General features: G+C 32.2%; 218 protein-coding genes, 9 tRNA genes, 3 rRNA genes, 1 pseudogene and 1 riboswitch (2 of these 232 cut by a window edge). Of the genes and pseudogenes, 178 read left to right on the forward strand and 53 right to left on the reverse strand.

Annotated elements, in window-relative coordinates; translation table 11 throughout:
* Both ACY3JO_RS04190 and lipB read left to right on the forward strand, forming a co-directional pair.
* On the forward strand, window positions 1-869 hold the 3' portion of the coding sequence (locus ACY3JO_RS04190) for an MATE family efflux transporter (protein ID WP_463085559.1). Its footprint begins 520 nt before the window's first position; 869 of the gene's 1389 nt are visible here — the last part of the coding sequence; its start codon lies beyond the left edge, outside the window; its stop codon occupies window positions 867-869.
* A complete protein-coding gene (lipB, locus tag ACY3JO_RS04195; protein WP_463085560.1) occupies window positions 835-1542 on the forward strand; it encodes a lipoyl(octanoyl) transferase LipB in 708 nt (235 codons plus the stop codon). The genes ACY3JO_RS04190 and lipB overlap by 35 nt, the downstream gene beginning before the upstream one ends.
* On the opposite strand, the gene ACY3JO_RS04200 is transcribed toward lipB, so the two are convergent.
* The 6 genes from ACY3JO_RS04200 to ACY3JO_RS04225 are packed head-to-tail and all read right to left on the reverse strand — an operon-like array spanning window position 1484 to window position 7641.
* Complete coding sequence (locus ACY3JO_RS04200; protein WP_463085561.1) at window positions 1484-1846, reverse strand: hypothetical protein; 363 nt, start codon at window positions 1844-1846, stop codon at window positions 1484-1486. The genes lipB and ACY3JO_RS04200 overlap by 59 nt on opposite strands.
* Window position 1847: 1 nt before the next feature.
* Window positions 1848-2834 carry a flotillin-like protein FloA gene (gene floA, locus ACY3JO_RS04205; RefSeq protein WP_463085562.1) on the reverse strand — a complete coding sequence of 329 codons (987 nt, stop codon included), beginning with the start codon at window positions 2832-2834 and terminating at the stop codon, window positions 1848-1850.
* Window positions 2831-4111, reverse strand: coding sequence for an NfeD family protein (locus tag ACY3JO_RS04210; RefSeq protein ID WP_463085563.1), 1281 nt, complete (start codon window positions 4109-4111; stop codon window positions 2831-2833). The genes floA and ACY3JO_RS04210 overlap by 4 nt, the downstream gene beginning before the upstream one ends.
* 4 nt (window positions 4112-4115) lie before the next feature.
* Window positions 4116-4580 carry a hypothetical protein gene (locus ACY3JO_RS04215; protein WP_463085564.1) on the reverse strand — a complete coding sequence of 155 codons (465 nt, stop codon included), beginning with the start codon at window positions 4578-4580 and terminating at the stop codon, window positions 4116-4118.
* A gap of 34 nt (window positions 4581-4614) precedes the next feature.
* Window positions 4615-5907 (reverse strand): ABC transporter ATP-binding protein, encoded by a 1293-nt coding sequence (locus ACY3JO_RS04220; protein ID WP_463082446.1) that lies wholly within the window; start codon window positions 5905-5907, stop codon window positions 4615-4617.
* A gap of 21 nt (window positions 5908-5928) precedes the next feature.
* Window positions 5929-7641, reverse strand: coding sequence for an ABC transporter permease (locus tag ACY3JO_RS04225; protein WP_463085565.1), 1713 nt, complete (start codon window positions 7639-7641; stop codon window positions 5929-5931).
* Window positions 7642-7908: 267 nt separating this feature from the next.
* Here ACY3JO_RS04225 and ACY3JO_RS04230 point away from each other — a divergent pair, with 267 nt between their 5' ends.
* A complete protein-coding gene (locus tag ACY3JO_RS04230; protein ID WP_463085566.1) occupies window positions 7909-10422 on the forward strand; it encodes a glycoside hydrolase family 57 protein in 2514 nt (837 codons plus the stop codon).
* Window positions 10412-11089, forward strand: coding sequence for a deoxyribonuclease V (gene nfi, locus ACY3JO_RS04235; RefSeq protein ID WP_463085567.1), 678 nt, complete (start codon window positions 10412-10414; stop codon window positions 11087-11089). Before ACY3JO_RS04230 ends, nfi begins: the two co-directional genes overlap by 11 nt.
* Here nfi and ACY3JO_RS04240 read toward each other — a convergent pair.
* Window positions 11066-12142, reverse strand: a complete 1077-nt coding sequence (locus ACY3JO_RS04240) for a DUF763 domain-containing protein (protein WP_463085568.1) — start codon at window positions 12140-12142, stop codon at window positions 11066-11068. The two genes, nfi and ACY3JO_RS04240, sit on opposite strands and share 24 nt — an antisense overlap.
* Before the next feature lie 44 nt (window positions 12143-12186).
* Here ACY3JO_RS04240 and ACY3JO_RS04245 point away from each other — a divergent pair, with 44 nt between their 5' ends.
* From ACY3JO_RS04245 to ACY3JO_RS04265, 5 genes are all read left to right on the forward strand, one after another.
* On the forward strand, window positions 12187-12648 hold the full coding sequence (locus ACY3JO_RS04245; protein ID WP_463085569.1) for a DUF192 domain-containing protein: 462 nt from the start codon (window positions 12187-12189) through the stop codon (window positions 12646-12648).
* An 84-nt stretch (window positions 12649-12732) separates the two neighbouring features.
* Entirely contained in the window at window positions 12733-12918 is a 186-nt protein-coding gene (locus tag ACY3JO_RS04250; protein WP_463085570.1) for a ferredoxin, read from the forward strand.
* A gap of 70 nt (window positions 12919-12988) precedes the next feature.
* Window positions 12989-14380, forward strand: coding sequence for a TldD/PmbA family protein (locus ACY3JO_RS04255; RefSeq protein WP_463085571.1), 1392 nt, complete (start codon window positions 12989-12991; stop codon window positions 14378-14380).
* Between the two features lie 11 nt (window positions 14381-14391).
* Entirely contained in the window at window positions 14392-15699 is a 1308-nt protein-coding gene (locus ACY3JO_RS04260; RefSeq protein ID WP_463085572.1) for a TldD/PmbA family protein, read from the forward strand.
* Window positions 15700-15720: 21 nt separating this feature from the next.
* On the forward strand, window positions 15721-16197 hold the full coding sequence (locus tag ACY3JO_RS04265; RefSeq protein WP_463085573.1) for a ferritin-like domain-containing protein: 477 nt from the start codon (window positions 15721-15723) through the stop codon (window positions 16195-16197).
* On the opposite strand, the gene dapF is transcribed toward ACY3JO_RS04265, so the two are convergent.
* On the reverse strand, window positions 16194-17054 hold the full coding sequence (gene dapF, locus ACY3JO_RS04270; RefSeq protein WP_463085574.1) for a diaminopimelate epimerase: 861 nt from the start codon (window positions 17052-17054) through the stop codon (window positions 16194-16196). The two genes, ACY3JO_RS04265 and dapF, sit on opposite strands and share 4 nt — an antisense overlap.
* Window positions 17055-17134: 80 nt before the next feature.
* Between dapF and ACY3JO_RS04275 the strand changes: the two genes are divergently transcribed.
* The 5 genes from ACY3JO_RS04275 (at window position 17135) to rrf (ending at window position 23947) form a co-directional block, all read left to right on the forward strand.
* Entirely contained in the window at window positions 17135-18880 is a 1746-nt protein-coding gene (locus ACY3JO_RS04275; RefSeq protein ID WP_463085575.1) for an ATP-dependent DNA ligase, read from the forward strand.
* Window positions 18881-18940: 60 nt separating this feature from the next.
* Window positions 18941-19078 (forward strand): hypothetical protein, encoded by a 138-nt coding sequence (locus ACY3JO_RS04280; protein WP_463084247.1) that lies wholly within the window; start codon window positions 18941-18943, stop codon window positions 19076-19078.
* A gap of 7 nt (window positions 19079-19085) precedes the next feature.
* Window positions 19086-20633: ribosomal RNA gene (locus ACY3JO_RS04285) — 16S ribosomal RNA — on the forward strand.
* Between the two features lie 117 nt (window positions 20634-20750).
* Window positions 20751-23764, forward strand: a 23S ribosomal RNA gene (locus ACY3JO_RS04290).
* A 66-nt stretch (window positions 23765-23830) separates the two neighbouring features.
* Window positions 23831-23947, forward strand: a 5S ribosomal RNA gene (gene rrf, locus ACY3JO_RS04295).
* Together the 16S, 23S and 5S rRNA genes form the textbook arrangement of a ribosomal RNA operon.
* A 40-nt stretch (window positions 23948-23987) precedes the next feature.
* On the opposite strand, the gene ACY3JO_RS04300 is transcribed toward rrf, so the two are convergent.
* On the reverse strand, window positions 23988-25970 hold the full coding sequence (locus ACY3JO_RS04300) for an HD family phosphohydrolase (RefSeq protein WP_463085576.1): 1983 nt from the start codon (window positions 25968-25970) through the stop codon (window positions 23988-23990).
* Window positions 25971-26033: 63 nt separating this feature from the next.
* Between ACY3JO_RS04300 and ACY3JO_RS04305 the strand changes: the two genes are divergently transcribed.
* The 13 genes from ACY3JO_RS04305 (at window position 26034) to ACY3JO_RS04365 (ending at window position 37131) form a co-directional block, all read left to right on the forward strand.
* Window positions 26034-26109 (forward strand) — tRNA-Gln (locus ACY3JO_RS04305).
* 27 nt (window positions 26110-26136) lie between these two features.
* Window positions 26137-27051 (forward strand): sugar phosphate nucleotidyltransferase, encoded by a 915-nt coding sequence (locus ACY3JO_RS04310; RefSeq protein ID WP_463085577.1) that lies wholly within the window; start codon window positions 26137-26139, stop codon window positions 27049-27051.
* Between the two features lie 2 nt (window positions 27052-27053).
* Window positions 27054-27995 carry a ribose-phosphate diphosphokinase gene (locus ACY3JO_RS04315; protein WP_463085578.1) on the forward strand — a complete coding sequence of 314 codons (942 nt, stop codon included), beginning with the start codon at window positions 27054-27056 and terminating at the stop codon, window positions 27993-27995.
* Between the two features lie 37 nt (window positions 27996-28032).
* Window positions 28033-28650: a 50S ribosomal protein L25/general stress protein Ctc gene (locus ACY3JO_RS04320; protein ID WP_463085579.1), complete on the forward strand. Its 618-nt coding sequence runs from the start codon at window positions 28033-28035 to the stop codon at window positions 28648-28650.
* A 22-nt stretch (window positions 28651-28672) separates the two neighbouring features.
* Window positions 28673-29542, forward strand: coding sequence for a DegV family protein (locus tag ACY3JO_RS04325; RefSeq protein WP_463085580.1), 870 nt, complete (start codon window positions 28673-28675; stop codon window positions 29540-29542).
* A gap of 4 nt (window positions 29543-29546) precedes the next feature.
* Window positions 29547-31073 carry a R3H domain-containing nucleic acid-binding protein gene (locus tag ACY3JO_RS04330; RefSeq protein ID WP_463085581.1) on the forward strand — a complete coding sequence of 509 codons (1527 nt, stop codon included), beginning with the start codon at window positions 29547-29549 and terminating at the stop codon, window positions 31071-31073.
* Between the two features lie 10 nt (window positions 31074-31083).
* Window positions 31084-31692 (forward strand): dTMP kinase, encoded by a 609-nt coding sequence (gene tmk, locus ACY3JO_RS04335; protein ID WP_463085582.1) that lies wholly within the window; start codon window positions 31084-31086, stop codon window positions 31690-31692.
* Between the two features lie 10 nt (window positions 31693-31702).
* On the forward strand, window positions 31703-32029 hold the full coding sequence (locus ACY3JO_RS04340) for a cyclic-di-AMP receptor (RefSeq protein WP_463085583.1): 327 nt from the start codon (window positions 31703-31705) through the stop codon (window positions 32027-32029).
* 2 nt (window positions 32030-32031) lie between these two features.
* Window positions 32032-33012: a DNA polymerase III subunit delta' gene (gene holB, locus ACY3JO_RS04345; RefSeq protein WP_463085584.1), complete on the forward strand. Its 981-nt coding sequence runs from the start codon at window positions 32032-32034 to the stop codon at window positions 33010-33012.
* Window positions 33009-33905, forward strand: coding sequence for a PSP1 domain-containing protein (locus tag ACY3JO_RS04350; protein ID WP_463085585.1), 897 nt, complete (start codon window positions 33009-33011; stop codon window positions 33903-33905). Before holB ends, ACY3JO_RS04350 begins: the two co-directional genes overlap by 4 nt.
* Before the next feature lie 4 nt (window positions 33906-33909).
* Window positions 33910-34683: a hypothetical protein gene (locus ACY3JO_RS04355; RefSeq protein ID WP_463085586.1), complete on the forward strand. Its 774-nt coding sequence runs from the start codon at window positions 33910-33912 to the stop codon at window positions 34681-34683.
* Window positions 34676-35971 (forward strand): replication-associated recombination protein A, encoded by a 1296-nt coding sequence (locus ACY3JO_RS04360; protein WP_463085587.1) that lies wholly within the window; start codon window positions 34676-34678, stop codon window positions 35969-35971. Before ACY3JO_RS04355 ends, ACY3JO_RS04360 begins: the two co-directional genes overlap by 8 nt.
* The gene (locus ACY3JO_RS04365; protein ID WP_463085588.1) at window positions 35947-37131 is read left to right on the forward strand and encodes a divergent polysaccharide deacetylase family protein; all 1185 of its coding nucleotides are present in this window, start codon (window positions 35947-35949) and stop codon (window positions 37129-37131) included. The genes ACY3JO_RS04360 and ACY3JO_RS04365 overlap by 25 nt, the downstream gene beginning before the upstream one ends.
* On the opposite strand, the gene ACY3JO_RS04370 is transcribed toward ACY3JO_RS04365, so the two are convergent.
* On the reverse strand, window positions 37055-38758 hold the full coding sequence (locus ACY3JO_RS04370; RefSeq protein ID WP_463085589.1) for an alpha-amylase family glycosyl hydrolase: 1704 nt from the start codon (window positions 38756-38758) through the stop codon (window positions 37055-37057). The genes ACY3JO_RS04365 and ACY3JO_RS04370 overlap by 77 nt on opposite strands.
* Window positions 38759-38852: 94 nt before the next feature.
* Between ACY3JO_RS04370 and ACY3JO_RS04375 the strand changes: the two genes are divergently transcribed.
* The 40 genes from ACY3JO_RS04375 (at window position 38853) to proB (ending at window position 79929) form a co-directional block, all read left to right on the forward strand.
* Window positions 38853-39800: a carbohydrate kinase family protein gene (locus tag ACY3JO_RS04375; protein ID WP_463085590.1), complete on the forward strand. Its 948-nt coding sequence runs from the start codon at window positions 38853-38855 to the stop codon at window positions 39798-39800.
* Window positions 39801-39852: 52 nt separating this feature from the next.
* Window positions 39853-40899 (forward strand): RIP metalloprotease RseP, encoded by a 1047-nt coding sequence (gene rseP, locus ACY3JO_RS04380; RefSeq protein WP_463085591.1) that lies wholly within the window; start codon window positions 39853-39855, stop codon window positions 40897-40899.
* Entirely contained in the window at window positions 40899-41963 is a 1065-nt protein-coding gene (gene ispG, locus ACY3JO_RS04385) for a flavodoxin-dependent (E)-4-hydroxy-3-methylbut-2-enyl-diphosphate synthase (RefSeq protein ID WP_463085647.1), read from the forward strand. The genes rseP and ispG overlap by 1 nt, the downstream gene beginning before the upstream one ends.
* Window positions 41953-43467: a ribonuclease Y gene (rny, locus tag ACY3JO_RS04390; RefSeq protein WP_463085648.1), complete on the forward strand. Its 1515-nt coding sequence runs from the start codon at window positions 41953-41955 to the stop codon at window positions 43465-43467. Before ispG ends, rny begins: the two co-directional genes overlap by 11 nt.
* A 3-nt stretch (window positions 43468-43470) precedes the next feature.
* The gene (locus ACY3JO_RS04395) at window positions 43471-44256 is read left to right on the forward strand and encodes a TIGR00282 family metallophosphoesterase (RefSeq protein WP_463085592.1); all 786 of its coding nucleotides are present in this window, start codon (window positions 43471-43473) and stop codon (window positions 44254-44256) included.
* 46 nt (window positions 44257-44302) lie between these two features.
* Window positions 44303-44566: a stage V sporulation protein S gene (locus tag ACY3JO_RS04400; protein WP_012548757.1), complete on the forward strand. Its 264-nt coding sequence runs from the start codon at window positions 44303-44305 to the stop codon at window positions 44564-44566.
* Window positions 44567-44694: 128 nt separating this feature from the next.
* The gene (rpmE, locus tag ACY3JO_RS04405) at window positions 44695-44901 is read left to right on the forward strand and encodes a 50S ribosomal protein L31 (protein ID WP_012583166.1); all 207 of its coding nucleotides are present in this window, start codon (window positions 44695-44697) and stop codon (window positions 44899-44901) included.
* 2 nt (window positions 44902-44903) lie between these two features.
* Window positions 44904-45560 (forward strand): FAD-dependent thymidylate synthase, encoded by a 657-nt coding sequence (gene thyX, locus ACY3JO_RS04410; protein ID WP_463085593.1) that lies wholly within the window; start codon window positions 44904-44906, stop codon window positions 45558-45560.
* 6 nt (window positions 45561-45566) lie between these two features.
* Complete coding sequence (locus ACY3JO_RS04415) at window positions 45567-46163, forward strand: thymidine kinase (RefSeq protein ID WP_463085594.1); 597 nt, start codon at window positions 45567-45569, stop codon at window positions 46161-46163.
* Window positions 46153-47037 carry a DUF1385 domain-containing protein gene (locus tag ACY3JO_RS04420; protein WP_463085595.1) on the forward strand — a complete coding sequence of 295 codons (885 nt, stop codon included), beginning with the start codon at window positions 46153-46155 and terminating at the stop codon, window positions 47035-47037. Before ACY3JO_RS04415 ends, ACY3JO_RS04420 begins: the two co-directional genes overlap by 11 nt.
* Window positions 47015-48118: a peptide chain release factor 1 gene (prfA, locus tag ACY3JO_RS04425; protein ID WP_463085596.1), complete on the forward strand. Its 1104-nt coding sequence runs from the start codon at window positions 47015-47017 to the stop codon at window positions 48116-48118. The genes ACY3JO_RS04420 and prfA overlap by 23 nt, the downstream gene beginning before the upstream one ends.
* A complete protein-coding gene (gene prmC / locus ACY3JO_RS04430; protein WP_463085597.1) occupies window positions 48105-48950 on the forward strand; it encodes a peptide chain release factor N(5)-glutamine methyltransferase in 846 nt (281 codons plus the stop codon). Before prfA ends, prmC begins: the two co-directional genes overlap by 14 nt.
* Window positions 48938-49951: an L-threonylcarbamoyladenylate synthase gene (locus ACY3JO_RS04435; protein ID WP_463085598.1), complete on the forward strand. Its 1014-nt coding sequence runs from the start codon at window positions 48938-48940 to the stop codon at window positions 49949-49951. The genes prmC and ACY3JO_RS04435 overlap by 13 nt, the downstream gene beginning before the upstream one ends.
* Window positions 49952-49953: 2 nt before the next feature.
* Entirely contained in the window at window positions 49954-50382 is a 429-nt protein-coding gene (locus ACY3JO_RS04440; protein WP_463085599.1) for a low molecular weight protein arginine phosphatase, read from the forward strand.
* 4 nt (window positions 50383-50386) lie between these two features.
* Window positions 50387-50833 carry a ribose 5-phosphate isomerase B gene (gene rpiB / locus ACY3JO_RS04445; RefSeq protein WP_463085600.1) on the forward strand — a complete coding sequence of 149 codons (447 nt, stop codon included), beginning with the start codon at window positions 50387-50389 and terminating at the stop codon, window positions 50831-50833.
* The gene (locus ACY3JO_RS04450; protein ID WP_463085601.1) at window positions 50830-52074 is read left to right on the forward strand and encodes a serine hydroxymethyltransferase; all 1245 of its coding nucleotides are present in this window, start codon (window positions 50830-50832) and stop codon (window positions 52072-52074) included. The genes rpiB and ACY3JO_RS04450 overlap by 4 nt, the downstream gene beginning before the upstream one ends.
* A 4-nt stretch (window positions 52075-52078) precedes the next feature.
* Window positions 52079-52702 (forward strand): uracil phosphoribosyltransferase, encoded by a 624-nt coding sequence (gene upp, locus ACY3JO_RS04455; RefSeq protein WP_463085602.1) that lies wholly within the window; start codon window positions 52079-52081, stop codon window positions 52700-52702.
* Window positions 52703-52724: 22 nt separating this feature from the next.
* Entirely contained in the window at window positions 52725-54026 is a 1302-nt protein-coding gene (gene murA, locus ACY3JO_RS04460) for a UDP-N-acetylglucosamine 1-carboxyvinyltransferase (RefSeq protein ID WP_463085649.1), read from the forward strand.
* Window positions 53989-55437 carry a translocation/assembly module TamB domain-containing protein gene (locus tag ACY3JO_RS04465; RefSeq protein ID WP_463085603.1) on the forward strand — a complete coding sequence of 483 codons (1449 nt, stop codon included), beginning with the start codon at window positions 53989-53991 and terminating at the stop codon, window positions 55435-55437. Before murA ends, ACY3JO_RS04465 begins: the two co-directional genes overlap by 38 nt.
* Before the next feature lie 254 nt (window positions 55438-55691).
* Window positions 55692-58832 (forward strand): translocation/assembly module TamB domain-containing protein, encoded by a 3141-nt coding sequence (locus ACY3JO_RS04470; RefSeq protein WP_463085604.1) that lies wholly within the window; start codon window positions 55692-55694, stop codon window positions 58830-58832.
* 20 nt (window positions 58833-58852) lie between these two features.
* Window positions 58853-61723, forward strand: coding sequence for a BamA/TamA family outer membrane protein (locus tag ACY3JO_RS04475; protein ID WP_463085605.1), 2871 nt, complete (start codon window positions 58853-58855; stop codon window positions 61721-61723).
* Window positions 61724-61740: 17 nt separating this feature from the next.
* Window positions 61741-63210, forward strand: a complete 1470-nt coding sequence (locus tag ACY3JO_RS04480) for a POTRA domain-containing protein (RefSeq protein WP_463085606.1) — start codon at window positions 61741-61743, stop codon at window positions 63208-63210.
* Between the two features lie 12 nt (window positions 63211-63222).
* Entirely contained in the window at window positions 63223-63693 is a 471-nt protein-coding gene (locus tag ACY3JO_RS04485) for an OmpH/Skp family outer membrane protein (RefSeq protein ID WP_463085607.1), read from the forward strand.
* Between the two features lie 17 nt (window positions 63694-63710).
* The gene (locus tag ACY3JO_RS04490; RefSeq protein WP_463085608.1) at window positions 63711-64124 is read left to right on the forward strand and encodes an OmpH/Skp family outer membrane protein; all 414 of its coding nucleotides are present in this window, start codon (window positions 63711-63713) and stop codon (window positions 64122-64124) included.
* 13 nt (window positions 64125-64137) lie between these two features.
* Window positions 64138-65130, forward strand: a complete 993-nt coding sequence (lpxD, locus tag ACY3JO_RS04495) for a UDP-3-O-(3-hydroxymyristoyl)glucosamine N-acyltransferase (RefSeq protein WP_463085609.1) — start codon at window positions 64138-64140, stop codon at window positions 65128-65130.
* Window positions 65123-65926, forward strand: a complete 804-nt coding sequence (lpxC, locus tag ACY3JO_RS04500) for a UDP-3-O-acyl-N-acetylglucosamine deacetylase (protein ID WP_463085610.1) — start codon at window positions 65123-65125, stop codon at window positions 65924-65926. The genes lpxD and lpxC overlap by 8 nt, the downstream gene beginning before the upstream one ends.
* A gap of 4 nt (window positions 65927-65930) precedes the next feature.
* On the forward strand, window positions 65931-66371 hold the full coding sequence (gene fabZ, locus ACY3JO_RS04505; protein ID WP_463085611.1) for a 3-hydroxyacyl-ACP dehydratase FabZ: 441 nt from the start codon (window positions 65931-65933) through the stop codon (window positions 66369-66371).
* Window positions 66368-67162 (forward strand): acyl-ACP--UDP-N-acetylglucosamine O-acyltransferase, encoded by a 795-nt coding sequence (gene lpxA / locus ACY3JO_RS04510; protein ID WP_463085612.1) that lies wholly within the window; start codon window positions 66368-66370, stop codon window positions 67160-67162. Before fabZ ends, lpxA begins: the two co-directional genes overlap by 4 nt.
* Window positions 67159-68247: a lipid-A-disaccharide synthase gene (gene lpxB / locus ACY3JO_RS04515; RefSeq protein ID WP_463085613.1), complete on the forward strand. Its 1089-nt coding sequence runs from the start codon at window positions 67159-67161 to the stop codon at window positions 68245-68247. Before lpxA ends, lpxB begins: the two co-directional genes overlap by 4 nt.
* Window positions 68244-69335, forward strand: a complete 1092-nt coding sequence (locus tag ACY3JO_RS04520; RefSeq protein ID WP_463085614.1) for a glycosyltransferase family protein — start codon at window positions 68244-68246, stop codon at window positions 69333-69335. Before lpxB ends, ACY3JO_RS04520 begins: the two co-directional genes overlap by 4 nt.
* Window positions 69310-71049, forward strand: a complete 1740-nt coding sequence (locus ACY3JO_RS04525; RefSeq protein ID WP_463085615.1) for an ABC transporter ATP-binding protein — start codon at window positions 69310-69312, stop codon at window positions 71047-71049. The genes ACY3JO_RS04520 and ACY3JO_RS04525 overlap by 26 nt, the downstream gene beginning before the upstream one ends.
* On the forward strand, window positions 71042-71995 hold the full coding sequence (locus ACY3JO_RS04530) for a Gfo/Idh/MocA family oxidoreductase (protein ID WP_463085616.1): 954 nt from the start codon (window positions 71042-71044) through the stop codon (window positions 71993-71995). Before ACY3JO_RS04525 ends, ACY3JO_RS04530 begins: the two co-directional genes overlap by 8 nt.
* Window positions 71973-72605, forward strand: coding sequence for a tetratricopeptide repeat protein (locus ACY3JO_RS04535; protein WP_463085617.1), 633 nt, complete (start codon window positions 71973-71975; stop codon window positions 72603-72605). Before ACY3JO_RS04530 ends, ACY3JO_RS04535 begins: the two co-directional genes overlap by 23 nt.
* A gap of 36 nt (window positions 72606-72641) precedes the next feature.
* Window positions 72642-73361 (forward strand): LPS export ABC transporter ATP-binding protein, encoded by a 720-nt coding sequence (gene lptB / locus ACY3JO_RS04540; RefSeq protein ID WP_463085618.1) that lies wholly within the window; start codon window positions 72642-72644, stop codon window positions 73359-73361.
* Window positions 73361-74548, forward strand: a complete 1188-nt coding sequence (locus ACY3JO_RS04545) for a DUF3084 domain-containing protein (protein WP_463085619.1) — start codon at window positions 73361-73363, stop codon at window positions 74546-74548. Before lptB ends, ACY3JO_RS04545 begins: the two co-directional genes overlap by 1 nt.
* A 14-nt stretch (window positions 74549-74562) precedes the next feature.
* Complete coding sequence (proS, locus tag ACY3JO_RS04550) at window positions 74563-76005, forward strand: proline--tRNA ligase (protein WP_463085620.1); 1443 nt, start codon at window positions 74563-74565, stop codon at window positions 76003-76005.
* Window positions 76006-76009: 4 nt separating this feature from the next.
* Complete coding sequence (gene dut, locus ACY3JO_RS04555) at window positions 76010-76459, forward strand: dUTP diphosphatase (RefSeq protein WP_463085650.1); 450 nt, start codon at window positions 76010-76012, stop codon at window positions 76457-76459.
* Between the two features lie 83 nt (window positions 76460-76542).
* Complete coding sequence (fusA, locus tag ACY3JO_RS04560; RefSeq protein WP_463085621.1) at window positions 76543-78627, forward strand: elongation factor G; 2085 nt, start codon at window positions 76543-76545, stop codon at window positions 78625-78627.
* The gene (locus ACY3JO_RS04565) at window positions 78624-78827 is read left to right on the forward strand and encodes a DUF951 domain-containing protein (RefSeq protein WP_463082389.1); all 204 of its coding nucleotides are present in this window, start codon (window positions 78624-78626) and stop codon (window positions 78825-78827) included. Before fusA ends, ACY3JO_RS04565 begins: the two co-directional genes overlap by 4 nt.
* The gene (gene proB, locus ACY3JO_RS04570; RefSeq protein WP_463085622.1) at window positions 78820-79929 is read left to right on the forward strand and encodes a glutamate 5-kinase; all 1110 of its coding nucleotides are present in this window, start codon (window positions 78820-78822) and stop codon (window positions 79927-79929) included. The genes ACY3JO_RS04565 and proB overlap by 8 nt, the downstream gene beginning before the upstream one ends.
* 94 nt (window positions 79930-80023) lie before the next feature.
* Here proB and ACY3JO_RS04575 read toward each other — a convergent pair.
* Window positions 80024-80098 (reverse strand) — tRNA-Ala (locus tag ACY3JO_RS04575).
* 142 nt (window positions 80099-80240) lie between these two features.
* On the opposite strand from ACY3JO_RS04575, the gene ACY3JO_RS04580 reads away from it, so the two are divergent.
* From ACY3JO_RS04580 to ACY3JO_RS04630, 11 genes are read left to right on the forward strand one after another with little or no spacing between them, the layout of a single operon-like run.
* Window positions 80241-80948, forward strand: a complete 708-nt coding sequence (locus ACY3JO_RS04580) for an ABC transporter ATP-binding protein (RefSeq protein WP_463085623.1) — start codon at window positions 80241-80243, stop codon at window positions 80946-80948.
* Complete coding sequence (locus tag ACY3JO_RS04585) at window positions 80941-82266, forward strand: TolC family protein (protein ID WP_463085624.1); 1326 nt, start codon at window positions 80941-80943, stop codon at window positions 82264-82266. The genes ACY3JO_RS04580 and ACY3JO_RS04585 overlap by 8 nt, the downstream gene beginning before the upstream one ends.
* Window positions 82267-82280: 14 nt before the next feature.
* A complete protein-coding gene (locus tag ACY3JO_RS04590) occupies window positions 82281-83330 on the forward strand; it encodes a TolC family protein (protein WP_463085625.1) in 1050 nt (349 codons plus the stop codon).
* Complete coding sequence (locus tag ACY3JO_RS04595) at window positions 83327-84625, forward strand: efflux RND transporter periplasmic adaptor subunit (RefSeq protein WP_463085626.1); 1299 nt, start codon at window positions 83327-83329, stop codon at window positions 84623-84625. The genes ACY3JO_RS04590 and ACY3JO_RS04595 overlap by 4 nt, the downstream gene beginning before the upstream one ends.
* A gap of 10 nt (window positions 84626-84635) precedes the next feature.
* Complete coding sequence (locus ACY3JO_RS04600; RefSeq protein WP_463085627.1) at window positions 84636-85856, forward strand: ABC transporter permease; 1221 nt, start codon at window positions 84636-84638, stop codon at window positions 85854-85856.
* 17 nt (window positions 85857-85873) lie between these two features.
* A complete protein-coding gene (locus ACY3JO_RS04605; RefSeq protein WP_463085628.1) occupies window positions 85874-86440 on the forward strand; it encodes a hypothetical protein in 567 nt (188 codons plus the stop codon).
* A gap of 29 nt (window positions 86441-86469) precedes the next feature.
* A complete protein-coding gene (gene glpK, locus ACY3JO_RS04610; RefSeq protein ID WP_463085629.1) occupies window positions 86470-87948 on the forward strand; it encodes a glycerol kinase GlpK in 1479 nt (492 codons plus the stop codon).
* A gap of 57 nt (window positions 87949-88005) precedes the next feature.
* Window positions 88006-88644, forward strand: a complete 639-nt coding sequence (locus ACY3JO_RS04615) for a hypothetical protein (RefSeq protein ID WP_463085630.1) — start codon at window positions 88006-88008, stop codon at window positions 88642-88644.
* 20 nt (window positions 88645-88664) lie between these two features.
* Window positions 88665-89339, forward strand: coding sequence for an RNA polymerase sigma factor (locus ACY3JO_RS04620; protein WP_463085631.1), 675 nt, complete (start codon window positions 88665-88667; stop codon window positions 89337-89339).
* Window positions 89329-89766, forward strand: coding sequence for an anti-sigma factor family protein (locus ACY3JO_RS04625; RefSeq protein WP_463085632.1), 438 nt, complete (start codon window positions 89329-89331; stop codon window positions 89764-89766). The genes ACY3JO_RS04620 and ACY3JO_RS04625 overlap by 11 nt, the downstream gene beginning before the upstream one ends.
* A 3-nt stretch (window positions 89767-89769) precedes the next feature.
* Window positions 89770-90804, forward strand: a complete 1035-nt coding sequence (locus tag ACY3JO_RS04630) for a LolA family protein (protein WP_463085633.1) — start codon at window positions 89770-89772, stop codon at window positions 90802-90804.
* Here ACY3JO_RS04630 and ACY3JO_RS04635 read toward each other — a convergent pair.
* Genes ACY3JO_RS04635 through ACY3JO_RS04645 form a run of 3 tightly spaced genes read right to left on the reverse strand, consistent with a single transcriptional unit; the run spans window position 90778 to window position 93425 of the window.
* A complete protein-coding gene (locus tag ACY3JO_RS04635) occupies window positions 90778-91440 on the reverse strand; it encodes an endonuclease (RefSeq protein WP_463085634.1) in 663 nt (220 codons plus the stop codon). The genes ACY3JO_RS04630 and ACY3JO_RS04635 overlap by 27 nt on opposite strands.
* Window positions 91437-92933 (reverse strand): bifunctional phosphoribosylaminoimidazolecarboxamide formyltransferase/IMP cyclohydrolase, encoded by a 1497-nt coding sequence (gene purH, locus ACY3JO_RS04640; protein ID WP_463083889.1) that lies wholly within the window; start codon window positions 92931-92933, stop codon window positions 91437-91439. The genes ACY3JO_RS04635 and purH overlap by 4 nt, the downstream gene beginning before the upstream one ends.
* Window positions 92934-92951: 18 nt before the next feature.
* Window positions 92952-93425: a bifunctional nuclease family protein gene (locus tag ACY3JO_RS04645; protein ID WP_463083890.1), complete on the reverse strand. Its 474-nt coding sequence runs from the start codon at window positions 93423-93425 to the stop codon at window positions 92952-92954.
* Window positions 93426-93510: 85 nt separating this feature from the next.
* Here ACY3JO_RS04645 and ACY3JO_RS04650 point away from each other — a divergent pair, with 85 nt between their 5' ends.
* Window positions 93511-94383 (forward strand): DMT family transporter, encoded by an 873-nt coding sequence (locus ACY3JO_RS04650; RefSeq protein WP_463083891.1) that lies wholly within the window; start codon window positions 93511-93513, stop codon window positions 94381-94383.
* On the opposite strand, the gene ACY3JO_RS04655 is transcribed toward ACY3JO_RS04650, so the two are convergent.
* Together ACY3JO_RS04655 and ACY3JO_RS04660 are read right to left on the reverse strand one after the other, a co-directional pair.
* On the reverse strand, window positions 94355-94888 hold the full coding sequence (locus ACY3JO_RS04655; protein WP_463083892.1) for an ECF transporter S component: 534 nt from the start codon (window positions 94886-94888) through the stop codon (window positions 94355-94357). The genes ACY3JO_RS04650 and ACY3JO_RS04655 overlap by 29 nt on opposite strands.
* 76 nt (window positions 94889-94964) lie before the next feature.
* A riboswitch (FMN riboswitch) is annotated at window positions 94965-95132 on the reverse strand.
* Between the two features lie 42 nt (window positions 95133-95174).
* Entirely contained in the window at window positions 95175-96065 is an 891-nt protein-coding gene (locus tag ACY3JO_RS04660; protein WP_463083893.1) for a DegV family protein, read from the reverse strand.
* A 135-nt stretch (window positions 96066-96200) separates the two neighbouring features.
* Between ACY3JO_RS04660 and ACY3JO_RS04665 the strand changes: the two genes are divergently transcribed.
* The gene (locus ACY3JO_RS04665; protein ID WP_463083894.1) at window positions 96201-98486 is read left to right on the forward strand and encodes a glycoside hydrolase family 3 N-terminal domain-containing protein; all 2286 of its coding nucleotides are present in this window, start codon (window positions 96201-96203) and stop codon (window positions 98484-98486) included.
* Between the two features lie 31 nt (window positions 98487-98517).
* Here ACY3JO_RS04665 and ACY3JO_RS04670 read toward each other — a convergent pair whose 3' ends face one another.
* Window positions 98518-99216, reverse strand: coding sequence for an RraA family protein (locus tag ACY3JO_RS04670; RefSeq protein WP_463083895.1), 699 nt, complete (start codon window positions 99214-99216; stop codon window positions 98518-98520).
* A 2-nt stretch (window positions 99217-99218) separates the two neighbouring features.
* A complete protein-coding gene (locus ACY3JO_RS04675) occupies window positions 99219-99653 on the reverse strand; it encodes a PPC domain-containing DNA-binding protein (protein ID WP_463083896.1) in 435 nt (144 codons plus the stop codon).
* Between the two features lie 158 nt (window positions 99654-99811).
* Here ACY3JO_RS04675 and ACY3JO_RS04680 point away from each other — a divergent pair, with 158 nt between their 5' ends.
* From ACY3JO_RS04680 to ACY3JO_RS04725, 10 genes and pseudogenes are all read left to right on the forward strand, one after another.
* Entirely contained in the window at window positions 99812-100837 is a 1026-nt protein-coding gene (locus ACY3JO_RS04680) for a LacI family DNA-binding transcriptional regulator (RefSeq protein WP_463083897.1), read from the forward strand.
* Between the two features lie 135 nt (window positions 100838-100972).
* On the forward strand, window positions 100973-102169 hold the full coding sequence (locus ACY3JO_RS04685) for a sugar ABC transporter substrate-binding protein (RefSeq protein WP_463083898.1): 1197 nt from the start codon (window positions 100973-100975) through the stop codon (window positions 102167-102169).
* Window positions 102170-102232: 63 nt separating this feature from the next.
* Complete coding sequence (locus tag ACY3JO_RS04690; RefSeq protein ID WP_463083899.1) at window positions 102233-103960, forward strand: ABC transporter permease subunit; 1728 nt, start codon at window positions 102233-102235, stop codon at window positions 103958-103960.
* Window positions 103961-103962: 2 nt separating this feature from the next.
* Window positions 103963-106362 carry a sugar ABC transporter permease gene (locus tag ACY3JO_RS04695; RefSeq protein WP_463083900.1) on the forward strand — a complete coding sequence of 800 codons (2400 nt, stop codon included), beginning with the start codon at window positions 103963-103965 and terminating at the stop codon, window positions 106360-106362.
* Between the two features lie 20 nt (window positions 106363-106382).
* Entirely contained in the window at window positions 106383-108236 is a 1854-nt protein-coding gene (locus ACY3JO_RS04700) for a glycosyl hydrolase 53 family protein (protein ID WP_463083901.1), read from the forward strand.
* Window positions 108237-108322: 86 nt separating this feature from the next.
* A pseudogene (locus ACY3JO_RS04705) lies at window positions 108323-109907 on the forward strand (ABC transporter substrate-binding protein).
* A 96-nt stretch (window positions 109908-110003) separates the two neighbouring features.
* Window positions 110004-111008 (forward strand): ABC transporter permease, encoded by a 1005-nt coding sequence (locus ACY3JO_RS04710; protein ID WP_463083902.1) that lies wholly within the window; start codon window positions 110004-110006, stop codon window positions 111006-111008.
* Between the two features lie 6 nt (window positions 111009-111014).
* Window positions 111015-111878 carry a nickel transporter permease gene (gene nikC, locus ACY3JO_RS04715; RefSeq protein WP_463083903.1) on the forward strand — a complete coding sequence of 288 codons (864 nt, stop codon included), beginning with the start codon at window positions 111015-111017 and terminating at the stop codon, window positions 111876-111878.
* An 18-nt stretch (window positions 111879-111896) separates the two neighbouring features.
* Window positions 111897-112352 carry a methylglyoxal synthase gene (locus ACY3JO_RS04720; RefSeq protein WP_463083904.1) on the forward strand — a complete coding sequence of 152 codons (456 nt, stop codon included), beginning with the start codon at window positions 111897-111899 and terminating at the stop codon, window positions 112350-112352.
* Between the two features lie 264 nt (window positions 112353-112616).
* Window positions 112617-115172, forward strand: a complete 2556-nt coding sequence (locus ACY3JO_RS04725) for an S-layer homology domain-containing protein (protein ID WP_463083905.1) — start codon at window positions 112617-112619, stop codon at window positions 115170-115172.
* Between the two features lie 49 nt (window positions 115173-115221).
* Here the strand turns inward: ACY3JO_RS04725 and ACY3JO_RS04730 are convergent, their stop codons facing one another.
* From ACY3JO_RS04730 to ACY3JO_RS04740, 3 genes are all read right to left on the reverse strand, one after another.
* Entirely contained in the window at window positions 115222-116415 is a 1194-nt protein-coding gene (locus ACY3JO_RS04730) for a geranylgeranyl reductase family protein (protein ID WP_463083906.1), read from the reverse strand.
* Entirely contained in the window at window positions 116412-117620 is a 1209-nt protein-coding gene (locus ACY3JO_RS04735; protein WP_463083907.1) for an aminotransferase-like domain-containing protein, read from the reverse strand. Before ACY3JO_RS04735 ends, ACY3JO_RS04730 begins: the two co-directional genes overlap by 4 nt.
* A 63-nt stretch (window positions 117621-117683) precedes the next feature.
* Complete coding sequence (locus ACY3JO_RS04740; RefSeq protein ID WP_463083908.1) at window positions 117684-118613, reverse strand: 1-phosphofructokinase family hexose kinase; 930 nt, start codon at window positions 118611-118613, stop codon at window positions 117684-117686.
* 51 nt (window positions 118614-118664) lie between these two features.
* On the opposite strand from ACY3JO_RS04740, the gene ACY3JO_RS04745 reads away from it, so the two are divergent.
* Window positions 118665-119270: a tetratricopeptide repeat protein gene (locus ACY3JO_RS04745; RefSeq protein WP_463083909.1), complete on the forward strand. Its 606-nt coding sequence runs from the start codon at window positions 118665-118667 to the stop codon at window positions 119268-119270.
* Here the strand turns inward: ACY3JO_RS04745 and ftsH are convergent.
* The 3 genes from ftsH to ACY3JO_RS04760 all read right to left on the reverse strand — a co-directional run bounded on the left by ftsH (window position 119265) and on the right by ACY3JO_RS04760 (window position 122542).
* Window positions 119265-121085 (reverse strand): ATP-dependent zinc metalloprotease FtsH, encoded by a 1821-nt coding sequence (gene ftsH / locus ACY3JO_RS04750; RefSeq protein WP_463083910.1) that lies wholly within the window; start codon window positions 121083-121085, stop codon window positions 119265-119267. The genes ACY3JO_RS04745 and ftsH overlap by 6 nt on opposite strands.
* 4 nt (window positions 121086-121089) lie before the next feature.
* Complete coding sequence (gene tilS / locus ACY3JO_RS04755; RefSeq protein WP_463083911.1) at window positions 121090-122460, reverse strand: tRNA lysidine(34) synthetase TilS; 1371 nt, start codon at window positions 122458-122460, stop codon at window positions 121090-121092.
* A gap of 6 nt (window positions 122461-122466) precedes the next feature.
* Window positions 122467-122542: transfer RNA gene (locus ACY3JO_RS04760), tRNA-Met, on the reverse strand.
* A 109-nt stretch (window positions 122543-122651) separates the two neighbouring features.
* Between ACY3JO_RS04760 and ACY3JO_RS04765 the strand changes: the two genes are divergently transcribed.
* The 18 genes from ACY3JO_RS04765 (at window position 122652) to ACY3JO_RS04850 (ending at window position 141842) form a co-directional block, all read left to right on the forward strand.
* Window positions 122652-122739 (forward strand) — tRNA-Leu (locus ACY3JO_RS04765).
* A gap of 43 nt (window positions 122740-122782) precedes the next feature.
* Window positions 122783-123121 (forward strand): DUF1292 domain-containing protein, encoded by a 339-nt coding sequence (locus ACY3JO_RS04770; RefSeq protein ID WP_463083912.1) that lies wholly within the window; start codon window positions 122783-122785, stop codon window positions 123119-123121.
* Window positions 123009-124133, forward strand: a complete 1125-nt coding sequence (gene mltG, locus ACY3JO_RS04775; RefSeq protein ID WP_463085651.1) for an endolytic transglycosylase MltG — start codon at window positions 123009-123011, stop codon at window positions 124131-124133. The genes ACY3JO_RS04770 and mltG overlap by 113 nt, the downstream gene beginning before the upstream one ends.
* 2 nt (window positions 124134-124135) lie before the next feature.
* On the forward strand, window positions 124136-124660 hold the full coding sequence (locus tag ACY3JO_RS04780) for a YqeG family HAD IIIA-type phosphatase (protein WP_463083914.1): 525 nt from the start codon (window positions 124136-124138) through the stop codon (window positions 124658-124660).
* A gap of 1 nt (window position 124661) precedes the next feature.
* Window positions 124662-127283: a type II secretion system ATPase GspE gene (gene gspE / locus ACY3JO_RS04785; RefSeq protein WP_463083915.1), complete on the forward strand. Its 2622-nt coding sequence runs from the start codon at window positions 124662-124664 to the stop codon at window positions 127281-127283.
* A 30-nt stretch (window positions 127284-127313) separates the two neighbouring features.
* On the forward strand, window positions 127314-128384 hold the full coding sequence (locus ACY3JO_RS04790; RefSeq protein ID WP_463085652.1) for a type IV pilus twitching motility protein PilT: 1071 nt from the start codon (window positions 127314-127316) through the stop codon (window positions 128382-128384).
* A 7-nt stretch (window positions 128385-128391) separates the two neighbouring features.
* Window positions 128392-129621, forward strand: coding sequence for a type II secretion system F family protein (locus ACY3JO_RS04795; RefSeq protein WP_463083916.1), 1230 nt, complete (start codon window positions 128392-128394; stop codon window positions 129619-129621).
* Window positions 129618-130325 (forward strand): sigma-70 family RNA polymerase sigma factor, encoded by a 708-nt coding sequence (locus tag ACY3JO_RS04800; RefSeq protein WP_463083917.1) that lies wholly within the window; start codon window positions 129618-129620, stop codon window positions 130323-130325. Before ACY3JO_RS04795 ends, ACY3JO_RS04800 begins: the two co-directional genes overlap by 4 nt.
* Window positions 130326-130416: 91 nt before the next feature.
* On the forward strand, window positions 130417-130845 hold the full coding sequence (locus ACY3JO_RS04805) for a type II secretion system protein (RefSeq protein WP_463083918.1): 429 nt from the start codon (window positions 130417-130419) through the stop codon (window positions 130843-130845).
* 86 nt (window positions 130846-130931) lie between these two features.
* Window positions 130932-131363, forward strand: a complete 432-nt coding sequence (locus tag ACY3JO_RS04810; RefSeq protein ID WP_463083919.1) for a prepilin-type N-terminal cleavage/methylation domain-containing protein — start codon at window positions 130932-130934, stop codon at window positions 131361-131363.
* Window position 131364: 1 nt separating this feature from the next.
* Complete coding sequence (locus tag ACY3JO_RS04815) at window positions 131365-131784, forward strand: DUF47 family protein (protein WP_463083920.1); 420 nt, start codon at window positions 131365-131367, stop codon at window positions 131782-131784.
* Window positions 131765-132451: a RadC family protein gene (gene radC / locus ACY3JO_RS04820; RefSeq protein WP_463083921.1), complete on the forward strand. Its 687-nt coding sequence runs from the start codon at window positions 131765-131767 to the stop codon at window positions 132449-132451. The genes ACY3JO_RS04815 and radC overlap by 20 nt, the downstream gene beginning before the upstream one ends.
* 4 nt (window positions 132452-132455) lie before the next feature.
* Window positions 132456-135026 carry a DNA polymerase I gene (gene polA / locus ACY3JO_RS04825; protein ID WP_463083922.1) on the forward strand — a complete coding sequence of 857 codons (2571 nt, stop codon included), beginning with the start codon at window positions 132456-132458 and terminating at the stop codon, window positions 135024-135026.
* Window positions 135023-135631, forward strand: a complete 609-nt coding sequence (coaE, locus tag ACY3JO_RS04830; RefSeq protein ID WP_463083924.1) for a dephospho-CoA kinase — start codon at window positions 135023-135025, stop codon at window positions 135629-135631. The genes polA and coaE overlap by 4 nt, the downstream gene beginning before the upstream one ends.
* Before the next feature lie 3 nt (window positions 135632-135634).
* Entirely contained in the window at window positions 135635-137623 is a 1989-nt protein-coding gene (gene uvrB / locus ACY3JO_RS04835; RefSeq protein WP_463083925.1) for an excinuclease ABC subunit UvrB, read from the forward strand.
* Entirely contained in the window at window positions 137620-140469 is a 2850-nt protein-coding gene (gene uvrA, locus ACY3JO_RS04840; RefSeq protein ID WP_463083926.1) for an excinuclease ABC subunit UvrA, read from the forward strand. The genes uvrB and uvrA overlap by 4 nt, the downstream gene beginning before the upstream one ends.
* Window positions 140444-140929, forward strand: coding sequence for a methylated-DNA--[protein]-cysteine S-methyltransferase (locus ACY3JO_RS04845; protein WP_463083927.1), 486 nt, complete (start codon window positions 140444-140446; stop codon window positions 140927-140929). The genes uvrA and ACY3JO_RS04845 overlap by 26 nt, the downstream gene beginning before the upstream one ends.
* Window positions 140892-141842, forward strand: a complete 951-nt coding sequence (locus ACY3JO_RS04850) for an ROK family protein (protein WP_463083928.1) — start codon at window positions 140892-140894, stop codon at window positions 141840-141842. Before ACY3JO_RS04845 ends, ACY3JO_RS04850 begins: the two co-directional genes overlap by 38 nt.
* On the opposite strand, the gene ACY3JO_RS04855 is transcribed toward ACY3JO_RS04850, so the two are convergent.
* Window positions 141823-142542, reverse strand: a complete 720-nt coding sequence (locus tag ACY3JO_RS04855; protein ID WP_463083929.1) for a LolA family protein — start codon at window positions 142540-142542, stop codon at window positions 141823-141825. The two genes, ACY3JO_RS04850 and ACY3JO_RS04855, sit on opposite strands and share 20 nt — an antisense overlap.
* A gap of 18 nt (window positions 142543-142560) precedes the next feature.
* Window positions 142561-143601, reverse strand: a complete 1041-nt coding sequence (locus ACY3JO_RS04860; protein ID WP_463083930.1) for a hypothetical protein — start codon at window positions 143599-143601, stop codon at window positions 142561-142563.
* Window positions 143602-143666: 65 nt separating this feature from the next.
* Between ACY3JO_RS04860 and ACY3JO_RS04865 the strand changes: the two genes are divergently transcribed.
* The 9 genes from ACY3JO_RS04865 (at window position 143667) to ACY3JO_RS04905 (ending at window position 153905) form a co-directional block, all read left to right on the forward strand.
* Window positions 143667-145037 carry a sugar transferase gene (locus tag ACY3JO_RS04865; protein ID WP_463083931.1) on the forward strand — a complete coding sequence of 457 codons (1371 nt, stop codon included), beginning with the start codon at window positions 143667-143669 and terminating at the stop codon, window positions 145035-145037.
* A 34-nt stretch (window positions 145038-145071) separates the two neighbouring features.
* The gene (locus ACY3JO_RS04870; protein WP_463083932.1) at window positions 145072-145599 is read left to right on the forward strand and encodes an HNH endonuclease; all 528 of its coding nucleotides are present in this window, start codon (window positions 145072-145074) and stop codon (window positions 145597-145599) included.
* A gap of 28 nt (window positions 145600-145627) precedes the next feature.
* Window positions 145628-148228: a calcium-translocating P-type ATPase, PMCA-type gene (locus ACY3JO_RS04875; protein ID WP_463083933.1), complete on the forward strand. Its 2601-nt coding sequence runs from the start codon at window positions 145628-145630 to the stop codon at window positions 148226-148228.
* Entirely contained in the window at window positions 148194-148625 is a 432-nt protein-coding gene (locus ACY3JO_RS04880; protein WP_463083934.1) for a LysM peptidoglycan-binding domain-containing protein, read from the forward strand. The genes ACY3JO_RS04875 and ACY3JO_RS04880 overlap by 35 nt, the downstream gene beginning before the upstream one ends.
* 51 nt (window positions 148626-148676) lie before the next feature.
* Window positions 148677-148752: transfer RNA gene (locus ACY3JO_RS04885), tRNA-Phe, on the forward strand.
* A gap of 92 nt (window positions 148753-148844) precedes the next feature.
* Window positions 148845-148921, forward strand: a tRNA-Arg gene (locus tag ACY3JO_RS04890).
* Between the two features lie 131 nt (window positions 148922-149052).
* Entirely contained in the window at window positions 149053-150165 is a 1113-nt protein-coding gene (locus tag ACY3JO_RS04895) for an ABC transporter ATP-binding protein (protein ID WP_463083935.1), read from the forward strand.
* 104 nt (window positions 150166-150269) lie between these two features.
* Window positions 150270-151841 carry a 1,4-alpha-glucan branching protein domain-containing protein gene (locus ACY3JO_RS04900; protein ID WP_463083936.1) on the forward strand — a complete coding sequence of 524 codons (1572 nt, stop codon included), beginning with the start codon at window positions 150270-150272 and terminating at the stop codon, window positions 151839-151841.
* A gap of 3 nt (window positions 151842-151844) precedes the next feature.
* A complete protein-coding gene (locus ACY3JO_RS04905; RefSeq protein WP_463083937.1) occupies window positions 151845-153905 on the forward strand; it encodes an alpha-amylase/4-alpha-glucanotransferase domain-containing protein in 2061 nt (686 codons plus the stop codon).
* 7 nt (window positions 153906-153912) lie between these two features.
* On the opposite strand, the gene ACY3JO_RS04910 is transcribed toward ACY3JO_RS04905, so the two are convergent.
* The 3 genes from ACY3JO_RS04910 to ACY3JO_RS04920 form a co-directional block, all read right to left on the reverse strand.
* Window positions 153913-153989 (reverse strand) — tRNA-Arg (locus tag ACY3JO_RS04910).
* A 5-nt stretch (window positions 153990-153994) separates the two neighbouring features.
* On the reverse strand, window positions 153995-154471 hold the full coding sequence (locus tag ACY3JO_RS04915; RefSeq protein WP_463083938.1) for a hypothetical protein: 477 nt from the start codon (window positions 154469-154471) through the stop codon (window positions 153995-153997).
* Window positions 154468-155256 (reverse strand): inositol monophosphatase family protein, encoded by a 789-nt coding sequence (locus ACY3JO_RS04920; RefSeq protein ID WP_463083939.1) that lies wholly within the window; start codon window positions 155254-155256, stop codon window positions 154468-154470. The genes ACY3JO_RS04915 and ACY3JO_RS04920 overlap by 4 nt, the downstream gene beginning before the upstream one ends.
* 165 nt (window positions 155257-155421) lie before the next feature.
* Here ACY3JO_RS04920 and ACY3JO_RS04925 point away from each other — a divergent pair, with 165 nt between their 5' ends.
* The 3 genes from ACY3JO_RS04925 to ACY3JO_RS04935 all read left to right on the forward strand — a co-directional run bounded on the left by ACY3JO_RS04925 (window position 155422) and on the right by ACY3JO_RS04935 (window position 159327).
* Window positions 155422-158106 (forward strand): ATP-dependent Clp protease ATP-binding subunit, encoded by a 2685-nt coding sequence (locus tag ACY3JO_RS04925; protein WP_463083940.1) that lies wholly within the window; start codon window positions 155422-155424, stop codon window positions 158104-158106.
* 70 nt (window positions 158107-158176) lie between these two features.
* The gene (locus ACY3JO_RS04930; protein ID WP_463083941.1) at window positions 158177-158659 is read left to right on the forward strand and encodes an adenosine-specific kinase; all 483 of its coding nucleotides are present in this window, start codon (window positions 158177-158179) and stop codon (window positions 158657-158659) included.
* Window positions 158660-158682: 23 nt separating this feature from the next.
* Window positions 158683-159327, forward strand: coding sequence for a cytidylate kinase-like family protein (locus ACY3JO_RS04935; protein ID WP_463083942.1), 645 nt, complete (start codon window positions 158683-158685; stop codon window positions 159325-159327).
* Here the strand turns inward: ACY3JO_RS04935 and ACY3JO_RS04940 are convergent.
* Together ACY3JO_RS04940 and phoU are read right to left on the reverse strand one after the other, a co-directional pair.
* Window positions 159319-160470, reverse strand: coding sequence for a hypothetical protein (locus tag ACY3JO_RS04940; protein WP_463083943.1), 1152 nt, complete (start codon window positions 160468-160470; stop codon window positions 159319-159321). The two genes, ACY3JO_RS04935 and ACY3JO_RS04940, sit on opposite strands and share 9 nt — an antisense overlap.
* 6 nt (window positions 160471-160476) lie before the next feature.
* Window positions 160477-161133: a phosphate signaling complex protein PhoU gene (phoU, locus tag ACY3JO_RS04945; RefSeq protein ID WP_463083944.1), complete on the reverse strand. Its 657-nt coding sequence runs from the start codon at window positions 161131-161133 to the stop codon at window positions 160477-160479.
* A 114-nt stretch (window positions 161134-161247) separates the two neighbouring features.
* Between phoU and ACY3JO_RS04950 the strand changes: the two genes are divergently transcribed.
* From ACY3JO_RS04950 to ACY3JO_RS04970, 5 genes are read left to right on the forward strand one after another with little or no spacing between them, the layout of a single operon-like run.
* Window positions 161248-161847, forward strand: coding sequence for a hypothetical protein (locus tag ACY3JO_RS04950; RefSeq protein ID WP_463083945.1), 600 nt, complete (start codon window positions 161248-161250; stop codon window positions 161845-161847).
* 3 nt (window positions 161848-161850) lie between these two features.
* Window positions 161851-163092 (forward strand): adenosylhomocysteinase, encoded by a 1242-nt coding sequence (locus ACY3JO_RS04955; protein WP_463083946.1) that lies wholly within the window; start codon window positions 161851-161853, stop codon window positions 163090-163092.
* 37 nt (window positions 163093-163129) lie between these two features.
* Window positions 163130-163681, forward strand: a complete 552-nt coding sequence (locus ACY3JO_RS04960) for a LemA family protein (RefSeq protein WP_463083947.1) — start codon at window positions 163130-163132, stop codon at window positions 163679-163681.
* 3 nt (window positions 163682-163684) lie between these two features.
* The gene (htpX, locus tag ACY3JO_RS04965) at window positions 163685-164611 is read left to right on the forward strand and encodes a zinc metalloprotease HtpX (protein WP_463083948.1); all 927 of its coding nucleotides are present in this window, start codon (window positions 163685-163687) and stop codon (window positions 164609-164611) included.
* Window positions 164612-165118: a nitroreductase family protein gene (locus tag ACY3JO_RS04970; RefSeq protein WP_463083949.1), complete on the forward strand. Its 507-nt coding sequence runs from the start codon at window positions 164612-164614 to the stop codon at window positions 165116-165118.
* On the opposite strand, the gene ACY3JO_RS04975 is transcribed toward ACY3JO_RS04970, so the two are convergent.
* The gene (locus ACY3JO_RS04975) at window positions 165115-166038 is read right to left on the reverse strand and encodes a patatin-like phospholipase family protein (protein WP_463083950.1); all 924 of its coding nucleotides are present in this window, start codon (window positions 166036-166038) and stop codon (window positions 165115-165117) included. The two genes, ACY3JO_RS04970 and ACY3JO_RS04975, sit on opposite strands and share 4 nt — an antisense overlap.
* Window positions 166039-166274: 236 nt before the next feature.
* On the opposite strand from ACY3JO_RS04975, the gene ACY3JO_RS04980 reads away from it, so the two are divergent.
* From ACY3JO_RS04980 to lysS, 13 genes are all read left to right on the forward strand, one after another.
* Window positions 166275-166634: a DRTGG domain-containing protein gene (locus ACY3JO_RS04980; RefSeq protein ID WP_463083951.1), complete on the forward strand. Its 360-nt coding sequence runs from the start codon at window positions 166275-166277 to the stop codon at window positions 166632-166634.
* Complete coding sequence (locus tag ACY3JO_RS04985; protein ID WP_463083952.1) at window positions 166631-167500, forward strand: CBS domain-containing protein; 870 nt, start codon at window positions 166631-166633, stop codon at window positions 167498-167500. The genes ACY3JO_RS04980 and ACY3JO_RS04985 overlap by 4 nt, the downstream gene beginning before the upstream one ends.
* The gene (locus ACY3JO_RS04990) at window positions 167500-168825 is read left to right on the forward strand and encodes a [Fe-Fe] hydrogenase large subunit C-terminal domain-containing protein (protein ID WP_463083953.1); all 1326 of its coding nucleotides are present in this window, start codon (window positions 167500-167502) and stop codon (window positions 168823-168825) included. Before ACY3JO_RS04985 ends, ACY3JO_RS04990 begins: the two co-directional genes overlap by 1 nt.
* On the forward strand, window positions 168812-169159 hold the full coding sequence (locus tag ACY3JO_RS04995) for a serine kinase (protein ID WP_463083954.1): 348 nt from the start codon (window positions 168812-168814) through the stop codon (window positions 169157-169159). Before ACY3JO_RS04990 ends, ACY3JO_RS04995 begins: the two co-directional genes overlap by 14 nt.
* On the forward strand, window positions 169156-169524 hold the full coding sequence (locus ACY3JO_RS05000; RefSeq protein WP_463083955.1) for a DRTGG domain-containing protein: 369 nt from the start codon (window positions 169156-169158) through the stop codon (window positions 169522-169524). The genes ACY3JO_RS04995 and ACY3JO_RS05000 overlap by 4 nt, the downstream gene beginning before the upstream one ends.
* Before the next feature lie 18 nt (window positions 169525-169542).
* The gene (locus ACY3JO_RS05005; RefSeq protein WP_463083956.1) at window positions 169543-170286 is read left to right on the forward strand and encodes a PHP domain-containing protein; all 744 of its coding nucleotides are present in this window, start codon (window positions 169543-169545) and stop codon (window positions 170284-170286) included.
* Window positions 170287-170288: 2 nt separating this feature from the next.
* Window positions 170289-170777 (forward strand): NADH-quinone oxidoreductase subunit NuoE, encoded by a 489-nt coding sequence (nuoE, locus tag ACY3JO_RS05010; RefSeq protein WP_463083957.1) that lies wholly within the window; start codon window positions 170289-170291, stop codon window positions 170775-170777.
* Window positions 170774-171307: an ATP-binding protein gene (locus ACY3JO_RS05015; protein ID WP_463083958.1), complete on the forward strand. Its 534-nt coding sequence runs from the start codon at window positions 170774-170776 to the stop codon at window positions 171305-171307. The genes nuoE and ACY3JO_RS05015 overlap by 4 nt, the downstream gene beginning before the upstream one ends.
* Window position 171308: 1 nt before the next feature.
* The gene (locus ACY3JO_RS05020; protein WP_463082303.1) at window positions 171309-171677 is read left to right on the forward strand and encodes a (2Fe-2S) ferredoxin domain-containing protein; all 369 of its coding nucleotides are present in this window, start codon (window positions 171309-171311) and stop codon (window positions 171675-171677) included.
* 29 nt (window positions 171678-171706) lie between these two features.
* Window positions 171707-173497, forward strand: coding sequence for an NADH-quinone oxidoreductase subunit NuoF (gene nuoF / locus ACY3JO_RS05025; protein WP_463083959.1), 1791 nt, complete (start codon window positions 171707-171709; stop codon window positions 173495-173497).
* A gap of 181 nt (window positions 173498-173678) precedes the next feature.
* Window positions 173679-175235: a xylulokinase gene (gene xylB / locus ACY3JO_RS05030; protein ID WP_463083960.1), complete on the forward strand. Its 1557-nt coding sequence runs from the start codon at window positions 173679-173681 to the stop codon at window positions 175233-175235.
* Between the two features lie 188 nt (window positions 175236-175423).
* Entirely contained in the window at window positions 175424-176638 is a 1215-nt protein-coding gene (locus ACY3JO_RS05035; RefSeq protein ID WP_463083961.1) for a methionine adenosyltransferase, read from the forward strand.
* On the forward strand, window positions 176632-178203 hold the full coding sequence (gene lysS / locus ACY3JO_RS05040) for a lysine--tRNA ligase (RefSeq protein ID WP_463083962.1): 1572 nt from the start codon (window positions 176632-176634) through the stop codon (window positions 178201-178203). The genes ACY3JO_RS05035 and lysS overlap by 7 nt, the downstream gene beginning before the upstream one ends.
* 524 nt (window positions 178204-178727) lie before the next feature.
* On the opposite strand, the gene pyrE is transcribed toward lysS, so the two are convergent.
* Entirely contained in the window at window positions 178728-179297 is a 570-nt protein-coding gene (gene pyrE / locus ACY3JO_RS05045) for an orotate phosphoribosyltransferase (RefSeq protein ID WP_463083963.1), read from the reverse strand.
* Window positions 179298-179509: 212 nt separating this feature from the next.
* Here pyrE and ACY3JO_RS05050 point away from each other — a divergent pair, with 212 nt between their 5' ends.
* From ACY3JO_RS05050 to lgt, 28 genes are all read left to right on the forward strand, one after another.
* On the forward strand, window positions 179510-180046 hold the full coding sequence (locus ACY3JO_RS05050; RefSeq protein ID WP_148807896.1) for an Ada metal-binding domain-containing protein: 537 nt from the start codon (window positions 179510-179512) through the stop codon (window positions 180044-180046).
* Window positions 180047-180172: 126 nt separating this feature from the next.
* A complete protein-coding gene (locus ACY3JO_RS05055; RefSeq protein WP_463083964.1) occupies window positions 180173-180820 on the forward strand; it encodes a cyclase family protein in 648 nt (215 codons plus the stop codon).
* A gap of 12 nt (window positions 180821-180832) precedes the next feature.
* Window positions 180833-181933, forward strand: coding sequence for a glycosyltransferase family 4 protein (locus ACY3JO_RS05060; protein WP_463083965.1), 1101 nt, complete (start codon window positions 180833-180835; stop codon window positions 181931-181933).
* Between the two features lie 25 nt (window positions 181934-181958).
* Window positions 181959-182690 (forward strand): zinc dependent phospholipase C family protein, encoded by a 732-nt coding sequence (locus ACY3JO_RS05065; RefSeq protein ID WP_463083966.1) that lies wholly within the window; start codon window positions 181959-181961, stop codon window positions 182688-182690.
* Window positions 182691-182708: 18 nt separating this feature from the next.
* Complete coding sequence (gene mtnP, locus ACY3JO_RS05070; protein ID WP_463083967.1) at window positions 182709-183500, forward strand: S-methyl-5'-thioadenosine phosphorylase; 792 nt, start codon at window positions 182709-182711, stop codon at window positions 183498-183500.
* Entirely contained in the window at window positions 183497-184531 is a 1035-nt protein-coding gene (gene mtnA / locus ACY3JO_RS05075) for an S-methyl-5-thioribose-1-phosphate isomerase (RefSeq protein ID WP_463083968.1), read from the forward strand. The genes mtnP and mtnA overlap by 4 nt, the downstream gene beginning before the upstream one ends.
* The gene (locus ACY3JO_RS05080) at window positions 184528-185808 is read left to right on the forward strand and encodes an amidohydrolase (RefSeq protein ID WP_463083969.1); all 1281 of its coding nucleotides are present in this window, start codon (window positions 184528-184530) and stop codon (window positions 185806-185808) included. Before mtnA ends, ACY3JO_RS05080 begins: the two co-directional genes overlap by 4 nt.
* Before the next feature lie 12 nt (window positions 185809-185820).
* On the forward strand, window positions 185821-187122 hold the full coding sequence (gene asnS, locus ACY3JO_RS05085) for an asparagine--tRNA ligase (protein ID WP_463083970.1): 1302 nt from the start codon (window positions 185821-185823) through the stop codon (window positions 187120-187122).
* A 124-nt stretch (window positions 187123-187246) separates the two neighbouring features.
* Window positions 187247-188377, forward strand: coding sequence for an ABC transporter substrate-binding protein (locus tag ACY3JO_RS05090; protein ID WP_463083971.1), 1131 nt, complete (start codon window positions 187247-187249; stop codon window positions 188375-188377).
* 87 nt (window positions 188378-188464) lie between these two features.
* Complete coding sequence (locus tag ACY3JO_RS05095) at window positions 188465-189343, forward strand: branched-chain amino acid ABC transporter permease (RefSeq protein WP_463083972.1); 879 nt, start codon at window positions 188465-188467, stop codon at window positions 189341-189343.
* Window positions 189343-190320: a branched-chain amino acid ABC transporter permease gene (locus ACY3JO_RS05100; RefSeq protein WP_463085653.1), complete on the forward strand. Its 978-nt coding sequence runs from the start codon at window positions 189343-189345 to the stop codon at window positions 190318-190320. The genes ACY3JO_RS05095 and ACY3JO_RS05100 overlap by 1 nt, the downstream gene beginning before the upstream one ends.
* Window positions 190320-191099: an ABC transporter ATP-binding protein gene (locus ACY3JO_RS05105; protein ID WP_463083973.1), complete on the forward strand. Its 780-nt coding sequence runs from the start codon at window positions 190320-190322 to the stop codon at window positions 191097-191099. The genes ACY3JO_RS05100 and ACY3JO_RS05105 overlap by 1 nt, the downstream gene beginning before the upstream one ends.
* On the forward strand, window positions 191086-191790 hold the full coding sequence (locus ACY3JO_RS05110) for an ABC transporter ATP-binding protein (protein ID WP_463083974.1): 705 nt from the start codon (window positions 191086-191088) through the stop codon (window positions 191788-191790). Before ACY3JO_RS05105 ends, ACY3JO_RS05110 begins: the two co-directional genes overlap by 14 nt.
* A 6-nt stretch (window positions 191791-191796) precedes the next feature.
* Window positions 191797-192438, forward strand: coding sequence for a CBS and ACT domain-containing protein (locus ACY3JO_RS05115; protein ID WP_463083975.1), 642 nt, complete (start codon window positions 191797-191799; stop codon window positions 192436-192438).
* Between the two features lie 92 nt (window positions 192439-192530).
* Window positions 192531-193730, forward strand: coding sequence for an acetate/propionate family kinase (locus ACY3JO_RS05120; RefSeq protein WP_463083976.1), 1200 nt, complete (start codon window positions 192531-192533; stop codon window positions 193728-193730).
* 15 nt (window positions 193731-193745) lie between these two features.
* Entirely contained in the window at window positions 193746-194282 is a 537-nt protein-coding gene (locus ACY3JO_RS05125; RefSeq protein ID WP_463083977.1) for a YceD family protein, read from the forward strand.
* 2 nt (window positions 194283-194284) lie between these two features.
* Entirely contained in the window at window positions 194285-194476 is a 192-nt protein-coding gene (rpmF, locus tag ACY3JO_RS05130; RefSeq protein ID WP_463083978.1) for a 50S ribosomal protein L32, read from the forward strand.
* A 16-nt stretch (window positions 194477-194492) separates the two neighbouring features.
* On the forward strand, window positions 194493-195485 hold the full coding sequence (locus ACY3JO_RS05135; protein ID WP_463083979.1) for a beta-ketoacyl-ACP synthase III: 993 nt from the start codon (window positions 194493-194495) through the stop codon (window positions 195483-195485).
* A 23-nt stretch (window positions 195486-195508) separates the two neighbouring features.
* Window positions 195509-196432 carry an ACP S-malonyltransferase gene (gene fabD / locus ACY3JO_RS05140; RefSeq protein WP_463083980.1) on the forward strand — a complete coding sequence of 308 codons (924 nt, stop codon included), beginning with the start codon at window positions 195509-195511 and terminating at the stop codon, window positions 196430-196432.
* The gene (gene fabG, locus ACY3JO_RS05145; protein WP_463083981.1) at window positions 196426-197166 is read left to right on the forward strand and encodes a 3-oxoacyl-[acyl-carrier-protein] reductase; all 741 of its coding nucleotides are present in this window, start codon (window positions 196426-196428) and stop codon (window positions 197164-197166) included. Before fabD ends, fabG begins: the two co-directional genes overlap by 7 nt.
* A gap of 44 nt (window positions 197167-197210) precedes the next feature.
* Window positions 197211-197450 carry an acyl carrier protein gene (gene acpP / locus ACY3JO_RS05150; RefSeq protein WP_148805450.1) on the forward strand — a complete coding sequence of 80 codons (240 nt, stop codon included), beginning with the start codon at window positions 197211-197213 and terminating at the stop codon, window positions 197448-197450.
* A gap of 62 nt (window positions 197451-197512) precedes the next feature.
* Window positions 197513-198754 carry a beta-ketoacyl-ACP synthase II gene (fabF, locus tag ACY3JO_RS05155; protein ID WP_463083982.1) on the forward strand — a complete coding sequence of 414 codons (1242 nt, stop codon included), beginning with the start codon at window positions 197513-197515 and terminating at the stop codon, window positions 198752-198754.
* Entirely contained in the window at window positions 198751-199458 is a 708-nt protein-coding gene (rnc, locus tag ACY3JO_RS05160; RefSeq protein WP_463083983.1) for a ribonuclease III, read from the forward strand. Before fabF ends, rnc begins: the two co-directional genes overlap by 4 nt.
* The gene (locus tag ACY3JO_RS05165; protein WP_463083984.1) at window positions 199445-202705 is read left to right on the forward strand and encodes an AAA family ATPase; all 3261 of its coding nucleotides are present in this window, start codon (window positions 199445-199447) and stop codon (window positions 202703-202705) included. The genes rnc and ACY3JO_RS05165 overlap by 14 nt, the downstream gene beginning before the upstream one ends.
* Window positions 202702-203595 carry a signal recognition particle-docking protein FtsY gene (gene ftsY / locus ACY3JO_RS05170; protein WP_463083985.1) on the forward strand — a complete coding sequence of 298 codons (894 nt, stop codon included), beginning with the start codon at window positions 202702-202704 and terminating at the stop codon, window positions 203593-203595. Before ACY3JO_RS05165 ends, ftsY begins: the two co-directional genes overlap by 4 nt.
* A complete protein-coding gene (locus ACY3JO_RS05175) occupies window positions 203592-204041 on the forward strand; it encodes an N-acetyltransferase (protein WP_463083986.1) in 450 nt (149 codons plus the stop codon). The genes ftsY and ACY3JO_RS05175 overlap by 4 nt, the downstream gene beginning before the upstream one ends.
* Entirely contained in the window at window positions 204038-204430 is a 393-nt protein-coding gene (locus tag ACY3JO_RS05180) for a signal peptidase II (protein ID WP_463083987.1), read from the forward strand. The genes ACY3JO_RS05175 and ACY3JO_RS05180 overlap by 4 nt, the downstream gene beginning before the upstream one ends.
* Before the next feature lie 22 nt (window positions 204431-204452).
* Window positions 204453-205286, forward strand: a complete 834-nt coding sequence (gene lgt / locus ACY3JO_RS05185; RefSeq protein WP_463083988.1) for a prolipoprotein diacylglyceryl transferase — start codon at window positions 204453-204455, stop codon at window positions 205284-205286.
* Here lgt and ACY3JO_RS05190 read toward each other — a convergent pair whose 3' ends face one another.
* Window positions 205287-206222 (reverse strand): D-alanine--D-alanine ligase family protein, encoded by a 936-nt coding sequence (locus ACY3JO_RS05190; protein ID WP_463083989.1) that lies wholly within the window; start codon window positions 206220-206222, stop codon window positions 205287-205289.
* A gap of 72 nt (window positions 206223-206294) precedes the next feature.
* Here ACY3JO_RS05190 and ACY3JO_RS05195 point away from each other — a divergent pair, with 72 nt between their 5' ends.
* The 3 genes from ACY3JO_RS05195 (at window position 206295) to ACY3JO_RS05205 (ending at window position 208769) form a co-directional block, all read left to right on the forward strand.
* Entirely contained in the window at window positions 206295-207095 is an 801-nt protein-coding gene (locus ACY3JO_RS05195; RefSeq protein WP_463083990.1) for a S4 domain-containing protein, read from the forward strand.
* A gap of 91 nt (window positions 207096-207186) precedes the next feature.
* Window positions 207187-207900 carry a hypothetical protein gene (locus ACY3JO_RS05200; RefSeq protein ID WP_463083991.1) on the forward strand — a complete coding sequence of 238 codons (714 nt, stop codon included), beginning with the start codon at window positions 207187-207189 and terminating at the stop codon, window positions 207898-207900.
* Between the two features lie 677 nt (window positions 207901-208577).
* A complete protein-coding gene (locus ACY3JO_RS05205; protein ID WP_463083992.1) occupies window positions 208578-208769 on the forward strand; it encodes a hypothetical protein in 192 nt (63 codons plus the stop codon).
* A gap of 370 nt (window positions 208770-209139) precedes the next feature.
* On the opposite strand, the gene ACY3JO_RS05210 is transcribed toward ACY3JO_RS05205, so the two are convergent.
* Together ACY3JO_RS05210 and ACY3JO_RS05215 are read right to left on the reverse strand one after the other, a co-directional pair.
* Complete coding sequence (locus tag ACY3JO_RS05210; protein WP_463083993.1) at window positions 209140-209775, reverse strand: hypothetical protein; 636 nt, start codon at window positions 209773-209775, stop codon at window positions 209140-209142.
* Between the two features lie 299 nt (window positions 209776-210074).
* On the reverse strand, window positions 210075-210323 hold the full coding sequence (locus ACY3JO_RS05215; protein ID WP_463083994.1) for a hypothetical protein: 249 nt from the start codon (window positions 210321-210323) through the stop codon (window positions 210075-210077).
* 473 nt (window positions 210324-210796) lie between these two features.
* On the opposite strand from ACY3JO_RS05215, the gene ACY3JO_RS05220 reads away from it, so the two are divergent.
* From ACY3JO_RS05220 to ACY3JO_RS05255, 8 genes are all read left to right on the forward strand, one after another.
* Window positions 210797-211192 (forward strand): ImmA/IrrE family metallo-endopeptidase, encoded by a 396-nt coding sequence (locus tag ACY3JO_RS05220; RefSeq protein WP_463083995.1) that lies wholly within the window; start codon window positions 210797-210799, stop codon window positions 211190-211192.
* Complete coding sequence (locus ACY3JO_RS05225; RefSeq protein ID WP_463083996.1) at window positions 211185-211340, forward strand: hypothetical protein; 156 nt, start codon at window positions 211185-211187, stop codon at window positions 211338-211340. Before ACY3JO_RS05220 ends, ACY3JO_RS05225 begins: the two co-directional genes overlap by 8 nt.
* 376 nt (window positions 211341-211716) lie before the next feature.
* Window positions 211717-211791: transfer RNA gene (locus tag ACY3JO_RS05230), tRNA-Gln, on the forward strand.
* An 11-nt stretch (window positions 211792-211802) separates the two neighbouring features.
* Window positions 211803-211878, forward strand: a tRNA-Glu gene (locus tag ACY3JO_RS05235).
* Window positions 211879-211993: 115 nt separating this feature from the next.
* A complete protein-coding gene (locus ACY3JO_RS05240) occupies window positions 211994-212182 on the forward strand; it encodes a hypothetical protein (protein WP_463083997.1) in 189 nt (62 codons plus the stop codon).
* Between the two features lie 8 nt (window positions 212183-212190).
* Entirely contained in the window at window positions 212191-212376 is a 186-nt protein-coding gene (locus ACY3JO_RS05245; RefSeq protein WP_463083998.1) for a hypothetical protein, read from the forward strand.
* Between the two features lie 8 nt (window positions 212377-212384).
* Window positions 212385-214346 carry an ATP-binding response regulator gene (locus tag ACY3JO_RS05250; protein ID WP_463083999.1) on the forward strand — a complete coding sequence of 654 codons (1962 nt, stop codon included), beginning with the start codon at window positions 212385-212387 and terminating at the stop codon, window positions 214344-214346.
* Entirely contained in the window at window positions 214321-215370 is a 1050-nt protein-coding gene (locus ACY3JO_RS05255; protein ID WP_463084000.1) for a response regulator, read from the forward strand. The genes ACY3JO_RS05250 and ACY3JO_RS05255 overlap by 26 nt, the downstream gene beginning before the upstream one ends.
* A gap of 18 nt (window positions 215371-215388) precedes the next feature.
* On the opposite strand, the gene ACY3JO_RS05260 is transcribed toward ACY3JO_RS05255, so the two are convergent.
* The 17 genes from ACY3JO_RS05260 to ACY3JO_RS05340 all read right to left on the reverse strand — a co-directional run.
* Entirely contained in the window at window positions 215389-216228 is an 840-nt protein-coding gene (locus tag ACY3JO_RS05260) for a glycosyltransferase (RefSeq protein ID WP_463084001.1), read from the reverse strand.
* Complete coding sequence (locus ACY3JO_RS05265; RefSeq protein ID WP_463084002.1) at window positions 216188-216490, reverse strand: glycosyltransferase; 303 nt, start codon at window positions 216488-216490, stop codon at window positions 216188-216190. Before ACY3JO_RS05265 ends, ACY3JO_RS05260 begins: the two co-directional genes overlap by 41 nt.
* Window positions 216491-216534: 44 nt before the next feature.
* Entirely contained in the window at window positions 216535-218151 is a 1617-nt protein-coding gene (gene groL, locus ACY3JO_RS05270) for a chaperonin GroEL (protein WP_463084003.1), read from the reverse strand.
* A gap of 29 nt (window positions 218152-218180) precedes the next feature.
* A complete protein-coding gene (gene groES, locus ACY3JO_RS05275; RefSeq protein ID WP_148805409.1) occupies window positions 218181-218471 on the reverse strand; it encodes a co-chaperone GroES in 291 nt (96 codons plus the stop codon).
* A 153-nt stretch (window positions 218472-218624) separates the two neighbouring features.
* Complete coding sequence (locus tag ACY3JO_RS05280) at window positions 218625-219800, reverse strand: glycosyltransferase family 4 protein (protein WP_463084004.1); 1176 nt, start codon at window positions 219798-219800, stop codon at window positions 218625-218627.
* The gene (locus ACY3JO_RS05285) at window positions 219797-220837 is read right to left on the reverse strand and encodes a glycosyltransferase family 4 protein (RefSeq protein WP_463084005.1); all 1041 of its coding nucleotides are present in this window, start codon (window positions 220835-220837) and stop codon (window positions 219797-219799) included. Before ACY3JO_RS05285 ends, ACY3JO_RS05280 begins: the two co-directional genes overlap by 4 nt.
* 30 nt (window positions 220838-220867) lie before the next feature.
* A complete protein-coding gene (locus tag ACY3JO_RS05290) occupies window positions 220868-221893 on the reverse strand; it encodes a lysylphosphatidylglycerol synthase transmembrane domain-containing protein (RefSeq protein WP_463084006.1) in 1026 nt (341 codons plus the stop codon).
* Window positions 221886-222896, reverse strand: a complete 1011-nt coding sequence (gene tsaD, locus ACY3JO_RS05295) for a tRNA (adenosine(37)-N6)-threonylcarbamoyltransferase complex transferase subunit TsaD (RefSeq protein ID WP_463084007.1) — start codon at window positions 222894-222896, stop codon at window positions 221886-221888. The genes ACY3JO_RS05290 and tsaD overlap by 8 nt, the downstream gene beginning before the upstream one ends.
* A gap of 10 nt (window positions 222897-222906) precedes the next feature.
* Window positions 222907-223380, reverse strand: coding sequence for a ribosomal protein S18-alanine N-acetyltransferase (gene rimI / locus ACY3JO_RS05300; RefSeq protein WP_463084008.1), 474 nt, complete (start codon window positions 223378-223380; stop codon window positions 222907-222909).
* Window positions 223355-224053, reverse strand: coding sequence for a tRNA (adenosine(37)-N6)-threonylcarbamoyltransferase complex dimerization subunit type 1 TsaB (gene tsaB / locus ACY3JO_RS05305; protein ID WP_463084009.1), 699 nt, complete (start codon window positions 224051-224053; stop codon window positions 223355-223357). The genes rimI and tsaB overlap by 26 nt, the downstream gene beginning before the upstream one ends.
* Entirely contained in the window at window positions 224041-224505 is a 465-nt protein-coding gene (gene tsaE, locus ACY3JO_RS05310; protein ID WP_463084010.1) for a tRNA (adenosine(37)-N6)-threonylcarbamoyltransferase complex ATPase subunit type 1 TsaE, read from the reverse strand. The genes tsaB and tsaE overlap by 13 nt, the downstream gene beginning before the upstream one ends.
* Window positions 224506-225810 (reverse strand): adenylosuccinate synthase, encoded by a 1305-nt coding sequence (locus ACY3JO_RS05315; protein ID WP_463085654.1) that lies wholly within the window; start codon window positions 225808-225810, stop codon window positions 224506-224508.
* Entirely contained in the window at window positions 225803-227035 is a 1233-nt protein-coding gene (locus ACY3JO_RS05320; RefSeq protein WP_463084011.1) for an NAD(P)-dependent malic enzyme, read from the reverse strand. The genes ACY3JO_RS05315 and ACY3JO_RS05320 overlap by 8 nt, the downstream gene beginning before the upstream one ends.
* Window positions 227036-228805, reverse strand: a complete 1770-nt coding sequence (gene aspS, locus ACY3JO_RS05325) for an aspartate--tRNA ligase (protein WP_463084012.1) — start codon at window positions 228803-228805, stop codon at window positions 227036-227038.
* 39 nt (window positions 228806-228844) lie between these two features.
* Window positions 228845-230098, reverse strand: a complete 1254-nt coding sequence (hisS, locus tag ACY3JO_RS05330) for a histidine--tRNA ligase (RefSeq protein WP_463084013.1) — start codon at window positions 230096-230098, stop codon at window positions 228845-228847.
* Window positions 230095-230565: a D-aminoacyl-tRNA deacylase gene (gene dtd, locus ACY3JO_RS05335; protein WP_463084014.1), complete on the reverse strand. Its 471-nt coding sequence runs from the start codon at window positions 230563-230565 to the stop codon at window positions 230095-230097. Before dtd ends, hisS begins: the two co-directional genes overlap by 4 nt.
* On the reverse strand, window positions 230566-230686 hold the end of the coding sequence (locus ACY3JO_RS05340; protein ID WP_463084015.1) for a RelA/SpoT family protein. It continues 2060 nt past the right edge of the window; the window shows 121 of its 2181 coding nt (coding positions 2061-2181); its start codon lies off the right edge, out of view — the gene reads right to left on this strand; its stop codon occupies window positions 230566-230568. It lies immediately after the preceding gene.

Consider the following 230686-nt stretch of genomic DNA (forward strand, 5'->3'; position numbering starts at 1 on the left):
TTAATATATTTCTTGATTATGTTTTTGTTTTTGGGAAATTGGGTTTTCCAAAAATGGAAGTTGCTGGGGCTGCTTTGGCAACAAGTATTTCAAGATTTTTGGGGGTTATTGTACTTTTTCTTGTAATCTATAATAAAAATAGGCTTTTTAAATCTTTTAGATTTATTTCTTTAAAAATTGAAAAAGAGAAAGCTTTTCAAATTCTTAGAATAGGTATACCCACGTCAGTAGAGAGTCTTCTTTTTAATATAGGTGCTCTTCTTTATGCGACTATCGTTTTAAAGTTGGGAACAAAAGTCTATGCTGCTCATAGAATATCCCTAAATGTAGAGTCTCTTTCTTTTCAACCTGGTTTTGCTTTTGGAGTTGCTGTAACTGCTCTTGTAGGTCAATTTAAAGGGGCAGAAGAGGATAAAAAAGCTCTTTTAGCCTCGTTAGAGGCATGGAAGAGAGCAGTAATACTTATGGGTACAGTAGGAGTAATTTTATTTTTGGTCCCAGAATATTTTGTACAGATTTTTAGCAGAGATAGAGAAGTAATTAGAATGAGTTGTTCTGCTTTAAGAATTATTGCTATAATACAACCTTTTTTGGCAACAGCCAATGTAATGTCTGGATCTTTAAGAGGAGCAGGATTTTCAAAAATTCCTATGATATATAGTGGTTTAGGTATGTGGTTAATAAGAATACCACTGGCTTATATACTCTCTATTAAACTTGGTTTAGGACTTGTTGGGGCTTGGATTGCGATGGCTACAGATATATCTTTCAAGGCAATTTGTAGTTTTTATATTTTTATAATAAAGAAATATTATGAGAGAGTGAGCATAAAACTTGATAAAAGATATGGGCCAATTAGTAATTCTTAATCTTCCCAAAGTGAGATATTTAGATGCATGGGAACTTCAAAGAAAATTGCATTCCTTAAGAGTGGAAAATCTAATTCCAGATACCTTGATTTTGTTAGAACATTATCCAGTTATCACCTTAGGAAAGTTTGGTAAGGAAGAAAATCTCTTAAAAACGAAAGAAGAACTTAATGGTTTAAGAATTGAATATTTTCACGTGGATAGAGGTGGAGATATAACTTATCATGGTCCAGGGCAATTAGTGGGTTATTTTATTTTTAGAGTTGAAGGAGTTAAAGATTTTATCTTTAAAATTGAAAATGCTTTAATAAAGCTATTAGATGAGTATGGAATAGAATCGGGGATTGATGTCAAAAATCCAGGAGTATGGGTAGGAAATAAAAAAATTGCTGCCATAGGGGTAACAATTAAAAAAAGAGTTTCTTATCATGGTTTTGCTCTAAATGTTAATAATGATTTGACTCCTTTCTCTTTTATTATTCCTTGTGGTTTAAAAGATAAAGAAGTAACATCAATAAAAGAAGAGACCCACTGTGATGTAAACTTTGAAGATTTGAAAAATAAGATGGGTCTCTTCCTTTTTAAAGAATTTTATTTTTCAGAATTTAGAATAATTAAATTTTCCTCTTATGTGGAAGACTCCATCCTTGAAGAGCTCTTGGGGGGCCAATAATCTCTATTAGTGCTATAATTTCTAGAAGATTGTTTTTCAAGCTTTTCTCTATATATGGAGGCTCTTCTTGTGTTTTTATTCCTTGAACAATTTCTTTTGTTTTACTATCTATTCTTGTTTTTTCTGAGTATAATGTAGATATAACTTTAGTTTTTTCTTTTGGTGGGGGCTCAGTCTTAGATGTTTTCTCTAACTTTTCTTCTGTTGGTTTAATGACAACTGCTTTTTTCAGTTTATTAACTTCATAATTTACTATGGTAGATAGAACTATAAATAATATGTATAAGAATACAGCCCATTCCATTTTAATCTTTACCTTCTTCTTTTGTTTGTCCAAGTTTAGATATGGCTTCTCTCATGGCTGTATCTGCCATAATGTTTTTAAGAGTATAGTAATCTAAAACACCTATTTTACCAGCTCTTAATGCCTCTGCAACAGCTAATGGTACTTCTTTTTCTGCTTCTATTAATTTGGCTCTCATTTCTTGAGTTAAAGCTTTCATTTCTTGTTCTCTTGCTATAGCAAGAGCTCTTCTACTTTCAGCTTGCGCCTGAGCGATTCTCATATCAGCTTCTGCCTGATCCATTTTTAGTCTTGCACCTACGTTATTTCCAACATCTACGTCTGCAATGTCTATAGAGACTATTTCAAAGGCAGTACCGGCATCCAATCCTTTTGCAAGTACAGTTTTTGATATACTGTCAGGATTTTCTAATACTTCTTTATAGCTCTCTGCAGAACCTATTGTAGTTACGATACCTTCTCCAACTCTTGCTATTATGGTAGCTTCACCAGCTCCTCCTACAAGTCTCTCAATATTAGCTCTTACAGTTACCCTTGCTTTAGCTTTCAGCTCAATACCATCTTTGGCCACAGCTGCAACTATAGGAGTTTCAATAACCTTTGGATTTACACTCATTTGTACTGCTTCTAAGACATCTCTTCCTGCCAGATCTATAGCAGCAGCTTTCTCAAAGGTTAGAGGAATTCCAGCTCTTTGTGCAGCGATGAGCGCATTTACTACTCTATCCACATTACCTCCTGCTAAATAATGAGCTTCTAACTTATCTAATGTGACTTCTAATAGTCCTGCCTTATGAGCTTTAATTAGAGAATTAATTATTATTCCAGGCGGTACCCTTCTAAGTCTCATTCCGATAAGATCAGTAACTTTTATTCGTACACCAGCTGCAAGAGCGGAGATCCAAAGTCCTAAGGGAACAAAACTAAAGAATATTACTAAGAAAATTAAAACTAAAATTAGGATTAGAAAACCTAAAACTAAACTCATTTTTCACTCCTCCTTACAAAAATTTTATTTCCCTCTACTTTTACCACTATAATCTCCGTATTGGGTTCAATGAATTCTGATTCTGTATATGCCTCTAATTTTTCTCCATCTACTTCAATATAGCCTGTAGGTCTTAACATCGTTAGAGTTATTCCTTTTTTTCCAATAAGGTCTGTTCTTTCTTTAACTGCAGTATATCCTAAATCTTTCTTTTGATCTTGGGGGATGTTTAAAATTTTCCAAAATCTGCTTCTTGGAAGGTAAAAGATAAGAAATATAATAAGGGAAGCTACTACAAAAATCCCTGTAAGAATTGCTTGGGTGGTTCCACTCTTTTGAGCTATAGTAAGATATATACTAAAAAATACTGAGACACTACCTAATATTCCTGGGATTCCAAATCCTGGTGTATGCATCTCTATGTAAATTAACAGAAGCCCTAATAAAAATAATAATACTGTTTCAAGTCCCGAAAGTCCTGCCAAATAATGTCCTCCAAAGAATAGACCTAAACAAACAATAGCTAATATTTCAGGAACACCTAATCCAGGAGTAAAGATAGCTACATAAAGGCTTAACATTCCTATAGTCAAAATCATACTAGATACTGTTGGATCTGTTATAAATCTTACAATATTTTCAGACCAAGTGGGATTAAGCTTTACAAGATCTGTATCCTTTAATTTGAAGAAGTTTAGTACATCATCTATATTAGAAGCAATAATATCTGCGAATTTAAATTTTTTGGCTTCTTCTGCGTATAATGTAAGAATTTTACCTTTTTCTTTTATACCAGGTATGTAGATACTTGCATCTACCATTCCTGCTGCTATTTTAGGATCTCTTCCTCTTTTCTTTGCAGTACTCTCGAACTCAGCTTTAAGAGCAGAGATAATTTTTTCTTCTACAGGTCTCGGTTCTGCTGCTCCAATGCTTCCAGACGGAGATATGGCTATTTTTTCACACGCAAGTGCTATCAATGCACCTGCAGACCAGGCTCTATCTTTTATATATGCAATGGTTGTTATGGGAGTATTAAGGATAGCATCTCTAATCTTTGTGGCTGCATCTACCCTTCCACCAAATGTATCAATTTCAAATATAAAGGCTTTTGCGTTTGGATGTTCTCTAATACTTCTTTCTACGAAAGAAGAAAGCCCTAATTCGATAGTTCCTTTAATAGGTATTATGTATACTGAATCTTGGGCAGGAACTGAAATGGAAATAATCCATAGAAGAAGAATAAAAAGAATTAAGAAAAACTTTTCTTTTTTCAAATTTCTACCCTCCCGGCTTTTCCTTAGTATAATGGAGAGAAAGATAGGGAATAAGAAAGGAAAAAGGAAGAAGAGAAAAGGATATGGTGGGAGATAAAAATTGAGTATTTTGTAAAGAATAAAGAATAATTATTACATTACATATAAATCCTAATAGAAATGCTTCTTTATCCCTTCTAAAAAGTACTTCTTTTATTACAGGAAGATATATGAGAAATAAAAATTTAGAGATAAAATTTTTAAAGGTAAACAGGTAAATAATAATAAAGATCTCATCTAAAACTGAGATGATAAGATTTTCATCTATTTTATTGTGGGATGAAAAGTAGTAAAGAATAAAACTATAGAATATAGAAGATAATATTACAAGATATTGTAATAAGTCTTCAAAAAAAACATTGGATATAATGTAAGTATAAGTCAATATAAAGGTTAATATTCTTATCCTACTTATAACAACATTTTCCAAAATTCTAACCTCCCATTATTTATTTTAACACAAATTAGGTTTCCGAAGAAAGATTAATTAATTCTGATGTTTCAGGCAAATAGAGTTCATCCTTATCATCATCATATTCAAAGAGTTCTGCATATCGGCCCCAATCTATGAGTGTATCTAATTGTCTTTCTGCCTCTTTTGGTGTAAGGTTTTTCCTTAATAAATCTAAAAAGAAAGCTCTTGGAACCTTATGGTTTGATTTTGATTGAAGAACTTTGACTATCTGCTTTAGGAATGGAACTTTTTCAATTGCTAAAGTTTTAAAAATTTCTTTCCTCTCTAACACATCTGCTTCTGCAAATTTTTTACCAGCCTCAGTAAGTATTAAATCACCTTCTTTAACTTCAGCAAAACCTAAAAGTTCGCAGGCTTCTACAATAGGTAATAAATCTTCAACGTCCATGAGAAGTTCCTCTCCTAATTTGTATATATCAGCTTTCCCCTCTAAATCATTGACAAGTTCAACTAATCCTGTTATAGAACCTACGCTTGCTTCAGGAATGTGAATATGTCTTTTTTCTTTCCATAAGATCTTTTCCAATGGTTTACCAGTCAAGGTGCTATAAATTTCATCTACAATTTCCAAAAATTCTTGAGATTTTTTATCTCTCCAATGAGGTATGTTTATTCTTATTTCTTTAATTATCCTTCCAGGATCTTTACTTAACAAAATGATTCTATCTGCCATATATACAGCTTCCTCAATACTATGAGTAACTAAAATTATAGCTTTAGTTGGAATTCTTTTTTCTATCCATAATTCAATAAGGTCATTTCTTAAGTTTTCTGCTGTTAATACATCTAAGGCAGAAAAAGGCTCATCTAAAAGGAGAATATCAGGTTCCATTACTAAAGCCCTAGCAAAGCCTACTCTCTGTCTCATTCCTCCAGAAAGTTCTTTAGGATATGCGTTCTCAAAACCATCAAGTCCTATTAAATCTATTGCTTCTGTAGCCTTTTTTCTCCTTTCTTCAGGGGGCAAACCTTTTGCCTTTAGTCCTAATTCCACATTTTCTAAGACAGTAAGCCATGGAAATAGAGCAAAATTTTGGAAGACCATCGCTACTCCAGGATTTATATCTTTTATTTCTTTACCCTTAAAATATACTTTTCCTTTATTAGGTTTTATAAGTCCTGCTATGATTCTAAGTAGGGTTGATTTTCCAGATCCCGATGGTCCTAAAAGGGCCAAAAAATCTCCTTCATTAACTGTAAAATTAATATTATCTAATACTGTAACAATGCCCTCTGGAAAGGTAAAGCTTACAGTTATATTTTCTAATTTAAGAAGTTCCATAGTTTAAATACCTCCTAATGATCATGATAGCATTTCTTCTGATTTCTTAAATAATCTTTTCCAGAATAAACGGTTTATGGTTACCACCATGATAGCCATAGTAATAGTACTTCCAGCAAGGAGAGCATTATTTCCTGTACTTGAAGCTTCAGTTATCAAGGCTCCAAGACCCCTTATTTTTATCACCTTATTTTGAAATTCTATATATTCAGAAACAATACTCGCGTTAAATGCTCCTCCCATTGCTGTAATACCACCAGTTACCAAGTAAGGTAATATGGAAGGTAATATAAGTATCTTCCATTGTTCTTTTCTATCAAGTTTAAGAAGTTTGGAAACTTCGATAAGATCTTTTGGAATAGACATACCTCCTGCAATAATATTAAAAAGTAGATACCATTGAGTACCTAATAACATTAAAATAATACTTGCTAAATTTAGCCCTCCTGATAGATTTATAAGATACATAATGATAATAGGAAATATGGCTGTTGCAGGAATGGATGCAACTATTTGTACTATTGGTTGTAATATTTTAGAAAGTTTTGGGTTCATTCCAATTTTTATACCTAAAGGTAAGGTCCATAATAAAGCAATAATAACTGCTAAGGATACTCTTAAAAGAGTTAGGAGTGCAGCAGTAAGAATTTCTTTCCAGATAGTTAAAGGTAATGTAATTAATAGATTGAATAACCCAAAGACTCCTCTTAATACTAATAATCCTAGGAGGGAAGATACAATAATATTTAAAATCTTTGGAAATATAGATATATTTTGGGATTTTAGAGTTTTCTCCGTATAATATCTTACAAAAAATTGGTTTAATTTCTCTTTTAAGGGATCAGCGATATGGTTTTTTATAAATTCAAATATTCTTGAACGTCGATACCATAATAATACTCTTGATTCATAAGTTTCTTCATCTTGAATAAATTCTATTTTAAATTTTTGTCCCCATGCAATAAGAGGTCTCCATACTAATTGATCTAAAAGAATGATCACAATAATTAATGTAGATAAGCCATAGAATATTTTTGTTAAGTCTCCTTCTATGGCTGAAAATGATAGATAGGAGCCAATGCCTGGTAATATGAAATTTTGATTTGTTAATGTAAACATTTCACAGGCCATAAGGAAAAACCAACCCCCAGCCCAGGACATCATACTGTTCCATATTAGGCCTATAGCAGCATATGGTAATTCTAAATTCCAAAACCTTTGCCAAGGATTTAGCTTTAAAAGCTTAGCTGCTTCTCTAAGATCTCGAGGTATGGAGATTAGGGATTGATAAAAACTAAATACCATGTTCCATACTTGTCCGGTAAATATTAATATAATAGATGTAAGCTCTAATCCTATTTTGGAGCCAGGAAAAAGTGATATTACTGCCATAAATACAGGTGGTAAAAAGGACAAGACAGGTATGGATTGGAGAATGTCGAGAAGAGGAATTAATATCTTTTCCAGGTTTTTCTTATAGGCTGCAGTATAGGCATATACAATGGTAAAAATTAAAGAAATAATATAAGCGAAGATCATTCTTATAAGCGAAAAGATAGCATAAAGGGGGAGTTTTAGGGGAGATAGATCAAGATATATTTGTTGGGTGGGTTTTGAATAGATAGTATTTAAGGTTGCAATGGAGTAAATAATACTTCCTATAAAGAGGAGTATTATTATGTCTCCAACAGAAAACTTTCGATATTTTACTGGAGACCAGATTAGCCTGGGCATTTTCTCTGGCCTCCTTTACGTAAGGGAGAGAGTCTACTTTTTTCCATGATATCTTATCTCCTTTCCTTTGTATTGTTGTAATGAAAAAGTTACATCTCGGAATTACGTCTTCATTCTTACTACTCATACAATTTATTCTCTCCCTCCCTTCTTTTTTTCTTTGTTATAACACTTAACCTAATAATCGTCAATTACTTGATGATAAAAGAATATAATGATATTATACACTTGATTTTTAACACGTATTAATATATGGAGGTTCATATAATGAATGAAAAAAAATTATATATAGCTTTTGTATGGCACATGCATCAACCTTATTATAAAGATACTATTAATAATCTTTCCCTTTTTCCATGGGTGAGGCTTCATGCAATTAAAAATTATTACAATATGGTGTCCATATTAAGAGATTTTCCTAAAATTAAACAAACTTTTAATTTAGTTCCAAGTTTACTAATGCAGATTGAAGAATATTTAAATGGAACAACTACGGATCTTTGGCTTGAATATACACTTAAAAAAGTAGAGGATTTAAATGAAAATGAAAGAAAATTTATTAAAGACAACTTTTTTCTGCTTAATAAGGAGAAAATGGGGTTTATTTTTGAAAGGTTTAAAGAATTGTATGATAAAAAGTTAAAAAATGAAGATTATTCTAATCAGGATTATTTAGATTTGCAGGTTTTATATAATCTGGCTTGGTTTGATCCTGAATTTAGGGAAAAGGATGAATTTTTGAAAGGATTATGTAAAAAAGGAAGATTTTTTAATGAGGAGGAAAAAGTAAAACTGATTGAGAAACAGTTTTATATAATTAAAAATTTATTTTCTCTTTATAAAGAGGTGCAAGATTCAGGGCAAATAGAAATAACTTTTTCTCCCTTTTTTCATCCCATATTACCACTTCTTGTAAGTACCGAGAATGCTAAGATATCTACTCCAGATTTACCTTTACCTTCTTTTACCTTTTCTTATCCTGAAGATGCAGAAGCTCAAATAATTTTAGGAAAAGAATATTATAAAAAAATTTTTTCAAGAGAACCTATAGGAATGTGGCCTTCTGAAGAGGCTGTTTCTCCAGAAGTTATAGTTTTATGCTCTGAGCTTAATATAAAGTGGATAATTGCAGATGAGAAAATTCTTGGAAAAACCATTGGAAAAGAAATAGTAAGAGATAGTAATGGAAATATTTTAAATCCAGAAGTTTTGTGTAAAACGTATAGAGTAAATATTAATGGTAAAGAAGTTAATGTGGTATTTAGAGATCGGTTCTTATCAGACAGGATAGGCTTTGTTTATATGAATATGAATCCCTATGATGCAGCTAAGGATCTATATGAGAGAATAATTAAAATAAAGGATAGATTACCTAAGGATCAGTCTTATCTATTGACTATTGCTTTGGATGGTGAAAACTGCTGGGAATATTATGATAATGATGGTAGAGATTTTTTAAGGCATCTTTATACGTTGATTGAAAATTCTAATGAAGTTGAAACTACAACGGTTGGAGAGTTTATACTTAAAAATCCTCCAAAGGATACTTTAAACTATATTTTTACAGGATCCTGGATAAATGCTGATCTTACTACTTGGATTGGAGAGCTTGAAGAAAATTTGGCTTGGGATTATTTGAGTTTAGTTAGAGCCTATTTAGAAAGGGGGATTAAAAAAGCCTATTTTGATAAGGATAGTTTAGATTGGAGAAGCTTATGGGCTGCGGAGGGGAGTGATTGGTTCTGGTGGTATGGAGATGATCAAGAGTCAGGCTATGATGAGGTATTTGATTATATATTTAGAGTGCATTTAAAAAATGTTTTTAAATCGCTAGATAAGGATTATCCTACTTTTTTGGATTTTCCAATTGTCTTTAAAAATCCTATTTGGAAATCAAGAGAATCTTTTATTTTTACTCCTAAAATAGACGGGAAAGTTTCTTTCCAAGATGAGTGGATGCTTTCTTCTTTAAATCTTTTGGAGGAGGATGGATTAATAGAGGGAATATATTATGGTTATGATCTTGAGAATCTTTATATAAGGATTGATATAAAGAATGGGAATGTAAGTGATTTCTTTGATAAAGGAATATCCTTAAAATTAAATTTTATGGATTATACTAAAGAAATGTTATCCTTAGAAATATCAAAGGACAATAAAACATCTTTAAGTGAAGGTATATTTTGGGCATTAGATGAGATTTTTGAAATAAGAATTCCCTTTAATATAGTTTTTTTACATAATGAAAAGCTTCTTTTTGATATTCAGCTTCTTAAAGATACAAAGGTTTTAGAGAGTTATCCTAAAGACTCTAAAGGATTTATGGTTAGAAAGCCAGGATTTCTGGAAGAACTTATAACAAAGCTTTATTTTCAAAGAGTAAATAAGGAAAAAGTGGCTATTATAGAGTCCTTTATACTAAAGAGAAAAGAAGGGGAATTTTATAACCTTTATACTAAAGTTGTAATAGAGAATAAAACTTTTGATAATAATATGGATTTATCTTTTTCTAGTGATATTTTTAAAATAAGAAAAATTATTTATTTAGATGAATTTATTTTATTCTTACAAGCCTTAAGAGATTTAAATATTTTTCTCTTGTCAGAGTACACTGTATTTTATCCTTTTGCTTACTCTGTAAAATTGAATAATGTCTATATTCTCAATCCCAAAAATTCAATGAAAAGATTTATAAATGCTTATATGAGTAAATGTGGTGGGGATAAGAATCTTAATATAGAGATGGAGAAGTTAGGAAGTATAGAGATTTATGGATTATGAAAGGTTTTTTGTTTGGAAAAGTAGAGATGAAGCAATAAAAATTCAAGAGGAGCTAAAAAGAAAAATTATTTTAAAAGATGGGTTTATTAATATAAACACGGTAGGTGGTGTAGATACATCTTTTTCTAATGATGTGGCATTATCTGTTATTGTAGTTATGAATTACAAAACATTAGAGTTAATAGAAATTTCTTATCATTCAATTGATGTAACAGTTCCTTATATGCCAGGTTTTTTAAGTTTTAGAGAAGGCCCAAGTATAATGAAAGCTTGGGAGAAACTTAAAATAAAGCCTGATATATTAATCTTTGATGGTCAAGGTATAGCACATCCAAGAAGATTGGGTATTGCATCTCATGTAGGTGTAGTATTAGATATAGCAACCATAGGTTGTGCTAAAAATTTATTAATAGGAGATTTTAAAGAACCTAATAATAAAAAGGGAGCATTTAGTTATATATATGATAAGGAAGAGGTTATTGGTGCAGTGTTAAGGACAAAAGAGAATGTAAAACCTGTATATATATCTCCTGGTCATAAAGTTTCGTTAGAATCCTCTATAAAAATTTCGATTAATTGCACTTTCAAATACAGATTGCCTGAACCTATAAGATTAGCCCACATATACAGTAAAAAAATTCTGTTAGATCTTAAAAAAGAAAGATAATTTTTTAAGAGTATCTATCTCTTCTCTTCTACCTAATTTTGCATTTTTAATTGCCTTTTCTAATATTTCTATGGATTTATCATAATTTCTTTTGTCTACAGGATAGGGATGTCCGTCTTTTCCGCCGTGAGCAAAAGAGAACCTTGCTGGATCTTTTATGCTTGCTGGATTTCCATATACAAGCTCGGATATCAATGCTAAAGCTCTAAGAGTTTTTGCTCCTACACCTTCTCTTAGCATTAAATCTTGGAAATCCTTTGGAGGATTTTCATAATTTTTCAATAATACAGTCTTAAGATTTTCAGGCTTTATTTCTCTAGCAGTTATTGGATGGTAAGGAGGTAGTCTTAAAGAGACTTTTTCCCATAACCTTGTTATATCTTCTGGTTTTTCATGAAATAAATATGTTATTGTTTCCTGAGCTTTTTTACTTTCTTTTGAAACCAGGTTTAATACGTAATTTTCAAATCTTTCACTAATAATACCTTTATGGGGATCTTCCACAAAACTTTTTATTTCATCTCCTAACCAATGATATCTTCTTGCATAATGGTTTTTTTCATTCATTCCTTGTTGGATAACACACCATTTGTCATTTTTTGTAAATACTAAAAGATGAGTATACAATTGATATCCATCCTGAATGGCATTATTATCTACCCTCGCTACTATTCTACTTATAAAGATCCATTTATTTGGATCAATACTACTCTTCTCTGATATTTTTATGATTTCTTTAGGAGTATTTAAAGCTGTTTTTCCCTTTCCTCCTACTATATAAAGTCCTATGTCATCTGGAATTTCTCTAAGAGCTTCTTTAAGTGCGGATCCAGTAGTTGTAGTAAGTCCACTGGAATGCCAATCGAAGCCTAATATACATCCTAAAGCTTGAAACCAGAAAGGATCCGAAATTTTTTTTATAAGATCATCAATTTTGTTCTCCATATAGAATAGAAGAATGATTTCTCTTGATAGCTTTTTCATTCTTTGAAAAAGCCATTGAGGTGCTTTACCAGTATGAAGAGGTAATTCTGCAAATTCTCTTCTTAGCATACTATAATTATAGCAATAAATAAAAAGAAAGGGGCTATTATGTAATGAAAAAGTTTATATTTTTAATTATTTTTGGACTCCTAATTATATCTTTAGTATCCTTGGGAACATCTAAGACAGTTTTTCCAAAAGGAAGACTTATTATTACCCAAAACAATAGAAGTTTGGAGATTCCAATAGAGATAGCTGATAGGGAAGAATTGCATACTTTAGGACTCATGTATAGAAGGGATATACCATGGGAGTATGGAATGCTTTTTATATTTCCCACCGATGTGTCTTATGGTTTTTGGATGAAAAATACGTACGTACCGTTAGATATTGCATTTATCTCTTCTGATAAGATTATCTTTAATATTCAGAGAATGTTACCATGTAAAGAGGGAAAAGAGTGTCCTGTGTACTATAGTCCAAAACCCTATAGATATGCTTTGGAAGTTAAAGCAGGATTTTTTGAAAAATTTAAATTCTCTGTAGGAGCTAAAATAGATTATATAAGAGAATAATTGTTGACTTTTAGGATAAAATTTTCTATTCTTTAATGAGAATTTTTTAAGATGATAATACTATTATAAAAGGAGGTTAATTAAATGAGCGTACCAGAAGTAAACAGAGAACTTTGTATTGGGTGTGGTGTTTGTGCATCTTTATGCCCTGATGTTTTTGAGATTGATAGCGAAGGAAAAGCTGTTGTAAGAGAAGGGACTGATTGCGAGTCTGCAGGTTGCTGTCAAGATGCAGCAGATTCTTGTCCAGTCGGTGCTATTACTCTTTAAGAATTGTTTAAAGATTTGAGGGGGAGATAAAACTCTCCCCTCTTAAGGTTAATAATTGAGGTTAACGAATATGTTAAATAAAAACCTAATAGAAGAGATTCTTGATATTGCTCTCAGACATGGGGGAGAATTTTCAGAAATATTTTTAGAAAATTCTCATTCCCTTTATTTTTATTGGGATGATAGAAAGGCGGAAGAAGTAACTTATGGAGAGGATATAGGGGCTAGTATAAGGATTATTCAAGGAGACAAAGTATATTATGGTTATACTACTGATATAAGTGAATTGGGTTTAAAGAAGCTTGCTCATGATTTATCAGAGGTAGTTATTAAAGGAGAAAACAATAAAAAGATAATTCTGGAGGATAAAAAGGAATTTATTACCAAAACATTGAAAGATTATAAATCGGTAAAGGTTGGGGAAAGTATTGATCTTTTGAAAATAATGGATGAAAGTTCAAGAAATTATAGTCCAAGAATTGTCCAATTTACATCAGTAATAAGGAACCATACCCAGGAAATACTTATAGCAAATAGTGATGGTGATTTTGTAGAAGAAAAGAGAGTGCGAAGCGTCGTTTATGGGTTTGCAGTTGGTGAAAAAGATGGACTTATACAAACTGGTTATGAGATTGTAGGAGCTACTTTAGGCTGGGAACTTTTTACTGAGGATTTGGTTAAGAATGTAGCTTTAGAGGCTTCTCGGAGAGCTATTTTAATGTTAGAAGCTGAGGAAGCACCTGCTGGAATTATGCCTGTGATTATTTCTTCTCAGGCTGGGGGTGTTCTAATTCATGAGGCGGTAGGTCATGGTTTGGAGGCAGACTTAGTTGAAAAAGGTGTTTCTGTTTATAAAGGTAAGATAGGGGAGAAAGTAGCTCCTAATTATGTAACATTAGTAGATGCTGGTGTGTTGGAAGAAAAATATGGAAGTTCTTATGTAGATGATGAAGGAGTTAAAACAAATTATAATGTGTTAATAGACAGGGGAATATTAAAGGGTTATATGCATTCAAGAATTACTGCTAAAAAGTTTGGAGTAGCCCCTACTGGCAATGGTAGAAGACAAAGTTTTAGATATCCGCCAATCCCAAGAATGACTAATACTTTTATCCTTCCTGGAAATAGTAAGTTAGAGGATATGTTAGATAAAGTAGAAAAAGGTCTTTATGTGGTAAAAATGGGTGGTGGTCAAGTAGATACAGTCTCAGGAGATTTTGTTTTTGGGATTGAAGAAGGTTATATGATAGAATCTGGAAAAATTAAAAATCCTGTGAGGGGAGCCACTTTGATAGGTAATGGGCCTAAAATCCTTGAGAAAATAGAATTAATAGGTGATGATATTGGTTTTACTCCAGGGACATGTGGAAAGGATGGTCAGGGTATACCTGTTACTGATGGAATGCCCACCATATTAATATCTGAGATTACTGTAGGTGGAACTAAAAAGAGGGAGGATTAAATTTTTTAATCATGTTAGATGTAGAATTTGTTTTGAAACTTCTTAAGAAAAGTAAAGTTGAAGGAGAAATTTTTTATCAAGAAAAGGAAAAACATTCTTTAACAATATATGGTGTAGAGGTAGAAAAATATCAAGTATCAAAAGAACAAGGTATAGGTATAAGAATACTTAAAAAAAACAAGCAAGGTTTTTCATATACTACAGATATTAAGAATGTGGAGGAAGCTATAAATAAGGCATTGGCATATGTTGATTATATGCCTATTGATGAAAGTTGGAGTTTAGTAAAAGATGTGGAAGCCAAGGATATAAAAAGATATATTGAGGATCCTCCGATAGAGGAGAGAATTAACACTCTTAAAGAAATTGAGAAAAAAATATATTCTAAGGATAAGAGAATAAAAAGTATAAGAAATATAGTTTGGGAGAAAACATGTGAAAATAATAAGATAATAAATACATTAAATACTTTCCTTGAATACAATTATCAATATCAATATGTTTATACAGAAATTTCAGCTTCTGATGGGAATAGTGAGAGAAGTGGTTTTGAGTTTGATGCTGGAAGAACCTGGTATGATTTGAATTTTGATAATTTAGTAGATAAGGTTGTGTGGAAGGCTACGAGCTTATTGAGAGCTGAGCCAACCCTATCTAAGCGTACCACAATTTTACTTCCCTCAGATGTGGCAAGCGATTTTTTAGAGCTTCTTTCATATATGTTTATTGCTGACAATGTTCAGAAAAACAAATCATTGTTAAAGGGATTAATTAATCAAAGAGTGGCATCTCCAGTATTGAGTATTATAGAAGATCCTACTGATGAAAGGTCATTGGTTCCAAGGGCTTTTGATGATGAAGGAGTTAAAACATATAAAAAGTATCTTATTGAAGATGGAATATTAAAAGAATATCTTTATAATTTATACACTGCTAATAAAGAAAGAAGAAATTCTACTGGAAATGGAGTGCGTCTTAATTTTAAGAGTCTACCTAAAATAGCCCCCTTCAATATGTATATAAAGCCAGGTATTAGAACAGAGAGAGAGATACTATCTTCTGTAAAAGATGGTATTTATATTATTTCTTTAATGGGATTACATCTTGCAGATACAGTTTCTGGAGATTTTTCCTTAGGTATAGAAGGTTTGCAAATAAAAGATGGTGAATTTTATAAACCGTTAGCAGAGATGACCATTGCTGGAAATTTAAAGGATCTTTTAAATTCAATATCTGAAGTAGGAAGCGAATTATATTTTAAAGGGAATGTAGTTTCTCCAATGATAAAGTTAGAAGATGTTATGGTATCTGGAAAGTAAAAAAAGGAGGTTTCATAGAAAATGGTAAAGATGTTTTCTTCTGCTGATCTTTTAGAAATGGCAATTCACTTGGAAGAAGAGGGTGAAAAATTTTATAAAATGATGGAATCTAAAGTGGAGAAGGAAGACTTAAAAAGACTATTTTCATATCTTGCTGTACAGGAGCATGCTCATGCAATAACTTTTAAAGAGATTTATCGTGAGATTGAAAAAGAAGGTTTTGTATCTGCTTATCCTGATGAAGAAGCTAATAAATATTTACATGCTTGGGTGGATTCACAGATATTTATTGATTGGGATGAACTTACCAAGAAAACTGTATGGAAAAAAGAAGAAGTATTAGATCTTGCTATCAGACTTGAGAAGGATTCTCTTTTATTTTATTATGAGATAGAACCATTTATACCAGAGAAAGATAGAAAAATCCTCTCTGAGATAATAAAACAAGAGAAAGACCATTTATATCAATTAACAGAATTTAAAAAAGGAATGATTTAAATCTCTTTAAGTTTTTCCAAAAATTCTTCAGAGAATTGACCTTTAAATACTTCTTCTACAGGACCTATGAGGTTAACTGTCCAATCTTTATTTATTCTTATTTTTAATTCGCCTCCAGGCATAAGAACCTCTACATAATTATTGACAAGACCTTTCCTATATGCTGCTGAAACTGCTGCACAAGAGCTACTACCAGATGCAAGTGTATAGCCAGCACCTCTTTCCCATATTCTTATCTCTATTTTTTTAGGAGATATCACCTTTACCATTTGAACATTTGTTCTGTTTGGGAAGAGAGGGTGATTTTCCAAAATTGGACCTAATTTTTTAATTTTTTCTTCATCAATATTATCAACAAAAAACACACAGTGAGGGTTACCTATGGAAAGACAGGTTATTTTTATTTTTTCATGATCTATTTCCAATTCTTTGTCTAAAATTTCTTCTTCTTTTGTATTTACAGGAATTTCTTTAGTATTAAAGGTAACTTTTCCCATTTCAATTTCTATACTTTTTGCTTTGTTATTTTTTTCCTCAATTATGTTGGCTTTAACCCTTCCTCCTAATGTGTGTATAAAAAATTCTTTTTGAGAGGTAAAACCATAGTCATATATATATTTAGCCAAAATTCTGAGTCCATTGCCACTCTTTTCTGCTTCACTTCCGTCAGGATTAAAAATTCTGACAGCAAATTCATTATAATTAATCTTTTCAAATACAAGGATGCCATCAGATCCTATACCCATATTTCTATTACATATTAATCTAATGTTTTTCTCGTTTAATATAAAATCAATTTTATTTTTTTCAAGGACTATATAATCATTTCCAAGACCATGACTTTTTACAAATTCCATAACTAATTTTCCTCCCTTCTTTTTTACAGTGATAAAATTAATTATATCAAAAGATTTTAATGAAAGGAGAATGAATAGGTATGTTTTTTAGTGAATTGGCCGAATATTTTAGAAGGTTAGAAATTACTACAAAAAGAAATGAGATGACTGAAATATTAGCCGATTTATTTAAAAGGGCAGATAAAGAAGAAATTGATAAGATAATCTATTTATTAAATGGAAGAGTTGCTCCTGAATATGAAAAAGTTGAGTTTGGTATGTCAGATAAATTAGTATTAAGAGCTATGGCTTTAGCATTTATAGTGCCTATATCAGAACTTGAAAGGGTTTATAAAGAAATAGGAGACTTGGGAGAAATTGTAATAAGATACCATAGAGGAGGAGAAAAGGATTTATCAATTACTGAGGTGTTTAATGTTTTATATGAGATAGCTAGTATCTTTGGAGAAGGAAGTGTTGATGCTAAAGTAAATAGATTGGCTTTCCTTATAAACTCCTTAACTTCAGAAGGAGCAAAATATCTGGTAAGAATAGTTTTAGGGAAATTAAGGCTTGGAATAGGAGAGCCAACAATTATGGATGCTCTTTCTTATGCAAAGGCAAAAGATAAGACTCTAAGGTCTTTTATAGAAAGAGCTTTTAATATTACTTCTGATTTAGGATATGTGGCTAAGGTTTTTTGGGAAGGAGGTACAGAAGCTCTAAAGAAAATCAAGGTACAAGTTGGAAGACCTATAAGGATGGCATTAGCGGAAAGGGTTTCTAAGCCTGAAGAGATCATTAAAAAAATGGGTAAATGCTCAATAGAACCTAAGTTTGATGGATTTAGGTGTCAGGTACATAAAAAAGGTAAAATTATCAAAATTTTCTCAAGAAATTTAGAAGATAATACCCATATGTTTCCTGATTTAGTAGAAGGAATACTTAATCAGATACCTAAGGAGGAGATAATAATTGAGGGTGAAGCTATTTCTTATAATCCCGAAACTGGAGAATTTTATCCTTTTCAGGTTACTGTTCAAAGAAAGAGAAAATATAACATCAGTGAAATGGCAGAACTTTTTCCTCTCCAGCTATTTACTTTTGATATTTTATATGTAGATGGAGAAGATATTACATCCTTACCTTATCTTAGAAGAAGAAAAAAATTAGAAGAGAATATAAAAGAAGGAGATAAAATTTTTATAACAAAGAATATTATTACTAGTGATCCGAAAGAAATACAGATGTTTTTTGAGGAATGTATTAGTGAAGGATTGGAGGGTATTGTAGCTAAGAGATTAGATGCCCCATATCAGGCAGGAGTAAGAAATTTTAACTGGATAAAATTAAAGAGATCTTATCAAAGTCATCTCACAGATACAGTTGATTGTGTGATTCTTGGATATTTTAAAGGGAGAGGACATAGAGCAAAATTTGGAATAGGTGCCCTTCTTGTTGGAGTGTATGATCAAGAGAGAGATCTGTTTAAGACTATAGCAAAAATAGGAACAGGCCCAACGGAAGAGGAATGGGTAAAATTTAGGGAAGTTTTAGATGAAGTAAAAGTTGACCATAAACCCAGTAATGTTGATTCTTTAATAGAACCTGATGTATGGGTAGAACCTAAATATGTGGTAGAAATTCAAGCTGATGAAATAACGAGAAGCCCTGTGCATACATGTGGAAAAGAAACTGATGGATTAGGTTATGCATTAAGATTCCCAAGAGTTATTGGCTTTATTAGAGAGGATAAAGGTCCTTATGATGCAACTTCTGTCTCTGAAATTTTAGAAATGTTTAGAAATCAAAGAAGAGAGAAGGTAGAAGAAGATCAAGAGGTATAAAGGCTTTTTTGCCTTTTTTATATTTTTTCTTGTTCCCCCTCTTGCAAAAGGGAAATATATATGATAGAATTTAATCCGCCCGATGGTAAAGGGCGGATGCACATTAGACAAAGGGAGAAAAGGGAGAGAGAAGAGAGAAGGAAGAAGAGAGGAAGGCATATAGGGAGCGAGGATACAGACCCGAAAGAGAAGGTATGATATATATTGGATGGAGGGTTTGATCCTGGCTCAGGACGAACGCTGGCGGCGTGCCTAAGGCATGCAAGTCGAGCGGTAGCTCCTATTGGGATAACCGATAGGAGTGAGAGCGGCGCACGGGTGAGTAACACGTAGGTAACCTACCCCAGAGAGGGGGATAACACCTCGAAAGGGGTGCTAAACCCCCATATACTTACCGAGCGGAGAGCTAAGGTAAGGAAAGAGTATACAGAGGCAACTCTGTATACTGCTCTGGGATGGGCCTGCGGCCTATCAGCTAGTTGGTGGGGTAATGGCCCACCAAGGCGAAGACGGGTAGCCGGCCTGAGAGGGTGGTCGGCCACACTGGGACTGAGACACGGCCCAGACTCCTACGGGAGGCAGCAGCCGGGAATCTTCCGCAATGGGGGAAACCCTGACGGAGCGACGCCGCGTGAGGGAGGAAGCCCTTCGGGGTGTAAACCTCTTTTCTCGGGGAAGAGAACTGACGGTACCCGAGGAAAAAGCCCCGGCTAACTACGTGCCAGCAGCCGCGGTAAGACGTAGGGGGCGAGCGTTGTCCGGATTTACTGGGCGTAAAGGGCGTGTAGGCGGCTTAGCAAGTCAGATGTGGAAGCCCCAAGCTCAACTTGGGGAGGCCATCTGATACTGCTAAGCTAGAGGGCAGGAGAGGAGAGCGGAACTTCCGGTGTAGCGGTGAAATGCGTAGATATCGGAAGGAACGCCGGTGGCGAAGGCGGCTCTCTGGACTGGCCCTGACGCTGAGGCGCGAAAGCTAGGGGAGCGAACGGGATTAGATACCCCGGTAGTCCTAGCCGTAAACGATGGGCACTAGGTGTGGGGAGTCAGACTCTCCGTGCTGCAGCAAACGCGATAAGTGCCCCGCCTGGGGAGTACGGCCGCAAGGCTAAAACTCAAAGGAATTGACGGGGGCCCGCACAAGCGGTGGAGCGCGTGGTTTAATTCGATGCTAAGCGAAGAACCTTACCAGGGCTTGACATGCAGGCTGAAAGCTTACCCGAAAGGGTAAGTGCCGAATGAGGGGGTTTTCCCTTATTTGGAGCCTGCACAGGTGGTGCATGGCTGTCGTCAGCTCGTGTCGTGAGATGTTGGGTTAAGTCCCGCAACGAGCGCAACCCCTGCCCTTAGTTGCCAGCGGGTAAAGCCGGGCACTCTAAGGGGACTGCCGGCGATGAGCCGGAGGAAGGTGGGGATGACGTCAAGTCAGTATGCCCCTTATGCCCTGGGCTACACACGCGCTACAATGGGTGGTACAGAGGGGAGCGAAGCCGCGAGGTGGAGCGAATCCCTAAAGCCACCCCCAGTTCAGATCGCAGGCTGCAACTCGCCTGCGTGAAGGCGGAATCGCTAGTAACCGCAGATCAGCCACGCTGCGGTGAATACGTTCTCGGGCCTTGTACACACCGCCCGTCACACCACGAGAGTCCGCAACACCCGAAGTCAGGCGAAGAGCCTGCCGAAGGTGGGGCGGATGATTGGGGTGAAGTCGTAACAAGGTAGCCGTACCGGAAGGTGCGGCTGGATCACCTCCTTTCTTATGGAGAAAGAAAAGTGCTCTCTTTTTCCTTTATCTCTTCTCCCTCTTTTCTCCTTGTATCTTTGTACCTTAGACAAGAGAAGATAGAGAGGGATGATGCAGTAATCAGCCGGGCGTCAAAGTAGAAAGGGCGTACGGTGGATGCCTAGGCACCAAGGGCCGAAGAAGGACGCGGCAGGCGGCGAAACGCCCCGGGGAGCTGCGAGCAAGCTATGATCCGGGGATTTCCGAATGGGGAAACCCACTCTGGGTAATGCCAGAGTATCCCTAAGGGGAAACTCTTAGGGAGGGGAACCGGGGGAACTGAAACATCTTAGTACCCCGAGGAGAAGAAAGAGATAATCGATTCCCTGAGTAGTGGTGAGCGAAAGGGGAGGAGCCTAAACCTGAGTGGTGGAGAAGCTCGCGGGTGTTGCCACTCAGGGGTAGAGGGATAAGGCCGGAGGGAGCCGCGACTCTCTCGTAAGGGAATACATACTTAGCCGAACAGTCTGGGAAGGCTGGCCAAAGAGGGTGAGAGCCCCGTAGGCGAAAAGTATGTATCTCTTATGGGCCTTAGTCCCGAGTAGCGTGGGGCACGTGGAATCCTGCGCGAATCAGGGCGGACCACCGCCTAAGGCTAAATACCCTTGGTGACCGATAGCGCATAGTACCGTGAGGGAAAGGTGAAAAGAACCCCAGAGAGGGGAGTGAAATAGAACCTGAAACCGTACGTCCACAAGGAGTAGGAGAGCGATGCTCAAAAGGGGTAACTCTTTTGAGCTGGCTCGACTGCGTGCCTGTTGAAGAATGAGCCGGCGAGTTAATGCGTGTGGCAAGGTTAAGGGAGAGGAGTCCCGGAGCCGAAGTGAAAGCGAGCCTGAAGAGGGCGACTAGTCACACGCATTAGACCCGAAACCAGGCGAGCTACCCATGGCCAGGATGAAGCGGGGTTAACCCCCCGTGGAGGTCCGAACCCGTTAGCAGTGAAAAGCTATGGGATGAGCTGTGGGTAGGAGTGAAAAGCTAATCGAGCCTGGAGATAGCTGGTTCTCCCCGAAATAGCTTTAGGGCTAGCCTCAGCCGATGAAACCTAAGGAGGTAGAGCACTGGTTGGGCGAGGGGCGGGGATCCGCTGCCAAGTCCAGTCAAACTCCGAATGCCTTAGGTGGATAGCTGGGAGTCGGACTGTGGGGGATAAGCTCCATAGTCGAGAGGGGAACAGCCCAGATCAACAGCTAAGGTCCCAAAGTCCGGGCTAAGTGGTAAAGGAGGTAGCTTGGCGAAGACAGTCAGGATGTTGGCTTAGAAGCAGCCATCATTCAAAGAGTGCGTAATAGCTCACTGATCGAGCCAAGCTGCGCCGAAAATACACGGGGCTAAAGCCCGGCACCGAAGCTTTGGGTTCTACCTATCTTCGGGTAGGTAGAGCGGTAGGGGAGCGTTCCGCTGTAGGGAGAAGGCGGACCGGAAGGACCGCTGGACGAGGCGGAAGTGAGAATGCCGGCATGAGTAGCGAAAAGGAGGGTGAGAATCCCTCCCACCGAAAGCCCGAGGTTTCCTGGGTAAAGCTCGTCTTCCCAGGGTTAGGCGGGAGCTAAGCCGAGGCCGAAAGGCGTAGGTGATGCACAGCCGGTTAATATTCCGGCCCCACCTGCTAACCGTTAATACCGAAGGAGGGACGCAGGAGGGTAGGTGCGCCTGGTGGTGACATACCAGGTCCAAGCTCTAAGGGAGGGAGTGTAGGCAAATCCGCACTCCCGATGAACCGAGGAGTGATGGGGAGTCCTCGAGAGAGGGCGAAGGCATTGAGCCCACACTGCCGAGAAAAGCTTCTAGGGAGGTTAGCGGGTGCCCGTACCGCAAACCGACACAGGTGGGCGAGGTGAAGATCCAAAGGTGCGCGGGATAACCCTCGTTAAGGAACTCGGCAAAATGGCCCCGTACGTTCGCAAGAAGGGGTGCCCGAGTAAGGTGAATAGCCTGAAAGGGCCGCAGTGAAGTGGCTCTGGGGACTGTTTACCAAAAACACAGGTCTCTGCTAAGGCGTAGAAGCCGATGTATAGGGGCTGAGGCCTGCCCGGTGCTGGAAGGTTAAGGGGAAGGGTTAGGGGGATACCCGAAGCCCTGAACCGAAGCCCCAGTGAACGGCGGCCGTAACTATAACGGTCCTAAGGTAGCGAAATTCCTTGTCGGGTAAGTTCCGACCCGCATGAAAGGCATAACCACTGGAGCGCTGTCTCAACGAGGGGCCCGGTGAAATTAGAGTGTCCGTGAAGATACGGACTACCCGTGGCAGGACGGAAAGACCCCGTGAAGCTTTACTGCAGCCTGGCATTGAACTTTGGCACCACATGTAGAGGATAGGTGGGAGGCTGAGAAGCAGGGGCGCCAGCCTCTGTGGAGCCGTCGGTGGAATACCACCCTTGTGGTGTTGGGGTTCTAACCCCAAAAGAAGAGCCTTTTGGGGGACAGTGCTTGGTGGGCAGTTTGACTGGGGCGGTCGCCTCCTAAAAGGTAACGGAGGCGCCCAAAGGTAGGCTTGGCACGGTTAGAAATCGTGCCTAAAGTGTAAGGGCGTTAAGCCTGCCTGACTGTGAGGCCGACGGGCCGAGCAGAGACGAAAGTCGGGCCTAGTGATCCGGTGGTCCCGAGTGGAAGGGCCATCGCTCAACGGATAAAAGTTACTCCGGGGATAACAGGCTGATCTCGCCCGAGAGTCCACATCGACGGCGAGGTTTGGCACCTCGATGTCGGCTCACCGCATCCTGGGGCTGGAGAAGGTCCCAAGGGTTGGGCTGTTCGCCCATTAAAGCGGTACGTGAGCTGGGTTCAGAACGTCGTGAGACAGTTCGGTCCCTATCCGCCACGGGCGTAGGAAACTTGAGGGGAACTGCTCCTAGTACGAGAGGACCGGAGCAGGCGGACCTCTGGTGTACCAGTTGTGCCGTCAGGTGCAGGAGCTGGGTAGCCAAGTCCGTACGGGATAAGCGCTGAAAGCATCTAAGCGCGAAGCCCACCCCAAGATAAGGTTTCCCACAGGGAAAACCTGGTAAGGCACCTCCGAGAAGAGGAGGTAGATAGGCCGGAGGTGGAAGCGCAGCAATGCGTGAAGCCGACCGGTACTAATATGCCGAGGCTTTGACGCCTGGCTGGTTACGGTGTGATCTCTCTCAAAGAGGATTTATGATGGAGTTATGAAGGAAGAGGAGGCTACTGGTGATTAGAGCGGAGGGGAAACGCCCGTTCCCATTCCGAACACGGAAGCTAAGCCCTCTAGCGCCGATGGTACTGCCCTGGCAACGGGGTGGGAGAGTAGGTCATCGCCAGAGAGCCTCCTCTTTTTTGTTGATTTTTTATTCTTCCTTGAGTTTAAAACCTTGGATATGGTATCCTTGGGTGTCTTAGCTCGATAATTGTTTTTATAAAACTCTGAGCAATTTTTTCTAATTCTTCTAAGGTTAATTTACTGTTTTCTAATTGTCCATCTATAAGTTTTTCTCTAATTACTTCTCTTATTACTTTTTCTATAGTTTCTGGAGTAATATTAGTAATGGTTCTTGTGGCTGCTTCTATGCTATCTGCCAACATCACTATGGCTGCTTCTTTAGATTCGGGTTTTGGGCCAGGATATCTAAAATCATCCTCAGGCACATATTTTTTAGAAATCTGTAATTGCTTATTGTAAAAATAGTTAATGAGGCTTGTGCCATGATGTTGCTCAACAATATCTATGATGTTTTTAGGAAACTTATAATTATTTAAAATTATTGCTCCATCTTTTGGATGTGATTTGATAATAAGAGCACTTATATATGGAGATAAATTATCATGAGGATTATTTTGGCCTGGAAGAAGGTTCTCTATGAAGTATTGAGATCTTTTTACTTTGCCTATGTCGTGATATAAGGCTGCAGTTCTTGTTATTCTCTCATTTGCTCCAGCTTCTTTAGCTGCTCTTTCTGCTAAGTTTCCTACAATTAAACTGTGATAATAAGTACCTGGTGCTTCCATAAGGAGTTTTCTTAGAAGGGGATGATTTGGATTTGTCATTTCTAATAATTTTAATGGTGTAGCTACTCTAAATAATTCTTCTATGGGAGGAATTATTCCCACTGAAAGAATGGCTGATAAGGTAGGATTAATAAATGAATAAATCATATTTGTATATGTCAAATCTGACTCGTTAAAGATAAGCTTCCCAAAAACAATAAAGGGTATTCTAATTAGTGATATAAGAAAACCAATCTTTACATAATCTGATCTGTTTTCTAATTCTTTGATTTTGTTATTTATGATAAGAAAATCAAAGAACAATAAAATAGGGATAGTATAAGAAAAGGAGAAAATAGAAGAGCTTACTATTATTGTTAGAGAAACGATATAAGATAATGGAAAATCTAATAAAACCGTAGAAATAAATAAAGATGAAGTTAAAGGATTTAAGTAGGGAGAATAGAAAGAGAAAATCTTAGATGAAAGTATTGATAGAGTAAATAAAAAATTCATCAATAGAAAAATATTTAAGTTTTTTTCTATTATTAAATATTTTCTTGTAAAAATGGTAATGGATAATTGGAGAGCTGATAAAGTTAAAAAAAGACTTATAAGTCTCAATATGTTTTTTTGAGAAAGGGTATAGCCTAGGGCCTCTAAAATTATAAATTTATCTCTGGTTATTTTTTCACCCTTTCTAACAATAATTTCACCTTTTTTAATTAGTCTTTCTATAGGTTTAATGGACTTTAATAGTTCTTGTTTTTTTGTTTCTGTTTCTTTTTCATTTATAAACACGTTAGGAACTATCAGTATTTCTGAAAGTTCTTGGGCTATTTGGGCTGGTATATAAATTTCATCTGTTAGGAAATTTATAAATTTTTGTTTTACCTCATCAATCTCTTCTGGTTTAATCCCTTTTGTATAATTTTCTATTAACCATTTCTCTATTTTCTTTTTAATTAAGTTAATTCTTGATGAAGGAAGAGAAGAAAAATACTTAGTTATATTTGAAGATTCTTCTGTAACTATCATTAATTCTGATAGCTTGCTAATATTCTGTAAAATAATATTCTGGTCAATAGTATAAACTGGTTTGAATTGAGAAAGAAGGAGATTTTTTATTCTTTCTGTTTCCTCTTCATCTTTATATATTATAGTTCTTGGTGCTTCTATATTTTTAGGGGCTATATTTCCCATTTTTAAAGGTGGAGTAATAATAAAATCAATTAAAAGGATAAAAAGATCGATGATTATAAACAATAATAGGGGATAAACTATGTTGTGTTTTGATTTTTCGATCAGATTTTTGTAGGCTTTTCTTAAATTTTTAAAGTTTTTATTAATCTTGACTTTCATTTTGAAAATTATTTTATCATTTATTGACCTCTTTTTCACTATAATATATAATTATTTTGGCACTGGGGAGTAGCCAAGCTGGTAAGGCAGCGGACTTTGGATCCGCCATTCGCTGGTTCGAATCCAGCCTCCCCAGCCAATTTTTATTATAAAAATTCACCTAAGCATGAATGGATTTAAGGCTATAATTTTAGCAGCAGGACAAGGTAAAAGGATGAGAACTGAGCTTCCAAAGGTTCTTCATCCCCTCTATGAATCTAATCTTTTAGAGTTTTTACTTGATACAATAAAGTCGTTTTTTGGGGAAAATTATATATTAGTTGTGAGCCCCAAAATAAAAGCGTTAATTTCTGATAATGATCACATGGTAGTTCAAGATGTTCCTTTAGGTACGGGTGATGCAATAAAAAGGGCTGAAGAAAAACTTGGTGATTTTAGCGGTAATCTGGTAATATTTCCAGGAGATGTACCTTTAGTGGAAGAAAATACAATAAGAGGTTTGTGTAGGGAACATATAGAAAAGAATAATGATTGTACCTTAGTAACTACTTTTTTAGAAGATCCTAAAGGATATGGAAGAGTTGTACGTGATTTTAATGGTAATGTTTTGAAAATTGTAGAAGAAAAAGATGCAAATGAAGAGGAAAAGAATATCAAGGAGATTAATACATCTATTTATGTTTTTAAATGGATATATCTTAAAGAAATTTTACCACTTTTATCTAATAATAATGCTCAAGGAGAATTTTATTTAACTGATGCGGTTAAATATTTTGTTGAAAAAGGTAAAAAGGTTGGTGTTTTTCATGTAAATAAGGAAGAGGTGTTAGGAGCTAACACTCAGGAAGAGCTTGTATTTTTAAGAAAAATATTAAAGAGTAAAATAAATAAAAAACATATGGAAAATGGTGTTATTATGATAGAACCGGAGAATATTGTAATAGGAAAAAAAACTAACATAGAGCATGATGTTGTTGTATATCCTTTTTCTTTCATATTTGGAGATATTAATCTGAAAAAGGGAGCAATAATTGGTCCTTATTCATATATAAATATAAATAAAAGAATCAAAGGAGAGTAATTATGGCACATAAATGTTTAGCTTTGTATAGTGGGACCTCTAATAGGGAACTTGCTGAAGAAGTAGCTAAATATTTAGGTATTGAGCTTGGAGAAATAGAAATAAGAAGATTTTCAGATGGTGAGATATATGCAAGGATTTCAAAAAGTGTAAGAGGAGCAGAAGTATATGTAATTCAGTCTCTTGGTAGTAGAGTGAATGAATACTTTATGGAACTTTTAGTAATAATTGATGCTTTAAAAAGGGCATCTGCAGATGAGGTTACAGCTGTAATTCCATATTATGCTTATGCAAGACAGGATAGAAAAACTAAATCTCGAGAACCTATTTCTGCTAAGCTTATAGCTAATATTCTTACGGTTGCTGGGGCTTCAAGGGTTGTAACTATGGACCTTCATGCTGGGCAGATTCAGGGGTTTTTTGATATTCCTGTTGATAATTTAACAGCTTTACCTCTTTTTTCAAGGTATTTTCAGGATAAAAATCTTAAAGATCCTGTTGTTGTATCACCTGATATTGGGGGTGTTACAAGAGCAAGAGCTTTAGCAGAAAGATTACATTCCCCTCTTGCTATAATTTATAAAAGAAGGCCAGCTCCAGAGGTGGCAGAGGTTGAGGAAATAATTGGAGATGTTGTAGAAAGAGATGTTATTATATGTGATGATATAATTACAACAGGGAATACTCTTTTTTCAGCAGCAAAGCTTTTAAGAGAAAGAGGTGCAAGAGATATTTATGCAGCTGTTACACATGGTATCTTAACAAATGATGCCCATAAGAGATTAGAAGAATCTGAGATAAAAGAATTAGTAGTAACTAACACAATACCAATTCCTGTAGAAAAAAGAGTCCCAAGGCTTACTATAATATCAGTAGGTAATCTTTTAGGAGAAGCTATTAAAAGGATCTCAAATAAGGATTCCTTAAGTTCATTATTTGACTAAAAAATTAGTTAAAATTAATTTAAGGAGGTTTAAGAAAATGGATGTGGTTGAAATAAAAGTCAAAAAGAGAGAGAAATTAGGAAAAGAATCTGCAAAAAAATATAGAAGAATGGGGTTAGTACCAGGTGTAATGTATGGGGTACACTTGAAGGAAAATGTTCATATATTGATAGAAAGAAAGACATTGTGGGATCTAATTAAAAGAGGGCATTCAAAAGAACAGCATATACTTAAAATGATAGTAGAAGATGGTAATAATAGTGTTACTGAGACTGCTTTACTTCAAGATATACAAATTGACCCATTAACAGATGAACCAATACATGTAGATTTTCATGCTGTAACATTGGAAGAAGTAGTAGATGTTTATGTGCCTGTGGTTCTTAAAGGAGAGCCAAAAGGGGTCAAACAGGGCGGGTTGTTACAACATGGAGTGGAAGAAATTTTAGTTAGGGCTTTACCTCTTGATATACCTACCAATATAGAAGTAGATATTTCGGATTTGGATATTGGAGATGCTATTACTGTGAGGGATTTAAATATCTCTGATAAAATTAAGGTATTAACTCCTCTTGATGATGTTATAGTTGCCATAGTAACTCCACAAAGGTATACAGAGGAAACTACTGTTTCTGAAGAGACTGAGGGATCTTGAAAATAAATTTAGGGGGGAAAATATGTTTAAAATTGTAACTGATAGTACAGCTGCCCTTCCAAAAGAATATGTAGAAAGATATGATATAACAGTCGTACCGCTAAAGGTTGCTTTTGGGGAAGAAGTGTATAGAGATGGTATAGATATAACACCTGAAATTTTCTTTAAAAAGGTAAGAGAAACCAATATATTCCCGAAAACTTCTCAGCCTTCTGTAGAAGATTTCTATAATGCATACAAAAATATATTTGAGAAGAACCCGGATTTAGAGGGTATTATATCTATACATATTTCTTCTAAATTAAGTGGGACTATTGGTTCTGCAAATGCTGCAAAAGAGCTTTTACCTTATGGTGATAAAATATATGTGATTGATTCAAAACTTACAGAACTTGCCCTTGGTGTTGTAGTTATAGAGTTGGCTAAGGCCATAGAAAAAGAAGCAAGTATAAATGAGATTTTGAATGTTCCGGAGATTATGTTCAGAAATTCTGAAGTGAAATTCACAGTAGATACTTTGGAATACCTTTATAGGGGTGGAAGAATAGGTGCAGCCCAAGCATGGATGGGAAGTTTGTTACAGATAAAGCCTATTTTGGAGCTTAGAGATGGAGCAATAGAGCCAGTTGAAAGAGTTAGGACAAAACAAAAGGTGAAATCAAGAATTATAGAAATAATTAAGGAAAGAGTGGGGGATGTTCCTGTAAAAATAGCTATAGCTTATTCTGATAATTATGAAGAAGTCTTAGAAGTCGCAGAAGAAGTAAAAAAAATATTTAGAATTACTGATTTTTATGTAGGATCTTTTAGTTGTACTATTCTTTCACATATAGGTCCAGGATCATGGGGTATGATAGTTTTTAAGGAAAATCAAAAAGAAGGAGAGGTATAGAATTTTGGTTCAGCAAATAGTTGATGATTTAGATAAATTTTTATCTATATTTCCTGCGGATATTAAAGAAAAATTGGAAAAGGATCCCGATGTTAAGGATCTTATAGAGGTTGTATTAGATCTTGGTAGGGAAATAGAAGCGAGATTTTATAAAAAGACTATTATTTTTGAAGGAAGATATACTACAGATGAGGATTTAAATTATATTATTGCCAGAGTTGGCGAGTTTAGTGGTGATAAAAGGGCTGGTATAGAAAGAACATTACATAGAATTTCAGCTATTGAAAATAGACACGGAAGAATTATAGGTTTAACTTGTCGTGTGGGTAGGGCAGTTTTAGGTACTGTAGATATAATAAGAGATGTTATAGAAAGTGGAAAGAATATTCTACTATTGGGAAAACCTGGAGTTGGTAAAACTACCCTTCTTAGAGAGACTGCAAGAGTTTTAGCTGATGAATTAGGTAAAAGGGTAATAATAATAGATACTTCTAATGAAATTGGTGGGGATGGTGATATTCCGCATCCTGCTATTGGTAGAGCAAGGAGAATGCAAGTGCCAAATCCCTCAAAACAACATGATGTGATGATAGAGGCAGTAGAAAATCACATGCCAGAAGTTATAGTAATTGATGAGATTGGTACAGAGCTTGAAGCAAAAGCAGCTCGTACTATTGCAGAAAGAGGGGTACAACTTATTGGTACTGCTCATGGAATAACCTTACAAAACCTTTTATTAAACCCTACATTATCGGATCTTGTGGGTGGTATACAAGTTGTAACTTTAAGTGATGAAGAGGCAAAGAGGAGAGGTACCCAAAAGACAGTATTAGAGAGAAAAGCTCCTCCAACCTTTCAAGTTGTAGTAGAGATACAAGAAAGGGATAAGCTGGCTATTCATCTTGATGTAGCAAAAACAGTAGATGCATTATTAAGAGGTTATATTATAAGACCAGAGATAAGGGTAAGGACCGCAGAAGGTGAAGTAAAGAAGGTTGAGGCTTCTGTATTGGAAATTTCATCTCAAGAGACTGAGGAGTCAGTTATTAAGACAGATAAAAAGACAGATGTCCTTAAAATTTATCCTTATGGTATAAGTAGAAATAGATTGGAAAAAGCCATTCGAAATCTTGGTATACCAGCTTTCATAGTAAAAAATTTATCAGAAGCAAATTGTTTACTTATATTGAAAGCTCATCAAAAGAGGGCTAAAGATTTGCTTAAAGAGGCAGAAAAAAGAAATATAGGTATAGCAGTATTAAGAAGTAATACTGTAACACAAATTGAAAGGTTTTTAGGAGAAAGATTTGGTATTAGAACTGTAGGAGGGAAGAATAGCGAAGAAGAAGAGGCCTTAAGAGAAGCTCAAGAAGGAATTGAATATGTTCTTACCCATGAAGAACCCTATGAATTGTCTCCTCAACCTGCCTATATAAGGAGATTACAGCATCAACTTATTCAACAATATGGTTTACATTCTGAGAGTGTTGGTGTGGAGCCTTTTAGAAAAGTAAAAATATTCCCAGCATAGATTTATAAAAATGGAAAGATCTGTATTTATAACTTTTGAAGGTTTAGATGGATCTGGAAAAAGTACTCAGATTTCAATACTTAAAAATTATTTGGAAGATAAAGGTGTAAAGGTCTATGTAACTCGAGAACCTGGAGGAACAGAGGTAGGGGAAAAAATAAGGTCTATCCTTTTAGATCCAGATTTAGCATTAAGACCATGGACCGAAGCTTTTCTCTATATAGGTTCAAGAGTAGAAAATACAGAGAAAATTAAGGAAAAGCTTCAGGAAGGGTTTTGGGTTCTATGTGAACGTTATATGGATTCTACTATAGCTTATCAAGGATATGGTAGGGGTTTACCAATAAATATATTATCTGATCTTAATAAGATTGCAACTTCCAATTTAATACCCCATATAACTTTTCTTATTGATATAGATCCTTATAAGTCTTTGAGTAGAAAAAAGAATTTTGATAGAATAGAAAGGGAAAATTTAGAGTTCTATAATAAAGTAAGAAAAGGATATTTAGAAATAGCTGAAAGTGAAAAAGATAGATTTGTAATAATTTCTGGAGATAGACCAAAGGAAGAAGTAAGTAAAGACATCATTGCTTATTTGGAAAGAAAATATCTTTAGAGGTGGATAAATGAAATTAGTTTTTGCTATTATTCAGGAAGAGGATTGGAAAAAAGTTAGAGAGATTCTCTTAGAGAAGAACTTTTCCTTGACCTTCTTCAGAAGTAAAGGAGGATTTTTAGAAGAAAGTAGTGTTACTATAATGACTGTTGTTGAAGATGATGACTTTGACGATTTCATTACAGTTTTAAAAGAAAATTGTAAGGAAAGAGAAAAAATAATTATTCCTCCTCTTCCTTCTATAGAACTTTTAAGGATGGTACCAATGCCTGTAAAGGTAAAAGTTGGCGGAGCAATTGTGTTTGCTGTAGATGTGGCTTATTTTGAGAAGATTTAGAGATGGCATTTAAAGAGATTATAGGTCAGGATTTAGCTATAAAAATACTCAGGAAATCCCTTAAGGAGAACAAAATATCCCAAACCTATCTTTTTGTTGGTCCTGAAGGGGTAGGTAAAAAGTTAACAGCTATTTCTTTGGTTCAGGCTTTAAATTGTAAAGTAGAACCTTTTGAGGGATGTGGGGAGTGTGAGACTTGTCTAAGTATAAAGAAATTGAATCATCCTGATCTATTTTACCTTCAACCTGATGGAATGTGGTATAAGATACAGCAGATTAAAGATATGAGAAGAGAAGCTTATTTAAAGCCTTATGTAAGTAATTATAAGGTTTTTATTTTAGACGATGCTCATCAATTGAGAAACGAAGGAGCAAATGCCCTTTTGAAGATACTTGAGGAGCCTCCGGAATATACCATATTTATATTGATAGCTTATCGTCCTGAGCTTCTTCTTCCTACTATAATATCAAGAAGTCAGATTATTAATTTTTCATATCTTAACGAGGAAGAAGTCCGAAAAATTATAGAAGATAAGGTTCCAGAAGATAGAATTGATATATTGATATCTTTATCCCAAGGAAGTGTTGGAAAGGCTTTGTATTGGAATGAAGAAGAAAATTGGAATAAAAGAATTGAACTTTTTAAATACTTAACTTTACTAAAGAAAGAAAAATTATATTCTCCATTTGAGGTAGTTGATTTTCTTGTAGAAGAAAAGGATAATGAAAAGATAATTAATTATTTAGAATTAGTTCTTTTTTGGTGGAGAGATATATTTTTCTGGAAACTATTACAGAAAGAAGATTTTATAACTCAGAAAGATTTTTCTATAGAGATTGCAAGAAAATCTCAAGAATATTCTTTAGAGGATTTGAAAATTTTTTTTGGAATGACACAAGATGCTATTAGGAATATTAGAAATAATGCAAATTTGACTCTTACAATAGAAAACTTGTTTTTGAGAGTAGGGATGAAAGGATGATGGAAGAAATTAAAGCTAAAGAATATGTGGTAGGTATTAGATTAAGAAGTTTGAAGGTTTATTATTTTTCAACTAATGATTTGAATTTAAAAGTAGGAGATTGGGTAATTGTTAAAACTGTACAAGGAACAGAGGCAGGTAGAGTAGCAATTCCACCCTTTGAGCCTCCAGAGGATTTTCAACCTCCATCTCCCTTAAAACCTATACTAAGAAGAGCAACAGAAGAAGATTTAGAGAAGATAAGAGGATATAGGGAAAAGGAGAAACAAATTTTAGAGTATGCTCAAAAAAAGGCAAATGAAATGTCTCTTCCTATGAAAATGCTTGCTTGTGAAATAACTTTTGATTATAGCAAGATAACGATACATTTTGCATCTGAAGATAGAGTAGATTTTAGAGAATTAGTAAAAGATCTTGCTTCACAATATAAAACAAGAATTGAATTACATCAGGTAGGAGTAAGAGATGAAGTAAAATATATGGGAGGTTTAGGAATATGTGGTAGAGAAGTATGTTGTCATCTTTTTTTGCAAGAATTTGAATCTATTACTGTTAAAATGGCAAAGGAGCAATCTTTGGCTTTAAATCCATTAAAAATATCTGGAATATGCGGAAGACTCATGTGCTGTTTAGCTTATGAATATGAAACATATCAAAAAATTAAGGAAAAGATGCCTCCCAAAGGTAGTATTGTAGAAACTAAGCAGGGGAAGGGAGTAGTAGTAGATCATCATGTACCATTAAGTAAGCTTGTTGTGGAATATGACGAAGAAAGAAGAGAATTAGTATCTTTAGATGAAGTGATTAGGGTTTATACAAAAGAGGAAAGGGATAATGACAAAGATAAAGTACTAGAAAAAATTCTAAAGATGTTAGAGGAAGATAAAGATTGATTTAATGAATTCTGAAGAGGTAAGAAGAGCACTTTGGCGTAGAGGATATGAGATAATAGAAGAATGTCCAATTGAGAGGGTGATAGTACCTAAGGGAGGAGAGTTTTTAGACGAATATTACCAAAGACTTTTTAACTATAGATTTAGACGCTTTTTAGGTGATCTTTTAATATTTAGAAAAGATGATTATGTTGATTGTGGAGCTCTTTTTTCTCGCTGGAAAAAGGATGAAGTAGAAGAACACTGGAATTTTTTATTGAAAGCTCATATTATAGAAAATTTAAAAGAAGATCACTATTTGTTTTCTTACTTTTATTTGGATAATTTTGGAGAAACCTTAGAGTGGTTCATATCAGAGATATTAAAAAGGGAATTTTATATGCCCACGATTTGGGGAATAAAAATAAAGGAGATTAAGGGTGGAGGAGACTTTGATATCCTCTCCATATTAGAGAATAACTTATTGTATGTGGAGTGTAAAACAAGTCCTCCTAATAATATAAGACTAAGAGAAATTTGGGAATTTTTAAGAAGAAGAGAAGTATTAAAACCAAAGATTACAATATTTTTTATTGATACAACATTAAAAATAGAAAGAAATATAATTGAGAATATATATTCTCTATTAGAAAGAAGATTTATGAAAAGTAAAGAAATAAATGTCTTCTCTTTAAAAGATGGTGTATACGCTTTTGATAATGGGATCTATATAATGCAAAGTAAAGGAGATATAATAAAAAATTTTCAAGTGGTTTTTAGGCACTTCTTAGATGGATAGGCAAGAAAAGCTATTTAAAGAGGATAATAGTTTTCAACCTCTTTCATACAGAATGAGGCCAAGGAGTTTTGATGAATTTCTTGGTGCAGAGGAGATTATAGGTGAAGGATCTTTTTTAAGAAGGACAGTTCAAAAAGATTATTTACCTTCCCTTATTATCTTTGGCCCCCCAGGATCTGGAAAGACTACCCTTTCTATTCTGTTAGCTAAGGAGATAAATGCTGATTTTATAGAATTAAATGCTGCTATAATTGGAGTACAAGATCTTAAAGAGGCCCTCCAAAAAGCTCAAAGAAATATTGAACTTTATAAAAAGAAAACTGTTTTATTTCTTGATGAAATACATCATTTCAATAAATTACAACAAGATGTGTTACTACCCTTTATAGAAAAAGGTATAATAATTCTTATAGGTGCTACTACTGAAAACCCTCTTTTTGCTTTAAATACAACCCTTCTTTCTCGATGTAGAATTATAGAACTGAAGCCCTTAGCGGATGATAAACTAAGGATATTAATTGATAGAGCAATAAAAGATAGAGAAAGAGGCTTAGGAGGAAAAAACATTGTAATTTCTCAAGATGCTGTTGATGAAATAGTTAGATTTGCCAATGGGGATGCAAGAATTGCTCTTAATACCTTAGAAATTGCTTCCTTTGTTGCAAAAGCTGGTGAAGATGGAAAAATCCTTATTGATGCATCTGTGGTAAGAGAGGTGATAGGGAAAAGGGTGATAAGATATGATCAAAAAGGGGACGAGCATTATCATACCATATCAGCATTTATTAAAAGCATAAGAGGTTCTGATCCCGATGCTGCTTTATACTATTTGGCTAAGATGCTTCTTGCAGGAGAAGATCCACGATTTATTGCTCGAAGACTTATAATTCATGCTGCTGAAGATATAGGAATGGCAGATCCTTTAGCTTTGTTGATTGCTCAATCTGCATATTATGCTGTGGAAGTGGTAGGTATGCCAGAGGCAAGAATTCCTTTAGCTGAAGCTACCATATACCTTGCGACCGCTCCAAAGAGTAATAGTGTGATATCTTCCATAGAAAAAGTCATGAATTACATACAGGAGAAAGGAGTGTCAGAGATTCCAAAGCACTTATGGGGAAGTTCTCCTGATTATTTGTATCCTCATGATTTTCCAGAACATTTTGTAATTCAAAGATATTTACCATATGATGTGAATGAGATTTTTTATAATCCAACTGAACAAGGAGAGGAGAAAATAATAAAAGAAAGGATTAAAAAATTATGGAAAGAAAGATATGGAAGATAGGAATTTTATTTTTCTTTTTATTTTTTCTATTGGTTTTTTATGGATGTAGGGAAGACAAAAAAGAGGAAGTTTTAAAAGATGATAAAAAATTTTTGAAAAATAGGATTGAAATAAATTTTGAATCAGATGAAGTAAATAAGATTTTATCTGAATATAAACCTTTTATAGAAAGATACATAATAGAGGGAAAAAGAAGAGAAATTGAAGATTATATTATAAATTGGAAGATATATTCTATTTATTTTAGATCAAGTCTCTATAATACTCAGATTAGAAAAGAAATAATTAAAAATCATGACATTAAGAGAACCGTATCTTCTAAATATGAAAAGTATATTTTAAGTTCAGATATAGATCTTCCTAATGGTAATTCAATTAAGCTTGATAATATATTTCTATACTTTCCAATTTACGTATCTCATAAGCCAAATCAGCCCAAAATAGCCTTCGTGATAGATGATTTAGTGGAAAATAATTATTGGGTTGGAGAATTATTATCTTTTCCTTATATATTGAATGTTTCTATAATTCCTACATCACATACAAAGGACTTAGCATATAAGTTTGTCAAAAAAGGTTGGGAAGTAATGATGCATATTCCTATGGAATCAATTACTTATCCAAAAGATGCAAAATATTTAACTTCAGAAGCAATAATGAGTGGTATGAGTGAAGAGGAAATAGATAAAATTGTGAGTCTTCATCTAAAGAGATTTGGAGATGCTAAAATATATTGGGTTAATAATCATATGGGATCGAAAGTTACAAAAGACGATGAAGCTATGGAGAAAGTGTTAAAGGTTTTCAAAAAATATGGCCTAAGCTTTTTGGATAGTAAAACTATTTTAAATTCAGTAGGGAAAAAAATTGGGAATAAAGTGGGAGTTCCTGTTTTAGAAAATATGTTATTTATAGATCATGAGAATCAAGAAGATAGAATTAAATACAGGTTTTCTCAAGCTATTAAGATAGCTGAGAGGAAGGGTTGGGGTATATTCATATTTCATTTAAGACCAAAGACCATAAAGGTATTAAAAGAGCTTTACCAGGAAGGATTTTTTAACAATGTGAAATTAGAGAAAATTAGTGATTTAGCTCAAGAAGTATATAACCCTCAAAAGGATGAATTATCAAATCATTCTTATAAATCTCGTTATTAAATAAATTTTTGAAAACGCCATTAAGATATATATTTTTTTCATCTTTTGTATTATTTATTATTACTAGTATTTTTTGATCATTATAAATCTTGTAAAAGCTAATAATGTCATTTATATGGCCTAATGTAAAATCTCCTTTATATAGGGCTGGATAATTTTTTCTGATTCTTGATAGTTTTTTATAAAACCCAATGAGTTCTAAATCTTGTTTGGTTTCATCCCAGGGTATAGGTAGTCTTACATATTCATGAAGAGCCCTGTTTCCTTCTAACATGTTTCTGTATTGATTAGCACCCATCTCTTGTCCATTATATATTATGGGTGTATCATTAAGTGAAAATTGAAATATGGAAGCTATTTTTAATAATCTTTTGTCATTAGCTAAAAAAAGGAATCTATTAGAATCGTGATTTTCTAAAAACGAAATTAGCCTTATATGATTCTTGTAAAATTTATATCTTAAATCTATAATTTTCAAAAATTCTTTTAATTTCCATTTTTTACCTATAAAAAACTCTCTTATTAATTTAAAAAGGTAAAAATCAAGTACTCCATCCATTTTACCTATAAACCTTCTTACATATTCGGGAGTATCCACTATCTCCCCAAAATGAAAAGTTTCAGGAAAATCTCTTTTTATGGAATAATAGTATTCAGTCCAAAAATTGATATCTGGTCCAACCGCATAATCCAATCGATATCCAGATATTCCGAAATTTTTAATCCAATATTTGGCTGCATCTATAATATATTTTCTTGCCTCTCTATTTTTTAGATTTATCTTTGGCATGGATTTTACTCCAAAAAATGATTCATAAGAATTATCGTCCTTAAAAATGAACCAATTTCTATATTTACTATCTTTATTATTCAATGCATCTTGAAATATAGGATTTAAATAGGATAAATGATTTGGTACAAAGTCCAAAATTATTCTAATTCCTCTTTCAAACGCATCATTAACTAATTTTTTGAGATCATCTTTATTACCCCATGCGGGATCAATTTCAAAATAATCCTCTATATCATATCCATGATAAGAAGTTGACTTAAATATAGGAGAAAGCCAAATTGTGTTTATGCCTAAGGATTCTATATAATCAAGGTGATTGATAACTCCTTTGATATTACCTCCAAGTTTCTCTTTTAGATTATTAGATAAACTCACCTCAAAATTATCTTTTGCAAAGCGGTCAACAAAGATATGATATATTATGCTTTCTTGGGACCACTTTGGTTGTTCAAATTCATCAATGGAAAAGGAAAAATAATCTTTTTCATAATCATCTTTCGGATTTAATGTTATTTCAATTATACCTTCTTTGTTCAAAGGAGGAATTTGAGCTTCTAAGATTTGTAAAAAACTAAAAAAATCATTATCCCAAATCACATCTTTAATTTCAATTGAAACTTCTTGTATTTCTGATGTTTGGGAGTTTATTTTATAATAAATAGTTTTATAATTCTGAGATGGAGTACAAGTAAATATAACTTTAATTTCATCCTTGGGAGTAGGATCTTCAGGAATTATTTTTATGTAAGGAAACTTTTCAAGCTCTTCTATTTTCCTATTTGATAAAAATTCTTTTTTTTCTAAATCTCCAAAAACTTTATCATCTACATACATCTCTCCTTACCTCTTTATATTAACTCGTGTTAGCTTTATTCTATCATAGTTTATAATTAAATACAATATTTTTTATGTGGAGGTTAAAGAAAATATGATATTAGTATCTGGAGAATCCTTAATAGATTTTACGCCTATATCTTTAGGAGATGAATATGCGTATGTACCTAATCCTGGGGGATCTCCATATAATGTTGCTATTACCCTTGGAAAGCTTAGAGCGCCTGTATATTTCTTTGGTAAAATTTCTTATGATCCTTTTGGGGAGATTCTTTATTCTAATCTTATAAAAAATAACGTGGATACATCTTTTGTGTTAAGAGATAAATATCTTACTACTTTAGCTTTTGTAATATTAAAGAACAGTGAACCTTATTTTATATTTTATGGGGATAATACTGCTGATACTATGCTTAAAGAAGAAGAGATTCCTTTTATTGATACACAAAAAGTGAAAATCCTTCATTTTGGATCTATATCAATGATTAGAGAACCTGGTTGTTATGTCTTTGAAAAAATGATTTTTGAAAATTACAAAAATTGTATAATTTCCTTTGATCCAAATGTAAGACCAAGCCTAATTGTGAATAAGGAGCAGTATTTATCAAGATTTGAAAATTGGGTAAGTAGGGTGGATATATTAAAAGTGAGTTTGGCAGATTTGAAGTGGTTATATGGAGAAGAGGATTTAGACAAAATTGCTGAGAAATTTATTAATTTAGGAGTTAAAATTTTTGTGGTTACTTTAGGAAAGGATGGATCTATTGCTTATCAAAAATCTAATTATGTTAAAGTGCCAGGTATGAAGGTAAAGGTTGTAGATACCGTAGGAGCTGGAGACTCTTTTATGGGGGGCTTTTTATATTATTTATATAAGCTTGGCAAAACAGTTAAAAAAGAAATATCCAATCTTTCTTTAGAAGAGTTTAAAAATATTCTTATTTTTGCTAACAGTGTAGCTGCTTTAACTTGTACAAGGCGTGGGGCTAACCCCCCTAATTTAGACGAGGTTGAAAAATTTATGAGTAACCTGTATTATTGAATAGAATTTTAGATTTTTAGGAGAAGAGATAAAAAAAGGAGTGAAAAAATAGATGGATATTATTTTGTTTTTAGTTCTTTTTGCTATACTTACTGTACCGCATGAACTTGGACATTTTATATTAGCTAAACTTTTTGGGGTTAAGGTTTTTGAATATGCTATTGGTTTTGGCCCTAAGCTTTTTGAATATAAAGGTATGGAGACTAAATTTGTATTGAGATTGATTCCTATTGGTGGTTTTGTGAAAATGGCTGGTGTTGATGATTTAGAGTTACCAATGGAAGAGGAGGTTCCGGAAGAAAGAAAATTCTATAAAAAGGCTCCATGGCAACGCTTCTTAATACTTTTTGCAGGAGCCTTTTTTAATTTCTTGGTTGCTTTTCTTTTATTTGTAAGTATTTTTTTCATTGGGATTCCTCAACCTATACCTATAATTGATAGAGTATTAGAAGGTAAACCAGCTCAAATGGCAGGTTTTCTACCAGGTGATAAAATTATCTCGTTAGAAGGTGTAAAAATAGAGAAGATAGAGGATGCAGTAAAGCTTATTACAAAATCTATAAAAAGCCCTAATGATAGAAAAGAAATAATAGTGGATGTGGAAAGAGATGGTAAACTAATTACTTTAAGGGTTATACCTCAATGGGATGAGGAGAGAAAGGGGGGTATTATAGGTATTGTCTTTAAATCTGTCCCTAAGAGATATCCTATAACATTAGCATTGAAAAATGGATTTGCTATGCTAATCAATGCTTTTTTGCTTATTTTCTTTGTATTAAAAGCACTTTTTACAGGAGCTCAAGGGATATCAGTTTCAGGTCCGATTGGTATTGCCAGGATGACGGGAGAAGTAGCTTCTCTAGGGCTTGTATATTATCTTAATTTTACAGCACTGTTAAGTGTACAACTGGGGATGTTTAACTTACTTCCCTTTCCTGCTTTAGATGGAGGTAGGATATTGTTCATTATTCTTGAGAAAATAAGGGGAAAGCCTATTGAAACTAAAAAAGAAGAAATAGTACATTGGATAGGTCTATTAATTCTCTTATTTCTCATGATCATTATTACTTTCTTTGATGTTTTAAGGCTTAGAAAGTGATGGGAAGAGGAACAAAGGTTATAAAAGTTGGAAATGTAGAGATTGGTGGAGATAATCCTGTAAGAGTACAGTCTATGACTAAGACTCCCACAGTAGATGTTAAGTCTACTCTTAGACAAATTAAAAGCCTAGCTAAGAAGGGTTGTGAGTTAGTAAGGTTAGGAATACCTGATAAAGACTCAGCTTTAGCTCTGGGAAAGATAAAGAAAAAGAGCCCTATTCCTATTATTGCTGATATACACTTTGATTATAGACTTGCTTTAATAGCTTTGGAGCAAGGGGTAGACAAATTGAGATTAAATCCAGGTAATATTAAGAATTCTAAATATATATCTTTAATAGCAAAGGAAGCAAAGGCGAGAGGTGTACCAATAAGAGTAGGTAGTAATGCTGGTTCTTTGAGCAGAGAGATTCTTGAAAAATATGGTGGAGTTACTCCTGAGGCGTTGGTAGAGAGCGCTTTAAGTGAGATTAGATTATTAGAGGAGAATGATTTCACTGATATAGTTGTGTCTGTTAAATCTTCTTCTGTTCCTTTGACTATACAAGCTTATAAGCTACTTTCTTCCCAAGTAAAATATCCTCTACATATAGGAATAACAGAAGCTGGTATACTTGTTCCAGGAAGTGTTAGGTCCGCAGTAGGAATTGGTATCTTACTTTATGAGGGTATTGGTGATACTATTAGGGTTTCTCTTTCTGCTTCTCCAGAAAAAGAAGTAGAAGTAGCATACCATATATTGGAAAGCTTAGAATTAAGGCAAAGAGGTATAAAAGTTATTTCGTGTCCCATGTGTGCAAGAGCTCATTTTCCAGTAGAAAAAGTAGCCAGAGAAATAGAAAAAAGATTTAAAGATTTTCCCTTAGATATAACGATAGCTGTAATGGGATGTGAAGTAAATGGTCCTGGTGAAGCAAAATGGGCAGATATAGGAATTGCAGGCTCAAATAAAAGAGTTATAATTTTTAAGTATGGTAAGATAGTAAAGGAGACAACATGGGAAAAAGCAATTTTGGAGTTAGAAAAAGAGCTTGAAAAATGGAAGGAGGTGAATTCAAATTAGCATATTAATAGCTTTAATCACACTTATTATAGGAGTTAGTTTCGGGTATCTCATAAGGAAAAATATTGAGCAAAAAACAATACAAGTCGCAGAAAAGAGAGCTGAGGAGATAGTTAAAAAAGCTGAAGAGGAAGCAGAAGAAAGAAAAAGAACTGCTTTATTAGAAGCTAAAGAAGAAATTTTTAAATTAAGATCTGAGACTGAAAGGGAAATTAAGGAAAGAAGACAAGAGCTTTTCAATTTGGAGAAGAGAATTCTTCAAAGAGAAGAAAATTTAGAGAGAAAAGAGGAAATTCTCTCCAATAAAGAAAAAGAAATAGATAAAAAACTCGAAAATCTAAAGAAATTGGAAGAAGAAGCATTTATGGAGCTTCAAAAGGTTGCTCAGATGAGTAGAGAAGAAGCTCGTGATATTATTCTCAAGAAGGTGGAAGAAGAATTACAAAGAGATATAGCTATGAGGATAAAAGAAGCAGAGGCAAAATATAAGGAGATAGCAGATGAAAAGGCTCGAGAGATTTTAACGGAGGCAATTCAGAGATGTGCAGTGGATCATACTGTGGAATCTACAGTATCTGTTGTTAGTTTGCCCAGTGAAGAAATGAAGGGAAGAATAATAGGTAGAGAAGGAAGAAATATAAGAACCTTTGAGACTTTGACAGGTGTAGATCTTATAATTGATGATACTCCAGAGGCAGTGGTTCTTTCTTCCTTTGATCCAGTAAGAAGAGAAATTGCTCGAATTGCATTAGAAAGATTAGTAAAAGATGGGAGAATTCATCCTGCAAGAATTGAAGAAATGGTAAATAAAGCAAGAAAAGAAGTAGAGAATAAAATAAGAGAGGAAGGAGAAAGAGCTGCAATAGAAGTAGGTCTTCAAAATTTACATCCTGATTTAGTAAGGGTTTTAGGAAGACTTTATTATAGATCCAGTTATGGACAAAATGTTCTTCAGCACTCAATTGAGGTTTCAAAAATTGCAGCAATTATTGCTGCAGAATTACATGCAGATGTAAATTTAGCAAAGAGGGCTGGGCTTTTACATGATATAGGAAAAGCTATAGATTATGAGGTTGAGGGATCGCATGCAACCTTAGGAGCTGATCTTTTAAAGAGATATGGAGAGCATTCAGATGTGGTCCATGCTGTAGCAGCTCATCATGAAGAGATTCCTCTTATTAAGACTTTAGATGTTATAATTCAGGTAGCGGATAGTATCTCAGCAGTAAGGCCTGGAGCAAGAAGAGAAAGCATTGAAATTTACATAAAGAGGCTGGAAAAGCTTGAGGAGATAGCCATGTCATTTCCAGGAGTAGAAAAGGCTTATGCTATTCAGGCAGGAAGAGAAGTTAGAGTGTTAGTAAGCCCTGAAGAAGTTGATGATTTAACAGCTACAAGATTAGCTTATCAGATTGCTAAGAAAATTGAGAAAGAAATGGAATATCCTGGTCAAATAAAAGTTACGGTAATAAGAGAAACAAGGGCTGTGGAGTACGCAAAGTAAATTATGAATGTTTTAATACTTGGTGATATAGTAGGAAAAATAGGGAGAAGAGGTGTAGGACTTCTTCTCCCTCAAATAAAAAAAGAATATGGAATTGATTTTACAATTGCAAATATTGAAAATGCTGCTGCTGGATTTGGTATTACTGAAAGTGTCTTGAAAGAGTTAATGGATTATGGTATTGATGCTTTTACAAGTGGTAATCATATTTGGGATAAAAAAGAAGGAATCTCTGTTTTAGAGAATTACGAGAGAGTATTAAGACCTGCTAATTATCCTTCGGGAGTTCCTGGTAGAGGCTATATTACAGTCTCATATTATGGCAAAAAAATTGGTATAATTAATATACAGGGACGTATTTTTATGGAACCTATTGAAAATCCGTTTACAGTAGTGCATAATATAGTTGGAGAAATGGAAAAAGATACTAAAATAATATTAGTGGATATACATGCTGAAGCAACGTCTGAGAAGATAGCTATGGGATATTTTTTGGATGGAAGAGTAACAGCGGTAGTAGGTACACATACACATGTTCAGACAGCTGATGAGAAAATTCTTCCAGGGGGAACTGGCTATATATCTGATTTAGGTATGTGTGGAGCTTACGATTCTATATTGGGTGTAGATAAGGAGGCTGTTCTTAAGAAATTTCTTCTCCAAATACCTCAAAAATTTGATGTACCAGAAAAAGGACTTTTTAAAGTGGAAGGGGTGATTATAGAGGTAGAAGAAGTAAATGGAAAGACAAAAAACATTATCAGGTTACAAAGGAGGGGAGAAATTTAAAATTTAAAAGTCTGCCATGGGAAGAACATATAAAGGAGGTAGGTTTATGGTAGAAGTATTAAAAGTTTCCGCTAAATCTAATCCTAATGCAGTGGCTGGTGCATTAGCAGGTGTAATTCGTGAAAAGGGACGTGCTGAGATCCAAGTAATTGGTGCTGGAGCTGTCAACCAAGCAGTTAAAGCAATTGCTATTACTAGGGGTTATGTAGCTCCAAGTGGCATTGACTTAATTTGTATCCCTGCATTTACTGATGTACAAATTGATGGAGAAGAAAGAACAGCCATCCGTTTTATAGTTGAGCCTCGTTAATTTAAATTGAAGTAAAGGTAAGTAAAAAGGAGGCAGGAAGATTTTCTTTCTGCCTCCTTATAATTTTTATGGTATAATTTTTCAGAATGTAAATTTGGAAATTTTATAGAGAAGAAAGGAGAGGAAACATGAAGAAAGGTATTCATCCAGAATTGAAGAAAGCAAAGATAGTATGTGCATGTGGGGCTGTTTATGAGACTTTATCAACAAAGGAATATATGACAGTAGAAATATGCTCTAAATGCCATCCATTCTTTACAGGTCAAAGAAAATTTGTGGATACGGAGGGAAGAGTAGAAAGATTTACTAAAAAATATAATTGGGAAATTAAATAAAATTGAGGGTAAAATTAATAGCTTATACGCCAGAGCCCGAAAAAGTATGTGCTCTGGCTATGAGATTATGTCATTATCAAGGAAATATTGAGGAGTTAGAAGGAAAACTAACTCCTGATGAGATTTCTCGCCTTCTAAAAAAGGCAAAAACCTTACAACATTTTTCCATATTTGAGCATGCTAATTTTACTTTTTATATAGAAGGTATATCAAGAGTTACCACTCATCAATTAGTGAGACATAGGATTGCATCTTACTCACAACAAAGTCAGAGGTATGTAGAAATAAGGCAAGAATATGTAATTCCTGAGTCTATATTAATAGATAAGGAGAGGGAAAAAGTATATAAAGAAACTTTAGATAAAGCCTTTAATGCTTATGAGGAACTTGTAAATATGGGAGTTCCTAAGGAGGATGCAAGATATCTATTACCCCAAGCTGTGGAATCTAAAATAATTGTTACTATGAATGCCAGAGAACTACTTCATTTTTTTACGTTAAGAACGTGTAATTCTGCACAATGGGAAATAAGGGAGATGGCTTGGGAGATGTTAGATTTGGTTAAAAAGGTAGCACCTAATATATTTGAAGATGCAGGACCGTATTGTTTTAGAGGTCCATGTCTTGAGGGAAAGAGCTGTATTCCTAAGAGAAGGTGATAACTTATGGAATTTATGAATATGCCTTCAGGGTGGATAGAGGTTATTTGTGGAGGAATGTATAGTGGAAAAAGTGAAGAGTTAATTAGAAGAGTTAGGAGAGCGCAAATTGCAAAACAAAAAGTGCAAGTTTTTAAGCACAGTTTAGATACAAGATATGATAAAGATTATATAACATCTCATACAGGTTTGAAGATAGAGGCGATAGCTGTGAGTAACAGTGCAGACATAGAAAAGTATGTAGAAGAGGATACTCAGGTGATAGCTATAGAAGAAGGACAATTCTTTGATATGGGAATTGTAAAAGTTTGCCAGAGATTAGCAGATAAAGGGAAAAGAGTGATTGTGGCAGGTTTAGATCAAGATTTTAGAGGAGAACCTTTTGGCCCTATGCCATATTTAATGGCAGTAGCAGAATACGTTGATAAACTTCATGCTATTTGTATGAAATGTGGAAATTTAGCCAGTAGAACTCAAAGAATAATTAATGGAAAACCTGCATATTATGACGATCCAATTATTTTAGTAGGAGCTTTTGAAAGCTATGAAGCAAGATGTAGAAATTGCCATACAGTTTTAAGGAGAGATAAAAATGAAGAATAAAAAAGAGTTAGTTGGTGGACAAGCAGTTTACGAGGGAGTAATGATGAGAAAAGGAATAGATATTGCTGTTGCTGTAAGAGACCCAAAGGGAGAAATTATTGTAAAGAAAGAGAGATTACAGCCCTTTTTTAAAAGCTGGACAAGAATACCTTTACTAAGAGGTCTTATGGTTTTAATGGATTCTCTCTTTTGGGGAATAAAGGCATTGAATTATTCCATATCGATTGCTTTTGAGGAAGATGAAAAACCAACCAGTAATACCGAGATAGGTATTGCATTAGTTTTAGGATTTCTTCTTTTTGTTGCGTTATTTATTGTCTTACCCCTTCTTATATTAAAACCTATAGAGGTATATATAAATTCTTTAATAATTTTGAGACTTTTAGAGGGAATTATAAGATTAGCTATTTTTGTGATTTATCTTTATTTAATAAGTAAGATAAAAGAAATCTATAGAGTTTTCCAATATCATGGTGCAGAACATAAGACGGTATTCTGTTATGAGGCAGGAGAAGAATTAACAGTTGAGAATTGCAGGAAATATCCACGTTTTCATTCTCGCTGTGGAACCTCTTTTCTATTGGTAGTAATGATAGTAAGTATAGTGATTTTTGCCTTTTTAGGTAAACAGCCTTTTCTTTTAAGAATTATTACTAGAGTTTTGCTTATCCCATTGATTTTTAGTATATCTTACGAGATAATAAAATTAGGATCTGAGCATATTGATTCTATTTTTTGGAAAATCTTGCTTAAACCAGGGCTATGGATGCAGTATTTTACAACAAAAGAACCAGATGATATGCAATTAGAAACAGCGATTGTAGCTTTAAAGGAGGTGACACTGGAGGAAAATGCTTCAAGATATAGTGATTGAAAAATTAGAAGAAATAGAAAAAAGATTTAATGAGATTGAGGACCTCTTAGCTCAACAGGAGGTAATTAATGATTTTAACAAATACCAGAATCTTCTTAAAGAAAGAGCAAAAATTACGGAAATAGTAGAGAATTTTAGAGATTATAGAAAATTATTGAAGGAAAAAGAAGATTTAGAAGAGGTATTAAGAGAAGAAAATGACGAAGAGATTAGAAATTTAGCTGAGATGGAATTGGAAGAAATAGAAAGAAAGATTGAAAAAAAGGAATTTGAATTAAAATCTGCCCTTTTGCCTAAGGATCCTAATGATGAGAAAAACATTATTATGGAGATAAGAGCAGGGGCTGGAGGAGAGGAGGCAGCCCTTTTTGCTGCAGATCTTTTTAGAATGTATATTGGATATGCCCAGAAGAAGGGATGGAAGGTAGATATTGTTAGTTCTAACCCAACGGGACTTGGGGGTTATAAAGAGATTATATTTATTGTTGAAGGTAAGGGTGCTTATAGTAGGTTCAAGTTTGAGAGTGGAGTGCATAGAGTTCAGAGAGTACCAGTAACTGAGTCAAGTGGAAGAATTCATACATCTACTGCAACTGTTGCGGTTCTTCCCGAAATGGAGGAAGTGGAGATAGAAATTGATCCTAAGGATCTTAGGATTGAGACTTTTAGGTCTGGTGGGGCAGGAGGACAGCATGTAAATAAGACAGAATCAGGAGTAAGAATAACCCATATACCATCTGGAATTGTGGTTCAATGTCAAGATGAGAGATCTCAACACCAAAATAGAGAAAAGGCCATGAAAGTTCTTAGAGCAAGATTGTATGAATACTATCAAAAAGAAAAAGAAAATGAGATCGCTTCTCAAAGAAGAGCTCAAGTAGGAAGTGGGGAAAGAAGTGAAAAGATAAGAACATATAATTTTCCGCAAAGAAGAGTTACAGATCACAGAATAAATTATTCATCTTTCCAATTAGAAGAAGTGTTATCAGGAGAGCTGGATGAATTTATAGATAGGCTCATCCTTGCTGAAAAGGAAGAGCAAATTAAAAAGCTTTTTGAAGAAGTAAGTGCGGGCTCTTAGAGAAGTATTATTTTGGTTAAAAAGAGAATTAGAAGACATAGATCCAGATTCTGCATATTTGGAGGCTGAATTACTTATATCCTACGTTCTAAATAAAGATAGAAGCTTTATTTATACGGTAGATTTTATTGAAGAAGAAAAGATAAAGGAGATTAAAAAACTATTAGATTTAAGGAAAAAAGGAATACCTATAAGTTATATCCTTAAGAAAAAATTTTTTTATGATTATGAGTTCTTTACAGATAAAGGGGTTTTGATACCGAGAAATGAAACGGAATTATTAGTAGATGTGACTATTGATACTATCAAAAGTTATTCTTTAAAAAAAATTGTTGACATCGGGGTAGGTAGTGGTAATTTAGCAGTAACGTTAGCTAAAAAAATTGACAATCTCACTGTTTATGCGTGTGATATATCGCTTTTTGCTCTAAAATTTGCAAAAATTAATGCTCAAAAATATGGGGTTATAGATAAGATTAAATTCTTCTTAGGACCTTATCTATACCCTATTACCATGAGAAATTTACAATTTGATTTAATATTAAGTAATCCCCCATACATTGCTTCTTGGGAAATTCCTTTTCTTCAAAAGGAAGTTAAAAGAGAGCCTTGGGAGTCCCTTTATGGTGGTTGGAATGGTTGTGTTTTTTATGAGAATGTTATTAAGGACTTGAAAAAGATGGATAAAGGTGTATTTATTTTTGAAATTTCACCGTTTATTTATGACAATTTAGTAAAATTGATTAAAAGAACCTTTCTTAAATTTGAGTTTCATGTATACAAAGATCTTTCCCAAAAGAATAGAGTGATCAAATTAATATGGTGGAAATAATTAAGGTAGATAGAAATAATCCAGATGAAAAGATTTTAAATATAGCGGTTGAAGTATTAAGAAGAGGTGGTCTTGTGGCTTTTCCTACAGAGACTGTCTATGGTCTTGGGGCTGATGCTTTGAATGAAGAGGCTGTTAGAAGAATTTTTGAGGCGAAAGGTAGGCCACCTGATAATCCCATTATTGTTCATGTAGGAAATATGGATCAAGTCTATAGTCTTGTGGATGATGTTCCACCTGATGCTGAGAGATTAATGGAAGCTTTTTGGCCGGGGCCATTAACTTTAATTTTTTATAAATCACCTATAGTTAGTGATATAGTTACAGGTGGAAGTCCTAAAGTGGGTATAAGAGAACCTCAAAATAAGGTTGCTTTGACCCTTCTAAATCTTTTTGGACGGCCAATAGCTGCTCCTTCTGCAAATGCTTCTGGAAGACCAAGTCCTACTAAGGCTGAACACGTTCTTGAGGATTTAGGAGATAAGGTTGATTTAATAATTGATGGAGGAGATGTAAGTTATGGAGTAGAATCTACAGTTTTGGATATAACTACCGATCCACCTGTTTTATATAGGCCTGGAGCATGTCCAAAAGAAGAAATTGAGAAAGTATTAAAGAAAAAAATAGTTTTTTGGAGAGAAGTAAAAAAAGAAGATATTCCCTCTCCTGGCTTAAAATATAGACATTATGCTCCTAAGGTACCTTTATACATTATTGAAGAGTTTAATGAAATATGGCAAAATAAAATAAAATCTTGGATAAAGGAAGGTAAAAAAGTGGGAGTTCTTGCTTCAGAAGAAACCAAAGATGTTTATCCAAAAGATCTTAAAATTTATGTTATAGGAAGCAGATCTGATCTATATAATATTGCTTTAAATTTATTTTCCTCCTTACGAAGATTAGAGAAGGAAATTGATATTATTCTTGTGGAATCATATCCAGAAGAGGGAATAGGTCTTGCAATTATGGATAGACTAAAAAGAGCAGCAGGTGATAAATAGTGATGATATTATTCGTTTGTACAGGAAATACTTGTAGAAGTCCAATAGCAGAATATCTTTTTCGTAAACTTATTAAAGAGTATGATATAGAAATTGAAGTTTCCTCGGCAGGTATATTTGCTTTGGAAGGAAATAAGGCATCTATATATTCTCAAGAAGTAATGAAAGAGATAGGTGTTGATATTACAAATCATTCTTCTAAAAAAATAGATAATGAACTCATGGAAAGAGCTAATTATGTTTTTACTATGACAAAGGAACAAGCTGAGATTTTAAAAAGTGTTTATCCTAAATATAGCTACAAAATATTTACTCTAAGTAATGAAGATATTTTGGATCCATATGGTAAAGATATAGAGACGTATAGAGAAGTTCGTGATAAGATAGAAAAAGAATTAAAAAACTTAATCAAAAATATGATGGTGAGGTAGATCTATGAAGATTGCAATTGGGGCTGATCATGCAGGATATTTATTAAAAGAAGAATTAAAAAAATGGTTAGAAGAATGGAATATTAGTTACCATGATTTTGGAACTTATTCAGCAGAAAGAACAGATTATCCTGATTATGGGATATTAGTAGCAAGGGCTGTGGCAAGAGGGGGTTTTGAAAAAGGTATATTAATTTGTGGTACAGGTATAGGTATGAGTATTGTAGCTAACAAAGTAAAAGGTATAAGAGCTGCTTTATGTAGAGATCCTTATGAGGCAAAATTAAGTAGAGAGCATAATGATGCAAATATTTTGGCATTAGGAGGGAGAATCCTTGGTTATGATTTGGCAAAGGAGATAGTAAAAGTATGGCTAAATACTGAGTTTACTGGTGGAAGACATAAATTAAGAATTCAAAAAATATCTATGATTGAGGAGGAGGAGCTGTGAAGTACTTACCTAATGTAGATCCTGAAATTTATGAAGCAATAAAGGGTGAGGAATATAGGGAGGAGTATCATTTAGAACTTATAGCCTCTGAAAATTTTGTAAGTAGAGCTGTTCTTGAGGCTCAAGGTTCTGTTCTTACTAACAAGTATGCTGAAGGTTATCCTGGAAAAAGATATTATGGTGGTTGTCTTTATATGGATAGGGTAGAGGATATAGCAAGAGAAAGAGTAAAGGCTATTTATGGTGCTGAGCATGCAAATGTTCAACCTCATTCGGGAAGTCAAGCAAATATGGCTGTTTATTTTGTAGTATTAAATCCTGGAGACAAGGTTTTAGGTATGAATTTGGCACATGGGGGACACTTAACTCATGGAAGTCCTGTAAATTTTTCTGGTAAATTTTTTAATTTTTATTTTTATGGAGTAGATAAAGACACTGAGAGAATAAATTATGATGCAGTTTGGAATTTGGCAAAGGAGGTAAAGCCAAAACTTATTGTTGCTGGAGCAAGTGCGTATCCTCGTATTATTGATTTTGAAAAATTTGCAGGTATAGCAGAGGATGTAGGTGCTTATCTTATGGTTGATATGGCACATATTGCAGGGTTGGTTGCTGCAGGATTGCATCCATCTCCTGTCCCTTATGCTCAATTTGTTACAAGCACTACTCATAAAACTTTAAGAGGGCCAAGAGGAGGTTTTATCCTTTGTAAAAAAGAGTTTGCAAAGGAGATTGATAAGGCTATATTTCCAGGTATTCAAGGTGGTCCTCTTATGCATGTAATTGCAGCCAAAGCTGTAGCATTTAAAGAGGCTATGTCTCCTGAGTTTAAAGAGTATCAAAGACAAATTATACTTAATGCTAAAGCTCTTGCTGATGAACTTATGAGGCTTGGATATAGATTGGTAAGTGGTGGTACTGATAATCATCTCATGTTAGTAGATTTGAGAGATAAGGGTATTACTGGAAAAGAAGCTGAAAAAGCATTAGAAGAAGCTGGTATTACTGTGAATAAAAATTCAATACCTTTTGATCCTCAATCGCCTACTGTTACAAGTGGTATAAGAATTGGTACACCAGCTTTAACTACAAGAGGTATGAAAGAAGGTGAAATGAGATATATTGCGAGACTTATTCATGAGGTTTTATCAAATATAAAGGATGATAAAGTAAAGGAAAAGGTAAAAAGTGAAGTAGAAGAGCTTTGTAAACAATTTCCAATTTATAGAAAGGAGAATTAATTAAATGGTTAAATTGGATGATCATCCTTTGGTTCAACATAAACTTACAAAATTAAGAGATAAAAATACACAGCCCAAAGAATTTAGAGAATTACTTTCAGAGATATCAAGCCTTATGTTATATGAAGTTACAAGAGATTTACCATTAAAAGAAGTGGAGGTGGAAACTCCTCTCGGTAAAGCAAGGGGAAAAGTTTTAAACAATAAAGACTTGGCGATAGTGCCCATATTGAGAGCTGGTCTTGTGATGGCTGAGGGTATGTTACAAATTCTTCCTTCAGCTAAGGTTGGTCATATAGGACTTTATAGAGATCCAAATACCCTTCAACCAGTCCAATATTATACTAAGCTACCAGAAGACATAAATGAAAGAGAAGTAGTTGTGGTTGATCCGATGCTTGCTACTGGTGGATCAGCAATTGCAGCCATATCCATTTTGAAATCAAAGCAGGTTAAAAACATTAAATTTGTTTGTATAATAGCTGCTCCTGAAGGTATTAAGGCTTTTAAAGAAATTCACCCAGATGTGGAAATTTATACTGCTGCTGTAGATGAGTATCTAAATGATCACGGATATATAGTGCCGGGGCTTGGAGATGCAGGAGACAGACTTTTTGGAACCAAATAACATTACTTTAAATAAAGTTGGAATGAGAGATAAGTTTATTATTGAAGGCAGACATAAGCTTAAAGGTGAAATAGATATATGGGGAAGTAAAAATGCTTCTCTGCCTATTATGGCTGCCTCTCTTTTAAACTCCGGAGATCTTATTTTGGATAATGTTCCACCTGTAAAAGATAACTTAACAATGGCTGAAATACTAAGATATTTAGGATTAAGCGTAGAGTTTTTAGAAGGAGATAAGGTACATATTAAAGGAGAGCCAAAGGGATATAGAGCTCCTTATGAATTAGTTTCTCGAATGAGAGCTTCTTTTGAATTGATGGGACCTCTACTTGCTTACTTTGGAGAAGCAGAGATTCCTTATCCAGGTGGGTGTAGAATTGGTTTAAGACCGGTGGATCTTCACATAAAAGGCTTTGAAAGTTTAGGAGCAGAGATAACTGTAGATAAAGGTTTTGTTTGTGCAAGAGCAAAAAAGGGGTTAAAAGGAGCCAAAATTCATCTTGATAAACCAAGTGTAGGAGCTACAAGAAATATTATGATGGCTGCTGTTTTAGCTCAAGGAGAAACTATAATAGAGAATGCAGCTTGTGAACCTGAAGTTGTAGACCTTGGAAATTTTTTAAAAAGCATGGGAGCGGAAATTGAAGGCTTAGGCACTTCCACCATATATATAAAAGGTAAGAAAGAATTAAAGCCCATTGATTATTATAAAATTATTCCTGATAGGATAGCAGCAGGGACCTTTATAATAGCAGGAATAATGATAGGAAAAGATTTAGTAATAAAGAATATAGAACCAGAACATCTCCAAAGTTTATTTATTAAGCTTAAAGAGGCTGGTGTAAATTCTTTGCAAATAAGGGATAGAGAGGTAAGGGTTAAAGGTGAAAAGGTTTGGAAAGGGATAGAGGTAACTACTATGCCTTATCCTGGTTTTCCTACAGATCTTCAACCTCAAATGATGGTATTTTTAAGCCTTGCTCAGGGTACAAGTTTGATAGTTGAGACTGTTTTTGAAAATAGATTTTTACATGTAGGAGAATTGTTGAGATTAGGTGCTAAAATAAGTATAGATGGAAGAACAGCTTTGATACAGGGAGTTGAAAAATTGAAAGGAGCACCTGTAGAGGCTACAGATCTAAGAGCGGGTGCTGCTTTAGTGCTTGCAGGTTTAGTGGCAGAAGGAGTTACAGAGGTATTAGATGTGGATGAACATATAGATAGAGGATATGTGGCTTTAGAAGAAAAACTTTCTGCATTAGGAGCAAATATTAAGAGAGTGAGTTATGAAGAAGGTAAAAAAGTTTCTGATCTTAGTCTTTAGTGTAGTTTTTATATTAATAGGAATTATGTACCTAACATCACCATTATGGGTAAGGTATGTTGTAGTTTATGTATTGAATAGAAGTTTTGGAGAATCTTTTAGGGTAGAAGATGTAAGGTATATTTTTCCAGATAAGATACAGATTGCAAAATTAGAGCTTGGAAATTTTGCATCATTTACCAATGTAAGCCTTTCAGTGGGAGATGCTATAAAGCTTTCTCCTATTACTTTAGAACTTATAAAACCCAAAATAATAATCATACATGATGAAAAAGGGGAATGGAAGTTTCCTGAAATTCCTGGTATTGGAAAATCTGGAACATCTTCTCAAAATATCAATATTGAAATTAAGGGAAAAATAAAAGATGGAATTTTTGTAATCAGGGATTTGAAGCTTAAGAAAGACATAGAGATAAATAAGGTAAATGGAGATTTATCTTATAAAAATCAAGTCATAAATTATAATGTAGCTACAATCTTAGTTGATGGACAAAACATAAAAGCCTATGGATATTATAATTTTTCCAAATTATCAGGAGATTTAACTTTTGAGTTTGAAAATACTAATGCTACAATATGGGCTCCTATATTTCTACCTGATATGTTTAAGGTTGAAAAGGGAACTTTTTCAGGATGGTTTAATACAAAAGGGGAAAAAGATAAATGGAGTTATAGTGGAGAAATAGATACAAAAGAGGTAAAAGGAAGCATATCTGGTTTTCCAGGAATAATAGAGAATGTATGTATGAAGGTAAAAATAAATAATGAAAATATATCAGTTGTAAAAGGAAATGGGGTCTGGTTTGAAGCTTCTGTAAATTTCAGTGGGAAAGTAGCACCAGATCCTGATATCCAAATATCTTTTAAGGACCTTAATGGAGAGAAAATAGATAAAGAGTTTCTTAATAGTTCCCTCAAATTTAAGGGAAAGGGAGAAGGAAATTTAATTATTAAAAATTTATGGGATAAACCCTGGATTTCAGGAGAGGTGTATATTAAAGATGGAACTATTTATGATATCAAATTTGATAATATTGCCTTAAATCTGGATGCTAAGATACCTGGGCTTTTAGTCTCATTTACTGGTGATTTGGAAATTGGTAAGGCTTCAGGAAATATGAATTATGATCTTGAAAAGAATTCTGGCAAGTTTTACTTAAGTGGTGAAAACATAAGATTTGAAAAGATATCCAAGTTATTTAACCTATCAGATATAGAAGGAAAAGGTTCTTTAGTTGTGAAAGGGAATAAAGAGGCTAGTAAAGGATGGAAGGTTTTTGTGGATGGAGTAATAGAGAATGGAAAAATAGGAGATTATTCTGCTGAAAAAATCATCTTTTCTTTGGAAAATGAGGAAGGAAGTTTAAATTTCGATTTATTGAGAAATTCGGTTTTTTTTTTAAAAAGCTAAAGTTAGAGTTTTTTAGTATATCTGCAGGGATATATATTAAAAAAGGAGTATTAAATATAAACAAAACTACTACAGAAGATTTTAATATTAATGGTAAATTACTTACTGACGATTTTGGATATGTTTGGATAAGTGGTAAATATGATCCTAAGAATCTTTTAGGATACATTTCTCTTCTTTCATCAAATATTGAAATATTGAAAATTAAATCCTCAATTCATCAATTATCCAACTTGGATATTAATGGAGATCTGTTGTTAAGGGTTAAGATCTCAGGTAACATTTTAAAGAATCCTTATTTTGATATATCTCTCTATGGAAAAGATCTTATTATCAAGAACTTTCCATTGAGAAGAGTCAGTATAAATCTAAAGGGTCATGATTTAAAGAATCTAAGCCTGTCTTTAAGTGGAAAATATAATAATAGTTTATTTTTAGGAAAGGGAAAGTTAAATATTTTGAATATGAATGGGGAAGTAGAAGGAAGACTATCTTTTAGAGAGGAGATTAGTTTTAATAGTTTATTTTATTTTAAAGGAGATTTTTCTTCTTGGAAGTTGAAATTTTATACAGAAATAGGAAGTCTAAAATATAAAGATTTTGAAATTAAGGTTTCTAATTTTGATTTGAATTTAGATAGTAGTGGAAGTATTGCTGGTTATTTTTCGAGTGTGGATAAAGATCGCTTTTTGAGTGCCAAAATAGAAGGAGATTTTAACAATTGGAAGATTTCATTTTGGGGCAAAAACATTGATTTTTTGGGTGGGAAGGTTAAAAAATTGAAATTAACTATGGATAATAAGTTTTCAGGAGAATTTTGTTCAGAGCTTGATAATATAGGTAGTTTGGAATGTAATTTTGTTCTTTTTTTAGAAAAAGGAAATATATTACTTGAAAATCTTTTAATTAATAAAAATAAACTTGGATATATACATGGGAGCTTTAGGGATAACAAATTTAATATAGATGGGCAAATTCTTGAGGGAGCGATAAAAGGTTATTATGATATTTCAGGTGATGGGAACATAGATTTTAATAATATTAAGTTGTTGGATTTTGAGCTTTCAGGAAATGTATTAATAAAAGAAAATAAGGTATTTTTTAAAATTCCTAAATTAGATTTTTACGGCATTAATATAGAAGATATAAAAGCAACATTAGATCTTTCAAATTCTAAAGAAATAAAAGATATTAGCTTTATTGGACCATATTCTCTAGAAGGAATTGGAAAGTTTTCTTTTGATAGTGGAAATCTAAAAGGAGAGATTTTTATATATAGAGAGAGAAATGAATTTGTTAAGCTTAGTGTAGAGATTGAAAAGGATAATATGAAATTAAATGGGGATATTCTTGGAGGAAGGTTAGCTGGTAATGTGAATTTGAAAGAAAAAGAGGTTAAAATTCTCTGTGAGAATTTAGATCTTTCTTCTCTTAATGATTATTTAGGGAAAATTGATCAATTAGAAATAGATTTTGCTAATGGAGGAATTAATTTCTCTGGGGTTTCTAAGACTTTTAGTATTCGAAATATAAACTTAAATAATGTTGTATTTAAAGGAACTTACAAAGATCTCTTGAAATACCAGATTGTTTTTGATTATTCATCAGTTAATTTAAAAATTGATGGAGCATTTGATTTCAAAGAAAATAATGATTTTAATCTTTATATTAATTCTAAGATTTCTCTCTTAAATTCATCTTTTATTGGAAAAGTCAACAAGGATCTTGATTCTATTAATCTCAAAATAGATAAGCATAACGTTTTTCAACTAAAAGATCTCATCGCTAATATTTCTTTAAAAAAAGGAGAAGTATTTTTGGGGGTTTATTTAGAAGAGGCTGGGAAAATTGAAGGTAACATAGATTTTTCTGGAAATGGATTTTGGTCTTTTGAAAATATTAATCTTAGTTTTTTGAAAAATATGAATATAGATTTTGTAGGTGGAATATTATCTGGTGATATGGAGATGAAGAATTTTCAAGTGAATAATGTAAAATTAAATACCATGGATGTGGTTATCTCTGGATTTATGCCATTTGATATATCCATGAATATCTATAACATCCAGAATAGATATTTACTGAGAGGAACGATCTCAAGATTGTCAAAAGATAATGGCGAAATTAAAGGAGAATTTTCTTTGAATGATTTTACATTTAACATATCATTACCCGATATTTTCTTTGTTAATTCATTATTACCGAAAGGAATTTTAAAAAGCGGAGATATAACTAAGGGAGAATTAAGGGTCAGTATAAAGGGTAATAAGGATCTTCAAAGTATTGAAGGTGATATTAAATGGAAAGAGCCGATTGTGGTTAGCTATATAGAAAAAAAATTCAAGTATGCAAGTTTTGATATGATTGCAAAAAATGGTGAGGTTATATTAAATAATTTAAATTTAGGTGGGGACAATAATAATCTTATTTTAAAAGGTAAAGTTTATCCAAATATAATGATAAAATTTGATTTTTCAGAAATTTGTTTTTGCATACCTGATATGGCAAAGGGTTATTTGTCTGGGGATTTAATGTTTTATCAGAAAAAAGATAGATATGTTCTTAGTGGAAATTGCTCAGTTTTTAATACCCATATTAAATATCCGCAGTTAAATACACAGACTCCTAATATTTCTCTTCCATTATATTTTGATCTTAAAATATCCTTTAAAGATAATGTTATGTTTTATGAAAATGAGTTTTTATATCTGTCGATTAATGGGGATCTTACAGTAAGAGGTAATAGTGCAAAGCCAATATTAGATGGAAAGTTATCCTTTAATAGTGGAAATATTAATGTTTTAGGTAATTCTTTTATTGTGAATAATGGATATATTAAGTTTCCTGGCTTAAGTTTTGAAGAGAATATTTGGGAAATTTCTGCCAGTACTATCATACAGGGATATATCATATATTTGAAAGGTTATAGTTTTATGGGAAATAATTCTTTTGTATTTTCTTCAGATCCACCTCTTACCTTTAGAGAAATTTTATTTCTCCTTGTAGGACAAAAAAATCTTCCTATAGCACAGTTAGAAACCTGGACTCTTTCAAGTATTATAGAGAGCATTCCTATAGGAGTAGAAGGAGTTATAAGCTCTGCTTTTGGAAATTTTATTTTAAATCCTATTGTTTCAGAGATATCTAATATTTTTAGCCTTGATAGTTTAAAAGTAGATTATGAAATACAAGGTTTATTGCCGATATGGAAAAACTTAACTCTTGAAAAGAGAATTTGGGATAGATTATATTTCACATTAAATTATTCTTTAGGGGGAGATAGGATGTGGAGTGGTGAATTTAGCTATAAATTAAGTAATGATTTGAAATTTAAGCTTTATACTTCTCAGGGAAAACAATTCAATTTTAATATGGAATATTCTACAAGGTTTTAAGAAGGGAAGGTGAATTAGCCTTGAAAAAGATAGTATTTTTATCCTTATTCTTCTTTTTAATATTTTCCTCTGTATTAGTATTCGCCCAGACAGAATATAAAGTAATAGATGTTATAGTAAAGGGTAATACAAAAATAAGCACCCAAGAGATATTAAAAATAGCAGGAATAGGAAAGAATATATATGTATCTGATGATAAACTGAATGCGATAAAAGAAAAATTGGAGGATTCTTCTTATTTCATTTCTGTTGTATTGAATAAGATCTTCCAGAAGGATGGAATTATTCTTGAAATAAATGTGGTTGAATCACCCTTTCTTATATTTGTGAATGGAATAAGATTTCAAGGCTTACAGAAACTAACTTTAAAGGACATTCAAGATTCAGTTATTCTTCCTTATGTAGGATGGACTACTGATCTGCTTATCTGGGAACAGAGAAGAAAATTCATGTCTACAGGTTATTTTTCTGATATTAATATTACCCAAGAAAAAATAGATTATGGAGTGATTTTGACATTTTATTTTAAAGAAAATCCGGTTTTAGATAGCATTCAAATAAACGGAATAAATAGAATATCTAAGGAGAGAGTATTGGAATTGTTAGGGTTAAAAGAAGGTATACTTATATCGGAAGAGGCAGTTTTAGAGAAGAAAGAAGTGTTAATGTATAGTAATTTATTTTCTGAAGTAGATTTTAAAATTGAAAAAAAGGATAATAAGTTATCTCTTAGTATAAATCTAAAAGAGAATCCGTTATTATCTAAAATCTCGATTTCTGGTCTAAATAAATTAGAGATGAAAGATTTAATGCAAGTAATAGGATTCAAGGGAGATATAAAAGGAAATTCTATATTTTTAGATACAGAGGTTTATCTGTCCCAAGGGCTTTTAGACAATCTAAGATCTAAATTAGAGGATACAGGATATTTTAAAGAAATAGCTTTTAAAACCATTAATCTTAGAAACAATACTGCTGGATTAGATATTAACTTAAAAGAAAATCCCTGGATAGTTTTGAGCGATGTAAAGGGTTTAAAAAATGTGTCCAAGGATAAGTTTTTTAATATAATCAAAAAAACTTCAAAGGATTTCTTATCTGAGAAATATATTGAAGAAAGAAAAAATCTCTTATTAAATTCTGGTTATTTTTCATCTGTAGATATAAAATATGTGGTGTCACCTAATAATATGGCTTATGTGACTTTTATAGTAAAGGAAAATCCTATCTTAGAGAATATTAGTTATAAAGGACTTTCCAAAGTTGCAGAATCCGAGGTTGACAAGTACAGAATCATAGATAAGGGGGACTTTATTACGCAAGATAAAATTGATGAACAAGTTTCTAAATTTAAAGAATTAGGTTATTTTGAAGATGTAGATGTAGAGTCCATAACCAATGAAGATAAGATATCTCTTACTTTTATTTTTAAGGAAAATCCTATAGTTACAAAGATAAGTTTTGTAGGATTAACTGGAGTAGCAATTGATTACTTAAAGACTATCTTGTTAACAAAAGAAGATAGACCTTTTAATTCTGATTTTGTAAAAAAGGATATAATTAACATTCAAAATTTCCTCCAACAAAAAGGGTATGTTTTTACAACTCTTCAATCCTTCTCTTTTACTGAAGATGGTGAATTGATATTTACCTTTAAGGAGTATAAAGTAGAAGACATTGGAGTAGAAATTGTTCCTGCTACAGAAACTTCGGTATTAGGATTTTTAGCTGTACTAAGAGGACCGACAGATAAGAATGTGATTAAGAGGGAAATTTTATTAAAGGTTGGAGAACCTGTTAATTGGGAAAAGATAAAAAGGGATCTTCAAAATATATATAATGTGGGAATATTTGAAGATGTATCTGTTAAGTTCGAACAAGGAAGTTCGGAGGAAATGGTAAAGGTTATTTATGTTGCAAAAGAAAAACTTTCCGGATCTTTTAATTTTGGTGGTGGATATGCGACGGATGTAGGTATATATGGTTTTGTGGAGTATAAAGAAGGCAATTTATTTGGGAAAGCTAAAAGTTTAAGTTTACAATTATCATTAACAGGTTTAGGAAAGATCAATTATCAGTTAAGTTTCAGTGATCCTTGGTTTTTAGGAGGAAGAAATTCCTTTCAATTGGATATTTATAATAAAAAAACAACTATTACAAGTTCAACAATATCTACCATTGAAAAGACTGGGGGTGCTTTTTCATTCTCCTATCCTTTGGGTAGACTTTGGAGCCTTTCTTTTGGTTTTAAATATGAAGAGATTAATTATTTGGATAACTCTAGTCCTAAGAGTAGTGTAGGGAGTTTTAAGATAGGATTAATAAGAGATTCTAGAGATTTTTATTTAAATCCTACACAAGGAAATAGACAATATGTAAACTTAGAATTTGCTGGCGGTGGAGGTGATGCTAACTTTATCAAATATGTAGGGGATTTTCAGTGGCATATACCTCTCACTAATAGAGAGTCCACCTTAACTATTATAGAGCAGAAAAATAGACAAGTTTTATCATTTAGATTAGGATTAGGATATGGGGAGGGTAATATACCAACTACTGAACTCTTTACCTTAGGTGGCTCAAGTTCTATCAGAGGATTTTATGATAATGAATTTAAAGGAGATACGTTTGCTCTTTTTAATATCCAATATAGAATTCCTCTCGGGAATGGAATTTATGGAGTTTTCTTTTTAGATACAGGAAGTACATGGTATTCGAAAGATATTTCCTCTTTATCTGATATTAAACTTTATACTGGCGTAGGACTTGGTTTAAGGTATGAAACTATAATTATTCCAATGAGATTTGATTTTGGATATAATTTTGGTAATGATCCAATGGATCCTAATACTAAGTGGAGAATTCATTTTAGCTTTGGAGATATATTTTAATGAATGGAGGGATCTCTTTGAAAAGGATAATAATATTTTCTTTATTTCTTTTATTTACTTTAAAACTTACTTTTGCTGATGAAAATTATTTTATTCAGGGAATATCTGTGATAGGTTTGAGAAATGTTTCTTACGATGCGGTTCAGAATATGTTAAATATTAAAGTGTTAAATACTTATAATGGAAAATATATAGAAGGTCAACTAAATAAGTTAAAAGAAAGTGGTTATTTTAAATCTGTCTCTTATAAGCTTGAAAAATTAGATGGTGGTTATGATCTGATCATAAAGGTGGAAGAATTTCCTGTTATTGCTGAAATAATATTTCCAGATATAAAGCTTATAACAATTAATGCTATTCAGAAAGTCATTTATAGTGGCAAAGGTAAATTTTTTATTGAGGATAAAGTTAAAGAGGATTGCAAAAAGATTGAGGATCTTTATAGAAAGAAGGGTTTTGTTTTAGAAATTTCTCCTCAATATATTTTTAAGGATGGAATTCTTACATTTATCTGGAAAGAGGCTCCTATTATAGGTAGTATTGAAATAATAAGCAGTAATCAATGGGAAAAGAAGATTATTGAGGAGAAATTGAATCTTTCAATAGGAGATCCCCTTGATCTAAAGAAAATAGATGAACTTAATCAGAAACTTTTGAAAAAGAATATAAGGATAAAAATAATACCAGAATGGGCTTTTGAAGGAGGTTATACAATTTTATATCTTAATTTTGAATATCTATCACCAAGAATAGTTTCTTTGATTTATGAAAAAAATGAGAGAGTAAATTTAGGTTTTAGTTACTATTTGAGTAATTATGGCAATTTAGAGTTAAATATTTCTAACGATATGCGAGGATCTTTTGACTACCTTATTTCTTGGCAACGGGAATTTTTAAAAGTTTATTTTGGAGATAATTATTGGGGATTGAGTATTAATAAAATTCTTTCCAATAGTAATAATATAATAGGTGAAATTGGTTTTAAAAATAATCTGAATCTTGATGATAAAGTATTGAATTTCGATATAACTCAAGATTCAACTTTAGAAGAGGATGGTGTTTATAAATCTGGAAGCTATTTTAATTTTGGCATAGATTTTCATGGAGGAGGCTCTAATTATAATTATTCTTTAGCCTCATTATCAGGTAAGTATTTTATAAGATACGGAGAGGGTCTTAATGAACGTATATTAGGTTTTATGGGGGATATAAGATATCCTTTTGGAGACTCACCAGAGGATGGATCTTTGTATTTAAAGATTACTTATGCATTTCCCTTAAATAAAGGGATATATTTAACTCTATCTGTTGGAGGTGATAGCTGTTTTAATCCAAGAGATTTAGTGTCTGCAAGTGATATTAGAATTAATCCATTTTTTGGTATGGAGTTTTCAGTTTCTCAAAAATCATTATTCTATGCCTTTGGATTAGAGAGTGATCTTGTATCTTTGAGAAATTTTTATATCAAATCAAAATTAGAATTTTAGGAGGTAAGGAAAATGAAAAAATATGGTCTGTTCATAGTATTTTTACTAATTGTAATTTCATTCATCTTTGTTGGTGTTAAAATTGTTGGAGCACAGACTCAGACTTCTTTAAAAATAGCATATATTGATGAAGATAAACTTTTAAGAAGTTATCCTCCTTTTATGAATGCCTATAATAAATATCAACAAGAATATCAAGATAGGCTTAATAAGCTTAATGAAGCTCAGAAGGCTGGAAAATCTCAAGATGAAATAAAAAAACTATCAGCCCAATATGATGCAGAACTTCAACCTTATAAACAAGCAGTAGAAAAAGTATTAGATAGCTTAAAAAAGACTCTTGATAAAATATTCTCTGATCTTGCTAAAAAAGAGAGATACATAGCGGTACTTACGAAGAATGTACAAGGACAGGAGATTGTAATTTGGGGCGGAGTAGATATTACAGATAAAGTTATAAATATTCTATCTTCTGGTAAATAGACATGAACAAAAGGCTATTGAAGATAATTTTATCTGTATACATTATATTTGTTTTATCTTTCTCTACTATTTCTTCTCAACAGAGTATTAATATAGGATATATAGATTATTCAAAGGTATTTCTTGAATTCAGATATACTAAGAGTGTTCAAACTGTAATACAGAAAAGACAGTCTGAAATTGATAAATTGGTGGCAGATGCCAAGAAAAGTGGAAAAACTGATAAGGAGATTAATGAATTAAGAGCTAAAGAAGAGAAAAAATTAGGAGAATATGTAGAGAAAGCAAGACAAGATATAAAAAATAAAATTTTAAAAGAAGTTGAAAATATAGCAAAGATCAAGAAGCTTTCTGTAATTATCGAAAAGAAGATAAGAATATGGGGTGGGATTGATATTACTGATGAGGTTTTAAAAAATTTGAATAAATAAAGGGTGAATAAAGATGCATCTTAGTGAAATAGCAAAGATAATTAATGGAGAGTTAGTCGGGGAAGATGTATATATAGAAAAGATCTCTGAATGGGACAATGCAGGAGATAAAGATCTTATATTTGTATTTGATTTGGATGATATAGAAGTAGCTGAAAAAACAGGCGCAAAAGCAATGGTGATTCCATATGGTGGGTCTTCTTCTAAGCCACATATAAGGGTTGAGAATCCTAAACTTGCAATGGCAAAATTATTAAAGTATTTTGATTGGCGAGTATATCCTAAAGATATTCATCCTACAGTTATTATGGGCAAAGGGACTCAATTAGGAGAGGATGTGGGAATAGCACCATATACTGTTATAGGAGATAATGTAAAGATTGGCAAAGGATCAAAGATATTTTCGGGAGTAGTAATAGGAAATAATGTGGAAATAGGTGAGAATTGTATCATATATCCAAGAGTAACTATTTATGATCATTGCTATATTGGAGATAGAGTTATAATTCATGCAGGATGTAGTATTGGGATAGATGGTTTTGGATATATATGGAATGGAGAAGAGCATTACAAAATCCCTCATATTGGTAAGGTGGTTATAGAGGATGGAGTAGAAATAGGAGGAAACACAGTTATTGAAAGAGCCACTTTGGGAGAAACACGCATATGTAAAGGTACTAAAATAGGATCATTGATAATTATAGGACATAATGTAAGAATAGGAGAGAATTGCATTATAGTAAGTCAGAGTGGTATAGCTGGAAGTAGTAAATTAGGAAATAATGTAATCATGGCAGGTCAAAGCGGTGTTTCTGATCATGTTAAAGTAGGCAATAACGTAACCATCCTTGCTAAGAGTGGTGTGATTAAAGACATACCTGATAACATGATAGTTTCTGGATTTCCTGCCAGACCTCATAAGGAAGAGATAAGGGTACAAGCTATTATGAGAAGACTTCCTGAGATTTGGGAAGAAATAAAGAAGTTGAGGGATAAACTTGGATAGACAAAGAACCATAAAAGAATCTGTCAAGGTAGAAGGTAAAGGTCTACATACTGGTTGTTATACTAAAATGTATTTACATTCAGCCCCAGAAAATACAGGTGTTTTGTTTATTAAGAATAAAGTAAAAATTCCAGCCAATTATAAGTTTGTAGTAGAAACTTCACGAAGAGTTGTTTTAGAAAAAGATGGTGAGAAGATTTCTACGGTTGAACATTTTTTGTCTTCATTATATTACCTTGGAATTTCTAACTTATATGTGGAAGTTGATGGAGACGAAGTGCCAATTTTAGATGGCAGTGCTTTTTATTGGGTAGAAATTCTTGAGGATTTAGTAAAAGATCAGGATGATTTAATAAATGAATTGACGATTGAGAAACCATATTCTTTTAGGGTTAAAAATGCTGAAATTCTCTTTTTTCCTTCAAGCAGATTTCAAGTACTTTGTACTATCTCTTTTCCTAGTTCTTTTTTAAGATGGCAAACATTTTATTTAAAAGATCTTAAAGATTATAAAACTGAAATTGCTCCAGCGAGAACTTTCGGGTTTTATTATGAGGTAGAAGATCTTATTAAAAAAGGACTCGTAAGTGGTGCTGATCTTAACAATGCACTTCTTGTGGGAGAAGGTGGATATGTTAATGAACCTCGCTTCAAAGATGAGCCAGTAAGGCATAAAATTCTTGATTTAATAGGAGATATGTCTCTTTCAGGTAAAAGATTAAAATTAAAAGTTATATCTATTGGATCAGGACACTTGCTACATATGAAAGCTATTTCATGTCTACTTAGGGGGTGATGATGTGAATAATATTGATATTACTAAAATTCTTCCTCATCGTTTCCCTTTTCTTCTTGTTGATAAAGTATTAGATTTTAAAGAAGGGGAATGGTTAAAAGCAATAAAAAATGTTACGTATAATGACTATTTTTTTGTAGGACATTTTCCTGAAAGACCTATTATGCCGGGAGTATTAATAATTGAAGCTATGGCACAGTCTGCAGGTATATTTTTATTTCTAAGCTATGGAAAAGATAAAAGTGATAAAGAATATATAGCTTATTTAGCAGGGGTGAATAACGTTAAATTTAGAAAACCAGTAATTCCGGGAGATCAAATAGTTTTAGAAGTAAAACTAAAGCAAACAGTAAGGAATATATATAAGTTTGATGCAATTTGTAAAGTAGATGATAATATTGTGGCTGACGGAGAAATTACTATTGCATTAGGAGGAAAAGAATGAAGGATGTATCAATACATCCTACTGCTATAGTCAGTGATAAGGCTGAAATAGGCATAAATGTAGAGATTGGTCCTTTTACTGTAATTGAGGATGGGGTAAAAATTGGAGATTATACAAAAATTGAAAACAATGTTCATATTAAAAGAGGAACCATTATAGGTAGTGGTTGTCATATACATACAGGAAGTGTTTTAGGGGATATTCCTCAAGATTTGAGTTTCAAAGGAGAAGAAAGTTTTCTTATAATAGGAAATAATGTAACAATAAGAGAATATTGTGTTTTTCATAGGGCATCTGGTGATGGTAATGCTACAATCATAGGTGATAATTGTTATTTAATGGCATATGTTCATGTGGCTCACAATGTTAAAATTGGAAGAGGTGTAATAATAGCCAATGCTACACAACTTGCTGGATATGTGGAAATTGGAGACAAGGTATTTATAAGTGGTCTTGTAGGGATACATCAGTTCGTAAGGATAGGTAGTTATGCAATGGTTGGAGCATCATCTAAGTTGGTTAAAGATATTCCTCCTTTTTCTTTATGTGATGGTAATCCTGCTCTAATATATGGTATTAATGTGGTAGGTCTAAGAAGAAATGGTTTTTCGAGTGATAGGATAAGAATAATTAGAAAACTCTTACATATATTATATGATAAAGATTTATCTTTTGAGAAAAGATTAGGGGCAATATCTAAGATAGAATATGAAGAGGCTAAAATGTTGGTTGATTTTGTTAAAGGCTCGAAAAGAGGAATTGCTGATGCATCTTGGAGGAATGAAGAATGAAAATATTCTTTTCAGCGTTAGAAGTTTCTGCTGATTTACATGGATCAAAGCTTATAAATGCGCTAAAACAAAAACAAAAAAATATATATTTTTTTGGTCTTGGTGGAGAAAGAATGAAGGAAGAAGGCTTAGATGTAAGATGGGATCTGACAAGATATAGTACTGTTGGTTTTATTGAGCCTCTTCCTTATATTCCAAAGTTATTAAAAATTCAACAAAAAGCTAAATATTTATTAAGAGAAACAAAGCCTGATCTTGCTATATTTATTGATGCTCAAGGTTTTAACCTCCCATTAGCAAAATATGCGAAAAGTTTAGGTATAATAACTGTATATTATTTCGCTCCACAATATTGGCTTTGGGGGAAGAAAGAAGAAGCTAAAGAAGTTCTCTCAAATTTGGATTGGATAATTGCTACTTTTCCTCAAGAGTATTCTTTATATAAATTATTTGGAGATAATGTGGTTTTTTTTGGACATCCTCTTATAGATTATCTTTCAGTTTATTCAAATATAGATAAAAAAAATGATCTCATAGGACTTTTCCCAGGAAGTAGAGTACAGGAAATTAAGAAACTTACTCCTATTTTTTTAGAGATAGCTGAGAAATTGCCAGGATATAAATTTGTTATTCCTTTAGCAAGTCAAAATTTTTCTGATTTATTATATTCTATCATTGAAGAGAAGGAGAATTTAGTGAAAGTTGTGTCAGGAAATGAAAGCCAAAAGATCTTAAGGGCATCTGTTATAAGCCTTGTGGCCTCTGGTACAGTAACTTTAGAGGCTGCCATTCTCAAGACACCTGTTTTTGTGTTTTATAAGATCTCTCCATTGACTTATTTTATTGCTAAAAGACTTGTTCATTATCCTTATATTGCTTTGCCAAATATTATTTTAGAAAAATGTATATTTCCTGAATATGTGCAGTATATAGATATAAACAAGGTTGTCAAGGATATAGAGGACTTTTTGAGAGATAGCGATAGAAGAGGAAAAATGTTAAAAGATCTTGATAGAATCTCTGAAATACTTGGAAAACCTGGTGTTTTAGATAAAATTTCTGATTTTATATTAAATATTTTATGAAAATTTATTTTATAGCTAATGGGCCTGGAGAAATAGCAGGCTGGCTCTATCCATTGGTACAGTGGATAAGAGAGTATGAGCCTTTTTGGAGTAAAAATTTGTCATATTATTTAATATTAAATCCTTGTCAATTCGCGTCAGGAGAAGAGGAAAGAGTTGTGAGGACATGGGAATTTTTTGAAGATATAATCTTACCAAATGAATATTGGAAGCTTTTTAAAGTTAAAGAAAATAACACAATAATCTTCCATATAGGAGGAGATTTATTTTTTAATTTGGCTCTTGCTAAAAGATGGAAAAGTAAATCTTTAGCATACTTGGAGAAAGATTTTTATTGGGAAAGATTTTATAATAGGATCTATGCATCTGAAGTATTGAAATATAAAAAGGCAGTAGTAGTTGGAGATTTAAGATTTGATTTTCTTCCCAATAATGGGTTTTCTAACAATAATAGAATTGCTTTATTTCCGGGGAGTAGGACTTATGGATTGAGATTTTATTTGCCATTTTATTTCATGTTAGCAAGAGAAATTTTAAAAGATTTTTCAGATCTTAACTTCACACTATTTTTCTCTCCCTTTTTAAATCCATCAGAAAGAGAAAAAATATTAGAGAAACTGCAACCTCTTTGGAAAGATTTACCTATGGAGTTTAGAGATCTAAAGGATATGAGAGAGGTGAATGGTTATTTCCTTGCTATTACACTTCCTGGTACCAATACTTTGCAACTTGCATATATGAAGATTCCTATGTTAGTAATATTGCCTCTTCATAGACCAGAATATCTTCCTCTTGAAGGGATTGGTAATTTGTTTAAGGGAATAATACGAGATTTTATTATAAAAGCCTACTTAAATAGAAATCCATATTTAGCCTTGCCCAATAAGCTATATCCTGGAATACTACCTGAAGTAGTAGGTAAATTTTTGTTTAAGGATATGTTAGAATTTTTGAGAAGATTAATTGTTGAAAGGGAGATAATTTTAAATATACATAATGAGTTAAGAGAAAAATTTAATAAGAATTATCTATCGTCCGAGTTGATCTGGAAGGATTTTTATCATGAAGTACTTGAAAAGGCTATTTGAATTTTTGAAACCATATACAGTTTATCTTATAATAGGTTTTTTCTGTATTATAGTTGGTAATGGTGCTCAATTATATGCACCAAAATTCTTAGGAGAACTTTTGGATCAGCTTTCTCATATTAAAGATTTAAATGTTTTAAATAGATTAGCCTTTATAATTATTCTTCTTCTTTTTACAAGAAGTATTTTTTTGTATGGTCAGATTTATATTTTTTCTTTTATTGGTCATAGATTAGTGGCAGATTTAAGAGAAAAATTATTCGAGAAGATTCAATATCTCTCTTTGGATTATTTAAATAGATGGGGAAGTAGTGATCTTATAGCTCGTACTCTTCAAGATACTCAATTGATACAAACTTCTTTTTTATCAGGCATAGCAGATCTTTTTTATGCTATAGTCCTTTTATCAGGGGTACTTATTATAATATTCATCACAGATTGGCAACTTGCTCTTGCAACTCTTATTGTTATTCCTCTTTTTGTTTTTTCTATATCTGGTATAGGTAGGGAAATACAAAAATGGTCCATGTCTGTACAAAAAAAAGTAGCGGATTTAACAAAACTTATACAGGAGAGTATAAAAGGAGCAAGAATAGTAAGAGGCTTTTCTCAAGAAGAAAAAGAAATTGAAAGATTTAAGAAAGAAAACGAGAAAAACTTTTTTAAAAACTTGAAAATTGCAAGACTTACAGCATTGCAAATTCCTCTTGCAAGCTTTTTAAGTGCTTTAGCTCTTGTTTTTATCCTTTGGTTAGGTACAAGAAAGATAGCAAGAGGAGAGATAACAATGGGATCCTTTGTGGCCTTTCTTACTTATGTGGGTATGGCTTTGGATCCTACTCAAACTATTCTTAGAGTGTTTTCAGGACTTAGACAAACCTATGCAGCTTTAGAAAGAATTTATGAGATTTTGGATAAAGGTAAAGAAGTAGAAGAAGTTAAAAATCCAATAATTCTACCTCCAATAAAAGGTTTTGTAGAATTTAAAAATGTATATTTTACATATGATGGAAAGATTTGGGTTTTAAAGAATATAAATCTTAAGGTTAATCCTGGAGAAAAAATTGCTATTGTAGGAAGTAGTGGTGCAGGAAAAAGTTCTCTGGTAAATATTATTCCAAGGTTTATAGATCCCACTCAAGGAGAAGTAAGAATTGATGGGTATAATATAAAAGAAGTGAGTTTAAAATCTTTAAGATCTCAAATAGGTTTCGTTCCACAAGAGACTATTATTTTTTATGGTACAGTAAAAGATAATATAAGTTATGGAAACCCAAATGTAACTTTAGATGAAATTGTAGAGGCTGCTAAAATTGCAAGGGCTCATGATTTTATTATGAATCTACCAAACGGATACGATACTGTAATTGGAGAAGGTGGGATAGGTATTTCGGGAGGACAGGCACAAAGAATTGCTATTGCAAGAGTTGTTCTTTTAAAGCCAAGATTAATAATTCTTGATGAGGCTACCTCAGCATTGGATTCAGAATCAGAAGCCTATGTACAGGAAGCTTTAAAAGATCTTATGGAGGGAAAAACTGCTTTTATTGTAGCTCATCGTTTATCTACTATAAGAAAAGCTGATAGAATAATTGTGTTAGAAAATGGAGAAATAGTAGAAGAGGGTACTCACGAAGATCTATTGAAGAAGAGTGGAATTTATGCAAGAATTATAAAATGGCAACTTGAGGAGAGTAATATAGGAGATGAATAAGGTAAAGATAGGAGTTGTTGGAGTAGGATATTTAGGGCAACATCATGTAAGAATTTTCAGCGAGATTCCTAAAGTAGAAATTGTAGGAATTGCAGATTTGAATTTACAAAGAGCAAAGGAAATTGCTTCTATTTATAATATACCTTTTGTAACTTCTGATTATAGAGATTTACTTGATAGGGTTGATGCTGTTTGTATTGTTACTCCTACTAATACTCATTTTCAGATAGCAAAAGACTTTTTGCTTAGGGGTATTCATACTTTTATAGAGAAGCCTGTAACTCAGACTTTAAAAGAAGCAGAAACTCTTTTAGAGATTGCTGGTGGGAAAGATCTTATTTTACAGGTAGGGCATATAGAAAGATTTAATCCTGCTGTTCAAGAATTAAAAAGATATATAAATGATCCTTTTTACATGGAGATAAAAAGATCTGGTCCTTTTGATGGTAGGGTAACCGATGTGGGGGTTGTAATGGATCTTATGATTCACGATTTAGATATACTTTTTTATGTATTAGGTAAGGGTAGAAAAATATTAGACATAAAAGGATATGGTTATTCTTTTTATACTTCCTATGAGGATTTTGCAAATGTAGAACTTGTTTTTGAGGGAAATCTTCTCGTAAATCTGATTGCCAGTAGGGTAACCCCTAGAAAGATTAGAAAATTAGATATTTATGAGAAGAATGGAGATTTGATAAGCATAGATTATATGGAACAAAGCATATCTATAATTCATGGAAGTAGAAAACAAGTTGAAACATCCGTAGAGACTCCGGTTTTAGATAAAGAGGAACCTTTGAGATTAGAGCTTGAACATTTTGTGAATTGTATTCTTGAGGGTTCGGATCCTGAAGTTACCCTTGAGGATGGAAAATTAGCTTTAGCGCTTGCTACTGAAATTTTAAAGGAGCTGAGAGTTTTTGATATTAAGAAAGGTACTTAAAATTTTTTACTTATCTATAATCTTTATTATCTTTTTTATTATTCTATCATTATCTTCTGATGATCTAAAATATTTAAAAACTCAATTTGAACAGCAATTAAAAAAAGATCCTCAAAATTCCAAAATTCTTTTTAATCTTATGGTAGTATATGGAGCTTTAGGAGATTTAGAGAATCTTTATAATACATATAATTTGCTTATTGCTACTGATCCCAACTTTCTTAAAAACCTAAAAAAAGATATAAAGGAAGAAGATAGCAGTATATTTAATCTATATAAATTAGCATTTTTGTATTATTTCTTAGAAGATTATGATAAATCTATCTTTTATTTTGAAAGGTTATATGATTTAAAACCTAACGATGATTGGGTAATAGCTTTTCTTGCATATTTTTACTATTTAAAAGATAATTTAAAGAGGACAAAAGAATTAATAGATAAAGGATTAAAATTAAATAAAGATAATGAGGTTTTTCACGCTCTTTTATGTGCCTTATATTTAAGAGAAAATAGATATTTTTCGGCCCTTAAGGAATACTTTACGATTTTGAGTATTGTTCAAAGAAAAGGATATAAAAACATATTTGGAATTTTAAAAAATTTGAGATAAATTGACATATTGTTAAAATTCTCTTAACATTAAATTATGGCACTTGAGACCATAGGTATATATAAATACTACGGAAAAAGATGTGTAGTTAAAAATGTCTCAATACGTGTAACCCCTGGGAGTGTAGTTGGGCTTTTAGGACCAAATGGGGCAGGAAAAACTACTACTTTTTATACTATAATGGGGGAAGTAACTGCTAATCAGGGTAAGATTTTACTTGATGGCGAGGATATTACACATTTATCTATGCCCCAAAGAGCAAGAAAAGGTATTGGTTATCTTGCCCAAGATCCTACAATATTTAGAAAGCTTACAGTAGAAGACAATATAAAATTGGTATTAGAATTAACAAAGTTAGCCCCAAAAGAGCAAAAGGAGAGATTAGAAGAATTAATAGAAGAATTTCAATTACAGAAAGTTAGGAAAAATTTAGGGTATACACTCTCTGGAGGAGAGAGAAGAAGAGTTGAAATAGCTAGGGTTTTAGCCCTTTCTCCTAAGTATATACTTCTAGATGAACCTTTTGCAGGGGTTGATCCTATTACTGTTCAAAATTTACAAGAAACTATTTCTTACTTAAAGGAAAAGGGGTTGGGTATATTAATTACTGATCATAATGTTAGAGATACATTAGCTATAACAGATTATGCATATATAATATTTTCTGGAGAGGTTCTTATCTCCGGTACTCCAGAAGAAATAGTTAATAGTAATATGGCAAAAAGATTTTTCTTAGGAGAGAGGTTTAATCTTTAATGTCTGGATTTTTTTTAATAATTATATTGATTCTTGCAAGTGGTATGATTGCATATGCAGGAGATTATGTAGGTAGAAAAGCAGGGAAAAAGAAACTTTCTCTCTTTGGACTTAGGCCTAAATATACTTCTCGTATAATCAGTATTTTGACTGGTATCTTAATTATGATTTTCTCTCTTGTTGTGCTTTCTGTTATTTCTGAAAATGTTCGAGTGGCTTTATTGGGGATGGAAAAATTAAAGAGACAAATATATTCTTTAGAAAATTCAATTAAGTCAAAGGAAAAAGAATATACAGAGATTTTAAGGAGGTATGAAGAAGTTAAGAAAGGTAGAGATAAGGCCCTAAAAGATTTAGATGAATATAAAAGGAAAATTCATATTTTGGAAATGGAAAGAGAAAAATTACTTAAAGAACTTAATAAATTATCTATGGATAAAGAGAGATTAAAGAAAGAAAATGAGAGACTTCAAAGGTCTATATACGAAGTCTCTAAAAAAATAGCTACGTTATCTAAGGAAAAGGAATCTTTGGAGAAAGATACAAAATATTTACTTGATGAGTTACAATTTTTGAATTCTACTATAGCCAGTCTACGTACAGAAGGAATTATATTTAAAAGAGGAGAATTGATCCTTAATTATATTATTAGAAGTAAAATAAGTGATGATATGCAAAAAGAAGCTAAAGCTATACTTTCCTTAATTGAAAGTATAGCAAAGGAAAGAGGAGCAGGAAATATGAAAAAAGGATACGTATGGGTACCAGAAGCGGAATGGAATAAACTTTTGGAAGCAATGAAAACTCAAGAGGAAAAATTGGTAAGAGTACATTCTTTGGCAAACATATTTGAAGGTGAACCAGTTATTGTATATTTCCAAATTTTTCCCTATAAATTAGTATATAAGGCAGGAGAGGTAATATTGCTAAAAGTTATTGATGGTAATGAAAGTTTAGATAAAATTGAAGCAAGATTATTAGAGGTTCTATCAGAGGTTAATAAAATAGCTCAACAGAAAGGAATCCTTCCTGATCCTTTATCAAATACTGTTGGTGAAATATCTTTTGATGAATTTTATAATACTGCTTATAAAATTAAAGAAAAGGGCAAAAAGGTTATCCTAAAAGTAATAGTTGAGGAGGATACTTATAACAGCGGTCCTTTAAAAATAAGATTTGAGATATAGGAGGTAGTGATATTATGGAAAAGAAATTTGTAGAAGCATTAACATCTCAAAAAGATGATTTTTCAAAATGGTATACCGAAGTGGTATTAAAGGCTGGACTCGTAGATTACTCTCCTGTTAAAGGTTGTATGGTAATAAAACCTTATGGATATGCTATATGGGAAAATATACAGAAGATTTTAGATGAAAAGATTAAAGCAACGGGGCATGAAAATGCATATTTCCCTCTTTTTATACCAAAGAGCTTCTTAGAAAAAGAGGCAGAACATGTGGAGGGTTTTTCACCTCAAGTTGCTTGGGTTACGAAGGGAGGAGATGAGGATCTTTTTGAACCTCTTGCTGTAAGACCTACCTCAGAATCAATCATCTGTAGCATGTATGCTAAATGGATTCAGTCATGGAGAGATTTACCAGTACTGATAAATCAATGGGCTAATGTTGTTAGATGGGAGAAAGAAACAAGACCCTTTTTAAGAACCACTGAATTTTTATGGCAGGAAGGTCATACCGCTCATAGAACCCTTGAAGAAGCAGAAGAAGAAGCTTTAAAAATGCTTTTTGTGTATAAAGATTTTGTTGAAAATGATTTAGCTATTCCAGTAATAGCTGGTAAAAAAACAGAGAATGAAAAATTTGCTGGTGCTTTACACACATATTCTATAGAGGTTCTTTTAGCAGATGGAAGGGCCCTTCAAGCTGGTACATCTCATAATTTAGGTCAGCATTTTGCTAAGGCATTTGATATTATGTTTCAAGACGTGGATGGAGAGAGAAAATATGTTTGGCAAACCAGCTGGGGAGTGTCTACAAGGCTAATTGGAGCTTTAATAATGACTCATGGTGATGATTATGGTCTTGTATTACCTCCCAGGGTTGCACCTTATCAAATAGTGATTATACCAATATGGAAAAATGATACTGAAAGGGAAAAAGTCTACAATTATGTAGATGAAATATATAATATCTTGAAAAAATATTTTAGAGTAAAAGTAGATAAGGATGAGGAACATACCCCTGGTTGGAAGTTTAATGAGTATGAACTTAAAGGTGTCCCAGTAAGATTAGAGCTAGGTCCAAAAGAAGTAGGTAAGCAAGAAATATTTGTGGCAAGAAGAGATTTAAGATTGAAAATGTCGTATAAAAAAGAAAATATGGTGGAAGAGCTAAGTAATCTTTTAGATGATATTCAAAAAACTCTTTTCCAAAAAGCTTTAAAATTTAGAGAAGAAAATTTTCATAATGTAAGTGACTTTGATACATTTAAAGAAATTATGGATACAAAAAAGGGTTTTGTTAAAGCAAGTTGGTGTGGAGAAAGAGAATGTGAGTTAAAGATAAAAGAATTAACTGGAGCAACAATAAGAAATTTACCCCTTGATTGGAAAGAGGAAGAAGGAAAATGTATTCTTTGTGGAAAGGAAACAAAAATTAAAGCCTTATTTGCAAAGGCATATTAGAGATATGAAGGTTAAAGTACTTATAGAAAGAATAGATAAAGAACTATCACTTCCTTTTTATGCTACATCTGGATCTGCTGCTTTAGATCTGTATTCTCGCGTTGATTTTATACTTCCTCCCTTTAATGAGATAGGTGGAGGAATTATAATTCCTACAGGAATAAAAATCGCCCTTCCTGAAGGATATTTGGCATTTGTCTTGCCTAGAAGTGGACTTTCGGCAAAGGAAGGTATAACAATCTTAAACACTCCAGGACTTATCGATAGTGATTATAGAGGAGAAATTTTAGTTAATCTTATCAATTTTTCACAAAGGCCATTTTACGGTAAAAAAGGTATGAGAATAGCTCAACTTCTTATTCTTCATTATCCGAGGGTAGAATGGGAAGAAGTAGAAAGCCTTCCTTTAACGGAAAGAGGAGAAGGGGGGCTGGGAAGTACTGGGATTTTATGAAATGTATTTTTCTTTTATATGATATATAATTTAAAATTGGAAGTTTTTAAAACAAAAAGAAGTAAGGGGGTTACGAAAGAAAAATGAAATATGAAACTGAAAACTTAAGGAATGTAGGACTCTTCGGGCATGGAGGTGCAGGAAAGACAAGTTTAGCTGAGGCAATTTTATATACTGCAAAAGTAGTAGATAGAATGGGTAAAGTTGAAAATGGAAATACGGTTTCTGATTTTGAACCTGAAGAAATAAAGAGAGGAATATCTTTAAGTCTTTCAGTTCTACCCTTGGAATGGAAGGGAAAGAAAATTAATGTAATTGATACACCAGGATATGTAGACTTCATAGGAGAAATCAAGAGTTCTCTAAGAGCGGTAGATAGTATGCTTATTGTGATTGATGCTATTTCAGGAATTCAGGTACAGACTGAAAAGGTGTGGGGAATGGGTGAGGAAGAGAAGTTACCAGTAGCTTTTGTAGTGAATAAACTTGATAGAGAGAGTGCTGATTTCTATGAAAATGTAAAAGCTATTCAAGAAAGATTTGGAGGTAAAGCAATTCCTATTTATTTACCCATTGGTAAAGAAGGTAATTTTAATGGTATTATAGATCTTTTAGAGGGTAAAGCATATATTTATAAAAATGAGAAGGGTGAACCGGTAGAGTCTAATATTCCAGCAGAGCTTAAGTCGGATTATGAAAAATATAGACAGCAGTTAATTGAAACTATTATTGAGTTTGATGAGGAGTTACTTCAAAAATATTTAGAAGGAGAAGAGATAGAAAGTGCATTAATAGCTAAAACTTTAAAGGAGGCTTTTATAGGAAGAGAAATATTCCCAATCTTTCCTGTATCCTCTTTTAAAAATGTAGGAATATCAAAGTTACTTGATGCAATAGTTGCTTTCTTCCCCAATCCTTTAGAAAGACCAGCTATACCTGTTGAAGATCTTAAAAAGGGAGAAACAAAAGCTGTACGAATAGGAGAAAAGAATGCCCTTTTGGCTTTTGTTTTTAAAACCTCTGCAGATCCTTTTGTTGGTAAGATTAGTTACATTAGGGTTTTATCAGGAGTGTTAAAGCCAGATTCTACATTATTCAATGTAAATAAAGGAGTACAGGAAAAGATAGGTGGACTTTTCTATCAAAGAGGTAAGAATCAGGAAGTTGCAACAGAGATCAGTACTGGAGATATAGGTGTCATAACAAAATTAAAAGAAACAAGTACAAATGAGACCTTGAGTGATAAAGATAATTCAATAAAGGTGGTCCCAGTGGAATTTCCTGAACCTGTTTTTGCGGTTGCAGTTGTTCCAAAGACTAGAGCTGATGAAGATAGGATGAGTTCTGCAATTGCAAGAATTTTAGAGGAAGATCCAACTTTAAGAGTGCAAAGAAATGTGGAAACCAATGAAACATTAATTTATGGACTAGGAGATTCTCATTTAGAAGTGGTAGTGGAGAGAATGCAAAGAAAATTTGGGGTAAATGTGACCTTAGGTACACCACAAGTAGCTTATAGAGAAACTATTAGAGCTACTGTCAAAGCTGAGGGTAAAGTGAAAAAGCAGACAGGTGGTAGAGGGCAATATGGTCATGTATGGCTTGAGTTAGAGCCTCTACCTCGAGGTGCTGGATATGAATTTGTAGACAAGATTGTTGGTGGAGTTGTTCCTAAGAACTATATACCTGCAGTTGAGAAAGGTGTTAGAGAAACAATGGAAAAAGGAGTATTGGCTGGATTCCCTGTAGTAGATGTTAGAGTTACGTTATTTGATGGATCTTATCATGAAGTAGACTCTTCAGATATGGCCTTTAAGATAGCGGCTGCTAAAGCATTCAAAAAAGGATTTATGGAGGCAAAACCTGTACTTCTTGAACCAATAATGAGTGTAGAAGTTACAGCACCAAGTGAGTATACAGGTGATATTATAAGTGACCTTAATGGTAGAAGGGGGAGAGTAACCCAGATAGATTCATTGGGTAAACTACAAGTGGTAAAGGCTCTTGTACCTTTGGCTGAAATGCTTAGATACTCATCTGTTCTTAAATCTATTACTCAAGGTAGAGGATCTTATTCTATGAAATTTTCACATTATGAAGAGGTACCAGCAAAGATACAAGAGGAGATTATAGCTAAGGCAAAACCAAGAGAAGAAGAAGAAGAATGATAGAGAAAATTGAAGTGGGTGATATACTAGAACTACCTAAGAAACATCCTTGTGGTGGAAATAGATGGATTGTGCTTTATTCTGGTGTTGATATTAAATTAAAATGTGAAAAATGTGGGCATATAGTTATGCTACCAAGGATTGATATAAAAAGAAAGGCAAAAAAAGTGGGAAAGGTAGAAATAAAAGAGGATGAATAACTGGAAAAGAATTGTTGTAAAGGTTGGTACTTCAAGTATTACTGATGAGAAGGGAAATCCATCGGCAGAGAAGATCCTTTCTTTAGCAAGAGAATGTGTAAAACTTATAAGATCTGGTAAAGAAGTTATATTGGTATCCTCTGGAGCTATTGCTTCAGGAAGAGAAATTATAACTCGTCTCTTTAAGAGAAAGGATCTTCCTGCCAAGCAAGCATTATCTGCTGTGGGACAAGTAAGGTTAATGCAATACTATGCACAAATTTTCTCTATTTTTAAACAACCTATAGCCCAAATACTTATTACAGCAGAAGATATTTATGATAGAAAGAGATATTTAAATATATCTCAAACCTTTGAGACTCTTTTAGAAGAGAAAATTATTCCTATTGTAAATGAAAATGATACAGTAGCAGTTGAAGAAATAAAGATTGGGGATAATGATACATTATCAGCAAAAGTAGCATGTGCTGTAGATGCTGATGTTTTGGTTATATTGTCTGATGTATATGGTCTATATACAGAAGATCCCAATAAATCTAATGATGCTAAATTGATAAAGGAAGTTTACGAGATAAATGAAAATATTGAAAAATATGCAGGCCCTGGTAAGGGAACTGGTGGTATGTATACAAAGTTGATGGCAGCCAAGATAGTTACAGAAGCTGGGATACCTATGATTCTAACAAAAACAGATATTGAGAATATTTTGGAAAGACTTATCTTAAAAAATGAAAAAATTGGAACTTTTTTCTATCCTCCTGAGAAACATCTGAGTAGAAAAAAGCACTGGATGTTATTTGTGGCGAAAAGTGAAGGGAAGATTTATATAGATGATGGTGCTAAAGAAGCTATTCTTAAAAAAGGTAAGAGTTTACTTCCAGTTGGGATAAAAAAGATTGAAGGTGATTTTGTAAGGGGGGATACAGTATCTATATTGGACGAAGAAGGAAATGAAATAGGTAAAGGAATTGTTAATTATGACAGCAATGAAATTCAAAACATAATTGGAAAAAACTCTGAAGAAATAAAAGCTATTTTAGGTGATAACTCTTATGAAGAGGTAATTCATAGGAACAATATGGCTCTTATAAATCGTGATTAAAAATTAGTATAGATCCAAAAAGCTAAAATATAAAGTTAGGAAAACTTCAGCTTTTTAATTGGAAGGATGAAAATATAAACTATTTTTCCTATTTTGGTGGAGGCGATGGGATTTGAACCCACGACCTCTTGCATGCGAAGCAAGCGCTCTCCCGCTGAGCTACGCCCCCACCTTATTTAAACCTTTTTAAGTTTAATCAAAACAAAAGGTTTTTGTCAAATTATTTTAATTTAATTTCATGGAATAATGTTATCATTTAAAATGTCTAATCTAATTGGATAAACTATTATAGAAAGGGTGTGAGAGTCAAGATGGAAGATATTATTGTTTTGGAAGATGTGATTAAGATTTATAAAATGGATGGGGTAGAGACTACTGCATTAAATGGAGTCTCATTAAGGGTTAAGAGAGGGGAATTTATAGCAATAATGGGCCCTTCCGGATCCGGTAAATCTACTATGATGCATCTTATAGGATGTCTTGATAGACCGACATCTGGCAAAATATATTTTGAAGGAAGGGATGTTTCTAAACTTACTGATGATGAATTAGCGGAGATAAGAAATAAGAAAATTGGTTTTGTATTTCAGAGTTTTTATTTACTTCCCCGTTATAATGCACTCCAAAATGTAGAACTTCCTTTAATATATCAAGGAATTCCACTAAAAGAGAGAAGAGAAAGAGCTAAAGCAATTTTAGAGAGAATGGGCCTTGCTGATAGGTTATTTCATAGACCTACGCAACTTTCAGGTGGTCAACAGCAAAGAGTTGCTATTGCACGAGCGCTTGTAGTGAATCCTTTAGTTTTGCTTGCTGATGAACCAACAGGAAACTTAGATACTAAATCCAGTCATGAGATTATGAATTTAATTAGTAGGCTTCATAAAGAAGAAAATCTTACTATTGTTTTAGTAACCCATGAACAAGATATAGCTTCTTATGCTGAAAAAATTGTAAGGATGCAAGACGGGAAAATCATAGATATAGAGGATAAGAAAAGGGAGATAAGCCATGTATAAGAAACTTCTTTTGGTTATGATCATCTTCTTTGTTTTTTTAAATATATCTTATAGCGAAGATTACATAACTATAGACTCTCTTTTACCTATTTTACAAAAGTCACCCCTCTATAGTGTATATAAAATTCAATACGAAAACTCCTTACAGAATTATTACTTATCTCAAGCAAATTTAAAGCCTAATATTACATTTCAAGCATCATATAATCAGGGAGAAACAAAGACTATAATAGGATCATCTACTACTATAAATACAACTCAAAACGCAGTTCTATCCTTAAGTTATTCTCAGATTATTCTTCCTTTCGGAGAAGCGGGAATAAATCTAAAATTAGCTGAGCTAAGTTTAGAGCAGGCAAAAAATAATTTTCAAATTAATTATAATGATCTGTTACTTCAATTTTTACAATCCATATATAGTCTTTATTTAGCTCAGGAAAAATTGAAGATATATGAAGAAAGTTATATTTTAGCAGTAAAGCAAAGAGAAATAGCGGAGAAACAATTTGAGAGTAAGGTTATAAATGAAATAAATTTATTGGATTATAAACAAAGGGAAAAATTGGCAGAGACTAATTATAACTTAGCAAAAAGTAATTTAGAATTAGCATATAAGTCCCTTGAAAATCTTTTAGGAACAACCTTACCGAGAATTCCGGTAAAAATTGATATTAAATATGATGAGATAAAAGACAAACCTGAAGATCTTTTGAATAAACTTTATGCTAATAACTTAAGTATAAAAAATGCAAGCTTAGATTTGGAAAAAAGTAAGCTTAATTTAGATAAAGCATATCTTCCATCTTGGAGCATCTCCTTTAGTGGAAATTACAATACTGGAAATGCATCTTATAATGCCTCCTTTAATACAAGAAACTACCTTTTATCGTTTAATACAGATCAAACTTTTGGAGATACGATAAGTTCGAATAAAGAGTCATGGAATATCAAAATTCAGTTTAGTATTCCCATATTAGATGGAGGAAGTAGTAATATAAATAAAACACAAGCAGAACTTTCCTTAAAACAAACACAGATTAACTTTGATAAAACTAAGAAAGAGGTAGAACTTAATTTCTGGAAGACCTATTATAATCTAATTCAAGCTCAATCCGTTATAAAACAGAAAGAGATTGCCTTAGAACAAAAGAAAGTAAATTTTGAGGCTCAAAAGATAAGGTATAGTTTGGGCTTAATTACAGATTTGGATTTAAAGAGTTATGAAATAGAATATATGCAGGCCAAGTATGATCTTGAAGATGCTATTTTAAATTATAATCTTTTAAGAATTCAATTAACTAATCTTCTTGGAAATTAGGGGGGTAATCTACTATGAGAAAAGTATTGGCTTTTTTAGTTTTAACATTTTTGGTTCTTTCGATAGGCTATTCTCAAGAATTAAAGATATTAACTTTTGATGAAGCAGTAAATATTGCCTTAAAAAATAATAAAGATATTTTAGTAGCTAAAATAAATTTGGATAATGCAGTTTTTGATTATGAAAATAAAAGGAAAGATCCGACTACTTTAATACTCTCTTTAAAACAAGCAGAACTAAATGTAAAGCTTGAGCAAGTAAAATATAATAATGCAAGAATTCAAGTAGTTCAAAGTGTTAGAAACGCTTATTTTTCTGTCTTAGAAGCACAAGCACAAGTTAAATTATATAAAAAGCAAGTAGAGTATTATCTTGAAAATCTGAATGCAGTAAAGCTAAAATTTCAATTAGGTAATGCAACTGCTACTGATGTTAAACAGGCAGAAATAAATTATTTGTCTGCTCAAAATACGTTAAAATCAGTAGAAAATAATCTCGCTATAACTTGGAGTCAGTTTTGGCAAATCTTGGGGATCTCTCCTATAGAAAATATAACCCTCAAAGAGCCAGATCTTGTAGTTTTTAACTTTACGTTGGATAATCTTTTTGATCTTGCAAAAGATAATTTAACAAGTATTGTACAGGCAAGTAATAATGTCGAACTCTACGATTTACAAGTAAAGCTTTATAATAATGAATATACACCAAAAGCTACTCTTTTGTCATCCCAAAATTCCTTGGAAAGTGCAAAGATGAATTTAGAACAGGTATTAAATAGTACAAAATTGACTATAGCTCAGAGGTTAGACCAATTGAATGCAAGTTTGAAGGAGGTAGAATTGCAAAAGAGTAATTTAGATCTTGCTAAAGAGAATTACAATATTACAAATATACGATTTGAAGCTGGATTAATAACAAAATTAGATCTAATGAATGCTGAAATAAATTTAATAAAGGCTGAAAACAATTACTACTCTTCTTTGCACACTTATTTTAAAAATTTAGACAATCTTTCTATATCTGTAGGAAAAGTACTTTCCGAAGGAGGAGAAGTTAAAAAATGAAAAAGAGAAATATATTAATCATTGTTATAGCTGTTTTAGTTGTAATTATAGGATCATGGAGTATTTTGGGTAGAAATTCAAAAACTTCCTCAAATAAAACTACAATTACCACATATACTGTGCAAAGAGGAGATCTTTTAGTAACGGTATCTGGCAGTGGAACGCTTGAGGCTGAAAGAAGTCTTGATATTGTAAGTAAAGTCTCAGGGACAGTCATATATGTGATAGAAGAAGGTAAAAAAGTTGAAGCAGGAGATATTCTTGTAAAAGTTGATCCTACAGATTATCAAATATCCTACAATCAAGCATTAATTTCTTATAAAAATGCTGAAAATTCCTATGAACAAGCAAAGCTTAATTATGAAACTCAAAAAAGAAATTTAGATAAAAACTTAAGTGATGCTCAAATAGGTAGAGATAATGCATTTTTAGAATATAAAAATGCTGAGAAGAATTTAGAAAGGATTAAAGGACTTTTTGAAAAGGGATTTGCATCACAGAGTGATTTAGATAATGCTAAACTAACTTTGGAGAAGGCGAAAAATTCCTATACTCAAGCTGAGACAAATTTGAAGATAGTTAAGAGTAATTATGAGACACAACTTAAAAACTTACAAAAAGATCTCAAGGCAAGTAAACTTTCTTTTGAAAGATCAAAATTGGATTTGCAAAATGCAAAGCGAAACTTAGAAAATACAGTCATTAGATCCCCATTTTCTGGAATTGTAGCTAACGTAAAAGTAGTAAATGGCCAGATAATTTCAAGTAATACTATTTTGATGACTTTATTGGATACACATAATGTAGAGTTAAGTTTAGAAGTAGATGAGACAGATATAGGAAAGATTTCTTTGGGTCTACCTGTAAGAGTTACCTTAGATGCTTTTCCTGATGAAGAATTTGAGGGAAAAGTAATAAGGATATCTCCTGTTGCAACTATTTCAAATAATATACCTATATTTAAGGTAAGGGTTAAAATACCTAATCCTGGTTTAAAATTAAAAGTAGGGATGAGTGCTGATGGTGATATTATTCTTTTAGAGAAAAAGAATGTTTTATTAATACCCCTTAGAGCTGTAAAAAAGACAGAAAGAAGAAGTTATGTGGAAGTCCTTAAAGGAAACGGAAGTATTGAACTTGTTAGGGTCACTTTGGGAGAAGACGATGGTACTAATGTGATTGTGGAAAGTGGTCTTAAAGAAGGTGATGTGATTGTATTACCATCATTAAGTAATACATCAAGATCTACAAACCAGCAAATACAGATTAGAATTCCGGGATTTCCTTTAAGGTAGGTATGAGAATATGATGATCGTAGAAATACTAAAGATGGCCTTTCATAGCTTCTCGTCAAATAAGTTAAGAACATTTCTTACAACTCTTGGGATAATAATAGGAGTCGCAGCAGTAGTAACTTTAATGTCCTTAGGAGAGGGTACTAAATATTCTATTGAAAAGCAGTTTACATCTCTTGGATCTAATCTTCTTACTGTTTTTTCACGATTTGGTAGAGGAGTTGGGCTTGTAAGAGGATCACCTCGAAGTTCTATTACTAACGATGACTATGAAGCTCTTAAAAAAGAGTTGGACAGTTCTAAAGTAGTAGCTGTAGTACCTTATGCAAACAGAAATGTTCAGGTAAAGTATAAGGCGTCAAATACTAATACTCAAGTTATTGGTACTTCTACTGATTATATAAAGGTGAGAGAGATAAAGTTAAAGGAAGGAGATTTCTTCAGTGAAGAGGATTATAGGGGGAGTAAAAAAGTAGCAGTATTGGGATATTCTGTTGCCGAAACTCTTTTTGGGAATGAGGACCCTGTGGGTCAAAGTATAAAAATAGCTGGAATAACTTTTAAAGTTATAGGAGTCCTTGAACCTCAAGGACAATTAGGCGGATTTGCTAACTTAGATGATATGATATTTATACCTTTAACAACCTTTCAACGTAAAATTCAAGGAGGAAATTATTTAAACAATATATATATTTCTGCTGTAAGTCCTGATGTTATGGATGAGCTACAAACCCAGATAGAAGAAATAATGAGAAAAAGTCATAAGATAACAAATCCCAATGAAGATGATTTTGTAGTACAGAATCAATTAACTATTCTTTCTTCTTTGAATCAATCAATGCAAACACTAACTCTCTTTCTTGCAGGAATAGCAGCTATTTCCCTTTTAGTTGGTGGAATAGGTATTATGAATATAATGTTGGTCAACGTTACAGAAAGAATAAAAGAGATAGGCATAAGAAAAGCTGTAGGAGCAAAATCTGGATATATTCTTTTGCAATTTCTCTTAGAATCGGTAATTGTGTCAGTAGTGGGTGGGATAGTGGGTATTTTGTTAGGTATTTTCTTAGCACAAATTATAAAATCATTTTCTGGTCTTTCTGCTGTTGTAACATTAAATCCTATAATCTTATCATTTACAGTATCTGCATTGGTTGGAATATTTTTTGGTTATTATCCTGCAAGAAGAGCCTCTAAGTTGAATCCTATAGAAGCTTTGAGATATGAATAATTAAGGAGGTAAATACAATGAAGAGACTAATTACTTTAATATTATTCGGTATATTACTAATACCCTTAGTATATCCTCAAACCCAAATCCAACAACAAAGAAGAAATTTTATGTCTCAAGAAGTTCAATATCTTGTAAGATTAATAAGGGATTTAAGGGAGCTTGATAAAGATAAGAAGGTAACTATTACCAAAAACCAAGCTCAAAAACTTATTCCTATCTTACAGGAGCTTCTTAAAACAAGTATACTCCCTAAGAAAGATGCTGATAAATTTATATCAAGGATTGAAGGTGTTTTAACTGATGATCAATTAACTTATCTTGATAAATTACAAATTGAAAGGCAAAAGAGATTGGAAGAGATAAGGCAGAGAATGCAACAAAATCCTCAAGGTTCACAAATAAGTCAAGGACAAGTTAATCCTCAATGGAGGGGGCCACAAAATATTTCTGAGAAAGAAAGGCAAGAGTTTCAAAAATTTATGGAAGCATGGAGTAAAGGACAACCATTAAATCCTTTTTATCATGTAACTATGTATAAAAAACAGTTGAATGATTTGATAGACTATTTAAAGAAAAAATAAAAAAATTTAAGGAAGAGGGGGAGGTAAATATGTATATTCTTGCATTAGATCAGGGAACTACGAGCTCAAGAGCGATAGTTTTTGATTCTTTAGGTAATATTATTAGTGTAGCTCAAAAAGAATTTCCTCAAATTTTCCCAAAACCAGGATGGGTAGAGCATAATCCTTGGGATATTTGGAATTCTCAAAAAGAAGTAATGATAGAGGCTGTTTATAAATCAGGCATACCACTAAAAGAGATTTCTGCTATTGGAGTTACGAATCAGAGAGAAACAACTATAGTGTGGGACAGGGAAACAGGAGAGCCCATATATAATGCAATTGTTTGGCAGTGTAGGAGAACAGCGGATTACTGTGAGAAATTAAAGAAAGAAGGGCTTTCTGAATTAATAAAGGAGAAAACTGGTCTTGTAATTGATGCTTACTTTTCAGGACCCAAGATTAAATGGATATTAGACAATATACCTAACGCAAGAAGAAAGGCTGAAGAAGGTAAACTTCTTTTTGGTACAGTGGATACTTGGTTAATATGGAATCTTACAGGAGGTAAAGTCCACGTTACTGATTATTCTAATGCTTCAAGAACTATGCTTTTTAACTTAAAAACTTTAGATTGGGATGATGAGCTCTTAGAGATAATGAATATTCCGAGAGTTATGATGCCTAAGGTTCTTCCTTCAAGTTATGTATATGGGACATGCCATATTATTGACAATTTTGAGATTCCCATATCTGGAGATGCAGGAGACCAACAAGCTGCCCTTTTTGGGCAATGTGGTTTTGAAGAAGGCATAGTAAAAAATACATATGGTACTGGTTGTTTCATCTTACTGAATGCGGGCAAAAATATTAAATATTCATCTCAAGGTCTTATTACTACTATAGCTTATGGGTTAGGAGATGAGATCTATTATGCCTTAGAAGGTAGTGTTTTTATTGCAGGAGCAGTGATACAATGGCTTAGGGATAATTTAGGAATTATAAAGAATTCTTCAGAAAGCGAAATTCTTGCAAAGAGTGTTGATGATAACGGAGGAGTGTTTTTTGTACCTGCATTTGTAGGGCTGGGAGCACCTCACTGGGATATGTTTGCGAGGGGACTAATTATAGGAATAACTCGTGGAACTCAGAAAGAACACATTATAAGAGCAGCTTTGGAAGCTATAGCATATCAAACCCAAGATGTTTTAGAACTCATGAGTGAAGAGACTGGTATAAAAATTAGAGAATTAAGAGTTGATGGAGGTGCTTCTGCTAATAATTTTCTTATGCAATTTCAGTCTGATATTTCTAATATAAGAGTTATAAGACCTCTTATTACTGAAACCACATCCTTAGGTGCAGCATTTTTGGCAGGTCTTGGAGTAGGTTTATGGGAAAGTACTGGTGAACTCAAGCATTTATGGAGAGAAGAGAAAGTTTTTGAGCCCTGTCTCTCAGAGGAGAAAAGGGGAGAGCTTTTAAAGAAATGGAAAGAGGCTGTTAGAAGAGCTAAAAATTGGGAATAAAAAACAGTAATTTTCGTCATAAATTATGTAAAAAGATATTGAGAAAGGGGTGAGAATATGAAAAGACTAAAGTATATTGTAGGAATCTTAATAATACTTCCCCTTATTTCAAATGTTATTTTTGCTACTCCAAATCATAAAGTTCCAATGCTTTATAGAGAAAAAGTTATGATATTAGACAGAAACAGATATACTTTTGGGCTGGGGGTTCTTGTTTCTCAAGATTTACAGAATCTTTTAAGGGAAAGAAATAGAATACAAGCTGAGATTCAGTTACTTTTAAGAGAAGAAAAGATTGATTCTGAAAGATTACAGCAAAAGATTAAAGAATTAAAAATTTTGAATAACAAGATATATGAAGAATGGAAGAAGAATTTACTGTCTTTCTTGGATAAGAGTTTAAAGCTTAAAGAAGAGCAGAAGGTAAAAGTTAAGGCTATTTTTGATAAGTATCTTAATGCTTTAAAGGAATTAAGATTACAAATAAGAGGAAAAACTTTACAGGCAAGATCTCTTGGGAGTCAAGATAAGGAAAAATTAGATCAATTGAAAAAAGAGATTAGAGAGCTAAGGATAAAAGAGAAGGATACGGAGAAAGAAATGTGGGAAGAGATAAGCAATGTTTTAGATAAAGGGGATGTGGCAAGATTAAGATACTTGATAATGATATATAATAGAAAGGCTCCTAAATTTTAATCTGAAGGGAAGAAAATATTATGTATAGAGAATTAGTTAGTGTGATCAAAGGAAAGAAAACTATATCTGATAATGAATTAAAGCCTTTTTCCTCCCTTTCCGAGGAGGAAAAAGGCAAGTTATCTGATCATGCTCTTCTCTCTTATATCAAAATTGGAGATAGAGAGGCCTTCTCTATCCTTGTGAGAAGATACGAGAAGAAAATCTTGAATATTCTTTATCTTCAGCTTGGAAATATTCCAGATTTGGAAGATCTCGTTCAAGAAGTATTTATAAAAGCCTTTAAAAATATTAATAGTTTTAGAGGAGAATCAAAGTTTTCTACATGGCTCTATAGAATAACGATTAATATTGCTCATGATTATAGAAGAAAAAATAAAGAAGTATATTCCTTAGATAATTCAATAAATGAAGAGGATGATGGTACTTTTGAAAGTATAATAGCGGGAGATACAAAGGATCCTTTAGATATAGTAGAAAAGGAAGATGTGAAAGGTAAAGTACGTAGATTAATAAAGGAGCTTCCTAAGGAGTATCAGGAGGTTTTAATACTTAGGGAATATGAAGGATTGTCATACGAGGAGATAGCTAAAATACTAAATTGTCCTGTGGGTACCGTAGAATCAAGACTCTTTAGAGCGAGAAAAGAATTGAAAGAAAAGCTTTTAAAGGAAGATGTAAATTATGCAATGTAAAGAGGCCAAAAGATTGATATCGTCATATATTGATGGTGAAATCTCTCCAGATAAAAGGAGAGAGGTAGAAGCTCATCTTTTAACTTGTCCTGATTGTAGAAGGGAATTAGAAATGATGGAGAAAATAGTGAAATTAATCCATGAGCTTCCTGAAATTGAACCTTACGAGGAATTATCAGATAAAATCTGGGTAAAATATACCTTAGAGAAAGATGAATTTTTAAAAAACCCGTTCAGAAAATTCCTTTTAATTCTTGGTTTTATTGCTTTCTTCGGTGCAATTATCTTTCTTGCCCAGAATTATTTTAAATCTCAGAGTTTTGATAAAGACATATACAGTTATTATAACTTTCATGGAAAAATGAGTACTTCAATAAATGAAAATACTTTAATCGATCTTGTACTTTATCAGTATAGTGGAAAATAAGTAATGAAAAGGATATTTGTACTGTTTATAAGCCTCTTTTATATTACAACTGTATTTGCTGAAGATCCTTTTGAAATTATAAGAAATTTTGAAAAAAATAATGGTATAGTGCCATTTTCAGGCATAGAGGTTTCTATATTATTTGATGATCCTAATTTTGAGAAAACAAGTATTGCTAGGGTTTATTCTAATGGTAATTATCTTTTTAGAAAAGATTATTTATCTCCGCCCTTTCTTTTGGGTAGAGTGGTTATAGCTAATGGAAAATATCAATATGATTTTGACCCTAAGATTAATGTAATAAGAATTTCCCCTTCATCTTTTATCATAAGAACTAAAGATGAGATAGAAAGACAAATAAAGTTATTAAGGAAAAATTATATTGTTACTATAGAAAATAAGGAGGTATTTTTAGGCAGGAAGGTATATGTTATTCTATTCGTTTCTAAATATACTAAGAAACTTATAAGTAAAATGTGGATAGATAGTGAAAAATATATATCTTTGAGAACTGATAAGTATAATAGTAATGGAAAAATTGTGGGAAGAACGATGTTTATAGAGATTAATTTTAATCCTAAGTTCTCTGAGAATCTTTTTAATCTTGACTTTATAAGAAATAAGAATACGAAAATAGAGGAGAGTAAATTGGTCGAGGAAAAAATTAATAATGCAAAAGTACCTTTTGAACTTCCTTTAGGATATATGCTTGTTAAATTTTATTCTATAATAGAAGATACTGATAAAATTACCTATTATTATAAATATTCGGATGGGGTTATTGATTTGTCCCTTTTTGAGGGCAATATTCCTATCAGACCTACCGGATATCCTATTATTATTGATGATACTCAGGTATTTTTTGCATCTAATATTCTATGGAAATCTATAGTTTGGAAGAAAGATAATAAATATTATCTTCTCGTGGGTGATATTCCTGATAATTATGTAGAAACAATTTTTATAAAAGTAATGAAAGAATTATCCATAAGAGAAGTAAAAAAGGAACCTTTAGAAAAAGCTTTTATCCAAAAGTAGGGTTAAATATAAAGTCTTTTTAAGAAAACATTTATCATTGCATCTTCTACATTTTCTTTTACCATGTTCTATAATCAGTGCGTGATATTCTTGATATAGTTGGTAAATTGGGAATAAAGAGTTGTGAAAAATTTGTTGCCATTTCTCATAAGGTAATTTGTAGTCATAAAGTCCAAGGCAGTGAAATAATCTTTTAGTATAGTTGTCAATTACGAAAACAGGTCTATTTAATGCATATAATAAAATGGAATCTGCAGTTTCCATACCTATACCATTTATGTTTAAAAGTTCTTTTCTTAGATATGATGTAGGATAAGTGTTCATCTTAGATATGTTCCCTTCAAATTTATTAATTAAAAAAACTATAAAACTTTTAAGTCTTTTTGCTTTTATTTTGTAAAATCCGCATGGTTTAATAAGATTTGACAAATCCTTTTCAGAGATGTTGTAAATACTATAAGGATCAAGAATATTATGTTTTTTTAAATTATTAATTGCCCTTTCCACATTATTCCAACTTGTGGCCTGAGTAAGAATAGCTCCTACTATTACTTCAAAGGGAGTTTCAGCAGGCCACCAATATTGAGGACCATATCTATCAAAAAGAATTTTAAAAATCTCTTCTATTTGGTTCAATGTCTAAAATGTCTGGTATCTATCATGACTAATATGATTCCATTTTTCTCTGCTTCTTTTATTACTTCCTCATCTCTTATGGACCCTGATGGTTGAATTACAGCCTTTATTCCGTATTGGACTGCAAGAGTTATGGAATCTGGAAAAGGAAAGAAGGCGTCAGATGCAAGATAAGCTCCTTTTGCTTTTTCTCCTGCCTGTTCTAGTGCTATTTTTACTGAATTCACTCTATTCATTTGTCCGACTCCAATTCCTAAGGTTTGTTTGTTTTTACTAACCACAATAGCATTTGATTTAACATGTTTTACAACTTTTAAAGCAAAAAGTAATTCTTCTATATCCTTTTCATCAGGTTTTATAGATGTTTTTACTTCATAGTTATTCATCAGTACATTATTGAAGGTTTGAATTAAGAATCCTCTCCTTAAAGATCTTATTTCAAAAGGATTCTCTGGAATATTTTCTTTATATATTAAAACTCTTAAGTTCTTTTTAGCAGAAAGAATATTTTTAGCTTCTTCTGTTATACCTGGTACTACTACAATCTCAAAAAAAGATTTTGTTATCTCTTTTGCTGTATTTTCGTCTAAAATAAAATTGCATGCTATAATTCCACCATATGCTGATACAGGATCACTTTCAAGGGCTTTTAAAAAGGCTTTAGTGGGGTTATTGTCAGAAGCTACACCGCAAGGATTGTTATGCTTGATAATTGCTACAGTAGGCTCTGTAAATTCTTTAACTAAATTCCAAGCTGAATCCATATCTAAGAGATTATTATAGGATAATTCTTTTCCTTGAAGTTTCTCAAAAGGTATTTCTTGATAAGGTAAAGTATAAAATCCTGCTTTTTGCTGAGGATTTTCTCCATATCTTAACACTAATTTCTTTCTTAAATTGAGATTTATATTTTCATAAAATTCTTTAGATAAATAAGCGAATATAGTTTGATCATATATAGAAGTAATAGAAAAGGCTTTAATAGCCATTTCTCTTCTAAATTCAATATCATCCTTGTTTTCCCTTAAATATTGAATTACTTTCTCGTAATCTTCAGGAGATGGGACCACAAGAACATATGGAAAGTTTTTTGCAGCTGCTCTTAAAAGGCTTACACCTCCGATATCAATGTTTTCTAATGCTTCTTCTAAAGATACATCTTTTTTAGAAATAACTTTTGCAAAAGGATAGAGGTTGCAAACAACAATATCTATTAAAGGGATATTTTCTTTCTGTAGGTCTTCTATGTCTTCTTTTTTATCTCTTCTAGCCAAAATTCCTGCAAATATTTTAGGATGAAGGGTTTTAACTCTTCCACCAATTAATTCTTTGAAACCTGTATATTCAGATACTTCTTTTACTTCAAATCCTTTCTCCCTTAGATATTTAGCAGTAGAAGAAGTCGCAATAACCTGATATCCGTGGTTGATTAGTTCAAGGCAAAGGTTCTCAATTCCAGTCTTGTCATAAACACTAATGAGAGAGAAAGGCATTAGTATATAACCTCCTTCTTATTGTTTTTTGAATTCTTCAGGATTTAAATCTCTTAATAGTTTTGTTAATTCTTCTTCTGCATTATATTCCTCTACGAAACCAGCTTCTTCCAATACCTGGGAATCTACATAAATGGGAGATTGAGTTCTTAAAGCAAGGGCCATAGCATCAGAAGGTCTGGAGTCGATTTCTAATATTTTATCGCTTACATTTAAGAAAATGGTCGCATAAAAAGTATTTTCTTTTAAGGAATGTATATAAACTTTATCTACCTTAGCATTTAAAGATTCAATTATATTTTTTAGTAGGTCATGGGTAAGAGGTCTCCCTATATCTATTTTTTCCAAAGCAATAGCAATAGCGTTTGCTTCAAAAGGACCTATCCATATTGGGAGGAATCTTTTACCTTCTGGCTTTTCTCTTAAAAGAACAATAAACTGATTGGTTTGAGGATCTAAACTTAGCCCTGCTATATAAACCTCAACCATCATGATATTTCACCTCTTTTGATTGACCTTTATCATATCTTAACCCAAATGTGCTCATTTGTAAATCATTGTGATATAATTCTGCTGTATGATGAGAAAATTAGAATTTAAAGGTACATCAATTTTAATTTTTGTAGCTTTAATATGGGGAAGTACTTTTTCTTTGACGAAGATATCTTTAAAATATCTTACTCCTTTTTTTCTTCTATTTGGAAGATTCTTTTTGGGAAGCCTATTTTTAAGTATTTATTTCATAGCTAGAAGGATTCCTTTAACAATAAATTGGGCAGGATCAATTTTAGGAATTATTAATTTTTCAGCTATAGCTTTTCAAACTTTTGGATTAAGATCTACAACCGCCACAAAAGGTGCTTTTATAACTGGGCTTTCTGTTTTAATGGTTCCATTTTTTGAAAGAATATTTTTTGGAAGTAAAATTGGTATTAGATTATGGTTTTCGGTTTTTATAGGCTTCTTAGGATTAACCATGCTTACTATCGATTTTAAGCAAATTGGTTATGTAAATTGGGGAGACTTCCTGGTTTTTATTTGCGCATTACTCTATGCTATCCAGATCGTCTATATTGCATATGTAGTTCATAAAAAAGAAGTTTTAGATCTTGCTTTTTCTGAACTCTTTGTAACAGCGCTTTTAGCATTATTGTTCCATATTTTTTTTGAACCAGGAAGTCTCCCTTTTAAAAATATTTTTATATCTTTTCTTCCTGTTTTTTACTTAGGTACTATTGCTACTTCTTTAACTCTGACACTTCAACTTATAGGTCAAAAGTACCTTACTCCTACGAAATCAGCCTTAATATATAACTTAGAACCAGTTTTTGCTACTGTTTTCGCCTTTTTTGTATTAAAAGAATCATTATCTTTTATTCAGTTTATTGGAGCTTTTCTTATACTCTTATCTTTGTTCATTTCTATTCCTTCTTCTCCAATAGATAATTAGATAATGTATTTACGGAGGAAATAAGATAAGTGATAATTGAATTAATACCAGCCTTAATTAAATTAAATGGAATTATCACTGGAATAATTAATGGAATAATATTACTTCTTGGTACTCCTAAGTAGATGGGAGTGAGTATTAAATTTGCAATTGCCATTATTATAGCCATACTTATTGTCCCAAAAAATAGAGATAAAATTTTATTTTTTGTTTTTCTATATAATATGCCAGATACTGTTATTAAGGTGCCTGTGGCTATAAAATGCATAAGAGCTCCTATAGGTCCACCTTGGCCCGTGAATATGGCCATCAAAATTGCTACAATAAGAGTTGTAAGGATACCCTCCGAAATGCCATAATACAAAGATATTAATAATAAAGGAATATCTCCTGGATCATATAATAAATAGGGGGCTTGGGGGAGAATGGGAAAATAGATTGTTATTGATAAGATGATAGATAAGGCTGTTAAAATAGAAATTGTTGTAAGTTTTTTAGTGGTCATGTTATCAACCTCCTTTTTTAGTATTAAAAAAAGCCCTGGAGGTATTTACCTCCAGGGCTTTTTTTACAAATAAATAAATTACCTTCTCCCATCCGGACTATACCGTCGGCCCTGGATTCTCACCAGGTCTGCAAGCCAAAAGGCTTGCTCGCAGGCTTAGGTATCTCTTGTAGAGATACCATCACTGCCGGTCGGGAATTGGGAAGAGCTTTATCTCTTCCCTCACCCTGCCCCGAAGGTAATACCTTGCCGATAATTTTAAATTAAATTATGGTTTTTGTCAAATTTACTCTACAGAAAGGGATGATGGATAGGCAATTACACCTACAGTGCCAGGTCCAGAATGAACACTTAGAGCCGCTGATAATTTATTAATAAGTACTTCTTTTATTTCAAAATGTTTAGCAATTTCTTCTTTTAATTTCTGTACTTCTTCCCATGCATTTGCATGAAGTAATCCTATACTCAAATTGATTTTTTCTTTAAAAAAATCTTGCATATGAGATATAATTTTTTGATAGGCATTAAGCCTTCCTCTGGCTTTATCTAAAGCAAAAAGAACTCCCTCTTTGTCAATTGAAATTATGGGATTGATATTTAATATTTCAGCTAAAAGATACTTTGCTTTACTTATTCTTCCACCAGCTGCAAGATATTTTAATGTTTCATTAGTAAAAGCATGAAATAAGTTATCTCTTATTTTTTGAATATGTTCTACTGCTTCTTTCAGAGATAATCCTTTTAATGCAGCTCGAGCAGCTTCTATAGCCATAAACCCAGTCCCTAATGAAACACTTTTAGAATCTATAACTTCTATTTCATAATTTTGATTTTCCTCTTTTAGTATAGATTTTGCCATACTGGCTGATTGAAAAGCACCGCTTCCCCATGATGTTAAATGTATGCTTAATACAGAAAGGCCATCTTCTAAGATTTTTTTAAATGCTTCGTAATATTCTCCAACTCCAGGGCATGCTGTTTTAGGAAGGTTATTTTCTGGAGCCTTTTTTAGATATTCCCAAACATCTTCAGGCTGAATATCAGCATTTTCTTCATAAGATTTTCCATCCATATGAATATAGTAAGGAATTATATTAATATTAAGCCCTTTTCCTATCTCAGTAGGTATATCAGACGTAGTGTCTGTTACAACTTTAAATTTTATATTCTTATCCATGGTTACCTCCATGACAAATTAGTCTTAAATAATAATAACATATATTATTTTAATTAGTAATTCTTTTTTTTGATTTTTTTATCCTATTAGTTTATAATTTAAGATAAAAACGTTTGCTTATAAGGAGGTATTATAATGGAAGAAAAAGAGTTAAGTAAAAAAGTTAAAGAATTAATTAAAAAGATGACTCTCGAAGAGAAAATTGCACAATTACAGGCAGTTTTTGCCAAAAATTTAGTAGATGAAAAGGGAGAATTTTCTGAGGAAAAAGCTCAAAAATACTTGAAATATGGAATAGGACAAATTACAAGATTGGCTGGTGAGAAAGGTGTAGAACCTGAAAAAGCAGTTATTCTGAGAAACAAAATTCAAAAGTTTCTTAAAGAAAAAACAAGACTTGGAATACCTGCTATTATTCATGAGGAATGTCTCAGCGGATATTTAGCAAAGGGTGCAACTACTTTTCCACAAGCGATTGGTATGGCAAGTACCTTTGAACCTGAGCTCATTCAAAAAGTAACTGATATTATTAGAAAACAAATGAAGGCTGTAGGAGTACATCAAGGATTAGCTCCAGTTCTTGATATTCCAAGAGATCCAAGATGGGGAAGATCTGAAGAAACTTTTGGAGAGGATCCATATTTAGTTTCAAGAATGGCTTCATCTTATGTGAAGGGGCTCCAAGGTGAGGACTGGAAAGAAGGAATAGTTGCTACAATTAAACATTTTACTGCTTATGGTATTTCTGAAGGTGCAAGAAATTTAGGACCAGCTAAGATTGGAGAAAGAGAACTTAGAGAAGTGTTCCTTTTCCCATTTGAAGTGGCTGTAAAAGAGGCTCAAGCTGGTTCTTTAATGAATGCATATCATGAAATAGATGGTGTGCCTTGTGCTTCATCTAAATATTTGTTAACTAAAATATTAAGATGGGAATGGGGTTTTAAAGGTTTTGTGGTTTCTGATTATGTTGCTATTAGGATGTTAGAAAGTTTTCATAGAGTAGCAAGGGATGCTAAAGAGGCTGCAGTTTTAGCACTAGAAGCAGGTATCGATATCGAGTTACCTGAAATTGATTGTTATGGAGAACCTCTTATTCAAGCAGTAAAGGAAGGTTTAATTTCAGAGGAAGTTATAGATACCTCTGTGGAGAGAGTACTTAGAGCAAAATTCCTATTAGGATTATTTGAAGAAGAAGATAAAGATCCTAAGAAAATATATGAAACTTTTGATCTTCCTGAACATCGTGAACTAGCAAAAGATGTTGCCAGAAGATCAATTGTCTTACTTAAGAATAATGGAATTCTTCCTCTTCCAAAAGATATAAAATCAATTGCAGTAATAGGTCCTAATGCTGATAATCCAAGAAATTTGCATGGAGATTACAGCTATACTGTACATATTCCGTCTGTTTCTGAAACATTAGAAGGCCAAAAGATAGAGGAAATATGTGCTGTACCAACAGTAAGTATACTTGAGGGAATAAGATATAAAGTTTCTAAGAATACAGAAATTCATTATGCTAAAGGATGTGATATAGTGGATGGTTCTGATGAAGATATAAGAAAGGCTTTAGAAGAAGCTAAGAAGTCAGAAGTTATAATTGCTGTTATGGGAGAAGAGAGTGGTCTTTTCCATAGAGGCATATCTGGCGAAGGTAATGATAGGTCAGAATTAGAACTTCCTAAGATCCAAAGAAAATTGCTTAAAGAGCTTAAAAAGTTAGGTAAACCCATTATACTTGTTCTTATACATGGAAGACCATTAGCTTTGAAATGGGAAGATGAAAATATGGATGCTATTTTAACTGCTTGGTATCCTGGAGAAGAAGGAGGAAATGCAGTAGCAGATGTTATATTTGGTGATTACAATCCTTCAGGAAAACTTCCTATATCTTTTCCAGCTGTAACAGGTCAAATACCGGTATATTATAATAGAAAGCCTTCTGCCTTTACTGATTATGTTGATGCTAAAGCTAAGGCCCTATATCCTTTTGGTCATGGTCTATCTTATACAAAGTTTGAATATTCCAATTTAGAGATAAGGCCTCAAATAATTAATTCCTTAGAGCCTGTTGAGATAATTTTCAAAATAAAGAATGTAGGAAAACTATCTGGAGAAGAGGTGGTACAACTTTATATACATGATGAAATAGCAAGCTTGGAAAGGCCAGTTAAAGAATTGAAAGGATTCAAAAAGGTCTATTTAAATCCTGGAGAGGAAAAAACTGTAAAATTTATTTTGTACCCTGAACAACTTGCTTTCTATGATGAGTTTATGAGGTTTATAGTAGAAAGAGGAAATTTTGAGGTAATGATTGGATCTTCTTCTGAAGATATCAAACTTAAAGGTAATTTCCAGGTTAAAGAGACAAAAGTAATAACTGAGAAGAGAAAATTTTCAAGTGATGTAATAGTAGAATAGATAAGATGGGAGGAGATAAATCTCCTCCCTTTTATTTTACTGTTTCATCGTATTCCCAACCCATTATGTCATATAATTTTCTTCTTCCTTCTTTATCCATTTCTAATTCTTTTCTGGCATACATGGCTACTTCAAAAGATTTTTCACGGGGTACTATGACTACTCCATCTCCATCTGCAATTACAATATCACCTGGGTTTACAGTTACACCTTCTATGTTAACAGGTATATTCATAGCATCGAACTGTAGCCTTCCGATTACAGTTTTTTGAGATACAAATTTACACCAAAAAGGAATCTTTTGTAAAACTAATTCATCAGTATCTCTTGGACCTCCGTTGGTTAAATATCCAACTGCTCCTCTGGTAAAACCTAATAAAGAGTTGTTTGATCCCATTAATCCAGCATCTACACTACTCTGATCTATTACTATAAAATCTCCCTTTTTAATTGTTTCTAACCATGGATAAGTACATATATTGTGATAATAATAACCCATCCATTCTAAATATTCTTTTGGAGTCATTTTAGGTATTTCTCCTTTAAATGGAAGATATCTAACAGTTTTAGCAATACCTATGGCTCTTATCCTAAAAAGAGGTTTTATGGTATAGGGAATTGAATAATTGAAATGTAGTAATAAATAGTCGAGTCCATCCCTAACATCTGCTACTCTTAATCCTTCAAAAAGTTGAAGAAGTTCTTGATTTTCTCTCTCATTGAACTCCATTGTCATTCCTCCTCTATAAAATATATATTTTTTTCATTAGGCTTTCTCTTAATTGAAAATTCATTTAAAGTCAAAAGCACAATTTCTGCTAAATACAATACTTGAGAATTAAACTCAATATGGCCTGAATATGTATTTTTTAAGTCTGAAGCCACGAAATGAAGATGTGGTTCATATTTTATTATCATACCTTGAAGGGATGATAGTTCAAAAGGTCCTTCTAAAGATAGATATTCATTTTCAGGATGCATAGATGTGGAAAGAACACGATGATATGTTAACTTTTTTAAGGTGCCAATTCCATTAATTACACAAGCATTTTTAATATTATTATGTTTAAGATAGTCAACTATGCTTTCAATGAGAAATTCTTCAGGTTCTAAGTTGATAATTATTATTTCATTATTTTGGATGATAGCTTTTTTAAAAGCTCTCATATATTGTCACCCCTTTAATTTTATTTATAGTTAAAATATTAATAGTTAAAATATTAAATTCAAACTTATACATGGTCAAGTATATAAATAATTGACTTATTTTTTCTAATATGATACCTTTATATTAAAAATGGTATTTAAATGGTATTTTTTTAAATATGAAGCTTAAATCATTAGTTAAAGAAAAGGTTAAAGAAAAGATATTAAAATTAATAGAAGAGAATAGGGGTAATGATTATGTAAAAATACCCTCAGAAAGGGATCTTTCTAAAACTTTTCAGGTTAGTCGTACTACTATACGTTCTGTGATAAAAGAATTAATTGATTATGGATTACTTGTACAATTTCAAGGGAAAGGCACATATATTGTGCCTAAGGCTCAAGATAAAATTGTCCATATTTTGTTCTCTCCTGATATAAAAAGTGAAGACCCATTTTATGCTAAATTTTTTATGGAGCTAAATAATATTTTTACTATTAATGGTTTTAAAATCCTTTTTGTAAACGTAGAAAGTCTTACCAAAGAAAATAAGGATATCCCTATTGTTGTGATAGGTCTTTTAAAGGATGAATTAATAGATAAAGTTAAGAGAAATTATAAATATATTCTGACCATAGAACAGTATATGAATCATGATGAGATTATACAGGTCTCTGTAGATGATTACAGGATAGGATGGATGGCTGCTGAAATTCTAATTAAGTCTGGATATTTATTTTTAATCCATTTAGCAGGTCCAGAAAGATATACGGCATCTTATCTTAGGAAAGTCGGTTTTTTAGATAGAGTGAAAAATTCTACCGGTATAAATTATAGGGTTATTGAATCAAAAATGAACTATACGTCAGGTTATATGATTGGTGACGAAATTTTTAATATATATAGTAAACTTAAGGAGCCTATAGGTATTTTTACTGCAAATGATTGGATGGGAATTGGTTTAATCCAAAAGTTAAAAGAGAAAGGATTAAATATTGGTAAAGAAATTGGTATAATAGGTTGTGATAATATTTCCCTCTCTACTGAAATAAAGCCTTCATTAACTACTTTTAAATGGGACGTGGAGAAGATAGTCAGAGAGACTTTAAACATTATTGTTGATATTAATCATGGTAAGAATATTACTCAAAAGAGGGTACTAATTCCTGCTCAAGTTATATATAGGGATTCTTTGAGATTGTAATTGACAAATATGAATAGTCATTTATAATAATACATTGGTATCAAAATGGTTTTAAAGTGGTTTATAATTAATAAAGATTGGTAGAGTAGAAAGTTTTGGGGGTTAATTCTAAACTATTAAGAAAGGGGGTTCATTATGAAAAAACTGAGTAGTTTCCTATTAGTTGTGCTGTTTTTGTTCTTAGCTATTATTTTAACTGGAGCCCAAACAAATAAGATTACTATTTGGTGCTCAGAAAAACAAGTGGATATTCTTCAAAGATTGGGGGAAGAGTTTAAAGCAAAATATGGGGTCAATGTTGATGTTCAATATGTAGAATTTGGTTCTATAAAACCTAATTTTCTTACGGCAGCTCCTCAAGGTAAAGGTGCAGATATAATTGTGGGAGCCCATGATTGGGTTGGTGAATTGGTGGTTAATGGTTTATTAGAACCAATCCCTCAATTTAAAGATCAGAGCCAATTTTACAATACTGCTCTTAGTGCTTTCTCTTATGGTGGTAAATTATATGGACTACCATATGCAATGGAAGCTATAGCTCTTATTCATAATAAAGATTATGTAAAAGTACCACCTTCTACTTTTGATGCTTTAATAACAACAGCCAAAAGAATAAATACTGCTTATAAAGGAAAGATTAGAGGATTTGTAACAAGTGCTGCAGAATTTTATTATGTTGCCCCTATAATTTTTGGGTATGGTGGGTATGTATTTAAAGAAACACCAAAGGGTCTTGATGTAATAGATATTGGTCTTGCAAATCCTGGTGCTATTAAAGGGGCAAAGTTATGGAAAAGGCTAGTAGATGAGGGCATATTAACACCTGGAGATAACTATCAGATAATGGATTCAATGTTTAAAGAAGGTAAAGCTGCAATGATCATTAATGGACCGTGGGCTGTAAAAGCTTATAAAGATGCCGGTGTAAATTATGGAGTAACAGTAATACCAGCGCTTGAAAAAGGAATTGTAGCAAAACCCTTTGTAGGTGTACAAGGATTTATGATTAATGCTAAATCACCTAATAAGATTCTTGCTCGTGATTTCCTTATAAATTACGTAGCAACAAAAGATACAATGTATAAGATTTATTTGGCAGATCCAAGACTTCCTGCAAGAAAAGATGTTCTTTCATTAGTAAAAGATAATCCAGACATTGTTGGATTCACTAAGAGCGCTGCTAATGGAATTCCAATGCCCAATGTACCTGAGATGGCCTCTGTATGGAGTGCAATGAATGATGCATTGAATCTTATAATTAATAATAAGGCTACCCCAGAAGAAGCTTTAGAAAATGCTGTCAAAGCTATAAAAGCTCAAATTAAGAAGTAGTAAACTTTTAAAAGGGGCCTAAGAGCATAATCCTTAGGCCCCTTTTTTATAGGAGGGATGATTTTGAGGAGCTTTTTAAAAATTTTTTTATGGTTAGTTCTTGCTATAGTTAATGGTATTCTTTTTTGGGGTGGTGTTTATTTAATTCAAGATTCTTATCATGAACTTGGAGTTATTATTATATCAGCTCTTTTATTAATTGATTTTTTTATTTTTAACCCAAAGGCCTATCCTTATAGATATACTATCCCAGCTTTAATTTTTCTTTTTCTTCTTGTTTTGTACCCTATATACTTTACAATAAAAACTGCCTTTACAAATTATGGGACGGGTCATATATTTACAAGACAAGAATCTTTAGAAAGAATTTTATATGATCCAAATTATACTTATGTGGTGGATAAAAAGCCTATAAACTTTAAAATATTTACTATTTATGATGATTTTAAACCTACAGAAGATTTTGTTCTACTTTTTAATATTAATAATGAAACTTATATAGGTACTGTTCCTGTACCTGTTAAGCAAAGAGGAAGAGAAATCCTTTTAAGAGAGGGTAAACTCTATAAATTATCGACGTCAAAAATTAATATTAATGGTAATGTTTATGAATTCATTCCTGAACCATCATTTTCTAAAATAGAAAAAATTATTTCTACTAGTAAAATATACGAACCCTTATATTCTCTAAATGATAATAATTTAGAAAAGAATTCTTATTATTTTACCTTACTTATACAAAAGTTTCTTTCTACCGCAGAGTATATAACCCCAGAAGGAAAGATAGTTTGTGTAAAAATTGATGAAGATGGAAAATGGAAATTTTTTGCCATAGAGAGACTTTATAGATTGACTTATGAAAATGTAGAAGAAAACGGCAAAAAGATTACAAAAATGGTAATTATAAACACAAAAACGAATAAGCCTTTAATTGAGGAGGAAGGATCTTTCTATGATGTAGATGAAAATGGTAATAAGATATTTCTTGTTGGTTATACTGCTTATGTAGGGTTTAAAAATTTTTCAAGAATTTTTACTGATGAAAGGATATCTGGCCCTTTCTTTAAAATATTTATATGGACTATAGAGTGGTCTCTTTTTACAGTTTTATTTTCTTTTTCAATTGGTCTTGCCTTTGCTTTAGTTTTGAATAATAGAAAACTTAAAGGAAGAAACATATATAGAACTCTTTTAATAATTCCTTGGGCTATTCCTTATTTCATATCAGTCTTAACATGGAAAAATGGAATATTTAATGAAACATATGGTATATTGAATAAAATTATTTTACCTCTCTTAGGTCTTAATCCGATAAAATGGTTTAATGATCCTTTTTGGGCTAAAGTGATTTGTATTGTTGTTAACACTTGGCTAACCTTTCCATATATGATGACCATATCCTTGGGAGCACTACAATCTATTCCAGATGATTTATATGAAGCAGCTGCTATAGATGGATCTGGAAAATTAAGTAGGTTTAGATATGTAACTTTTCCTTTATTACTTTCTATTATTGCTCCACTTTTAATAAGTAGTTTTGCATATACTTTTAATAACTTCACTCTTATATATTTATTAAATGGGGGCGGACCACCAATGGTAGGTTCGACTACTCCGGCAGGTCATACAGATATTCTAATATCTTATGTATATAAATTAGCATTTGAGGGAAGAGGTCAGGAATTTGGTTTTGCTAGCGCAATTTCCATTTTGATTTTCTTCTTAGTAGCTGGTATAAGCTTGGTTAATTTTAAAATATCAGGAGCTTTTGGGGAAGTAAGAGGTGAATAAGAATGATAGGAAAAAGGAGGCAGATTATTACCCATATTGTATTGTGGGTTCTTATTTCTATAATACTTTTTCCTGTAGTATGGGTTGTATCAACATCCTTAAGAAGAGATGAAGCTGCTTTTTCCACAAAGCTTTTTTCTTCTAGAACTTCTATTCAAAATTATAAGGATTTACTTATCCCTGAAAAAAATATGCCTGTTTTAGCCCAAGAGTTACAGAGTTTAATTATGGTTACCCCACCTTATGACCAATGGGATAAAGGCAAAATAGAAAAAGAAATTCAGAAAGATATATCTTATTTGAAAGTATATATGAAAGAGACGAAAGATAGGCAAAAAAATGCATCAGAAGCATTTTATAAAATTAGAGATTATATGGCTTCAAAAAATGAGAATCTAAAACATGATATTATTGCAATTTTGGAAGATCTAGAAGAATATTTAAAAAGAAATCTTCCAAAAGAAGAATCAAAAAATGAAAATTTTAAATTGGCTATTGCTGCAGCCATTTATAAAAAAGATTTTGATAAAGATACAATATTAATTTTTAAAGATGATTTGGAGAAACTTTTTGGTTTAAAAATCTTCTCAGAAAAAGATATTAAAAAGTTAACCTTTCTTTTAGGAAGATACTACGAGCAAAAAATAGAAAAAAATAATAGTAAGTTGAGAGAGCTGAATAGGGTTATTAATTTAAATCAAGAAAAGTATGATAGATTGCTTAATGAATATACATATTTACAAGACAAAGTTCTAAACATTAACAATAAGATAACAAATGATATTCTCAAAGAGATTTTAACTTTTGATAAAGAATTGAAAAAAATAGTTGAAAACAATTATTTGTCATATGTTAATGTGGCATATATACCTTCCATAAATCATAAAATTACAGAAATAAAACAAATTATAGAGAATATCTCTAAGTACCCTGATTTATACGAAGTCAAAAGAGCATTAGATAATGTTAGTGCAAAATTAGCCTTAGTAAAAAAACCAGATTATAAAAAAATTGATAATATTTTATATAATTTGAAATTGCTTCTTAAAGAACTTGATAAAAATGTAGAGATTCTTCAAGAGAAAAATAGAAAGGTTGCCCTTCTAAAACAAGAAAATGAATTTTTAGAGATTGAAAAGGAACTTATTCAGGAGGAATTAGAAAAACAAGAAGAGAATATTAAGGCTTTTACGAAATACGGACAGTTAAAAATCTTTATATCAGATTTAGATAAAGATATTGAGAAAATAGAAGAAGCTAAAGATTTTAATAATTTTCTTGAATTAACATATCCTTTGAGTAATAAATTCAGAGAATTTGTTACTTCTTATATCATTGATTTTGGTCGAGATAATCAGATCATGAATGTTGAGCAAACAGCGGATAAGTTAAAGTGGCTTAATGATTTTAAAATCTTTTACGAAAAATTCAATCTTTTTTCAACAAATCTAAATCTTATTGCAGAAAAATCAGATTCTCTTATTTATGCTATTGATAATAAATGGAAAGAAGTTTTTGAAAAATCTTTTAAAGGAGAAAAAAGCTATCTACCCGAAATTGATGATTTATACAATTTGATAAAAACTGATTTTGTTAATATGGTAAGCTCAAATCTCAATATTGTCTCAAAAAAAGCTGGAGAATTGATGGATAATATGCCATACGGAGAGATTAAAGGTTATTTAAAGAAAATTGATAATGAAGTGTTTCGAATAGATCAAATATGGAAACAAAAAACAAAACATTATTTCTTAAGATGGGTAAGAAATTCTATTATAGTTTCTGGAGTATCAGCTATAATTACAACCTTTATTTGTGCTTTAGCAGCATATCCATTCAGTAGGATGAGATTTTGGGGAAGAAGGTATGGTATTCTTACCCTTCTTCTTATACAGATGTTCCCAAGTGCTGTATATATGATAGCTATATATAGCTTACTTAATCTTCTTGGAAAATTTATTCCATTTTTAGGTCTTGATACTCTTTCGGGTTTGACTTTTGTTTATTTAGGAAATATTGCCTATAATATGTTCCTTATAAAGGGTTACTATGATACTATTCCTGACTCTTTGGAAGAATCAGCAATGATAGATGGAGCTACAAGATTTCAAACTTTTTATAAGATAATACTTCCTTTAGCTAGGCCAATACTTACAGTAGTGGTAATACTAACATTCATGAATGTGTTTAACGAATTTATCTTTGCACGAATTATTCTTCAAGATGCTCAAAAATATACATATGCAATAGGGCTTTGGACCTTTTCTTCCGGTCCTTATATGACTGAGTGGGGTCTTTTTACAGCTGCTGCCCTGTTAGGTATGCTTCCTATGACTATGCTATTCCTTTCATTGCAAAAGTATATAGTTAGTGGTCTTACGAAGGGTGCTGTTAAAGGGTAAAATTGGGGAGGTGAAATGTAATGAAAAAAATAATATTCCTTTTAATCTTATTGGGGGTTACGATGATTCTCATAAATAGTTATGGAGAAGATAAAATTTTTGTAAATCCAATAGATGGAATATCAAAGGATTTTATAAATGGTGTTGATATATCCATGTTATATGAAGTAGAAGCTAAGGGTGGGAAATTTTATGACAATGGAGTACAAAAGGATCCATTACAGATTTTGAAAGATCATGGGGTCAATTGGGTTAGAGTTAGGATTTGGAATGATCCGTATGATGGAAAGGGAAATCCATATGGTGGGGGTATTTGTGATTATAAAAGGATGACAGAGCTTGTTAAAAGAGCTAAAACTCTTGGACTAAAAGTTCTTGTAGATTTTCATTATAGTGATTTTTGGGCAGATCCTGGTAAACAGGAAAAACCAAAGGCATGGAAGAATTTAAAAGGAGCTCAATTAATAAAAGCAGTTTCTGACTTCACATATAATGTACTTAAACATATGAAAGACAATAAAGCATTGCCTGATATGGTACAAATTGGTAATGAAGTTAATAATGGATTTTTATGGCCTGATGGTAAGCTTATAGGTGATGATGCAGGAGGTTTTGAAAACTTTGTTAAACTTTTTAATGCAGGTGCAAGTGCTGTAAGAAGGATTGATAAGAATATAAAAGTGGCAGTTCATCTAGCAGAAGGAGGAAATAGTTCCTTGTTTAAATGGTTTTTGGCAAATGTTTCTGGTCTGAAGATGGATTTTGATGTTATTGGAGTATCTTATTATCCATATTGGCATGGCACCTTGGAAGAGTTAAAGGAAAATCTTAATGATATAGCAGTAAGATATAATAAGGAGATTGCTATTTTTGAAACAGCCTATGCATGGACTCTTGAAGATGGTGATAATCATCCAAATATATTTGGTGGAGATTTATGGATAATAGGTGGATATAAACCCACTGTTCAAGGACAAGCTACAGCCATAAGAGATATTATGGAAGTTATAGCTCAAATTCCAAATAATAAAGGTTTGGGCATATTTTATTGGGAAGGTTGCTGGATTCCAGTAAATGGTGCAGGATGGAAGGAGGGGGAAGGTAATCCGTGGGATAACCAAACCTTATTTGATTTCAAAGGTAACGTATTACCATCTCTTGATATCTTTAACTTAGTTTATGGACATCAAAAAATAGATGTAAAAGTAGTAGATATTTTATCTGATGTAAAAATAAAGATTTCTACAGGAGAGATTCCTAAACTCCCAGAAAAGGTTAAAGTGCTTTTCAGTGATGATTCTATAAGAAATTTAAAAGTTACATGGGATGCTATAGATAATAAACTATTAAGTGTTCCTGGAGAATTTAAATTGAGGGGAAAGATAGAAGGTATAGATAAGGAAATATGTGCTCAGATATCAGTATCTGGAGAGAAGAATTATGTACCTAATTGGAGTTTTGAATCGGGAACTATAGATCCTTGGATAGTAGAAGGAGATAAGATGACGGTTAAGGTTGTTAAGGCTACTCCACCTCAAAATGCAAAAACAGGGGAGTATGCATTAAATTACTGGTTAGATAAACCATTTAAATTTGAAATGTACTTAGTGATTAAAGATTTAAAACCTGGTAAGTATAGAGTGAGTTTTTGGATTCATGGTAGTGGAGGAGAAAACCTTCTTAGATTTAAGGTGAGTGGCTACGGAAAAGAAGAAAAGTGTATAGATATTGTAAATACTGGATGGTTGAAATGGAGTAATCCTGCCATCAGAGATATAAATGTAACGACAGGTGAAATGAAGATTAGTATAATTGTTGATGGAAATTCAGGAAATTGGGCTTGGATCGATGATTTTGAAGTTAAAGAAGAATAATATATAATACATAATAACTTAAGGCAATGATGCCTTAAAAGAGAATAAATAGGGAGGGGGAGTAAAATTTTATGGGAGATTTCGGGATGCGTAAGTTTTTGGTCCTCTTTTTATGTTTAATGTTATTTGTTAATTTTGCTAATTCTCAAACTCCAAAAAGGGGTGGAACCTTAGTTTCTGGAAGAGGTGGGGACTCTGTTAAATTGGATCCCATTAATGTTACTGATGGCGAATCTCTAAGAGTTACGCATCAAATATTTGATACTCTTGTTAAGTACAAGCCAGAAAATACAGAGATTTTGCCAAGTCTTGCAATTAAATGGACAGTTTCGAAGAATCAAAAGACATGGACCTTTACATTGAGAAAAAATTTAAAATTCCATGATGGTACTGATTTTGATGCTTATGCTGTTAAATTTAACTTTGATCGATGGATGGATCCTAAGAATCCTTATCATATTGGTGGTGAATTCGAATATTGGGGATATATGTTTGGTGGATTTCCTGGAATTGTAAAATCTGTCTCTGTCGTTGATAAATATATAGTAAAAATTACTTTATCAAAACCTTTAGCATCAAAACCTTTAGCTCCATTTCTTTCTAACCTTGCTATGTCTTGTTTTGCTATTGCAAGTCTGGCAGCAATTAAGAAATATAAGGAAGATTTCTTTAAAAACCCTGTGGGTACTGGTCCTTTTAAATTTGTTTCTTGGAGTAAGGGAGATAAGATAGTACTTTCAGCAAATAAAAATTACTGGGATGGAGCCCTCTATCTTGATAAAATTATTTTTAGATCTATACCAGATAATTCCGCAAGATTTATGGAATTAGAAGCTGGCACAGTGGATATTATTGATGGTTTGAATCCAGAGGATGTAGAAAGGGTTAGACAAAATAAAAATTTACAATTGTTTATCAGACCAAGTTTTAATGTTGGATATCTTGCTATGAATATGGATAAAAAACCTTTTGATGATTTAAGAGTAAGGCTTGCTATAAATTACGCAATTGACAAGAAAGCAATTGTGGATGCCTTTTATCTAAATAGCAATCGTGGCTAAGAATCGTATACTACCCACCTTATGGGGATACAATGATAAATTACAAGATTATCCATATAATCCAGAAAAAGCCAAGAAATTGTTAGCTGAAGCAGGATATCCTAATGGCTTTAAAACCACATTATGGGCTATGCCAGTAAACAGGCCATATAATCCTCAACCAATGAAAATAGCAGAGGCTGTACAGAGCTATTTAAAGGCTGTTGGTATTGATGCAGAAATAGTTACTTATGATTGGGGTACTTACTTACAAAAAATAGAAAATGGTGAACATGATATGGCTTTCTTAGGATGGACAGGAGATAATGGGGATCCAGACAATTTCTTCTATGTTTTATTAGATAAGGATAATGCTGTGAAAGGTAGTGCTGGAAATATTGCTTTTTACAGATCTGATGAGTTGCACGAGATACTTATAAAAGCACAGACCATACCAGTCCAAAAAGAGAGGGCTAAATTGTATGAAAAGGCATGAGAAATAGTACACAGAGATGCTCCATGGATAATAATAGCTCATACAATGCCGCCTCTTGCGGGAAAGAAGAATATAAAAAATTATATTCCACATTCAACTGGTAGTGAACCATTGTATTGTGTATGGAAAGAATAATAAGTTTATTATTTAGTACAAAGGGGGAGAGAATACATCTTTCCCCTTTTAAAGTATATATACTACTATAAATTAAACAAATAGTTAGGAGATAGAATGAAAAAATACATAATAAGAAGGTTATTACTTTTAATTCCAATATTAATTGGGATTTCTTTTTTTGCTTTTATATTTATTAGACTAATTCCTGGGGATCCGACAAGGATTATGTTAGGTGAAAGAGCTACTGCAGAAGAAATTACAAGAATTAGAAAAGAGCTTGGACTTGATAAGCCCATAATTTTACAATATCTAATTTTCTTGAGTAATGCTACAAAGGGAGATTTAGGAAGATCTATAATAACAAGAGAGAAGGTTATTTCTGAAATTATGCAAAGGTTTCCTGCTACTATTGAAGTGACACTTTTTGCAATGTTAATAGCAAGTTCATTAGGCATTTTTTTAGGAGTATTAGCATCTATTAAACCAGGTTCCTTAATAGATACTCTGGTCATGTTTTTAGCTTTAATAGGTGTTTCTATGCCAATATTTTGGCTTGGTTTAATGTTGATTTGGTTTGGCTCTTTGGTTCTTGGTTGGTTTCCTCCATCGGGAAGATTAGATATAAGTATTGATCTAAAGATGTTAACAAATTTTTATTTGATTGACAGCTTATTAACTTTTAACTTTAGAGCTTTTATAGATGCATTGTATCATCTGATCCTTCCAGGTTTTGCTTTATCCGCTGTTCCTATGGCAACAATTGCAAGAATGACAAGATCAAGCATGTTAGAAGTCTTAAACCAAGAATATATATTAGCTGAGTATGCAAAAGGTTTGCCTAAAAAGAAGATAATCATGAAATCTGCTTTAAGAAATGCTTTAATTCCAATAATAACTATAATAGGACTTGAATTTGGTTTCCTCCTTGGAGGAGCAATAATGACTGAGACGATTTTTTCATGGCCAGGCATGGGAAGGTTAGTTTATGATGCGATAATGTCAAGGGATTATCCATTGATTCAAGGTTGTATTTTATTGTCTTCTTTGTTGTTTGTATTTATAAATCTTATTGTTGATATTTTATATGCATTTATAGACCCAAGGATTAGATATGAATAGGAGGGAATGTCTTTGGAGAGGAATTATAATCGTAGTTTATGGAAAAGATCTTTAATAAAATTTAAAAGGCATAAAACAGGAATGATAGGAGGTTTGATGTTATTTATTTATATTATTACCGCTGTTTTTGCTCCGTATATTACAAAATTCGATCCCATCGCTCAAAATTTACCAGAAAGATTGCAACCACCATCATGGAAGCATCTATTAGGTACTGATTATGCTGGGAGAGATATTTTTAGTAGGATTATATATGGAACAAGAATATCTCTTACCATTGGGTTTATGTCTGTATCATTAGCTTTAACTTTTGGAACAATTTTAGGGGTTATTTCTGGTTATTTTGGGGGATGGTGGGATATTCTAATTATGAGAATTATAGATATAATGCTTGCTTTTCCAGCTATTCTTCTTGCTATTGGTATTGTGGCAATTATAGGTCCAAAACTTGAAAATGCAATGATAGGTGTAGGTATCGTTTCAATTCCACAATTTGCAAGAGTAGTTAGAGCAACAATTCTTTCTATAAAAGAGAAAGACTATATAAATTCTGCAAAGACTTTAGGAGTAGGAGAAATTAGGATAATTGTTAGACATATTCTTCCTAATGTATTAGCTCCAATTATTGTACAGGCTACCTTAGGAATAGCTTCCGATATATTAGAAACTGCAGGTCTTTCTTTTATAGGATTGGGGGCAAGGCCACCTATCCCAGAGTGGGGTGCTATGTTAAGTGAATCAAGACAATCTTTAAGGTCAGCACCATGGACTGTAGTTTTTCCTGGTCTTGCTATAATGTTTCTTGTTCTTGCTTTTAATTTGTTTGGAGATGCATTAAGAGATATATTTGATCCACGATCTTATAAATAGAAGGGAGGAACTTTTTTAATGGATTATAAAGAGATACCTATTGGAATTCAAAAAAGGATAGCTCTAATTGCCCATGATAATAAGAAACATGAATTATTAGAATGGGCAAGATTTAATCAAGGAACATTATCAAAACATATATTATATGCTACAGGAACGACTGGTGAGATTTTAGAAAAAGAATTGGGTTTAAAGATTATAAGATTTTTTAGTGGACCTTTAGGGGGTGATCAACAGATTGGAGCAAAGATAGCAGAAGGTGAAATTGATTTTCTTATATTTTTCTGGGACCCTTTAGAACCATTGCCTCATGATCCTGATGTTAAAGCTCTTTTGAGGATAGCAGTAGTGTGGAATATTCCTATAGCATCAAATAGATCTACAGCTGATTTTTTGATTTCCTCACCTCTTATGGATAGAGAATACAAAAGATTAGTGCCTGATTATACACATTATCTTACTAGAAAAATATAAGAAAGAAACTTGAAAGAATATAAAAACATTTTCTTTTCTTATCTCTGAAGTTTTAGAATATTTCCTTGTTAGGTTGACACATTTATTAATAAGAAGTATAATCTTAATTGAAGCTTTTTTAGAAAGGGAGGTGGTGAGGGAAACCCATTTAACCATGATATTTAGATTTTTATGGAATGATTTTGGAAAATTAGAGAGGAAGCTTTTTATCCCAGTTGGGATAAAAGAAGCTCTCTCTAAAATATTATATGATGGGAGGGTCGTATGAGTAGGAGGTTATTAGTAATATTACTCACGTTGTTTTTACTTTTAAGTGTTTCTTTTGCTCAAACAACAAATTTTAAAGATGTTCCAATTAATCACTGGGCAGCATCTGCAGTAAAGTATTTAACAGATTTGGGGATCATTTCAGGTATAAGACCAGATACTTTTGGTGGTGATCTTTACGTTACAAGGTATCAGGCTGCAGTATTACTTTATAAATTAATTCAAGCTTTACAGGCAGGAAAAATTGCATTACCTACAGCAGATGTGAAAGAGCTAAAAGATCTTGTAAGTCAGCTTCAAGAAGAATTAAAACTTATTGGTGCTAATGTTGAAGATTTGATGTCTGCATTGCAAGATCTTGATTCAAGGGTTTCAGATCTTGAGTCAGCTATACAAGAGAAGGTAAGTGTTGAAGATGTAGAGTCAATGATACAAGAAGCGTTACAATCCTTTGAAAAACCAGAAGTTACTCCAGAGCAAATTGAAGCTGTAGTTGGAGAGAGATTAGAAGAGGTTGTTAGTGCAAAAGTGGAAGAGAAAATTGGAAATCTTGAAAGTAGAGTATCAGATCTTGAGGGATTTGTGACTGATCTTGACAGCAGATTAGCAGATGTAGAGACAGCATTGGTAGATAAGCCATCTCTTGATGAAGTTGAGGCAATGATAGAAGAGAAGATATCTGGTATATCTGTTCCAGATGTTGAGGAATTAACTGGTAGAGTATCAGATCTTGAGGGATTTGTGACTGATCTTGACAGCAGATTAGCAGATGTAGAGACAGCATTGGTAGATAAGCCATCTCTTGATGAAGTTGAGGCAATGATAGAAGAGAAGATATCTGGTATATCTGTTCCAGATGTTGAGGAATTAACTGGTAGAGTATCAGATCTTGAGGGATTTGTGACTGATCTTGACAGCAGATTAGCAGATGTAGAGACAGCATTGGTAGATAAGCCATCTCTTGATGAAGTTGAGGCAATGATAGAAGAGAAGATATCTGGTATATCTGTTCCAGATGTTGAGGAATTAACTGGTAGAGTATCAGATCTTGAGGGATTTGTGACTGATCTTGACAGCAGATTAGCAGATGTAGAGACAGCATTGGTAGATAAGCCATCTCTTGATGAAGTTGAGGCAATGATAGAAGAGAAGATATCTGGTATATCTGTTCCAGATGTTGAGGAATTAACTGGTAGAGTATCAGATCTTGAGGATAGAGTATCTGCAGTAGAAACAAGACTTGATGACGTGGACTCTGCAATATCTGATTTAATTAGCACTATTGATGAAGTCAATGCTAACCTTGTAGATCTTTCTGATAAAATAGAAGAAGTATTAGCATTAAAAGATAAATTGGATGAATTAATAAGAATGGTTGAAAGCATTGAGGGCATCGAAGTTCCTGCTGAATTAGAAGATATCAAGAGCTTTGTTACAGATTTAGATGCAAAAGTTTCTGAACTTTCTGTAGCACTAGAAGATCTAAATTCTCTTGCATCTGATTTGCAATCCCAAATTGATGATGTTAATGCAAGAGTAGATGAACTAATGGCATCCCTAGACAATATAAATTCCAGTATAGATGCATTATCTACCAGTGTTGACGATCTCTATGTATTGAATGATGGAGTTTCTACAAGACTTGATGAAACGGTAAGTAGACTTTCTGACTTAGAGAACAAAGTAGCTGATCTTGAGAAGAAAGGTGTAAGACCATTCACATTAACATTAACATTTGGTGCAAACTGGGACTTAGTAAATAAGACCATATCAACAACAACATTAGATATAAGTAAAGTGGTACTAACTTTGAACAATTTAGATTTTGGTATCAGTAAACTTGTTTTGACATATAACAAATCTGGATACTTTGCTTTGGATAACTATGGTTTGGTAGGATTTGGTGCACCATTATCTGCATGTGTAAATGTTGCAGGAATAAAAGTTTCTGCAGGTGCTGGTAGTAATGCTATAGGTGGAAAAGTTTCTGGAAGTATGGGTAATATAAATTGGAATATGTATGGAATGTTGAGCATAACCGGAGGAGCATATGATTTTGGTCCAGTTGGAGCAGATATAAGTATGGATGTTGCAAAAGGAGTAACAGTGTTTGCAGATGCTTACTATAATAATGCATCTTTTGTTGGTCTTGTCGGAACATCCCTTAATGGATTATTGAAAGATACATCTGTAACTCTAGAAGCTAATTATGTTGCTAATAAATTTGGAGCATATGCAGAGGTAAGTATAACATTGATGAAAGGCTTTGATGCTGGTGTATCAGTTGATATAGCTGATCTTTCAAACATTAATATGAACAACGTAACAATAACAGTATTTGGATCATATAAGGTCAATGAGAGATTAACATTATCAGGGTCAGTAACTAACAATTCTGGATCTAACAATGTATCTAAATTAAGTCTTGGAGTAAGCTACAATCCAATAGATAATGTAAGTCTTGCACTTGGTGTTGTAAAAACTAACTTACCAGCGTTTACAAGCAATCCATATCCAGATAATGTAAGCTTCGGAACAACAATTTCATTCTAAGAATTAGAATTGATAGGGTGGGGACATCTTATCCCCACCCTTTTTTTATTTATAAAAGAGATTTAACAAATGTTTTTATTAATGGTAATAATTTAAAAAAATTTTTTGAGGTAATTAGATTAGGGAATATCTTTATAATAGAGGTTTGATAGGCAGTATCGCCATGTTTTTCTATAGTCTTTAAAATTTCATCATTCTCTTTTAAAATAGCCCATATTAGATTTAAATCATTATCATTTAGGGAATTTAAAAATTTTCTGACAATCTTCGTAAAAATTAATTCTTTACCAAAAGATTTTTTTGTTAATTTAGGATAATTTGATAAATGGGATATGCTATTATCCTCAAGATATTTTTTTATTTGACTAACTGCTATTTCAGCACCCTTTAATCCAAAATAGATACCACCGCCTGTTGTTGATTTATTATAACCTGCGGAATCTCCAACTATTAAGATATTGGGAGGTATAAATTCTTCATAAGGTCCAAAAATAGGAATTATTCCCCCATAAGCTTTTTCTATATATATTTTTTCAGATCTTTCCTTTAGTTTATTCCTTATAAAATTATCAAGGAAAACTTTAGGATTATATGAAGGATTTACAGCAATACCCAATTTGACCATATTTTTAAATGGTGAAACCCAAAGAAAAAAACCTTGGGAGTAGTTACTTCCAAAATAAACTTCTACGCATTCCTTGTCTAATGGATTTAAGTCTGAAATCTCATATTGGAGGGATACTAAATAAGGTCTTGTTTTAAGTCCTATTTTTCTAAGAAATTGTCTTTTTGCACCTTCTGCTACTAATATAACCTTAGTGTTAATATATTTTGTTTTACCTTTTTCTTCTACCATCAAGGTAGAATGATTTTCATAATGATTTACTCCTATTGCTTTTGAATTGAGTGAGTAAGAACAGCCACTTTTTTCTGCCTTTTCTGCAATTGTTTTATCAAATAAGATTCTATCCAAGATAAAAGAATCGGAGGAATCCTTTTTAAGTTTTAAATATTCTCCTGAAGGGGAGAAAAAATATCCACCTTTTAGATCATTTACTATAGTTTCCTTAGGTAGATCAAATTCCTCAAAAGCATGGATACTTAACTTGCCAAGACAGTGTATTGGTTCTCCTATTTTATCATGTTCTTCTAAAATTAGAGTTTTTATGTTATTTTTCGCTGATAAATATCCAGCGTAACTTCCTACAGGACCTCCACCAATTATAACTAAATCCCATATCATAGAAAAACTTCTTCTTTTTCCTTATATAATTCCCATGCAATATGAAGTCTTTTTATTCCCTCTGCCATTTTTTCTGGAGATACTTGTGAAAATGATATTCTTGCAGTATTTTTTCCTCTTTTAGAAACAAAAAATTCTTCTCCAGGGACGAAACTGGTTTTTTGTTCTAAAGCAGTTTCTGCAAGCTTATACGCATCTACCCATTCAGGAAAAACAAGGAAAAAGAAGAAACCCCCTTGTGGAAAATTCCACTTTGCTATGTCTTTAAATTTTTCGTCCAGAGCTTTCTTCAATGAGTCTCTTTTAGTTCTATATGCAACTCTTAATTTTTCAACATGTTTTTCTAAATATCCTAATTTATAAAAATGATATATTAACTTTTGGTTCAGCGTACCAGAGCATAAATCTGTACCTTCTTTAAGTCGTACAATTATTTGAGTAATATCTTTTGGTGCTATTATAAATCCAGTTCTAAGTCCTGGAGAAAGTATTTTTGAGAAGCTTCCTATAGTTATGATTTTATTGCTATCAGAGAGGGTAACTAAGGGAGGATAGGTTTCATGGTCATAAGAAAGAAGACTATAGGCTAAATCTTCTACTATATAAAAATTATATTTTTCAGAAAGTTCTACAAGTTTTAATCTCCTCTTAATTTCAAGACATGTCCCTGCAGGATTTGAAAAATCTGGTACGACGTAGAGAACTTTAATAAGATCTTTCAGCTCTTTTAGTTTTTCTTCCAAGTAATCTGTATCAATTCCATATTCATCTTGAGGAATCCCTATTAGATTATCAGAGTACATACTCCAAGCTTGAATAGTACCTAAATATCCTGGTTCTTCAATTAGTGCTATATCACCATCATCAAGAAATAACTTTCCTAAAAGATCAAGTGCTTGTTGGGATCCTTCAGTAAGTACTATATTATCTGCAGGAATTGTCTTATTCCATCTCTTGAAAAGATTTTTACCTACTAATTCTCTTAGTTTTATATCTCCACAGGTCGATGTATATTGAAAGGCAAGGTTTCCTTCTGTTCTTAAAACTTCTTCATATGCATGTTTTAATTCTTCAACAGGAAAGAGATTATTATCAGGCAATCCACCAGCAAAAGAGATAGTTTCTGGGTCTTGAGCTAAAACAAATTTTGACATAGCATCAGAAGTTCTATAGGATACTCTTTTAGAGAAATTTCTCTTCCCCATCTTATTCACTCTCCTAAATTTTTCCATAAAATTAGCATAATTATGCTAAAAGGTCAAGGGGTTTTATTTTATTTCTTTAATGCTAACTCTTTCAGCATATTTTAAAATTTCGTTTTTGTCATCTAAGCTAAGTTCTTCTTTCTTGACTTTTACGTAACCTGTGGCGCAAGCAATTTTTAATGAATACAGTGGATCATTGGTTTTTCTTAAACCATAAATAAAACCTGCAAGAAATGCATCTCCAGCTCCCCAGTGTATGCCATCTATTGGTGGTAAAAAAGAATGGTATATTTTGCCATCTATAGATATTACAGCTCCCTTTTTCCCAAGAGAAATTATTGGGTATCTTATTTGAAACTTCTCAATAAACCTAAAGGCGTTTATGAGATCCTTTTTGGATCTAATGGTTTTATTTAAAACATCTTCCATTTCCTCTTTATTTGGTTTTATTACATGAGGATTAGATTTTAAGGCTTCTATAAATTCTTTTCCTTTAGCATCTAATACTTTGATTATGTTAAGTTTATCTGCTTCTTTTAAGATTTTAAAATATATATCATATGGCATATTAGGTGGAATACTTCCTGAAACTATTAAGGTATCTGCATATTTAATATTATTTCTATATATTTTAAAAAATTCTTCTATTTTAGATTTAGAGATCTCTGATCCTACACCATTTAGAACAGTAAGTTCTTTTTTAGATAAATCCTTTATTCCTATAGCGAATCTTGTGTTATTTTGTACTTCTACAAAATCAAAATCAATATCTCTTTTCTTTAATTCCTGTTTAAGGATTATTCCTGTGCTTCCGCCACAAAAGCCAAGAACTTTTAATTTTTCATTGAAGATTTTTAGAGTTTTGGCTACGTTTATACCTTTTCCACCTGGCATAATATATTCTCTCTTAGATCTATTAACTTTATTTTTTAAAAATTTTTCTGTATAGAATATAACATCCAAACTAGGATTTAGATTCACTATTAAAATCATTATTTCCTCCAGCTTTAATTTTTCTTATGATTATATTATACTTAATTAACTATGAGTTTAAGAGTAGATGAAATTCTTATTAAGGCAGATGATCTAAAACAGAGGGGCAAACTTTATAAAGCTATTACCTTATATGAAACCCTTTATAATGAAGTGGTGGATGAAAATCTTTTATATTGGTTGAGATTAACGCTTGCTGATCTTTATTTTTGGATTAAAGATTTTGATAAAGCAGAGAAACTTATTTTAGAAAATATAGAGTCTAATTCAAAAGATTCATTTAATTATTACTACATGGGATTTATAATGATAGGAAAAGGGGATCTAAGCAGGGCAAGGGAATATTTTGAGATTGCGCTAAGGTTAGATCCTAATAACTGCGAATACTTGAGAGGTCTAGCCTGGGTTGAGTTTTTGAAGGGCAATTATGAAGAAGCAGAAAATTTATTTAGAGAAGTGTTAAATAAGGACCCTGAAAATAGTGCAGCTCTGGACAATTTAATAGAACTTTTAATAAAAACTGGGAAGCTTGAAGAAGCAAAATTAGAGATAGAAAAATTTAGAGAAAAGGATCCTAAGGATTGGCAGATTCTTTATAGGGTCCAAGAATTGAAAAATAAACAAAAAGAAATTAAAGGAAACAGAGGGAAACTATGATATTCCCTCTGTTTCTTTATTTTTTTGTAGGAATTTATCAATTTCACTACCATCAAGAGTTTCTTTCTCTATTAATATCTTAGATAATTCTTTTAATACATCTTCATGATCTTTTAATAATGATAATGCTCTATTATAGGCCTTATCTACTATATTTTTTATCTCTTCATCTATTAATTTGGCAGTATCCTCACTATAATTTTTGATCTGCATCAGATCTTTTCCAAGAAATATTTCAGAGTGATTTTCTCCAAGGGTAAGATTTCTTAATTTCTCACTCATACCATATTCACATACCATTTTCCTTGCAAGTTCTGTGGCTCTTCTTAAATCATCTGCAGCTCCTGATGTTGGTTGACCAAAAATTAGTTCTTCTGCTGCTCTTCCTCCAAGGAGTACTGCTATTTCAGCTTCTAATTCTTTTTTAGAGAGTAAATATCTGTCTTCTTCAGGAAGCTGTAAGGTATAGCCTAAAGCAAGTCCTCTTGGAATTATGGTGACTTTGTGTACAGGAGTTGCTTCAGGGATTAATTTTGCTACTAATGCATGTCCAAGCTCATGGAAAGCTACTAATTCCTTTTCTTGTGGTCTTAGTATCCTATTTTTCTTCTCTGGTCCAGCAATTACTTTCTCTATTGCTTCTTCAAATTCCTCCATGTTTATCTCGTTTTTATTTTTTCTTGCAGCTAAAATGGCAGCTTCATTTACAAGATTTGCAAGGTCTGCACCTACAAAGCCTGGTGTGCTTTTGGCAATTGTATCTATATTTACATCTTTTCCAATGGGTTTTCCTCTCAGGTGTACCTCTAATATCTTTTTTCTTCCTTCAAAATCTGGTCTATCTACAATCACGCGCCTATCAAATCTTCCTGGTCTCAATAATGCTGGATCTAAAATATCAGGTCTATTAGTGGCAGCAAGCACAATCACGTTAGTATTCTCATCAAACCCATCCATCTCAACTAAAAGCTGATTTAATGTTTGTTCTCTTTCATCATGTCCCCCACCAAGCCCTGCCCCACGATGTCTTCCTACTGCATCTAATTCATCAATAAAAACTATAGATGGACTTAATTTTTTTGCTTGAGTAAATAGATCTCTAACCCTTGCTGCTCCTACACCTACAAACATCTCTACAAATTCTGATCCACTTATAGAGAAGAAAGGTACATTTGCTTCTCCTGCGACAGCTCTTGCTAAAAGAGTTTTCCCAGTGCCTGGAGGTCCTACTAATAATATTCCTCTTGGAATTTTAGCTCCGAGTCTTCTATATTTTTGGGGATTCTTTAAAAAGTCTACCACTTCTCTTAATTCTTGTTTGGCCTCTTCCACACCAGCAACATCAGCAAACGTTACTTTAGGCTTATTATCTAAGAATAATCTTGCTCTGCTTCTTCCAAAAGAAAAGGCTTGACTATTACTTCCTTGTACTTGACGAAACATCATCCAAAAGAAAAATATAAGCATAAGATAAGGAGCAAATCCTAAAATGAAACTTATCCATAATGAAGTGTTATCTGGTGGTTTTACTTCTACCACAACATCATTTTTAATTAAAGTAGGAATTAAGTTAGCATCCTGAGTTGGTGAATAGGTTTTAAATCTTGATCCATCTCGAAATAGACCATTGATATCTTTTTCTCCAATTTCTACTTTAAATACTTCCTTGTTTTCTACAGATTTTATAAATTCTGAATATGGAATCACTCTTTCCTTTGCAGAGTTATCAAGTATATTGGGATTAAGGAATGAGAAGAGAAGAAAACCTATAAAGAAAATAATTATTATTTTTGAGATTATATTTTTCCAGTTCAACTATTTAAACCTCCTTCTTTGCCATTATATGTAATATTCTTTTTGTATTTTCATTAATAGGCGCTATGTCACTTCTTGCTACTCCTACTACCCACAAAATTTCATTTTCCCAAAAAATAATTGGAATTTCAAGTCTTTTCCATTTAGGAATTTTTTTATCAATAAATAGATCTTGAAGCTTTTTAGATTTACCTTTTAGACCAAATGGTTTAATTTTATCTCCTTCTCTCCAGTTTCTAACTTTTAATTTATCTACTTCTATTTTATCATAGTCAAAATATACATGCCAAAGATCATTAAAATTTATAGACTCTTTATTATCTTCAATTATTTCAGTAATAATTTCGTAACCTGATGGAAGCTTTAAAGAACCAGGTATAGGTAATGTATATTCGTAATTTTCCTCCAAGGTTTTCTTGATAAAATAGACAGTATTCTCATGTTTATATATTTTGATAGTATTCATTATAGCTATATTACCTGTTTTTCTTATTTTAGAAAGTTTATTCATTAAATATATTAAACCTTCAATTGTGATGATCTCATCCATGTTATTAAATATATTTTTTAAAATCCTTACTTTTATTGCGTCTGGAATATTATTCCATTCATTGTAATTTACTTCAAAACCATGCATATTACTTTTTATGTATTTGTCCGAATACTCCTTTGATATGTTTTTTATTAATTCTTGATCCCAATTTAGTATTATTTTTTGATTTATTAAACTTTGAGGAAATTGTTCTATGATATCTCTTAAAAATGGAATTAATTGATATCTTACTATATTTCTTAGGGTAATTGGTAAATAATTTGTAAAATCTTCTTTATACTTTATTTCTTTTTTGTTACAATACTCTGCCGTTTCTTTTTTGGTAAGAACCAAAATTGGTCTTATTATTTTATCTCTCTTTGGGGGTATACCAATAAGTCCTTCGAGCCCATATCCTCTTAGAAAATTCATAAGTATTGTCTCTATATTATCGTCTAAGGTATGTCCAAGAGCTATTCTGGTAAATCCATTTTTTTGAGCAAATTCTTCTATTATTTTGTATCTTTCTTCTCTTAGGGTTTTTTCTGTAAGATTATCAGGATATATATTTAAAATGGTAAAAGGAATATTTTTTCTATCTGCATATTCCTTTATTAATGACTTTTCTACTTCTGTATTTTGTCTTACATGATGATCAACATATAAAAGATGAATATTAGAATTATAGTGAGGTGAGAGAGTGCTAAGTACTTCAGCTAATGCAAAAGAATCACTTCCTCCTGAAATACATATAAGAATAGAGTCCCTCTCATTAATGAGGGACTCAGTGTTAATAAAATTTAATACTTTTTTTTCTATGCTTGCAATGAATTTATCTTTCACTTTTCATGGTGGCGGTGCAGGGATTCGAACCCTGGACACCACGGTTATGAACCGTGTGCTCTAACCGCTGAGCTACACCGCCGATATCCTCGCTTTAAATTATAATAAAAAATTTTATTTTAGACAATACTTTACTAATACAAAAACTTATGATACACTTTTTAACCAAAGAGAGGTATGAGGAAATTACCGCCGGAGTGGCGGAATGGCAGACGCACTGGACTTAAAATCCAGTGGGGAGCAGTCCCCGTGCCGGTTCGAGTCCGGCCTCCGGCACCAATCCTTAAGCCCCTCTTTAAATTTTAAAAAAGAGGTGTTCATAATGTCAGATAAAATGTTTGACGAGGAAGTTATAATTTTGGAAGACGAGGATGGAAATACTTATGAGTATTTGATTAGAGATTTTGTGGAGGTAGACGATAATACATATGTTCTTTTAACCCCAAAAGATGCGGAAGATATGGATGAAATTTATGTATATCGTTGCAGGCTTTTAGAAAAAGATGGTGAACTGTATATAGATGCTTTGGAAGAAATAGAAGATGATGATGAATTTGAGAAAGTTGTGGAAGCTCTGGAAGAAGAGGAAGAATGGGAAAACGGAGATTGGGAAGAAGAGGATTTGGAAGAAGAAGATTGGGAAGAAGGAGAAGAGGAATAATAAATTAGAAAAGATCCTTATATTCTTTTCCTTTTCTCTAATTTTATTTTCAATATTTATTTTTATAATACTTTTCGTCCCAAAATCTAAGACTAATAGTGATGTGGAAGTATATATTAAAGAAGGTTCCTCACTCTCCCAAGTAGCCGATATATTATATGAAAAAGGAATTATAAAATCTAAAGAAATATTTATATTGTATACCAAGCTTATTGGGAGAGAGAGGAACATTAAAAAAGGGTACTATCAATTATCTCCATCTTACTCCGTTGTTCAAGTGGTGAATAAATTAGTAAATGGAGAAAATTTAAGTATAAAGATAACAATACCTGAAGGAGTATCTTTAAAAGAGATTGGGGCAATTCTTGAAGAACGCTTAAATATTTCAAAAGATCTTTTTATTAAATATTGTACTGATTCTAATTATGTTTCATATTTTTTAAAAGAGTATAAAGAATTTTTTGGGGATAAAATACCCTTGTCATTAGAAGGTTATTTATTTCCCTCTACTTATTTTTTACCAAAAGATATTAAAGAGAGAGAGATTATAGAAATTCTTTTAAAAGAATTTTTTAAACAGATCCTATCTAATTTTCCTGATTATAAAGAAGATCTCAAAAAAATTGGTTTAAGTTTTAATGAATGGATAATATTGGCATCTATTGTAGAAAAAGAAGCGAAGATAGATAGAGAGAGACCTTTAATTGCTGGTGTCTTCATTAATCGTTTGAAGAAAGGATATATGCTTCAATCTTGTGCTACAGTAGAGTATTTGTATGATTTTAAGAAAAATCTTCTTTTATACAAAGATCTGGAGATTGATTCTCCTTATAATACATATAAATATTATGGTCTTCCTCCTACTCCTATTTGTTCTCCATCTTTAAAATCATTGGAGGCAGTATTACAACCTGAAGGAGATTATCTATTTTTTGTTTCAAATAACGATGGAACTCATACTTTTTCAAAAACCTATGAAGAGCATTTAAAAGCTCAAGGTTATAAAAGGTAATTATGATGTGCAAAATCTTAAAACCAAATAGATATGTAGGAACAATATTTAAAATTGATTTTGAAAAATTATATAAATTAGGATACAGGGGTATAATTTTTGACCTTGATAATACTATTGTTCCTTGGGATGAAAACAAATTGGATGAGAAAACAAAAAAATTAATAGAAGACATTAAAAATTTAGGCTTTAAAGTTGTTATTTTATCAAATAATTGGTCTCAGAGAAGAGTAAAACATTTTTCTAAAATTATGCGGCTTCCTGCATTAGGATATGCATTAAAACCAAGAAGTAGATCTTTTAAAAGAGCTTTAGAGATAATGGGTACTACCCCCGAGACAACTTTGGTAATTGGTGATAGAATATTAACAGATATATATGGTGGTAATAAATTGGGGATGTATACTATACTAGTATCTCCATTAAATAAGAAAGAATTGTGGATTAAAAGATGGACTGTAAGGCTTATTGAAAATTATTTAATTAAAAGATGGTTGTCTAAAAAGGAGTTAATAAAGGAGGAATAAGATGGATTCTCTTAATGTTAATGAGAAACTTTTAGAGATTATTAGAGAGAGAAATCTTATCTCTAAGAGGATATTAGATAACTTACTTTCCTCAGTGAAAGGTAAGGAAGTACAAGAGGTTCTTTTAGAAGAGGGATTAATATCGAAGGATAGACTTACTGATCTATTATCAGAAATTTTAGGGTGGAAAATTATTGAAGGAAAAGAATTTAAACCTGATGAAAACGCATTGAAGATTATTCCTCCTTTTTTAATGAAATTTCATAATTTTGTTCCTCTTAAATTAGAAGAAAGAATGCTTCATGTGGGTTTCTTCCCACCGGTAAAAGCTACAGCACTTGAAGATATAAGATTGCTTACAGGACTTTCAATAGAACCCTATCTTTTAAAAATTGTGGATAAGGAATCTTCAGAAGGTATATTTGAGAAGAAAGAAACGAGTTCTACAACTTCAATTTCGACATCGTCAATGATTTATGGAACTAACGTTTCTGAAATTAAGGTAAAGGAAGAATCAAAGATAGGTATAGAAACAATAAATGATATAGAAATTTCTAAGCTTGTAGAAGAATTAGTTCCTGAAGGTGGATTATTAGAGAAGCTAAAGGGAGAGGAAATCGAGGAAGAGATTATTGAAAAGATGCCTTCAAAATCTGAAGAAGAAGTACCTAAAGAAGAGGTTAAAGAGATTAATGTTAAAGAAGAATCAATAACTGATGTGCTCTCCGAGTTAGAAAGCATAGGAATTGTGGAAGAGATCAAAGAAGAGACTAAAGAAGAAAATATACAACAAGAAATTAAAGAGGAGATAAAAACCGAGGAAAAAGAAGAGAAGAAAAAGGAAAAGGATCTTGCGAATAAGATAATTGAAAGTATTAAAAGTAGTTTAACCACTACTGAGAAAAAAACAGTAAGGAAAACATCAACCCCTGCAAAGAGAAAGCCTCTTGGTGAGATATTATTAGAAAAGAATTTAATTACAAAAGAGCAATTAGACGAAGCTTTGATGCTTGCATCTAAAAAGGGTATAAGGCTTGGAGAGGCACTTTTAGAACTAAAGCTTCTAAGTGATATGGATCTTGCAAAGTTATTAAGTGAACAATTAGGGATTCCTTTTAAATCAATAAAGGAGATAAAAATTGATCCAGATCTATCAAAACTTTTAACAGCTAAAAAAGCAAGAGATAATTTAATACTTCCTCTTTATAAGGAGGATGGGAGGATCATAGTAGGAATTGTAGATCCAGCAAATATAATAGCCCTCGATGATTTAAAAATGGTAACTAGAAATGAAGTTATTCCTGTAATAGTACCACGAAATGAACTTATTGATGCTATTAATCAGATTTGGGGTAGTGAAGAGGTAGAGAAAGTTCTTGAAGAGATTATAGTTCAGAAAGAAGAGGAAGAGGCTCAATATCAAGAGGTTTCTTTAGAAGAAGTTTCATCTGAGGAAGGTCCTATAGCAAAGCTCGTAAATAGTATTTTAGTTGATGCAGTTAAAAGAGGAGCTAGTGATATCCATATAGAGCCTCTGGAAAGAAATGTAAGGGTAAGATTTAGAATAGACGGTGTATTACATGAAATTATGTATATTCAAAAAAGATTTCAGGCAGCTATTGTTTCAAGAATAAAGATTATGAGTGATATGGATATTTCTGAGAGGAGAATACCTCAAGATGGACGTATTAAAGCAAATATAAAAGGAGAAGTGTATGATTTCCGTGTCTCTACATTACCTGGAGTATTTGGTGAGAAGGTGGTATTAAGAATCTTAGGAAGAGGAGCTATATCTTTATCTCTTGAGAGTTTAGGTTTTTCTGAAGATAATTACGAAAGATATTTAAAGATGTTAAAGACACCATATGGTATTATACTTGTAACAGGTCCAACCGGAAGTGGTAAGTCCACAACTCTTTATGCATCTTTAAACATGATAAATTCTCCTGATATTAACATAGTAACAGTAGAAGATCCAGTGGAATATCAACTTCCAGGGATACATCAAGTACAGGTGAACCCAAAAGCAGGTCTTACTTTTGCCAGTGCCTTGAGATCTATTTTACGTCAAGACCCAGATGTGGTGCTCGTAGGTGAGATCCGTGATGAAGAAACAGCAAGAATTGCGATACAGGCTGCTCTAACAGGACACTTAGTATTATCCACCCTTCACACCAACGATGCACCATCGGCTGTAACCCGTTTAATTGATATGGGTATTGAACCATTCTTGATTAGTTCCTCTTTACTTGGAGCGGTAGCACAAAGATTGGTGAGGACAGTATGTCCTTATTGTAAGGCTCCTTATGAACCTACAAAGGAGGAAATAGAAGCTATAAAAGCAACCTTAGGAGACATAGATTTATCTAATGCTACTTTTTATAAAGGTCAGGGTTGCCCCAGATGTAACAACAAAGGCTATAAAGGAAGAACAGCTATTCATGAAATTATGCTTATGAATGACGAAATTAGAGATTTAGTATTAAAAAAGGCTTCTCGTGAGACTATAAAAGAGGCTGCAAGGAAGTATGGAATGGTAACGTTAAGGGAAGATGGAATGCGTAAAGTTCTTAGAGGTTTTACTACTGTGGAAGAAGTTATGAGGGTTACAGCTGCAGATTAAGAGGGAGGTAATAAAAAAATGAAAGAAAGTATTTCTATTATTGAAATACTACAAAATGCTTTACAGAAAGAAGCCTCAGATGTACATATAACTTCAGGAGTATCACCTGTTTTCCGTATTAAGGGGCATTTAATACCTCAAACCCAATATCCTATTTTAACTCCCCAACTTACTTATAATCTTGTCTTTAGTCTTCTAACGGAAGAACAAAAGCAAAAGCTTCAAGAAAACAAAGAGTTGGATTTTTCAGTTGGTATAAGTGGTGAAGGAAGATTTAGAGTAAATGCTTTTTGGCAGAGGGGAAGCTTAGCTGCCGTATTTAGATTAATTCCTTGGAAGATTCCTTCTATTGAAGAACTTAGATTACCTTTAATTTTAAAAGATCTTGCAGCCCTTCCCAGAGGATTAATACTTGTAACAGGTCCAACAGGAAGTGGTAAATCTACCACTCTTGCTTCTATGATAGACTATATCAATTCAAATTTCAGCAGGCATATCATAACAATAGAAGATCCCATAGAATATTTGCATACTCATAAAAAATCTATAGTGAATCAAAGAGAAGTAGGAAGTGATACCTATTCCTTTGCTAATGCTTTAAGATCAGCTTTAAGAGAAGATCCAGATGTCATATTAGTAGGTGAGATGAGGGATTTGGAGACTACAGCTATAGCTATCACAGCAGCAGAAACTGGCCACTTAGTTATGGCAACTTTACATACTGTTGATGCGGTTCAAAATATTGAAAGAATAGTTGACCAGTTCCCTTCTCATCAACAACAACAAATAAGACTTCAACTTTCTGGAGTTATTCAAGGGATTATCTCTCAACAGCTTCTCCCAAGAAAAGATGGTACTGGAAGAATAGTTGCTACTGAAGTACTTATTGGTATCCCTGCAGTGAGGAGTCTCATTAGAGAAGGAAAAACTCCTCAAATATATAGTGTAATACAAACAGGTGGAAGATATGGAATGATGACTATGGATCAAAGTCTCGCTGATCTTGTTAAAAAAGGTCTTATAACTCAAGAAGTAGCCTTTGAAAGAGCTGTTAATAGAGAGGAATTAATGCGTCTTTTGGGGGGAGAAATTAGGAGGTGAGGGGTAGATGGCAAAGGTATATGTTTATCATGCAAGAAATATGAAAGGAGAGCTTGTAACTGGAGAATCAGAAGCAGAAAGTATAAGAGAATTAGCTATGAAATTGAGGGGTATGAATTTATACCCTGTTAGGATTGAGGAAAAGAGGGTATCATCTTTTTTAACTCTTTCTCTAACTTCTCCAAAAGAAAAAAAAGGCGGGAAAGTAAAACTAAAAGATATTACAATTTTTACTCGGCAATTTGCTACTATGATTAATGCAGGTCTTTCTCTTTCTACTTGTTTGAATATATTATCAGAACAAAGTGAAAGTAAAGCTTTGAGACAAATACTAAAAGAAGTACAAAAAATGGTAGACGAAGGAAGTTCTTTATCTGATGCCTTTGGGAATTTCCCAAACGTATTTTCTCCACTTTACATAAATATGATAAGAGCTGCAGAATCAGCAGGAACCTTAGATGAGACCTTAGAAAGATTGGCAATAACCTTAGAAAAGCAACAGGAATTAAGAAGAAAGATAAAATCAGCTATGACCTATCCTGTTATTGTATTAATAATAGCTATAGGGGCAGGGTTTGGAATGCTTACTTTTTTGGTACCTATTTTTGCTGGTATGTTTGAAAGTATGGGAGCACAGTTGCCTTTACCTACAGCTGTATTACTTAGATTAAGCCAAATGATAAGGAAAAATTTCCTACTTATTTTCTTGGCAACTGTGATTTTAGTTTTGGTAGCTATTAGGGCATGGAAGAATCCTAAAATAAAAGAAAAAATAGATGAAATATTACTTAAAATACCTGTTTTAGGTGGTTTAATACAAAAAACATCTATAGCTAATTTTGCAACTACCCTCTCTGCTCAGGTAAGGACAGGAGTTCCCATACTACAAGCTCTTCAATTAGCAGGACAAACAGCAGGAAATAGTGTCTATAGGAAAGCTATTGATTTAGTTAGAACAAGGGTAAGAGAGGGTGAAAGAATAGCTCCAGTACTTAAAGAGACTAAAGTATTTCCGACAATGGTGATACATATGATCTCAGTAGGTGAAGAATCGGGTTCCTTAGAGACTATGTTGAACAAAATAGCTGAATTTTATGAAGCTGAAGTTGCTGCTGCTGTTGAAAGTTTGACATCTTTAATTGAGCCTCTCATGATGGTGGTTATAGGTGGAATAGTTGGTGGTATGCTTATAGCTTTATATCTACCTATATTTACCATGTTCCAATACATAAAATGAAGAATTCTGCTATTATACTCTGGGAAAGATATAAAAAGGAAAAGAATGAGAAGGCTTTAGAAGCTCTTCTTGAACTATATGATGATCTTATTTATTACTGGGCATCTAAGTTTGTATCTTATGGTGAACCATTGGAAGATCTGGTTCAGATTGGCTATTTGGGATTTCTTAAAGCTGTAGAAAACTATGATCCAGAAAAAGGTGAACTATCTACCTATATATCCCATTTTGTATTGGGTGAAATTAGACATTACTTAAGGGATAAAATAGATAAGGTAAAAATTCCAAGAAGCGTAAAAACATTAATCAATAAAATGGATAAGTATATAAATGGGGTATGGGAAAAGGAGAATAGATATCCTACTACGGATGAAATAGCCCGGTATTTGAATGTAAAAAAAGAAGCTGTTGAGGAACTTTTTAGGATAAAAGAATCTATAGTGGCCATATCTTTGGAAGATATGGAAATTGAGATGGATAAGATTAGGGCAGAAAAATTAGAATCCTTTAAATTACCTATAGAGGATAAAATTGCTATTGAACAAACTCTCTCAAAACTTCCTGATATACAAAAAAAAATTATTGAGTTTATATTCTATCAAGATTTAACTCAAATGGAAGTAGCAAAAATTTTAAAAATATCCCAATCTCAAGTTTCAAGGCTTTTGAAAATAGCTTTAAAAAGATTAAGAGAAATGTTTTAAATTTTTTTTAAAGTACATTTATGCATAATTTATAAATAGAGTAGGGTATAATATATAGTGGAAATAAAATCGGGGGAAGGAGGACATTAATATGCGTAAAGAGAGAGGTTTTACATTAATTGAGTTGATGGTAGTTATTGTGATCATTGCCATTTTAGCAGCAGTAGCATTGCCAAACTTTATGGGAGCAACAGAAAGGGCAAGGGAGTCTGCAGTAAGATCTGCAGTAAAAAGTATTCAAACAGCTCTTGAAATATATGCAACAGACAACAATGGTTATTATCCTGCCTATATTTATTCATTAACCCAAGGGAATTACTTACCAGGTGGAAGGTTCCCAAACAATCCAGCGACAAATGCACCTTATGGCTTTACATCAAGTAGCAATGATAGTGGTGAGTCTGCATATAAGATTGTTTATTCTGTTACTTCTGATAATACAGCTTATACTATTACAGGATATGGTAAAGATAACAATAAGGTTGTAATATCAGTCTCAAGTGCTGGTACAATTAGGTAATAAAATATAGGCTAATAATTTTTAAAAGGGGCAAGATTTGAGGTCTTGCCCCTTTTTTTTATCTTTAAGAGAGGGGAAGAACTATTATGAGAAAAGATAAGGGATTTACTCTTATTGAGATTATCATAGTTATTGTTGTTATAGCTATACTTTTTAGTGTAGGAATAGGAAGTTATTACAGGGCTTTAGAAAAGACAAGAGAAAATGTGGCAACTCAAGCATTAAAAATAATTCAGATATCCTTAGAAATGTATGCTACGGAAAATGAAGGGAGTTATCCTTTGGCAAATGGATTAAACGAGTTAAGAGAAAAAATAAAAAAATTTCTTCCTGGAGGAAATCTTCCAGCAAATCCTTATAATGATCAACCTTATTCTGATGAAAACAACAGCTATTATAGAATTACCTATACATATAATCCTTTGGAAAATGCCTATACATTAACAGTATGGGACAGGTATAATATAAAGAGACTTATATTGCTTTCCAATAGAATTGTGATAAAAGGGGGTAACTGAGATGGAGGAACGTTGGAAAAAAATATGGGAAAATTTAAGGCCACAAATATCAGATCTAGCTCAAAAGGCAGGGGAGGTAGCTAAAAAAGCAGGAGATACAATATCAGATATGGCAAAGACCCTAGGAAAGGAATCAGCAAAGTTTGCTAAGATTGGTAAATTGAAGGCAGAGATAGTCTCTCTCGAATTAAACAGGAATGATATTTTTAGAAAGCTTGGTGAAAGGCTTTATGATCTTCACAAAAAAGGAGAAGAAGTTAAAGAAGATAAATTTGAGGATCTTTTAAAAGAGATTGAAAAAATTGAAAGTACCATAATTGAAAAGCAAAAAGAAATCAAGAAAATTGCTGAAGAAGAGAAACTTGAGCCTGAAGATGTGGAAAAAATTCCTACATTAGAAGATGAAGAAAAGAAAGATTAAAGATCTTCCTCCATTGGAAAGACCGAGAGAAAGGTTATTAAACTATGGGGAAAAAGCTCTTTCGGATGCAGAACTTCTTGCCATTATCTTGAGAACAGGGGATAAGAATAATACAGTATATGAGCTATCTCAGAAACTTCTAATTGATTTTGGAAGTTTAAGAAAGATTTCAGAGGTTGGAATAGGAGAATTAATAAAATATTCTGGGGTTGGTATTACAAAGGCTATTCAAATAAAGGCGAGTATAGAACTTGGAAGAAGGATATATTCAGAGAAGAAAAACTTTTTTAATGAAAGTATAATTAAACCTGAAGATGCCTTTAATCTCTTTAAAAATGATTTTTGTGATTTGAAAGAGGAGCATCTTTTTTGTGCATATTTGGATGTTAAAAATCGTTGTCTTAATAAAATATTGATTGCAAAAGGTAATCTGAACTTGGTATATGCAACTCCAAGGGAAATATTAAAGTATGCTCTTCAGGAAAATTCAGCCAAAATTATATTAGCTCATAATCACCCCTCTGGTGATATTTCTCCCAGTGAAGATGATATAATTTTTACAAAAAGGATTGCTGAGGCGGGAAAAATTATTGGACTTGAGATTTTGGACCACCTTATAATATACAATGATAGCTATTTAAGCTTAAAAGCCAAAAATTATTTCTAATATTATGGAGCAAAAATCTCTTTGGGATCTATTTCAAGAGGATAAGAAAGAAACTATAGAAGATAGAATTCTTTTAATTGATGCTTCAAGTATCATTTATAGGGTTTATTATGCTCTACCCCCTTTAAAAACAAAAAATGGAGAAATTACTAATGCTCTCTATGGTTTTATAAGGATTCTTTTAAAAGCTGTTGAGGATTTTAAACCAAATCTTATTGGTATAGCTTTTGACAGACCGGAGCCAACTTTTAGACATATTATTTATAAAGAGTATAAAGCTAAAAGACCTCCTATGAAGGACGATCTAAAAGCACAAATTCCGTGGATTAGAGAATTTTTGAGAATTAATAATCTACCAATTTTAGAAGAGCCTGGATATGAAGCTGATGATGTTATAGCTACAATTGTAAAGAGAAATGAAAGATCTTTGAAATATATTTTATCTGGAGATTTAGACCTAATTCAACTGGTTTCTGATAATTGTTATCTTATTCACCCCCAGAAGGGTATAACAGAATTTATCATATATGATCCCCAAAAAGTTAAAGAGAGATATGGAATTGAACCATATAAAATACCTTTGTTTAAAGTTCTTGTAGGAGATGAATCGGATAATATTCCGGGATTGCCAGGGATAGGACCTAAGAAGGCTATAAAGATTTTAGAAAAGATTTCAAATATAGAAGAACTAAAAAGAAATTTACCTTTGATTGATAGCGATATTAGGAAGGTGTTAGAGGATAATTGGGAACTTATTGAAAGAAATATGGGGCTTGTTACTCTTAAAGATATCGGTAAAAATTTTGAACTTAAGCCTTTTGAAATAAAAGGGGAAGAGAAGGTAGTAGAGTTTCTTAAAAAATATGAGTTAAAAAGTATTCTTCAAAGGTTATTTCCAGATCTTCAAGAAGAAGAGAATATAGAGTTTAAGGATATAGATTTTGATTTAGAGGATATTGTTAAAAGGGAGAAGAAAATTGCTTTTAAATGTCTTGGAGAAAAAGCTTTGGAAGGTATATCCATATCTTTTAGAGAAGGGGAAGGATATTTTATAACATTTTTTGATTTTAATAATGATTTGAGATCTAAATTTGAAAAAGTTCTCATATCTAATGAGGTGGAAAAAATAGGCTCGTATGTTCAGAGAGATCTGCATTTTTTTGAAGGTAATATATCAGGTAAGGTTTTTGATGTAAGTATAGCATCTTATCTTTTAAATCCTGAGAGACAAAATCATTCTTTAGATATTCTTATAGGAGAGTATCTTGGTAAAACTAATTTTATTCCCCAAAAATTTGCTGGATATTTATTTGATCTAAAGAAGATCCTTGAAAAAAGAATTAAAGAAGAAGAATTGGAGAAGGTGTTATATGAAATTGAAATTCCTTTGATTCCTGTTTTACATTCTATGGAAAGATTTGGAATAAAGGTTGATATAGATTATTTAAGAAGGCTTTCTGAAGAGTTCTGTGAGAGAATTAAAAAGATAGAAGAGGATATTTACTCATTGGCAAGAATTAGATTTAATCTTAATTCTCCTAAACAGCTTTCTGAGGTTTTATTTGATAGGTTAAAGCTTCCTAAAGGAAAAAAAGGTAAGAAAGGATATTCGACTTCTTCTTCTATTCTTCAGAATTTGATAAATACTCATCCTATTGTGAGGAAAATTTTAGAATATAGAGAATTATACAAATTAAAAAGTACTTATATAGATACTATTCCCAATCTGGTTAATCCTATAACAGGTAGGGTTCATACTAAATTTAATCCGACAGGTACTGCTACTGGTAGAATAAGTAGTAGTGAGCCTAATCTTCAAAATATTCCGGTAAAAAGTGAAGAAGGAAGAAAAATTAGATCAGCTTTTATTTCTGAAGAAGGATATTACTTTGTTTCTTTAGATTATTCCCAAATAGAACTTCGTATTATGGCCCATTTATCTCATGAGCCTAAGTTAATTTCCGCATTTCAAAAAGGAGAAGATATTCATAGAAAAACTGCGTCTGAAATATTTGGTGTTCCAGAGGATAAGGTAGATGATCTCTTAAGATCACGTGCTAAAGCTGTAAATTTTGGAATTATATATGGTATTTCTGCTTTTGGATTATCAGAAACAGCCGGAATTCTCCCTGAGGAGGCCGAAAAATTTATAGATACATATTTTAAACATTATCCTTATGTGAAAAGATATATAGATAAGGCTCTTTATGAGGCGAGAGAAAAAGCTTATGTCAAAACCATTTTTGGAAGAAAAAGATATATTCCTGAAATTAAAAGTTTAAATAAGCAGTTAAGAAGTCTTTATGAAAGAATTGCTATTAATTCTCCAATACAAGGCACTGCTGCTGATATAATTAAACTTGCCATGATTGATATTTTTAAGGAAATAAAGCAAAGAAATTATAAATCAAGACTCATCCTTCAGATTCATGATGAGTTGATTTTAGAGGTACCTGAAGATGAGATGGAAATAGTACCTAAGATGGCTAAAGAAAAAATGGAGAATATAGTTAAGCTTCTGGTTCCTCTTGTGGTAGAAATTTCAGTTGGTAAAAATCTTGCTGAATTAAAATGAGTTATAAGATTGGAATTACAGGAGGAATTGCATCTGGTAAATCTTTAGTCCTTGGAATTTTGAGGGAGTTAGGTATTCCTGCTATTAGTGCAGATGATATTGTGAAAGATCTCCAAAAAGATCCATATTATCTTGAAAAAATAAGAGTAACTTTTGGAGATGAAGTTTTTGAAGGTGAAAATTTAAATAGAAAAAAACTTGCTGATATTATCTTTAATGATGAATCTGCAAGATTAAAATTAAACAGTATATTTCATCCTCCTGTATTAAAAGAGATTATAAAGAAAATGGAAGAATTAAAAGATAAACCAATAATTGCTGTAGAAGTTCCTTTACTTTTTGAGGTGGGTATAGAGAATTGGTTTGACGAAATATGGGTAGTTTATGTGCCTCTTGATATTCAAATACAAAGGATAATAGATAGGGATAGGATATCTTGGGAGGAAGCCATAAAAAGAATAAAATCTCAAATGCCTTTAGAAGAAAAAATTAAAAAAGCTCATTTTATTGTTTATAATAATAAAGATAAGGAATATACTAGAAATCAGGTTTTGGATAGAATTTCGTACTTATATAGGATGTTATATAATAAAAATTTGGAGTAAATTATGAGTGGTTTTATATTAGTATCTGAATTTAAACCCTGTGGAGATCAACCTCAGGCTATAGAGAAGCTTACCGAAGGTGTTAAAAGAGGCCTGAGATACCAGACCCTTATAGGGGTTACTGGGTCAGGCAAGACTTTTACTATGGCAAATGTGATAGCCAATGTACAAAAACCTACTCTGGTAATTGCTCCTAATAAGACCCTTGCAGCCCAACTATATAGTGAGTTTAAAGAATTTTTCCCATATAATGCAGTAGAGTATTTTGTAAGTTATTATGACTATTATCAACCTGAAGCATACATTCCTCAAACTGATACTTATATAGAAAAGGATGCAGATATAAACGATAGAATTGATAGGTTAAGACATAGTACTACAAGTAGTCTTCTTTCAAGAAGAGATGTTATTGTGGTTGCAAGTGTATCTTGTATATATGGTTTGGGCTCTCCTGAAGATTATGAACAGATGATATTTATGATTAAAGAAGGAGATGAAATACCTCGGGAAGTACTTTTAAGAAAACTTATAAAATTACAATATGAAAGAAATGATTATGAATTTACAAGAGGAAAGTTTAAAGTTAGGGGAGACTTAGTAGAGATATTTCCTATAGGAGGAGAAACTGCGATTAGAGTAGAATATTGGGGTGATATAATAGAAAGAATCTCAGAGGTTGATCCTATAAGTGGTAAAAGAATTTATGATTTAGAAAGTACTTTTATTTATCCTGCCACCCATTATATAGCTCCTACAGAGAAATTAGAAAGGGCTATAGAATCTATTAGAAAAGAATTGGAAGAAAGACTTGAGGAGCTTAGATCTCAAGGAAAGTTTCTTGAAGCAAAAAGATTAGAAGCAAGAACCCTTTATGATTTAGAACTCTTGAAAGAGGTGGGTTATTGTAAGGGAATAGAAAATTATTCAAGACATTTTGATGGTAGAAAACCTGGTGATCCTCCTTATACCCTTCTGGATTATTTTCCTGAGGATTTTTTAGTATTTATTGATGAATCTCATCTAACTATTCCTCAACTTAGGGCTATGTATCATGGTGACAAATCAAGAAAAGATAATTTAGTAGAATATGGATTTAGACTTCCTTCAGCTTATGACAATCGTCCTCTGACATTTGAAGAATTTTGGGAAAGGGTTCCACAAGTGATCTTTGTTTCTGCAACACCTGCAGATTTTGAGCTTAGTATTTCAGAACAGGTAGTAGAGCAACTTATCAGACCTACAGGATTACTTGATCCTGAAATTGAGGTGCATCCAACGGAGGGTCAGATTGAGCATCTAATTTCAAAGATAAAAGAGGCAGTTTCAAGAGGAGAAAGGGTTCTTGTAACTACATTAACAAAAAGAACAGCTGAGGATCTAGCAGAATATCTATCTAATCTTGGTATAAGAGTAACCTATTTGCATTCAGAGATAGAAACCTTAGAAAGAACAGGAATTTTACAAGATCTGAGATTGGGAAAATTTGAAGTATTAGTAGGGATAAATCTTCTTAGGGAGGGGTTAGATCTACCCGAGGTCTCATTGGTAGCAATTTTAGATGCTGACAGAGAAGGGTTTTTAAGATCAGAAAGATCTCTTATCCAAGTGATGGGAAGAGCAGCAAGAAACGTTAATGGTAAAGTAATTATGTATGCAGATACTATAACCGATTCTATGAGAAGGGCTATTGAAGAGACGGAGAGAAGAAGAAGAATTCAAATGGAATATAATAAAGCTCATGGAATAGTTCCAAGAAGTATTCAAAAATCTGTAAAAGAAGTTTTTGATTTTGTTGAGGCAGTTAGTGAGAAAAAAGTAGATTATAAATCTGTATCTAAAAATCTATCTATAGATGAGATAGAAGAGGTTATAAAACAGCTTGAAAAGGAGATGTATTCTGCTGCTGCAGAACTTGATTTTGAGAGAGCGGCATATTTAAGGGATCAAATAAAAGAATTAAAGAATGAATTAAAGAAAAAGACAAAATTATGAGTGATTATATAAAGATTAGGGGAGCAAGAGAACATAACTTAAAGAATATAAATTTAGATATCCCCAGAAACAAACTTATTGTATTTACCGGGATAAGTGGCTCTGGTAAATCTTCTCTTGCCTTTGATACCATATATGCTGAGGGGCAAAGGAGATATGTAGAATCTCTTTCTACTTATGCAAGACAATTTTTAGGACAGTTAAATAAGCCTGATGTAGATATTATAGAAGGTCTTTCACCCGCTATCTCTATAGATCAAAAAGCAGTGATAAAAAATCCTCGATCTACGGTAGGTACCGTTACTGAGATATATGATTATTTAAGACTTCTTTTTGCTAATATTGGAAGACCCCATTGTCCAAATTGCGGTATTGAAATCTCTGCCCAAACCTCCCAGGAAATAGTGGAAAAGATTCTTTTTTGGGAAGAGGGAACAAGAATTCAAATCCTTTCTCCTGTGGTAAGGGGAAGAAAAGGAGAGTATAAGAAGTTATTGGAGAATTTAAGAAAAGAAGGATTTTTAAGAGTAAAAATAGATTATGAGCTCTATTCCTTAGAAGATGAAATAGAGCTTGATAAGAATAAAAAACATGATATTTCTGTGATCATAGATAGATTAATAGTGAAACCTGATATAAAGACAAGATTATCTGATTCAGTAGAATTGGCCTTAAAACTTAGTGAAGGATTATTAATCGTAGAAAAATATGTGGGAGATAAAGTGGAAGAACACATTTTCAGTGAAAATTATGCTTGTCCAATATGTGGGTTTAGTTTTGGGGAGATAACTCCAAGGTTTTTCTCTTTTAATAGTCCATATGGGGCTTGTCCTGTATGCTCCGGACTTGGAGGCAAAAGAGAATTTGATCCAGATTTGATTTTGGATTATGAAAAATCTATATCAGAGGGGGCAATTATCCCTTGGGGAAAAGAAATATCTCCTTATTATAAAATTCTACTTGCCAATATTGGGAAGAGACTTGGTTTTAATCTTGATACTCCCCTCAAATTTTTTACAGAAAATCAACTAAAATCTCTTTTATATGGTGTACCTTTTGCGGTAGAAGTAAATTTTCCCGACTGGGATATTTATGGATATAGACATTTTGAGGGTTTAATAAATATATTTATGAAAAGATATGAAGAGACAGAATCTGAGGATGTTAAAAACTTCTATGAGAGATTTATGGTTTTTTCACCCTGTAGTGAATGTGGGGGAAAGAGATTAAGGAAAGAAGCTCTATCGGTATTTGTAGGGGGTAAAAATATAGCTGATGTTTCTTCTTTAACTCTTGTGGAATTGAAAGATTTTCTTATGAATCTTTCCTTAACTGATAGAGAAAGAATCATTGCATCACCCATATTGAAAGAAATAATTCAAAGAGTAAATTTTTTAATAGAGGTAGGTGTAGATTATTTAACTCTTGATAGATCTGCATCTACATTATCTGGAGGAGAATCTCAAAGAGTTAGGCTTGCTACTCAAATTGGGTCAGGACTTGTAGGAGTTATATATGTCCTTGATGAACCAAGTATAGGATTACATCCAAGGGATAATGAAAAATTAATAAAGAATCTAAAAAATCTTAGAGATCTTGGAAATACAGTAATCGTTGTAGAACATGATGAAGAAGTAATTAGATCTGCAGATTTTATTGTAGATATAGGGCCAGGAGCTGGGGAGAAAGGAGGACAAATTGTTGTTGCTGGTCCTTTAAACGAGGTAATAAAACATCCTGAATCTTTAACAGTCCAATATCTTAGAGGTGAGAGAAAAATTCCTATTCCTGTAAGGAGAAGGAATATAGGTGGAAGATGGTTAGAAATTAAAGGGGCTAAGGCAAGAAACTTAAAAAATATAGATGTTAAAATTCCACTAAATGTCTTTGTATGTCTTACTGGTGTGTCGGGCTCTGGAAAGAGTACTCTTGTGGAAGAGATTATATATCCTGCTCTTCAGAAAGCATTACATGGAAAGAAGGTAAGAAGCGAGTATTATGAGGAAATAAAAGGTATTGAATATATAGATAAGGTTATTATCATTGATCAATCTCCTATAGGGAGGACTCCGAGATCTAATCCAGCTACCTATACCAATGTTTTTACTGAAATAAGAGAACTTTTTGCTCAATTACCAGAAGCTAAAATGAGAGGATATAAAGCTGGAAGATTTAGCTTTAATGTAAAGGGTGGAAGATGCGAAGCGTGTAAAGGTGAAGGTATGGTAAAAGTAGAAATGCATTTTTTACCTGATATTTATATTCCATGCGAAGTATGTAAAGGGAAAAGATATAATAGTGAGACCTTAGAGATAAGGTATAAAGGTAAAAATATTGCAGATGTATTAGATATGAGTGTAGAAGAAGCCTTGGAATTTTTTGAAAATTTTTCATCTATTCGAAGAAAGCTGGAAACATTATATGATGTTGGATTAGGATATATAAGGTTAGGACAGCCTGCTACTACTCTTTCAGGAGGAGAAGCTCAAAGAATCAAGCTTGCAGCAGAACTTTCAAGAAAAAGTACAGGTAGGACTTTTTATATTTTAGATGAGCCAACAACAGGACTACATTTTGCTGATATAGAAAAACTATTAAATCTTCTTCATCGATTGGTTGATGCTGGAAATACGGTACTTGTTATAGAGCATAATCTGGATGTGATAAAAACAGCAGATTATATTATTGATTTAGGTCCTGAAGGGGGAGATAGGGGTGGTGAGATTGTAGCAGAGGGTACTCCTGAAGATGTAGCTATGAATGATAGGTCATACACAGGACAATTTTTAAAAAGGATTTTGAATATAAAGGAGGAAGTGAATGAAAGGAGCTTTAAGAATAGATAATAATAAATTTTTAGTAGTAGAGTTTGAAAAGGGAGTCATTACAAAAGTATATTTTAGTTTTAAAGAGAAAATTGAGAAGGATTTCCCAGGAAAGGACTTATTTTTAGATTATTTTTCTGGTAAGATTGTAGATTTTAAAGATCTCAAACTTGATATGAAGGATATTCCTAGATTTTTTGTGAAAGTATATCAATTACTTAGAAATTTGCCTTATGGAAGAATTACAAATTATGAGAGTATTGCTATAGAATTAGGAAATAAAAATTTAAGCAGAGCTGTAGGTAATGCATTAAGAAGGAACCCTTTTTTGATTGTGATCCCATGCCATAGGGTTGTTAAGAAGGATGGAAATATAGGTAATTTCTCTTTTGGAAAAGATTTAAAAATATGGCTTCTTAGAATGGAAGGAGTGATGATAGAAAATGAGAAAGTATATAGCTTTAGACATTGGTGGGACTAAGATTGCATTAGGAAGATTTAAGGAAGAAGGAATTTTGGAAGAGAAAGTTGTATTTCCAACAAGACCTGAGAGAGGTTATCAAAAGATTTTAGAAGAGATGATAGACAATATAGAAAAGCTTTTAACTCCAGATGTAATAGCCATAGGGATAGGAACAGCTGGTCCATTAGATAGAATTAAAGGAGAAATATATTCACCCCCTAATCTTCCAGGATGGAATGGAGTACCTTTAAAAAAAGATTTAGAAGAAGCCTTCAAAATTCCTGTTTATATGGATAATGATGCTAACGCAGCTTGTCTGGGAGAATATTATTTTGGGGCTGGAAAAGGAGTAAAAGATTTAGTTTATGTAACTGTAAGTACAGGGATAGGGGGAGGAATTATTATAGATGGAAAAATTTTACATGGTAGGAGAGATAGCGCTGGAGAAGTTGGGCATCAGACCATTTTACCTGATGGCCCATTATGTAATTGTGGTAATAGAGGATGTTTAGAAGCTCTTGCTTCAGGAACTGCTATAGCAAAAAGGGCAAAAGAAGCTATAGAAAGGGGTGAAGATACTATACTTTTAGATTGGAGTAAGAAGGAAGAAATTACCGCAAAACATGTAAGGTCTGCTATGTTGTTAGGAGATAAGGTAGCAACTTGTATTTGGAATCAGGCAATGGAATATTTAGGTATTGGGATAGGTAATATTATCACGATTCTTTCTCCTCAAAGGGTAATAATTGGGGGAAGCGTAGGTCTTTCAGGAGAGGATGTTATTCTTAAAATAAAAGAAATAGTTGGGCAGAGAGTCTTTTTGGTTCCTGTGGACATGGTTGAAATTGTCTCTGCCCAACTCGGAGAAGATGTAGGTCTATATGGAGCTTTTTCAGTAGCACTTCATGAGATTACTTTGAAGGCGACATAAAGGGAATAGGTGTGGTCATATTTAATGGCTCTTTTTGTTTTATAATCTTGCCTTGAGGTAATGTTCTTAGAGTGTTAGGAGATAAATTTGAATTAATTTTTACTTCTGACCACAATATTTCTATATATGGCCTATTTTGTACATCATAAACTTTTAATCTTAAGGGTATATAATCCTTTGTTATAAAAAATTCTAAATAGGAATAATTGGCTTTTAATTCTGGTTTTTGGGGAATTCCTGTAATCTTATATAATTTTTGATTTTTTTCTGTAACTTCCTCTAACTTTAATGAAAAGTCTTCATTAGAGCCAATCATAGGAATAGAGGAAAAAGAAATAGTAGAGGTTTGGGTTACAGTGTAAGGTGCTTCAATAATTTGTTTAGTGGAAGGAGAATACATTCTTGTTATTTGTTTTTCAGCATCAATCAAAAATATCTGTCCAGCCAGAAGTGCTGGTTCTGTAAAATCAATTCTTAAAATAGATGGGTTTTTTATTGCCTTAATCTCCATCGACACCTTTGTGGGAAGGCTTTCTCCTTTGCTGGAATAAGAATAGACTGTCATTGTCATTTTCATACTTATATCTTTTGCTAAGTTCCATTTATTCTCTATTTCTTTGAAAATAGAATCAGGAGTTTGAGCATATACGAAGGAAAAAAAGAGAGAAAAAATTAGTACTAAATTTAGAATCTTTTTCATCTTTTAATTACCTCCTTTTTAAAACTGATAGGAAATTTTCATTCCAAGACTTGTATTTTCAGAGTCTCCTTTCAATTCATATTTTATAAAGAGACTATTCCACATAGTTCCTTCCAAGGCAGGAAAATTGAGTGCTAATTTAGTAAAGATATAACTCTTGCCTGATAAATTGATAAGATATCTTGCTAAGCCTTCGACATTTAAATTATTAGAAACATTCCATTGGGCTTTTATTCCCAGATCTATTTTGTGTTCATTGTCTTTTGTATTGTAAAAATAACCTATGCTATATTCTGGAAAAATTTTACTGCTTGATGGTAAAGCTAATGAAAGTTTAAAACCTAAATCTCCTTCATCTAAGGAAGACAAAGAAAGAGTATTTCCATTTAAATATCCTATGAATCCTCTTATTCCTAAACTTCCAATATTTATTTCTCCGTTAAATAAAACACTAAAATTTAAATTTGAATCTTTAAGGTATAAATTTGTCTCCTGAGCTAGTAATAGAAATCCAAGAGGAAGATAAATTTTTCTTACAAATAAGATGTCTGCCATATAATTTTCGGTATTATTTTTATTTAAAGATAAAATAGAAAGGGTAAGATAATTATTATTGGAAAACGTGGTATTCCATCCTAAAATTTTTAAGGGTATATTTGGTTCTAAATGGGTTGATGAAGGGAGATCCTCAAATGTTCTACTTCCTTTTCCAGATAGATAAAAAATCTCATTATTTCCTAAATAGAAACTTAATTGATAGCCATTTAATCTTAAATTATTTGTAAAAAGGTTCAAAGATGGATAAAAAAGACCTGATGCTATCTTTAAATGTGGGGATTGGATAAAAAGATGATAGTTTATTTCCTTATTTAGAGTGTTGTATAAAATAGAGGACCCTAAACCCAAATTGTTACTCCACCATCTTTCAAAAGAGATATTAAAGTCTTGGCCATATGAAGAATTTACCTCTGTTGAAATTTCCATTTTACCCCATTCATACGCATAAGTTAAGGAAAACAAGATGATAAAAGATAGAGATATTATTATAATCTTTCTCATGATTCCCTCCCTTTTGACATTTTCTATAAATCTTTTTATAATCCAAAAAGGGAGATTTATCAAGTATGGAGAAAGAAAGAAGAGAAGCTTTATTTTTACTTATACTTATAATATTTGATTTAATAACATTAAGTTTTTCTTTGCCTTTGGCTTATTTTATTCGTTTCAATCTGTTAAGTAAGATTCCATATTTTTATGTAGAAAGAAATGAAATTCCTCAATTTTTTCCATATTATTTTACTCTTAACTTAATTTTATTTGCTGCTTGGGTTTTACTTTTAATTATGTATAAGGTCTATAGATCTAAGAATTTGTTATCTTTTCAACAAGTATTTAGTGCTATCACCATAGGTACCTTTTTGGTTTCTTCTTTGTCTTTCTTTTATCGTGATTTTTCTTATTCGAGGTTAGTTTTTATATTAACTTGGGGAGTGGAAATAATATTAACCTTTTTTACAAGGATAATTCTTTTTCTTTTAAAGGTGTCTACTATAGGCAAAGTTTCTAATAAAGTAATTATAGTAGGGATAAATGAAATATCAGAAGTAATTAAATCTTTTTGGGAGCAAAAATCTTATTTAAATTATAATGTTATAGATATGATTGAGGATATAGATAATATTGAGGAATTAGTTTCTCAAAATGATATTAATGAGATATTGGTAACCAAAAGGCTCAGTGATAGGGAAGTTTTAAGACTGATATCTTTGAAAAGGAAAAAGGGGGTTTATATAAAAATGGTGCCAGAAAGTTATCTCTTTTTTAGCAAGAGGATATCTTTTGATGAAATTAGTGGTATCCCAATTATGGAGCTTGAAATCTCCAATTTGGAAGGATTTCAAAGTTATATAAAAGAGATTGTAGATATAGTATTAGGAACTATAGGGCTAATTGTATTCTCTCCCCTTTTTATAATAATTGCTATTCTTATAAAATTGGATTCAGAGGGTCCTATCTTTTATAAACATCTGAGAGTGGGTAGATATGGTAAGCCCTTCTATTTGTGGAAATTTAGGACAATGTATAAGGATGCAGATAAGATTTTAGATAAATATCCAGAGCTAAAGAAGGAATTTGAAAAAGAATTTAAGCTTAAAAAAGATCCAAGGATAACACGTATAGGTAAATTTTTGAGAAAGTTTAGTTTAGATGAGATTCCACAGATTTTTAATATTTTGAAAGGAGAAATGAGTATTGTAGGTCCAAGGCCTGTAACCTTTAAGGAGCTGGAAAAGTATGGTGAATTTAAAGATGAAGTCCTTAGAGCAAAGCCTGGTTTAACAGGTCTTTGGCAGGTTAGTGGTAGAAGCAATTTGGATTATGCAAGAAGAATATCATTGGATCTTTATTACATACAAAATTGGAGTCTTCTTTTAGATATAAAGATAATTCTTAAAACTATTCCTGCTGTTTTATTGGGAAAGGGTGCTTACTAAACAAGTTATGATATAATCTAAATGGTGATTTTTCATGGAAGATCTTTTGAATGAAATGGTATTGGTATTAAATAGTAATTATGAACCCTTAGATGTATGTAAAGTTAAGAGGGCAATTAGTCTTATTTTACTAGAGAAGGCTGAGACTGTAGAAACAAATGGTGGCTTTGTAAGAAGTGCAACTTTAGAACTTGAGATACCATCTGTGATTAGGCTACTTTACTATGTAAAAAGACCAAGATTGGAACTTAAGCTTTCAAGGAAAGGGATATTTCTGAGAGATAATTATACATGTCAATATTGTGGTAAAAAAGGAGGAGAGTTAACAATAGATCATGTAGTACCTAAAAGACTTGGTGGAAAATCTGTTTGGGAAAATTTGGTAACTGCATGTAAGGAATGTAATCATAAGAAGGGAGATAGGACTCTTGAAGAGGCTAATATGAGACTTTTGAAGGAGCCAAAAGCTCCTAAACATGTTTATTATTTTAGATTAGCTAAATATTTAGAGGAAGAAAAAAACGAGGGATGGAAAAAATATTTCTTTAATGCAGATATTTAGTTTTTGAATTATATTTGGAGGAATACTCATGTGGTATAAAATATCTAAGGAAGAAGTATTAATGAGATTAGAAGTGAGCCTGGATACGGGACTATCTGAGGAAGAAGCAAGAAAAAGGTTGGAGCAATATGGTAAAAATACTATTCCTGAAAAACCCCCTGAAACTTTTATAGGTATCTTATTAAGACAGTTTAAGGAATTTCTTACTATTGTACTTCTTATTGCCACCTTTATTTCTTTTGTTTTGGGAGAGACAAAGGATGCGATAGCTATTTTGATTATTGTGCTTATAAATGCTTTTTTGGGTGCTTTTCAAGAGTTTAAAGCTGAACAGACTCTTGCTTCTTTAAAATCTTATATAACTCCTAAAGTAAAAGTTATAAGGGATGGAAAGATTAAAGAAATTAATATAGAGGACTTAGTAACAGGTGATATAGTTCTTGTAGAAGAAGGAGAGAAAATACCTGCAGATATTAGATGGATTGAAACCTCAAATCTTCAAGTTGATGAGTCTATTTTAACCGGTGAATCGGTAGCAGTAACAAAGAATGCAGATTTTATAGCGGATAATGACATGACTTTAGGTGATCAACTTAATATGGGCTTTAAAGGAACCACTGTAGTTTCTGGTAAAGGAAAGGGTGTTGTAGTAGGAACAGGTTTAAATACAGCACTTGGAAATATTGCTCGTATGCTATCTGAGATAGAAGAAGAAAAAACTCCTCTTCAGAAAGAATTAGAAAAGCTTGGAAAACAGTTAACTTATGTAATTCTTGCTATCATATTTTTAGTTTTTATTATAGGAGTTATTCAAGGAAGAAATGCCTTTGAAATGTTTTTTACGTCTGTAAGTTTAGCGGTTGCAGCTATTCCCGAAGGTCTTCCTACAGTTATTACTATTCTTCTTGCATTAGGTGTACAAGAGATGGCAAGAAACAAAGCTATTGTGAGGAGGCTTTCTGCTGTTGAAGCTTTAGGAGCCACATCTGTTATTTGTACTGATAAGACAGGTACTTTAACAGAAAACAAGATGGATCTTGTGTCTGCGTTGTTACCAGATGGAAAAATAATTAAAAAGGAAGATTTTGAAAAGGAAAAAGATTATATAAAGGAGTTGCTTTTTACTGCTGTTTTAGCAAGCGATGTGAAGAAAAAAGATGATGGTAGTTTTATAGGTGATCCATTAGATGTGGCAATATATAATCATTATTCGAAACTTTACCCATTAAATTATTATGAAAAAGTAGATGAAATTCCATTTAATTCTCAAAGGAAGAGAGTAAGTGTTATTTATAGATTAGATAATTTATATTTTCTTGCAATAAAAGGAGCTGGTGAGGAAATTTTAAGAAGAAGTAAGTTTTATTATCTAAATAGTAAAGAAATAGAATTAACAGAAGAAAAGAAAAAGGAATTTTTAGAGGCTCAGGATGAGTTGGCCAAACAAGGTTTAAGGGTTTTAGCTGTAGCAAAGAGAACCTTTAAGGATTTAATAGACAAAGATAATTGGGAAAAGGATCTTGTTTTTTTAGGTTTTTTGGGATTTATGGATCCTCTTCGAGAGGGGATAAAGGAGGCTATTGAAGAATGTAAAAGAGCAGGTATTCGTCCTATTATTGTAACAGGCGATTATCTTTTAACAGCCAAAAAGATAGCCCAGGATCTTGGAATGGATGTGGAAAATGGTTTATATTATACAGGAGAAGATATAAACAAAGTAGGATTAGATAATATATCTTGGGACAATGTAGTTATTTTTTCAAGAGTCTTACCAGATCATAAGATGGATATTGTAAAGAAGTTAAAGGAAAGAGGAGAGATAGTTGCAATGACGGGAGATGGTGTGAATGATGCCCCTGCATTAAAAATGGCAGATATTGGGGTGAGTATGGGGTTGAGAGGAACTGATGTGGCCAGAGGCGCATCAGACCTTGTCCTTCTTGATGATAGTTTTGCTACAATTGTAAAGGCTGTTAAAGAAGGAAGAAGGATATTTGATAACATAAGAAAGGTGACATATTATTTACTTTCGTGTAATCTAAGTGAGATTTTTGTGGTAAGTACAAGTATATTTTTAGGTTTACCTTTACCCTTGACACCTTTAGAGCTTCTTTGGATTAATTTAATAACTGATGGCTTTCCAGCCTTAGCATTAGGGATAGAATCCTATGAAAAAGATATTATGATGAGAAAGCCAAGAAGAATAGAAGAAGGTATTATTAATAAAGAATTATGGAGAAAGATAATTATTGATGGAATTTTTATGGGGATCTCTTCATTAATATTATTTAATATTGGGTTAGCTAAAAGCGTAAATTTTGCAAGAACTATGGCTTTTTCTGGTCTTGTTTTTTCACAGATTTTCCAAGCCTCGAGTATTTCATTAAGGGGAAGAGAAAAGATTTTTGGAGAGTTATTCTCAAATAAATATTTAAGTTTAGCTATAATATTTTCAATTATTATCCAGCTTTTAGTATTATATACACCTTGGGGAATAGGATTTTTTAATATGGGGGTTTTAGATCTAAAAGATCTTGTTCTTGTTATTTTATTGAGCTTGTTACCAATTTATAAATTAATAGGAGAAAAAATATATGAAAAAATTTTTAAGAGAACTGTTAATTTATAGTATAAGTTTTTTATTAATTCTCTTTTTAACAAGTCAACTATTTTCTCTTGAAAAAAGACCAATTTATACATCTATAGAGAGTAATAGAGAAAATTCTGTATATACTCCAACATACACGTTAACAAATGTTACAAATACTCAAACCTATTCAATGACGGCTCAGAAGACCGTAACTTCTACATCCTCTCAATCAAGCACTAAAGAAAAAGAATCTTCACAAGAAGAAATACAAAATCCATCCCAGATTATATATGAAGTTAAGGTAGGAGATACTATTATTGGAATTGCTCAAAAATATGGAATAAGTTGGCAAGAGTTGGCCAAAATAAATAAATTAAAAGATCCTAATTATTTAGTGATAGGACAAAAATTAATTATTCCATTAAATAACAAATAGATATAAACCCTTGTCTTTAATAAGTTTATTTGATATAATTTATCCAAGAGTGCGGACGTAGCTCAGTCGGTAGAGCGAGGGACTGAAAATCCCTGCGTCGGGGGTTCGATTCCCTCCGTCCGCACCATATAATAGGGAGAATAAAGAGGAATTTGATAAGGAAGGGATTTTATCTTTTTTATGGATTTTTTAAGTCTTTTTTACCTTTCGAACTCCTAAGCGCCCGTAGCTCAGTAGGACAGAGCAGCGGTTTCCTAAACCGCGTGTCGGGGGTTCGAATCCCTTCGGGCGCACCACTTTTGAATACCCGCATTACCTACCCTATGCTTCAATATATATTACTGGAGGTGGTATATATATTTAAAACACAGTATTCTTTATGCTCTTTAAAACATGAATCATTAAGAACTCTAAGGAGGTAGGAGCGATGGCAGAGGTAAAATTGGAAAATGTAACAAAAAAATTTGGTGATGTTATAGCTGTTAATAACGTATCTCTTGATATCAAGGATAAAGAGTTTATTGTTCTTGTTGGACCATCTGGTTGTGGTAAAACAACTACATTAAGAATGATTGCTGGATTAGAAGAGATAACATCTGGAAACATCTATATTGATGGTAGAATAGTTAATGATATACCCCCCAAAGATAGAGATATAGCAATGGTATTTCAGAACTATGCTCTTTATCCTCACATGACTGTTTATGATAATATGGCTTTTGGTCTAAAACTTAGAAAATATCCGAAGAGTGAAATTGATAGAAGAGTTAAAGCAGCTGCTGAGATGTTAGGTATTGAGAATTTGCTTAAGAGAAAACCCAAAGAACTCTCCGGTGGTCAAAGACAGCGTGTGGCTTTAGGTCGTGCAATTGTTCGTGAACCTAAAGTTTTCCTTATGGATGAGCCTTTATCTAACTTAGATGCAAAATTAAGAGTTCAAATGAGGGCGGAGCTTAAAAAACTTCAAAGAACACTTGGAGTTACTACCATATATGTAACCCATGATCAAACAGAGGCTATGACAATGGGTGATAGAATTGTGGTTATGAAGGATGGAGTAGTACAACAAGTGGATGATCCTTTGACAGTTTATGAAAAACCTAATAATGTATTTGTAGCTGGTTTCATAGGTAGTCCTCCAATGAATTTTATTGATGCAACTCTCTCTGAAGATGCTAAAATCCTTGATCTTGGAAGTTTCAAACTAGGAATTCCTTCTGATATGCAATCTTTTGTGGCAGAACATGCCAAAAACTATCTGAGTAAAAAGGTTATTTTGGGAGTAAGACCAGAGCATATATATGAAGTAGCTCTTATGAAAACAGAAGATCTAATACCAGAAGCTGTAGCAGATCTAAAAGTGGAAGTTTTAGAACCTATGGGAACTGAAGTATATTTATATTTATTAAATGGACCTGTAAGTGTAGTAGCGAGAGTTAGTGCAGAAACAAGGGCAAGGATGGGTGAAAATGTAAAAGTGATGTTTGATCTAAGAAAGATGCATCTTTTTGATCCTGTTACTCAGATGGCTATAATTTAAGGATTATTAAGGAAAGGGGTATTAAAGAGATGTTAAGGAAGGGGGATTTAATTCCCCCTTCCTTTATATCTAATTATTAACATGTGTTAATAGGGAGGATTAATATGGTAGAGAGATATTTTAATTTAGTACTTCATTCCCATCTTCCTTATGTTAAAAAGGCTGGAAGATGGCCTTTTGGAGAGGAATGGTTCTATGAAGCTATGTTGGAAACATATATACCTCTTTCCATGTGTTTTGATAGATTAATTGATAAGGGTATTGAATGGCATTTAACCATAGGTGTTACTCCAGTTCTATCTGAGATGATGATGGATTCTTATATGATTTATGAAACTGAGAAATATATAAGCAATAAGTTAGAAATGGCCAAAAAAGATTATGATTTATTTGAGAAGGAGAATATGAAAGAATCAGAAGTTGCAAAATTTTATATTGAGTATTTTGAAAAGATTTTAGATTTTTTTAAGAATAAAATATCATATAATATTCTTGGATATTGGGGTAATCTTCAGAGGGAAGGATATCTTGATATAATAACATCATCTGCAACTCATGCATATTTACCTCTTTTAAAAAAGAATTCATCTATATATGCTCAGCTTTATATTGGTAAAGAGACATATTTGAGAAAGTTTAACAGACCTCCTAAGGGTATTTGGCTTCCTGAATGTGCCTATAAGCCTGGGATTGAAAAATTTTTAGAGAATTTTGATATTAAGTATTTCTTTGTTGATACCCATACAATCCTTGGTGGAGAACCTTTGGATTATCCTTATTTTAAAAAGAAAGAAATAGAGATTAAAAAGATTGAAAGAAGTATTTATAAACCATATTTAGTATCTGATAGTAATGTGATTGTTTTTGGAAGAGATAGTAGGACAAGTATGCAAGTATGGTCTGCAGAATGGGGATATCCTGGAGATGGAGTTTATAGAGAATTTCACAAAAAAGCAGATACTTCAGGTATTCAGTACTGGAGAATAACAGATAAAACCAAGGGATTAGGGGAAAAAGATGTTTATGATCCATTGTTAGTTAAAGGTAGAGTTTATGAACATGCTGAACATTTTGTAAGTATTTTAGAAAATGAGATAAAAGAAGAGGGAATTGTGACTGCAATGTATGATACTGAACTATTTGGACATTGGTGGTTTGAGGGACTCATGTTTATTGAGAGAGTATTTGAGCTTTTAAATGAAAGTAAAAAAGTTAAAAGTATAAATGCGAGCTTAGCATTAGAAAAATTTGAGCCTGAAGAAAGAATTGATCTTCCTGAATCATCATGGGGAAGAGGTGGAAAACATGAAGTGTGGCTTAATGAGGAAACTTATGAATTATGGGAAAAAATTTATGAAGTAGAAGAATTTATAGAAGAGATTGTTTCAAGTGTAAAAGAACAGAAAGTTCCATTATGGAAAGAAAAAGTACTAAATCAAATGGGAAGAGAGAAATTACTTCTTGAAAGTAGTGATTGGCCATTTTTAATTACTACAGGACAAGCCAAAGAATATGGTTTTAATAGATTTTATGAACACTATAACAATTTTAAGGATCTATCTAATTTTTTAAATGAGGATAAATTATCTATTGAAGGTTATAGGACATTGAAAAAATTAGAAGATAAGGACTCTTTATTCTTGTCCTTAAATTATAGAATCTTTGAAAGGAGGTAGAGGATGCAAAAAAAGATATATTTTTCTTTAGGACTGCATAATCATCAACCTGTAGGAAACTTTGACTTTGTAATTGAAAGAGCATATCAAATGTGTTATAAGCCTCTTATTGAATTTTTTTATAACTATCCAAAATTTCCTTTCAATATCCACTTTTCAGGATATTTATTGCTTTGGTTGGAGAATAATCATCCTGAGTATTTTCAGATTCTTAAGGCTTTATCAGAAAGGAAACAAGTTGAGATATTAAGCGGTGGTTTTTATGAACCTATATTACCTATAATACCTGATAAAGATAAAATTTTGCAGATTAAAAAACTAAATGATTATATCTATAATAAATTTGGGCAAAGACCAAAAGGAATGTGGCTTGCAGAAAGAGTTTGGGAACCTCATCTTGTTAAATTTATGGCAGAGTCTGGTATTGAGTATGTAATTGTAGATGATGCTCATTTTCTATCAGTTGGATTAAATGAAGATGATCTTTTTGGTTATTACTTAATGGAAGAAGAAGGGTATAAATTAGCTGTTTTTCCAATTAGTATGAAATTGAGATATCTAATTCCTTTTGCAGATCCTCAAGAGACAGTAGAATATTTGGATAAGTATGCAACAGTAGAGGGAGATAGAATAGCTCTTCTTTTTGATGATGGAGAAAAATTTGGACTTTGGCCTGATACATATAAGACAGTATATGAAGAAAATTGGCTTGAAAGATTTTTCGAGAAATTGGAGGAAAATTTTTTGTTAGTAACGCCTGTTAATTTATATGAGTACATGAAAAAATATCCCCCTAAAGGGAGAATTTACTTACCTACAGCCTCCTACAGAGAAATGATGGAATGGGTTCTATTTCCAGATGCACGATTGAATTTAGAGAGATTAGTAGAAAAACTTAAGAATGAAGGTACATGGGAAATATATGCACCATTTATTAAAGGGGGTTTTTGGAGAAATTTTCTTAGCAAATATGACGAATCAAACCATATGCAAAAGAAGATGTTATATGTGAGGAAAAAAATTGATTTATCAAATAATGATGAGTTAAAAAATAAAGCCTTAGAGGAACTTTGGCAAGGGCAAGCGAATGATGCGTATTGGCATGGAATTTTTGGTGGACTTTATCTTCCACATTTAAGATCTGCTATTTATGAACATTTAATTAAAGCAGAAAATTTTATTGATGGTGATTTCAAATATAATATTTTTGACTTTGATTGTGATGGTAAAGATGAGATTATAATTGAATCTTCTGTTTTTAATCTTTATTTTTCACCCTCTTATGGAGGATCATTAATAGAATGGGATTTTAAAAATAAGTCTTTTAATCTTACTAATGTTCTTACCCGTAGAAGAGAAGCTTATCACGAGAAGCTTCATAAAATAGAAGAAGATGCATCAGGAAAAAGTATTCATGAGAGATGGACAGCTAAAGAGAAAAGATTAGATCAAGTATTATTTTATGATAGACATAGAAGGGTATCTTTTATTGAAAAATTTTATGAGAAAGAACCAGCTATTGATTTATTACTAAAAGATAATGAAAATTTAATAATCGATACTTTCTATGAGAAATTTGACTATGATATAAAGGAAGAGAATAGTAGATTCTTTTGTTCCTTTAAAAAGGGATTTTCAGATTTTGAATTATACAAGATTTTTCTAATTCCTAAGGATAGGAATGAAATTAAAGTATATTATCGAATTATAAATTTAAAAGATGGGAATATTAGTTTGAATTTCTCATGGGAGATAAATTTAAATTTCTTGGCACCTAATCATCCTGATTTTTATTATTTTTCTGCAAAAAATGAGAAGGCTCCTCTTAATTCTATGGGAGTTGAGAGTATAAATAGATGGGGTATAAGTTCTGGAATTGGAATAAATTTAGACTGTTATCTTGATATGGAAACAAAAGTTTATAGATATCCTATTGAGACTGTATCTTTATCAGAAGAGGGGTTTGAAAGAGTATATCAAGGAAGTGATTTTGTACATTTTTATCATATAAATTTAGGACCAAATCAAATTTGGGAAACTTGTGTGAAATTTATTGTTTATTGATAATTATTGGTGCGCCCGAGAGGATTTGAACCTCCAACCACCGGCTTCGGAGACCGATGCTCTATCCCTTTGAGCTACGGGCGCACCTTTTAAGGTATTATATAAATTAAGTAGAAAATTAATGCCTCAATAATTATTATAACCGAGAAAAACTCTACTATAACAACGAGATCTATTTGAATCTTTCTCCATTCTTTTTGTCTAAGTATTGGAAGTTTGACTTTTAAGAGTTTAGATGTCTTACTATGAAGATGCAAACTCATGAGAATAGTACCAATTATAAATGGAACATATATTTCTATTAGAAGTTTAATATATGGATTTTTCTTGAAAAAGTAAGAAAAGGTATTATCAATAAGTAAGAAATTTAGATTAGTAATAAAGAAAAGAAGATAGAAAAAGGAAGAAAAATAAATATATTTGTTAATAATTTTTAAAAATTCCTCTCTATTGAAATTTTCTTTTAATGCTAAAATAACTAAAAAAGTAGATGATCCAGTAAGATAAGAAAGTGAAAAAATATGAAGAAGAGAATTAATAAAATGTATAAATGGAAAAACCTTCATTTTTTAATCACGATCCTTTCCAATTTTATGATCTCTATCATATTATCATGAATAAGTCCATTAGATGCTAAAAAAGTATCATTATCTAATTGTATATCATTACCGTTAAAATCAGTCACTTTTCCTCCTGCTTCCTTTACTAAAATTATTCCTGCTGCAATGTCCCATGGTTTTAGTTTTCTTGCCCAAAAGCCATCTAATCTTCCACAGGCTACATAAGCAATCTCTAATGCTGCAGATCCTGCTCTTCTTATTCCATGCGTTCTTGAAGATAAATTAATAAATGGCAAGAAATTTTTTTCATCTAAGGTAAGTTCATATGGCATGCCTGTACTTATTAGTGCGTCTGCAATATTCTTAGTTTTTGATACTGCTATTTTTTTATCATTCAAATAAGCCCCGTCATTTTTTAAGGCGAAAAATAATTCTTTTCTTATGGGATCATATATAACTCCCAATATTATTCCTTTATTATATTTAAGAGCAATGCTTACTCCAAAGAAAGGAAATCTATGGGCATAATTTGTGGTGCCATCTAATGGATCTATGATCCATGTATAATCAGATTTTTTTCGCAAAAATCCTTTTTCTTCACTTAATATGGAATGATCTGGAAAATTTTCTTCTAAATATTTTATAATTAATTTCTCAGATTCTTTATCTATGGAAGTAACCAGATTAGAAATTCCTTTTAATTCTATGATTTTTTCATCTTCTAAATGAGAAACTATGAAATCTCCAGACTTTTTGGCTATATTTATTGCAGATTCCAAAAATCTTAACATTATACTTTTCCCTCCAGATGTTGGCATTTCTTTTGATTATAAAATTTTTAAATTATTCTTTCAAACATATTGACAAAAACAATATATAGATGTAATATATATGCAGTTTTAATATATAGAATATTAATTTGTGAAATTTGATATAATAAAAAGGAGGTGAAATGTATGGATAGAAAATTATGTGATATTTGTGGTCAAAACCCTGCTACTGTAAGGGTATATACTATCAAAAATGGACAAAGGCGTGTCTTGGATATTTGTGAAGAGTGTTATAGCAAAATAAGGAGACAAGAAAGAAGTTATTCTCCTTTAGAATCTTTATTCTTTGGAGATCTTTTTAGAGACTTTTTTGGAGATGAATTTGGTTTTCCTTTTGGAAGATATCCTGAAAGGGAAAGAGAGGCTATTGATATAGGAGACTATTTAAGTGAGGTTTCAAAGAATTTACTACAGAAGGCGGCTAAAAAGGCTGTAGATTTTGGGAAAACTCAAGTAGGAACAGAACATTTGCTATATGTTCTTCTTGATAACGATGTAGTAGGAGAAATACTAAAACAATTTAAACTTTCTCCTCAGGACATAAAGATATATATAGAAAATAATGCTCCTAAGGGTAGTTTCAAGCCTGAAGGAGAAGAGGTAGAAGTAGATATCTCTCCAAGGCTTAAGAGTGCCTTAGAGAGAGCGTTTATGGCTGCAAGGGATTTAGAACATAATTATATAGGTCCTGAGCATCTATTAATTGGACTTGCCGAGGAAGAGGAGGGATTTGCCTCTACTATTTTAAAAAAATATGGATTAACTCCTCAAGCTTTAAGGCAAGCTACAATTAAAGTTGTTGGTAGAGGTAAAGAAGAGGCGAAAACAAGAAGAAGAACTAATACTCCTACCTTAGATAAATATTCTCGTGATCTTACAGAGTTGGCAAAACAAGGAAAACTTGATCCAGTAATTGGTAGAGCTAAAGAAATAGAGACAGTTATTGAAGTACTTGCAAGAAGAAAGAAAAACAATCCTGTTTTAATAGGAGAGCCTGGAGTTGGAAAGACAGCAATAGTGGAAGGATTGGCACAAAGAATTGTTAAAGGCGAAGTACCAGAAGTATTAAGAGATAAGAGATTAGTAGAATTAAATATCAACTCAATAGTTGCTGGTACTAAGTATAGAGGAGAATTAGAGGAAAGAGTAAAGCAGATTCTTGATGAAATAATTGCTAATCAAGACAACTTAATTATCTTTATAGATGAAATTCATACTATAGTTGGTGCAGGAGCTGCTGGAGAAGGTAATTTAGATATAGCTAATGCCTTTAAACCTGCTCTTGCAAGAGGTGAATTGCATTTAATTGGTGCAACTACTTTAAATGAATATCAAAAATATATAGAGAAAGATGCTGCTTTGGAAAGAAGGTTCCAGCCTATCTTTATAGCTGAGCCTACTGTAGAACAAACAATTATGATTTTAAGAGGTCTTAGAGATAGATTTGAGGCCCATCATAAGGTAAAGATCACAGATGAAGCAATAATTGCAGCAGCTGAGCTATCGGATAAATATATAACTAACAGGTACTTACCAGATAAAGCTATTGATCTTATAGATCAAGCAGCTGCAAGAGTAAGAATTATGCTTACTTCAAGACCGGCTGAAATGCAGGAATTAGAGTCTAAGATACAATCTTTAAAGAGAGAGCAGGAATATGCTACATCAAGAAAACAATATGATAGAGCTAAAGAATTAGAGGAACAAATTCAAAAACTTGAAAAGGAGCTTCAAGAAAAAACTGAAGCTTGGCAGAAAGAAAGAGCTTCTGAGGTACCAGAAGTTAGAGCTAAACATGTAGCAGAGATAGTCTCCTCATTAACTGGTATTCCAGTAACAGAACTTACTGTAGACGAAAAAGAAAGATTACTAAGACTTGAAGAAAAATTACATGAAAGAGTAGTTGGGCAAGACGAAGCTATAAAAGCTGTAAGTGATGCTATAAGATTGGCAAGAGCAGGATTAAGAGAAAAGAATAGACCTATAGCTTCATTCTTGTTCCTTGGTCCTACAGGAGTAGGAAAGACAGAATTAGCAAAAGCATTAGCATGGGCAGTGTTTGGCGATGAAGATGCTATTATAAGGATTGACATGAGTGAGTATATGGAGAGACATACTGTATCAAGACTAATTGGGGCACCACCAGGATATGTAGGATATGAAGAGGGTGGCCAATTAACAGAAAGAGTTCGTCGTAGACCTTATAGCGTGATACTTTTGGATGAAATAGAAAAGGCTCATCCGGACGTGCATAACATTCTCTTACAAGTATTCGATGCGGGTAGACTTACAGATGGAAAAGGTAGGGTTGTAGATTTCACAAATACCATAATAATTATGACAAGTAATATTGGTTCTGATATTATTCAGGCTAATTTAAGTGCTACTGGAAAGGATAAACTTTCATATGAACAATTGAAAGAAAAGCTTATGGAAATATTAAAGAAATACTTTAGACCTGAATTTCTCAATAGAATTGACGAGATAATTGTATTCCATGCTCTTACTAAAGAGCAGATAAAGGATATTGTAAAATTACAATTGGAAAGAGTAAGAAGAACAGCAAAAGCTCAGAATGTAGATCTTATGTTTGACGATTCAGTAATAGAATTTTTAGCTGAAATAGGATATAGTCCAGAATTTGGAGCAAGAGAACTTAAGAGAAAGATAAGGAATGAAATTGAAACTAAGCTTGCTAAAGCCATGTTAGATGGTACAATTCAAGAAGGAGATAAGATAAAGGTTAAGTATGATCAAGAAAAGAATCAAGTAGAGTTTGAAAAGATAACCGAAGAAGTTAAAGCAAAATGAAGTTAATAAAAGGGAAGGAAAAATTCCTCCCCTTTTATTTTAAAGAATTAGAGTAGGAGGGGTTAAAAATATGGAGATTCAAATTGTGGAAATTGAGAAACCTGAAGATGTCAACTTGATACTTGGTCAGACGCATTTTATAAAGACTGTAGAGGATTTATATGAGGCAATTGTAAATAGTGTACCTTTTGCAAAGTTTGGTATTGCTTTTTGTGAGGCTTCGGGCCCTGCTCTTATAAGGCATATAGGTACTGATCAAGAAATGGAGGAATTAGCTATAAAGAATATGCAAAAAATAGCTGCTGGCCATACTTTTATAATATTTATAAGGAATTTTTATCCTATAAATGTTTTAAATGCTATAAAACATGTGCCAGAAGTTGTAAATATTTTTGCTGCTACAGCTAACCCTATTAGAGTAATAGTTGCAGATGACGGAATAGGTAGGGGAGTTTTAGGAGTAATTGATGGGGTGAAACCAAAGGGAGTTGAAGGAGAGGAAGATATGAAACATAGAAAGGAATTTCTTAGAAAAATAGGATATAAAATTTAAGTATTTTAGGGGGAGGTGTTTTTGTGGCTATTATTACCATATCAAGACAGATAGGAAGTATGGGAGATGAGTTGGCAGAAAAGTTAGCACAGGAGCTTGGATATAGGTATTTTGATAAGCTCTTAATGACAGAGATAGCTGTTGCTTCTGGATTAAGCGAGGCTGAAGTTATAGATTACAATGAAGATAATTATAAGATAAAAAGCTTTTTTGAGCAGCTTTTTAACAGAAAGACCCCCTTAGGTAAAATAACCGTTAAGGAAAAAGATGAAACAGGTAGAACCGTTATTACCACAAAAACTTTTGATGAAGAGAGTTCTTTGGCCTTTACACAAGCAGTAATTAAAAAGTTGGTAGATTGGGATAATGTGGTAATTGTGGGAAGAGGTGGACAAATTCTTCTCAGGAATATCCCTCACACTTTACATCTAAGAGTAATAGCTCCTTTAGAATTTAGAATTGAGAATATAATGAAGAAAAAGGGTTTTTCAAAGGAGGAAGCCTTAAAATACATCTCTGAAAAGGATAGAGCTGCTCAAGAATATCTATATAGGTTTTATAATGTAGATTGGAATGACTCAGAATTATATCATATGGTAATCAATATGGGTATGTGGAAACTTGATGAGATTGTTAGAGTCATAAAAGAAATAATTAAATTAGTATAGTTCTTCTATTTGATTCTCTATAAAGGAGATTAGATTCTCAAGGAATAATATTAGTTCTTCTTGAGTTTTAATTTTGAATTCTTTCAGGAAATTTATTAAAAGATTTTTTAGTTCAGTTTGTAAATTATTTATTTTTAAAAGATCTAATAGTATTTTACTTAAAATCTCTTCGGTTATACGAATGGTTTCTTTAAAATATAGTATACTGCTCCAATAATTTTTAGGGCTTTTTATTGAGAATAATTTATATGTGGAGGATGGGTGAAGGATAGACAAAATCTCAATAATATTTTTAGTAATATTATCTAAGTGAATAGTTAATAAATATTTTTCCGTTGTGTTTAAAGGATTTAAAACATAATTTTCTTTGTCTATATTAAAAATTATGGGGAATTGGGAAGAGTTTAATTCGATATTTAATATCTCTTTTAATTTATAGGACAAATCATAAAGATGACAAAGTTTATGAAAAGAAATATCAATAGAATTTAGATCCAATAAAGATCTATCATTTTCCTTTTTTGTTAGGATATTTATATTCTCTCCTAATCTAATCAAGGATAAATGAGGATTTGAAGCTAAAATATAGGGATCAATATAGGGGTTTTGAAATTTTACTGTTCTATAATATAGGACAAAGATTACTGATAGAATTTTTCTAATAATCTCTAGTCTATAATATAAAAGAGATAAGATAGCTATATAATAACCCTTACTTTTTAGAATTATTCTTCTTTCCACATCTGAGGTATCTAAATGGGATAAAATATAGCCATATGGAGGCATATTTATCGGACTTAAAGAAGTTTCTGGAATTTCTATATCTTCTAATCTGTCAATTTTAGCTATTATCTCTTTTATGGTTTTATAACTTATACCTGAATTTCCATTGGATGCAGTGTATATTAATGTGATAATAATACATCTTTTTTCCTCCTTATTTAAATAAGAACTAGAGAAGATCTTATTAAATTTCTCATCTTTAAATATTGAGTCAAAATGTTTAATATATATATTTAGAAGATTATTAGATTGATTAACTTTTTGAGAAAGAGTTTCAGAAAGAGTTACCATGTATCTCTTCTTAACAATATCTACAAGGTCCTCTATAGATAAAGAGTTTTCATCTAATATATATTCCATTATTTTTCATCCATGTAATTCTTTTCTTTCTCCAGTCTCTATATAGAATATAAGCTCTATTATATTTGTCACATGATCAGCTATACGTTCTAAATAACGAGAGATCATTATTAATTGGATAATTTGTTGGGTAAGTATAGGATTTTTATAAATCTCACCTAACAATTCATCTGATGTTTCCTGATACTTTTGATTTACAAGGTTGTAGTATATTGATAATCTTTCTAATTTGTTTAAATCTGGTTTAGAATATGCCCTTATTGTCTCTCTTGTCATCTGCTCAACGAAAGAGGCTAAGGATATAATATCGAAAATAGGTAATTCAAAGGAATATTCAAGGAGACTTGAAACATATTTAGCAATATCAACAGAGTAATCACCAATTCTTTCTAAATCTTTTACGATTTTCATTGTAGAGGTTATAATTCTTAAATCTTTTGACACAGGTTGGTGATTAGAGAGTATACTAATACATTGATTTTCTATGCCCCAGTTATAGTTATCTACTAATTTATCTTTTTCAATTACTTCTTGGGCTAATTTTAGATCTCTTCTTCTTATAGAATCAATAGTTTGATGGAGCATTTTCTCTACAATGCTCCCCATACGTATAAGTTTTTCTCTTAAGATTTCTATTTCTTTTGTTATGGTAGTCTTTTCCAAATTGAATTTCCTCTTTTTAAAAAATTTATTGGTTTTCGATAGAGTAATTATATATTCATAGTTGATGGGATTCAATTAATGTTATTTTAAAATCTTCATGCTATAATTTATCTCATGAGTATATGTGTTATATGTGGGAAAAGAAAGGGTAAAAGAAAATGTTTAGCTCTTAGCGCCTTTATATGTACTGAGTGTTGTGGCACAAAGCGTATAAAGGAGATAAATTGTACTCAAGATTGTATCTATTTAAAGGAAGCTCAAATATACACTATAGAGAGGGTTGAAGAAAAGCCTGCAGATTTTACAAGACTCCAATGGGATTTATTTTTATTCTTAGAAGAGTTGGTGTATAAATTTTTATCAGAATTTCCTTCTTTTACTGATGAAGAGTTTTTAGAGGTTTTGAATTTAATTGAGAGAGAATATCAAACTCGTAAAAAAAATTTATATCTTCCTAATCTTTACCCTAAATCTTCCCGCGGGACAAAGCTAAAGAGTATTTTACAAGAGGAATTAGCAAAATTAGAGAAGAGAGAAAATGAATTTGGTCTTCCCATATTTACCGTTGATGATTTTTTGAAGGTAATATCATTTGAGAGAGAAAGAATAGAAAAGTATATGAAAGAGAATAGAAATTTAGGAAACAATCTCTTTTTGCAAATATTGAAAGGTGAAGTGGAATTTATGGCTATGCAAAATACGAAAAGGAGATAGATTATGAGCAAAATTAGGGATATTAATCTATGGAAAAATGGAGAAAGAAAGGTTTATTGGGCAAAAAAGTTTATGCCTGTGGTAAATCTTCTTGAAAAAGAATATTCTTCTACTCAAATTTTTAAAAATACTACTATCGGGATGTGTATTCATTTAGAAGCAAAAACTGCGCGACTTGCTCTTTCTTTCAAAAATTGTGGAGCAAAGGTAGTATGTGCTGGAAGTAATCCTTTATCTACTCAAGATGATGTAGTAGCTTATCTGGCAAAAGAAGGAGTAGAGGTTTTTGCATGGAGAGGAGAAGCAGAAGAAGATTATATAAATAATCTGAGGGAAGTGTTAAATAAAGAACCTGATCTTTTAATTGATGATGGCTTTGATCTTACAACCCTTTTGTATAAGGAATTTTCCCATTTAAAAAGTAAGATATTAGGTGTAGGAGAAGAGACTACGACAGGTGTTATAAGAGCAAAGGCTCTTGAAAAAGAAAAAGGATTAGTTTTTCCAATAGTAGCAGTAAATGATGCAAGGACAAAATTTTTATTTGATAATAGGTTTGGTACTGGTGAATCTGCTTTGTCTTCCTTTATGAGAAATACCAATTTGTTAGTTGCAGGAAAAATTTTCGTAATATCAGGATATGGGTGGGTTGGAAGGGGTATAGCTCATAAAATCCAAGGATTAAAAGGAAGAGTTATTATAACAGAAGTTGATCCTATTAAGGCATTAGAAGCATATATGGAAGGTTTTGAAGTTATGCCAATTTCAAAGGCTGTAAAGTTAGGGGATGTGTTTATAACAGCAACAGGAAATTGTAAAGTGATAACTAAGGAGCACTTTTTGAATATGAAAGATGGAGCCATATTGGCTAATGCAGGACATTTTAACGTAGAGATAGATATGAAATCTTTGGAGGAATTAGCAATTGATAAAAAAGAGGTAAGAGAAAATATACATGAATATGTCCTTCCTAATAATAAGAGGCTTTATGTTATAGCAGAAGGAAGGCTTTTGAATTTAGCGGGGGGTGATGGTCATCCTGTCGAAATAATGGATCTTTCTTTTGGGATTCAGTTTTTGGTGATGAAATGGTTGCTTGAGTATGGAAGAAGTTTACCTAAAAGAGTGCTTCAAGTTCCTCAAGAAATAGAGGAAGAAGTTGCAAATTTAAAGCTCAAAAGCTTAAATATAGAAATTGATACTCTTACAGAAGAACAGATTCACTATCTTCAAAGTTGGAATTAGTTTTGATTTTTAAATTTTTTTAGGGGAGGTTTTTAAAATGTTAGGTTTAATCATCTTAGGTATATTAATATTTTTGGCTCTGTTTGTTATAGTCATATATAACCGATTAGTAGTTTTGAGAAATAGGGTGGAGAATGCATGGGCTCAAATTGATGTACAATTAAAGAGAAGATATGACCTAATTCCAAACTTAGTAGAAACGGTTAAAGGTTATGCATCTCATGAAAAGGAAATATTTGATAAAATCGCTCTTTATAGAGCACAAATGATGAGTGCGAAGACCCCAGGAGAAATAGCACAAGCAGATCAAGGACTTACTTCTACTTTAAAAACCCTTTTTGCCATAGTTGAGAATTATCCAGATTTAAAGGCAAATCAAAATTTTCTCATGTTACAAGAAGAATTGAGTGGAATTGAAGAAAAAATTGCTTATGCAAGACAATTTTATAATGACATTGTTATGATTTATAATCAATCTTTGCAGGTTTTTCCAAATTCTTTAATCGCAAATATTTTTGGATTTAAGCCCAAAGAATATTTTGAAGTGGAAAATTCAGAGGAAAGAAAAGCTGTTAAAGTTAGCTTTTAATTTATGAAGAATTCTTATACTTTTTATGAAGCTATAGAACAGAATAAGAGAAAAACATGGTTAATATTATTACTTATATCTATTCTTCTTTTCTTTGTATGTTATTCTATAATCTATTTCTTCAATTTAGGAGAAATAGCTATATTCATAGCTTTGTTAATTATGTTAACAGTAGACTACTATGCGTATAAAAATAGTGATAAATTAATTCTATCTATAAGTGATGTATATGAGCCAAAAAAGGAGGAATATCCTTATCTTATAAATATTGTGGAAGGTTTGAGCATAGCTGCAGGTATTCCTACACCTAAAATTTATGTAATAAATGATCCATCATCCAATGCTTTCGCTGTTGGAAAAGACCCAAAAAATAGTGCAATTGCTGTAACTACCGGTCTTTTAGAGAAGATGAATAGATTGGAGCTTGAGGGGGTAGTTGCCCATGAGATATCACATATAAAAAATTATGATGTAAGACTTCAAACTATAGCGGTTGTATTGGTAGGTTTAGTCGTAATTCTTGGAGATAGTTTAAAAAGATCATTTTATTATGGATCTTTCTATTCAGGAAAAAGAAAAACTAAAGACCAAGATTTTTTAGGTATTATATCTTTGATTGTTGCCTTATTGGCTCCTTTATTAGCAACAATTTTAAGATTTGCCTTGTCAAGACAAAGAGAGTATATGGCAGATGCTACTGCAGCTATGCTTACAAGATATCCTGAAGGTCTTGCCTCTGCACTGGAAAAGATAGCTAAGGATCCAAACCCTGTAAAGAGAGCGAATAATATCACTGCTCCTTTATATATTGCTGATCCCCTCAAAAAATATAATGTAAATAATCTTTTTAGTACTCATCCGCCTATAGAAGAAAGAATAAAAAGATTGAGGATGATGGGAGAGAGATGGAAACTTATGGGGGTGAAATAAATGGATGTTTTTGAGGCTATAAATAAGAGAAGAAGTATAAGAGATTATTTATATAAGGATGTAGAGGAGGAAAAACTTCTAAGAATAATGGAGGCGGCAAGACTTGCTCCTTCAGCAAGAAATAGGCAGGAGTGGAGATTTATTATTGTGAGAGATAAAAATTTGAAGGAAAGATTGGTTAAAGAAGCTTCTCATCATCAGTCCTTTATGCTAAAGGCTCCAATAATTATAGTGGCTTATGTTTTAGATAAGGATTATGTAATGAGGTGTGGAATACCTGCTCATTATATAGATGTTGCTATAGCTTTAACCCATATACATCTTCAAGCAGTAGAAGAAGGACTTGGAACATGTTGGATAGGATCTTTTTATCAAGATAAAGTTAAAGAAGTATTAAATCTTCCTAAGGAAGCAGAGGTAATACAACTTATGACCTTAGGGTATCCAGCTGAAGATCCACCACAAAGACCAAGACTTCCGTTAGATGAAATAATACAGGTTTATTAGAAGAATAGAAATTTTTTCTTTTTTATAAGCCTTATTAAGAAATCAAGCTTTTCTTCCATAGCTTTTTCCCCTAAGGCTATGATATCGGAAGCTTTATCAAAATCAAAAGTTCCAAAATTTTGTACCTCAGGAATAATAACTAAATCTGCATTTTTGAGATTCTGATTTTCTAATTCATAATTCATAATATCTATAGTCTGCATAAGGACCTCAAATAAGGATGGGTTTAATAATGGATTTAACCTCTGTTGAAATTCCTTAAAGAGCTTTGTCTGAGACATTTTATATGTGATTTTTTCTGTTATATTGCTGGGTTGATAAGGGATATTTATCTGAATTTCTTTTTTAGGTTTCCAATTTGTTCTCTTATGCAAACTAACTCCTATGATGATATCTGGTTTATATATCTCTCTCAATTCTTTAACTGGAACAGGGGAAAGTACACCCCCATCTATTAGGAGTTTATCTTTCCAAGGATAAGGTTGAAATATCACAGGAATGGATATACTTGCTCTAATAGCCTCGGCTACTTTTCCCTCATTTATAATTACTTTTTCTCCAGTAATAAGATCTACTGCTAAAGATATAAATGGTATTTTTAGGTTTGAAAATAGAGAGCCTTCTAATATAGTATCTAAATACTCTAATATTTTTTCACCCTTTATAATTCCTTGGAGAGATTTTGAAAAATCAAAAAGTTTATAAAATTCTTCTTTATTTTTTCCTATTTCTAAGGCTAATTTCTCTAAATCTTTTGCAGAATATCCTTTAGCATATAATCCACCTATTAAAGCTCCTGCACTACTCCCACTTATATAAGAGACTTCTATTCTCTCCCTTTCCAGTACCTTTAATACTCCAATGTGGGAAAGACCTTTTGCTCCTCCGCTACCTAATGCAAGTCCTATCTTCTTTTTCATGTTTATATTATAACATTACGACTGAATGTATATCACTAATTTTATATACCTTATTACTGTATATTAATAGTTATTATCTTTAAAAACCTAAATCAATTGAGAAAATATTAACAAATTGGTTTACCCCCATAGGTATGATTAAAAAAATTTGAAATTATATCATATTTTATATTTGTTGACAATGATATTAAAAATGTGTTTAAATTAAACCTGAAAAATATTTTGAGGAGAGATAAATGAATCTTAGGAAGGTAAAAGAAATATTAAAAGCTGAAGTCCTATGTTTAGAAGAGAAACTTGAAAATGAGATTTTATGTGTAGGTGCAACAGATTTAATGAGTGATGCTCTTTGTCTCTTAGAGGCAAAGTCACTTCTCCTTACAGGTCTTGTTACGTTACAGGTTATAAGAACTGCTGAGATTTTAGATTTGGCTGGTGTTGTTTTTGTTAGAGGCAAAATACCATATCAAGATGTAATAGAAGTAGCAAAGAAATCTGGTATTCCTCTTCTTACAACAAAATACCCTATGTATGAGGCATGTGGAAGATTATATGTAGCTGGGTTTCAAGGAAAGAAGGTTGATTTTGGTATTTGAAGATACCTAAGGATTATTTAGAAAAAATAAAAGTAAAAGATATAATGAATACAGATATAGTAAGGTTAAAACCTTACCAAGATATGCGTTCAATTCAAGAAATTATGAGAATCAAAAGAATTGATGCAATTCCTATTGTAGATGATATAGATAGGCTTGTAGGTTTAGTCACTGTAGAGAATGTAATTGTGGCACTTGTTAATGGCGACTTAAACTCACCGTGTGGAAAGTATATGGTGAAAGATCCAAAATGTTTGTCTCCAGATAATACTTTGTATGAAGCTTTGATTAGGTTCCGACAGTTTAGGTATGGAAGATTTCCTGTGATAGATAATGAAAAAAAGGTTTTAGGAATATTAAGTACTAAGGATGTGGTTTTGAATTTGGTAGATGTGGAAGATATAGAAGGGACTATTACTCAGGAGCCCAAAGAGGAAAATATATTAACTTTGGAGTTTCCTGTGTTAGGGGGAGATTTTGCTCTTGCTGGTATGGCGTCCAGTAATATAAAAAAGGCCTTACAACAACTTGGAATAAGTGTAGATATACTTAGAAGAGTTGCGGTCGTCACTTATGAGGCTGAGATGAACATAGTTATTCACGCCTACAGAGGAGTTTTAAGAGTAAAAGTTACACCAGAATATATTGAAATAATTGCTGAGGATGAAGGTCCAGGAATTTCTGATATAGAGCTTGCTATGCAACCTGGTTATTCAACAGCACCAGATAATATTAGGGAAATGGGATTTGGGGCAGGTATGGGACTTCCAAATATTAAGAATTCATCAGATGAATTAAAGATTGAGTCTGAAGTGGGAAAGGGTACAAAGGTGTACTCAAAAATATATTTAAAGAGGGATAAATAATGAGTGAGAAATATATTCATTCGGTAGCTATTAATTTACAAAGGTGTAAGGGGTGTATTCATTGTATAAGGCATTGTCCTACTGAAGCTATGAGGGTTCGTAATGGAAAATCTCTCATTCTTCCATATAGATGTATTGATTGTGGGGAATGCATTAGAGTTTGCCCATATCATGCACCTTTTGGATTTACTCACACCTATGATAGTATATCTTATTTAGATAATTTGGTTGTAGTAATATCTCCCGAGATATATTCCCAATTTCCAACTAATTATTCTCCTTTTGAAATTCAAATAGCAATTAAAAAGGTAACTAATGCGGTAGAAGTTTGGGATACTACCTGTGGTTTATTTCTTTTACAAGAAGCTCTTATGGACTATATTAATAGTTCTCGTAATCTTCCACTTATATCTACTTACTGTCCTGCTGTTGTAGAGTTAATACAAGTACGTTTTCCTACTTTGATTTCTAACTTATCACCCTTTAAGACTCCTGTTGAGATAACGGGGAGTATAATAAAAAAGTTATGGAGGAAGGAAGAAAGAGGAATACTTCGTCTTGCTTATATTACTCCTTGTCCTGCTTTTGCTACATATTTAAAACAAAATAAAGAAGAAGGTTTTGAATTTGTTATAGGCATTGATAATATTTATTTAAAAATAAAAAAGGAGCTTAAAGAGGACAATAGAGAGGTAGAAGCAATAGATGGTGGGTTTTATGCAAAGGGAATTTTATCAGGAGCTCTTGGGGGAGAGGGAATAGTATTCAATGAAGAAGAAGTAATAAGTGTAGGAGGTATAGAAAAGGTAGCTAAAGTTCTTGAAGATTTAGAAAGAAATAAACTTCAAGATGTGAAGTTTTTGGAGCTTAGAGCTTGTGAGGAAGGTTGTGTTGGAGGAGTATTAAATCCTGAGAACTATTATCTTGCCAAGAAAAGAATTTTAGCCTTATACAAAAAACTTGATAAAGATTTTATTAAGGAATCTCTTTGTAAGGATATAAACCTATCAGAAGTATTAAGAACTTCTCCTATTTTACCAAGACCTGTGTGGAAATTAGATGAAGATATAAATATGGCTTTAAGAAAGATGGAGGATATGAGAAAAATATTAGAGATGCTTCCTGGACTTGATTGTGGCTCATGTGGATCTCCTACCTGCGCTGCTTTAGCAGAAGATATAGTGAGAGGAAATGCTCAAATCTATGATTGTATATTTCTTCTCAAGGAAAAATTATGGAAAATGGCAAAAGAGATGGAAGAACTATCCAGAAGGTCCTCTTCGGTTATCTTAAAACGGAGGGAAGAAAAAGATGAAACTGAGTGAAATTGTTAGAAATTTGGAGTTAAATGTTATTTATATGGATGAAGATTACGAAATTAGGGGTGGAATTGTAAGTGATTTGCTTTCTTTTGTTATGGCTCATGCTCCTGAAGATTCAGTATGGGTTACTATTCAGACTCATGTAAATACTATAGCAGTTGCAGTACTTACTGGAATTAAAAGTATAATTTTTGTTTCAGGTCAAAATCCTAATGAAGAGACTGTTAAGAAAGCAAAAGAAGAAAAAATTGCTTTATTAATTACTAAAGATAATGCCTTTAATGTGGTAGGTAAACTTTATAGTTTAGGAATAAAAGGAGTAGATAGGCTTCAATGAAAGCAAGAGAGATTGTAGAGCTGATTAATGGGAAGGTATTGGCAGGAGAAAATTTGTTAGATGAGGTAGATATTAAAAAGGCTTTTGCTGCAGATCTTATGAGTGATGTGTTAGCTATGGTAACTTCTAATGAAAAAGATGTAGTACTTATTACGGGGATCACAAATTCACAAATTGTTCGAACTGCAGAGATTCTTGATATACCAATGATAATTGTCTGCAGAGGAAAAGTAGTTCCTAAGGAAGTTGTTGAACTTTCTAAAGAAAAAGGAATTATTCTTATAAGTACTGATAAAATAGTTTTTGAGGTTAGTGGAATTCTATATAATAAAGGTATTATACCTACCTCTATTAATGTTTCATAGTAAGGAGGAATTTTTTACTTGGCATGGGTAGGGATAGATTTGCATATACATTCGGTTCTTTCTCCTTGTGGAGATTGGAGGATGAGTCCTAAAAATATTATAGAGAGAGTAAAGAAAATGAATATAGGAGTTATAGCAATAACCGACCATCATATGGTGGAAAATTATCCTGCTATCTCTTTCTGGGGAGATAGAATGGGTGTTTTAGTAATACCAGGTATAGAAATTCAAACCAGCGAAGAAGTGCATATATTGGCTTTATTTGAAGATTATGATACAGCTTTAAAATTTCAAAAAGGTATTTTTAACTATTTACCAGATACTAAAAATAGAGAAGAAATTTTTGGAGTACAAGTAGTGGTTAACGAAAATGATGAGGTAGAAAGAATAGAGGAAAGGTTATTAAATACCTCTATATCACTAAGTGTTACAGACACAGTAAAAAAAATAAAAGAATATGGCGGGATAATAATATTAGCCCATGTGGATAGGCCTTCCTTTAGTATAATATCTAATTTGGGTTTTATCCCGAAGGATTTATTTTTTGATTTTGTCGAATTGTCTAACAAGATAAACTATATTAAATTTATTAATGAGCACCCAGAGCTGAAAGATAAGAAGTTTTTAATTTCTTCTGATGCTCACTATTTAGAGGATATAAAAGAACCAAAAACTTTTATATATTTAGAAGAATTTTCTAGAAAAGCAGTCTTTAAAAGCTTGAAAGAAAAAAATATAAAAATACAGGGAATGGAGGTATAGAAATGGCAGTAGAATTAAAGTTTTCTGAATATGCTCAGAAGGAGGTAGAAAAGATTGTAGGCCGTTTTGCAAACTCAAGGGGATCTTTGATTATGATCCTTCACGCAGTACAGGAAAAGTTTGGATATCTACCTCGTGAAGCTTTAGAACTGATTTCTGAAAGATTAAAAGTGCCATTAAGTGAGATTTACGGTGTAGTAACATTTTATTCCTTCTTCCGACTTGAGCCTCAAGGCAAGCATGTAATAAGACTCTGTATGGGAACGGCTTGTTATGTTAAAGGAGCTGAGGACTTACTCAGAACTCTTGAGCAGATGGGATTTAAAGAAGGTAAAGTAACAGAGGATGGGTTCTTTTCTTTGGATCTTGTAAGATGTATTGGAGCTTGTAGTATGGCACCAGCTCTCATGATAAATGATGATGTTTATGGAAAACTTACTCCTGATAAATTGAGAAAATTAATTGAAAACTTTAGAAAAGAACATCAATGAAAGAATTATCTCTTCATGTTTTGGATCTCGTACAAAATTCTATAGAAGCCAATGCAAAAAATATTTACTTGGAGATTAGAAAAGATCTTCAAAGGGGAATTTTGTACATAATTATAAAAGATGATGGAAAAGGTATGCCAAAAGAAATATTAGAAGAGATTAAAAATCCATTTTTTACAAGTAGAACTACAAGGAAAGTCGGTCTTGGTATTCCTCTATTTTATGAGTTGATTAAAAATTGTGGGGGAGAGGTAAAGATTAACTCTGAGGTGGGAAAAGGCACAGAGATTTATGCAGAGGTTCCTTTTTTATGTGTAGATTTACCTCCTATGGGAAATCTTTCTGGGACTATATGGGGCTTGATAGTTGCAAATCCAGATATAGATTTCGAGATTAAGATAGTAAAAAATAGTGATGAGATCAATATTTCTACAAAGGAAATAAAGAAGTCTATTAAAATACCTATTAATTCTCCAGAAGTAATTTCCTTTTTAAAAGAATTTTTAAATGAAAATTTGGGAGGTTGGTAAAATGAAAAAATTAACTTTAGAGGATCTCAAGAAGATTAAAGAAAAGACTCAAGCAGAACTTGAGATGAGAAGTCCTGAAGGTAAGGATAAGATAGTAGTACATATGGGAACGTGTGGAATAGCAGCTGGCGCAAGGGAAACATTATTGGCTATTTTGGATGAGATAGAAAAGAGAGGTTTAAAAAATGTGGTTGTAACTCAGGCAGGATGTATTGGACTTTGTGAGTATGAGCCATTGATATCTGTTCAAAAGTTAGGAGGACATAAGGTTCTTTACAAACATGTAACTCCTGAAAAGGCAAGAAAGATAATTGCTCAACATGTGGTTAATGGTCAGGTTGTATCTGAAGATGTTCTTTCTACTGAATAAAGAATAAAACAATATAAGGAGGTTTAAAAATGCCAGAGAGAGCACATATTCTTTTGTGTGCAGGTGCAGCATGCATTTCTGCAGGTGAAGAAAGTTTTAAATCAGTCCTTGAAAGGGAATTAAAGGAAGCAGGTATTTACGATGAGGTAAAAATTATTGAAACTGGATGTTTTGGTACTTGTGATTTAGGGCCAGTTATGGCTATATATCCAGAGGGGACTTTTTATGTTAAATTAAAGCCGCAAGATGCAAGAGAGATCGTGTATGAACACCTTATTAAGGGTAGAATTGTGGAAAGACTTCTTGTAAAAGAACCAGAGCAAAGACAAGTTTTACCAACTATTAATGATCTTCCCTTTTTTAAAAATCAAGTAAGAATTGCTTTAAGAAATGTAGGATTTATTGATCCTCTAAATATTGAGGAATATATTGCAAGAGATGGTTATTCTGCTATTGCAAAAGTTCTTACTCAAATGTCTCCAGAAGATGTAATTTCTGAAGTTAAAAAATCTGGTCTTCGTGGAAGGGGAGGAGCGGGTTTTCCTACTGGATTAAAATGGGAGCTTGGTAGAAAAGCTCCTGGATCAGAAAAGTATGTAGTTTGTAATGCAGATGAAGGAGACCCTGGAGCTTTTATGGATAGAAGTATTATGGAAGGTGATCCTCACTCTGTTATTGAGGGTATGTTAATTGGAGGTTATGCTATTGGAGCTAAGAAAGGATTTGTCTATATAAGAGCTGAATATCCTTTAGCTATTAAAAGACTTACTGCAGCTTTAGAACAAGCAAGAAATTATGGCCTTTTAGGAGACAATATATTGGGTACTGATTTTTCCTTTGATATTGAGATTAGAATTGGAGCAGGAGCTTTTGTTTGTGGAGAGGAGACAGCATTAATTGCATCTATAGAAGGTAAAAGAGGTATGCCGAGACCCCGTCCACCTTTTCCAGTAAATTCTGGATTATGGGGAAAACCTACTGTGATAAATAATGTAGAAACGTGGGCTAATATTCCACCAATAATTATTAATGGTGCTGATTGGTTTGCAAGTTATGGAACAGAGAAGAGTAAAGGGACTAAGGTTTTTGCTTTAGCTGGGAAAATAAATATGACAGGACTTATAGAAGTACCTATGGGAATAACTTTGAGAGAGGTAGTTTACAATATTGGTGGTGGAATACCTAGTGGAAAGAAGTTCAAAGCTGTCCAGATAGGAGGTCCAGCTGGGGGTTGTATACCAGCAGAATACTTAGATACACCTATAGATTATGAATCAATAACTGCCCTTGGAGCCATTATGGGATCTGGTGGACTTATTGTTATGGATGAAGATAACTGTATGGTAGATGTTGCTAAATTTTTCTTGTACTTTACACAAGACGAATCTTGTGGAAAATGTGTACCATGCAGAGTAGGTACTAAGAGGATGTTGGAAATTTTAGATAAAATAACAAAAGGTGAAGGGACGGAAGAGGATTTAATAGAGCTTGAACAATTGGCTTATACTGTGAGAAATACATCACTTTGTGGTCTTGGAAAAGGAGCTCCTAATCCTGTTTTAACAACATTAAAATACTTTAGGGATGAATACCTTGCCCATATTAGGGATAAGAAATGTCCTGCAAAAATTTGTACTGCTTTGATTCATTATGAGGTAATAAGGGAAGAGTGTAGGAAATGTTCTATATGTTTTAGAAATTGTCCTGTAGGGGCGATCTATAAAGACGAAGATGGAACATATGTGATTGATCAAAGTAAATGTACTAAGTGTGGAATATGTTTTCAAGTATGTCCATTTAAAGCTATCAGAAAAGAATAATAGGGAGGAGTTTTACTCCTCCCTTTAGTGAGAAAAGAAACATCTCTTAAAAGAAGAGTTTTATAAGGGAATATTATAAGTATTCTTTTTTATGGTATTTTTATTGTATTTTTATTTTTTTTATTGACTAAAAAGAAAAACGTTTTTATAATCAAAGATAAAACTCCATGGGAAAGGTGAGGTGGAAAAAGTGCTTTTAGGTATTGATGTGGGTACTTCTGGTACTAAAGCTTTGCTTATTGATGAAGAAGGAAAAGTATTAGGAAGTTCAACTTTTGAGTATCCTCTATATACTCCTTTTCCTTCTTGGTCTGAACAAGAGCCAGAGGATTGGTGGAAGGCAACAAAGGATGCAATTATTAGTTTAATAAATAAAACTGGCGTATCACCAAAAGAGATAAAAGGTATAGGATTATCTGGGCAAATGCATGGTTCTGTTTTTCTTGATTCAAAAGGTAATATAATTAGAAGAGCTATTCTTTGGAATGACCAAAGGACAGCTAAGCAATGTGACGAGATTGTAGAAAGGGTAGGAGGGGTTAAAAATCTTCTTGAACTTACTTTAAATCTTGCTCTTACAGGATTTACAGCTCCCAAAATCCTTTGGCTTAGAGAGAACGAGCCAGAGAATTATTCTAAGGTTGCTAAAGTATTATTACCAAAGGATTATGTAAGATTCAGATTAACAGGGGAATATGCATCAGAAGTTTCTGACGCTTCTGGTACTTTGTTATTTGATGTAAAAAAGAGAACTTGGTCTAAAGAGATGTTAAATCTTCTTAATATTCCAGAGGATTGGATGCCAAAAATATATGAATCTCCTGAGATTACAGGAACCTTACTTCCAAAAGTTGCTGAAGAACTTGGTCTACCTGCAGGGATTCCTGTCGTAGGTGGTGGAGGTGACAATGCAGCGCAAGCAGTAGGTAGTGGAATTGTAAAAAGTGGGGTCTTATTTGTAAGTTTAGGAACTTCAGGAGTAATTTTTGCTCATTTGGATACTCCAGAAGGAGATCCTGATGGAAGACTTCATACTTTTTGTCATGCAGTCCCCGGAAAGTGGCATACTATGGGAGTTATGTTATCAGCTGGTGGATCCTTTAGGTGGTTTAGAGACTCTTTTGGGGAGATAGAAACAGAGCTTTCTAAATGGACAGGAAAGGATCCTTATGAGTTTTTAACCATGGAAGCTGGGAATGTTCCAGCCGGATCAGAAGGATTAATCTTTTTACCATATCTTACTGGTGAGAGAACTCCTCATGCCGATCCTATGGCAAAAGGAGTTTTTGCAGGAATTAGTTTGAGGCATAATAAGCCTTATTTTGTAAGATCAGTGTTAGAAGGAGTGGCTTTTGGATTAAGAGATTCTTTGGAACTTATGAAAGCTCTTGGAATAAATATGAGAGAAATAAGAGCTATAGCAGGAGGAGCAAGAAGTCCTCTTTGGAGACAAATTTTAGCTGATGTATTTAATACTCCTATCACTACTATAAATGTAACAGAAGGTGCTGCCTATGGCGCTGCTCTACTTGCAGGCGTTGGTGTTGGAGTTTACAAGAGTGTAGAGGATGCATGTGATAAAGTAGTAAAAGTAGTAAGTAGAGAAGAACCAGATCAAGAAAGAGCAAAACTATATGAAGAATTATATGGTCTTTACAGAGAATTGTATCCTATAATGAAGGAATATTATAGAAAATTGCATATTTTTGTAGAGAGATATTACTCTAATAACAAGTAATTTTTTAAACATACGTTTATAATAAAATAATATTGAGGGGAACTAAAATGTTCCCCTCTTTTTATTGCAATTTTAAGAAAAATGTATTACTTTTATTTAATATAAACTTTTTGTTGTAATATTAATTAACTTGTGATATTATTTTTTTGCTTATTTTTAATAAAAAAGTAAGAAGGAGGATAGGAAAGATGAGAAACATTGTAGTTGAAAAATTAAATTCATTACCAGTAGAAGAACATGGAGTAGAACTTGTTGAAAGAAAAGGTGTAGGACATCCTGACTCTATATGTGATGCAATCATGGATCAGATATCTGTAAATCTTTCCCAGGAGTATATAAGAAGGGTAGGAAATGTATTACACCATAATATTGATAAAAGTTTATTAGTAGCTGGAGAGGTTGAAAGAAAGCTTGGAATTGGTGGGGAAGTGAAAAAACCAATGCTTTTAGTAATAGGAGACAGAGCGACTTTTGAGGTTGATGGTATTAGAATTCCTGTAGAAGAGATAGCAATTGAAACTGCCAAAGAATGGTTTAAAAAAAACTTGAGATTTGTTGATCCTGATAAACATGTAAAATATCAAGTAGAGCTTTATCCTGGCTCTCCAGAGCTTACTGATATTTTCAGAAGAAGAAAAGGTCTTCTTCCAGCTAATGATACCTCAGCTGCTGTAGGATATGCGCCTTTAACATCCACTGAAAAAATAGTTTTAGAACTTGAAAGATATCTTAACTCTCCAGAATTTAAGAAAATTCATCCCGAAGTAGGAGAAGATATAAAAATAATGGCGTTTCGTCAAAAAAGAAATTTGCAAATTACTATAGCTATGCCTTTTATCGATAGATATGTTAATAGTGTGCAAGATTATTTTGAGAAAAAGGAAATAATTAGAGGAATAGTTGAAAAGTTTGTACAGGAGAGAGCTCAAAATTTTGATCAGATAACAATAGATATTAACACATTGGATGATCCTGAAAGAGGCATGGATGGAATGTATATAAGTGTTCTTGGAACTTCTGCTGAGGATGCTGACTCAGGACAAGTGGGAAGAGGAAATAGAGTAAATGGTGTTATTGCGCTAAATCGCCCTATGGGAACGGAGGCAGCTGCAGGTAAAAACCCTGTAAGCCATGTAGGAAAAATATATAATATTTTGACTCATAAAATAGCAAATGGAATTTATCAGAATGTTCCTGGTATAAAAGAGGTATATGTATGGCTTTGCAGTCAAATTGGAAAGCCAATTGATCAACCCAAAATTGCTACTGCTCAACTTATTTTAGAAAATGGTGTATCAATTTATGATATATCAAAATCAGTAGAAGACATTATTGATAATGAGCTTGCTAATATCGAAAATTTCTGCAATGAATTAGCAGAAGGGAAGTATTCTGTATGGTAAAGAAAGTTCCGCATTGGGCAGATATAGCAGCGTCTGAAATAATTAAAGTAAAAGGTAATAAAAATGTGGTAGCAACAGGTATTACTCCCTCAGGTCCCATCCATCTTGGGAACCTGAGGGAGATTTTAACTGGTGATGCACTTTCAAGAGCTTTAAGGGATCAAGGTTCAGAAGTAGATTTTATTTATATAGCAGATACCTTTGACCCTTTAAGAAAAGTATATCCTTTCTTACCAGAATCTTATGCTGAGCATGTAGGAAAGCCCATATCTGAAATTCCTGATCCTGAAGGATGTCATGAGAATTATGCAGAACACTTTTTAGAACCATTTTTAGAAGCAATAAAGGTATTAGGTATTGAACCAAGAGTAATAAAGGCTCACGAAAGTTATAAAAAGGGCTTGTATACTGAGATTATTGACTTAACTTTGGAAAATAATCAAAAAATAACAGAGATTCTTAATGAAATAGCAGGAAGAAATTTAGAGAAAGATTTTGTTCCTCTCCTTACAAAATGTGAAAAATGTGGAAGGTTAACTACTACAAAAATAATTTCCTATGATACTAAAAAACATCAAGTGGAATATAAATGTAAATGTGGTCATCAAGGAATATCAGATTATAGCAAAGGAGAAGCAAAACTTCCTTGGCGACTTGATTGGCCGGGTAGATGGAAGATTTTTGGAGTTACAGTAGAACCTTTTGGGAAAGATCATGCTACTACAGGTGGTTCTTATGATACAGGAAAGATCATTACAAAAGAGATATTTGGATATGAACCTCCTTATCCCTTTGTATATGAATGGATATATCTAAAAGGAAAAGGAGCTATGTCAAGCTCAAAAGGGATAGCAATTTCTATTAATGAAATATTAGAAATCCTTCCCCCATCATGGGTAAGATATCTCATATTGAGGTATAAACCAGATAAGCATATAGATTTTGATCCAGTAAATGGATATATTCTTTTAGCAGAGGATTATGAAAGATTGGAGAGAATTTATTACCGATTAGAAGGCACGGAAGAGGAATGGGATCAAATTGCAAGACTTTATGAACTTTCACAAGTAAGAGAGGTTCCAAAAGAGATAGGGCCACAAGTACCAATCAGGCATATAATTACATTAACTCAAATATCCTTGGGAAATAATGAACTTCTAAAAGAGATGCTTATAAGAAGTGGTTATGAAAGTGAGCTTAGTAAGTTTGATGAGATATTAAAAAGGATTGAATATGTAAAAAATTGGCTTGAAAGATTTGCACCATCTCAGGTGAAATTTAGATTACAGGAGGAGACACCTGAAATAGTTAAAATTTTTCTTCCTAAGGAAAAGGAATTTTTAAGAAGTTTGGCTAATAAAATAAAGGAAAAAGATTGGCAAGGTGATGAACTACAAAACTTTATATATAACTTAGCTCAAGAACATGGAATAGAAGGAAAAAGAGCTTTTCAGCTTATATATCTTTCTTTTCTCAATCAAACATCAGGGCCAAGAGCTGGTTACTTTTTAATATCTTTGCCGAAAGATTTTGTTGTAAGTAGACTATTGGAGGCAGGAAGTTAGATTTTTAAAAAGGCCCATTTAAAGAAAAAAATTACCATAATTTTTTCAAACAGCAGAATGTGTTAGTTATTAGGTCTTTTATTACTAAATTATCAGCCATTATTTAAATTTCCGTTTTAATTCATCTTTTGTTTCAACAAAATCTGGATTATGTGCAATATAAACTAAATGTATACTTGAATTGAAAATTAAAAAAAATTCGAGAATAACATCTAATCCTTGAGTAACTTTGCCTCATACCTTTAAAAGGTAAAAAGGGATATAAAAATTATATATGTAAGTGATACTTCTACTGAATAAAACTTGCGTATTTCAGTGAGAAAAATATAAAACTTTTCACCAAGCAACCAAAAATATTTCTAGAAGATATGAATATATTATATAAGAACCTTGTAACGGAAAGTGCTGGAGAATTAGTTACAACATTGTAATTTCTATAGGATTAATTCAAGGAAATACTATATAAGGTGCAAATAATTGATATTGAGATTATAAGGGAATAGAAGTAATTTCCTATCCCTTTTTTATTTTAGTCCTCTACTTCCTGGTTTTAATAAGGGAATTCCTACCTTACAAAGGGGACATTCTTCGGGTTTATAAGTATCAAGTTTTAGTTGAATTAAAGAATAAAAAGGTTTGTCAAAAATATTCTTTCCTCCGCTTCTGTCTACAATACAGGCAAAAGAAACTACTTCTCCTCCGTTTTCCTTTATTAAATTTGCTACCTCTAATGCAGATCCACCAGTAGTAACCACATCTTCACAGATTAAAACTTTTTCTCCTGGTTTGATACTAAAGCCTCTTCTTAGTGTCATTTTACCCTCTTCTCTTTCTGCAAAAATTCCTCTTACTTTTAATGCCCTGGCAAGCTCATAGGCAATTATAATTCCACCAAGAGCAGGACCAACTACCACATCAATTTTTAAATCCTTAGATATTTTTTCTACTATTTCTTTTGCAATCTTTTCCGCCAAATCAGGATATTGAAGAATAAGGGCACATTGAAGATAATTTGGACTATGAAGACCTGAGGATAATAAAAAATGACCTTCTAAAAAAGCTCCTTTTTCTTTAAATACTTTAAGCCAATCCATATTTAAAATTTCCTTTCTCCTTTATTTTTTAACTATGTTAAAGATACTACATATAATTTATTTAGGTCAAGGGATTATATATTTACTTAGAATAGATGTAAATGCTTAAGAGACATTTAGAAAGATATTTCACTCAATTTTATCCTCTAAAAAGCTAATGGTATTTAAATTTTGAAAATATACTAAATATCGTTTATAATTAGATAAATAACATGGGAAATATAAAAAGGGGTTTTTCTTTTTTAGAAATTTTAATTGTTATAAGTATATTATTTATTCTTGCTTCTTTATCATTACCTCTTTATTTTAGTGCTATCGAAGAAGCAAAGAGGAATACTCAACATAGCAATATACAATTGATAATTAAAGAAATTGAAATTTTTAATTTAAAATATGGAAGATATCCATATCTCAATGAAATGCAAAATCTTTTATCTAAGTTTTCTGAGTATCCTACATGTCCTTATAATAATCAGCAATATACTTTTACATCAAATATAACCAATTTCAGAAATGCTTTTAAAAATAATAATTTTAAAAATGCTCATATTATTTTTTATACTTATGGAGAAAAGACATACACAATCTTTTATTATCCTCCAAAGTTTTATATAGGTAATAAAGAAACAAAGAAATTTCACTATCCTTGGTGTTGGACTCTTCCTTCTTCTCAAAACCAAGTTTTTTTTAAAACCCGAGATGAGGCTATAGAGAAGGGATATGCACCTTGTGGAAATTGCTTGCCTTAGTTTACTTTTATTTAACTCTTTAATTCTCTCTACAATATAGAAAAGAAATTTTTTATACTCAGTTAATATATAATCTTTTAAAATGGATTGATGTTATAATAATTACAAAAAAGGGAGGATTTAGTAATGAAAATTATTTGGGATAAACCAATAGATGTCAGTTTGCTTATAAACGAAAACATGCTTTTTTGGCCTAATGATCCTAAATTTCATAGGGAATGGGTATCAAAAATATCGGAAGGGAAAAATGCTAATTTATCAAAGATAGTTATGGGTTCTCATACAGGTACTCATATTGATACACCTTATCATTTTCTTGAGGATGGAAAAACTCTTGAAAAAATTGACATTAATAAATTTTGGGGTTTAGCTAAAGTTTTTTTAATAAAAAATGAAAAGAAAATAATGTTGGACGATATTATTTCTTCACCTATCTCAGAAGGTGATATAATTCTTTTTAAAACTAAAAATTCACTTTTGCTAAGAGAAAATAAGTTTCATGAAGATTATGTAGGATTATCTCTTGAATCGGCTAAATATTTAGTAAGCAAAAAGATAAAATCTGTTGGAATTGATTATCTATCAATTGGACCAAGAGGAGATGAGGGGAGAGAGGTACATAGGACTCTTTTGAGAGAAGAAATAGGAATAATAGAAGGTTTAGATTTATTAAATGTAGAAGAAGGATTATATTTTATTGTTGCTCTTCCTTTAAAGATTGAGGGGGGAGAAGGTTCACCCGTGAGAGCCATATTATTTCCTGTAGAGGAATAAGAAGGTTAAAAAATGAAAGTAGCAATAGTTCATGATTGGATAGTTAATATAGGAGGGGCTGAAAAAGTATTAAAAGCTATCTTAGAGATTTTTCCTGATGCAGATATTTTTACCTTAGTGTATTCAGAGGAAACCTTGGAAAAGCTAAATATAAAAAATAATGTTTATGCCTCTTTTATAAAATATATGCCTTTAGGAGAGAAAAAATACTCTTATTATCTTCCATTGATGCCTTTAGCTATAGAACAACTGGATCTTAGCAAATATGATTTAGTCATTTCCAGTAGCCATTGTGTAGCAAAAGGAGTAATAACTAAATCTTATCAAACTCACGTTTGTTATTGCCATACTCCTATGAGATATATTTGGGATCTTTATTTTCCATATTTAAGAGACCACAAAGTAAATACTGGTATAAAGGGTTTATTTGTTAAAGCCATTTTCCATTATTTAAGAATGTGGGATGTTTTGAGTTCTAATAGAGTGGATTATTACATTGCAAATTCAAAAAATGTGGCAAAAAGAATAATGAAAATATATAGAAGAGAGTCTAAAGTTATATATCCTCCCGTGGAGGTTGATAAATTTACTCCTTATAAAGATAAAGATGATTATTTCTTGGTTCTATCACGTTTAGTACCGTATAAGAAAGTAGATTTAGTGGTAGAAGTGTTTAATGAGCTTAAGTTGCCTCTTGTTGTTATTGGGGATGGAGAGGAAATGCCAAAAATAAAAAAAATTGCTAAAGAAAATATAAAGATTTTAGGCTGGCAGGAAAATCATATTGTTAGGGAATATTTATCAAGGGCTCAAGCTTTGATTTTCCCTGCAGAAGAAGATTTTGGTATTGTTCCTGTTGAGGCTCAAGCAAGTGGGACTCCTGTAATTGCTTATGGGAAAGGAGGATCTTTAGAAACTGTAATAGATGGGGAAACAGGTATCTTTTTCTATGAACAGAATAGGGAATCTTTAAAGAAAGCTATTTTTAGGTTTATAAATGAGAGAGATAATTTCAAAACTGAAAATATAGTTAAAAATGCGTATAGATTTTCAAAAGATAGATTTATAAAAGAATTTAAAGAATTTATGGATGAGATATTAAATAATTCTTAATTTTTATGATAAAATATTTACCGTTATGAGAAGATTCTGTTATAAAAAATTATTTGTATATTTTATTATCATATTCCTTCTTATAACCCCCATTTTTGGGTGGGGGAGTAAAACTCATCAAAAGATAGCAAAAGAAGCATTTTACGCTTTGCCGAAGGAATATCAAAAAAGACTATCACCATATTTGGACGAAATAATAGAGGGAAGCACAGTTCCAGATAGAATTTATAGAGATTTTGATAACCACATTTATCATGTAAATGGAAGTAAGGGAAAAGGTCCTGAAAAGATAAGAGAAAAATATTTAGAGATTGTTAGATTAATTCAGGATAAAAAACCTTGGAGACTCATTGCTTTTCAATTGGGAGTTTTATCTCATTATATTGCTGATTTGAATCAACCTCTTCATACAGCTACAAGTAAAAGTGAAAATCTTTTTCACAGTAAATATGAGAAAGATGCAGAAGTAATTGAGCCTAAGAAACCACAGTCTTTAAAATACATCTCGTATCCTATGAGTTACATCATAGAAAAAGCAAAAATTTCATCTAAATATTATATTGATATTGAAAGAGCTTATTTAAGAGGTAATGGGTTCTCAGATGTTTTAAAAATTACCCAAAAGCAGATAAATGAAGCAACTTTTGATGTAGCAAGCTATTTCTATAGTGCTCTTGAAAGAGGTACAAGAGGAACTTCATTTAGAGATCTGCTTAATGATTTTATAGATTATATTAAGGCTATGTTTTTCAGATAGAAAGAGGGAGGTTAATAGATGAGAATTGCGATTATAGGGGGAACTGGTGTATATGATCCAGCCTTTTTGGAAAATCCTCAAGAGATGATTATTTCTACTCCTTATGGGGATGCCAAAATATTAAAGGGTATATATCAAGGAGAGGAAGTTGCATTTTTAGCAAGACATGGGGTAGGCCATTCACTTCCACCACATAGAATAAATTACAAAGCTAATATGTGGGCACTAAAAAGCCTTGGAGTAGAAAGAATCCTTTCTACTACTGCTGTAGGTAGTCTAAAAATGGATCTTATGCCAGGGGATCTTGTAATACTTGATCAATTTATTGATTTTACAAAGAAAAGAGATTATACATTTTTTAATGGAGATGATGGGAAAGTCATCCATATAGATTTTACACAACCATATTGTCCCGAATTGAGAAAGATTCTATTTGAAACAGCAAAGGAATTAGGATTGAGAATTCATTATTATGGTACTTATATTTGTACAGAGGGACCTCGTTTTGAAACTCCAGCGGAGATAAAGATGTTTTCTTATTTTGGTGATGTGGTTGGAATGACTAATGTTCCTGAAGTTATATTAGCAAGGGAACTTGAGATATGTTATGCTTCGGTCTCCTTGGTAACTAATTATGCTGCAGGTATATCTCCCTCTCCTTTGACTCATCAGGAGGTTTTGGATGTTATGTCTGAGAATATAGAGAAAGTAAGAAAATTATTTGCAAGAGCAATACCCAAGATTCCTAAGGAAAGAAAATGTATTTGTAAGGATGCATTAAAGGAGTATAAGGAGAAGGGGATATTATGAATATTATAGAGTGGAAAAATAATGTCCTATATATTCTTGACCAATCCAAACTACCTTTTAAAGAAGATTATATCTTGTGTTTTAAATATCAACAAGTAATTGATGCTATAAAGAAAATGAAAATAAGAGGAGCACCTGCAATAGGGGTTGCCACTGCTTATGGAATCGCTCTTGCTGCAATCAAATACACTGGTTCTAATATTTTAGATTATTTAAATGAGGTTATGAGTGAATTTGCCATCTCTCGTCCAACTGCTGTAAATTTGTTTTTTGCCATAAATAGAATGGCAAATATATTAAATAATAATAGGAATTTATCACCTTCTGATATTAAGATCCTCCTTCTTGAAGAGGCTAAAAGAATAGAGAATGAAGAAAGAGAGAAATCTGATGCTATATCTAGTTATGGTGCTGAAATAGTACCTGAAAAGGCAAGAATACTGACACATTGTAATACTGGAAGCTTAGCTACAATAGGTCCTGGGACTGCTCTTGGAGTTGTTAAAGAGGCTTGGAAATGGGGAAAGTTAGAGCATGTATATTTTACTGAGACTCGTCCCCTTTTACAAGGCGCAAGACTTACTGGATGGGAACTTTATAAAGAGAAAATTCCTTCTACTTTAATTACTGATAATATGGTGGGTTATGTCATGTCTAAAGGTCTTGTAAATATTGTAATCGTTGGGGCTGATAGAATTACTTTAAGAGGAGATACAGCAAATAAAATTGGTACATACATGATAGCCGTTCTTGTCAATTATCATAATATTCCCTTTTACATAGCTGCACCTTTTTCATCCTTTGATCTTAACATTGAAAATGGATCTGATATTCCTGTAGAAGAAAGAGATTCTGAAGAAGTCCTTACGTGTATGGGTAAGAAAATTACCTTGGATGAGATAAAGGCTCTAAATCCTGCCTTTGATATAACACCTGCCGAACTTATTACAGGGATTATAACTGATAAAGGTGTTATTTATCCTCCCTTTAAAGAGAAAATTTTAAAAATAAAGGAGGAAATATCCAAATGAGAATTCTTATAGAGAATGTGGATATTCTTCAAGAAGATAGAGTAATATCAAATCAGAATATATTAATAGAAGAAGATAAGATTATAGAAATTTCTGATAAAAAAGATTTTGAAAATATTGATTATAAGATTGATGGGAAAAATAAAATTGCTATGCCAGGGCTTGTAAATACACATACTCATCTTGCTATGACTCTTTTTAGGGGTTATGCTGATGATTTAACTTTGAAAGAGTGGTTAGAGGAAAAAATATGGCCACAAGAGGCTAAACTTCAAGCTGATGATGTATATTGGGGAAGTTTGTTAGGACTTTGTGAGATGATAAAGTCTGGTACTATTGCTTTTGCAGATATGTATTTTTTTATGGACGAAGTTGCAAGAGCAGTTTCTGAGAGTGGAATAAAAGCCTCTCTTTCAGTAGGAATGATAAGTATTGCTGGGGATGAGGATGAGATTCTAAATAGAGGAGTAGAATTTGCAAGAAGTTGGCATAATAAAGAGAATGGAAGGATAAAAGTAATGCTTGCACCTCATGCTCCATATACTTGTCGACCTTCTTTTTTGGAAAAAGTAATAAATAAAGCAGTTGAGTTAAATATTGGTATTCATACTCATCTTTCGGAGACAGCATTAGAAGTAGAGAATATTAAAAATATATATGGTTTAACTCCTGTCCGTTTGATGAATAGAATAGGTCTTTTTAATGTTCCAGTTCTTGCTGCTCATTGTGTTTTTGTAGATGATGAAGAGATAGAAATTCTTTCTGAAAAAGGTGTAGGTGTCGCTCATAACCCACAGAGTAATCTTAAACTTGCTTCTGGAATTGCTCCTGTGAAAAGAATGTTGGAGAAAAAAGTTAAGGTAGGTCTTGGTACTGATGGCCCCGCTAGTAATAATAATCTGGATATGTGGGAGGAGATAAGGCTTGTTGCAATTTTACATAAAGGATATGAAAGAGACCCAGTAGCAGTCCCCGCTAAGGATGCAATAACTATGGCTACAAAAAATGGTATGGAGATTTTAGGCTGGCGTGACTCTGGGGTAATAAAGGAAGGATATAGGGCAGATTTAATCCTTGTAGATATTAATAAACCACATTTTTATCCTCGTCATAATTTCTTATCTCATCTTGTATATTCTGCTGGGGCTTTTGATGTAGATACCGTTATTGTTGATGGTAGAATTTTAATGGAGAAGAGAGAATTGAAAACTCTTGATGAAGAGAAGATTATGTATGAAGCTGAGAAAAGAGCTTTTGATTTAATTAAAAAAAGTTAGGAGGATGAAGCTATGACAGCTTCCTGGGTTTACATTGAAGATATTCCTAAGATACAAGAGAGAGAAATTGAAATAAGAGGGTGGTTATTTAATAAAAGATCAAGTGGTAAGGTTGTTTTTCTTATTATTAGAGATGGTACAGGTTATATACAAGGTGTAGCAACTTTGGATAATTTTACTCAAGAAGAGCTTGATTCTTTTGAGAAAATTCCAATTGAGTCATCCATAATTGTGATTGGAGATTTGAAAAAGGAACCACGGGCTCCTGGTGGTTACGAATTAATGTTGAAAAGGGTAAATGTGGTTTCCTATTCTGAAGAATATCCAATACAGAAGAAAGATCATTCTATAGATTTTCTTCTTGAAAGAAGACATTTGTGGATTAGATCAAGGAGACAAAATGCTATATTAAGAATAAGAAGTGAAGTGGTTAAAGCTATAAGAGATTTTCTTGATAGCAAGGGATTTGTTTTAGTTGATGCTCCCATATTGACACCCTCAGCTTGTGAAGGAACAACCACATTGTTTTCTCTTGATTATTTTGATCTTGGAAAGGCCTATCTTTCACAAAGTGGACAGCTTTATATGGAAGCTGCATGCATGGCACTTGGTAAAGTTTATTGTTTTGGTCCAGCATTTAGAGCAGAAAAATCAAAGACAAGACGTCATCTTACAGAATTCTGGATGGTTGAGCCAGAGATGGCGTATTGGGATTGGCAAGATAATATGAAATTACAAGAAGAATTGGTTAGTTATGTAGTTCAGAGAGTTTTGGAAAAAAGAAAAAGAGAGCTTGAAATATTAGAGAGAGACACAAAACCTCTTGAAAATGTAGTACCACCTTTTCCAAGAATTACTTATAGAGGGGCTATAGAAATTCTTAAAAATAATGGTTTAAATGTGGAATATGGAGATGACTTTGGTGGTGATGAGGAGACAATAATTTCAAATCGATTTGATAAACCAGTATTTATTCATCATTATCCTGCTAAGATAAAACCATTTTATATGCAACCAGACCCAGATAATCCCCACGAAGTTTTAAATAATGACCTTTTGGCTCCAGAAGGATATGGAGAAATCATTGGGGGTAGTCAAAGAATACATGATCTGAAATTATTAGAAGAGAAAATTAAAGAATATAATTTACCAAGGGAAGCTTTTGAATGGTATATAGATTTAAGGAGATATGGAAGTGTGCCTCATTCAGGTTTTGGTCTTGGAATAGAGAGAACAACCGCGTGGATATGTGGTTTAAAACATGTAAGAGAAGCAATTCCATTCCCGAGAATGATATATAGAATTTATCCTTAGCTTGTAAATATTCAGAGTTGACATAAGACTAAAAATTTAGTTATACTTTTCAATACTTAGAACAGGGATGTTCTATAGAGAGCATCCCTGTTTTTTTATAAATATACTTTAGGGAGGTGAAGGGATGAAGCATTTTGCAAAACTTTTCCTAATCTCTGTGGTTTCAATTTTTCTTTTGGTACTACCCTTGCAAGCAGCAGGAACAATAAAAATAGGGGCTATATTCCCAATTACCGGTCCATTGGCTACTTTTGGTACATCCTGTGCAAACGGAGCAAAAATGGCTATTGAAGAGGTTAATTTAAGAGGAGGAGTATTAGGAAGTAAGATTGAACTTCTAATTGAAGATGACCAGTACAAACCAGAAGAGGCAGCAAACGCTGCTAAAAAGCTTATTGAGAGAGATAAGGTTGTGGCTCTTATAGCAGAAGTAACAAGCTCTGTTACTTTAGTAGTAGCTCCTATTGCTCAACAGTCTAAAATAGTACTTCTTACACCAACAGCAACAAATCCAAAAGTAACACAAGTAGGAGATTATATCTTTAGAGCATGCTTTATAGATGATTTCCAAGGGGAAGTAATGGCAAATTTTGTTTATAAAAATTTAAAATTAAAGACTGCAGCCATACTTACCGCTGTGACAAGTGACTATAGTAAAGGTCTTGCCCAATTCTTTAAACAGAAATTTACCGCTCTTGGTGGTAAGATAGTGGCTGAAGAGTCATATTCTGAGGGAGATTCTGATTTTAGAGCTCAATTAACTAAAATCAAATCAGCAAAACCAGATTTTGTATATGTACCAGGATATTATGCTGATGTAGGGCCTATCCTTCTTCAAGCAAGAGAGCTTGGAATAACTGTTCCATTTGGTGGCGGAGATGGCTGGGATTCTCCTGTACTTCTTCAAACAGCAGGAAAAGCTGCTGAAGGATGTTTCTTCAGCAACCACTATAGTCCTGATTCGAAAGAACCTATAGTACAAACCTTTGTAAAGAATTATCAAAAGAAGTACGGAACAACGCCAGATGCTTTAGCTGCTCTTGCTTATGATGCAGCCAAACTATTGGTAGATGCTATTAAGAGAGCTGGTAGTACAGATTCTTCAAAGATAAAAGATGCTCTTGCAGCCACAAAAGGATTCAGAGGAGTGACAGGAGTAATAACTTTTGATGCAAATAGAAATCCAGTAAAGAGTGCAGTTATAATTGAGATTAAAGATGGAAAACAAGTTTATAGGACTACAGTGAAACCATAACAAGTTTTTAATATAAGGGAGGTAGATTTATCTACCTCCCTTCTTGTATAATATAAAGGCTTTATCTTTAAAATGGAGCGTGGATAGATGGTTGATATATTACAGCAAATAATAAATGGAATATCCTTAGGTAGTATATACGCCTTAATTGCTTTAGGCTATACTATGGTATATGGTATATTAAGACTTATTAATTTTGCTCATGGAGATATATTTATGGTAGGAGCATTTATAGGTTATTTTGCTTTAGGTTCTTGGAATTTACCTTTTGCTTTAGGGCTTGTTGTAGCAATGATTGGTGCGAGTGTCATAGGTATACTTATAGAAAGATTTGCTTATAGACCCTTAAGAACAGCTCCAAGGATATCATTATTGATAACAGCTATAGGTGTTTCATTTCTTTTAGAGAATTTAATGGTGCTTATAGTAGGTGCGTCACCAAGATCTTTTCCCCAAAGTATTCCTGTAGATATATACAATATAGGTGGACTTATTTTGACTAATCGCCAAATTATAATTTTATTAATATCTATTCTTCTTATGATACTTCTCCAATTTATTGTTATGAGAACAAAGATAGGAAAAGCTATGAGAGCTGTTTCTCAAGATAAAGAAATGGCGTTGATGCTTGGAATAAATATTGATAGTGTGATCTCCTTTACTTTTGCTCTTGGGTCTGCTTTAGCAGCTGCAGGTGGGGTACTTGTAGGATTATATTTTAATAAAATAGAACCTTATATGGGAGTTATGCCAGGTTTAAAAGCATTTGTGGCAGCTGTTTTAGGAGGTATTGGAATGATTCCAGGAGCCATGCTTGGTGGGTTTATTTTAGGAATTGCAGAAGTTTTAGTTTCTGCCTTTATATCATCTACTGTTAGAGATGCTGTTGCTTTTATAATCCTTATAATAATTCTTTTAGTTAGACCTTCAGGACTTTTAGGAAAATATATGAGGGAAAAGGTGTGATGAGAAGAAATCTTTTGACCTTATTAACATTAATATTAATATTATTTCTTTCTATATTAAGTAAAAATTTGGATCCTTATATATATCAAATTTTAGTATTTTATGGAATAAATTCTATTCTTGCAGTAAGTTTAAATTTGATAAATGGTTTTACAGGACAATTCTCAATTGGACATGCAGGGTTTATGGCAGCGGGAGGATATTTTAGTGCAGCCCTAAGTGTCTATCAAGGAGAGAAACTATTAAATGTGTTAAGCTTTCTTCCAAGAGATTTGGCTCAAGGTATTATATTTTTAGCTTTTCTTATTATTGGAGGTTTGTTTGCTGCTCTGTTAGGACTAATGATAGGTATTCCTACTTTAAGACTTAAAGGGGATTATCTTGCCATAGCCACTTTAGGTTTTGGTGAAATCATCAGGGTTGCAATTTTAAATTTAGATTTGGTAGGAGGACCGAGAGGTTTTCCTGGTATACCAAAACTAACTGATATAACTTGGGTTGCTTTTTGGGCTTTTATAGCTGTTGTGGTTATATACAGGATTATAAATTCATCTCATGGTAGGGCAATAATATCTATAAGAGAAGATGAAACAGCTTCTGAGAGCATGGGAATAAATACTACTTATTATAAAGTACTTGCCTTTTCTGTAGGTGCCTTTTTTGCTGGAATTGCAGGAGGACTTTTTGCCCATTACTTAATGATGTTACATCCTAGTAGTTTTACTTTTATGAGATCTGTGGAAATATTACTCATGATTGTACTTGGAGGACTTGGAAGTATAACGGGATCTATTTTTGGGGCCTTTGTTTTAACTGTTCTTCCTGAAGCACTAAGGGGTTTTGCACATTTGAGATTAATTATTTATTCTTTAACACTGATAATAATGATGCTTGTAAGACCTTCAGGACTTATGGGTAATAGAGAGATTTCCTTTTACAGATTATATAAATTATTGAGAAGGAAAGGGATAAGCTAATGGCTGTCTTAGAAGTGAAAAATCTATCTTGTGCCTTTGGGGGACTGATGGCAGTTTCAGATCTTTCCTTTGAAGTAGAAAAAAACGAGATTTTAGGAATAATTGGTCCTAATGGGGCTGGAAAAACAACTGTTTTTAATCTAATAACCGGTTTTTATCTACCTATTAAAGGAAGTATTGTATTTAATGGAAAAAATTTAGTAGGTATGAAACCCTATCAAGTAACAAAGCTGGGAATAGCGAGAACATTTCAAAATCCAAGGTTATTTAAAAAACTAACAGTTTTAGAAAATGTGATGATAGCCATGCACAAAGTTTATGATGCATCCTTGTTTGATACCTTAATTTCTAATCGTAAGTATATTCAACAAGAAAGTATTCAGAGGGACAAGGCTGAAGAATACTTAGATTTCTTTGGACTCTACAAAAGAAAAGATGAAATTGCAGAAAATCTCCCTTATGGAGAACAGAGGAAACTTGAAATAGCAAGAGCAATGGCCACTGAGCCTTCCCTTTTACTTTTAGATGAACCTGCAGCTGGTATGAATCTAAATGAGTCTCTTGAGCTTGTAAATTTGATATCTACTATAAGAGAGAAATTCAATCTTACCATCTTACTTATTGAACACCATATGGAAGTAGTTATGAATATATGTGAGAGAATAATTGTATTAGATTTTGGTATGAAAATTGCAGAAGGAAAACCTGAAGAAGTTAAAAATAACCCAAGAGTTATTGAGGCATATTTGGGTAAGGAGGTAAAAGGTGTTATCCATTAAAGATCTACATGTTTATTATGGTGGTATTAAAGCCTTACAAGGTATAAATCTTGATGTTAAAGAAGGAGAAGTAGTTGCTCTTATTGGAGCCAATGGCGCAGGTAAAACAACTACCCTTCGTTCTTTATTTAGATTAACTCCAATAGTAAAAGGTGATATTTATTTTTACGAAATAAACCTTACCAAATTACCATCATATAAGATTGCTTCCCTTGGAATTGCTCATATTCCTGAGGGGAGAAGAGTATTTCCTAACATGACTGTAAAAGAGAATTTAGAAATGGGTGCTTATCTTGTTAAAGATAAAAAGGTGGTAGAAAAAAATTTAGAATTTGTGTATAATCTTTTTCCTCGTCTTAGAGAAAGACAAAAACAATTAGCTGGAACATTAAGTGGTGGAGAGCAACAAATGCTTGCCATAGGTAGAGCTTTAATGTCTAATGCAAGACTTCTTTTACTTGATGAGCCTTCTATGGGACTTGCCCCCTTACTTGTTCAAGAGATTTTTTCTGTATTAAAAAAGATAAATGAAGAAAAAATAACTCTCCTTCTTGTAGAACAAAATGCCAATATGGCTTTTTCCATTGCCCATAGGGTATATGTTATGGAAACAGGAAAAATTGTCCTTTCAGGTCCAACAGAGGAGATTGCTAATAATGAGGCCGTTAAGAAGGCCTACTTAGGAGGTTGATTTATTATGCTTGTTAGAATGCGAATGACCAAAAATCCTATAAGTGTATCTCTTGATACGTCTATTTTGGAAGCATGGAAGATAATGCAAGAGTCCCAAGTAAGAAGATTACTTGTTATGGAAAAAGGAAAGCTTGTAGGTATTGTAACGGAAAGAGATTTAAGATCTGTATCACCATCTCAAGCTACGTCTTTAAGTATTTTTGAAATCAATTATCTTTTAGAAAAATTAAAAGTAAAAGATGCAATGACTTCCAATCCTATAACAGTAGATGCAGATGCTCCTATTGAGGAGGCTGCTTTAATCATGAGAGATAATAAGATAAGTGCTTTACCTGTTATAGAAAATGGAGAAGTTGTTGGAATAATAACAGAAAGCGATATTTTTAAGGCTTTCATAGAGATGCTTGGAGATGGTAAAAAAGGTTTGAGATATACATTAAGAATAAAAAATACTCCTGGAGAAATAGCAAAAATTGTAAATCTTATTGCTGAAAAAGGAATAAATATTATGAGTATGGCTACCTTTCCAAGTGATTCTGAGGATTATGGTTTTTTAGTGCTCAGATTAGAGACAGAAGATCTTGCTTTAGTGAATGAGATATTTAGAAAGAATAATATTCCTGTCGAACATATAAGAAAAATTTAAAAAAATATTAACATCTTTTGTAAATCTTGTGAAACATTCCTTGCTATAGTATAATTACGTGGATAAATTTCAAGGTAGAAAAGGAGGTAGCTATGAAAGTACTTGTTTTGAACTGTGGAAGTTCATCAGTAAAGTATCAGGTTTTTGATATGAATGATGAGAGTGTATTAGCAAAGGGGCTTGCTGAAAGGATAGGCCTTGATGGTTCAAGAATTGTATATCAAAGAGGCTTAGAATCTAAAAAAATTTATGAGATACCCTTGCCTACTCATAGGAAAGCAATAGAAGAGATATTTAAGTTGTTGGTAGATAAAAATGATGGAATATTAAGTTCTCTTAATGATATTGATGCTGTAGGACATAGGGTTGTACATGGTGGAGAAAGCTTTTTTGAGGCTACCTTAGTGACTCCAGAAACTTATAAGAAATTAAAGGAATGTGAAAACTTAGCTCCTCTTCATAATCCATATAACATACAAGGTGTTGAGGCCTGTATGTCTTTGATACCAGAAGCTCCACAAGTTTTAGTATTTGATACTGCCTTTCATCAAACTATGCCAAAAGAAGCATACATTTATGCCCTTCCTTATGAATGGTATGAGAAATACAAGATTAGAAGATATGGTTTTCATGGTACTTCTCATTATTATGTCTCAAGGAGAGTTGCTCAATTAATTGGGAAACCATTGGAAGAATTAAAAATTATTTCTTGTCATCTTGGAAATGGGGCAAGTATTACAGCCATTAAAAATGGTAAATCAATAGATACTAGTATGGGATATACACCGTTAGAAGGTCTAGTTATGGGGACAAGATGTGGTGATATTGATCCTGCGATCCCACTTATTATGATGGAAAAGGAAAATTTATCTCCAAAAGAAATGGATAACATTCTTAATAAGAAAAGTGGTATTTTAGGTATTTCCGGAGTAAGTAGTGATTTTAGAGATGTGGGAGAAGCTGCTGAAAAAGGTAATGAAAGAGCCTTGTTGGCTTTAAAGGTTTTTGCTTATAGAATTAAAAAATATATTGGTGCCTATTATGCTATATTAGGTGGACTTGATGTTTTAATATTCACTGCTGGAGTTGGTGAAAGAGGACCATTAGAGAGAAGTTTAATATGTGAAGGTTTAGAACATCTTGGTGTAAAGATTGATCCAGAGAAAAATAAAGTAAAAGGTGAAGAATTAAAGATAAGTACTCCTGATTCAAAGGCGGAGGTATGGGTAATACCAACTAATGAAGAGTTAATGATTGCAAGAGAAACAGTTAAAATTGCAAGGAATAAATAAAAAGAAGGTGGTATTGTGGAAATTTATCTTGCTGATTTACATTCTGAGATAGGAAAGGAGTTTATTTACGAGGAAGATTTTATTCCTCATTACGAAGATTTGCTTTTCTTAGAACCTGTTCATATAAGATTAAAGCTTATAAATTTAGGTAAAGAAGTATTAGTAAAAGGTAATATTAAGACAAAATTAGGTCTTGCATGCAGTAGATGTTTGAAAGATTTTCCTTATAATTTAGAAGCCAAGATTCAGGAAATATATTTATGGGATATTCCTATACAAAGAAACATAAGCCCTGGAGATGTTATTGAGTTAAAAGATGAAGATTTTAAATTTGTACTTGAAAAAGAGAGTCTCTTTTTAGATCCTCTTCTTGAGGATGTTATAAGATTAAATATACCTGTAAAACCACTCTGCCGTCCCGATTGTAAAGGATTATGTCCAGTATGTGGAAAGGACCTTAATTTAGGTGAGTGTGAATGTTCAAAAGAAAGTAAGATTGATCCAAGATGGGAGCCACTTAAAAAGTTTTTAGATAAAAAGGGAGGGAAATAGCAATGGGTCTTCCGAAGAAAAAACTATCTACTACAAGAAGAGATCGTAGATGGGTGAGGTATAAACTAAGGGGTGTTGCGTTAGTAGAATGCTCTCACTGTCATAAAATGATAAGACCTCATAGAATATGTCCATTTTGCGGCTATTATGAGGGAACGGAAGTATTAAAGGTAAAAGAAGAGAAGGAAGAATAATATAAGGAGATTTAAAATGGGTGTAGGGATAATAGGGATTGGGACGGTAGTTCCTCCAAGGGTTTTAACGAATTATGATTTGGAGAAAATGGTAGATACTTCTGATGAATGGATTACTATACGTACAGGAATAAAAGAGAGACATATAGCTGATAGTAATGTAAATCCATCAGATCTTGGAGCAGAAGCTGCATTAAGAGCATTAAAAATGGCTAAAGTAGAACCTGAGGAAGTAGATCTTATTATTGTTACATCTGCTTCTTTAGAAATGATTTTTCCGTCTATGGCTGCAGTTATACAAAATAAAATTGGGGCAAAAAATGCAGGTGGTTTTGATTTACTTAGTGCTTGTACTGGTTTTGTATCTTCTTTAATTACAGGTGCCCAATTTATTAGATCAGGAGATGTTAGGACAGTTTTAGTTATAGGTACAGAAGTTCTTTCGAGATTTGTTGACTGGGAAGATAGAAATACTTGTGTTCTTTTTGGGGATGGTGCAGGCGCTGTTGTTTTAAGAGAAGTAGGTGATGGTTATGGTTTAATCTCTTGGGATCTTAAGTTAGATGGATCAGGGGCTGATTTGTTAGCAATCCCTGGAGGATGTGCAAAAAATCCATGTTCTGAAGAGGTATTAAAGAATAAGCTTCATTATATAAAAATGAATGGAAGAGAAGTTTTTAAATTTTCAGTTAGAGTCTTAGGTGAAACAACAGAAGAATCTCTAAAAAAGGCAGGACTAACCCCTGCTGATTTAGATTGGCTTATTCCGCACCAAGCAAATATCAGGATTATTGAAGCGGGAGCGGAGAGATTAGGTATTCCTATTGACAAAGTCGCTATTAACATACATAAATATGGTAATACTTCTACAGCTTCCATACCACTTGCTCTTGAAGAGCTTGTTTTAGAAGGTAAGATAAAAGACGGAGATGTTTTAGCTTTAGTCGGTTTTGGTGCTGGTCTTTCCTGGGGTTCTGCCGTATTAAGATGGAAAAATATTGAAAGTTAAAATGAAGTTGAGAGGTTTAGCCTATGAAAGTATGTTTTGTCTTTCCAGGACAGGGATCTCAATATGTGGGAATGTTTAGCCCATTTTTAGAGAACTCTGAATATAGATATTACTTTCAAGTTATAGAAAAGATATTAGGTAAAGATTTTATTGATAAAGTTCAAAATGGACCTGAAGAGGTTTTGAAGGATACAAGAATATCTCAACCAGCTATTTTTTCTGTAAGTGCCATGTTATCAGATTTTTTGAAAAAAGAAGGTATTTGGGCAGAATATGAAGTAGGACATAGTTTAGGGGAATATTCTGCCTTTTATTATGCAGAGGTTTATAATTTTGAGGATGGTCTGAATCTAATAAAAAAGAGATCTGAAGTAATGAGTGAAGTAGCAGAAAAGGTTAAAGGTGGAATGTGGGCTATTCTTAGCGGAGATTTAGAAGAGATAGAAAATAGTATAAAAGAATCTCAAAAAGAGGGTTTGAATATATTTATTGCTAATTATAATTCACCTGGACAAATTGTTCTTTCTGGAGAAAAAGAGGCTTTTGATTTATGGTATAAGAAGATGAAGGATAAGATAAAAAGGGTTGTACCTTTATCTGTTAGTGGACCTTTTCATTCTCCTCTAATGAAAGAAGCTGAGGAGATTTTTAGTGATTACTTAAGCAGTTTTAATTTTAATAAGCCTAAATATAATGTGCTTAGTAGTATCACATGTGATTTTGTAGAAAATAATGTTAAGGATATACTTATAAAACAATTTACAGGATCAGTAAGATGGATTGAAGCAATAAATAAAATATATAACTTAGGTGTAGACTGTTATGTTGAGGTTGGACCAGGAAAGGTACTTCAAGGATTGATAAAGAAAATAATTCCAGAGGTCAAAGTTTTAGGTATAGAAGAACCAGAAGATTTAGAAACTTTAAGGGGGGAATTAGGATGTTAAAGGATAAAGTTGCAGTTGTAACTGGTGGGGGTAGAGGGATTGGTAGAGCTATAGTTCTTGCTCTCGGAAAAGAAGGAGTTAAAGTTCTCATCAATTATAGAGGCAAAAAAGAATCAGCATTGGAAACCTTAGAGGAGTTAAAAAAGTTAGGTGGAGAGGGAGAAATTTATCAAGCTGATGTAAGTGTAGAGGAAGAAGTTGAAAAGATGTTCAGCTTTGTTATTGAAAAATGGGGGAGATTAGATATATTAGTCAATAATGCAGGAATTACGAAAGATAATCTTCTAATAAGAATGAAAAGTGAAGAATGGGATCAAGTAATAAATACGAATTTAAGAGGGGTATTTCTTTGTACAAGATCTGCATTAAAAATTATGTTGAAACAGAGAAGTGGTAGAATTGTTAATATTTCATCAGTAGTAGGGCTGAAAGGTAATATTGGGCAAGCTAATTATGCCTCAGCTAAGGCTGGTATTATAGGCTTTACAAAGGCCGTAGCAAGAGAGGTAGCATCAAGGGGTATTACAGTAAATGCGATTGCTCCTGGTTTTATAAAAACAGAAATGACAGATGTTATTTCTGAAGAAATGAAAAAGAAAGTTTTAGATGAAATTCCCTTAGGCAGATTTGGGGATCCTGAAGATGTGGCAAATGCTGTAAAATTCTTAGTTTCAGATGAGGCTTCTTATATTACAGGAATAGTTCTTAATGTGGATGGAGGATTGGCAATCTAAAAGATGATATATAATTTCTCAAGAGGAAGGAGGTGAACTGTAAAATGGATGAGGCTACCATCTTTGAAAAAGTCAAAAAAATAATTGTAGATCAACTTAGAGTAGATGAGAATCTTGTTACTATGGATTCAAATATTCAGGAGGATTTAGGTGCAGATTCCTTAGATGCTGTAGAACTAATTATGGCATTAGAAGAAGAGTTTGGTATTGATGTACAAGATGAAGAGGCAGAGAAATTTAAAACTGTAGGAGATGTGGTAAGATATATTGAGAAAAGATTATAAGTATGGTAGAAAGGGTACTGGAAAAATCCAGTACCCTCATTTTTATTAAGGGGGTTTTATGGATGAGACGAAGGGTTGTAGTAACTGGAATAGGTGTAATCTCACCTCTTGGGATTGGTAAAAATAAGTTTTGGGATGGAATTATAAATGGGAGATCTGGAATATCCTACATAACTAAATTTTCTGTAGATGATTTTCCAACAAAAATTGCAGGAGAAGTTAAAGATTTTAACCCAGAAGATTTTATAGATAGAAAGGAAGCTAGAAGATTAGATAGATTTTCTCAATTTGCTATTGCTGCTACAAAACTTGCTATGGAAGATGCTAATTGGAACCCTACAGAAGAGGAAAAAGAAAATACTGCTGTGATTGTTACATCTGGAATAGGTGGTTTTGAAACTTTAGAAAATCAATTTAGAGTCTTATTTGAAAAGGGTGTAAACAGGGTAAGTCCTTTTTTAATACCTATGGTTATTATAAATATAGCATCGGGTAATATTTCTATCTTTTTTGGTTTTAAAGGTCCAAATTACTCTCCTGTTTCAGCTTGCGCATCTTCAGCCCATGCAATTGGTATAGGTTATCGCTTAGTATCCTTTGGTGAAGCGGATTTTGCCATTGTTGGAGGATCAGAAGCTTCGATAACTCCTATGGGAATAGCTGGTTTTTGTGCTTTACAAGCTCTTTCTACCCAGAATGATCCTCCAGAGAAAGCAAGTAGACCTTTTGATGCTAAAAGAGATGGTTTTGTTATGGGAGAAGGCGCAGGAATATTAATACTTGAAGAAATGGAACATGCTCTTAAGAGAGGAGCAAGAATTTATGCAGAAATTGTGGGTTTTGGAGCATCTGACGATGCATATCATATAACTGCGCCAGATCCAGGAGGAAATGGAGCTGTTCTTTCTATAAAACGTGCAATAAAAGATGCTAAAATAGATCCAAGGGATATAAATTATATAAATGCTCATGGTACTTCAACTAAATTAAATGATAAAATAGAAACATTGGCGATTAAAAAAGTCTTTGGGGATTACGCTTATAATATTCCAGTTAGTTCTACAAAATCTATGATAGGGCATTTACTTGGTGCTGCTGGAGCCGTAGAATCTGTTGCTACAGTGTTATCCATATATAACGGTATGTTACATCCCACTATAAATTATGAGGAAAAGGATCCAGAATGTGATTTGGATTATGTGCCCAACGTAAGTAGGAAATGGGAAGTAAAATATGCCTTAAAGAATTCTTTTGGTTTTGGTGGACAAAATGCATCATTAATTTTTAAAAAATTTGAAGAATGAAAAAAAGTAAAATAGATATAGATAAAATTAATCAAGAGATAGGTAAAAATATTGGGTTTTCATTTAGTAATAAAAAGCTACTTATAGAAGCTCTTATTCATCCATCTTTTAAGCATGAAAATCCCGAACTTAAAATAGATAATCAAAGATTAGAATTTTTGGGCGATGCAGTATTGAATATGGTTATTACTGATCTTCTTTTTGATTATTATAAGCATGCAACAGAGGGTAAATTAACTCAGATGAGAATCTCTCTTGTAAAAGAAGAGATGTTATATAAAAAAGCAAAAGCTTTAGAATTAGATAGACTAATATTTTTAGGTACAGGAGAAGAAAAACAAGGAGGAAGAAATAAGCTATCTGTGTTGTGTGATCTTTTTGAGGCCTTCGTTGGAGCAATATATTTAGATAAAGGATATGATTTTGTGAAAGATTTTATTTGGAGAATTTTTGAGGAGGATATAAAAAATATAAATTTAGAAGTAGATTGGAAAAACCTATTAAGATCAATTCTTCTTAAAGAAGGAAAAGAACCTCAATATAGGGTGGTAAAAGAGGAAGGTCCAGAACATAATAAAACTTTTTATGTAGAACTTTGGGTAGATAGTGAAAAGTGGTCTGAAGGTATAGGTAAGAGTAAAAGGGAAGCAGAAATTATGGCTGCAAAAGAGGGGTTAAGGAAAATTAAAAATGATATATCTTAAAAGGTTAGAACTTCACAATTTTAAATCTTTTATAGGATCAACCAAAATACCATTTTCTCAAAATTTTACTGTTATTACTGGCCCTAATGGTAGTGGTAAAAGTAATATTTTAGATGCTATAAGGTGGGTCTTAGGAGAGCAGAGAGTTAAAACCTTGAGGGCAGAAAAAGTAGATGAGGTAATTTTTGGGGGAAATAAATTTCATCCTCCTTCAAATTTTGCGGAAGTTGATTTGTATTTGCAGTTGGATGATGAGGAAATAGAAATTTCAAGAAAATTATATAGGGAGGAAGAAAGCAATTATTATATTAATAATAAACTGGTCAGACTAAAAGATATTCAGATGTTTTTTTTAAATCTTGGTCTTGGTAGATATAGCTTTGCTTTTTTGAGTCAGGGAGAGATAGATGATTTAATAATAAAAGAAAATGAAAGGTTAAGAGAAATCATTGAAAGTATAGCTGGAATATCCGGTTATCATGAGAGAGTAAAGGATATTTTGTTAAAGTTAGAAGTAGTTGAAAATGAATGGAATAGACTTGAAGAGAAGAGAAAAGAGATGGAAGACAATTTGAATATTTTAAAAGAAGAAGCTAGGGTGGCTCAAAAATATGAAGAGATAAATAAAAAGATTACTGACGTTCGAGAGTCTCTTAAATATTGTTTATGGCAAAAAGCCTTAAAAAATCTTGAAAAATATAAGAAGGAATTTGAGAATATAGATTTAAGGTTAAAGGAGCTTGAGAATGTTGTAGGTTCTATCTTATTAAATAAGGAAGAGCTTCAAAGAGAAAAAGAAAATATAGATAAGATTTTGAAAGATAAAAAAGCATATTTGGAGAGTTTAGATAATGAACTTCAAAAATTGAGTATTGAAAAAAGTAGAAATGAGGAAAAGATAAATCTTCTAACTGAAAGGTTGAAAAGTATAAGGGAAGAAAGGACTGATTTAGAAAAAGAGCTTTATCTTGTAGAAACACAAACAAATGATATTGAGGAAAAACTAGAAAGCATTAGTAGTGAAAATTATGATGAAATTTTTGATGTTTTGAAAGATAGAGAAAATGCCTTACAAGAGAAAATTATAGAAAAAAGTAGATTGGAGCAAAGAATTAAAGAATTTTCTGAATTTTCTTTTTTCTATGAAAATGTAGAGATTATAGATAATAAAATTGAGAAAATTGATATAGTTATTAGAAATTGGGAAAAAAGATTATTTAATCTTAGAAATTATAGAGAGAGTTTGGAAAGAGATTATATTGAAAAGAATAAGATATTTAGAAAAAAAGAAGAAACTTTTGAGAAAAATATTGTGGAGATAAACAAGTTAAAAAGTCTTGTAGGTGAATTAAAGGAAAGTTTAATAGAAAATTATCCCCGTGGTGTAAGAGAAATTATCCATTACAGAAGAGAGAAAATACATGATATTTTTAAGAACATTATAGAAATACCCTTTGAATATTTAGAGGCTTTATATAATCTTTTAGGAAATACTATATATGACATAATTGTGGATAATGAAAAAACAGCAAAAGAATTAATTAACTTTTTAAAAGAAAAAAGAGCTGGATGGGCTACTTTTAGACCATTAACATTAAATAGATATGATAAAATTAAAGATCTTCCCGAAAAACTGAAAAATGTGGCGGTTAGAGCAATTGATATTGTGAAATATGATTGTCAATATGATAATTTAGTTAAAAATATTTTAGGTAATGTTATTATTTTTAATAATTTTGATTCTGCTGTTGAGAATAAAGATATTCTTAATGATGGATGGAGAATTGTTACTCTTCAAGGGGAAGTATTCTTGCCATCAGGAACCATAAGTGGGGGAATAAGGTTCAATATTGAGGCTACACTATTGTCAGAAAAGTCTATTGTAGAAAATGAAGAAAAGATAAGAGATCTTATTGAAAGCAACAAATTCTTAAAAAGGGATTTAGAGATATTGAGAAATGAAATTGATAAAATGAAAGAGATAAGAATAAAATTAGAGCCATTAATTATAAAACTTGAAAATCTAATTAAGAAAAAGAGAGATGAAAAACAAAATCTATTGGAAAGAAGAAAAAAGTTAGAAATATATGAAAGAGAGGCACTTTTTTTAGAAGATAGATTAAAAGCTATCATGGATGAAATCGATAGTTTACAAAAGAACATAAAAATATGGAGAGATAAGTATGAAAGTTGTAAGATCCAAAAAATAGCTTTAGAAAAAGAGTTTAATCATTTACAGGAAAGATATAGTTATCTTGAAAAAAGGATAAAAAATATAGATCAAGAGATAATGAAAATTGATGATGATTTATACAATTTAGGTAAAAACATTAATTATTTAGAAAATAGAATAAAGGAGCTATTAGAAGAAAAGAGAAAGTTACTTGAAGAAAATAATGAGTTTTTTGAAAAACAGAGTCTTCTTACGACTCATATTAAAGAATTAGAGAAGAAGTGGCAAGAAAACAGGGAAGAAGAGATTGTTCTTTTGGAAAAAAAGAAAGATCTATTAAATCGTATAAGAGAGTTAGAAGTAGACATAGAGAATAATTACCAGGGGGATTGGGAATTAAAAATAGATCTTCCCGAAGAAAAACTAAGGATTTTAGAGAAAGATCTTGTTAAAGAGTTGGAAGAGTTAGGCCCTGTGAACTTTTTGGCAAAAACAAAATTGGAGGAAGAAGAGAAAAAATATAAAGAACTTGTTGTACAGATAGATGATGTGTATGGATCTATTAATTCTTTGAGAAAGATAATTAGGGAAACGCGGGAAGAGGCTGAAAAAAGATTTGTAGGTTGTTTCTTACAATTTAAGGATTTAGCAAATAAAAATTGGCAACTTTTCTTTCCTAATTCAAATCTTGAAATTTTCTTAGATAATGAAAATGATCCATTGACTTCTGATATAAAACTTAGAATTTCCTCTCAAAAGAAAAGTTGGAGAAATATTATTACGCTTTCTGGAGGAGAAAAAAGTTTAGTAGGTATATCTATTTTGCTTTCTGCGGTAGAACTTGCTCATATTAATTTTTGCTTTTGGGATGAAATTGATTCTGCTCTGGATAATCAAAATGCCATGATTTTAGGTAGGAAAATTAAGGAATTGAGTAAAGAGAATCAATTTATTCTTATATCTCATAATCCTGTTTTAATGCAATTTGCTGATATAATATATGGTGTGACTTTAAATGATAAGGGTTCTTCGCAAGTAATTTCTTGGAAATTGGAAGAGGTGGTTGCAAATTGAGCTTTTGGAATAGGTTACCCAAATTGCAAAAATTTGCAGAGAAATTACAGAATATTTTTAGCTTTTCTAGGATTGATGATGATCTTTTGGATGAACTGGAAATGGAACTCATTCAAAGTGATTTAGGTTTAGAATTGACAAATCAGTTAATTAATGAAATTAAAAAGCAAAAAATCACATCCACTTCTGAACTTAGAGAATTTATGTTTAATTTCTTTTTGAGTATTTTTAATGGGATGAATTCTCAGCTTAATATTATTCCAGAAAAGATAAATGTTTTTATATATTTAGGGGTAAATGGTACAGGAAAAACAAGTGCAGTTGGTAAGATGGCTTATTATCTGAAAAATATGGGCTATTCTCCAATCATAGCTGCAGGAGACACTTTTAGGGCAGCAGCTATTGATCAAATTAAGCTTTGGGGAGAGAGAGTAGGAGTAGATGTTATAGCTCAAAAAGAAGGAGCTGACCCAGCATCGGTTGTTTATAATGCTATAGAAGCTGCTAAAGCGAGAAATAAAAATATTTTGTTGGTAGATACTGCTGGAAGAATGCACACAAAGAGTAATCTCTTAGAAGAGTTGAAGAAGATTGAAAGAGTTGTTGAAAAAACTTTAGGATATAAAGCTTCAGAGAATCTTATTGTGGTAGATGCTACCTTAGGTCAAAATGTTATAAAACAGGTAGAGACTTTTAGAAATGCTGTTGATCTTACCGGAGTAATATTAACTAAATTAGATGGTACCGCAAAAGGAGGTGTAATTATTAATATTTTAAAGACCTTTAGAATACCTGTAAAGTTTGTAAGTATAGGTGAAGATAAAGAGGATTTTGAACCCTTTGATCCTAAGGAATTTGTAGAATCCTTCTTACCGAGGGTAGAAGTATGATAAGAAAAGCGAAAATACAAGACGTACCTGAAATTCATAAACTAATTAATGAATATGCTGAAAAAGGTCTTCTTCTTCCGAGATCTTTAAGTGATCTTTATGAAAATATTAGGGATTTTTACATATTAGAGATAGATAAAAAAATTATAGGTACTTGTGCTTTACATATTATTTGGGAGGACCTTGGAGAAGTTAGGTCAGTTATTGTTAAAAAAGAATACGAAGGAAGGGGGTATGGAAGAAAACTTGTATTTACTTGTCTAAATGAAGCAAAATTTCTTGGTTTAAAGAGAGTACTTGCCCTTACATATATTCCAGAGTATTTTAAAAAGTTGGGATTTGTAGAGGTTGATAAAAGAACATTACCCTTTAAGGTTTGGAGTGATTGTGTTAGATGTCCAAAATTTCCAGACTGTGGTGAATTTGCCTTAATATATTATTTATGAAATACTGGATTATACTTATTCTTTTTTTAATAGATAGAATAACGAAAGAAATGGCCAATAGTCATTTCTTTGATGGAATAAAATTGGATTTTATAATTAGCTTTAATCTTGTGCATAATTATGGTGCTGCTTTAGGAATATATATTCCGAGATTTTTTCTTATTTTTTTTAGTTTTTTAGCCCTTATAGTGCTCCTGATACTATATAAGAAATTTATTTTTTTGGGTATAGCATTTATATTAGGAGGACTTTTAGGAAATTTGTATGATAGAGTTTTTTATGGTTATGTGATAGACTTTATTCATATGAAAAATTTTTTTGTTTTCAATTTGGCTGATGTTTTTATTACATTGGGAGGATTTTTTCTATTACTAAAACTAATAAGATAAATGAAGGAGGTAGAGAAGTAAAATGTACCCAAAATTGTTTACAATTCCCCAATTCCAATTTTTTAAGTATAAAATTGGACCAATTGTAATTTATTCATGGGGCACTTTAGTAGCTTTAGGCTTCCTTATTGGAATTCTATTAGCAATGAGATGGGCAAAAAGAGAGGATATTGATCCAGACCATGTATTGAATGTATCAGTATGGAGTATTATTTCAGGAATCTTAGGAGCGAGAATTGTTTATGTAATAAAATATTGGAATGCGTATAAAGGTAATCCCATATCAATATTGCAACTTTGGGATGGTGGATTAATATTCTTTGGTGGATTTTTTGCAGCAACAATTGTGGTGTTGATTTATCTTTGGAGACATAAAATCCCTTATTGGAAGTTTTTAGATGTTATTACTCCAAGTATTGCTATAGGTAGTTCAATTGGAAGAATTGGCTGTTTTTTAAATGGTTGTTGTTATGGATATGAAACCCCATTGCTTTGGGGAGTAAAATTCCCAAATATATATGGATATAGACATGCTACTGAGCTTTATTATACAATTGCTTTCCTAATTGTTTTTGTATATTTACTAAGAGTTAAGAATAGAAAGACTTTTGATGGTGAGGTAGCTACTAATTTCTTTGTCTATTATTCATTAGCTTTCTTTATTGTAGAAATATTTAGAGACAATCCAAGAAACTTTTTATACTTAACAGGATCCCAGACAGTATCTTTATTGCTTATTGCTTTTGGTATTTATGCTTATAGAAGGAGAAAGTCAGGATTACCACTTTTACCTCAAAGTTGCCCATTATATAGAAAAATTTCAGCTGAGCCCAAAGTAAAAAAGAATAAGAGGTAATTAAATACTTCTTAAGGCAGATTTTATGAAACTATCAATGAGGTCTGGAAATTCTATTCCAAAAGCTTTGGCAGATTCGGGATATAAGCTTGTTTCTGTCATACCCGGAATAGTATTTACTTCTAAAACGAATATATTTTGTGTGTCTTCTTCTACAATCATGTCAACTCTTGAAAGATGTCTACAACCAAGAGCTTGGTGAGCTAAAACACCAAGCTCTTGGGCTTTTTTGTAAGTTTCTTCAGAAAGTCTTGCGGGAATAATATGTTCACTTAATCCTGGAGTATATTTAGTTTGATAATCGTAAAAACCTGTTTTTGGAATAATTTCTATTAAAGGAAGGCAAATTGTATTATCTATGTCATAAATACTTGCTGTTATTTCCTTTCCCCTTATAAATTCTTCTATTAGAATATATTGATCAAATCTAAAGGCATATTCAAGAGCTTTTGTTAATTCATCTTTATCATTTGCTATAGATAATCCTATTGTGGAACCTTGATTTGAGGGCTTAACTATCCAGGGTTTCTTTAGTTCCTTTATGTTTTCAAGGATTTTTTCCAAATCTTTTGTTTCCATATCTTTTTTTGAAACTTCAATCCATTTAGGGGTAGGTATTTTATGATATAGAAATATTTTTTTAGCCATAACTTTATTTAAAGCTAATGCACTGGCAAGGACACCAGAGCCTACGTAAGGTATATCAAGAAGCTCTAAGAGTCCCTGAATAGTTCCATCCTCACCATATAAACCATGGGCTGAAATTATAGCTACATCAATTTTTTCCCTTTTTATATTTTCAACAATATTTTCATCAATAGGTATTTCACAATATTCATAACCCTTAATCTTCAAAGCAGAAATAACATTTTTGGCTGTTTTCATGGCAATTTCTTTTTCTGTAGATTTAACACCTATTAAAACTCCTATCTTCATTTTTCCACCTCTTAAAAGGATTATATATTTATAGATTTTACCCTTAAGAAGCTTTTTTTAAAAGGGATTCTTGTGATATTATTAATTATTATGAGAAATTTAGAAGATATTATTCAAGATTTAAAGAGTGAGAAAGATAAAGAGAAGATAAGAGAAATTTATAAGGTGTTCCAAAGAGTGGGGCAAAAAGGAGGTATATATCCAACATGTTTTTTGTCTCTTACAGAACAATATTTATTTCAAAAGATCAGTTTTCTTTTTCAAAATATGTTATATGCAAGACTTGAAGGTGGTATAAGTGGAGCTGAAAGGAAAAGAGGTTTTATCTCTGATAAAATAGAATTGATAGAATATTTGGATTTAAGTAAATATTTTGCAGGAATAAATCTGATTTCTTATAAAAAAATAAATTCCAATTTTATATTGGAATTTTTAAAGGAAAAGGGTATTTCGTTAGATAAAGTTGGGGATATATGGCTAAACCATGATGGTTGGAAAATTATCTTCGCTAATGAAATTAGAGATGATATAGAAGAGGTTTTTAATGAGTCTAATTTTGAATTTAAAATATTAAGCTTTTGTGAATTACAAAGTTGTATAAAGCCATCTAAAATATTACGTACCACAGAAGCTTCTAAGCGGGTGGATGCTATAGGGAGCTTTGCACTTGGAATATCAAGAAGTAAAATGCAAACTTATATTAAAGGTGGTGGGGTAGAGGTCAATGGAAGAAAGATTCGGAATTCTTTTTATGAATTAAATATAGGAGATATAGTAACTGTTAATAATCTTGGTAGTTTTAGAGTTCTTGGTATAAAGGAAACATCAAGGGGTAAATTTCACATTGAAATTGAGAGAATGATTAAAAAATGAAAATATGGAATAACAGATGTTAGCCACTTTGAAAGTATCAGTAAGAAAAATTTCTAAATAATTAACATTTACTTAAGGAGGTAGGAAAATTATGTCAACCAATTTTCCTACCTTAATATTAAATTTTGACCATGTTTATACAAATCAAAATCAGCTTCTTTCTATAGGAAAGTTGATTTCTTTTAATAATATTTTCCAGGTCAGATACCTGTGTTCCTATGAGAAATTAGAGGAATTTAAAAAATTAATTCCTTTTGATTATAAAGGAATTAAATTTTTAGGAAAAAGTGATTTTCACTATTTAACCTATCTTTTTATAAGGAATATAAAATTTCCCTTTGAATTAGTAGTTATTGATCATCATTTGGATTTTATGGAAACCTTTGAGGGATATATAAGTTGTGGATCTTGGATAAGAGACACAGTAAGATTACCCTTTATTGAAAAAGTAGTAGTGGTGACTGATAATGAAAACATTTCTTTTAAAGATAATTTATTTAGAAAATTGAAAATAATAAAAAGTGATATTAATATTCTAAAAAAATACATAAACTTTCCTATCTATATAAGTATTGATAAAGACATACTTGATAAAAAATATATCTTTACGAATTGGGAGCAAGGAATGATGGATTTAGATTCATTTTTTAATATTTTGAATATCCTTTCTCAATATAAGGTATTAGGTGTTGATGTCTGTGGTGAACCTGATTTTAATCTAGTAGAAATAAAAAGAAGCGAAAAAATTAATATAATGATACATGATATTTTTAAAATATATATTCATGAAAAAGTTACAGCATAATTGTTTAGAATCTAACAAGGCTTATAGCAAGGAAAAGATTTATATGGAAAATGATTAAGAAAATTACCAAGGATAAAGAAAATAAATTCAAGTAAAGATTAGAATTTCCTGCAAAAAATTATAAAAATGCAATGGTGAAACTTAGCATAACTATGATGAAAGAGAAGATGAACCTTTAAGTTTGAAGATATGAGAAGAAGAAACAAACTTATTTAGTGATCTAAAGAGCCTTCCTTACCATATTAAGCTATAAACAGGTTCTGAAAAATTTTATACAAGGTGAGTCTACCTTCTTAAAAAGGTTCTTTGTTATCATTATTTGGGCTATTATTGTTTTAAATATTTTTAAATATTGTAATATTAAAGATAAAGAAGTTGATAAAAATCATAGTTAGTATAGAGTAGAAAAAAAGTAGCCCCAAATCAGAGGCAGTTCAAAAAGCAAATGATATTGAAAATAAGAGAGATTTAACTGTATAAAGAAGAAGAGAGAAAAGAATTGGAAAAAAGGAAGACCAAAGAAATATTCAGATGAACTTATTTTTTCCTCTCTTCTTTTTATGATATCAAGAGGACTTTCTTTTAGAGATTTAAGGAGTGAATTAAAAGAGAGGATAAAGAAGGTACCTTACATCTCAAATCTTCATTACAGATTCAAGAAAGTAGATGAGAAGACATTGGAGGAGCTTTTAGAATATGTAGGAAGGGAGATAGAGAAAATTTATGGTAATAGGTGGAACAAGATAAGGATGATAAAGCCTCACATAAGGGCAGAAGTAATGATAGGGGTAAGTAAGGATAGCAAAAAACATTTTAAGGGAAGGGATAGAGCTAAATGGAGAATATTTTGTAGGAGACAAAGCATATGACATCATAGAATTAATAAAGGAGATAGAAAAGAGACCTTCAGGGTAGATGTAAAATAGAATAGAGAGTGTATTTGGGGATATAAAAAGGGGAGGAAGAGATTACTTTAATACAAAGACAAAGAATCCTGCAAGAATCTATGCAATTTTTCTCATTGTATTATTCAATATAAGAATTTTTTTAATTTGGTTTTTTAAATTTGCTTTTCAAAAAAATATAATCTTTCCTTTTCTTTTTATTCATATCTATTCATCTAATCCTTTATTTTTACTTATTTCTTTATACTGGTACCTATGTCCGTACCTATTTAGACCTTATTTATCCTTTCCCTATTATTCCTTCATATCCCTCTTGTCTTTTTTCTTGTAAAATCTAAGGTCTTAAGTCTGGAAATTCCTTCTCTGAAATCCTTTTGGTTTTTGTGTTACCTCCAATCACTTCGTATAAAGTTACCTCTAAATGAGTGTATTTTATAGAAATGTACGTAGAATACTTTTCATAAATAGTTTCAAATATAAGTGGATCTTCAAAATGTTCATATATGGCTTTTTTGGTAAATCTTCTTATCTTATCATCCCATTCCTCTCCTAAAGAGAAATAAAGTTCATATGTCCCATCTCTTATCCCTTTTATAGTAAAGGAATCTCTTGACCTTATATATACAGCAATTAGGGGATTTTTAGATCCAAGTGGGGTAAGAATAGCTATCGCATCGGTATTATTTAGCTGGTTTTTGATGGTAAGTATACAGTAACCATCTCTTGGAGAGTCTTTTATAAAAGTCCCTGTTTCAGGTCGTATCTTGGATGCTGTTAAATTTGAACTTTGTGCAATAGTTATTAAGGTATTTGTAAATATAATTGTTGGTTTTAGTCCATTAAGAGAAGTAATGTAATGATGTGTAAATGCCCGAGTTATATTTATAAGTTTAGATCCCCCAAAAAATACTATTACAGCAATAAAAAGGATTAATTTTTCCTTTACATATTTCCCTCCCTTAGATTTCATATATCTCACCTCATTTTCTGATAATCTATCCTCTTTTAATAAGGAGATGAAAATATTGGTACTTTTTATTACACATTGGAAGCAAATTTGAAACTGTTCAAAAAATTTGAATATATACTTGAACATTTCTATTTATTAGTTATTAAAGTATTTATCACCTATATTTAATCTTGATAGTTTTCTCTTTATTCTTCTTATAATCTATCAACTATTTTCCTTTAATAAATTTATCCTTATTTTTCACCTACCACTTTTGCCATTCTTCAAAACTCTCCCCAAATTTCATACCTGTTATTTTCTCAGGTGCTTTTGCATCTGCTATGTGAACATAAGGATTTTTCATCTTTCAATGCATAAATTAATGGATTAATTCCTCTTGCATCTCCTAATACCTTCATTATTCCTTTGTAATATCCTTCTTTAAAAACATTATTAAAAAGTGCATCATTTGGACCATAAGATCCAGGAATAAGCAACCTAATAGAAAAGGTTAGATAAATTGCCCCATAAAAATTCCAATTGAAACTTTTATCTTTTATTTGAAGCACTATATCACCTTCTATTTCTGCTCCTTTGTATAAATAGCCTCCAAATATATATTTAGTACCTAAAGGTACCCATTTTACTTTTATAATAAGTATAGTATTATATTTAGATTCATTATTTCCTAATGCTTGATGTCCATTATATCTTTCTAATATTTGTTTTGTAAATTCGCAAAAATGGTAAACTTACTTTATCTGCTTTTTTTTGTATTTCTATTCCACTATTACTCATATAATTTTTATCTCTGTAAATAGCATCTTATATTCTAATGTTATGTTCTCAGATTTTACTATCGTTAACATAAAGCTTTATATTATGAAAATACAAGTAATTTAAATACATCTTTTTTCTTCTTAATTTTCATCTCTAACCCCCTTTATAGAATCTTACCTAATTTGCCTTAAATCCATAGTTGTTGGAAGTGATATTAAAAATCTTAAGTTTTTCTTTCTTTGTTTAATTCTATAATAATTTGATGTGGTGGGATTTTCCAGAATACTTACTGGGCGTGTATGTAGAAGTAGATGGATGTAAAGTTATTGGCTTAAAAAAGGAAATTGATAAAACCAATAGAAAATTAAAATGTGTTCTCACTGAAGAACTTGGACACTACTTTACAGGCTCAACATACAACAACAAAAACCCAGAAAGTTATAGAGAAAAAATTGAGATTTCAAGAAAAGAATATAGAGCCAAAAAGTGGCAAGTATTTTATCTTATTCCAGAGGAAAAATTTTTGGATGCAATAAAAAAAGGAATAACAGAGGTTTGGGAGCTTGCGGAGTACTTTGATGTGGATGAAGAAGTGATAAAATTTTATATAAAAATTCCAAAGATACAAGAAAGTTTAAGGGGGAATGTTAATGAGTAATAGAGAAGAAGAATTAATTCAAGTAATCCTAAAAGAGCTTGTAGAAATCAGGAAAGAATTAAGAAAAATAGCGAATTATTTAGAGGTTATAGCTGAAAAAAGCTCCATTGAAGCAATAGCAAAATGGGGAAAAAACGATAAAGGTTAAAAAAGAAGAATAATAATGAAGGGAAAGTGAAATTAAACTTTTAAAGGGAGTTTCCATATTATTAATTCTTATTTTTCTTTTGAACATTTCTTACTGAAGAAGAAAAATTTAATATGTTTTAACTTCTTTAATATCATCTACTTATGCTAAATTGAGCACTAAATAAGAAATGATTTAAAGAAAAGGGATATTTGTAAATTGATGATATGAAGGATGAGTGCTAATAAGATGAGAGAGGGTTAACTGATGATATTTTGCTACTTAGTAGAACTAAATAGTTTTTATGTTATATTTATTGATGGAGAAGACTTAGAAGAGGTAGTCCCAAATCTTGACAAATTCTCATTTCTTAATATATTATAGATAGGGTAAAAATTGGGGAGTCGTCTAGCTGGTAGGACGCCTGACTCTGGATCAGGTAGGGATGGTTCGAGTCCATCCTCCCCAGCCATAAAATAAAGTGGCCCTATCGTCTAGTGGACCAGGACGTTGGGTTCTCAACCCAAAAACCGGGGTTCGAATCCCCGTAGGGCCACCAAAAAGAAGGTGAAAATATAAATAAAAGTTTTCTTTTTTACATTCTCACAGGTATAACCTCTTTTATTGTAATCTTTCTCTGGGGGACCTTTTTAGAATATGATTTTATTACTCATATGGTTTGGGAAAATACTGTTATTTTCTCTTATTATGTGATTTTTATTCTTTTTTCCATTCTTCCTAAAAAAAGAAAAGATTCTTCTACCATATTTTTTGGTTTTTTAGTGTTGGGGACTGCTATATTAGAAGGAATTCATGCCATGCTTTATCCTGGATTTATCAATCATTTCCTGGACTTTCAGTAGAATATTGGATGTATTTAAGGGGACTTTTTGCAATTGGAAGTTTTGTTACTGTTTATCTTCTAAATAAGAAAGAAACTCCTTGGTTTTTTAAGAAAGCTTTGTATAGCCCTCTTGTTTTATCTATTTTGCTTATTATTCTTTCTTTATATATTCCTGACAAGATTTTTATGTTGAAGGAAAAACAACTTTTCTAAAATCTTTTTTGGAGATATTATATGCGTGTATTCTTTTTATCTCATCCTATCTTTCAAGACATGTGAAACCTTTATCCTTAGGACTCTTTTTTGCAGGACTTTCAGATCTTACTTTTACATCTTATGGGGAAAATCTCTTTACAAATCAATTTGTAATTGGGCATGCCTTTCTTGTTTCAAGTGCAGTAATTTTTGTTTTAGGAGCAATGATAGAAAAAGTTTTTATACCTTTTAGAGAGATAGAGAATTTAGTATATAAATATGGTGGGGAGATAGAAGAGTTATATAAAAAGATCACTAAGAATGAGATTTTATTTAAGAAAATAGATAAAATTCGACAGTTATTGATAGAATCTAATTCTATTAATGAATTGTTGAAAAGATTAAAAGAATTGCCTAAAATTCTTGATCTGAGTTCCGAAGAAGATTTTGTAATATTTAATAAGAATAAACTTATATATAAAACAAAGGAAGAGCTTCCTGAGGATATTAATTTTTATAAGAATTGGAATAACATTGGTATTTTAGATACATCCATCTTTTATAATAGACTTGAGGAGACAAACAGAGAAACATTAAGAAATATATTATTTAGTCTTACAAGTAGACTTCAGGAATTAATTTTAAAAAAAGAACTTAATGATTCTTTAGAAAAGATAAAACAATTAGATGAGTATAGAGTAAACTTTATGAGGGCTATATCTCATGAGTTAAAAACACCTCTTAATGTGATTTATGGAAATCTTCAACTTATGGAATCAGGAGTATATGGTGATATCTCTCACTTAGAAGAGCCAATTGAAGCAATAAAAACTGGAGTATTAAGAAGTAAAGAACTTATTGATAATCTTATTGATCTTTCACGAGCTGAAACGGGGAGGATATCAGTTAAATCAGAGCTTATATATTTTGAAAACTTATATCAAATAATTGATAATTATAGAAATCTTGCAAAAGAGAAAGGATTGGAGTTTAGTTTCGATTTTATCGGTGATTCTCCTTTCTCATCTGATTATAATATTTTAATTACTATAGTCTCAAATCTTCTTTCTAATGCTGTGAAATATACAGAGAAAGGAGAAGTAAGAGGAAGGTTAGAGGTAACAAAGGATAAGATAATAATAGAAGTAAAGGATACAGGGAAAGGTATACCCTCAGAAAATATTCCTCACATATTTGAGCCTTTCTTTGGAGAGAGAACCTCAGAAAGCTCTGGTTTAGGACTTGCTATTGTTAAAAAGTTTGTTGAGCTTCTTAAAGGAAGTATACACGTGGAAAGTGAGGTGGATAAGGGGTCTATTTTTAGGATTGAGATACCAAGACTAATTCGCCCACCATCTTTTGAGCAGAAAGAGCATGTTCAAGTACTTATTATAGATAAAGATAAAGAAACAAGAAATCTTCTTAAAAAGATATTGAAAGATTTCAGCATTATTGAAGCAGAGAATGGAGAAGAAGGTTATATCAAAGCATTGGAGCATACACCTGATGTGGTAATTACAACCCTGGGTCTTCCAGATATAAGTGGTGAAGAGCTTATCAAAAGATTAAAAGAAGAACCAATATTAAAAAATACAAAATTTATTTTCTACACAGGAGCAAGGAGAAGAGATTTAGAAGAGAGTTTTATTGAGAAGGGAACAGATATCAGAGAAGTTGAAGAAAAAATAAAAATACTTTTGGGTAATAAGGTTCTTTTAATTTATTCTGAAAATACCAAGGAATATATTTCTTTAGCAAAAAGAATTTTGGAAAAATTAAATAAAGAATATCTCTTAAGGGAATTTTACAATCTGACAATAAACGATCTTTATTTTTATGATACATTTTTGATTCTCTTAAATGAAGAAGAATTTTTATCCTCAGAAGTTATTCTGGGAAACATCAATAAACTGGCTGGTAAAAAGAATATTATTTTTTATGTAATAAGGAGGATAATAAATCATGAAAATAATGATAGTAGAAGATGATATAGAATCAAGAAAATTCATCGTAAAATTTCTACAAAGTAAAAACTACGAAGTAATAGAGGCAGAAAATGGGAAGAAAGCATTGGAAATTTTGAAAGATAATGAAGTTGATATAATTTTAATGGATATCTCTATGCCTATAATGAATGGTTTAGAAGCTACAAAGAGAATAAGAGATTTGGGTTATCCTGTTGTGGTAATTATGCTTACAGCATATAAAGATTTAGATATGATGAAAAAATCAGCCTTAGCAGGAGCAGATGATTATATAACAAAACCTATTGATCTTTCTGAACTATATGCAAAAATCCTTTTGGCAGAGAAATATCTTCCTTTTCATAAATTCAGACATTCTTTAGTAGTTTCTCTTTTTTCCGAGAAAGAGTTATCTCAGAAGACTATTGAAGAATTAATAAATAAAAATAAAGATTTTACTATGGAAGTTTTGAGTATTATGTATAAGGTTTCTGAATATAGGGATGATGAAACCTATGAACATACTTTAAGAGTAGGCTGGCTTTCTGGAAAATTAGCAGAAAAATTAGGTCTTGATGAGTTAGAAGTAAGTGAAATTAGGCTTTCTGCTCCTCTCCATGATATAGGGAAAATTGGAATTCCTGATAGTATTCTTTTAAAGCCTGCAAAACTTTCTCCATATGAATATGAAATAATGAAAAAACATACTTTGATAGGATATGAGATTTTAAATGGAAGTTCATCATCTATTCTTAAAAAGGGTGCAGAAATTGCATTAACACATCATGAAAGATGGAATGGATCAGGATATCCAAAAAGACTTTCTGGTAAGGAAATTCCTATAAGTGGTGCCATTGTAGGAGTTGCTGATAGTATTGATGCTATGACAAGTAAGAGACCTTATAAACCAGAAAGACCTATAGAAGAGGTTTTAGAAGAAATAAAAGCTTTGTCTGGGAAATTTTATAATCCTGATGTTGTAAATGCACTATTTGAGATAAGAGAAGAGGTTGTAGAAAAATATAAACTTCATTTAAGAAGGGAATAGCATAATTCTTCTAATTTCTTAGCATTTTTCTAAATAGAAAATTCTTTTGCTTTTATTTGAGCATTTTTTCATTTTCTTTAAGAGATCATTATTTGATAATAAAATTTTTACGTATTCTCTAAATTCTTCTTTCTCATTCACTAAAAATCCTTCTATTCCATGAGTAATAAGATTTTCGCTTCCTGTAGCTCTAACTGCAACTACAGCACATCCTCCTGCCATTGCTTCTAAGGTTACAAGTCCTTGGGTCTCTGTAGTTGATGAAAATACAAAAATGTCAGCGATTTTATAGAAATATACTAATTTTTCTCGTGGATACCATCCTAAAAATAGAGCTTTATCCAAAATTTCTAATTTTTTTGCAAGATTAATTAAATTATCCCTTTCATCTCCTCCTACAATTAACAAAATTACGTCTTCTCTTTCTTTTAATAAAGGAGTTAGAGATCTTAAAAGAAAATCTACATTTTTTTCTTTCGCAAGTCTACCAGCATATAATAAAATTTTTTTCCCAAACCATCTTGGGTCATATTTAAATTTATCTGGGATATCCTTTTCCCACAATGAAAAATCAACACCTATAGGTAATACTTCTATTTTAGTTTTTACACCAAAATTTTTAATCATTTCCCCAACTTCAAGGGATGGAGCAATAACTAAGTTTGTTTTATTGGCATAGTCAACACTACTTTTAATTGCAAACCATTCTTTAATTTTTTGAGGTATAAGAGGAATATAATGAACATATTTATGATAAAGAGTATGATATGTGAAGACTATAGGTATATTATATTTTTGGGAAAATTTTAATGCAGTTTTACCAAATAATATATGGATGATGAGAATGAATAATATCAAAATTTTTATCTCTAAAATAATTCTCAATGAAGAAAGAAAAAGGTATAGGAATGGGATGAATTGTAATTTGTTTTATAAATAATGCAGAATAACGAAAAATTCTATCTCCATCATTATGGGAAGTGAACTGTTTTGGATATTTTGGTGCAAAAACATATACTTCATGTCCCATTTTCTCTAATGCAGATCTATATGTTTCAACAGAAATAGCAGCTCCTCCAGTATTAGGCAAATAGTTATTTGTGAAGAATGCTATTCTCATAATAAATAAAGCCCCCAAGATTCTCTTGGGGGCTTTTATTAAGATTAGTATTCAGGAGGTGGAGGAGGTGTCTGTTTTTCCTTTTCTGGCTTCTCAGCAACAAGACCTTCAGTTGTGAGTACCAATGCAGCTATACTTGCAGCATTTTGTAATGCAGATCTTGTTACTTTGCAAGGATCTACAATTCCAGCCTCAAACATATTTATAAATCTATCTTTTGCAGCATCATATCCCGTTGGCCCATCCATCTCTTTGACTTTTTCTGCAATAATAGATCCTTCTTTGCCGGCATTGGTAGCAATGAGCTTTAATGGTACATCAAGGGATCTTCTTACAATTTCTACTCCAATTCTTTCATCTTCATTTTCTACTTTTACATTATCAAGAACTTTAATAGTTCTTACAAGAGCCACACCACCGCCAGGTACGATCCCTTCTTCTACTGCAGCTCTTGTAGCAGATAAAGCATCTTCAATTCTATGTTTTTTCTCTTTAAGCTCTACTTCAGTAGCTGCTCCTACTTTAATTACAGCAACTCCACCAGCGAGTTTTGCAAGTCTTTCTTGTAATTTTTCTCTATCAAATTCAGAATCAGTCTCTTCTAATTGTTTCTTAATTTGAGCTATTCTTGCCTCAATATCTTTTCTATTTCCTTTCCCTCCAATGATGGTAGTCTTATCTTTATTGGCTCTTACTTTTTCTGCTCTTCCAAGCATATTCAATGTTACATTCTCAAGTTTTATTCCTGTTTCTTCAGAGATGAACTCTCCACCAGTTAAGATAGCGATATCTTGTAACATTGCTTTTCTTCTATCTCCAAATCCAGGAGCTTTTACAGCTAAGGATTGGAGAACCCCACGTAATTTATTGACTACAAGAGTAGCTAATGCTTCACCTTCTACATCCTCTGCAATTATTACTAATGGCTTTCCAGTTTGAACAACTTTCTCAAGTATTGGGAGAATATCACTTACTGCACTTATTTTTCTATCAGTTATGAGTATGTATGGTTCTTCTAATACTGCTTCCATTCTTTCAGGATCTGTAATCATATATGCAGAAAGGTAACCTCTATCAAATTGCATTCCCTCAACAAGTTCTAAGGTGGTTGTAATACCTTGAGATTCTTCTACGGTTATTACTCCGTCTTTTCCAACTTTATCCATTGCTTCAGCAATTAATTTTCCAATTTCTTCATCGTTATTAGCGGAAATGGCTGCAACATGGGCTATATCATCTTTTGTTTCTACAGGTTTTGCAATCTTTTTAAGTTCTTCGACTACTGCTTCTACTGCCTTTTCTATTCCTCTTCTTACGTACATAGGGTTAGCTCCAGCTACTACATGCTTCATTCCTTCATGTACTAATGCTTGAGCAAGTACTGTAGCTGTGGTTGTACCGTCACCTGCTACATCATTAGTTTTGGAAGCTACTTCTTTTACAAGTTGAGCACCCATATTTTCAAATGGATCCTCAAGGTCTATTTCTTTAGCAATGGTTACACCATCGTTAGTGATAACAGGTGCTCCAAATTTCTTTTCAAGTACAACGTTTCTTCCTTTAGGTCCTAAAGTAATTTTTACAGTGTCTGCTACGATATCAAGTCCTCTTATAAGTGCTGTTCTTGCTTGCATGTCAAGGCTAACTAATTTGGCTGCCATATTCTCTCCCTCCTTTTTTTTAAATTTTTTTACTCTTCAATTACAGCTAAAATATCTCTCTCACTAAGGATGAGATATTCTTCACCTTCAATTTTTACTTCAGTACCAGCATATTTTGCAAAAATAACTCTATCTCCCTCTTTGATTTCTAATGGGACTTTTTGCCCATTATCAAGGATTCTGCCAGTACCTACTGCTATTACTTTTCCTTGCTGGGGTTTTTCTTTTGCAGTGTCAGGAAGAACAATACCTCCTTTTGTTTTTTCTTCTTGCTCAATAACCTTAACCACTACACGATCACCAATAGGACGCAATTTCACAAGTCTCGACCTCCTTTCATAATTTTATAATTTTATTAGCAATCTAAGTTGATGAGTGCTAAAACCAGAATAAATATATATTAACTTTAAATATCTATTCAACAGAAAAAATACGTAAAAAATAGCAAATATATGTCAAAAATTCTTATTTTTCTAGGTTTTTTTTATTTTTTCTTTGTTTTTTATGATTTCTTTATATAATTCTTCCAATTTCTTTGCGCTTTCCATTATCGAAAACTGAGTAGCCTTCTTAATTGCATTGTTTTTCATATTTTGTAGAAGTGATTCGTTATTAAGTAGATATAGAACTTTTTGATAGAAATCATTGTAATCTTCTTGCACTAATAAACCTTCTTTACCATTTTCTACTAAGCTTATTGTGCCTGGGGCTTCTACTGCTACGACAGCACATCCTCCTGCCATAGCTTCTAAAGTAACTAAACCCTGGGTTTCTGTGGTGGATGCAAAAACAAATATATGGGCTACTTTATAATAATAAATTAGTTCTTCTCTTGGATGCCATCCTAAGAAAATAACCTTGTCTTTTATATCTAATTTTTCTGTAAGATTTTCCAGATTTTTTCTTTCTTCTCCATCACCAACAATTAAAAACACAACATTATCTCTTTCTTTTAATAGTCTTGAAAGAGCTTGAATTAAAAATTCAAGATTTTTCTCTTTAGCAAGTCTTCCAGCATAAAGTAATATCTTTTTGTCTTTCCATGGAAATTTGTCTAAAAAATCTTTAGGAATAGGTTTTTCCCATAATGAAAAATCTATACCTGTAGGTATGACTTCTATTCTTGTTTTTACACCAAAATTGATTATCATATCTTTAATTTCTTTTGTAGGGGCGATTACAAGATCTACTTGATTAGAGTATTTTACGCTTTCTTTTATGGCAATTTTTGAGGTCATGATTTGGGGTATTATAGGAATATAATGCACATATTTATGGTATTGAGTATGATGGGTAAAAACAATTGGTTTATTATACTTTTTAGCAAGTTTAAGAGCGGTTTTTCCTATTACAAACGGATGATGTGAATGGACAATATCAAAATCTTGTTTTCTAAAGTAATCTTCTACTAAGAAAGAGAAATATAGGGGTAACGGTTGAGGAGTTATATATCTTAATGCAATAGATGGAAATCTTATTATATGTTTTCCTTTGTCTTCTTTGTATTTAGGGAACCAAGGTGGATATTTTGGGGCAAATACATGAACTTCATGATTAAGCTTTTCTAAAGCTTCTCTATAACTTTCTACAGCTATGGCAGCTCCTCCTGTATTGGGTAAATAGTTATTTGTAAAGAATGCTATTTTCATGACAGATTTAATATTTCTTTATACACCTTTACAGTTTCATTAGCAACTCTTTCTATATTGTATTTCTCAGCAATTTTCAAGGCTTTTTTAGAGTATTCTTCTCTTAAGTTTTTATTTTCAGCAAGAAGTTTTATATTTTCTTCAAATGTTTCTTCTGTACCTGCTATATAATTGGGGGATAAAGGTTCTTTGTATTCTTTTAAATCTCTTAAAAGTAGAGGTAAGCCTACAGCTGATGCTTCAAGTACAGCAATACTAAAGTTTTCTTGTCTTGATGGGAAAAAGAAAATATCAGCCATGCTATAAAATTTGTTGAGTTCATCGTGAGGACATGGACCTGGCAAGATTAGATTTTCTGGAGGATTTTTAATAATTTTCTTTATTTCAGAATATCCTCCACTTAAGAAGGAGAAAGGAATACCACCTACCCAAACAAATTTATATTGAGGCAATTTTTCAGCCATTTTTGCAAAAGTATCAAAACCTTTCCTTTTTATCATGTGACCTACACTTAAAAGTACAATGTCATCGTCTTTTATATTAAATTCTTCTCTTGTCTTTCTTCTTAAATTTTCATTTTTCTTAAATAAACTTAAATCCACACCATTTGGTATAAAAACAATCTTAGTTTTTACTCCCATTTCTTTTAATTTTTCTACTTCTAACGGGGAGACAGCAATAACTAAATCTGCCTGATTATAAAAGAGAAGAAGATATTGAGAAAAAAGACCTTTCCATTTTTCAGCTAACAAAGCACTACCCAACATGGTATCTGCTATTACATGAGCTGTAAATACAATTTTACTTTTGTTTTCTTTCTTTACGTATTTAAAGAAGACATCTCCAAAGGAATGGAAGTGAAGAATATCATAAGGTCCATCTTTGACAAGACCATTATAATAGATTTCTATATCATTTCTTTTTTTAAGAGCTTCATATAGCATCTTACAAGCAGTTTGATCTCCACCACCTTTTGTTCTTGCAGAAGGTATACCTGGCTTAAATATTATGTTTACCTTTATTTTTGTATTCATCATCGAAAGATCACCTCTTTATTTTATTTTTTCTTATTCCCAATTTTTGATACCAAGGACATATATGAAGTCAAATGCACCGGCTAATAACGTAACATAATGGGTAAATGTTCGCCATAATATTATATAAATTCCCAAGATATACTTGGGTACAAAAGGGGCAAAAGCGAGGGAAAGAAGAATCTCAATGACTCCACTTCCTCCTGGTGTGGGAACATAGAACATTAAGAAAAAGATTGGAATTTGTACTAAAACTACAGAGATTATATTAACTTTCAAATGGAAACTCATCATAAGAACTGGGGCTATTAAAAAATAGGTAAACCAAGAAAGAAGATTGAAGAAGAAAAAGCCGAACATAGTAAGTTTTTTATCTTTTATAAAGAGCCAAAGAGTGCTATGAAAATCTTTTACATTATTATTGACAACTCTTAATATTTGATAAGGATGTATTTTTGATAGGAAGGGTAGTTTCCTTAACTTGAGAAGAATATAAGCAATAAATCTTATAATAGGTCTTGGTTTGTACAGGGCAAATATAAAACCTACAACAATTAAGAAAAAGAGTAAAGCACTATATTGAACTAATCTTTTAATTATTTGTTGAGGAAAAAGATAAGAATAGAAATATATTACAATAGGTGAAGAGATAGCAAAAGTTAGAGAATTAATAACATATCTGAAAAGACTTAATGCGGTTGCTTGTCCAACTTTAATATTTTTCTTTGAAAGAAGGTATATTTCTAAGGGTTCGCCACCTGCTGATGTAGGGGTTATGCTTGATGCAAAATAATAAGCAAGGTGTATCTGTAAGGCCTCTGTTAATTTTATATTTACCCCTTCCAAACCTTTTATAAGAATTTTGTATCTAATTGCTGCAAATATCCAGCTTAAAAAATTAAGGATAAGAATATATAAGACATAATTCCATTTAAGAGTAAGTAGAGCATTCCAAGTTCTTGAATCTGTAGTAAAAAATAAGATAATTACAAGAATAATTGCACTTATTACTATGGAAAATTTTAACCCTGATTTAAGGGTACGGTTCAAATTATTCATTAACTACCTCCAAGGGTAGATCTGGAATAGCTGATAAAGAAAGATCATTTACATATCCATTTTTATATAGGTAGTACCCTGCGGAAGCAATCATAGCTGCATTATCAGTACACAATTCTTTAGGGGGTAAATAGAGTTCTATCTTTTCCTCCACAGAGATTTTTTTGAACTTTTCTTGTAAATAACTATTTGCTACCACACCACCAGAAAGTACTAATGTATTAATTTTAAATTTTTTTACAGCAATTAATGCTCTTTCTATTAATTCTTCCACTACTCTTTTCTGAAAAGAGGCAGCTATATCTGCTACTGGAATTTCTTTCCCTTCATTTTTTAAATCCCTTACAAGATACAATATAGCTGTTTTTAATCCGCTAAAGCTTATATCTAAATCTCTATCGCACTTTACCTTAGGGAGATTGAAAACTGGGTTTCCATTCTTTGCCACTTTTTCTATTTCTGGACCACCAGGATAACTTAATCCTAATATTCTTGCCACTTTATCAAAAGCTTCTCCAGCAGCATCATCCAAAGTTTGTCCTAATAATTTATATTTTCTTATTCCTTCCACTAAAAGATATTCTGTGTGTCCTCCTGATATTATAAGAGATATAAAGGGAAATGTAGGGGGATCTTTTCTTAAGAAGTTGGCAAAAATATGTCCCTCAAGATGATTTACTCCAACAATTGGTTTTTCTAATGCTAAGGATAGGGTTTTTCCTACCATTATTCCTACCCATAATGATCCAATTAGACCAGGACCATGGGTAACTGCTATTAAATCTATGTCTTTAAAACTTAAATTTGCTTTTTCTAAAGCTACATCAATAAGTTTATTTATAACCTGTACATGGAGCCTTGATGCAACTTCTGGAACTACACCCCCATATATTTTATGAATGTCTATTTGTGATGAAACTGTGTTGCTTAAAATCTTAGTTCCATCCTCTACTAATGCTATACTTGTCTCATCACAAGAAGTTTCAATCCCAATCGTTATCATTAGTTTCCCCTTAAAGAAAGAGCTTTTTTACCATTACTAAGGCATCTTCCCCATCTTTATAATACCATTTTCTAACACCTATTTTTTGAAAGCCCTTTTTATAATATAGATTTTGGGCAATGGTATTGGATACTCTAACTTCTAAGATTATATTTCTAACTTGATTTTTGAGACAATAATCTATAACAAAATCCATTAATCTATCTCCGATTTTTCTTCCTCTATAATCAGGGTGTACTGCTATTGTGGTTATTTGGGCTTCTTGAAATATAACCCAAAGGCCTACAAAGCCGACAATTTTTTCGTTATGCACAGCTACAAAATATCTTGCAATTTTGTTAGATGTTAATTCTTTTTCAAAGCTTTCTCTGCTCCAAGGATTAGAGAAAGATAACTTATTTATTTCATCAACAGAATCTATGTCTTCAAATTTCATTGGCCTTATCTCTATATTTATTTCAGTTTTTTGATCCTGTTCTTTCATGTCTTTTCTCCCAGTTAATTTCTGCGCTTGATTTTTGCCTATAATCAGGAAGTAGAGTTAAATAATCTTTAATATACCCATTTTGATATTTTTTTAATGTAATGTATACGAGGGTTTCTCCCCTGATTGAGTTTAGAAATTCTGGGGTTGATATTATATTTTTAGGAAGTAATAATTTTAGATCTTCAGGTATATCTCCAGTTATTATTGTAGGATTGTCTTTACTAAATCTATTTAGCAGACTTAGAAATGTATCGTATGAATAAACATCTTCAGGATGGATAGGATCTTCATCCACATAAAAACCTGCATGTATCTCTCCCTTTCTTGCAGACAAAATTGGTACTTTTAATCCTTTAAAAGCAATCTGAGAAGCTAAGGCTTCTAAATATGATATTCCAACAGTTGGTTTTTTATAGATTTGGGCTAAAGTTTTTATAGTAACTACTCCTATTCTTAGGCCTGTAAATGATCCTGGTCCTGTGATTACGCTAAAAATATCCACATCTTTTAAATTCCATTTTGATTTTTTTAGAAGTTCTTGTAAATTACTCGTTAATGTCTCACCATATGTTCTGGAATTAGTAGAATAAAAAAGCTCATAAATTTCTTCGTCTTTCCACAAAACAATATTGCTCTTATTGGATGCTGTATTTATGCTTAAGATAAACATTCTTTAAGCCCCTCTATGAGATTTTTATATCTTTCTCCTTTAGGTTTAAATATTATTTTTCTTTCATTATTACTCATATGAAGAAATTCAATTTCGAGTCTATTATCAGGTAAGTAATTCAAAATTCTATCAGCCCATTCTATGGCAATAATGTAGTCATCCTTAAGATACTCTTCAAGGCCAATATTAAAAAGCTCTATTTCAGGATTGTTTAGACGGTATACATCTATATGAAGGAATGGATATTTACCTTTGTATTCCTTTATTATCAGAAAAGAAGGAGAATTTATTGGATTTTTAATATCAATTCCTTCAGCTAATCCTTTAACAAAGGTAGTTTTTCCACTTCCTAAATCTCCTATTAATGCTAAAATATCTCTTGGTTTTAACTTTTCTCCAATAGTTTTTCCGATTTTATATGTATGTTCTGAAGATTTACTTACTATTTCCATCTATAATTCCCAAGGATCTTTTACTATAATTATGTCGTTTCTTTCAGGTCCTGTTCCTATTATTTCGATTTTTGTATCTAATTCCTTTTCAATCATTTCTAAATATTTAATAGTATTTTGAGGTAATCTTGAGATATCTAATATTCCCAATAGATTTTCTTTCCATCCTGGTATCTCTTCAAAAATAGGTTCACAATCTTTTAATACATTTAAAGAAGAAGGGAATTCATCAATTAATTTTCCTTTATATCTATATCCTACTACAACCTTCAATTTCTCAAGACCGCTCAATACGTCTAATTTAGTAATAGCAATGCTTGTAAAGTTATTTATTCTTTTTGCATATCGTAATGCTACTAGATCCAACCAACCCACACGACGAGGTCTTCTGGTTACTGTACCATATTCTTGTCCTTTCTCTCTTATATATTCTGCTATAGAGTCGTGAATTTCACTTGGAAATGGTCCTTCTCCAACTCGTGATGTATATCCCTTTATTACACCTATTATTTTTTTAATTTTTTGAGGACCTATTCCAGCTCCTACGCATACTCCTCCTGCTATGGTAAATGAAGAAGTAACATAAGGATATGTACCATAATAAATATCAAGAAGAGTGCCTTGTGCAGCTTCAAATAGTACCTTTTTCCCTGAATCAATCAGATCATTTATAAGTTTAGAGGTATCTGTAATTATTACACCTTTTTTTGATAATTTTTCTATAGCTTCTATTTGGGAATTATAAATTTCCTTTATTTTATATCCAAGAGATTCTTCAGATAATATTTTTGATTTAAAGTCATATATTTGAGTTATTCTTTCTATAAAGTATTCTTTATCAAGTAGATCTCCTATTCTTAGACTATCTCTTGCAATGTAATCACTGTAAGCTGGTCCTATACCTCTTGCGGTTGTACCTATCTTGGATTTTTCTCTTTTTTCTTCAAAAAATTTATCCAATAAAGGATGGTATGGCAAAACTAAAGGAGACCTGTCACTGATATAAAGGTTTTTTATTTTTATACCATTTTTCTCTAATTCTTCAATCTCTTCTACTAAAGCTGGTAGATTGACAATTACTCCTGTAGCAATTATATTAATTACTTTTTCGGAAACTATACCGGATGGGAGAAGTCTAAATTTAAAGGTTTTATCTTTAACTATTACTGTATGGCCAGCGTTATTTCCTCCATTGAATCTTACAACTGCATCAGCATTTTGTGAAATAATATCTATAATTTTTCCTTTTCCCTCATCTCCCCATTGAGATCCTATTACAACAATGGTATTAAATTCTTTATTCATCATCTTCTCCTCCTAACATAATTTTCAATTCCTTTCTTATATCTTCTTCTGTTTTAAATATTCTCGCTACATTAGTGCGTATGGCTGCTTTAGCAACCTCTTCCGCTACTTTTGGAACTACTCTTTTGTCAAGCGGGGAGGGTATTAAGTAGTCTACTCTTGGTTCCTCGATTAAGGATGCAATGGCGAAAGAAGCAGAGAGTTTCATTTCTTGATTTATTTCTCTTGCTCTGACAAGTAAAGCTCCTCTAAATACACCTGGAAAAGCGAGGAGATTATTTATTTGGTTAGGATAATCAGATCTTCCAGTACCTATTATTCTTACACCCTCTTTTTGGGCAACTTCAGGCATTATTTCTGGAACAGGATTGGCCATGGCAAAAATAATAGGATCTTTTTTCATCAATTTTATATACTCTGGATATAAAAGATTTGCCTGAGAAACACCAATGAACACGTTAGCATCTTTTAGGGCGTCTTTTAATTCTCCCTTTTCTTTTTCAGGATTAATTATTGATGCTATTTTTTCTTTTTCAGGATTCATACCATCTTTTCTTCCTGGATATATGATACCATGACGATCAACTAATCTAATATTTTTTGCACCTTCAGAAATAAGAAATTTTGCTATAGCTATTCCTGCAGCTCCCGCCCCTAATATCACTATTTTTATTTCATTCAGTTTTAAATTCTTTAGTTTTAGAGCATTTATGAGAGCTGCATAAGTTACTATTGCAGTACCGTGTTGGTCATCATGAAATACAGGTATATCTAATAGTTCAGTGAGTTTTTCTTCAATATAAAAACAGTTTGGTGCTGATATATCTTCAAGATTAATACCTCCGAATATAGGAGATATATTATAAACAATATCTATTATTTTTTCTGGGTCTTGTGTATTTAAGCATATAGGAAAAGCATCTATATTGGCAAACTTCTTAAATAATATTGCCTTCCCTTCCATTACGGGTATAGCTCCTAAAGGACCGATGTTTCCAAGACCTAAAACTGCAGAACCATCGCTAACTACCGCTACGGTATTTGCTTTTATAGTGAGGTCATAAACTAAATTAGGTTTTTCATAGATAACCTGAGATACTCCTGCAACCCCAGGCGTATAAGCCAAAGAAAGATCGTTTTTATTCTCTAATGGTACTTTAGGCTTTATCTCTAATTTACCTTTTTTCCATTTATGAAGCTCAATAGAATTTTCATAGAAATTCATTTAATTCTCTCCTTCAGGTAGGACTACTTTAATATGTACTTCTTCTAATTGTTTTGGATCAACTTCTGAGGGAGCTCCTGTTAAAAGACAAGTCCCACTTTGAGTTTTTGGAAAAGCAATCACATCTCTTAAAGATGGGGAATTAGTAAGAATAGCAACTATTCTATCTATCCCTAAAGCTATACCTCCATGGGGTGGAGCTCCATATTCAAAGGCTTCTAATAGAAATCCAAATTTTTTCTTTGCATCTTCAGGAGAAATATTTAATATATTAAATATTTTTTCTTGAATTTCTCTTTGATGAATTCTTATGCTTCCACTACCTAATTCAGTACCATTTAATACTAAATCATAACACTGAGCTCTAACCTTCAATGGATTGGTGTCTAATAAGGGAAGATCTTCTTCTTTTGGAGAAGTAAATGGATGATGTTCAGCTACAATTCTTTTTTCTTCTTCATCATATTCGAAAAGAGGGAAGTCTGTAACCCAAAGGAAAAAAAGCCCTTCTTTTTTAGGAATATCAAATATTTGGGTAAGCTCTAATCTCATGCTTCCAAGGATTTTTACTACCTTTTTCCATTCACCTGCAATGCTAAAAAAGGAATCTCCAGGTTTTAAATTTAATGTTCCAATGATTTTAGCCTTATCATCGTCACTTAGATATTTGTTAATGGAAGATTTTAATGTGCCATCTGCATAAGAGAACCACATTACTCCTTTACCTTTTAATTCTCTTACTTTGTTCTCTATGATGCTCCAATCCCTCCTTGTTGGTATTATTCCTCTCAATATTATTCCTTTCACTACACCATTATTTGCAATAATATTTTTTATAAACTCTAAGGAGAAATTTGAAAAAAGATCTGTTACGTCAGTTATTTTTAGATCGTATCTTAAGTCGGGTTTATCACTTCCATATGTGTTCATAGCTTCATCATAAGTTAGTCTGATAAAGGGGATTTGGATTTCCACATCTAAAGTCTCTCTAAGAGTTATTTTAAATAACTCTTCTATAATATTAAATACATCTTCCTGATCTATAAAAGACATTTCCATATCGAGCTGGGTAAATTCAGGTTGTCTATCAGCTCTTAAATCCTCATCTCTAAAGCATCTCGCTATTTGAAAATATTTATCAAATCCTGATACCATAAGAATTTGTTTAAATAATTGAGGGGATTGGGGGAGGGCATAGAATTTTCCAGGCTGAAGTCGACTTGGTATTAGAAAATCACGTGCTCCTTCGGGAGTACTTACAATTAAATATGGGGTTTCGATTTCTATAAAACCTTTTTTAGATAAGAAATTTCTTATGGAAAGAATAAATTTATGCCTAAAAGTTATATTATATTGCATTTTTTCTCTTCTTAGATCTAAATACCTATATTTTAATCTAACTGTTTCATCAATCTCCTTATTGCTCCATAGGTTAAAGGGAAGAGGTTTAGCTGTATTTTCTACTTTTATTTTTCTTACTTCGATTTCGATTTCTCCTGTTAGTATTTTAGGGTTTTCCATTCCTTCAGGTCTTTTTCTAACTTTTCCCTCTACTGTTATTACCCATTCATTACCTAAATTATCTGCAATATTATAGCTTTCCTGAGAAATAGATGGATCAAATACTAATTGAATAATTCCACTTCTATCTCTAAGATCTACAAATATAAGTCCACCATGGTGCCTTATTCTATGTACCCATCCACTTAAAATTACTGTTTCACCTATATTTTTTGAGTTTATCTCTCCACAATAATAGTTCCTTTTCAAAATCTTTCCCACCTTTCCCTTGTGTGAAATTCTTTGTAATTATAGCATAGTCTCAATGTCTTCTAAGATAGTATTGAGGTTTAAATCTGTATATTTTTCTTCTCCTGTTTTAAAATTCTTTATCTTAAGTTTATTTTTTACAATTTCTTCAGTTAAGAATATTACAATATCACTTCCTAATCTATCTGCCCATTTTAATTGAGTTCTTAAATTTTCTTGGGGAGAACCCATATCAACTCTATATTTTGTTCTTAATATTTTTGCAAGTTTTATGCCTGCCTCCACATAATCTTCAGAAAGGGTAATAAATATAAGAGGGATATAAGGTAAGGATATATGGTTTTGCTGTTTTAAAAGAATAATAAGTCTTTCTATACCAAGGGCAAAACCAAGGCCAGGGATAGATGGACCACCGTAAGTTTCTACTAAATTATCATACCTTCCTCCCCCGACTACTGCGTTCTGAGATCCAAGAGTTGTGGTGGTTATCTCAAATACGGTTTTTGTATAATAATCAAGTCCTCTTACCAGCTTTGGGCTTAATTTATATTTGATATTATCTAAACTTAAATATTTTTGTAATTTTTCAAAGTGAATTTTACATTCATCGCAAAGATAGTCGATGGGTTGTGGAGCCTGATCTTTTAAAGCAATAAGTTTTTCATCTTTTGAGTCAAGTAATCTTAATGGATTTCTTTCTAATCTTTCTTTATCTATGGGAGAAAACTGGTCTTCGTATTTTCTGAAATAGTTTATAAGAGCTTCTCTATAATTTGGTCTACATTTTATGCAACCTAATGAATTTATTTCTACTTCTAAATTTTCTAACTTAAGGTTTTTCAAAAGATCTACTGCTAATTTTATTACCTCAAAATCTATATATGGATCTTTTCTTCCTAAAACCTCTATTCCTAATTGATGAAATTGTCTATATCTTCCTGCTTGAGGTCTTTCGTATCTAAACATAGGACCAATGTAATATACTTTGCATACAGGTTTCTGATTATATATTTTGTTTGTAAGAAAGGCTCTTATGACTCCTGGAGTGCCTTCTGGCCTTAATGTAAGAGAACGCCCCTTTTTATCTGTAAAGGTATACATTTCTTTCATTACAATATCTGTAGTTTCGCCAGTGCCTTTTCTAAAAAGTTCTGTGTATTCAAATATGGGAGTCCTTATTTCTTCATAGTTATAAGATTCAAAAAGTTTTCTGGCTGTGTTTTCTACAAGATGCCAATATGGAATATCTTCAGGAAGTATATCTTGTACTCCACGGGGAAGTTCTATGTTCATTCTTTAGCCCTCCTTGGTTTTTTAAGATCTTCTGTATCAATTATAATAGTTACTGGACCATCATTTATTAATTCAACTTCCATGTAAGCTTGAAATTCTCCTTCTTGTACTTTATCTATATATGTTTTTATATATTCTATAAATTTTTTGTAGAGAAAATAGGCTTTTTCTTTTTCTGCAGCCCTTGTAAAATCAGGTCTTCTTCCTCTTCTACAATCAGCATATAAGGTAAATTGTGAGACTACAAGGATTTCTCCATTTATTTCTTTAATACTTAAGTTCATTTTTCCCTCTTTATCTGAGAATATTCTTAAGTTAATGATTTTGTCTGCTAAAATTATAATATCTTCTTCTGTATCTTCTTGAGCTATTCCCAAGAGAATTAGAAGTCCTTGAGAAATTTTACCTATTACTTCTCCTTCTACTCTTACCTCTGCTCTCTTTACTCTTTGTATGACTGTCCTCATTTATATTCTCACTGCTCTTCTAACTGAAATGACATCAGATAATTTTTTTATCTCTTCCATAAGATAATTGAAGGTTAAAGGATTGTCAATCTCTACAACTACTTTTATTCTTGCTATACCA

This window comes from Dictyoglomus sp. LHC4, from assembly GCF_055181355.1.

Excerpts from the sequence above, each read along its gene's own strand:
- ACY3JO_RS04855 (WP_463083929.1), bottom strand. The coding sequence starts at position 142,542 with ATGAAAAAGATTCTAAATTTAGTACTAATTTTTTCTCTCTTTTTTTCC.
- ACY3JO_RS04255 (WP_463085571.1), top strand. The coding sequence starts at position 12,989 with ATGTTAAATAAAAACCTAATAGAAGAGATTCTTGATATTGCTCTCAGA.
- ACY3JO_RS04605 (WP_463085628.1), top strand. The coding sequence starts at position 85,874 with ATGAAGAGACTAATTACTTTAATATTATTCGGTATATTACTAATACCC.
- gspE (WP_463083915.1), top strand. The coding sequence starts at position 124,662 with ATGGATTCTCTTAATGTTAATGAGAAACTTTTAGAGATTATTAGAGAG.
- hisS (WP_463084013.1), bottom strand. The coding sequence starts at position 230,098 with ATGAACATAGAACTTCCCCGTGGAGTACAAGATATACTTCCTGAAGAT.
- nuoF (WP_463083959.1), top strand. The coding sequence starts at position 171,707 with ATGCCAGAGAGAGCACATATTCTTTTGTGTGCAGGTGCAGCATGCATT.
- uvrB (WP_463083925.1), top strand. The coding sequence starts at position 135,635 with ATGAGTGGTTTTATATTAGTATCTGAATTTAAACCCTGTGGAGATCAA.
- ACY3JO_RS04925 (WP_463083940.1), top strand. The coding sequence starts at position 155,422 with ATGGATAGAAAATTATGTGATATTTGTGGTCAAAACCCTGCTACTGTA.
- ACY3JO_RS05190 (WP_463083989.1), bottom strand. The coding sequence starts at position 206,222 with ATGAAGATAGGAGTTTTAATAGGTGTTAAATCTACAGAAAAAGAAATT.
- ACY3JO_RS05135 (WP_463083979.1), top strand. The coding sequence starts at position 194,493 with ATGGGTGTAGGGATAATAGGGATTGGGACGGTAGTTCCTCCAAGGGTT.
- rpmF (WP_463083978.1), top strand. The coding sequence starts at position 194,285 with ATGGGTCTTCCGAAGAAAAAACTATCTACTACAAGAAGAGATCGTAGA.
- ACY3JO_RS04250 (WP_463085570.1), top strand. The coding sequence starts at position 12,733 with ATGAGCGTACCAGAAGTAAACAGAGAACTTTGTATTGGGTGTGGTGTT.
- ACY3JO_RS04870 (WP_463083932.1), top strand. The coding sequence starts at position 145,072 with ATGGAAGATCTTTTGAATGAAATGGTATTGGTATTAAATAGTAATTAT.
- htpX (WP_463083948.1), top strand. The coding sequence starts at position 163,685 with ATGAAGAATTCTTATACTTTTTATGAAGCTATAGAACAGAATAAGAGA.
- tmk (WP_463085582.1), top strand. The coding sequence starts at position 31,084 with ATGGAAAGATCTGTATTTATAACTTTTGAAGGTTTAGATGGATCTGGA.
- ACY3JO_RS04245 (WP_463085569.1), top strand. The coding sequence starts at position 12,187 with ATGAAAAAGTTTATATTTTTAATTATTTTTGGACTCCTAATTATATCT.
- ACY3JO_RS05120 (WP_463083976.1), top strand. The coding sequence starts at position 192,531 with ATGAAAGTACTTGTTTTGAACTGTGGAAGTTCATCAGTAAAGTATCAG.
- ACY3JO_RS04340 (WP_463085583.1), top strand. The coding sequence starts at position 31,703 with ATGAAATTAGTTTTTGCTATTATTCAGGAAGAGGATTGGAAAAAAGTT.
- ACY3JO_RS05175 (WP_463083986.1), top strand. The coding sequence starts at position 203,592 with ATGATAAGAAAAGCGAAAATACAAGACGTACCTGAAATTCATAAACTA.
- ACY3JO_RS04860 (WP_463083930.1), bottom strand. The coding sequence starts at position 143,601 with ATGAGAAAGATTATAATAATATCTCTATCTTTTATCATCTTGTTTTCC.
- proS (WP_463085620.1), top strand. The coding sequence starts at position 74,563 with ATGGAAAAGAAATTTGTAGAAGCATTAACATCTCAAAAAGATGATTTT.
- ACY3JO_RS05220 (WP_463083995.1), top strand. The coding sequence starts at position 210,797 with ATGTGGTGGGATTTTCCAGAATACTTACTGGGCGTGTATGTAGAAGTA.
- ACY3JO_RS04350 (WP_463085585.1), top strand. The coding sequence starts at position 33,009 with ATGATGGAAGAAATTAAAGCTAAAGAATATGTGGTAGGTATTAGATTA.
- ACY3JO_RS04930 (WP_463083941.1), top strand. The coding sequence starts at position 158,177 with ATGGAGATTCAAATTGTGGAAATTGAGAAACCTGAAGATGTCAACTTG.
- ACY3JO_RS04265 (WP_463085573.1), top strand. The coding sequence starts at position 15,721 with ATGGTAAAGATGTTTTCTTCTGCTGATCTTTTAGAAATGGCAATTCAC.
- tsaE (WP_463084010.1), bottom strand. The coding sequence starts at position 224,505 with ATGGAAATAGTAAGTAAATCTTCAGAACATACATATAAAATCGGAAAA.
- ACY3JO_RS04905 (WP_463083937.1), top strand. The coding sequence starts at position 151,845 with ATGCAAAAAAAGATATATTTTTCTTTAGGACTGCATAATCATCAACCT.
- ACY3JO_RS04325 (WP_463085580.1), top strand. The coding sequence starts at position 28,673 with ATGTTTAAAATTGTAACTGATAGTACAGCTGCCCTTCCAAAAGAATAT.
- lgt (WP_463083988.1), top strand. The coding sequence starts at position 204,453 with ATGTACCCAAAATTGTTTACAATTCCCCAATTCCAATTTTTTAAGTAT.
- ACY3JO_RS04745 (WP_463083909.1), top strand. The coding sequence starts at position 118,665 with ATGAGTTTAAGAGTAGATGAAATTCTTATTAAGGCAGATGATCTAAAA.
- ACY3JO_RS05255 (WP_463084000.1), top strand. The coding sequence starts at position 214,321 with ATGAAAATAATGATAGTAGAAGATGATATAGAATCAAGAAAATTCATC.
- ACY3JO_RS04600 (WP_463085627.1), top strand. The coding sequence starts at position 84,636 with ATGATGATCGTAGAAATACTAAAGATGGCCTTTCATAGCTTCTCGTCA.
- ACY3JO_RS04650 (WP_463083891.1), top strand. The coding sequence starts at position 93,511 with ATGATGAGAAAATTAGAATTTAAAGGTACATCAATTTTAATTTTTGTA.
- polA (WP_463083922.1), top strand. The coding sequence starts at position 132,456 with ATGGAGCAAAAATCTCTTTGGGATCTATTTCAAGAGGATAAGAAAGAA.
- ACY3JO_RS04850 (WP_463083928.1), top strand. The coding sequence starts at position 140,892 with ATGAGAAAGTATATAGCTTTAGACATTGGTGGGACTAAGATTGCATTA.
- ACY3JO_RS05065 (WP_463083966.1), top strand. The coding sequence starts at position 181,959 with ATGAGAAGATTCTGTTATAAAAAATTATTTGTATATTTTATTATCATA.
- prfA (WP_463085596.1), top strand. The coding sequence starts at position 47,015 with ATGCTTCAAGATATAGTGATTGAAAAATTAGAAGAAATAGAAAAAAGA.
- ACY3JO_RS04895 (WP_463083935.1), top strand. The coding sequence starts at position 149,053 with ATGGCAGAGGTAAAATTGGAAAATGTAACAAAAAAATTTGGTGATGTT.
- ACY3JO_RS04970 (WP_463083949.1), top strand. The coding sequence starts at position 164,612 with ATGGATGTTTTTGAGGCTATAAATAAGAGAAGAAGTATAAGAGATTAT.
- ACY3JO_RS04625 (WP_463085632.1), top strand. The coding sequence starts at position 89,329 with ATGCAATGTAAAGAGGCCAAAAGATTGATATCGTCATATATTGATGGT.
- ACY3JO_RS04275 (WP_463085575.1), top strand. The coding sequence starts at position 17,135 with ATGTTTTTTAGTGAATTGGCCGAATATTTTAGAAGGTTAGAAATTACT.
- ACY3JO_RS04665 (WP_463083894.1), top strand. The coding sequence starts at position 96,201 with ATGGAAGAAAAAGAGTTAAGTAAAAAAGTTAAAGAATTAATTAAAAAG.
- ACY3JO_RS04370 (WP_463085589.1), bottom strand. The coding sequence starts at position 38,758 with ATGTATGTAGATGATAAAGTTTTTGGAGATTTAGAAAAAAAAGAATTT.
- floA (WP_463085562.1), bottom strand. The coding sequence starts at position 2,834 with ATGAGTTTAGTTTTAGGTTTTCTAATCCTAATTTTAGTTTTAATTTTC.
- ACY3JO_RS04615 (WP_463085630.1), top strand. The coding sequence starts at position 88,006 with ATGAAAAGACTAAAGTATATTGTAGGAATCTTAATAATACTTCCCCTT.
- mltG (WP_463085651.1), top strand. The coding sequence starts at position 123,009 with ATGAATTTGAGAAAGTTGTGGAAGCTCTGGAAGAAGAGGAAGAATGGG.
- ACY3JO_RS04360 (WP_463085587.1), top strand. The coding sequence starts at position 34,676 with ATGGATAGGCAAGAAAAGCTATTTAAAGAGGATAATAGTTTTCAACCT.
- ACY3JO_RS05165 (WP_463083984.1), top strand. The coding sequence starts at position 199,445 with ATGATATATCTTAAAAGGTTAGAACTTCACAATTTTAAATCTTTTATA.
- ACY3JO_RS04955 (WP_463083946.1), top strand. The coding sequence starts at position 161,851 with ATGAGCAAAATTAGGGATATTAATCTATGGAAAAATGGAGAAAGAAAG.
- ACY3JO_RS04440 (WP_463085599.1), top strand. The coding sequence starts at position 49,954 with ATGATATTATTCGTTTGTACAGGAAATACTTGTAGAAGTCCAATAGCA.
- ACY3JO_RS04280 (WP_463084247.1), top strand. The coding sequence starts at position 18,941 with ATGATAGAATTTAATCCGCCCGATGGTAAAGGGCGGATGCACATTAGA.
- dtd (WP_463084014.1), bottom strand. The coding sequence starts at position 230,565 with ATGAGGACAGTCATACAAAGAGTAAAGAGAGCAGAGGTAAGAGTAGAA.
- fabD (WP_463083980.1), top strand. The coding sequence starts at position 195,509 with ATGAAAGTATGTTTTGTCTTTCCAGGACAGGGATCTCAATATGTGGGA.
- ACY3JO_RS04865 (WP_463083931.1), top strand. The coding sequence starts at position 143,667 with ATGGAGAAAGAAAGAAGAGAAGCTTTATTTTTACTTATACTTATAATA.
- ACY3JO_RS05060 (WP_463083965.1), top strand. The coding sequence starts at position 180,833 with ATGAAAGTAGCAATAGTTCATGATTGGATAGTTAATATAGGAGGGGCT.
- ACY3JO_RS04310 (WP_463085577.1), top strand. The coding sequence starts at position 26,137 with ATGAATGGATTTAAGGCTATAATTTTAGCAGCAGGACAAGGTAAAAGG.
- dapF (WP_463085574.1), bottom strand. The coding sequence starts at position 17,054 with ATGGAATTTGTAAAAAGTCATGGTCTTGGAAATGATTATATAGTCCTT.
- ACY3JO_RS04655 (WP_463083892.1), bottom strand. The coding sequence starts at position 94,888 with ATGACCACTAAAAAACTTACAACAATTTCTATTTTAACAGCCTTATCT.
- ACY3JO_RS05105 (WP_463083973.1), top strand. The coding sequence starts at position 190,320 with ATGGCTGTCTTAGAAGTGAAAAATCTATCTTGTGCCTTTGGGGGACTG.
- ACY3JO_RS04240 (WP_463085568.1), bottom strand. The coding sequence starts at position 12,142 with ATGCTAAGAAGAGAATTTGCAGAATTACCTCTTCATACTGGTAAAGCA.
- ACY3JO_RS04400 (WP_012548757.1), top strand. The coding sequence starts at position 44,303 with ATGGTAGAAGTATTAAAAGTTTCCGCTAAATCTAATCCTAATGCAGTG.
- nfi (WP_463085567.1), top strand. The coding sequence starts at position 10,412 with ATGGATTATGAAAGGTTTTTTGTTTGGAAAAGTAGAGATGAAGCAATA.
- lpxD (WP_463085609.1), top strand. The coding sequence starts at position 64,138 with ATGCATCTTAGTGAAATAGCAAAGATAATTAATGGAGAGTTAGTCGGG.
- rseP (WP_463085591.1), top strand. The coding sequence starts at position 39,853 with ATGGATATTATTTTGTTTTTAGTTCTTTTTGCTATACTTACTGTACCG.
- lpxA (WP_463085612.1), top strand. The coding sequence starts at position 66,368 with ATGAAGGATGTATCAATACATCCTACTGCTATAGTCAGTGATAAGGCT.
- ACY3JO_RS04220 (WP_463082446.1), bottom strand. The coding sequence starts at position 5,907 with ATGGAACTTCTTAAATTAGAAAATATAACTGTAAGCTTTACCTTTCCA.
- murA (WP_463085649.1), top strand. The coding sequence starts at position 52,725 with ATGAGAGATAAGTTTATTATTGAAGGCAGACATAAGCTTAAAGGTGAA.
- ACY3JO_RS04960 (WP_463083947.1), top strand. The coding sequence starts at position 163,130 with ATGTTAGGTTTAATCATCTTAGGTATATTAATATTTTTGGCTCTGTTT.
- ACY3JO_RS04230 (WP_463085566.1), top strand. The coding sequence starts at position 7,909 with ATGAATGAAAAAAAATTATATATAGCTTTTGTATGGCACATGCATCAA.
- ACY3JO_RS04920 (WP_463083939.1), bottom strand. The coding sequence starts at position 155,256 with ATGTTAAGATTTTTGGAATCTGCAATAAATATAGCCAAAAAGTCTGGA.
- ACY3JO_RS04975 (WP_463083950.1), bottom strand. The coding sequence starts at position 166,038 with ATGAAAAAGAAGATAGGACTTGCATTAGGTAGCGGAGGAGCAAAAGGT.
- ACY3JO_RS05015 (WP_463083958.1), top strand. The coding sequence starts at position 170,774 with ATGAAAGAATTATCTCTTCATGTTTTGGATCTCGTACAAAATTCTATA.
- upp (WP_463085602.1), top strand. The coding sequence starts at position 52,079 with ATGGTTAAATTGGATGATCATCCTTTGGTTCAACATAAACTTACAAAA.
- ACY3JO_RS04530 (WP_463085616.1), top strand. The coding sequence starts at position 71,042 with ATGAATAAGGTAAAGATAGGAGTTGTTGGAGTAGGATATTTAGGGCAA.
- ACY3JO_RS04915 (WP_463083938.1), bottom strand. The coding sequence starts at position 154,471 with ATGAAGGTTTTTCCATTTATACATTTTATTAATTCTCTTCTTCATATT.
- ACY3JO_RS05050 (WP_148807896.1), top strand. The coding sequence starts at position 179,510 with ATGGGAAATATAAAAAGGGGTTTTTCTTTTTTAGAAATTTTAATTGTT.
- ACY3JO_RS04520 (WP_463085614.1), top strand. The coding sequence starts at position 68,244 with ATGAAAATTTATTTTATAGCTAATGGGCCTGGAGAAATAGCAGGCTGG.
- ACY3JO_RS04950 (WP_463083945.1), top strand. The coding sequence starts at position 161,248 with ATGAGTATATGTGTTATATGTGGGAAAAGAAAGGGTAAAAGAAAATGT.
- ACY3JO_RS05290 (WP_463084006.1), bottom strand. The coding sequence starts at position 221,893 with ATGAATAATTTGAACCGTACCCTTAAATCAGGGTTAAAATTTTCCATA.
- dut (WP_463085650.1), top strand. The coding sequence starts at position 76,010 with ATGAAGGTTAAAGTACTTATAGAAAGAATAGATAAAGAACTATCACTT.
- ACY3JO_RS04900 (WP_463083936.1), top strand. The coding sequence starts at position 150,270 with ATGGTAGAGAGATATTTTAATTTAGTACTTCATTCCCATCTTCCTTAT.
- ACY3JO_RS04320 (WP_463085579.1), top strand. The coding sequence starts at position 28,033 with ATGGATGTGGTTGAAATAAAAGTCAAAAAGAGAGAGAAATTAGGAAAA.
- rimI (WP_463084008.1), bottom strand. The coding sequence starts at position 223,380 with ATGAAAGAACAGGATCAAAAAACTGAAATAAATATAGAGATAAGGCCA.
- ACY3JO_RS04435 (WP_463085598.1), top strand. The coding sequence starts at position 48,938 with ATGGTGGAAATAATTAAGGTAGATAGAAATAATCCAGATGAAAAGATT.
- ACY3JO_RS04990 (WP_463083953.1), top strand. The coding sequence starts at position 167,500 with ATGAGTGAGAAATATATTCATTCGGTAGCTATTAATTTACAAAGGTGT.
- ACY3JO_RS04995 (WP_463083954.1), top strand. The coding sequence starts at position 168,812 with ATGAAACTGAGTGAAATTGTTAGAAATTTGGAGTTAAATGTTATTTAT.
- ACY3JO_RS04980 (WP_463083951.1), top strand. The coding sequence starts at position 166,275 with ATGAATCTTAGGAAGGTAAAAGAAATATTAAAAGCTGAAGTCCTATGT.
- ispG (WP_463085647.1), top strand. The coding sequence starts at position 40,899 with ATGGGAAGAGGAACAAAGGTTATAAAAGTTGGAAATGTAGAGATTGGT.
- fabF (WP_463083982.1), top strand. The coding sequence starts at position 197,513 with ATGAGACGAAGGGTTGTAGTAACTGGAATAGGTGTAATCTCACCTCTT.
- purH (WP_463083889.1), bottom strand. The coding sequence starts at position 92,933 with ATGCCTTTCTCTCTCATTAGTGTTTATGACAAGACTGGAATTGAGAAC.
- ACY3JO_RS04315 (WP_463085578.1), top strand. The coding sequence starts at position 27,054 with ATGGCACATAAATGTTTAGCTTTGTATAGTGGGACCTCTAATAGGGAA.
- ACY3JO_RS04585 (WP_463085624.1), top strand. The coding sequence starts at position 80,941 with ATGTATAAGAAACTTCTTTTGGTTATGATCATCTTCTTTGTTTTTTTA.
- fabG (WP_463083981.1), top strand. The coding sequence starts at position 196,426 with ATGTTAAAGGATAAAGTTGCAGTTGTAACTGGTGGGGGTAGAGGGATT.
- ACY3JO_RS04225 (WP_463085565.1), bottom strand. The coding sequence starts at position 7,641 with ATGCCCAGGCTAATCTGGTCTCCAGTAAAATATCGAAAGTTTTCTGTT.
- ACY3JO_RS04355 (WP_463085586.1), top strand. The coding sequence starts at position 33,910 with ATGAATTCTGAAGAGGTAAGAAGAGCACTTTGGCGTAGAGGATATGAG.
- ACY3JO_RS04815 (WP_463083920.1), top strand. The coding sequence starts at position 131,365 with ATGGAGGAACGTTGGAAAAAAATATGGGAAAATTTAAGGCCACAAATA.
- ACY3JO_RS04565 (WP_463082389.1), top strand. The coding sequence starts at position 78,624 with ATGATAGAGAAAATTGAAGTGGGTGATATACTAGAACTACCTAAGAAA.
- ACY3JO_RS04725 (WP_463083905.1), top strand. The coding sequence starts at position 112,617 with ATGAGTAGGAGGTTATTAGTAATATTACTCACGTTGTTTTTACTTTTA.
- ACY3JO_RS04940 (WP_463083943.1), bottom strand. The coding sequence starts at position 160,470 with ATGGAATATATATTAGATGAAAACTCTTTATCTATAGAGGACCTTGTA.
- ACY3JO_RS05225 (WP_463083996.1), top strand. The coding sequence starts at position 211,185 with ATGAGTAATAGAGAAGAAGAATTAATTCAAGTAATCCTAAAAGAGCTT.
- ACY3JO_RS04845 (WP_463083927.1), top strand. The coding sequence starts at position 140,444 with ATGAAAGGAGCTTTAAGAATAGATAATAATAAATTTTTAGTAGTAGAG.
- lpxB (WP_463085613.1), top strand. The coding sequence starts at position 67,159 with ATGAAAATATTCTTTTCAGCGTTAGAAGTTTCTGCTGATTTACATGGA.
- lysS (WP_463083962.1), top strand. The coding sequence starts at position 176,632 with ATGGTAAAGAAAGTTCCGCATTGGGCAGATATAGCAGCGTCTGAAATA.
- ACY3JO_RS04700 (WP_463083901.1), top strand. The coding sequence starts at position 106,383 with ATGAAAAAAATAATATTCCTTTTAATCTTATTGGGGGTTACGATGATT.
- ACY3JO_RS04660 (WP_463083893.1), bottom strand. The coding sequence starts at position 96,065 with ATGGATAAGAATATAAAATTTAAAGTTGTAACAGACACTACGTCTGAT.
- ACY3JO_RS04525 (WP_463085615.1), top strand. The coding sequence starts at position 69,310 with ATGAAGTACTTGAAAAGGCTATTTGAATTTTTGAAACCATATACAGTT.
- ACY3JO_RS05210 (WP_463083993.1), bottom strand. The coding sequence starts at position 209,775 with ATGAAATCTAAGGGAGGGAAATATGTAAAGGAAAAATTAATCCTTTTT.
- ACY3JO_RS04735 (WP_463083907.1), bottom strand. The coding sequence starts at position 117,620 with ATGGGGAAGAGAAATTTCTCTAAAAGAGTATCCTATAGAACTTCTGAT.
- ACY3JO_RS05245 (WP_463083998.1), top strand. The coding sequence starts at position 212,191 with ATGTATTTAAGGGGACTTTTTGCAATTGGAAGTTTTGTTACTGTTTAT.
- pyrE (WP_463083963.1), bottom strand. The coding sequence starts at position 179,297 with ATGGATTGGCTTAAAGTATTTAAAGAAAAAGGAGCTTTTTTAGAAGGT.
- lptB (WP_463085618.1), top strand. The coding sequence starts at position 72,642 with ATGGCACTTGAGACCATAGGTATATATAAATACTACGGAAAAAGATGT.
- ACY3JO_RS04415 (WP_463085594.1), top strand. The coding sequence starts at position 45,567 with ATGGAATTTATGAATATGCCTTCAGGGTGGATAGAGGTTATTTGTGGA.
- glpK (WP_463085629.1), top strand. The coding sequence starts at position 86,470 with ATGTATATTCTTGCATTAGATCAGGGAACTACGAGCTCAAGAGCGATA.
- ACY3JO_RS04875 (WP_463083933.1), top strand. The coding sequence starts at position 145,628 with ATGTGGTATAAAATATCTAAGGAAGAAGTATTAATGAGATTAGAAGTG.
- ACY3JO_RS04780 (WP_463083914.1), top strand. The coding sequence starts at position 124,136 with ATGATGTGCAAAATCTTAAAACCAAATAGATATGTAGGAACAATATTT.
- ACY3JO_RS05100 (WP_463085653.1), top strand. The coding sequence starts at position 189,343 with ATGAGAAGAAATCTTTTGACCTTATTAACATTAATATTAATATTATTT.
- ACY3JO_RS05035 (WP_463083961.1), top strand. The coding sequence starts at position 175,424 with ATGAGAAACATTGTAGTTGAAAAATTAAATTCATTACCAGTAGAAGAA.
- ACY3JO_RS04590 (WP_463085625.1), top strand. The coding sequence starts at position 82,281 with ATGAGAAAAGTATTGGCTTTTTTAGTTTTAACATTTTTGGTTCTTTCG.
- ACY3JO_RS04710 (WP_463083902.1), top strand. The coding sequence starts at position 110,004 with ATGAAAAAATACATAATAAGAAGGTTATTACTTTTAATTCCAATATTA.
- ACY3JO_RS04670 (WP_463083895.1), bottom strand. The coding sequence starts at position 99,216 with ATGGAGTTCAATGAGAGAGAAAATCAAGAACTTCTTCAACTTTTTGAA.
- coaE (WP_463083924.1), top strand. The coding sequence starts at position 135,023 with ATGAGTTATAAGATTGGAATTACAGGAGGAATTGCATCTGGTAAATCT.
- ACY3JO_RS04800 (WP_463083917.1), top strand. The coding sequence starts at position 129,618 with ATGAAGAATTCTGCTATTATACTCTGGGAAAGATATAAAAAGGAAAAG.
- ACY3JO_RS05090 (WP_463083971.1), top strand. The coding sequence starts at position 187,247 with ATGAAGCATTTTGCAAAACTTTTCCTAATCTCTGTGGTTTCAATTTTT.
- ACY3JO_RS04465 (WP_463085603.1), top strand. The coding sequence starts at position 53,989 with ATGAAGAAGGTAAAAAAGTTTCTGATCTTAGTCTTTAGTGTAGTTTTT.
- tsaB (WP_463084009.1), bottom strand. The coding sequence starts at position 224,053 with ATGTTTATCTTAAGCATAAATACAGCATCCAATAAGAGCAATATTGTT.
- ACY3JO_RS04880 (WP_463083934.1), top strand. The coding sequence starts at position 148,194 with ATGAAAAAATTTTTAAGAGAACTGTTAATTTATAGTATAAGTTTTTTA.
- mtnP (WP_463083967.1), top strand. The coding sequence starts at position 182,709 with ATGAGAATTGCGATTATAGGGGGAACTGGTGTATATGATCCAGCCTTT.
- ACY3JO_RS05095 (WP_463083972.1), top strand. The coding sequence starts at position 188,465 with ATGGTTGATATATTACAGCAAATAATAAATGGAATATCCTTAGGTAGT.
- groL (WP_463084003.1), bottom strand. The coding sequence starts at position 218,151 with ATGGCAGCCAAATTAGTTAGCCTTGACATGCAAGCAAGAACAGCACTT.
- ACY3JO_RS04645 (WP_463083890.1), bottom strand. The coding sequence starts at position 93,425 with ATGATGGTTGAGGTTTATATAGCAGGGCTAAGTTTAGATCCTCAAACC.
- ACY3JO_RS04795 (WP_463083916.1), top strand. The coding sequence starts at position 128,392 with ATGGCAAAGGTATATGTTTATCATGCAAGAAATATGAAAGGAGAGCTT.
- tsaD (WP_463084007.1), bottom strand. The coding sequence starts at position 222,896 with ATGATAACGATTGGGATTGAAACTTCTTGTGATGAGACAAGTATAGCA.
- holB (WP_463085584.1), top strand. The coding sequence starts at position 32,032 with ATGGCATTTAAAGAGATTATAGGTCAGGATTTAGCTATAAAAATACTC.
- fusA (WP_463085621.1), top strand. The coding sequence starts at position 76,543 with ATGAAATATGAAACTGAAAACTTAAGGAATGTAGGACTCTTCGGGCAT.
- ACY3JO_RS04260 (WP_463085572.1), top strand. The coding sequence starts at position 14,392 with ATGTTAGATGTAGAATTTGTTTTGAAACTTCTTAAGAAAAGTAAAGTT.
- ACY3JO_RS05080 (WP_463083969.1), top strand. The coding sequence starts at position 184,528 with ATGAGAATTCTTATAGAGAATGTGGATATTCTTCAAGAAGATAGAGTA.
- ACY3JO_RS05020 (WP_463082303.1), top strand. The coding sequence starts at position 171,309 with ATGAAAAAATTAACTTTAGAGGATCTCAAGAAGATTAAAGAAAAGACT.
- uvrA (WP_463083926.1), top strand. The coding sequence starts at position 137,620 with ATGAGTGATTATATAAAGATTAGGGGAGCAAGAGAACATAACTTAAAG.
- ACY3JO_RS05285 (WP_463084005.1), bottom strand. The coding sequence starts at position 220,837 with ATGATGAATACAAAAATAAAGGTAAACATAATATTTAAGCCAGGTATA.
- ACY3JO_RS04580 (WP_463085623.1), top strand. The coding sequence starts at position 80,241 with ATGGAAGATATTATTGTTTTGGAAGATGTGATTAAGATTTATAAAATG.
- ACY3JO_RS05055 (WP_463083964.1), top strand. The coding sequence starts at position 180,173 with ATGAAAATTATTTGGGATAAACCAATAGATGTCAGTTTGCTTATAAAC.
- proB (WP_463085622.1), top strand. The coding sequence starts at position 78,820 with ATGAATAACTGGAAAAGAATTGTTGTAAAGGTTGGTACTTCAAGTATT.
- acpP (WP_148805450.1), top strand. The coding sequence starts at position 197,211 with ATGGATGAGGCTACCATCTTTGAAAAAGTCAAAAAAATAATTGTAGAT.
- ACY3JO_RS05200 (WP_463083991.1), top strand. The coding sequence starts at position 207,187 with ATGTCAACCAATTTTCCTACCTTAATATTAAATTTTGACCATGTTTAT.
- ACY3JO_RS04695 (WP_463083900.1), top strand. The coding sequence starts at position 103,963 with ATGATAGGAAAAAGGAGGCAGATTATTACCCATATTGTATTGTGGGTT.
- ACY3JO_RS04675 (WP_463083896.1), bottom strand. The coding sequence starts at position 99,653 with ATGAGAGCTTTTAAAAAAGCTATCATCCAAAATAATGAAATAATAATT.
- ACY3JO_RS05115 (WP_463083975.1), top strand. The coding sequence starts at position 191,797 with ATGCTTGTTAGAATGCGAATGACCAAAAATCCTATAAGTGTATCTCTT.
- ACY3JO_RS04805 (WP_463083918.1), top strand. The coding sequence starts at position 130,417 with ATGCGTAAAGAGAGAGGTTTTACATTAATTGAGTTGATGGTAGTTATT.
- ACY3JO_RS04720 (WP_463083904.1), top strand. The coding sequence starts at position 111,897 with ATGGATTATAAAGAGATACCTATTGGAATTCAAAAAAGGATAGCTCTA.
- ACY3JO_RS05265 (WP_463084002.1), bottom strand. The coding sequence starts at position 216,490 with ATGAGAATAGCATTCTTCACAAATAACTATTTGCCTAATACTGGAGGA.
- ACY3JO_RS04680 (WP_463083897.1), top strand. The coding sequence starts at position 99,812 with ATGAAGCTTAAATCATTAGTTAAAGAAAAGGTTAAAGAAAAGATATTA.
- asnS (WP_463083970.1), top strand. The coding sequence starts at position 185,821 with ATGACAGCTTCCTGGGTTTACATTGAAGATATTCCTAAGATACAAGAG.
- ACY3JO_RS05280 (WP_463084004.1), bottom strand. The coding sequence starts at position 219,800 with ATGAAAATAGCATTCTTTACAAATAACTATTTACCCAATACAGGAGGA.
- ACY3JO_RS04200 (WP_463085561.1), bottom strand. The coding sequence starts at position 1,846 with ATGGAATGGGCTGTATTCTTATACATATTATTTATAGTTCTATCTACC.
- ACY3JO_RS05240 (WP_463083997.1), top strand. The coding sequence starts at position 211,994 with ATGGTTTGGGAAAATACTGTTATTTTCTCTTATTATGTGATTTTTATT.
- mtnA (WP_463083968.1), top strand. The coding sequence starts at position 183,497 with ATGAATATTATAGAGTGGAAAAATAATGTCCTATATATTCTTGACCAA.
- ACY3JO_RS04420 (WP_463085595.1), top strand. The coding sequence starts at position 46,153 with ATGAAGAATAAAAAAGAGTTAGTTGGTGGACAAGCAGTTTACGAGGGA.
- ACY3JO_RS04810 (WP_463083919.1), top strand. The coding sequence starts at position 130,932 with ATGAGAAAAGATAAGGGATTTACTCTTATTGAGATTATCATAGTTATT.
- ACY3JO_RS05000 (WP_463083955.1), top strand. The coding sequence starts at position 169,156 with ATGAAAGCAAGAGAGATTGTAGAGCTGATTAATGGGAAGGTATTGGCA.
- ACY3JO_RS04300 (WP_463085576.1), bottom strand. The coding sequence starts at position 25,970 with ATGAAAGTCAAGATTAATAAAAACTTTAAAAATTTAAGAAAAGCCTAC.
- nuoE (WP_463083957.1), top strand. The coding sequence starts at position 170,289 with ATGGCAGTAGAATTAAAGTTTTCTGAATATGCTCAGAAGGAGGTAGAA.
- ACY3JO_RS04740 (WP_463083908.1), bottom strand. The coding sequence starts at position 118,613 with ATGATTTTAATAGTGAATCTAAATCCTAGTTTGGATGTTATATTCTAT.
- ACY3JO_RS05315 (WP_463085654.1), bottom strand. The coding sequence starts at position 225,810 with ATGAATAAAGAATTTAATACCATTGTTGTAATAGGATCTCAATGGGGA.
- rpmE (WP_012583166.1), top strand. The coding sequence starts at position 44,695 with ATGAAGAAAGGTATTCATCCAGAATTGAAGAAAGCAAAGATAGTATGT.
- ACY3JO_RS04620 (WP_463085631.1), top strand. The coding sequence starts at position 88,665 with ATGTATAGAGAATTAGTTAGTGTGATCAAAGGAAAGAAAACTATATCT.
- ACY3JO_RS04685 (WP_463083898.1), top strand. The coding sequence starts at position 100,973 with ATGAAAAAACTGAGTAGTTTCCTATTAGTTGTGCTGTTTTTGTTCTTA.
- ACY3JO_RS04730 (WP_463083906.1), bottom strand. The coding sequence starts at position 116,415 with ATGATATGGGATTTAGTTATAATTGGTGGAGGTCCTGTAGGAAGTTAC.
- rnc (WP_463083983.1), top strand. The coding sequence starts at position 198,751 with ATGAAAAAAAGTAAAATAGATATAGATAAAATTAATCAAGAGATAGGT.
- ACY3JO_RS05180 (WP_463083987.1), top strand. The coding sequence starts at position 204,038 with ATGAAATACTGGATTATACTTATTCTTTTTTTAATAGATAGAATAACG.
- nikC (WP_463083903.1), top strand. The coding sequence starts at position 111,015 with ATGTCTTTGGAGAGGAATTATAATCGTAGTTTATGGAAAAGATCTTTA.
- ACY3JO_RS04395 (WP_463085592.1), top strand. The coding sequence starts at position 43,471 with ATGAATGTTTTAATACTTGGTGATATAGTAGGAAAAATAGGGAGAAGA.
- ACY3JO_RS04630 (WP_463085633.1), top strand. The coding sequence starts at position 89,770 with ATGAAAAGGATATTTGTACTGTTTATAAGCCTCTTTTATATTACAACT.
- ACY3JO_RS04375 (WP_463085590.1), top strand. The coding sequence starts at position 38,853 with ATGATATTAGTATCTGGAGAATCCTTAATAGATTTTACGCCTATATCT.
- ACY3JO_RS05320 (WP_463084011.1), bottom strand. The coding sequence starts at position 227,035 with ATGAATTTCTATGAAAATTCTATTGAGCTTCATAAATGGAAAAAAGGT.
- ACY3JO_RS04365 (WP_463085588.1), top strand. The coding sequence starts at position 35,947 with ATGGAAAGAAAGATATGGAAGATAGGAATTTTATTTTTCTTTTTATTT.
- ACY3JO_RS04545 (WP_463085619.1), top strand. The coding sequence starts at position 73,361 with ATGTCTGGATTTTTTTTAATAATTATATTGATTCTTGCAAGTGGTATG.
- ACY3JO_RS04770 (WP_463083912.1), top strand. The coding sequence starts at position 122,783 with ATGTCAGATAAAATGTTTGACGAGGAAGTTATAATTTTGGAAGACGAG.
- ACY3JO_RS04595 (WP_463085626.1), top strand. The coding sequence starts at position 83,327 with ATGAAAAAGAGAAATATATTAATCATTGTTATAGCTGTTTTAGTTGTA.
- rpiB (WP_463085600.1), top strand. The coding sequence starts at position 50,387 with ATGAAGATTGCAATTGGGGCTGATCATGCAGGATATTTATTAAAAGAA.
- ACY3JO_RS04485 (WP_463085607.1), top strand. The coding sequence starts at position 63,223 with ATGAAAAAATATGGTCTGTTCATAGTATTTTTACTAATTGTAATTTCA.
- radC (WP_463083921.1), top strand. The coding sequence starts at position 131,765 with ATGAAGAAAAGAAAGATTAAAGATCTTCCTCCATTGGAAAGACCGAGA.